234 protein-coding genes and 1 pseudogene (1 of these 235 cut by a window edge) are annotated in these 224,479 nt (G+C 66.7%); 103 read left to right on the top strand and 132 right to left on the bottom strand.

Annotated elements, in window-relative coordinates:
- Positions 1–92 precede the first annotated feature (92 nt).
- Genes AC4ELH_RS14225 through AC4ELH_RS14235 form a run of 3 tightly spaced genes read right to left on the bottom strand, consistent with a single transcriptional unit; the run spans position 93 to position 2,269 of the window.
- Entirely contained in the window at positions 93–533 is a 441-nt protein-coding gene (locus AC4ELH_RS14225) for a hypothetical protein (protein ID WP_448442673.1), read from the bottom strand.
- An 11-nt stretch (positions 534–544) separates the two neighbouring features.
- Positions 545–1,429 carry a dihydrodipicolinate synthase family protein gene (locus tag AC4ELH_RS14230; RefSeq protein ID WP_064878824.1) on the bottom strand — a complete coding sequence of 295 codons (885 nt, stop codon included), beginning with the start codon at positions 1,427–1,429 and terminating at the stop codon, positions 545–547.
- Positions 1,430–1,483: 54 nt separating this feature from the next.
- A complete protein-coding gene (locus AC4ELH_RS14235) occupies positions 1,484–2,269 on the bottom strand; it encodes an aldolase (protein ID WP_463790022.1) in 786 nt (261 codons plus the stop codon).
- Positions 2,270–2,422: 153 nt separating this feature from the next.
- Here AC4ELH_RS14235 and AC4ELH_RS14240 point away from each other — a divergent pair, with 153 nt between their 5' ends.
- Complete coding sequence (locus AC4ELH_RS14240) at positions 2,423–3,361, top strand: carbon-nitrogen hydrolase family protein (protein WP_498885063.1); 939 nt, start codon at positions 2,423–2,425, stop codon at positions 3,359–3,361.
- A 144-nt stretch (positions 3,362–3,505) separates the two neighbouring features.
- Positions 3,506–3,817 carry a hypothetical protein gene (locus AC4ELH_RS14245; protein ID WP_463790020.1) on the top strand — a complete coding sequence of 104 codons (312 nt, stop codon included), beginning with the start codon at positions 3,506–3,508 and terminating at the stop codon, positions 3,815–3,817.
- A gap of 7 nt (positions 3,818–3,824) precedes the next feature.
- On the opposite strand, the gene AC4ELH_RS14250 is transcribed toward AC4ELH_RS14245, so the two are convergent.
- The 3 genes from AC4ELH_RS14250 to AC4ELH_RS14260 form a co-directional block, all read right to left on the bottom strand.
- Positions 3,825–4,352 carry a helix-turn-helix domain-containing protein gene (locus AC4ELH_RS14250; protein WP_064888253.1) on the bottom strand — a complete coding sequence of 176 codons (528 nt, stop codon included), beginning with the start codon at positions 4,350–4,352 and terminating at the stop codon, positions 3,825–3,827.
- A gap of 112 nt (positions 4,353–4,464) precedes the next feature.
- Positions 4,465–5,478: an acyl-CoA dehydrogenase family protein gene (locus AC4ELH_RS14255; protein WP_498885066.1), complete on the bottom strand. Its 1,014-nt coding sequence runs from the start codon at positions 5,476–5,478 to the stop codon at positions 4,465–4,467.
- Entirely contained in the window at positions 5,475–6,611 is a 1,137-nt protein-coding gene (locus tag AC4ELH_RS14260; protein ID WP_064959496.1) for an acyl-CoA dehydrogenase family protein, read from the bottom strand. Before AC4ELH_RS14260 ends, AC4ELH_RS14255 begins: the two co-directional genes overlap by 4 nt.
- A 101-nt stretch (positions 6,612–6,712) precedes the next feature.
- Here AC4ELH_RS14260 and mrx1 point away from each other — a divergent pair, with 101 nt between their 5' ends.
- Positions 6,713–6,958 (top strand): mycoredoxin Mrx1, encoded by a 246-nt coding sequence (gene mrx1, locus AC4ELH_RS14265; RefSeq protein WP_054601722.1) that lies wholly within the window; start codon positions 6,713–6,715, stop codon positions 6,956–6,958.
- 5 nt (positions 6,959–6,963) lie between these two features.
- Here mrx1 and nudC read toward each other — a convergent pair whose 3' ends face one another.
- Complete coding sequence (gene nudC / locus AC4ELH_RS14270) at positions 6,964–7,908, bottom strand: NAD(+) diphosphatase (protein ID WP_448442659.1); 945 nt, start codon at positions 7,906–7,908, stop codon at positions 6,964–6,966.
- On the bottom strand, positions 7,905–8,999 hold the full coding sequence (locus AC4ELH_RS14275) for a potassium channel family protein (protein WP_055112111.1): 1,095 nt from the start codon (positions 8,997–8,999) through the stop codon (positions 7,905–7,907). The genes nudC and AC4ELH_RS14275 overlap by 4 nt, the downstream gene beginning before the upstream one ends.
- A 75-nt stretch (positions 9,000–9,074) precedes the next feature.
- Here AC4ELH_RS14275 and AC4ELH_RS14280 point away from each other — a divergent pair, with 75 nt between their 5' ends.
- Both AC4ELH_RS14280 and AC4ELH_RS14285 read left to right on the top strand, forming a co-directional pair.
- Positions 9,075–9,464 carry a DoxX family protein gene (locus AC4ELH_RS14280; RefSeq protein WP_064888262.1) on the top strand — a complete coding sequence of 130 codons (390 nt, stop codon included), beginning with the start codon at positions 9,075–9,077 and terminating at the stop codon, positions 9,462–9,464.
- 118 nt (positions 9,465–9,582) lie between these two features.
- The gene (locus tag AC4ELH_RS14285; protein WP_436971751.1) at positions 9,583–10,308 is read left to right on the top strand and encodes a VIT1/CCC1 transporter family protein; all 726 of its coding nucleotides are present in this window, start codon (positions 9,583–9,585) and stop codon (positions 10,306–10,308) included.
- An 11-nt stretch (positions 10,309–10,319) separates the two neighbouring features.
- Here the strand turns inward: AC4ELH_RS14285 and AC4ELH_RS14290 are convergent, their stop codons facing one another.
- Together AC4ELH_RS14290 and AC4ELH_RS14295 are read right to left on the bottom strand one after the other, a co-directional pair.
- The gene (locus AC4ELH_RS14290) at positions 10,320–13,646 is read right to left on the bottom strand and encodes an ATP-dependent helicase (RefSeq protein WP_498885070.1); all 3,327 of its coding nucleotides are present in this window, start codon (positions 13,644–13,646) and stop codon (positions 10,320–10,322) included.
- Positions 13,643–16,798 carry an ATP-dependent helicase gene (locus AC4ELH_RS14295; protein WP_498885072.1) on the bottom strand — a complete coding sequence of 1,052 codons (3,156 nt, stop codon included), beginning with the start codon at positions 16,796–16,798 and terminating at the stop codon, positions 13,643–13,645. The genes AC4ELH_RS14290 and AC4ELH_RS14295 overlap by 4 nt, the downstream gene beginning before the upstream one ends.
- A gap of 132 nt (positions 16,799–16,930) precedes the next feature.
- Here AC4ELH_RS14295 and AC4ELH_RS14300 point away from each other — a divergent pair, with 132 nt between their 5' ends.
- Together AC4ELH_RS14300 and AC4ELH_RS14305 are read left to right on the top strand one after the other, a co-directional pair.
- A complete protein-coding gene (locus AC4ELH_RS14300; protein ID WP_448442651.1) occupies positions 16,931–17,704 on the top strand; it encodes an alpha/beta fold hydrolase in 774 nt (257 codons plus the stop codon).
- A gap of 1 nt (position 17,705) precedes the next feature.
- On the top strand, positions 17,706–18,002 hold the full coding sequence (locus AC4ELH_RS14305; RefSeq protein WP_064888270.1) for an MGMT family protein: 297 nt from the start codon (positions 17,706–17,708) through the stop codon (positions 18,000–18,002).
- Between the two features lie 74 nt (positions 18,003–18,076).
- Here AC4ELH_RS14305 and AC4ELH_RS14310 read toward each other — a convergent pair whose 3' ends face one another.
- From AC4ELH_RS14310 to AC4ELH_RS14320, 3 genes are all read right to left on the bottom strand, one after another.
- Positions 18,077–18,931, bottom strand: a complete 855-nt coding sequence (locus AC4ELH_RS14310) for a TIGR02569 family protein (RefSeq protein ID WP_055112101.1) — start codon at positions 18,929–18,931, stop codon at positions 18,077–18,079.
- Positions 18,932–18,967: 36 nt separating this feature from the next.
- Positions 18,968–20,146, bottom strand: a complete 1,179-nt coding sequence (gene moeZ, locus AC4ELH_RS14315) for an adenylyltransferase/sulfurtransferase MoeZ (RefSeq protein ID WP_088304606.1) — start codon at positions 20,144–20,146, stop codon at positions 18,968–18,970.
- A 187-nt stretch (positions 20,147–20,333) separates the two neighbouring features.
- Positions 20,334–21,371, bottom strand: coding sequence for a DUF3152 domain-containing protein (locus AC4ELH_RS14320; protein WP_064878181.1), 1,038 nt, complete (start codon positions 21,369–21,371; stop codon positions 20,334–20,336).
- A 199-nt stretch (positions 21,372–21,570) separates the two neighbouring features.
- Here AC4ELH_RS14320 and fasR point away from each other — a divergent pair, with 199 nt between their 5' ends.
- Positions 21,571–22,227: an HTH-type transcriptional activator FasR gene (gene fasR / locus AC4ELH_RS14325; RefSeq protein ID WP_055119841.1), complete on the top strand. Its 657-nt coding sequence runs from the start codon at positions 21,571–21,573 to the stop codon at positions 22,225–22,227.
- A gap of 3 nt (positions 22,228–22,230) precedes the next feature.
- Here fasR and AC4ELH_RS14330 read toward each other — a convergent pair whose 3' ends face one another.
- On the bottom strand, positions 22,231–22,470 hold the full coding sequence (locus tag AC4ELH_RS14330) for a DUF3107 domain-containing protein (RefSeq protein ID WP_064878179.1): 240 nt from the start codon (positions 22,468–22,470) through the stop codon (positions 22,231–22,233).
- Between the two features lie 231 nt (positions 22,471–22,701).
- Here AC4ELH_RS14330 and AC4ELH_RS14335 point away from each other — a divergent pair, with 231 nt between their 5' ends.
- The gene (locus AC4ELH_RS14335) at positions 22,702–23,478 is read left to right on the top strand and encodes an MmpS family transport accessory protein (RefSeq protein ID WP_064878173.1); all 777 of its coding nucleotides are present in this window, start codon (positions 22,702–22,704) and stop codon (positions 23,476–23,478) included.
- 39 nt (positions 23,479–23,517) lie between these two features.
- Here the strand turns inward: AC4ELH_RS14335 and AC4ELH_RS14340 are convergent, their stop codons facing one another.
- Positions 23,518–24,216 carry a ferritin-like fold-containing protein gene (locus AC4ELH_RS14340; protein WP_064878171.1) on the bottom strand — a complete coding sequence of 233 codons (699 nt, stop codon included), beginning with the start codon at positions 24,214–24,216 and terminating at the stop codon, positions 23,518–23,520.
- Positions 24,217–24,515: 299 nt separating this feature from the next.
- Between AC4ELH_RS14340 and AC4ELH_RS14345 the strand changes: the two genes are divergently transcribed.
- Together AC4ELH_RS14345 and AC4ELH_RS14350 are read left to right on the top strand one after the other, a co-directional pair.
- Positions 24,516–26,015 (top strand): DEAD/DEAH box helicase, encoded by a 1,500-nt coding sequence (locus tag AC4ELH_RS14345; RefSeq protein WP_448442645.1) that lies wholly within the window; start codon positions 24,516–24,518, stop codon positions 26,013–26,015.
- A 23-nt stretch (positions 26,016–26,038) separates the two neighbouring features.
- Positions 26,039–27,265: an Rv3212 family protein gene (locus AC4ELH_RS14350; RefSeq protein ID WP_448442643.1), complete on the top strand. Its 1,227-nt coding sequence runs from the start codon at positions 26,039–26,041 to the stop codon at positions 27,263–27,265.
- 14 nt (positions 27,266–27,279) lie between these two features.
- Here AC4ELH_RS14350 and AC4ELH_RS14355 read toward each other — a convergent pair whose 3' ends face one another.
- Together AC4ELH_RS14355 and AC4ELH_RS14360 are read right to left on the bottom strand one after the other, a co-directional pair.
- Positions 27,280–28,356 (bottom strand): MerR family transcriptional regulator, encoded by a 1,077-nt coding sequence (locus AC4ELH_RS14355; protein WP_448442641.1) that lies wholly within the window; start codon positions 28,354–28,356, stop codon positions 27,280–27,282.
- 45 nt (positions 28,357–28,401) lie between these two features.
- Entirely contained in the window at positions 28,402–29,229 is an 828-nt protein-coding gene (locus AC4ELH_RS14360) for a ParA family protein (RefSeq protein WP_055112086.1), read from the bottom strand.
- Positions 29,230–29,257: 28 nt separating this feature from the next.
- Between AC4ELH_RS14360 and AC4ELH_RS14365 the strand changes: the two genes are divergently transcribed.
- From AC4ELH_RS14365 to AC4ELH_RS14375, 3 genes are read left to right on the top strand one after another with little or no spacing between them, the layout of a single operon-like run.
- A complete protein-coding gene (locus tag AC4ELH_RS14365) occupies positions 29,258–29,869 on the top strand; it encodes an acid phosphatase (protein ID WP_064878165.1) in 612 nt (203 codons plus the stop codon).
- A complete protein-coding gene (locus AC4ELH_RS14370) occupies positions 29,866–30,951 on the top strand; it encodes an isochorismate synthase (protein ID WP_498885077.1) in 1,086 nt (361 codons plus the stop codon). Before AC4ELH_RS14365 ends, AC4ELH_RS14370 begins: the two co-directional genes overlap by 4 nt.
- The gene (locus AC4ELH_RS14375) at positions 30,948–31,436 is read left to right on the top strand and encodes a GNAT family N-acetyltransferase (RefSeq protein WP_498885079.1); all 489 of its coding nucleotides are present in this window, start codon (positions 30,948–30,950) and stop codon (positions 31,434–31,436) included. Before AC4ELH_RS14370 ends, AC4ELH_RS14375 begins: the two co-directional genes overlap by 4 nt.
- Here AC4ELH_RS14375 and AC4ELH_RS14380 read toward each other — a convergent pair.
- Positions 31,433–31,810: a hypothetical protein gene (locus AC4ELH_RS14380; RefSeq protein ID WP_055112079.1), complete on the bottom strand. Its 378-nt coding sequence runs from the start codon at positions 31,808–31,810 to the stop codon at positions 31,433–31,435. The two genes, AC4ELH_RS14375 and AC4ELH_RS14380, sit on opposite strands and share 4 nt — an antisense overlap.
- Positions 31,807–32,247 (bottom strand): type II 3-dehydroquinate dehydratase, encoded by a 441-nt coding sequence (gene aroQ, locus AC4ELH_RS14385; RefSeq protein ID WP_064878187.1) that lies wholly within the window; start codon positions 32,245–32,247, stop codon positions 31,807–31,809. The genes AC4ELH_RS14380 and aroQ overlap by 4 nt, the downstream gene beginning before the upstream one ends.
- Positions 32,248–32,454: 207 nt before the next feature.
- Here aroQ and AC4ELH_RS14390 point away from each other — a divergent pair, with 207 nt between their 5' ends.
- From AC4ELH_RS14390 to whiB1, 3 genes are all read left to right on the top strand, one after another.
- Positions 32,455–32,841 carry a YchJ family protein gene (locus AC4ELH_RS14390; RefSeq protein ID WP_448442632.1) on the top strand — a complete coding sequence of 129 codons (387 nt, stop codon included), beginning with the start codon at positions 32,455–32,457 and terminating at the stop codon, positions 32,839–32,841.
- Positions 32,842–32,876: 35 nt separating this feature from the next.
- Positions 32,877–33,839 (top strand): diacylglycerol/lipid kinase family protein, encoded by a 963-nt coding sequence (locus tag AC4ELH_RS14395; protein ID WP_448442630.1) that lies wholly within the window; start codon positions 32,877–32,879, stop codon positions 33,837–33,839.
- Positions 33,840–34,097: 258 nt separating this feature from the next.
- Positions 34,098–34,352 carry a transcriptional regulator WhiB1 gene (gene whiB1, locus AC4ELH_RS14400; protein ID WP_003882795.1) on the top strand — a complete coding sequence of 85 codons (255 nt, stop codon included), beginning with the start codon at positions 34,098–34,100 and terminating at the stop codon, positions 34,350–34,352.
- Between the two features lie 184 nt (positions 34,353–34,536).
- Here whiB1 and AC4ELH_RS14405 read toward each other — a convergent pair whose 3' ends face one another.
- Together AC4ELH_RS14405 and AC4ELH_RS14410 are read right to left on the bottom strand one after the other, a co-directional pair.
- Entirely contained in the window at positions 34,537–36,036 is a 1,500-nt protein-coding gene (locus AC4ELH_RS14405; protein WP_064959507.1) for a sensor histidine kinase, read from the bottom strand.
- A 64-nt stretch (positions 36,037–36,100) separates the two neighbouring features.
- On the bottom strand, positions 36,101–36,316 hold the full coding sequence (locus AC4ELH_RS14410) for a biotin/lipoyl-binding carrier protein (RefSeq protein ID WP_055119839.1): 216 nt from the start codon (positions 36,314–36,316) through the stop codon (positions 36,101–36,103).
- 135 nt (positions 36,317–36,451) lie between these two features.
- Between AC4ELH_RS14410 and AC4ELH_RS14415 the strand changes: the two genes are divergently transcribed.
- Positions 36,452–36,544 (top strand): 50S ribosomal protein bL37, encoded by a 93-nt coding sequence (locus AC4ELH_RS14415; protein WP_003882799.1) that lies wholly within the window; start codon positions 36,452–36,454, stop codon positions 36,542–36,544.
- A gap of 82 nt (positions 36,545–36,626) precedes the next feature.
- Here AC4ELH_RS14415 and rsrA read toward each other — a convergent pair whose 3' ends face one another.
- Together rsrA and AC4ELH_RS14425 are read right to left on the bottom strand one after the other, a co-directional pair.
- The gene (gene rsrA, locus AC4ELH_RS14420; protein ID WP_055112068.1) at positions 36,627–36,941 is read right to left on the bottom strand and encodes a mycothiol system anti-sigma-R factor; all 315 of its coding nucleotides are present in this window, start codon (positions 36,939–36,941) and stop codon (positions 36,627–36,629) included.
- The gene (locus tag AC4ELH_RS14425; protein ID WP_055112066.1) at positions 36,938–37,582 is read right to left on the bottom strand and encodes a sigma-70 family RNA polymerase sigma factor; all 645 of its coding nucleotides are present in this window, start codon (positions 37,580–37,582) and stop codon (positions 36,938–36,940) included. Before AC4ELH_RS14425 ends, rsrA begins: the two co-directional genes overlap by 4 nt.
- A 226-nt stretch (positions 37,583–37,808) precedes the next feature.
- Between AC4ELH_RS14425 and ybaK the strand changes: the two genes are divergently transcribed.
- The 6 genes from ybaK (at position 37,809) to AC4ELH_RS14455 (ending at position 44,733) form a co-directional block, all read left to right on the top strand.
- Positions 37,809–38,297, top strand: coding sequence for a Cys-tRNA(Pro) deacylase (gene ybaK / locus AC4ELH_RS14430; protein WP_064878151.1), 489 nt, complete (start codon positions 37,809–37,811; stop codon positions 38,295–38,297).
- A gap of 122 nt (positions 38,298–38,419) precedes the next feature.
- Positions 38,420–39,538, top strand: coding sequence for an acyl-CoA dehydrogenase family protein (locus AC4ELH_RS14435; protein ID WP_448442626.1), 1,119 nt, complete (start codon positions 38,420–38,422; stop codon positions 39,536–39,538).
- Between the two features lie 2 nt (positions 39,539–39,540).
- A complete protein-coding gene (locus AC4ELH_RS14440; RefSeq protein ID WP_448442624.1) occupies positions 39,541–40,737 on the top strand; it encodes an acyl-CoA dehydrogenase family protein in 1,197 nt (398 codons plus the stop codon).
- Positions 40,738–40,740: 3 nt separating this feature from the next.
- Complete coding sequence (locus tag AC4ELH_RS14445) at positions 40,741–43,158, top strand: CaiB/BaiF CoA-transferase family protein (protein ID WP_498885085.1); 2,418 nt, start codon at positions 40,741–40,743, stop codon at positions 43,156–43,158.
- A gap of 80 nt (positions 43,159–43,238) precedes the next feature.
- Positions 43,239–44,159 carry a LysR family transcriptional regulator gene (locus AC4ELH_RS14450; RefSeq protein WP_498885087.1) on the top strand — a complete coding sequence of 307 codons (921 nt, stop codon included), beginning with the start codon at positions 43,239–43,241 and terminating at the stop codon, positions 44,157–44,159.
- Positions 44,160–44,292: 133 nt separating this feature from the next.
- Positions 44,293–44,733 (top strand): M15 family metallopeptidase, encoded by a 441-nt coding sequence (locus AC4ELH_RS14455; RefSeq protein WP_448442980.1) that lies wholly within the window; start codon positions 44,293–44,295, stop codon positions 44,731–44,733.
- A gap of 1 nt (position 44,734) precedes the next feature.
- Here AC4ELH_RS14455 and mymT read toward each other — a convergent pair whose 3' ends face one another.
- Positions 44,735–44,884 carry a copper-binding metallothionein MymT gene (gene mymT / locus AC4ELH_RS14460; protein WP_082941470.1) on the bottom strand — a complete coding sequence of 50 codons (150 nt, stop codon included), beginning with the start codon at positions 44,882–44,884 and terminating at the stop codon, positions 44,735–44,737.
- A 91-nt stretch (positions 44,885–44,975) separates the two neighbouring features.
- Here mymT and AC4ELH_RS14465 point away from each other — a divergent pair, with 91 nt between their 5' ends.
- Both AC4ELH_RS14465 and AC4ELH_RS14470 read left to right on the top strand, forming a co-directional pair.
- Positions 44,976–45,824, top strand: coding sequence for an SDR family oxidoreductase (locus tag AC4ELH_RS14465; protein ID WP_064878141.1), 849 nt, complete (start codon positions 44,976–44,978; stop codon positions 45,822–45,824).
- Positions 45,825–45,929: 105 nt separating this feature from the next.
- Entirely contained in the window at positions 45,930–46,739 is an 810-nt protein-coding gene (locus AC4ELH_RS14470) for a class I SAM-dependent methyltransferase (protein WP_448442617.1), read from the top strand.
- Here AC4ELH_RS14470 and AC4ELH_RS14475 read toward each other — a convergent pair.
- Genes AC4ELH_RS14475 through AC4ELH_RS14490 form a run of 4 tightly spaced genes read right to left on the bottom strand, consistent with a single transcriptional unit; the run spans position 46,736 to position 50,525 of the window.
- Positions 46,736–47,581: an enoyl-CoA hydratase/isomerase family protein gene (locus AC4ELH_RS14475; protein ID WP_498885090.1), complete on the bottom strand. Its 846-nt coding sequence runs from the start codon at positions 47,579–47,581 to the stop codon at positions 46,736–46,738. The two genes, AC4ELH_RS14470 and AC4ELH_RS14475, sit on opposite strands and share 4 nt — an antisense overlap.
- The gene (locus AC4ELH_RS14480; protein ID WP_498885092.1) at positions 47,581–48,171 is read right to left on the bottom strand and encodes a TetR/AcrR family transcriptional regulator; all 591 of its coding nucleotides are present in this window, start codon (positions 48,169–48,171) and stop codon (positions 47,581–47,583) included. Before AC4ELH_RS14480 ends, AC4ELH_RS14475 begins: the two co-directional genes overlap by 1 nt.
- 42 nt (positions 48,172–48,213) lie before the next feature.
- Positions 48,214–49,731, bottom strand: coding sequence for a DUF7782 domain-containing protein (locus tag AC4ELH_RS14485; RefSeq protein ID WP_498885094.1), 1,518 nt, complete (start codon positions 49,729–49,731; stop codon positions 48,214–48,216).
- Positions 49,728–50,525, bottom strand: a complete 798-nt coding sequence (locus tag AC4ELH_RS14490; protein ID WP_217267089.1) for an SOS response-associated peptidase — start codon at positions 50,523–50,525, stop codon at positions 49,728–49,730. Before AC4ELH_RS14490 ends, AC4ELH_RS14485 begins: the two co-directional genes overlap by 4 nt.
- 45 nt (positions 50,526–50,570) lie before the next feature.
- On the opposite strand from AC4ELH_RS14490, the gene aroA reads away from it, so the two are divergent.
- Genes aroA through AC4ELH_RS14505 form a run of 3 tightly spaced genes read left to right on the top strand, consistent with a single transcriptional unit; the run spans position 50,571 to position 53,735 of the window.
- The gene (aroA, locus tag AC4ELH_RS14495; RefSeq protein ID WP_498885096.1) at positions 50,571–51,905 is read left to right on the top strand and encodes a 3-phosphoshikimate 1-carboxyvinyltransferase; all 1,335 of its coding nucleotides are present in this window, start codon (positions 50,571–50,573) and stop codon (positions 51,903–51,905) included.
- A gap of 6 nt (positions 51,906–51,911) precedes the next feature.
- Entirely contained in the window at positions 51,912–52,892 is a 981-nt protein-coding gene (rsgA, locus tag AC4ELH_RS14500; protein WP_498885098.1) for a ribosome small subunit-dependent GTPase A, read from the top strand.
- A 36-nt stretch (positions 52,893–52,928) separates the two neighbouring features.
- Positions 52,929–53,735, top strand: coding sequence for an SDR family oxidoreductase (locus AC4ELH_RS14505; protein WP_498885100.1), 807 nt, complete (start codon positions 52,929–52,931; stop codon positions 53,733–53,735).
- Positions 53,736–53,739: 4 nt separating this feature from the next.
- On the opposite strand, the gene AC4ELH_RS14510 is transcribed toward AC4ELH_RS14505, so the two are convergent.
- From AC4ELH_RS14510 to AC4ELH_RS14545, 8 genes are all read right to left on the bottom strand, one after another.
- Positions 53,740–54,138, bottom strand: a complete 399-nt coding sequence (locus tag AC4ELH_RS14510; protein ID WP_174554268.1) for a hypothetical protein — start codon at positions 54,136–54,138, stop codon at positions 53,740–53,742.
- Between the two features lie 156 nt (positions 54,139–54,294).
- Entirely contained in the window at positions 54,295–55,533 is a 1,239-nt protein-coding gene (locus AC4ELH_RS14515; protein ID WP_064886417.1) for a fatty acid desaturase family protein, read from the bottom strand.
- A 68-nt stretch (positions 55,534–55,601) separates the two neighbouring features.
- On the bottom strand, positions 55,602–56,738 hold the full coding sequence (locus AC4ELH_RS14520; RefSeq protein ID WP_498885102.1) for a ferredoxin reductase: 1,137 nt from the start codon (positions 56,736–56,738) through the stop codon (positions 55,602–55,604).
- 58 nt (positions 56,739–56,796) lie between these two features.
- On the bottom strand, positions 56,797–58,218 hold the full coding sequence (locus tag AC4ELH_RS14525) for a metal-dependent hydrolase family protein (RefSeq protein ID WP_498885104.1): 1,422 nt from the start codon (positions 58,216–58,218) through the stop codon (positions 56,797–56,799).
- Positions 58,219–58,238: 20 nt separating this feature from the next.
- Positions 58,239–58,748 carry a DUF6912 family protein gene (locus AC4ELH_RS14530; protein ID WP_498885105.1) on the bottom strand — a complete coding sequence of 170 codons (510 nt, stop codon included), beginning with the start codon at positions 58,746–58,748 and terminating at the stop codon, positions 58,239–58,241.
- Between the two features lie 9 nt (positions 58,749–58,757).
- Entirely contained in the window at positions 58,758–60,545 is a 1,788-nt protein-coding gene (locus AC4ELH_RS14535; RefSeq protein WP_498885106.1) for a BCCT family transporter, read from the bottom strand.
- Positions 60,546–60,606: 61 nt separating this feature from the next.
- A complete protein-coding gene (locus AC4ELH_RS14540) occupies positions 60,607–62,016 on the bottom strand; it encodes a WS/DGAT/MGAT family O-acyltransferase (RefSeq protein WP_064886421.1) in 1,410 nt (469 codons plus the stop codon).
- Between the two features lie 116 nt (positions 62,017–62,132).
- A complete protein-coding gene (locus tag AC4ELH_RS14545) occupies positions 62,133–63,986 on the bottom strand; it encodes an ABC transporter ATP-binding protein/permease (RefSeq protein WP_498885108.1) in 1,854 nt (617 codons plus the stop codon).
- A 156-nt stretch (positions 63,987–64,142) separates the two neighbouring features.
- Between AC4ELH_RS14545 and AC4ELH_RS14550 the strand changes: the two genes are divergently transcribed.
- Positions 64,143–64,637: an Rv3235 family protein gene (locus AC4ELH_RS14550; RefSeq protein WP_498885110.1), complete on the top strand. Its 495-nt coding sequence runs from the start codon at positions 64,143–64,145 to the stop codon at positions 64,635–64,637.
- Here the strand turns inward: AC4ELH_RS14550 and secA are convergent.
- The 10 genes from secA to AC4ELH_RS14600 form a co-directional block, all read right to left on the bottom strand.
- On the bottom strand, positions 64,634–67,501 hold the full coding sequence (secA, locus tag AC4ELH_RS14555) for a preprotein translocase subunit SecA (protein ID WP_064886424.1): 2,868 nt from the start codon (positions 67,499–67,501) through the stop codon (positions 64,634–64,636). The genes AC4ELH_RS14550 and secA overlap by 4 nt on opposite strands.
- 161 nt (positions 67,502–67,662) lie before the next feature.
- The gene (gene hpf / locus AC4ELH_RS14560; RefSeq protein ID WP_498886162.1) at positions 67,663–68,313 is read right to left on the bottom strand and encodes a ribosome hibernation-promoting factor, HPF/YfiA family; all 651 of its coding nucleotides are present in this window, start codon (positions 68,311–68,313) and stop codon (positions 67,663–67,665) included.
- Positions 68,314–68,643: 330 nt separating this feature from the next.
- Positions 68,644–69,273: a ComF family protein gene (locus AC4ELH_RS14565; protein ID WP_498885113.1), complete on the bottom strand. Its 630-nt coding sequence runs from the start codon at positions 69,271–69,273 to the stop codon at positions 68,644–68,646.
- Between the two features lie 157 nt (positions 69,274–69,430).
- Entirely contained in the window at positions 69,431–71,191 is a 1,761-nt protein-coding gene (gene lpqB / locus AC4ELH_RS14570) for an MtrAB system accessory lipoprotein LpqB (RefSeq protein WP_498885115.1), read from the bottom strand.
- Positions 71,188–72,849 carry an MtrAB system histidine kinase MtrB gene (gene mtrB / locus AC4ELH_RS14575; protein ID WP_064886498.1) on the bottom strand — a complete coding sequence of 554 codons (1,662 nt, stop codon included), beginning with the start codon at positions 72,847–72,849 and terminating at the stop codon, positions 71,188–71,190. Before mtrB ends, lpqB begins: the two co-directional genes overlap by 4 nt.
- Positions 72,850–72,895: 46 nt before the next feature.
- Positions 72,896–73,582, bottom strand: a complete 687-nt coding sequence (gene mtrA, locus AC4ELH_RS14580; protein WP_019343547.1) for a two-component system response regulator MtrA — start codon at positions 73,580–73,582, stop codon at positions 72,896–72,898.
- 52 nt (positions 73,583–73,634) lie between these two features.
- Complete coding sequence (locus tag AC4ELH_RS14585) at positions 73,635–74,267, bottom strand: dTMP kinase (protein ID WP_064959528.1); 633 nt, start codon at positions 74,265–74,267, stop codon at positions 73,635–73,637.
- Between the two features lie 94 nt (positions 74,268–74,361).
- Positions 74,362–74,751: an HAD family hydrolase gene (locus AC4ELH_RS14590; RefSeq protein ID WP_131811692.1), complete on the bottom strand. Its 390-nt coding sequence runs from the start codon at positions 74,749–74,751 to the stop codon at positions 74,362–74,364.
- An 11-nt stretch (positions 74,752–74,762) separates the two neighbouring features.
- The gene (locus tag AC4ELH_RS14595) at positions 74,763–75,785 is read right to left on the bottom strand and encodes a tetratricopeptide repeat protein (RefSeq protein WP_448442588.1); all 1,023 of its coding nucleotides are present in this window, start codon (positions 75,783–75,785) and stop codon (positions 74,763–74,765) included.
- Positions 75,782–77,002: an AAA family ATPase gene (locus tag AC4ELH_RS14600; RefSeq protein ID WP_448442586.1), complete on the bottom strand. Its 1,221-nt coding sequence runs from the start codon at positions 77,000–77,002 to the stop codon at positions 75,782–75,784. Before AC4ELH_RS14600 ends, AC4ELH_RS14595 begins: the two co-directional genes overlap by 4 nt.
- 133 nt (positions 77,003–77,135) lie before the next feature.
- Here AC4ELH_RS14600 and AC4ELH_RS14605 point away from each other — a divergent pair, with 133 nt between their 5' ends.
- A complete protein-coding gene (locus AC4ELH_RS14605; RefSeq protein WP_498885119.1) occupies positions 77,136–78,995 on the top strand; it encodes a fatty acyl-AMP ligase in 1,860 nt (619 codons plus the stop codon).
- Positions 78,996–79,518: 523 nt separating this feature from the next.
- Entirely contained in the window at positions 79,519–81,312 is a 1,794-nt protein-coding gene (gjpA, locus tag AC4ELH_RS14610) for an outer membrane porin GjpA (RefSeq protein ID WP_498885121.1), read from the top strand.
- A 77-nt stretch (positions 81,313–81,389) separates the two neighbouring features.
- Here the strand turns inward: gjpA and ahcY are convergent, their stop codons facing one another.
- The 6 genes from ahcY to AC4ELH_RS14640 all read right to left on the bottom strand — a co-directional run bounded on the left by ahcY (position 81,390) and on the right by AC4ELH_RS14640 (position 86,900).
- Complete coding sequence (ahcY, locus tag AC4ELH_RS14615; RefSeq protein ID WP_448442580.1) at positions 81,390–82,850, bottom strand: adenosylhomocysteinase; 1,461 nt, start codon at positions 82,848–82,850, stop codon at positions 81,390–81,392.
- Between the two features lie 136 nt (positions 82,851–82,986).
- A complete protein-coding gene (gene alkX, locus AC4ELH_RS14620) occupies positions 82,987–83,610 on the bottom strand; it encodes a TetR family transcriptional regulator AlkX (RefSeq protein ID WP_055111995.1) in 624 nt (207 codons plus the stop codon).
- Between the two features lie 53 nt (positions 83,611–83,663).
- Entirely contained in the window at positions 83,664–83,882 is a 219-nt protein-coding gene (locus tag AC4ELH_RS14625) for a rubredoxin (protein WP_055111993.1), read from the bottom strand.
- Complete coding sequence (locus AC4ELH_RS14630; protein WP_082448908.1) at positions 83,879–84,052, bottom strand: rubredoxin; 174 nt, start codon at positions 84,050–84,052, stop codon at positions 83,879–83,881. Before AC4ELH_RS14630 ends, AC4ELH_RS14625 begins: the two co-directional genes overlap by 4 nt.
- Positions 84,049–85,203 carry an alkane 1-monooxygenase gene (locus AC4ELH_RS14635; RefSeq protein ID WP_498886164.1) on the bottom strand — a complete coding sequence of 385 codons (1,155 nt, stop codon included), beginning with the start codon at positions 85,201–85,203 and terminating at the stop codon, positions 84,049–84,051. The genes AC4ELH_RS14630 and AC4ELH_RS14635 overlap by 4 nt, the downstream gene beginning before the upstream one ends.
- A 218-nt stretch (positions 85,204–85,421) precedes the next feature.
- A complete protein-coding gene (locus AC4ELH_RS14640) occupies positions 85,422–86,900 on the bottom strand; it encodes an amino acid permease (RefSeq protein WP_498885125.1) in 1,479 nt (492 codons plus the stop codon).
- Between the two features lie 123 nt (positions 86,901–87,023).
- Between AC4ELH_RS14640 and AC4ELH_RS14645 the strand changes: the two genes are divergently transcribed.
- A complete protein-coding gene (locus AC4ELH_RS14645; RefSeq protein WP_064886436.1) occupies positions 87,024–87,857 on the top strand; it encodes a class I SAM-dependent methyltransferase in 834 nt (277 codons plus the stop codon).
- A 181-nt stretch (positions 87,858–88,038) separates the two neighbouring features.
- Here AC4ELH_RS14645 and AC4ELH_RS14650 read toward each other — a convergent pair whose 3' ends face one another.
- The gene (locus AC4ELH_RS14650) at positions 88,039–89,346 is read right to left on the bottom strand and encodes an AurF N-oxygenase family protein (protein WP_135360962.1); all 1,308 of its coding nucleotides are present in this window, start codon (positions 89,344–89,346) and stop codon (positions 88,039–88,041) included.
- A gap of 297 nt (positions 89,347–89,643) precedes the next feature.
- On the opposite strand from AC4ELH_RS14650, the gene AC4ELH_RS14655 reads away from it, so the two are divergent.
- Positions 89,644–91,044, top strand: a complete 1,401-nt coding sequence (locus tag AC4ELH_RS14655; protein WP_498885127.1) for an FAD-dependent oxidoreductase — start codon at positions 89,644–89,646, stop codon at positions 91,042–91,044.
- Here AC4ELH_RS14655 and manA read toward each other — a convergent pair.
- From manA to AC4ELH_RS14675, 4 genes are all read right to left on the bottom strand, one after another.
- Positions 91,041–92,267, bottom strand: a complete 1,227-nt coding sequence (gene manA, locus AC4ELH_RS14660) for a mannose-6-phosphate isomerase, class I (protein WP_064886439.1) — start codon at positions 92,265–92,267, stop codon at positions 91,041–91,043. The genes AC4ELH_RS14655 and manA overlap by 4 nt on opposite strands.
- Positions 92,268–92,270: 3 nt before the next feature.
- On the bottom strand, positions 92,271–93,341 hold the full coding sequence (locus AC4ELH_RS14665; protein WP_064959537.1) for a hypothetical protein: 1,071 nt from the start codon (positions 93,339–93,341) through the stop codon (positions 92,271–92,273).
- Entirely contained in the window at positions 93,338–94,726 is a 1,389-nt protein-coding gene (locus AC4ELH_RS14670; RefSeq protein ID WP_498885130.1) for a phosphomannomutase/phosphoglucomutase, read from the bottom strand. Before AC4ELH_RS14670 ends, AC4ELH_RS14665 begins: the two co-directional genes overlap by 4 nt.
- Before the next feature lie 117 nt (positions 94,727–94,843).
- Positions 94,844–95,263, bottom strand: coding sequence for a DUF3499 domain-containing protein (locus AC4ELH_RS14675; protein ID WP_055111973.1), 420 nt, complete (start codon positions 95,261–95,263; stop codon positions 94,844–94,846).
- A gap of 131 nt (positions 95,264–95,394) precedes the next feature.
- Between AC4ELH_RS14675 and AC4ELH_RS14680 the strand changes: the two genes are divergently transcribed.
- The gene (locus tag AC4ELH_RS14680; protein ID WP_055111971.1) at positions 95,395–95,817 is read left to right on the top strand and encodes a metallopeptidase family protein; all 423 of its coding nucleotides are present in this window, start codon (positions 95,395–95,397) and stop codon (positions 95,815–95,817) included.
- Positions 95,818–95,860: 43 nt separating this feature from the next.
- Here the strand turns inward: AC4ELH_RS14680 and AC4ELH_RS14685 are convergent, their stop codons facing one another.
- Positions 95,861–96,265: a WhiB family transcriptional regulator gene (locus AC4ELH_RS14685; protein WP_064886442.1), complete on the bottom strand. Its 405-nt coding sequence runs from the start codon at positions 96,263–96,265 to the stop codon at positions 95,861–95,863.
- Positions 96,266–96,559: 294 nt separating this feature from the next.
- On the opposite strand from AC4ELH_RS14685, the gene cofD reads away from it, so the two are divergent.
- The 3 genes from cofD to AC4ELH_RS14700 are packed head-to-tail and all read left to right on the top strand — an operon-like array spanning position 96,560 to position 99,446.
- Positions 96,560–97,549, top strand: coding sequence for a 2-phospho-L-lactate transferase (gene cofD, locus AC4ELH_RS14690; protein ID WP_498885132.1), 990 nt, complete (start codon positions 96,560–96,562; stop codon positions 97,547–97,549).
- An 8-nt stretch (positions 97,550–97,557) separates the two neighbouring features.
- Entirely contained in the window at positions 97,558–98,901 is a 1,344-nt protein-coding gene (locus AC4ELH_RS14695; protein WP_498886166.1) for a coenzyme F420-0:L-glutamate ligase, read from the top strand.
- Positions 98,898–99,446 (top strand): NUDIX hydrolase, encoded by a 549-nt coding sequence (locus AC4ELH_RS14700; protein WP_064886445.1) that lies wholly within the window; start codon positions 98,898–98,900, stop codon positions 99,444–99,446. Before AC4ELH_RS14695 ends, AC4ELH_RS14700 begins: the two co-directional genes overlap by 4 nt.
- Here AC4ELH_RS14700 and AC4ELH_RS14705 read toward each other — a convergent pair.
- Positions 99,443–99,790, bottom strand: a complete 348-nt coding sequence (locus tag AC4ELH_RS14705; RefSeq protein WP_064886446.1) for a DUF732 domain-containing protein — start codon at positions 99,788–99,790, stop codon at positions 99,443–99,445. The genes AC4ELH_RS14700 and AC4ELH_RS14705 overlap by 4 nt on opposite strands.
- A 162-nt stretch (positions 99,791–99,952) precedes the next feature.
- Here AC4ELH_RS14705 and AC4ELH_RS14710 point away from each other — a divergent pair, with 162 nt between their 5' ends.
- Positions 99,953–101,302, top strand: coding sequence for a hypothetical protein (locus AC4ELH_RS14710; RefSeq protein WP_064959541.1), 1,350 nt, complete (start codon positions 99,953–99,955; stop codon positions 101,300–101,302).
- Positions 101,303–101,381: 79 nt separating this feature from the next.
- Here the strand turns inward: AC4ELH_RS14710 and manB are convergent, their stop codons facing one another.
- The 3 genes from manB to rfbD are packed head-to-tail and all read right to left on the bottom strand — an operon-like array spanning position 101,382 to position 104,234.
- Complete coding sequence (gene manB, locus AC4ELH_RS14715) at positions 101,382–102,461, bottom strand: mannose-1-phosphate guanylyltransferase (protein WP_064886448.1); 1,080 nt, start codon at positions 102,459–102,461, stop codon at positions 101,382–101,384.
- Position 102,462: 1 nt separating this feature from the next.
- On the bottom strand, positions 102,463–103,353 hold the full coding sequence (locus tag AC4ELH_RS14720; protein ID WP_064886449.1) for a glycosyltransferase family 2 protein: 891 nt from the start codon (positions 103,351–103,353) through the stop codon (positions 102,463–102,465).
- Positions 103,350–104,234 (bottom strand): dTDP-4-dehydrorhamnose reductase, encoded by an 885-nt coding sequence (gene rfbD / locus AC4ELH_RS14725; protein WP_448442557.1) that lies wholly within the window; start codon positions 104,232–104,234, stop codon positions 103,350–103,352. The genes AC4ELH_RS14720 and rfbD overlap by 4 nt, the downstream gene beginning before the upstream one ends.
- Positions 104,235–104,301: 67 nt before the next feature.
- Between rfbD and AC4ELH_RS14730 the strand changes: the two genes are divergently transcribed.
- Both AC4ELH_RS14730 and AC4ELH_RS14735 read left to right on the top strand, forming a co-directional pair.
- The gene (locus AC4ELH_RS14730) at positions 104,302–105,789 is read left to right on the top strand and encodes an LCP family glycopolymer transferase (protein WP_448442555.1); all 1,488 of its coding nucleotides are present in this window, start codon (positions 104,302–104,304) and stop codon (positions 105,787–105,789) included.
- Between the two features lie 25 nt (positions 105,790–105,814).
- Complete coding sequence (locus AC4ELH_RS14735; protein WP_498885136.1) at positions 105,815–106,519, top strand: TIGR03089 family protein; 705 nt, start codon at positions 105,815–105,817, stop codon at positions 106,517–106,519.
- 86 nt (positions 106,520–106,605) lie between these two features.
- On the opposite strand, the gene AC4ELH_RS14740 is transcribed toward AC4ELH_RS14735, so the two are convergent.
- The gene (locus AC4ELH_RS14740; RefSeq protein WP_055111946.1) at positions 106,606–107,775 is read right to left on the bottom strand and encodes an acyl-CoA dehydrogenase; all 1,170 of its coding nucleotides are present in this window, start codon (positions 107,773–107,775) and stop codon (positions 106,606–106,608) included.
- Positions 107,776–107,911: 136 nt separating this feature from the next.
- Here AC4ELH_RS14740 and AC4ELH_RS14745 point away from each other — a divergent pair, with 136 nt between their 5' ends.
- Complete coding sequence (locus AC4ELH_RS14745) at positions 107,912–108,568, top strand: TetR/AcrR family transcriptional regulator (protein WP_064886499.1); 657 nt, start codon at positions 107,912–107,914, stop codon at positions 108,566–108,568.
- A 15-nt stretch (positions 108,569–108,583) separates the two neighbouring features.
- On the opposite strand, the gene purE is transcribed toward AC4ELH_RS14745, so the two are convergent.
- Positions 108,584–109,093 (bottom strand): 5-(carboxyamino)imidazole ribonucleotide mutase, encoded by a 510-nt coding sequence (gene purE / locus AC4ELH_RS14750; protein ID WP_082963521.1) that lies wholly within the window; start codon positions 109,091–109,093, stop codon positions 108,584–108,586.
- Complete coding sequence (locus tag AC4ELH_RS14755) at positions 109,080–110,312, bottom strand: 5-(carboxyamino)imidazole ribonucleotide synthase (protein ID WP_498885139.1); 1,233 nt, start codon at positions 110,310–110,312, stop codon at positions 109,080–109,082. Before AC4ELH_RS14755 ends, purE begins: the two co-directional genes overlap by 14 nt.
- 114 nt (positions 110,313–110,426) lie before the next feature.
- On the opposite strand from AC4ELH_RS14755, the gene AC4ELH_RS14760 reads away from it, so the two are divergent.
- Positions 110,427–111,116: a GtrA family protein gene (locus tag AC4ELH_RS14760; RefSeq protein WP_064886453.1), complete on the top strand. Its 690-nt coding sequence runs from the start codon at positions 110,427–110,429 to the stop codon at positions 111,114–111,116.
- A gap of 25 nt (positions 111,117–111,141) precedes the next feature.
- Here the strand turns inward: AC4ELH_RS14760 and AC4ELH_RS14765 are convergent, their stop codons facing one another.
- From AC4ELH_RS14765 to AC4ELH_RS14840, 16 genes are all read right to left on the bottom strand, one after another.
- Positions 111,142–111,828: an AI-2E family transporter gene (locus AC4ELH_RS14765; protein WP_498885141.1), complete on the bottom strand. Its 687-nt coding sequence runs from the start codon at positions 111,826–111,828 to the stop codon at positions 111,142–111,144.
- A gap of 10 nt (positions 111,829–111,838) precedes the next feature.
- A complete protein-coding gene (locus AC4ELH_RS14770; RefSeq protein WP_064959548.1) occupies positions 111,839–112,012 on the bottom strand; it encodes a CsbD family protein in 174 nt (57 codons plus the stop codon).
- 110 nt (positions 112,013–112,122) lie between these two features.
- Positions 112,123–112,743, bottom strand: coding sequence for an SAM-dependent methyltransferase (locus AC4ELH_RS14775; RefSeq protein WP_064959549.1), 621 nt, complete (start codon positions 112,741–112,743; stop codon positions 112,123–112,125).
- A 29-nt stretch (positions 112,744–112,772) separates the two neighbouring features.
- Positions 112,773–113,552: a PIG-L deacetylase family protein gene (locus tag AC4ELH_RS14780; RefSeq protein ID WP_498885143.1), complete on the bottom strand. Its 780-nt coding sequence runs from the start codon at positions 113,550–113,552 to the stop codon at positions 112,773–112,775.
- Positions 113,549–114,502, bottom strand: coding sequence for an acyl-CoA dehydrogenase family protein (locus AC4ELH_RS14785; protein ID WP_498885145.1), 954 nt, complete (start codon positions 114,500–114,502; stop codon positions 113,549–113,551). Before AC4ELH_RS14785 ends, AC4ELH_RS14780 begins: the two co-directional genes overlap by 4 nt.
- The gene (locus AC4ELH_RS14790) at positions 114,499–115,248 is read right to left on the bottom strand and encodes a glycosyltransferase family 2 protein (RefSeq protein WP_463789978.1); all 750 of its coding nucleotides are present in this window, start codon (positions 115,246–115,248) and stop codon (positions 114,499–114,501) included. The genes AC4ELH_RS14785 and AC4ELH_RS14790 overlap by 4 nt, the downstream gene beginning before the upstream one ends.
- Before the next feature lie 87 nt (positions 115,249–115,335).
- Positions 115,336–115,854 (bottom strand): PH domain-containing protein, encoded by a 519-nt coding sequence (locus tag AC4ELH_RS14795; RefSeq protein WP_064886460.1) that lies wholly within the window; start codon positions 115,852–115,854, stop codon positions 115,336–115,338.
- A 9-nt stretch (positions 115,855–115,863) separates the two neighbouring features.
- The gene (locus AC4ELH_RS14800; RefSeq protein WP_498885148.1) at positions 115,864–116,664 is read right to left on the bottom strand and encodes a biotin--[acetyl-CoA-carboxylase] ligase; all 801 of its coding nucleotides are present in this window, start codon (positions 116,662–116,664) and stop codon (positions 115,864–115,866) included.
- A gap of 25 nt (positions 116,665–116,689) precedes the next feature.
- On the bottom strand, positions 116,690–117,820 hold the full coding sequence (locus AC4ELH_RS14805; protein WP_448442539.1) for a Rieske 2Fe-2S domain-containing protein: 1,131 nt from the start codon (positions 117,818–117,820) through the stop codon (positions 116,690–116,692).
- A 30-nt stretch (positions 117,821–117,850) separates the two neighbouring features.
- Entirely contained in the window at positions 117,851–119,395 is a 1,545-nt protein-coding gene (locus AC4ELH_RS14810; RefSeq protein ID WP_463805771.1) for an FAD-binding protein, read from the bottom strand.
- 10 nt (positions 119,396–119,405) lie between these two features.
- Positions 119,406–121,064 (bottom strand): steroid-22-oyl-CoA synthetase, encoded by a 1,659-nt coding sequence (casI, locus tag AC4ELH_RS14815; protein ID WP_498885150.1) that lies wholly within the window; start codon positions 121,062–121,064, stop codon positions 119,406–119,408.
- On the bottom strand, positions 121,057–121,620 hold the full coding sequence (locus AC4ELH_RS14820; RefSeq protein WP_498885152.1) for a nuclear transport factor 2 family protein: 564 nt from the start codon (positions 121,618–121,620) through the stop codon (positions 121,057–121,059). Before AC4ELH_RS14820 ends, casI begins: the two co-directional genes overlap by 8 nt.
- A 214-nt stretch (positions 121,621–121,834) precedes the next feature.
- Complete coding sequence (locus tag AC4ELH_RS14825) at positions 121,835–122,977, bottom strand: PucR family transcriptional regulator (protein ID WP_498885154.1); 1,143 nt, start codon at positions 122,975–122,977, stop codon at positions 121,835–121,837.
- A 34-nt stretch (positions 122,978–123,011) separates the two neighbouring features.
- On the bottom strand, positions 123,012–124,055 hold the full coding sequence (locus AC4ELH_RS14830) for a GDP-L-fucose synthase family protein (RefSeq protein WP_498885156.1): 1,044 nt from the start codon (positions 124,053–124,055) through the stop codon (positions 123,012–123,014).
- Positions 124,004–125,029, bottom strand: coding sequence for a GDP-mannose 4,6-dehydratase (gmd, locus tag AC4ELH_RS14835; RefSeq protein ID WP_064886501.1), 1,026 nt, complete (start codon positions 125,027–125,029; stop codon positions 124,004–124,006). The genes AC4ELH_RS14830 and gmd overlap by 52 nt, the downstream gene beginning before the upstream one ends.
- A gap of 68 nt (positions 125,030–125,097) precedes the next feature.
- The gene (locus AC4ELH_RS14840; RefSeq protein ID WP_498885158.1) at positions 125,098–126,558 is read right to left on the bottom strand and encodes a sugar transferase; all 1,461 of its coding nucleotides are present in this window, start codon (positions 126,556–126,558) and stop codon (positions 125,098–125,100) included.
- Between the two features lie 307 nt (positions 126,559–126,865).
- Here AC4ELH_RS14840 and AC4ELH_RS14845 point away from each other — a divergent pair, with 307 nt between their 5' ends.
- Together AC4ELH_RS14845 and AC4ELH_RS14850 are read left to right on the top strand one after the other, a co-directional pair.
- A complete protein-coding gene (locus AC4ELH_RS14845) occupies positions 126,866–127,258 on the top strand; it encodes a hypothetical protein (RefSeq protein WP_498885160.1) in 393 nt (130 codons plus the stop codon).
- Entirely contained in the window at positions 127,255–127,644 is a 390-nt protein-coding gene (locus tag AC4ELH_RS14850) for a hypothetical protein (protein WP_448442523.1), read from the top strand. Before AC4ELH_RS14845 ends, AC4ELH_RS14850 begins: the two co-directional genes overlap by 4 nt.
- Positions 127,645–127,653: 9 nt before the next feature.
- On the opposite strand, the gene AC4ELH_RS14855 is transcribed toward AC4ELH_RS14850, so the two are convergent.
- Genes AC4ELH_RS14855 through AC4ELH_RS14880 form a run of 6 tightly spaced genes read right to left on the bottom strand, consistent with a single transcriptional unit; the run spans position 127,654 to position 133,812 of the window.
- A complete protein-coding gene (locus tag AC4ELH_RS14855) occupies positions 127,654–128,205 on the bottom strand; it encodes a YdcF family protein (RefSeq protein WP_463789970.1) in 552 nt (183 codons plus the stop codon).
- A gap of 20 nt (positions 128,206–128,225) precedes the next feature.
- Positions 128,226–129,389, bottom strand: a complete 1,164-nt coding sequence (locus AC4ELH_RS14860) for a glycosyltransferase (protein WP_498885163.1) — start codon at positions 129,387–129,389, stop codon at positions 128,226–128,228.
- Entirely contained in the window at positions 129,386–130,696 is a 1,311-nt protein-coding gene (locus tag AC4ELH_RS14865; protein ID WP_498885165.1) for an MATE family efflux transporter, read from the bottom strand. Before AC4ELH_RS14865 ends, AC4ELH_RS14860 begins: the two co-directional genes overlap by 4 nt.
- 58 nt (positions 130,697–130,754) lie before the next feature.
- Positions 130,755–132,002 (bottom strand): hypothetical protein, encoded by a 1,248-nt coding sequence (locus tag AC4ELH_RS14870; RefSeq protein ID WP_498885166.1) that lies wholly within the window; start codon positions 132,000–132,002, stop codon positions 130,755–130,757.
- Entirely contained in the window at positions 131,999–133,243 is a 1,245-nt protein-coding gene (locus tag AC4ELH_RS14875) for a WcaI family glycosyltransferase (protein WP_448442515.1), read from the bottom strand. The genes AC4ELH_RS14870 and AC4ELH_RS14875 overlap by 4 nt, the downstream gene beginning before the upstream one ends.
- Positions 133,234–133,812, bottom strand: coding sequence for a DapH/DapD/GlmU-related protein (locus AC4ELH_RS14880; RefSeq protein WP_448442971.1), 579 nt, complete (start codon positions 133,810–133,812; stop codon positions 133,234–133,236). The genes AC4ELH_RS14875 and AC4ELH_RS14880 overlap by 10 nt, the downstream gene beginning before the upstream one ends.
- 413 nt (positions 133,813–134,225) lie before the next feature.
- On the opposite strand from AC4ELH_RS14880, the gene AC4ELH_RS14885 reads away from it, so the two are divergent.
- The 4 genes from AC4ELH_RS14885 (at position 134,226) to AC4ELH_RS14900 (ending at position 137,739) form a co-directional block, all read left to right on the top strand.
- Complete coding sequence (locus AC4ELH_RS14885; protein ID WP_498885168.1) at positions 134,226–134,984, top strand: acyltransferase; 759 nt, start codon at positions 134,226–134,228, stop codon at positions 134,982–134,984.
- A 127-nt stretch (positions 134,985–135,111) separates the two neighbouring features.
- Positions 135,112–136,740, top strand: a complete 1,629-nt coding sequence (locus AC4ELH_RS14890) for an acyl-CoA carboxylase subunit beta (RefSeq protein ID WP_064886477.1) — start codon at positions 135,112–135,114, stop codon at positions 136,738–136,740.
- A gap of 23 nt (positions 136,741–136,763) precedes the next feature.
- A complete protein-coding gene (locus tag AC4ELH_RS14895; protein ID WP_448442511.1) occupies positions 136,764–137,057 on the top strand; it encodes an acyl-CoA carboxylase subunit epsilon in 294 nt (97 codons plus the stop codon).
- A gap of 43 nt (positions 137,058–137,100) precedes the next feature.
- Positions 137,101–137,739 carry a Maf family protein gene (locus AC4ELH_RS14900; protein ID WP_064959568.1) on the top strand — a complete coding sequence of 213 codons (639 nt, stop codon included), beginning with the start codon at positions 137,101–137,103 and terminating at the stop codon, positions 137,737–137,739.
- 38 nt (positions 137,740–137,777) lie between these two features.
- On the opposite strand, the gene AC4ELH_RS14905 is transcribed toward AC4ELH_RS14900, so the two are convergent.
- Both AC4ELH_RS14905 and AC4ELH_RS14910 read right to left on the bottom strand, forming a co-directional pair.
- Positions 137,778–138,887, bottom strand: a complete 1,110-nt coding sequence (locus tag AC4ELH_RS14905; RefSeq protein WP_448442509.1) for an alpha/beta fold hydrolase — start codon at positions 138,885–138,887, stop codon at positions 137,778–137,780.
- Positions 138,888–139,071: 184 nt separating this feature from the next.
- Positions 139,072–139,371, bottom strand: a complete 300-nt coding sequence (locus tag AC4ELH_RS14910; RefSeq protein ID WP_448442507.1) for a hypothetical protein — start codon at positions 139,369–139,371, stop codon at positions 139,072–139,074.
- A gap of 324 nt (positions 139,372–139,695) precedes the next feature.
- On the opposite strand from AC4ELH_RS14910, the gene AC4ELH_RS14915 reads away from it, so the two are divergent.
- The gene (locus AC4ELH_RS14915; RefSeq protein WP_234927067.1) at positions 139,696–139,923 is read left to right on the top strand and encodes a hypothetical protein; all 228 of its coding nucleotides are present in this window, start codon (positions 139,696–139,698) and stop codon (positions 139,921–139,923) included.
- Position 139,924: 1 nt separating this feature from the next.
- On the opposite strand, the gene AC4ELH_RS14920 is transcribed toward AC4ELH_RS14915, so the two are convergent.
- Positions 139,925–140,659, bottom strand: a complete 735-nt coding sequence (locus tag AC4ELH_RS14920; RefSeq protein WP_064886483.1) for a DUF6199 family natural product biosynthesis protein — start codon at positions 140,657–140,659, stop codon at positions 139,925–139,927.
- Positions 140,660–140,762: 103 nt separating this feature from the next.
- Between AC4ELH_RS14920 and AC4ELH_RS14925 the strand changes: the two genes are divergently transcribed.
- Positions 140,763–141,662: a sulfurtransferase gene (locus tag AC4ELH_RS14925; RefSeq protein WP_064886484.1), complete on the top strand. Its 900-nt coding sequence runs from the start codon at positions 140,763–140,765 to the stop codon at positions 141,660–141,662.
- A 2-nt stretch (positions 141,663–141,664) separates the two neighbouring features.
- Positions 141,665–142,075, top strand: a complete 411-nt coding sequence (locus AC4ELH_RS14930; RefSeq protein ID WP_064886485.1) for a SufE family protein — start codon at positions 141,665–141,667, stop codon at positions 142,073–142,075.
- Between the two features lie 6 nt (positions 142,076–142,081).
- Here AC4ELH_RS14930 and AC4ELH_RS14935 read toward each other — a convergent pair whose 3' ends face one another.
- Positions 142,082–142,345 carry a hypothetical protein gene (locus AC4ELH_RS14935; RefSeq protein WP_498885172.1) on the bottom strand — a complete coding sequence of 88 codons (264 nt, stop codon included), beginning with the start codon at positions 142,343–142,345 and terminating at the stop codon, positions 142,082–142,084.
- A 30-nt stretch (positions 142,346–142,375) separates the two neighbouring features.
- Positions 142,376–142,810, bottom strand: coding sequence for a DUF6199 family natural product biosynthesis protein (locus tag AC4ELH_RS14940; RefSeq protein WP_498885174.1), 435 nt, complete (start codon positions 142,808–142,810; stop codon positions 142,376–142,378).
- A 203-nt stretch (positions 142,811–143,013) separates the two neighbouring features.
- Here AC4ELH_RS14940 and AC4ELH_RS14945 point away from each other — a divergent pair, with 203 nt between their 5' ends.
- From AC4ELH_RS14945 to AC4ELH_RS14955, 3 genes are all read left to right on the top strand, one after another.
- Positions 143,014–144,807 (top strand): acetyl/propionyl/methylcrotonyl-CoA carboxylase subunit alpha, encoded by a 1,794-nt coding sequence (locus AC4ELH_RS14945; RefSeq protein WP_448442502.1) that lies wholly within the window; start codon positions 143,014–143,016, stop codon positions 144,805–144,807.
- Positions 144,808–144,926: 119 nt separating this feature from the next.
- Positions 144,927–145,259, top strand: coding sequence for a hypothetical protein (locus AC4ELH_RS14950; RefSeq protein WP_055111886.1), 333 nt, complete (start codon positions 144,927–144,929; stop codon positions 145,257–145,259).
- Complete coding sequence (locus tag AC4ELH_RS14955; RefSeq protein ID WP_498885177.1) at positions 145,256–146,242, top strand: malate dehydrogenase; 987 nt, start codon at positions 145,256–145,258, stop codon at positions 146,240–146,242. Before AC4ELH_RS14950 ends, AC4ELH_RS14955 begins: the two co-directional genes overlap by 4 nt.
- 3 nt (positions 146,243–146,245) lie before the next feature.
- Here the strand turns inward: AC4ELH_RS14955 and AC4ELH_RS14960 are convergent, their stop codons facing one another.
- Complete coding sequence (locus AC4ELH_RS14960) at positions 146,246–146,794, bottom strand: nucleotidyltransferase family protein (protein ID WP_448442498.1); 549 nt, start codon at positions 146,792–146,794, stop codon at positions 146,246–146,248.
- A 196-nt stretch (positions 146,795–146,990) separates the two neighbouring features.
- Between AC4ELH_RS14960 and AC4ELH_RS14965 the strand changes: the two genes are divergently transcribed.
- Positions 146,991–147,413, top strand: a complete 423-nt coding sequence (locus AC4ELH_RS14965) for an STAS domain-containing protein (protein ID WP_448442496.1) — start codon at positions 146,991–146,993, stop codon at positions 147,411–147,413.
- On the opposite strand, the gene AC4ELH_RS14970 is transcribed toward AC4ELH_RS14965, so the two are convergent.
- Both AC4ELH_RS14970 and AC4ELH_RS14975 read right to left on the bottom strand, forming a co-directional pair.
- Complete coding sequence (locus AC4ELH_RS14970; RefSeq protein WP_236734879.1) at positions 147,384–148,106, bottom strand: RNA polymerase sigma factor SigF; 723 nt, start codon at positions 148,104–148,106, stop codon at positions 147,384–147,386. The genes AC4ELH_RS14965 and AC4ELH_RS14970 overlap by 30 nt on opposite strands.
- Positions 148,107–148,132: 26 nt before the next feature.
- On the bottom strand, positions 148,133–148,567 hold the full coding sequence (locus AC4ELH_RS14975; protein ID WP_448442494.1) for an ATP-binding protein: 435 nt from the start codon (positions 148,565–148,567) through the stop codon (positions 148,133–148,135).
- A 210-nt stretch (positions 148,568–148,777) separates the two neighbouring features.
- Between AC4ELH_RS14975 and AC4ELH_RS14980 the strand changes: the two genes are divergently transcribed.
- A complete protein-coding gene (locus AC4ELH_RS14980) occupies positions 148,778–149,323 on the top strand; it encodes a DUF6328 family protein (protein ID WP_448442492.1) in 546 nt (181 codons plus the stop codon).
- On the opposite strand, the gene AC4ELH_RS14985 is transcribed toward AC4ELH_RS14980, so the two are convergent.
- Positions 149,291–150,277, bottom strand: coding sequence for an LLM class F420-dependent oxidoreductase (locus AC4ELH_RS14985; protein WP_448442490.1), 987 nt, complete (start codon positions 150,275–150,277; stop codon positions 149,291–149,293). The genes AC4ELH_RS14980 and AC4ELH_RS14985 overlap by 33 nt on opposite strands.
- Before the next feature lie 50 nt (positions 150,278–150,327).
- Here AC4ELH_RS14985 and AC4ELH_RS14990 point away from each other — a divergent pair, with 50 nt between their 5' ends.
- A complete protein-coding gene (locus AC4ELH_RS14990; RefSeq protein WP_448442488.1) occupies positions 150,328–150,672 on the top strand; it encodes a hypothetical protein in 345 nt (114 codons plus the stop codon).
- Positions 150,673–150,751: 79 nt separating this feature from the next.
- On the opposite strand, the gene usfY (AC4ELH_RS14995) is transcribed toward AC4ELH_RS14990, so the two are convergent.
- From usfY (AC4ELH_RS14995) to AC4ELH_RS15010, 4 genes are all read right to left on the bottom strand, one after another.
- Positions 150,752–151,060 (bottom strand): protein UsfY, encoded by a 309-nt coding sequence (usfY, locus tag AC4ELH_RS14995; RefSeq protein ID WP_064886496.1) that lies wholly within the window; start codon positions 151,058–151,060, stop codon positions 150,752–150,754.
- 189 nt (positions 151,061–151,249) lie between these two features.
- A complete protein-coding gene (locus tag AC4ELH_RS15000) occupies positions 151,250–151,507 on the bottom strand; it encodes a DUF7218 family protein (protein WP_064886636.1) in 258 nt (85 codons plus the stop codon).
- 16 nt (positions 151,508–151,523) lie between these two features.
- Complete coding sequence (locus tag AC4ELH_RS15005; protein WP_088304566.1) at positions 151,524–151,679, bottom strand: hypothetical protein; 156 nt, start codon at positions 151,677–151,679, stop codon at positions 151,524–151,526.
- Between the two features lie 7 nt (positions 151,680–151,686).
- Positions 151,687–151,920 (bottom strand): hypothetical protein, encoded by a 234-nt coding sequence (locus AC4ELH_RS15010; RefSeq protein WP_055111862.1) that lies wholly within the window; start codon positions 151,918–151,920, stop codon positions 151,687–151,689.
- Positions 151,921–152,007: 87 nt separating this feature from the next.
- On the opposite strand from AC4ELH_RS15010, the gene AC4ELH_RS15015 reads away from it, so the two are divergent.
- From AC4ELH_RS15015 to AC4ELH_RS15030, 4 genes are all read left to right on the top strand, one after another.
- Complete coding sequence (locus AC4ELH_RS15015) at positions 152,008–152,328, top strand: ArsR/SmtB family transcription factor (RefSeq protein ID WP_448442485.1); 321 nt, start codon at positions 152,008–152,010, stop codon at positions 152,326–152,328.
- Positions 152,325–152,813, top strand: a complete 489-nt coding sequence (locus AC4ELH_RS15020; RefSeq protein ID WP_448442483.1) for an SRPBCC family protein — start codon at positions 152,325–152,327, stop codon at positions 152,811–152,813. The genes AC4ELH_RS15015 and AC4ELH_RS15020 overlap by 4 nt, the downstream gene beginning before the upstream one ends.
- Complete coding sequence (locus AC4ELH_RS15025) at positions 152,810–153,436, top strand: maleylpyruvate isomerase family mycothiol-dependent enzyme (protein ID WP_448442481.1); 627 nt, start codon at positions 152,810–152,812, stop codon at positions 153,434–153,436. The genes AC4ELH_RS15020 and AC4ELH_RS15025 overlap by 4 nt, the downstream gene beginning before the upstream one ends.
- A gap of 201 nt (positions 153,437–153,637) precedes the next feature.
- Positions 153,638–154,066 carry an STAS domain-containing protein gene (locus AC4ELH_RS15030; RefSeq protein WP_448442479.1) on the top strand — a complete coding sequence of 143 codons (429 nt, stop codon included), beginning with the start codon at positions 153,638–153,640 and terminating at the stop codon, positions 154,064–154,066.
- On the opposite strand, the gene AC4ELH_RS15035 is transcribed toward AC4ELH_RS15030, so the two are convergent.
- Positions 154,060–154,425 carry a hypothetical protein gene (locus tag AC4ELH_RS15035; protein ID WP_448442477.1) on the bottom strand — a complete coding sequence of 122 codons (366 nt, stop codon included), beginning with the start codon at positions 154,423–154,425 and terminating at the stop codon, positions 154,060–154,062. The two genes, AC4ELH_RS15030 and AC4ELH_RS15035, sit on opposite strands and share 7 nt — an antisense overlap.
- A 202-nt stretch (positions 154,426–154,627) precedes the next feature.
- Here AC4ELH_RS15035 and AC4ELH_RS15040 point away from each other — a divergent pair, with 202 nt between their 5' ends.
- The 7 genes from AC4ELH_RS15040 to AC4ELH_RS15070 all read left to right on the top strand — a co-directional run bounded on the left by AC4ELH_RS15040 (position 154,628) and on the right by AC4ELH_RS15070 (position 159,575).
- A complete protein-coding gene (locus AC4ELH_RS15040; RefSeq protein WP_448442475.1) occupies positions 154,628–155,647 on the top strand; it encodes a DNA topoisomerase IB in 1,020 nt (339 codons plus the stop codon).
- A gap of 49 nt (positions 155,648–155,696) precedes the next feature.
- A complete protein-coding gene (locus tag AC4ELH_RS15045) occupies positions 155,697–155,921 on the top strand; it encodes a hypothetical protein (RefSeq protein ID WP_498885184.1) in 225 nt (74 codons plus the stop codon).
- A 12-nt stretch (positions 155,922–155,933) separates the two neighbouring features.
- Entirely contained in the window at positions 155,934–156,407 is a 474-nt protein-coding gene (locus AC4ELH_RS15050) for a hypothetical protein (protein ID WP_498885186.1), read from the top strand.
- Between the two features lie 5 nt (positions 156,408–156,412).
- Entirely contained in the window at positions 156,413–157,642 is a 1,230-nt protein-coding gene (locus AC4ELH_RS15055) for an Nramp family divalent metal transporter (protein ID WP_448442471.1), read from the top strand.
- Positions 157,639–158,004 carry a PRC-barrel domain-containing protein gene (locus AC4ELH_RS15060; protein WP_498885187.1) on the top strand — a complete coding sequence of 122 codons (366 nt, stop codon included), beginning with the start codon at positions 157,639–157,641 and terminating at the stop codon, positions 158,002–158,004. The genes AC4ELH_RS15055 and AC4ELH_RS15060 overlap by 4 nt, the downstream gene beginning before the upstream one ends.
- Positions 157,991–158,329, top strand: a complete 339-nt coding sequence (locus tag AC4ELH_RS15065; protein ID WP_498885189.1) for a hypothetical protein — start codon at positions 157,991–157,993, stop codon at positions 158,327–158,329. Before AC4ELH_RS15060 ends, AC4ELH_RS15065 begins: the two co-directional genes overlap by 14 nt.
- Before the next feature lie 226 nt (positions 158,330–158,555).
- Complete coding sequence (locus AC4ELH_RS15070; RefSeq protein ID WP_448442466.1) at positions 158,556–159,575, top strand: iron-containing redox enzyme family protein; 1,020 nt, start codon at positions 158,556–158,558, stop codon at positions 159,573–159,575.
- Here the strand turns inward: AC4ELH_RS15070 and AC4ELH_RS15075 are convergent.
- Positions 159,555–159,770, bottom strand: coding sequence for a CDGSH iron-sulfur domain-containing protein (locus AC4ELH_RS15075; protein ID WP_064886647.1), 216 nt, complete (start codon positions 159,768–159,770; stop codon positions 159,555–159,557). The genes AC4ELH_RS15070 and AC4ELH_RS15075 overlap by 21 nt on opposite strands.
- The gene (locus AC4ELH_RS15080; protein ID WP_498885191.1) at positions 159,767–160,444 is read right to left on the bottom strand and encodes a HemK2/MTQ2 family protein methyltransferase; all 678 of its coding nucleotides are present in this window, start codon (positions 160,442–160,444) and stop codon (positions 159,767–159,769) included. The genes AC4ELH_RS15075 and AC4ELH_RS15080 overlap by 4 nt, the downstream gene beginning before the upstream one ends.
- A gap of 159 nt (positions 160,445–160,603) precedes the next feature.
- Between AC4ELH_RS15080 and mbp1 the strand changes: the two genes are divergently transcribed.
- Complete coding sequence (gene mbp1, locus AC4ELH_RS15085) at positions 160,604–160,846, top strand: microaggregate-binding protein 1 (protein WP_029107199.1); 243 nt, start codon at positions 160,604–160,606, stop codon at positions 160,844–160,846.
- A 60-nt stretch (positions 160,847–160,906) separates the two neighbouring features.
- Here the strand turns inward: mbp1 and usfY (AC4ELH_RS15090) are convergent, their stop codons facing one another.
- The 3 genes from usfY (AC4ELH_RS15090) to AC4ELH_RS15100 are packed head-to-tail and all read right to left on the bottom strand — an operon-like array spanning position 160,907 to position 162,592.
- Positions 160,907–161,215, bottom strand: coding sequence for a protein UsfY (gene usfY, locus AC4ELH_RS15090; protein ID WP_448442461.1), 309 nt, complete (start codon positions 161,213–161,215; stop codon positions 160,907–160,909).
- 12 nt (positions 161,216–161,227) lie between these two features.
- Entirely contained in the window at positions 161,228–161,845 is a 618-nt protein-coding gene (locus AC4ELH_RS15095; protein WP_448442459.1) for a flavodoxin family protein, read from the bottom strand.
- 60 nt (positions 161,846–161,905) lie between these two features.
- A complete protein-coding gene (locus AC4ELH_RS15100) occupies positions 161,906–162,592 on the bottom strand; it encodes a PAS and ANTAR domain-containing protein (RefSeq protein WP_498885194.1) in 687 nt (228 codons plus the stop codon).
- Positions 162,593–162,664: 72 nt separating this feature from the next.
- Between AC4ELH_RS15100 and AC4ELH_RS15105 the strand changes: the two genes are divergently transcribed.
- A complete protein-coding gene (locus AC4ELH_RS15105) occupies positions 162,665–163,228 on the top strand; it encodes a restriction endonuclease (RefSeq protein WP_498885196.1) in 564 nt (187 codons plus the stop codon).
- Here the strand turns inward: AC4ELH_RS15105 and lat are convergent.
- Complete coding sequence (gene lat / locus AC4ELH_RS15110; RefSeq protein WP_498885198.1) at positions 163,225–164,559, bottom strand: L-lysine 6-transaminase; 1,335 nt, start codon at positions 164,557–164,559, stop codon at positions 163,225–163,227. The genes AC4ELH_RS15105 and lat overlap by 4 nt on opposite strands.
- 52 nt (positions 164,560–164,611) lie before the next feature.
- Entirely contained in the window at positions 164,612–165,076 is a 465-nt protein-coding gene (locus AC4ELH_RS15115) for an Lrp/AsnC family transcriptional regulator (protein ID WP_064886653.1), read from the bottom strand.
- Between the two features lie 41 nt (positions 165,077–165,117).
- Here AC4ELH_RS15115 and amaB point away from each other — a divergent pair, with 41 nt between their 5' ends.
- Positions 165,118–166,668: an L-piperidine-6-carboxylate dehydrogenase gene (gene amaB, locus AC4ELH_RS15120; protein ID WP_498885200.1), complete on the top strand. Its 1,551-nt coding sequence runs from the start codon at positions 165,118–165,120 to the stop codon at positions 166,666–166,668.
- A gap of 5 nt (positions 166,669–166,673) precedes the next feature.
- On the opposite strand, the gene AC4ELH_RS15125 is transcribed toward amaB, so the two are convergent.
- The 3 genes from AC4ELH_RS15125 to AC4ELH_RS15135 form a co-directional block, all read right to left on the bottom strand.
- Positions 166,674–166,910: a hypothetical protein gene (locus AC4ELH_RS15125; RefSeq protein WP_498886169.1), complete on the bottom strand. Its 237-nt coding sequence runs from the start codon at positions 166,908–166,910 to the stop codon at positions 166,674–166,676.
- 94 nt (positions 166,911–167,004) lie between these two features.
- Positions 167,005–167,721: a Rieske (2Fe-2S) protein gene (locus AC4ELH_RS15130; RefSeq protein WP_498885202.1), complete on the bottom strand. Its 717-nt coding sequence runs from the start codon at positions 167,719–167,721 to the stop codon at positions 167,005–167,007.
- Positions 167,718–168,254: an RNA polymerase sigma factor gene (locus AC4ELH_RS15135; protein WP_498885204.1), complete on the bottom strand. Its 537-nt coding sequence runs from the start codon at positions 168,252–168,254 to the stop codon at positions 167,718–167,720. Before AC4ELH_RS15135 ends, AC4ELH_RS15130 begins: the two co-directional genes overlap by 4 nt.
- Before the next feature lie 315 nt (positions 168,255–168,569).
- Between AC4ELH_RS15135 and AC4ELH_RS15140 the strand changes: the two genes are divergently transcribed.
- The 3 genes from AC4ELH_RS15140 to AC4ELH_RS15150 are packed head-to-tail and all read left to right on the top strand — an operon-like array spanning position 168,570 to position 170,608.
- Positions 168,570–168,881, top strand: coding sequence for a cupredoxin domain-containing protein (locus tag AC4ELH_RS15140; protein WP_463805914.1), 312 nt, complete (start codon positions 168,570–168,572; stop codon positions 168,879–168,881).
- A complete protein-coding gene (locus AC4ELH_RS15145; RefSeq protein WP_498885206.1) occupies positions 168,878–169,795 on the top strand; it encodes a metallophosphoesterase family protein in 918 nt (305 codons plus the stop codon). The genes AC4ELH_RS15140 and AC4ELH_RS15145 overlap by 4 nt, the downstream gene beginning before the upstream one ends.
- A 9-nt stretch (positions 169,796–169,804) precedes the next feature.
- Positions 169,805–170,608, top strand: a complete 804-nt coding sequence (locus AC4ELH_RS15150) for an SDR family NAD(P)-dependent oxidoreductase (protein ID WP_498885208.1) — start codon at positions 169,805–169,807, stop codon at positions 170,606–170,608.
- Here AC4ELH_RS15150 and AC4ELH_RS15155 read toward each other — a convergent pair.
- On the bottom strand, positions 170,588–172,036 hold the full coding sequence (locus tag AC4ELH_RS15155; RefSeq protein WP_498885210.1) for a lipase maturation factor family protein: 1,449 nt from the start codon (positions 172,034–172,036) through the stop codon (positions 170,588–170,590). The genes AC4ELH_RS15150 and AC4ELH_RS15155 overlap by 21 nt on opposite strands.
- 80 nt (positions 172,037–172,116) lie before the next feature.
- Positions 172,117–173,508, bottom strand: coding sequence for a cytochrome P450 (locus tag AC4ELH_RS15160; RefSeq protein ID WP_498885212.1), 1,392 nt, complete (start codon positions 173,506–173,508; stop codon positions 172,117–172,119).
- 62 nt (positions 173,509–173,570) lie between these two features.
- On the opposite strand from AC4ELH_RS15160, the gene AC4ELH_RS15165 reads away from it, so the two are divergent.
- Both AC4ELH_RS15165 and AC4ELH_RS15170 read left to right on the top strand, forming a co-directional pair.
- Positions 173,571–174,224 carry a TetR/AcrR family transcriptional regulator gene (locus AC4ELH_RS15165; RefSeq protein WP_064959603.1) on the top strand — a complete coding sequence of 218 codons (654 nt, stop codon included), beginning with the start codon at positions 173,571–173,573 and terminating at the stop codon, positions 174,222–174,224.
- Positions 174,225–174,260: 36 nt separating this feature from the next.
- Positions 174,261–178,781, top strand: coding sequence for an ATP-dependent helicase (locus AC4ELH_RS15170; protein ID WP_498885215.1), 4,521 nt, complete (start codon positions 174,261–174,263; stop codon positions 178,779–178,781).
- Positions 178,782–178,787: 6 nt separating this feature from the next.
- Here AC4ELH_RS15170 and AC4ELH_RS15175 read toward each other — a convergent pair whose 3' ends face one another.
- Positions 178,788–179,324: a TrmH family RNA methyltransferase gene (locus tag AC4ELH_RS15175; RefSeq protein ID WP_064886664.1), complete on the bottom strand. Its 537-nt coding sequence runs from the start codon at positions 179,322–179,324 to the stop codon at positions 178,788–178,790.
- Positions 179,325–179,426: 102 nt separating this feature from the next.
- Here AC4ELH_RS15175 and nei2 point away from each other — a divergent pair, with 102 nt between their 5' ends.
- The gene (gene nei2, locus AC4ELH_RS15180) at positions 179,427–180,179 is read left to right on the top strand and encodes an endonuclease VIII Nei2 (RefSeq protein WP_498885217.1); all 753 of its coding nucleotides are present in this window, start codon (positions 179,427–179,429) and stop codon (positions 180,177–180,179) included.
- Positions 180,180–180,234: 55 nt separating this feature from the next.
- Entirely contained in the window at positions 180,235–181,773 is a 1,539-nt protein-coding gene (locus AC4ELH_RS15185) for an HNH endonuclease signature motif containing protein (protein WP_448442437.1), read from the top strand.
- 19 nt (positions 181,774–181,792) lie between these two features.
- Here the strand turns inward: AC4ELH_RS15185 and AC4ELH_RS15190 are convergent, their stop codons facing one another.
- Positions 181,793–183,109 (bottom strand): flavin monoamine oxidase family protein, encoded by a 1,317-nt coding sequence (locus AC4ELH_RS15190; protein WP_498885220.1) that lies wholly within the window; start codon positions 183,107–183,109, stop codon positions 181,793–181,795.
- Positions 183,110–183,200: 91 nt separating this feature from the next.
- On the bottom strand, positions 183,201–183,809 hold the full coding sequence (locus AC4ELH_RS15195; protein ID WP_448442433.1) for a TetR/AcrR family transcriptional regulator: 609 nt from the start codon (positions 183,807–183,809) through the stop codon (positions 183,201–183,203).
- A gap of 43 nt (positions 183,810–183,852) precedes the next feature.
- Between AC4ELH_RS15195 and AC4ELH_RS15200 the strand changes: the two genes are divergently transcribed.
- Positions 183,853–184,368 carry a GNAT family N-acetyltransferase gene (locus tag AC4ELH_RS15200; protein ID WP_448442431.1) on the top strand — a complete coding sequence of 172 codons (516 nt, stop codon included), beginning with the start codon at positions 183,853–183,855 and terminating at the stop codon, positions 184,366–184,368.
- Here the strand turns inward: AC4ELH_RS15200 and AC4ELH_RS15205 are convergent.
- Together AC4ELH_RS15205 and AC4ELH_RS15210 are read right to left on the bottom strand one after the other, a co-directional pair.
- The gene (locus tag AC4ELH_RS15205) at positions 184,358–185,506 is read right to left on the bottom strand and encodes a fatty acid desaturase family protein (RefSeq protein WP_064879439.1); all 1,149 of its coding nucleotides are present in this window, start codon (positions 185,504–185,506) and stop codon (positions 184,358–184,360) included. The two genes, AC4ELH_RS15200 and AC4ELH_RS15205, sit on opposite strands and share 11 nt — an antisense overlap.
- Before the next feature lie 38 nt (positions 185,507–185,544).
- On the bottom strand, positions 185,545–186,597 hold the full coding sequence (locus AC4ELH_RS15210; RefSeq protein WP_448442429.1) for a ferredoxin reductase: 1,053 nt from the start codon (positions 186,595–186,597) through the stop codon (positions 185,545–185,547).
- A 145-nt stretch (positions 186,598–186,742) separates the two neighbouring features.
- Here AC4ELH_RS15210 and AC4ELH_RS15215 point away from each other — a divergent pair, with 145 nt between their 5' ends.
- From AC4ELH_RS15215 to AC4ELH_RS15240, 6 genes are all read left to right on the top strand, one after another.
- Positions 186,743–187,423, top strand: a complete 681-nt coding sequence (locus AC4ELH_RS15215) for a TetR family transcriptional regulator (protein ID WP_448442427.1) — start codon at positions 186,743–186,745, stop codon at positions 187,421–187,423.
- A gap of 37 nt (positions 187,424–187,460) precedes the next feature.
- Entirely contained in the window at positions 187,461–187,943 is a 483-nt protein-coding gene (locus AC4ELH_RS15220; RefSeq protein ID WP_055111379.1) for an Lrp/AsnC family transcriptional regulator, read from the top strand.
- A 163-nt stretch (positions 187,944–188,106) separates the two neighbouring features.
- Complete coding sequence (locus tag AC4ELH_RS15225) at positions 188,107–191,586, top strand: indolepyruvate ferredoxin oxidoreductase family protein (RefSeq protein ID WP_498885224.1); 3,480 nt, start codon at positions 188,107–188,109, stop codon at positions 191,584–191,586.
- A 123-nt stretch (positions 191,587–191,709) separates the two neighbouring features.
- Complete coding sequence (locus AC4ELH_RS15230) at positions 191,710–192,771, top strand: Glu/Leu/Phe/Val dehydrogenase dimerization domain-containing protein (RefSeq protein ID WP_498886171.1); 1,062 nt, start codon at positions 191,710–191,712, stop codon at positions 192,769–192,771.
- Entirely contained in the window at positions 192,771–194,270 is a 1,500-nt protein-coding gene (locus AC4ELH_RS15235) for an amino acid permease (RefSeq protein WP_498885226.1), read from the top strand. Before AC4ELH_RS15230 ends, AC4ELH_RS15235 begins: the two co-directional genes overlap by 1 nt.
- 29 nt (positions 194,271–194,299) lie before the next feature.
- Positions 194,300–195,091 (top strand): enoyl-CoA hydratase/isomerase family protein, encoded by a 792-nt coding sequence (locus tag AC4ELH_RS15240; RefSeq protein ID WP_064879429.1) that lies wholly within the window; start codon positions 194,300–194,302, stop codon positions 195,089–195,091.
- Between the two features lie 33 nt (positions 195,092–195,124).
- On the opposite strand, the gene AC4ELH_RS15245 is transcribed toward AC4ELH_RS15240, so the two are convergent.
- From AC4ELH_RS15245 to AC4ELH_RS15255, 3 genes are all read right to left on the bottom strand, one after another.
- The gene (locus AC4ELH_RS15245) at positions 195,125–195,895 is read right to left on the bottom strand and encodes an SDR family NAD(P)-dependent oxidoreductase (RefSeq protein WP_498885229.1); all 771 of its coding nucleotides are present in this window, start codon (positions 195,893–195,895) and stop codon (positions 195,125–195,127) included.
- Positions 195,896–195,936: 41 nt separating this feature from the next.
- Positions 195,937–196,803, bottom strand: coding sequence for a pseudouridine synthase (locus AC4ELH_RS15250; protein WP_498885231.1), 867 nt, complete (start codon positions 196,801–196,803; stop codon positions 195,937–195,939).
- 64 nt (positions 196,804–196,867) lie between these two features.
- On the bottom strand, positions 196,868–198,613 hold the full coding sequence (locus AC4ELH_RS15255; RefSeq protein WP_064879423.1) for a glycerol-3-phosphate dehydrogenase/oxidase: 1,746 nt from the start codon (positions 198,611–198,613) through the stop codon (positions 196,868–196,870).
- A 103-nt stretch (positions 198,614–198,716) separates the two neighbouring features.
- On the opposite strand from AC4ELH_RS15255, the gene AC4ELH_RS15260 reads away from it, so the two are divergent.
- The gene (locus tag AC4ELH_RS15260; RefSeq protein WP_448442416.1) at positions 198,717–199,349 is read left to right on the top strand and encodes a hypothetical protein; all 633 of its coding nucleotides are present in this window, start codon (positions 198,717–198,719) and stop codon (positions 199,347–199,349) included.
- Between the two features lie 10 nt (positions 199,350–199,359).
- Here the strand turns inward: AC4ELH_RS15260 and AC4ELH_RS15265 are convergent, their stop codons facing one another.
- The gene (locus tag AC4ELH_RS15265; RefSeq protein WP_498885233.1) at positions 199,360–200,775 is read right to left on the bottom strand and encodes an NAD(P)H-quinone dehydrogenase; all 1,416 of its coding nucleotides are present in this window, start codon (positions 200,773–200,775) and stop codon (positions 199,360–199,362) included.
- A gap of 41 nt (positions 200,776–200,816) precedes the next feature.
- On the opposite strand from AC4ELH_RS15265, the gene AC4ELH_RS15270 reads away from it, so the two are divergent.
- The gene (locus tag AC4ELH_RS15270) at positions 200,817–201,284 is read left to right on the top strand and encodes a gamma-glutamylcyclotransferase family protein (protein ID WP_064879416.1); all 468 of its coding nucleotides are present in this window, start codon (positions 200,817–200,819) and stop codon (positions 201,282–201,284) included.
- On the opposite strand, the gene AC4ELH_RS15275 is transcribed toward AC4ELH_RS15270, so the two are convergent.
- Together AC4ELH_RS15275 and AC4ELH_RS15280 are read right to left on the bottom strand one after the other, a co-directional pair.
- Positions 201,285–202,451, bottom strand: coding sequence for a M20 family metallopeptidase (locus AC4ELH_RS15275; protein WP_064879413.1), 1,167 nt, complete (start codon positions 202,449–202,451; stop codon positions 201,285–201,287).
- Positions 202,448–203,632: a M20 family metallopeptidase gene (locus AC4ELH_RS15280; RefSeq protein ID WP_498885236.1), complete on the bottom strand. Its 1,185-nt coding sequence runs from the start codon at positions 203,630–203,632 to the stop codon at positions 202,448–202,450. Before AC4ELH_RS15280 ends, AC4ELH_RS15275 begins: the two co-directional genes overlap by 4 nt.
- Positions 203,633–203,679: 47 nt before the next feature.
- Here AC4ELH_RS15280 and AC4ELH_RS15285 point away from each other — a divergent pair, with 47 nt between their 5' ends.
- The gene (locus AC4ELH_RS15285; protein ID WP_498885238.1) at positions 203,680–204,471 is read left to right on the top strand and encodes a purine-nucleoside phosphorylase; all 792 of its coding nucleotides are present in this window, start codon (positions 203,680–203,682) and stop codon (positions 204,469–204,471) included.
- Here AC4ELH_RS15285 and AC4ELH_RS15290 read toward each other — a convergent pair.
- Positions 204,468–205,013 (bottom strand): TetR/AcrR family transcriptional regulator, encoded by a 546-nt coding sequence (locus tag AC4ELH_RS15290; RefSeq protein WP_064959617.1) that lies wholly within the window; start codon positions 205,011–205,013, stop codon positions 204,468–204,470. The genes AC4ELH_RS15285 and AC4ELH_RS15290 overlap by 4 nt on opposite strands.
- A gap of 100 nt (positions 205,014–205,113) precedes the next feature.
- Here AC4ELH_RS15290 and AC4ELH_RS15295 point away from each other — a divergent pair, with 100 nt between their 5' ends.
- Entirely contained in the window at positions 205,114–206,262 is a 1,149-nt protein-coding gene (locus tag AC4ELH_RS15295; protein WP_498885240.1) for an FAD-dependent oxidoreductase, read from the top strand.
- Between the two features lie 13 nt (positions 206,263–206,275).
- Here the strand turns inward: AC4ELH_RS15295 and AC4ELH_RS15300 are convergent, their stop codons facing one another.
- Positions 206,276–207,379 carry an AbrB family transcriptional regulator gene (locus AC4ELH_RS15300; RefSeq protein WP_498886173.1) on the bottom strand — a complete coding sequence of 368 codons (1,104 nt, stop codon included), beginning with the start codon at positions 207,377–207,379 and terminating at the stop codon, positions 206,276–206,278.
- Positions 207,380–207,488: 109 nt separating this feature from the next.
- Here AC4ELH_RS15300 and AC4ELH_RS15305 point away from each other — a divergent pair, with 109 nt between their 5' ends.
- From AC4ELH_RS15305 to AC4ELH_RS15315, 3 genes are read left to right on the top strand one after another with little or no spacing between them, the layout of a single operon-like run.
- On the top strand, positions 207,489–207,935 hold the full coding sequence (locus AC4ELH_RS15305; RefSeq protein ID WP_207549024.1) for a MarR family winged helix-turn-helix transcriptional regulator: 447 nt from the start codon (positions 207,489–207,491) through the stop codon (positions 207,933–207,935).
- On the top strand, positions 207,932–209,548 hold the full coding sequence (locus AC4ELH_RS15310) for a phospho-sugar mutase (protein WP_064879405.1): 1,617 nt from the start codon (positions 207,932–207,934) through the stop codon (positions 209,546–209,548). Before AC4ELH_RS15305 ends, AC4ELH_RS15310 begins: the two co-directional genes overlap by 4 nt.
- Before the next feature lie 11 nt (positions 209,549–209,559).
- On the top strand, positions 209,560–211,065 hold the full coding sequence (locus AC4ELH_RS15315) for a hypothetical protein (RefSeq protein WP_498885243.1): 1,506 nt from the start codon (positions 209,560–209,562) through the stop codon (positions 211,063–211,065).
- On the opposite strand, the gene upp is transcribed toward AC4ELH_RS15315, so the two are convergent.
- Complete coding sequence (gene upp, locus AC4ELH_RS15320) at positions 211,062–211,685, bottom strand: uracil phosphoribosyltransferase (RefSeq protein WP_498885245.1); 624 nt, start codon at positions 211,683–211,685, stop codon at positions 211,062–211,064. The two genes, AC4ELH_RS15315 and upp, sit on opposite strands and share 4 nt — an antisense overlap.
- A gap of 158 nt (positions 211,686–211,843) precedes the next feature.
- On the opposite strand from upp, the gene AC4ELH_RS15325 reads away from it, so the two are divergent.
- From AC4ELH_RS15325 to AC4ELH_RS15350, 6 genes are all read left to right on the top strand, one after another.
- Positions 211,844–212,482: a sigma-70 family RNA polymerase sigma factor gene (locus AC4ELH_RS15325; RefSeq protein WP_463793338.1), complete on the top strand. Its 639-nt coding sequence runs from the start codon at positions 211,844–211,846 to the stop codon at positions 212,480–212,482.
- 19 nt (positions 212,483–212,501) lie between these two features.
- Positions 212,502–213,239 (top strand): SDR family NAD(P)-dependent oxidoreductase, encoded by a 738-nt coding sequence (locus tag AC4ELH_RS15330; protein WP_448448606.1) that lies wholly within the window; start codon positions 212,502–212,504, stop codon positions 213,237–213,239.
- A 175-nt stretch (positions 213,240–213,414) separates the two neighbouring features.
- The gene (locus AC4ELH_RS15335) at positions 213,415–213,720 is read left to right on the top strand and encodes a hypothetical protein (protein WP_498885247.1); all 306 of its coding nucleotides are present in this window, start codon (positions 213,415–213,417) and stop codon (positions 213,718–213,720) included.
- A 3-nt stretch (positions 213,721–213,723) separates the two neighbouring features.
- Entirely contained in the window at positions 213,724–214,851 is a 1,128-nt protein-coding gene (locus AC4ELH_RS15340; RefSeq protein WP_498885249.1) for a C40 family peptidase, read from the top strand.
- 72 nt (positions 214,852–214,923) lie between these two features.
- Complete coding sequence (satS, locus tag AC4ELH_RS15345; protein WP_498885251.1) at positions 214,924–216,192, top strand: protein export chaperone SatS; 1,269 nt, start codon at positions 214,924–214,926, stop codon at positions 216,190–216,192.
- 43 nt (positions 216,193–216,235) lie between these two features.
- Positions 216,236–217,045 carry an alpha/beta fold hydrolase gene (locus AC4ELH_RS15350; protein ID WP_498885253.1) on the top strand — a complete coding sequence of 270 codons (810 nt, stop codon included), beginning with the start codon at positions 216,236–216,238 and terminating at the stop codon, positions 217,043–217,045.
- Positions 217,046–217,059: 14 nt separating this feature from the next.
- On the opposite strand, the gene AC4ELH_RS15355 is transcribed toward AC4ELH_RS15350, so the two are convergent.
- The 4 genes from AC4ELH_RS15355 to AC4ELH_RS15370 form a co-directional block, all read right to left on the bottom strand.
- On the bottom strand, positions 217,060–217,332 hold the full coding sequence (locus AC4ELH_RS15355) for a hypothetical protein (protein WP_055109588.1): 273 nt from the start codon (positions 217,330–217,332) through the stop codon (positions 217,060–217,062).
- Positions 217,333–217,459: 127 nt separating this feature from the next.
- Positions 217,460–218,548 carry an adenosine deaminase gene (locus tag AC4ELH_RS15360; protein ID WP_064879391.1) on the bottom strand — a complete coding sequence of 363 codons (1,089 nt, stop codon included), beginning with the start codon at positions 218,546–218,548 and terminating at the stop codon, positions 217,460–217,462.
- Between the two features lie 111 nt (positions 218,549–218,659).
- Positions 218,660–219,961: a thymidine phosphorylase gene (locus tag AC4ELH_RS15365; RefSeq protein WP_498885255.1), complete on the bottom strand. Its 1,302-nt coding sequence runs from the start codon at positions 219,959–219,961 to the stop codon at positions 218,660–218,662.
- Positions 219,962–220,010: 49 nt separating this feature from the next.
- Positions 220,011–220,409, bottom strand: a complete 399-nt coding sequence (locus AC4ELH_RS15370) for a cytidine deaminase (protein WP_064879387.1) — start codon at positions 220,407–220,409, stop codon at positions 220,011–220,013.
- A 214-nt stretch (positions 220,410–220,623) separates the two neighbouring features.
- Between AC4ELH_RS15370 and sdhC the strand changes: the two genes are divergently transcribed.
- Genes sdhC through AC4ELH_RS15390 form a run of 4 tightly spaced genes read left to right on the top strand, consistent with a single transcriptional unit; the run spans position 220,624 to position 224,056 of the window.
- Positions 220,624–221,040, top strand: a complete 417-nt coding sequence (gene sdhC / locus AC4ELH_RS15375) for a succinate dehydrogenase, cytochrome b556 subunit (protein ID WP_082448777.1) — start codon at positions 220,624–220,626, stop codon at positions 221,038–221,040.
- 47 nt (positions 221,041–221,087) lie between these two features.
- Positions 221,088–221,510 (top strand): succinate dehydrogenase hydrophobic membrane anchor subunit, encoded by a 423-nt coding sequence (locus AC4ELH_RS15380; RefSeq protein ID WP_003882378.1) that lies wholly within the window; start codon positions 221,088–221,090, stop codon positions 221,508–221,510.
- A 3-nt stretch (positions 221,511–221,513) separates the two neighbouring features.
- Positions 221,514–223,268: a succinate dehydrogenase flavoprotein subunit gene (gene sdhA, locus AC4ELH_RS15385; protein ID WP_055109597.1), complete on the top strand. Its 1,755-nt coding sequence runs from the start codon at positions 221,514–221,516 to the stop codon at positions 223,266–223,268.
- 2 nt (positions 223,269–223,270) lie between these two features.
- Positions 223,271–224,056 (top strand): succinate dehydrogenase iron-sulfur subunit, encoded by a 786-nt coding sequence (locus tag AC4ELH_RS15390; protein ID WP_064879385.1) that lies wholly within the window; start codon positions 223,271–223,273, stop codon positions 224,054–224,056.
- A 70-nt stretch (positions 224,057–224,126) separates the two neighbouring features.
- On the opposite strand, the pseudogene AC4ELH_RS15395 reads toward AC4ELH_RS15390, so the two are convergent.
- A pseudogene (locus AC4ELH_RS15395) lies at positions 224,127–224,479 on the bottom strand (type IV toxin-antitoxin system AbiEi family antitoxin); it runs 497 nt beyond the window's last position.

Below are 224,479 nucleotides of genomic sequence, written 5' to 3' on the forward strand. Positions count from 1 at the left end.
TGGGCACACCGCCAAACCACGCCCGACACCACGGCCGCTTGACAACTTACGGTCCTGGGATGTCTAGCCGGATCGCGCCCCGCCCGGGCAACTCAGCCCCATTGTCCGACCACGAATCCGACGAGCAGAACCGCGAATCCGCCGATCTCACCGACGATCAGCAGCGCCATCGAGACGTGCAGCCCGGCACCCGGGTGTTCGAACTGATTCGTCGTGTCACGCCGGGCGCCGTGCACGATGTAGCTGATGATCGCGGCGAGGAAGAAGAACACCAGCACCATCGCCGCAGTCAGGTTGACCCAGTCCGGCCACGCACTGAGTTCGACGAACACCGCGGTCAGCAGCGTCGCGAACGCGTACAGCAGCGATGCACGATGGGCGATGTCGACATACGGATGGGCGACGTGCTGCGCGGAAGTGGCCATCTGCCGGTACTTCCACACTCCGAGTGCCAATGCCAGCAGGAAGATCAGCCCGGCCGCGAGCAACGTCGTCGCGGTGGCATTGCCCAACGCCGGGGTGGCGCAATCCATGCCGCCGCCCCTCACGACACGGCGAGGAGCCGGCTCAGTTCCTCGCGCCCCTCGCCGTCGAGCGGGAGCAACGGCAACCGCGGCACGCCGACGCCCTGGCCCACCAGTTCCAGGCCGCCCTTGATCGTCGTGGGCAGACCACCGGCGACGATGAACTCCAGGAAGGGCTTGAGTTCGGTGTAGATGGCCTCGGCCTTCGTCCAGTCTCCGACCTGTGCCGCTGCGTAGAGATCCAGGCACGGCTGCGGCAGCAGGTTCGGCGCCGCTGTACACCAGCCCCTCGCTCCCGCCTTGAAGGCCTTGAGAATCATGGGATTACTGCCGTTGTAGAACGGCAACCTGCCGTCGGTGAGCTCGGACAGGCGCTCCATGCGGGTGATGTCACCGGTCGATTCCTTGACCATGGTGACGTTGTCGATGTCGTTGAACATCTGCACCAACAGCTCCGGTCGCATGTCGATGCCACTGGTCGCCGGGTTGTTGTAGACCATGATCGGAATGCCGATCGCAGCGCCGATGGACGCATAGTGCTGGACGATCTCCCGTTCGGACAACTTCCAATACGAGATCGGCAGCACCATGACCGCATCGGCACCGGCCCGCTCGGCATATTGCGCCCGGCGGATGGTGTTGGCGGTGGTCAGATCTGAGGCGCCGATGATGACGGGCACCCGCCGGTTGACCACCCCGATCGTGGTGTCGATGACGGCATCGAACTCGGCTTCGGTGAGGTACGCCGACTCACCGGTGCTGCCCAGCGGGACGATACCGTGCGCTCCCCCGGCCACCAGGCGTTCGACCAGGGCAGCCAGCTTGCCCGTGTCAATCTGATGGTCGTCGGTGAACGGGGTCACCGGATAGGCGAGAATTCCGTGGATCTCAGTGTTGGCGGTCATTCTGGTTGTCCTTTGCGGTTCGAATCCGAATCGGGCTGGGGCGTGCTGGGATGCTCAACTGGTGAGCGCGTCGGGGTGGTTGCGCAGCGCGCGCCGGGCGTAGTAGGCGAAGTTGGCCTGGCTGCGTTTGGGCCGCAGCGTCCAGTCGTGGGCCTCGCGCGCCAGCCGCGGCGGCAATTCGGCGATCGTGCCCGCCGCCATCGCAGCCAGTTGCAGCTTGGCGCCGCGCTCGATCAGCATCGCCAGCGAGCATGATTCCTCGATGCTCGCTCCGGCGATCACATGACCATGGTGGGCCAACAGGATCGCCTTCTTGTCCCCCAGTGCGGCGCTGATGATCTCGCCCTCTTCGTTGCCGACCGGAACACCGGGCCAGTCGGCCAGGAAGGCGCAATCGTCGTACAGGGGCGCGATGTCCATTTGCGATACCTGCAGCGGGACTTCCAGCATGGACAGCGCCGCGACGTGGAACGGGTGCGTGTGCACGATGCACTGGACGTCGGGCCGGGAGCGGTAGATCCAGGTATGGAATCGATTGGCGGGGTTGGCCATTCCCTCACCCTCGAGGACGTTGAGATCTTCGTCGACCAGTAGCAGATTGTCTTCGGAGATCTCGTCGAAGCCCAGCCCCAGTCGTTGGGTGTAGTAGGTTCCGGGCTTGCCGGCCCGCGCGGTGATCTGACCGGCCAGGCCGGAGTCGTGGCCCGCATCGAAAAGTGCTCGACACGTCAACGCCAGTTTTTGCCGCGTTGTCAGGGTGGACTCCTCGATATGGGTCGACAAGCCATCGAGGGCACGCTGCATCAGAACTTGTTTCGAATCACCAAGCGTGGTCGTCATCTCGGTCTGCCTTTCTCTTGAGGGACCAGCGACACAAGAATGACCGTAGGACACATTGTGTCCTCCTGTCAACGGTGCCTGGCGCCAGCTACGCTTGCCAACAGGTGACACCACGTGTCCAGTGCGCAATCACAATCCGAGGAGTGTTCGATCATGGTTCTGGCAGCGGCAGTCCAACTCGACGCGGCACTCGCCGATGTTCCGGCCAACCTGGCCGCCTGCGAACGACTCGGCGATGAAGCCGGGCATGCGGGGGCACGGATCATCGCGTTACCGGAGTTCTTCTCCACGGGAATCGGTTTCGCAGCCTCGCTGGCCGACGCGGCGTTGCCGCCCAACGGCCCGGCGACACAGCTTCTCACCACGCTCGCCCGTCGGCACTCGGCCCTGGTCGGCGGTTCTTTCCTGTGCCGCGACCCCGACGGACACGTCCGTAACGCGTATTTTCTCGCCGATCCGACCGGCGTCGTCGGGCGCCACGACAAGGATCTCCCCACCATGTGGGAAAACGCGTTCTATGTGGGCGGCAATGACGACGGCATCATCGACGCCGGCGGGTATCAGGTAGGCGCCGCCGTGTGCTGGGAGCTGATGCGCACGGGGACAGTCCGACGCCTGCGGGGTCGCGTGGACCTCCTCATGACCGGGTCGGGCTGGTGGTCCATCCCCCGGTGGCGACCACATGCCGTGTTCGACCATCTTGAGCACGCCAACCGACTCACCGCCCGCACAGCGGCGACCTCGTTCTCCCGTTACATCGGCGCACCCTGCGTGCACGCGGCCCACGCAGGCCACCTCGAATGCTCAATGCCGTGGCTACCGGCGACATACCGCGGCCACTTCGAGGGCTCGACCATGATCACCACGGCATCAGGCGAGATCGTCGCCGAGCGACGGGCCGACGAAGGAGAGGGTGTTGTTCTCGGCGAGATCACCGTCGGCCGCCAAGATCCCAACCTGTCCACGCCCAGCGGCTATTGGCTACACAAGCGCGGCCTCCTACCGAGCACAGTCTGGCACTACCAGCGTTGGCACGGCCGCCCCTGGTACCGACGCAATGTGGCCGGCACTCCGTTGGGAGCGTCGGCCTAGGCACAGCTCCGCCGGGCGAAACCCGCTCAAAACGTGCGCCTTTCACGCCGACAGCGGCTGACCAACAATACGTTTCCTTTGTGACACATTGTGTCCTATGGTTGGAGGCGTACTACTCAGACCATCGAGAAGGAGTGGAAAGCCATGAAGCACATCGCAACCATCACGGCGCTTTCTATGGGCGCAGTCGCCGGCGGCCTCACTGTCGGCGCCGCGGTCGCCGCAGCGGCTCCGACCGGACCGTCGGCCGCCGAAACCATCGCGCGACTGCAGGCCGAAGGCAACCGGGTGATCATCAACCGGGTCGGCAGCGGCCCGCTCAGTCAGTGCACGGTGGCCGATGTCCGCTCAGTGGTCCTACGGCCGCAGGCGAAGACCGTCACGATTCACGGCCTGCCAGATCTGGAGCCCATTCCCACCGTGCACGTGAACCTCAAGTGCTCGCGCGGGTCCTGAACTTAAGTCAGCGATTACGGCCGTACTCGGTGTGGGTGATCACCAGCACCTCACTGGGCGTGCTCCCCCGCTGCCGCAGCTGGTGCGGTAACGATGCGTCGAAATACGCGCAATCGCCGGGTTCCAGGGTGACCAGGTCGTCCTGGTAGCGCAGTTCCACGACGCCTGCATGGACGAACACCAGCTCCTGCCCGGCGTGCTCCGGGTGCGGGTGTTCGGCGAACTTGAGTGTCGGTCGCACGATGAACGGCGACATCGACTTTCCGAGCATGCCCGCGGCCACGGCGTGATAGCGGTTGTTGCCCCGCTCGCCCGCACGGTCGATGGACAACGTTGTGACCGCCGGGTCCTCGGAAAACAACTGTGCGACATCGACCTCGAGCGCACGCGCCAACTTCATCGCCACCGCGATCGACGGGGTGGACCGCTGGCGTTCCACCTTCGACAGGTAACTTTTGGTCAACCCGGTCGCCTCGGCGAGCCCCTCAAGCGTCATGCCCCGCTGTTGTCGCACAGCACGCAACAGAGCGCTCATAACACCTCCTGCCCACGGCGAAGAATACCCAGTTCCGCTAATAGTCGCATAGGACAGCCGGTGTCATATCGTCGACATTCCGATCGGCGATACGCTCCTCGTGGCGCGGGAGCTATTCGCCGGCACCAGTGACCAACGCCCACAACCCGTCCGCACCCGCCCGAGTGGCGTAATCGGTCAGTTTGTCGTCCCATTGCGCGACCGACCCGTACTCCGAACGCCACGACAATGCCGGCATGGTGAACTCGTGCAGTCTGTGCTCGCGGGTGGTACCGATCGCACCGTGGACCTGATGAGCGTTGCGCGCGACCACTGACGTGGCATGGCCGACGCAGGAACGTGCGACTGCGACAAGGAAATCCAACTGTGGCGATGACCAATCCGAACGCAGCGCCTCGGCCAACGCACCGTCGGTGGCCGCTCGAGCCAGCGCCGCCTCGGCAGCGATGTCGGCCACCAGGTTCTGTACCGCCTGGAACTTCGCCAGCGGCCTCCCGAACTGGATGCGCTCCGTAGTGTGAGCCACCGACATCGCCAGGATCCGATCGAGCGCGGCGCACACCTGAATCGCCCGCACCAGTGCGGCGCGACAGGTGAACTGCTCGAAGGCGTTGTCGGACAACGTCGTTCCACTCAATTCGGCGAGATTTGCTCTGACGTCATCGCGCGGCTCCCCCGCCCGGTTGCGGCCGGGAATGATCCCCAGCGACGCCGTGTCCACGTCGGCCAGGCGGTAGCCCGCATCGTCTCGCCAGAGCACCACCACCCGTTCGGAGTCCGCCGCCCACGGCACCCCGCGAGCCGCACCGTCGGCGTCGAGCAGGCAGGCGGTGCGTCGCGCGTCGTCGACCTCCAGCCCAGCCGTCTCCAAAAGCCAGCAAGCCAGCAGATCGTGTTCGGCCAGCGGGATTCTCACGCCGTGCCCAGCCGCCGCGCGCAGTAACTCGGCGGCCTCGGCCCAGCCGGCCCCGCTACCGCCGCAATCCTCGGCTCCGGTCAGCCGGACCAGCCCAAGTTCCCGCAGCTGGTCCCACAATTCAGCGACACCCTCACCGGGCGCGAACTTCTCCCGGTGCGCGGCGAACACCGCCGACATCATCTCGACCAGTTCGGTGTCGACACTCATCTCATCCCCAATCCCCGCGCAATAACCCCACGCAACACCTCGTTGGTACCGCCGCGCAGGGTGAACCCCGGTCGCTGGGCCACGGCATCGGCCAGCATCGCGTCGTAGCTCTCGTCCTCCGTCTCCCCGAGAACGTCGGCGAAATCGGCGATGTCGCCTTCTGTGGACGTTCCGAGCACCTTGACCACAGCCGCCGCAGTGTCGGCCGGCTCGTGCCGCTCCAGTGCTCCCGCGACCGCCATCGACATCTGGTGCAGTCCGGTGACGCGGGCCAGATAGCGCCCCAGATCGGTGTGGCGCGGCAGAGATCCGTCGCGCATGTACGAGGCGATGTCGGCGAGCAGCGGGAAGGTCGACAGGAAGCGCTCGGGCCCACTGCGTTCGAAGCTGAGCTCGGAGGTCACTTGCTGCCAACCGTTGCCGATGGTGCCGAACACCATGGCATCGGGTACGAACACCTCATCGAGGATCACCTCGTTGAAATGGTGCTTGCCGTTCATCGAGATGATGGGCCGGATATCCACGCCCGGCGCGTGCAGGTCGACGATGAACTGGCTCAGGCCGTCGTGGCGGTGTGCGGGGTCCACCGGCGCACTCCGCGCCAGGCAGATGAACGCGTGGGCCAGATGCGCTCCCGACGTCCACACCTTCGCACCGGTGATCGCCCAACCCCCGTCGACCTGCACCGCCTTGGTTCGCACGCTGGCCAGGTCCGATCCGGAATCCGGCTCGCTCATACCGATTCCGAAGTAGCACTCGCCTTTGGCGATGGCGGGTAAGAACTTTCGTCGCTGCTCCTCGGTGCCGTACTTGAGCAGGGACGGGACAATCTGCCGGTCGGCGATCCAGTGCGCCCCCACCGGAGCCCCGGCCGCCAGCAGCTCCTCGGTGACCACGAAGCGTTCCTGGTGGCTGCGTCCGTGCCCGCCGTAGGCGACCGGCACCGTCATGCCCAACCAGCCGTTGGCAGCCAGCGCCCGGCTGAAGTCCTCGTCCCAACCGGTCAGCCAACTGTCGGCATACCGGCCGATCCTGCCGGCCCGCTGTTGCTCGGCGACGAACGCGCGCACCTGTAGCCGCAGCTCGTCGAGCACATGCGGGTCGCCGGCCACCGGCGGTACCAATCGGGTCATGTTCGGCTCCGTCCCATTGCAGATTGGCAACTTACCGCTGCGGGCCGGAGACCTGCGTCACCGCGGGGATCAGGCAGCCGTTCAGCTACGTTATGTGCACTATGACTGCTACACCCACTGTGACCATGTACACCACGACATGGTGCGGCTACTGCTCGCGACTCAAGATGGCTTTGAAGTCAGAGGGCATCGCCTGGACCGAGGTCGACATCGAGCAGGATCCGGCCGCCGCCGAGTTCGTCGGGTCGGTCAACGGCGGTAACCACGTGGTACCGACCTTGAAGTTCGCCGACGGGTCGACGCTGACCAACCCGACCATCAAGCAGGTCAAGGCCAAACTCGGCTAGCTGCCTCAGTCCAGCGCCGCCCAGGATTCGATGATCTCGCGAGCGATCGAAATCGAGCCGGGCAGCAGCAACCGTGACCGGGAATCGCCGTCGGCCGCACCCCAGTCCCCCTGGTCCAGCGCCTCGCGGATCTCGGCCCGGGTGAACCACCCGGCCTCGGCGATCTCGCCGTCGTTGAACGAGAACGGCTGCTCGGGATCGCCGACGGCGTGGAAGCCGACCATCAGCGACCGCGGGAACGGCCACGGCTGACTCCCCAGGTACTGCACATCGGTCACAGTGATACCGATCTCCTCGGAGATCTCCCGCACCACACAGGTCTCGAAGGACTCACCGGCCTCGACGAAACCGGCGAGGATCGAGAACAACCGCTCGGGCCACACCGTCTGCCGGGCCAGTACGGCGCGGTCGAAGCCGTCATGAACCAGGCAGATCACCGCCGGGTCGATGCGCGGGAACTCCTCATGGCCGTTGACCGGGTCGACGCGGGACCAACCGCCTTTTGCCGGTTTGGTCGCGCCACCGTCCACCGCGCTGAACCGGGCCCGATCGTGCCAGTTCAGCAACGCCGTCGCAGTCGCCACCAACTGGGCGCTGACATCGTCGAAGACCTCGCCTGCCCGGCGTAGGTCGAGCACCTCGACCGGCTGGCCCGGGTCCTCGGGCCCCTCCAGAGCGCTGCGAATGCCCCAGACGTGCCGCCCATCGGCGAGCCGTCCCAAAAACACCGCGTGCTCCGGCGGCTTGTCGGTGCCCAGGCTCGAAGCCTTGCCCAGGACCACCTGGCCACCTGAGATCAGCACCTGGTTGCGCCGGTCGACGCGTAGCAGCAGCGCGTCCTTCCAACCTTCGGTCGCGGCGTCGATATCGGTGCGCAGGGCATCGGCACGGTCGGCACCGACCCGCGAGAGCAGAGGAACGTTGCGCAGGCCGAATGTTCTATGCGTCATCGCTCAGCGTCCGCGCTGCGGATGTAGAGCAGCCGGTCGCCCGCCTCCAGCGCATCGACCTCTGGCGCGTCGACCCGTACCAACCGGCCGCCACGCACCACACCCAGCACGATGTCGTGCAGATGGCGCGGAGAGCCCCCCTCCTCCTTGGGCGTGACCTCGCGCTCGGCGATGGCGAACCCGGCGTCGGGAGTCAGCAGATCCTCCATCATCTCCACCACGCTCGGGGTCTGCGTCGCGATACCGAGCAGCCGGCCGGCGGTCTCGGACGACACCACCGTGGAGTCCGCGCCCGACTGTTTGAGCAGGTGCAGGTTGTCCGACTCTCGCACCGCCGCGATGATCTTGGCTTTGGGGGCCAATTCGCGGGCCGTCAACGTGACCAGTACCGCGCTGGCGTCGTTGTCCGCCGCGACGATGATCGACTTAGCGTGCTGGGCACCCGCCAGCCGCAATACACCGGAATTGGTGGCGTCGCCGTGCACGGTCACCAACCCCGCGCCCTTGGCGCGTTCCAACGCGGCCGCGTTCTCGTCGACGACGACGATGTCGGCCGGGGAGACCTCGTCGCCGACCATTGCGGCGACCGCCGTCCGGCCCTTGGTGCCGTATCCGATGACGACGGTGTGGTTGCGCACTTTGTTCCTCCATCGCTGAATCTTCAGCGCCTGCCGGGATTGGGTGGTCAGGGTTTCCACGGTGGTACCGATGAGAACGATCAGGAAGGCCACCCGCAGTGGCGTGATGACGATGACGTTCACCAGCCGGGCCGAATCCGAGTACGGCGTGATGTCGCCGTAGCCCGTGGTCGACAGCGACACCGTCGCGTAGTACAGGCAATCCAGGAACGTCAACGGATTGTCGGGATCCGGGACACTGTCGTTGTCCCGATACCCGTAGCGGTCCGCGTAGACGATGAGCACCGCCGCGAACAGCGCTCCCAACGCGTACAGCACCCGCATGAAGATCTTGCGGGCCGGGCTGACGAACGGCTCGGGGATGCGCAGCACATCGACGAGCGCGGCATCCGGGCGCGAAGTCAGGTTCGGGTCCATCGCGGCGAGCCGGCGCCGCAGCCTGCCTTTAGCCACGCGACCCCATCATCGAGCAAAGCACCCCGGGATGTGCCGGGATCGTTCCGATCAGACGCACGCCACAATGTAACCATGACCGCACCCGAGCCTCAGCGGATCTCCTCCGCACCCACCGCCCAACGCATGGCGGCCCTGCTCCTGGGCATGGGCACGCTGCACTTCGTCGCGCCCAAACCCTTCGACTCGATCATCCCGGCCGAGCTGCCCGGCAGCGCCCGGTTCTACACCTACGCCTCCGGCGTCGGCGAGCTGGCCACCGGCGCGCTGCTCGCCGCGCCCCGCACCCGGCGCCTCGGTGCACTGGCCGCCGTGGCCCTGTTCATCGCCGTGTTCCCCGGCAACGTGAACATGGTCCGGCTGTGGTGGGACAAGCCGTGGCCCATGCGGATCGTGGCGATCGCGCGGCTGCCGCTGCAGATCCCGATGATCACCACGGCACTGCGGGTGTACCGCAACTCGTAGCCTCACCGCCAGAACACCTGGCCATCAACGGGTTTCACCGCCTGGCTCGCGCTCTACCCCCTCCCGAGCCAAGGTTTGGCAAGGCTATCGTTGCTGGTGGCGCGCGGTTTCGATCGATATGGTCGGGATCGTGACGAATCCCAGCCATCCCTCCGAGCCGCACGTCGGGTCACTCTCGTCGAAGCTGAACTGGCTGCGCGCCGGGGTTTTGGGCGCCAACGACGGCATCGTCTCCACCGCAGGCATCGTGGTGGGCGTGGCCGCGGCGACGGTGGAGCAAGCGCCGATCCTGACCGCCGGCATCGCAGGCCTGGCCGCCGGCGCAGTCTCGATGGCGTTGGGCGAGTACGTCTCGGTCAGCACGCAACGCGACACCGAGCGCGCCCTGCTGCGCAAGGAACGCCGCGAGCTGCGTGACGACCCGGCCGCCGAATTGGACGAGTTGAGCGCGCTCTACGAGGCCAAGGGCTTGTCCACCGCGACTGCGCGCACGGTGGCCGAGGAACTCACCGACCACGACGCCTTCGCCGCGCACGCCGAGGTCGAATTGGGGATCGACCCCAAAGAGCTGACCAATCCTTGGCAGGCCGCAGCATCCTCGGCGCTGTCGTTCACCATCGGCGCGCTACTGCCGTTGATCGCGATCCTGGTCCCGCCGACAACATGGCGTATCCCGGTGACCGTGGTGGCGGTGCTGCTGGCGCTGATGCTCACCGGGGCGGTATCGGCCGGGCTGGGTGGGGCGCCGAAGGGACGCGCGGTGCTGCGCAACGTGATCGGCGGCGGCCTGGCCCTCGTGATCACCTATCTGATCGGCCTTCTGGTGGGCACCACCATCACCTGACCGGTATACGCCTAGAACTCCCGCACACCGCTCGACGACGCCGCGGGCTCGGTCAGCAGGGCAACCAATTCGTCTTCCCCTGGCAGCGATTCGGGGCTGACAGTCCGCCCCGAGCGCACATAGTGGAATGCGGCCCGCACCGACTCCGGTGCACACCCGCGCAGCGACGCCCAGGCCAGGCGATACACCGCGAGCTGAATCGCGGCCTGCGCCATGGCTTCCGGCGTGGTCGGCGGCTCGCCCGTCTTCCAGTCGACCACGGTGGTCGTGCCGTCCTCGTCTGCGAACACCGCGTCGATACGGCCGCGCACGACGGTCGTCCTGGTCGTTCCGATCGCCATGTCGAAGGGCACCTCCACCTCGATCGGGGTGCGTGCCGCCCACGACGACATGACGAAAGCGTCCTGCAGTTCCGACAGTTCGGCGGCGCTTGCGCGTCCGCTGTCACTGTCCACCGCACCGGGGATGTCGTCGAGGTCGAACAGCCGCTCCGAATGGAAGAACCGCTGGACCCACTCGTGAAAAGCACTGCCCAGCAGCGCATGCGGATCCGGACGTTGAGGCAATCTCCGGTGCAGGCGCTGCAACGCAGCGTCCCGATCACGGCTCAACTCCACCAAGGTGCTGACCGACACCTGCCCGGGCAGTGCGAGCGAAGCGACCTGTGGCGCACGATCCCGCTCGGCCAGAAGTGCATCGACATCGGCGGCCCAGCCCTCCGCGTCGGCGTCGGCGTGGTCGGGGGTGTCGGCAGCCTGCCCCGAGCCCGCTTCGGTCCGGCTGCCGTCGGCCAACGCCTGCGCCACGAGCGCCGCACCCCGGTCGACGTCGGTCTCCCTGGCCGGGGCCGCCGGCCAGATCGCTTCGACAGCCTTGTCCCGCAACGGGTTGACCTCACCGGCCGACGGCTCGGGAGCCCACTGTTCGATCTCGCCACACGGCTGCCCCTGCGCTGCGGCATCCTCGACGATGGTCTTGATCTCGCACAAGAACTCCGAGGGGCCGCGCGGCTTGCTCTCGGTGGCACCCCAGTGATGTCCGGAGATCAGCAGGGTGTCCTCCGAGCGGGTGATCGCGACATAGAGCAACCGGCGCTCCTCGTCGATGCGCCGCTGTTCGAGGCTGCGCTTGTGATCAGAGATCTTGTCCGACAGGATCTTCCGATCGTTGATGTCGGAGGTGTCGAGCACGGGCACACCCAACTCCGACTCGGTCGCACGATCGCCACGCAGCAATGGAGGCAGATCCGACGAGTCTGTGAGCCAGGTCCGTGCCGATGCCGTCGACGGGAATACCCGGCCGCTCAGGTGTGGCACCGCCACCACCTGCCATTCCAACCCCTTGGCGGCGTGCACGGTCAGGATCTGCACCCGGTCGTGCGACACCGTCAATTCGGCGGGCGCCAGGCCGTTCTCCACCTCGGTCGCCACATCCAGGTAGGCCAGCAGCGCGAGCACCGACCCACCCGACCGCCCGGCGAACTCGGCGACAAGATCACAGAACGTGTCGAGGTTCTCGGTCCCGGTCCACCCCGCCGCCACCGGACGGGCGGCGCGGGCCTCGGCATCCAGTCCTGCGACCCGTCGCACCTCGGCCACCAACTCGGGCAGCGGGTGGCTCAGATGCGCCCGCAACATGGTCAGCTCACGCCCCAGCGCCTCGATCCGCTGATAGCCCGCAGGTGAATAGTGTTCGGCGGCACCGGGATCGCAGAGCGCGTCGGCCAGGCAGGCTGAATCCGCATCGGGAGCGGCCTGAGCGACGATCTCCGCGGCGCTGGGCTCCCCCACCGGTCGAACGTCGAGTTCCCTGGCCCGGCGCCACAGCGCGGCGATGTCGCGGGCGCCGAACCGCCACCGCGGACCCGTCAGCACCCGCATCACCGCGGACCCCGCGGCGGGATCGGCCACCAGCCGCAGCATCGCGACCAGGTCGGCCACCTCGGGCACCGCCAACAGTCCGGCCACCCCGACCACCTCGGCCGGCACCCCGCGCGCGCTGAGCGCCTCGGCCATCGGCGCGGCGTCGGCGTTACGCCGCACCAGCACCGCTGCGGTCGGCGTGGCCGTCCCCTGTGCCACGGCCCCGTGGTAGATCCGGGCCAGATGGTCTGCGACCCAATCACGTTCGGTCTCGACATCGTTGAGCAGCGCACACCGGATGGTGCCCGGCTCGGCATCGGGCCTGGGCCGCAGTTCATGCACCGTCACCGAACGACGCCGGGCTTCGGCCGATACCGCGTTGGCCAGATGCAGGGCACTCGGCGGATTGCGCCAACTGGTGCGCAGTTCCAGCGTCGGCGCGGGACTCCCGTCGGTCAGCGGAAAATCTGTGGTGAACCGGGGCAGGTTGGTCGCCGACGCACCCCGCCAGCCATAGATCGACTGGATCGGGTCTCCCACCGCGGTCAGTGCCAGGCCTTCGTCGACGCCGCCGCCGAACAGCGAGGACAGCGCCACCCGCTGCGCGTGCCCGGTGTCCTGGTACTCGTCCAGCAGCACCACCCGGAAACGCTGCCGCAGTTGCTCACCGACCTGCGGGAAATTCGCCGCCAGCCGTGCCGCCGCGGACATCTGCATACCGAAATCCATCACCTTGTCGGCGCGCATCCGCTGATGCAGCGCGTCGATCAACGGCACCAGCTCGGTGCGTTCGGTCTGGGTGGCCAGCATCTTGAGCAGCCACTGGCTGGGGCCACGGTCACGCTGATAGGGGCCGGCAGGCAGCGTGTGCACCAACCGCTCCAGCTCCACGTGCGTATCACGCAGCTGATCGGTGTCCACCAGGTGTTCGGCCAGCGCGCCGGCCAGACGCAGCACCATGCCGGTGACAGCGGCCGGCGTCTTCTCGACGGCCAACTCCCCCGGGTGCGCACACACCACGTCGAAGGCCAGCTGCCACAGCTCCGTCTCGCTGAGCAGCCGGGTGTCCGGCTCGACCGGGAGCAGCAGCCCGTGCTCGCGCAGCAGGGTGCCGGCGAACGCGTGATAGGTACTGACCGTGGCGATTTCGTCGGCGCCACCGGACACCGGTGCCAGACCGGCACCGGCAAGGCGGGCCAGCCGGGTCCGTACCCGGCGCAACAACTGGCCCGCGGCCTTGCGGGTGAAGGTCAGGCCCAGTAGCTGTGAGGGGGTGGCATAGCCATTGGCCACCAACCACACGACCCGGGCCGCCATGGTCTCGGTCTTACCGGCGCCCGCGCCCGCGATGACCACCAACGGCCCCGGCGGTGCGGCGATCACCGCGGCCTGCTCCTCGGTCGGCGGGAACAGTCCCAGCGCGGAGGACAATTCGGCCGGGCTGTACCGCACCCCGGCCGGCGTGGATTCCGTCATGACCGGTCCCCCGCAGCCTGGGCCGGGCACGACGAACGCACCGGGCAGTTCGCGCAACCGTCGTTGACGCGGGCCACGAACTGCGGCCCGGCAGTGGCCGCCGCCGCACTGCTGACCGTTCCCAGCCAATCGGCGCGAGTATCTGGTGTCATCGGATCCTGTTCGCGTTCGGTGGCGCCCGCCGCGCCCGCCTTGCCCAGGTATACCAACCGGCCCCCGCCCGGCTGATCTCCCTGCGGCAGTAATCCCGCGGCCACCGCCAGCTGATACGTGGCCAGCTGGGCGTGCTTCTGCGCATCGTCCTTGGTGACCGGACTCTTACCGGTCTTGAGGTCGACCACGACGAGCCGATCCGCCTGATCCCGCTCCAGCCGATCCAGCCGGCCCCGCACCCGAACGCCCGGCCCGTCGAGACCCGGCTCGACGAGCACGCCCTCGACATCGATCTCGGTCGCAACCTCGGTCAACTGTGCCCGGGAGTCCGCGCGCCACCTGGTGAAGGTTTCCAGCATCTCCCGGTGACGGGACAACTCGTTGTCCGAGTACCACCTCGCCTCGAAAGGCAGGTCTTCCCAGACCTTTTCCAGATCGTTGACCAGCTGACTCTCGGTCTTTCCAGAGTCTGCGACCAGCGCATGCAGCAACGACCCGACCGTCGAACGCACGTCGCGCCCGTCACTGCCGCCGTGGCGCTCCAGCAGCCAGCGCAGCGGGCAGTCGGTGAGCATCTGCAGCGTGGACGGGGACAACACAACCTCAGGTGCCACGCCGTCGGCTTCAGACCACAGCGGCTCCTCGGTGGACAACGCCGTCATGGTGTGCCATTGCGAAGGATCCGCCCCCGGCACCCCGGCTGCGGCCAGCCTGGCCAATTGGGTTGCCGCGCAGGTCCTGGACTCGTCGTCGACAGCACCCTCCGGCGCGCACACGACAGCCCGCAGCCGGCCGACCACCGCCGACGGCAGCAGCACCCGCGGTGCCGCCAATGGCGGAAGCGGCACGGATTCCGTTGCCACCTCCGCCAGTTCGGCACAGAACAGGGACGGCAACAGCGATTCGTCCCCGCCATCGCTGTCGACCGCGGTCACCAGCAGCCGGGTCCGCGCCCGACCCATCGCTGCCATCAACAGCCGCCGTTCCTCGGCGAGCAAGGGCGCGCGCGTCGACACCGCGCGGTCATCGGGCGCGGCCACCCCGTCGAGCACATCCACGAGATTTTGCGTACCCAGGATCCCGCCCCGCGGAATGGTATTGGGCCACAGTCCTTCCTGCACTCCGGCGATCACCACGAAGTCCCATTCACGGCCGAGCGCGGCGTGCGCGCTGAGCACCGAGACCGCGTCAGGCCTTGCGTTCGAATCCGAGGCCGACATCGACGAACCCAAGGTCGCCACGTGGTCCACCAGCCCACGCAGTGATGCCCCCGCCGTGCGGCTCACATACTGATCGGCCACATCGAACAGCGTGGTCACTGCGTCCAGGTCACGGTCGGCCTGGGCGCCGATGGTGCCGCCCCGCTCACTGGCGGCCAACCAGCGCGGCTGCAACCGGCAGGCGTTCCAGGCCTGCCACAGGGTGTGACGCGGATCGGCGCCGTCCCGCTGGCTGCGACGGGCGGCGGCCAGCACCGACCGCAGCCGGCGCAGCGGCTTGGCGTGTTCGGCCGACAACCCAGTCGGCTCCGCTTCGATCGCGGCAATGAGCAGATCGGTGAAATCCCTTGGTGGCGTGGACCCATCGGCACGCCGCAGCGCCCGTCGCAACTGCCGCAGCGTCACCGGGTCGACGCGTCCGATCGGACCGGTGAGCAGGTTGATCGCGCTGTCGCCATCGAGTCTCCCGGCCGCCGTCACCTCCAACACCGTCAGCAAGGCCGCGACCGCAGGCTGTTGGGCCAGCCCCAGATCGGCACCCGTGGCGTGCACCGGCACCCCGGCCCCGCTCAATGCCCGTGCCAGTGCCGCGCCCACCCGCGGAACCGAACGCACCACCACCGCCATCTCGGACCAGGGCACCCCGTCGACCAGATGAGCACGGCGCAGTGCGTCGGCGATGTAGGCGTTCTCGGCGTGCGGCGTAGCCGCCAACCGCAGCGTCACCTCACCCTGTTCATGCTCCGGGTTGCCTTCCATCGCACGCCCGGCCCCCACCCCGGGCAACCGGCGGGCGATACCCGAGATCGCCGCAGCGACCGCGGGGGCGCAGCGGCGCGACTGGGTGAGGACGATCGCCGGGGCATCCTCACCGCCGTGATCGCCCAACAACACCGGATCGGCGCCGCGATAGGAGAACACCGTCTGGTCCGGGTCGCCCGCGATGACGGTCAAACCCGCCCCGGCGGCCAGCACCCGCACCAACAACGCGGCCTGCGGGTCGAGGTGTTGGGCGTCGTCGACCAGCAGCAGGCTGATCCGCGCCCGCTCGGCGGCCAGCAGATCCGCGTCGGTCCCGAGCGCCTCCAGCGCCGCTCCGACCAGTTCGGCCGCCCCCAGCGCGGGGACCGTGGCCTGCGGCGCGGCCATCCCGACGGCCGACCGCAACAACATGATCTGCTCGTAGGCCTGGGCAAACCGGCCCGCCGCCAACCATTCCGGGCGCCCAGCCGACCGACCCAGCCGTTGCAGCGCCCGCGGATCCACGCCGCGCTCGGTGCAGCGGGCCATCAGATCACGCAGCTCGGTGGCAAAGCCTGCGGTACTCAGCGCGGGCCAGAGCTGCTCCGGCCAGCCCACAAGGGAATCCGCGCCATCCTCGATATCTCCGGCCAGCAGTTCCCGGATGATGCCGTCCTGTTCGGCGGTGGTGATCAGCCGCGGTGGCGGATCGCCATTGCGCTGAGCCGCCAGCCGCAGCAGCGCGAACGCATACGAATGCACGGTGCGCACCATCGGTTCCCGCACGACGCCGTGCGTGCCCGCCCCGAGCAGGCGGGCGGTGATGGCGGCCCTGGCCTCGCCCCGCAACCGGGCCGACCCGGTCAGCAACAGCACCGACTCGGGACCGGTGCCCGCCGCGATGTGCTCGACCGCCGTGCGGATCAACAGCGAGCTCTTGCCGGTGCCCGGCCCGCCCAACACCCGCACCACACCGCCGCGCCCTGGTACCAGCAGCTCGGTGCCGGTCAGTGCCGGTTCGATGTGGTGTGTGGTCATGGAGGAGATGACACCAGACGGGACCGACAAGTAGCGGAGCGGATTGGAGCGAAAGACCCGACAAGTAGCGGAGCGGATTGGAGCGAACAGCCCGACAAGTAGCGGAGCGGCGACTCCTGGCAGCATGAACGAATGTCAGCCGAGAAGTTGCACGTCCACCGTTACGGTCCCGCCGACCCGGCCCGCCTGTTGCTCGTCCACGGTTTGACCGGGCACGGCGAACGCTGGAAGACATTGGCCGAACAGCACCTACCCGAGGTGGCCGTGCTGGCACCGGATCTGCTCGGGCATGGGCGCTCATCGTGGGCCGCGCCGTGGACGCTCGACGCCAATGTCGATGCCCTGGCGTCACTGTTGGACGGCCCGACGCTGGTGGCCGGGCATTCGTTCGGCGGTGCGGTGGCACTCAAACTGGCTGCCGCACATCCTGATCTGGTCAGCGGGCTGGTGCTGTTGGACCCCGCGGTCGAACTCGACGGCGGGTGGATGCGTGACATCGCAGATTCCATGCTGGCCTCGCCCGACTACCCCGACCGCGCCGAGGCGCGCGCGGAGAAGGCCAACGGTTCGTGGGGCGAGGTAGCACCCGAGGAGTTGGACCGTGACCTCGACGAGCACCTCGTCGAACTACCCGGCGGCCGCTACGGGTGGCGGATCAGCATCCCGGCGATGATGTCGTATTGGAGCGAGCTGGCCCGCCCGGTTGCGCTGCCACGCAAGGGCACACCCACGGTGCTGGTCCGCGCCACCCGCACCAGCCCGCCGTATGCGCGAGACGGTCTCATCGCCGCGCTCAGCGGACAACTGGGCCCGGATTTCACGCTGCTGGATTGGGACTGCGATCACATGGTGGCCCAGGCCAAGCCCGCCGAGACCGCGAAGCTGATCCTCGAGCAACTGGGCTGACATGCCTGCCGTCACCGAGGAACAGGTGGAAACCGTGCGCGCACTGGTCGCCGCGATCCCGTCGGGCCGCGTGTGCACGTACGGCGACATTGCCGATGCCGCAGAGCTTTCCAGTCCCCGGATCGTCGGTTGGATCATGCGGACCGACTCCTCGGACCTGCCCTGGCACCGGGTGATCCCGGCATCGGGGCGCCCGGCCCCGCACCTGGCCACCCGGCAGCTGGAGCGGCTGCGCGCCGAAGGGGTGCTGGCAGTCGACGGGCGGGTCCGCCTGGCCGAGTACCGCCACCAGTTCTGACCGCGAGCAGACGCGAACTCATTGGCGACACCTGATGTGTGCGAGTTTGTGTCTGCTCGCGAGGGAAAGGTGAGCTACAGGATCAGCCGGACCAGCGAGGCAGTGCGGGCCAGGCCCGGGAAAGCCGCGGCGGTGGATCGCGGGTGCAGCGCGTGAACGGCGAGGCGGAACATCAATGCCCGCAACAACATCTGCGGCCATTCGGGCAGCGATTGCCAGCGCTCGACCAGACCGTCGTCGGCGTCGCCCCAGGACAGTGCGTCGATCACCACGACACCCGCAGCCCACGGGGCAGGGCGCCAGTACGGGGTGATGTCGGTGATTCCGGGCGCCGCCGTCCCGGCGAAAAGCACTGTGCCGTAAAGGTCACCGTGGACCAGTTGACTGGAGCTCTTGGTTGGCCTGCGCAACCCGGCCAACTGATTGATCAGTTCGACCGAGCGTTGACCGTCCGACGAACCGGGCGAGACCCTCGCGCCGGGCGGCAACGAATGCAGCGGCCGGTCCTCCCAGGCCGCCCGGTCGGCGGCGATGAACACGTCGACGTCGGCCCATGGCGCGACGGGCGGCTGGGTGAGGAAGCGGGGCCGCTCCAGTTTCGCGGTCGCCTCGTGCAATCGCACTGCGGCCGACACCACCTCGTCGTGACGGGGCTCGGGAGTCCCGGCGACGAAGGTGTCGGCACGCCACCCGGCGACCACGTACCGGCCGTCCGTCGAGCGGACCGGGCGGGCCAGCCGCACGCCGTCGATGAACAGCGATTCCCGAACCTTGGCCGACCACGCCGCACGGGCGTGCTCGGGCACCATCGACATCACTACCTCGCCGCAGCGCCAGCCACCCTCCCAGCCTGAGCCGAGCGGTACCGGGCGCACCCCGGACAGGCCGAACGCCGCCAGCACATGTTCCGGCGGCCGTTCCACACTCACAACCTCAGCCTAAGGTGTTGACCGGCAAACCAGCGGTCAGTACATCACCATGTCGGGCTCGAGTTGCTTGGCCCAGGCCACAATTCCGCCCTGCAGATGCACCGCGTCGGAGAAACCGGCCTTCTTGACGATGGCGAGCACCTCAGCCGAACGGATCCCGGTCTTGCAGTACAGCACCGGTGTCCGGTCCACCGGGAGCTTGGCCAGTGCGTCACCCGACTCGAACGTCGGTTTCGGGATGAGCTCGGCACCCTCGATGTGATTGATATCCCACTCGACAGGCTCGCGGACATCGATCAGCGCCAACGGTTTCCCGGAGTCGATGAGCTCCTTGAGCTCCAGCGGGGTGACCGTCGACCCGGCAGCGGCCTCCGCGGCGGCATCCGAGACGACGCCGCAGAAGGCCTCGTAATCGATCAACTCAGTGATCTTGGGAGTCGCCGGGTCCTTGCGGATCCGGATGGTGCGGTAGGTCATGTCCAGCGCGTCATAGACCATCAGCCGGCCCAGCAATGGCTCGCCGATACCGGTGATGAGCTTGATTGCCTCGGTCCCCATCACCGACGCGATCGAGGCGCACAGGATGCCCAGCACGCCGCCTTCGGCGCACGAAGGCACCATGCCCGGCGGCGGCGGCTCGGGATAGAGATCGCGGTAGTTCAGACCCAGTCCGTCGGGAGCGTCCTCCCAGAACACCGACACCTGGCCCTCGAACCGGTAGATCGAACCCCACACATACGGCTTGCCTGCCAGCACCGCGGCATCGTTGACCAGGTAGCGGGTGGCGAAGTTGTCGGTGCCGTCGAGGATCAGGTCGTACTGGCTGAACAGCTCCACCGCATTGTCGGGTTCCAACCGGAACTCGTGCAGATTCACCGTCACCAGCGGGTTGATCTCGAGAACCGAATCCCTGGCGCTCTGCGCCTTGGACCGCCCGATGTCGGACTGACCGTGGATGATCTGCCGCTGCAGGTTGGACTCGTCGACGACGTCGAACTCGACGATGCCGATGGTGCCCACCCCGGCCGCGGCCAGGTACAGCAGTGTCGGTGAACCGAGCCCACCGGCCCCGATCACCAGCACTTTGGCGTTCTTCAGCCGCTTCTGCCCGATCACGCCGACATCCGGAATGATCAGGTGCCGGCTGTAGCGCGTCACTTCTTCCCGCGTCAGCTCGGCGGCCGGCTCGACCAACGGCGGTAACGACACGTCCAAATTCGCGGACACCGGATGTCTCCTCAGTTTCAGATGATCAGTTCATCGTCCCAGCTGCTCGTACCCACAACGGTAATCCGGTGCCGATGCTTCCCGTGCCCCGCCCACCGCGATCGCACCCACTGCGCGTCCAGCCACCGATGTCGATGCGCGTGCCGCGCGGCGAGACCCACCACGGCGGCAGCGGTCAGGCGATCGGGTACGGCCAGGGATTGAACTTGCACGTCAGACCATCGGCCGTGACGGTTCCGGGGTCGAACTTCGCGGCATCGTCGTTCGAGGTGGAGAACGTCTGCTGCATCATGATCGGCGCCAGCTTGCCGTTGGCTTCACAGGCCTCATGCCGCTGGTACCCGATGGCGTGACCAACCTCATGGTTGATCAGGTACTGGCGGTAGGACCCGATGTCCCCCTGGAACGGCACCGCGCCGCGCACCCAACGGGCCTCGTTGACGAAGACACGGGGTTGATGTCCGTCGTACGACGGGTTGTAGCACGACGATTCCAGCTCGATGTCGTAGCCACAGCCCTCCCGCACCGTCATCGGAGAGGTCAGTGACACCCGGAAATCGGGTTCGACACCGCTGGTCTCGTCGACCCGGGTGAAGGCGAACAGACCGTTGTGCGTCCAGCTCTTCGGATTGGCCAGGGTCTCGCTGACCATCCGGGCAAAACCGTCGTCGCCTCCGAAGGAGGTGGTGTCCACCCCGTCCTCGACCTCGACGCTGTAGGTGAACGACTTCGTGGTGCCCTGGCCGATCTTCGGGGTGGTGCCCGGCACGATCCGCCAGGTCCGGGCGCCGGCCTCGGTGAACTGGCCGCCGGCGGGCAGGATCCCGGTGGGCAGGTTCGCGTCGAACTGGGTCAGACCCTTGGGCGGCGCGCCGATGATCGAGGTGCTGGCCACGTCGATCGTGGGTGGGCCCTGAACCGGACCCTCCTCTTCCTGCGCGGAGTGCGGCGCGCTGGTACCGGTGATCGTCTGGTACATGACCACCACGGTCAGCACGATCAGGATCGGCAGCGCATACGCGCGCCAGCCGTACGTGGACACGAAGCGGCCGATCCACGTCTGCTTACGCCATTGCTGATGGTCGTCGCGGTTGGATCTGGCTCGTCCTGAATCGGAGGCAATCGGATCTCGCTGAGCGCGTAGCGGCTCCCGCCACTCGTTGCGCAGCGCCGGGACACGGCCACCCCCGCGACGTCCCGGGTCGTAGGTCACCGGACCAGAATGGCACAGAGTCCTGTGGATCGGTTCGGAGCGCAGCTATGCCGTGACCTCGCCGGTGTCATTTCGAAATCCATGCCGTTTCGCGTCGCCCGCGCGACGGCAGTGACGCGTCACGGTAGTAGTGTCGGTGCGATCAGCGGCTCGGATGAACATGTTCAAGTGCGCCAGAGCAATACAGATTGAGGACCTGATGAGCGATCTCGCCAACACCGCCGAGAGGAGAGGCGACAAGCCTGCGACCGGTGGTCGACGCGGCAACCGCCTGCCTCGTGACGAGCGGCGCGGACAGCTGTTGGCAGCCGCCAGCGAGGTGTTCGTGGAACGCGGATACCACGCGGCGGGGATGGACGAGATCGCCGAACGCGCAGGTGTGAGCAAACCCGTTCTGTATCAACACTTCTCGTCGAAGCTCGAGCTGTATCTGGCAGTGCTGCAGCGCCATGTCGACAACCTGGTGTCCGGTGTGCGCCAGGCCCTGCGCACCACGACCGACAACCGGCAGCGGCTGCGCGCCGCGGTCGAGGCGTTCTTTGATTTCATCGAGCACGACAGCCAGGGGTACCGGCTGATTTTCGAGAATGACTACGTCAGCGAGCCGCAGGTGGCGGCTCAGGTGAAGGTGGCGACCGAAGCCTGCACCGATGCGGTGTTCGATCTGATCAGCCGCGATTCGGGCCTGGAGGCACACCGCGCCAGGATGATCGCGGTCGGACTGGTGGCCATCAGCGTCGACTCGGCGCGGTACTGGCTGACCAATGAACGGCCGATCGACCGGAATACCGCCGTGGACGGCACGGTGCAGTTCGCCTGGGGCGGACTGTCACACGTGCCACTCACGCGGTCGTAGAACTCAGGCGGATTCCGCCCCCACGCCGAAACCGACCCGACGCACGTCGGCGGCGCCGATCTCCACATAGGCGATCCGGCTGTTCTGCACCAGGAATCGCCGTCCCTTCTCATCGGTCAACGCCAGCACACCCGAATCCGTGGCGAGTGCGTCGGTGACCTGCTGCTCCACCTCAGTGGGTGTCTGCGCGCTGTTGAAGGTGAGCTCGCGCGGGCTGTCCGTGACACCGATCTTGACCTCCACGCTGGACCCTTCTTTCTTTCTCACAACGTTTGTCGACTTCCCTGAGCAGGCTAGTGGACGGGCGGACCCGTCTGCCGCGAGCGGGGCTCGGCCGGAGGTACGCCGTGCGCGAAACACAGATACCGAACCGAGTCCGGACCGTGACCGACACGCACCGAGCTCAACCTCATCTGTCACTTTCGTCTCGATAGCATCAGTTTCGATATTGGACGAGACGACTGGGACAGCCGCATGACCAGGCATTATTCGCCGTATGACACCACCGCCACCGAGCGCTTCGGGGATCACCCGTACGAGCCAGGCGGGTACTCCGGCCGCACCTCCGACGGCTACAACCACAACCCAGAGTCGGACTACCCGGTCGATTACGACAACTACGACGCGGACTACGACGACGAGGTCACGTTCTACGAGGAGCCCATCGACCGGCGCTGGATCTGGGTGGCCGTCGTGGCCGGCGCAGTCCTGCTGGTCGCTGTGATCTGCACCGTGGTGATCCTGGGCGGCGGTGACAGCGGTTCGGTGTCGGCCACCCTGACCTCACCGGCGGCCCAGCCGACACAGACCACCCAACCGGCCCAGGACGCCACCTCCAAGCCGGTCCCGCCGCGCGCAGCACCGACGGCGCCGCTCTCCCCCGAAACCGTGACCACGGTGACACCGTCGCCCAGTGCCACCGCGGCGCCTGCGCCCGTCGCCCCGCCGGCTGAGGCGGCCCCACCCGCGGCCGCCGTGAGTCCGAACACCATCACCTACCGGGTGACCGGCAACCGGCAGCTCATCGACCTGGTGACCATCGTCTACACCGACGCGCAGGGCGCCCTGCAGACCGACATCAACGTTGCCCTGCCGTGGGCCAAGACCGTGGTGCTCAACCCCGGCGTCACGCTCAAGTCGGTGACCGCGACCAGCGTCGCGGGTCAGCTCAACTGCTCGATCACCGACGCGGCGGGCGCCGTGATCATGGCGCAGAACAACAACACGATGATCACCACCTGCACGCAGTAGAGACAGAACCTCTCAGCGGCGACTGGGTCTGGCGGATGTCTACGCCAGGCCCAGTTCCTGCATCCGGGACTGGTGGGTGTTCTGCAGCCTGTCGAAGAACTCGGCCAGCTGGGTCAGACCCTCGCCGCTGGACATCACCAGGTCGACCAGTTCGTCGTGATCGGCCAGCACGAACTGCGCCTGAGTGACGGCCTCGCCGAGCAGTCGACGCGCCCACAGCGCCAGTCGGTGCCGCTGGCGATCGCTGGCAGTCACCGCCGCGCGCACCTCGGCGACCACGAACTGCGAATGCCCGGTTTCGGACAGCACCGCGCGCACCACTTTGGACACCTGTTCGGGCAACGCGTCAGCGATCTCCAGGTAGAAATCCGCGGCCAGCGCATCACCGATGTAGGTCTTGACCAACGCCTCCAGCCAGGTGCTGGGTGTGGTCATCCGGTGGTAGTTCTCCAACACCGAGGCGTATTTCGTCATCGCTGAAACGACGTCAACTCCCCTGTGCTCCAACGCATCCCGAAGCAACTCGTAGTGACCCATCTCCGCAGCGGCCATGCTCGCCATGTTGATCCGGCCGCGCAGGTTCGGCGCCATACGTGCCTCTTCGGTGAGCCGGTAGAACGCCGCGACCTCACCGTAGGCCAGCACCGCGAACAACTCGTTGACCCCGGGATGATCCGCCGTCACGCCCGAATCGACCGGTTCTGCGATCCGTTCCGCGGCAGGCTGAGGCGAATTCATGAAGCCAACTCTAGACGCCGTCGGGAGACCGGGATCGGCTGGCAAATCGGTCGATATCCCGCGACCAGCTACAATGGCAGACGGTAACGGCTTCGAGCCGACTGTTTCAGCGCCCGAACCGCTACCAGGAAATGTGCGTGCACGCAGTTGGCCCGCCCTGTGGAGCTGGGCCCAGCGGATCGGCAGCGCCGATGGATACGACCCGTATCCGGGTGAACCCGACCGTTGTTTCATCGTCAAAACTCCGTGTGCGCTGGATGCCCGTGAGGTTTGACAGTGAAAGGCCACCTCTTCCAACCATGACTCATGTAAATAAAACGTTTGCCGAGCTCGGCGTTCGCGACGAAATCGTCCGTGCACTCGGCGAAACCGGTATCGAACACCCCTTTGCCATTCAAGAACTGACCCTCCCGCTGGCGCTGGCCGGCGACGACCTGATCGGTCAGGCCCGCACCGGCATGGGCAAGACCTACGCCTTCGGTGTCCCCCTGCTGCATCGCATCTCCACCGACGAGACCCGCCCGCTCAACGGCACCCCCCGCGCCCTGATCGTGGTGCCCACCCGCGAGCTCTGCATCCAGGTCTATGGAGACCTCTCCGGAGCAGCCAAATATTTGACCACGGGCGACCGCAAGTTCTCGGTGACCTCGATCTACGGCGGACGCCCGTACGAGCCCCAGATCGAAGCGCTGCGCAAGGGCGTCGACGTCGTCGTCGGCACCCCGGGCCGCCTGCTCGACCTGGCCCAGCAGGGGCACCTTCAGCTGGGCGGACTGTCCGTGCTGGTGCTCGACGAGGCCGACGAGATGCTGGACCTGGGCTTCCTGCCCGACATCGAGCGAATCCTGCGACTGACCCCGGACGATCGCCAGTCGATGCTGTTCTCGGCGACCATGCCCGACCCGATCATCACGCTGGCCCGCACGTTCATGAACCAGCCGACCCACATCCGGGCCGAGGCCCCGCACTCGGCGGCCACCCACGACACCACCGAGCAGTTCGCCTACCGGGCCCACGCTCTGGACAAGTCGGAGCTGGTGAGCCGGATCCTGCAGGCCGAGGGCCGTGGCGCCACGATGATCTTCACCCGCACCAAGCGCACCGCGCAGAAGGTGTCCGACGAGCTCGCCGAGCGTGGGTTCAAGGTCGACGCCGTGCACGGTGACCTCGGCCAGGGCGCCCGCGAGAAGGCACTGAAGTCGTTCCGCACCGGCGCCGTGGACGTGCTGGTCGCGACGGATGTCGCCGCTCGCGGCATCGACATCGACGACGTCACGCACGTCATCAACTACCAGTGCCCCGAGGACGAGCAGGCCTACGTGCACCGCATCGGACGCACCGGCCGTGCCGGCAAGACCGGTGTCGCCATCACCCTGGTCGACTGGGACGAACTGGGCCGGTGGGAAATGATCGACAAGGCGCTGGGCCTGAACTGCCCCGATCCGGCAGAAACCTATTCCAGCTCGCCGCATATCTACGAGGAGCTGGGCATCCCGACCGACGCCACGGGCACCATCGGCGAGCCCCCCAAGGCCAAGGCCAAGCGCAGCCCCGACGAGAAGCGCATCTCCTCGGCCGACTCCGAGGGCCGGCCGGCCAAGACCCGGACCCGCACCCGGCGTCGCACCCGCGGCGGCGAGTCGGCCACCGGGCATCCCGAAGGCGCCACCCCGGCAGCCGAGGGCACCGATTCCGCACCGGTCACCGAGTCGGAGGACACCACCGGCGACGCGTCGTCCGCCGGACGACGTCGACGCAGGCGCCGCCCCCGCAAGACCGAGACCGCCACGGCCGGCTGACCGGCGCACGCCAGGACCGGTCAGTGGTCAAACCCGAACGCCGCACCCGCGGCGACATGGCCGCCGCCGCGGCAATCGTCGCGATCGTCGCGCTGGCGGCCGGCCTGATCTGGTGGACGAGTGACGCCAGGGCCACCACTAGCAGGCCCGCTGCGGCGCCCGTTCCCTACCTGACGCCGGCCCGCGAGGTACCGGTCGGCCTGCAACAGTTGTGGACCGCCGACAGCCCCCGGACCACCGAGCCCGTGCTCGCCGGCGGATCGGTGGTGACCGCCGAGGGGTCCACCGTCGCCGGCCGTGACCCCGTCAGTGGCGCCGTGCTGTGGAGTTATGCCCGCGACCTCGAACTCTGCGGTGTGACGGCGGTGTACCAGTACGCGGTCGCGGTGTATCCCGATGCTCGCGGCTGCGGCCAGGTCAGCACCGTCGACGGCAAGACCGGCAGGCGCGGTCCGGCCCGCACCGCCTATGCCGACCCCGAGGTCCAGCTGTCGTCCGATGGCTCCACGGTGCTCTCGGCCGGGGACAGTCGCCTTGAGCTGTGGCGCTCGGACATGGTCCGGATGCTGTCCTACGGTGCGCTGGACGCCCGCATCAAGCCCGACGTGCCGGCATCACCGGTATGCCGCCAACTGTCGACAGCAGCGAGTTCCTCGGCGGTGTCGGTGCTGGAATCGTGCCCGAAGAGCAAGTTCATCCGGTTGACGCTGCTGCGCCCCGCCGACGAAGAAGACACTCCCGAGGTGCGCTACGTCGAACTGCAGGACATCACCGACGAGTCCGGGGCCAAGGTGATCGCGGTGTCCGGCACCACGACCGCGGTATACCTGCCCACACCGAGGCCGATGGTCAACGTCATCGACGAGACCGGAAAAACGCTTGCCAGCCTGCCGCTGGCCAAGCCGGCGGCGCCGCAGTCGACGACCACCCGCGCCGGGGACCTGATCACCTGGTGGACCGGCGACTCGGTCCTGGTGTTCGGCACCAACGGAGGCTCCGGCCTTCAGTACAAGTTCACCGTCAGCCCGTCGGGGCCGCACCTTCCCGTCGGTCCCGCCACGGTGATGGCCGGTCGGTTGTTGGTTCCGGTCAGCGACGGTTACGACGTCTTCGATCAGGAGACCGGCGCCGGCCAGCGGCACATCGCGCTGCCGCGTACCCCCAGCGTGTCGCCGGTGGTGCCGGTGGCGGCCGGCGACACCGTGCTCGAACAGCGCGGCACGCAACTGGTGGCCCTCGGCGCGAACTGATCCGGGCGTCCGGCTCAGCCGATATCGATCACAATCACCGTGGTGTTGTCGCTGCCGCCGGCGTCGTTGGCGACCTGCACCAGCCGCTGCGCAACGACCTCGGGGTCGTCCTCCGCGGCGGCGTCGATGATGTCGGCATCATCGGCGCCGGCGAACAACCCGTCACTGCTGATCAACAGCCGGTCTCCCGGACGACACTCCAGATCGAACAGCTCGGGCCGGATGGCGGGGCCGATACCCAGCGCCCGGGTCAGCAGATGACGGTGCGGGTGGAAGCGGGCCTCTTCGCGGGTGATCTCACCGGCCCGCACCAGTTCCCCGGAGACACTGTGATCGTTGGTCAGCTGACTCATGGCGCCCTCCCGAATCAGGTTGAGCGGCGAATCCCCGATGTTGATGGCCAGTGGCCCGCCCTGCTCGTCGCCGAAGATCGCCACCACGGTCAGGGTGGCGCCCGAACTGGTTCCCGAAGCGCTGACATGTGCGAAGACCTGCTCGTTGGCCTGCTGGACCGCCCCGATCAGGCCGTCGCGGTCGGGTGCGGCGGTGAATCCGGCGGCGAGCGCCTCCACCGCGATCCGGCTGGCGTGGTCACCTTCGGGGCCGAAACCGTCGGCCACCGCGTACAGAATGCCGTCGGCGAGCAGCGAATCCTGATTGCTCTCCCGCACCGGGCCCTGATCGGTGGCCGTCGCGGACCGTAACACCGAAGCCATGGAGATCGTCCTCTCGTCGGACCAGCGGCCCCCTGCCACTGGAGAAGGTTGGGCGAGTAGCACACTGCGGACCACTCCCAGTGCCTCGCGGCGGCGCGCATACTCATCATCGAGCTCCGTCTGCCACGCGGCCAGTTGCTGTTCGGTGGGGCCGCGCAGGAACTCTGCGATGCCTGCGACCGGTATCCGCGCTCCCCGAAGCAACCCCACTGTGCGCGCCTCGGCAACCTGGGCCCGGGAGTAGTACCGGTACCCCGTCAGCGCGTCGACCGCGGCCGGCACCAACACGCCCGATGCCGCATACGAACGCAACATCTTGGGCGACAGCCCCGTCATGGCCGCGAACTCCCCGATGCTCAGCAGGTCTTGGTTCATGTCGTCAGCATCAGGTCTGTCCACGGGGCAAGGTCAAGTAGCGCCCTAGACCACCTCGGGTGCGAAGGTCGGCAGCTTCTTGCCTGACTTCCAGTGTTTGAGCAGGGCCTGGGCGAGCTCGCGGTAGGCCAGCCCGCCCTTGCTCTTGCGGCCGGCCAGTACCGAGGATCCCGATGCGCTGGCCTCGGCGAACCGCACGGTTCGGGGAATCGGTGGAGCCAACACGGGCAGTTCGTACCGGTCGGCGACATCCAACAGCACGTCACGGCTGTGGGTGGTGCGCGAATCGTAGAGCGTCGGCAGCGCGCCGAGCAGCGCCAGCTCGGGATTGGTGATCTGCTGCACGTCGGAGATCGTGCGCAGGAACTGGCCGACGCCGCGGTGCGCCAGCGTCTCGCACTGCAACGGCACGATCACCTCGTTCGCAGCTGTCAGGCCGTTGAGCGTCAATACGCCCAGAGACGGCGGGCAATCGATGATCACCACGTCGAAATCGTCGGAAACCTTGGCCAGGGCCCGCTTGAGCGCATACTCCCGCCCGGCCCGCATCAGCAGCATGGCCTCTGAACCGGCCAGATCGATGTTGGCCGGCAGCAGCGTCATCCCCTCGGCCGTCTCGACCAGCGCCGCCCCCGGCTCGACGTCGCCGAGCAACACCTCGTGTACCGACACCGGCAGCTTGTCCGGGTCATGACCCAATGAAAACGTCAGACAGCCTTGCGGATCCAGATCGACCAGCAGCACCCGCCGACCCTGCTCGGACATCGCCGCACCCAGCGACGCCACCGTCGTCGTCTTGGCTACCCCACCCTTTTGATTGGCGACCGCTAATACTCGCGTCACACCTTCATCCAAGCACGCTCCCGGCGGCATTGCCGGAACGTGCGGCAGAATCGCCGGTGTGAGCGACCGCCTGCACCGCCTGATCCTGCTCCGACACGGCGAGACCGAGTGGTCGGCCACCGGGAGGCACACCGGCCGCACCGAGCAGGACCTGACCGAAACCGGGCGGGAGCAGGCCGTGCTGGCCCGCCCGGCACTCGCCGAGTTGCAGTTGACCGAGCCACTGGTGATCAGCAGCCCGCGGCGCCGCGCGCTGGACACCGCCGAACTGGCCGGACTGCACGTCGACGAGATCGACCCCGATCTGTCCGAGTGGGATTACGGCGACTACGAGGGACTGACCACACCTCAGATCCGCGAGAGCGTGCCCGACTGGCTGGTGTGGACCCATGGCTGTCCCGGCGGCGAGAGCGTCGACCAGGTTTCAGCCCGTGCCGACCGGGCGGTCGGCACGGCGCTGGAGCATCTGGCCACCCGGGACGTGGTGTTCGTCGGGCACGGGCATTTCTCCCGTGCCATGTTGACCCGCTGGGCGGAACTACCCGTGTCCGAAGGGATCCGGCTGTCGATGGTGCCGGCATCGCTGGCAGTGTGCGGATTCGAGCACGGCGTGCGTCAGATCACCGCGCTCGGGCTGACCGGCCACCCCAACCCGTGTCTGTCGCAGTGAACCCGTCATTCGTGTTGGCCGGGCCGAACGGCGCCGTCCTGGCAGAGGGCGTACGAACCGGATTCGCCGATATCGCCGACGCCCAGGCCGCGCTGCGGTCCGGTACGCCAATAGTGCTGGGTGCGTTGCCATTTGATCCGGCCGCACCGTCCGCCTTGTATGAACCCGATGCGATCCGGTTCACCGATGCGCTCCCGGACTGGCCCGTCAATCCGCCCCCGGCAGTGGTGCAGCGCGAAACCCTGCCACCGGGATCGGTGCACCGCGCGCGGGTGGCCGAGGCGATCCGGCGCCTGCGGGACCCGCAGATCCCGATCGACAAAGTGGTGCTGGCCCGCTCGCTGCGCCTGTCCGCCGATTCCGCATGGGACGTCCGGACCGTGTTGCGCCGACTGGCCGACGCCGACCCGGCCGCCACGGTCTACCTGGCCGATCTGTCCCCGGCGGGCGGAGCGAACGCCGGCACCGCCCTGGTGGGCGCGAGCCCCGAATTGTTGGTGGCGCGCGAGGGCGAGACGGTGATCTGCCAGCCCTTCGCCGGGTCGGCACCACGCTCGGCCGATCCCGCCGTGGACGCGGCCAACGCGACCGCGCTGGCGGCCTCGGCGAAGAACCGTCACGAGCATCAGCTGGTGGTCGACGTGATGCGCCAGGCGCTGGAGCCGTTGTGCGTCGATCTGCAGATCGCCGAGGAACCACAGTTGCACGGCACCGACGCACTGTGGCACCTGAGTACCCCCGTACTCGGACGACTGCGCGAAAAGCGCACCACGGCAATCGATCTGGCGCTCGCACTGCACCCCACCCCCGCGGTCGGCGGGGTTCCGACCGACCGCGCCGCCGCACTGATCGGCGAACTGGAGGGCGATCGCGGGTTCTACGCCGGCGCCGTCGGCTGGTGCGACAGCAGCGGCGACGGACGCTGGGTGGTGTCGATCCGGTGCGCAGTGTTGTCCGCGGATCGATACACGGCCCTGGCCAGTGCCGGCGGCGGTATTGTCGCTGAATCCGATCCCGATGACGAAGTCGACGAGACCACCACGAAATTCAGAACCATCCTGACTGGACTAGGGGCGACATGAGCGAGTTGATCCGCCGGGCGCGACCCGGCGACGAGGTCGAGATCACCGCGATGATCCGCGAGTTGGCCGAGTTCGAACGTGCTTCCGACGAGTGCACTGTCACCGAAAAGCAGATGCACACAGCACTTTTCGGTGACCGACCGGTGGCCTACGCGCACATGCTGGAGGTCGACGGGCAGGTGGCCGCGACCGCGGTGTGGTTCCTGAACTTCTCCACGTGGGACGGCGTCGCCGGGCTCTACCTGGAGGACCTCTACGTGCGTCCGGCCTTCCGGCGCCGCGGGCTGGCCCGAAAGCTGTTGTCCACCTTGGCAGCCGAATGCGTCGAACAGGGCTACACCCGGATGACCTGGGCGGTGCTGAACTGGAACGTCAACGCCATCGCGCTGTATGACGCCGTGGGCGGCAAGCCGCAGACCGAGTGGAGCACCTACCGGGTGTCGGGCCCAGAGCTTTCCGCCCTGGCGGCCGAGCTGCGCAGCTAGTCGCGGCGGGCGATCCAGTCCACCGAGGACGGGCTGAACAGCAGACCCAGGGTGATCAGGGCGAGCAGCCCGACCAGCACGCCGTACACGACGTGGTGCGAGGTGATCACGTACCAGGCCACGGGCAGCAACAGCAGGTTGGCCAACACCGCGATCCCCCGCCCCCAGTACCGCGCGGTGATCAGCGCCCAGCCACCCGCGAGCACCCCACCACCGATCAGCAGGAACCAGATCGCTGTGCCGTACCCGCTGACGATGTGCTGATCCGCACCGCCCAACGCCCGCACCAGCAGCACGACCGCCATGATCAGCGCGGCGATTCCTTCGGCCGCGGTCAGAAAACCTGCGTACCGGATGGCGGGAGGCTGGATCACGACTTCCGCTCCGCCAGGTACCGCACCGCGTATTCGTAGCCGGCGGGGCCCGCGCCGGCGATGACGACCTCGGCCACGGCCGACACGTACGAGTGATGCCGGAACGCCTCGCGAGTGTGGATGTTGCTCAGGTGAACCTCGACCACCGGCAGTTCGGCGGCGCTGAGCACATCGCGGATCGCCACCGAGGTGTGGCTGTAAGCCGCCGGATTGATGATGATGCCGACGCAGTCCTGCCTGGCTGCCTGAATGGCGTCGACGAGCGCACCCTCGTGGTTGCTCTGCACGGCGCGGACCTCGAAACCGAACTCGGCCGCCAGTTCGGCCACCCGCTGCTCGATCTGAGCCAGCGTGGTGGAGCCGTAGATCTCGGGCTGGCGGGTGCCCAGCATGTTGAGATTCGGTCCGTTGACGAGCAGTAATCGGCGTGCGGTCACGTCCTGTACGGTACCGACGCCCGCGCCCCCGGCGGCAAGGCACACCGGCGCACAGGCCACGCCATTGATGCTGGTTTTCGGCGTCGAGATCGACGCCAGGGTCGCGGCTGGGCAGAAAACACAACCCGCACGTCGATCTCGGCGCGCACGGCGGCGTGCAGGCGGCGTGCAGGGCGGGGCCCACGACAGACCGGGATACTTGGTCACGTGACCGACCAACCCTGCCCGTGCGGCACCGGCCTGGCCTACGCCGAGTGCTGCGGCCTGCTGCACACCGGCGCGCAGCAGGCCCCGACGGCCGTTGCCCTGATGCGGTCCCGGTTCAGCGCGTTCGCCGTCGGCGACGTCGACTACCTGTTGACCTCCTGGCATCCCGACACCCGTCCCGCCGACCTCTCCCTCGACGGGGACATCGTGTGGCGGCGGTTGCAGATCGTCGACGCCGAGTCGGGAGGCGAAGACGACACCAAAGGCGTCGTCGAGTTTCGCGCCCAGTACGTCCACGACGGCAGCCGGCACATCCTGCATGAACGCAGCCGTTTCGAGCGGGTCGGCGATCGGTGGCGCTACCTGGATGGACAGATTCACGAATAACTGCCGTACACCTTGCCCGGTTAGGCTCATGCCCCGTGCGTGCCGTGCTGATCGTCAATCCGAACGCGACCTCGACCACCCCGGCCGGGCGTGACCTGCTCGCCCACGCGCTGGAGAGTCGGGTGACGCTGACCGTCGAACACACCAATCACCGAGGTCACGCCATCGAGATCGCCCGCGATGCCGCACGTGACGGTGTGGACGTGCTGATCGTGCACGGTGGAGACGGGACGGTCAACGAAGTCGTCAACGGCCTGCTCGGTGACTGCGGAACCCGTCCCGACGCCGCCCTGGCGCCCGCGGTCGCAGTCGTGCCCGGCGGTTCGGCCAACGTCTTCGCCCGGGCGCTGGGCATCAGCCCCGATCCGATCGAGGCCACCAACCAACTCGTCGACCTGCTCGGCGGTTACCGGATGGGACGCCCGTGGCGCCGCATCGGCCTGATGGACTGCGGTGAGCGCTGGGGCGTGTTCACCGCCGGGATGGGCGTGGACGGTGACGTGGTGGCGGCCGTAGAGGCCCAACGCGCGAAGGGACGCAAAGTCACAGCGTCGCGTTACATCCGGGTGGCGGTGCGGGAGTTCCTCACGACCGCACGCCGGGAACCGACGTTGACGTTGCATCTGCCGGGCGCCGACCCGGTTGCCGGGGTGCACTTCGCGTTCGTGTCGAACTCCAGTCCCTGGACGTATGCGAACAGCCGCCCGGTGTGGACGAACCCAGAAACCACGTTCGACACCGGCTTGGGAGTGTTCGCCACCACGAGCATGAACATCTGGTCGAATCTGCGACTGGTCCGCCAGATGGTGTCCCGCAAGCCCCGCCTCGAAGCCAAGCACCTGATCCGCGATGACAACGTCTCGTCGGTCACCGTGACGAGCACCACGCCTGCCGCCTGCCAGATTGACGGAGATTACATCGGCACGCGCGAAACCATGACGTTCACGTCGGTCCCCGAGGCGCTCTGCGTCGTCGCGCCGACGAATAAAAGTGATTGACCTGCGCAAACACACCGCCTAGGGTGGAATTAGGGCGCAGCTAGATCCAGAGTGTAGTACACAGGAGTGAGGGTTCTGGTCACCGCCCCACCCAGTGACATTGCCCACGTGTTAACTCAATGCTATTGACATCTGTTCAGCCTGTGAAAGCATCAATGCAACAGTGCAGAAACATTCGTGTGCACGCGTTAACAGCCGAAGAAAATCTGGTGCGCTTCGCCGCGCACACATGACATGTCTAACGAGGAGTTTGATCTTATGGATTGGCGCCACAAGGCCGTCTGTCGCGACGAAGATCCGGAGCTGTTCTTCCCCGTGGGAAACAGTGGCCCGGCGCTTGCTCAGATCGCCGACGCGAAGCTGGTGTGCAACCGTTGCCCCGTAACCACTGAGTGCCTCACCTGGGCCTTGGACTCCGGCCAGGACGCCGGCGTGTGGGGCGGGATGAGCGAGGATGAGCGTCGTGCGCTCAAGCGTCGCAACGCCCGCACCAAGGCCCGCACCGGAGTCTGACCTTTCGGTTCAGATCCCCGACGCAAGCTATGGCCCCGACAATGTCGGGGCCATAGCTTATTTTTTGAACAATTCGCTACAGCAAATTGCGTAATTGTCATCACATCTTCTATTGACGCAACTGGGTAATTGCTTCAGTGGTACTGGCGTCCCACTGTGAACGCCCTGTGGCCCGCGACCGGACTCACTGGATGCCGCGACTGCGCCTGCCGATCGGCACCCGCAGCACCACATCGGTTCCCCCGGACGGCACATCGTGCATACCCAACGAGCCGTCCAATTCCGCGGTGACCAGCGTTCGCACGATCTGCAGGCCGAGCCGGTCAGACTTCTCCAGGCTGAACCCGTCAGGCACGCCACGCCCATCGTCGTGCACCACGACATCCAGCCAGCGGGCCGAACGCTCGGACCTGATGGTCACGCAACCCTGGGGCGTGTCAGCGTCGAAGGCATGCTCGATGGCGTTCTGCACCAATTCGGTGATCACCATGATCAACGCCGTCGCACGGTCGGCGTCGAGCACGCCGAGGGCGCCATCGCGGTTGATCCGGATCGGGGTGTCCACCGACGCGACATCGTTCATGATCGGCAGGATCCGGTCGATCACCTCGTCGAGGTTGACCTCCTCGTCGACCGACATCGACAACGCATCATGCACCAGTGCGATCGACGACACCCGTCGCACCGATTCGATCAGCGCCTCGCGGGCCTCCAGGTTGTTGGTCCGGCGCGCCTGCAGTCGCAACAGAGCCGCTACGGTCTGCAGGTTGTTCTTCACCCGGTGGTGGATCTCCCGGATCGTGGCGTCCTTGCTCAGCAGCGCGCGGTCACGCCGTTTGACCTCGGTGACGTCGCGGATCAGGACGGCGGCTCCGACCGCGGCGCCATGCACGACCAACGGCAGGGTCCGCAACAGTACCGCCGCACCGCCGGCGTCGACCTCCATGCGCATGCTGGAGCCTCCGGCCAGCGAGTCGCGGACGTGGTTGGCCAGTTCCTGGGCCTCGAACGGGTCGGAGATCAACGGCCGGGTGACGGTGACCAGATTGTGCCCGTCCAGCTCGGACGCCAGGCCCATGCGGTGATAGGCCGAAATGGCGTTGGGACTGGCGAACACCACGTCGCCGACCTTGTCGAGGCGGATGAAACCGTCGCCCACCCGTGGGCTGGAACGCGACATGGCCAGATCGCCGACGTTCGGGAAGGTGCCCTCGGACAGCATGTGCAGCAGATCGCTCGCACAGTCCAGGTAGGCGCCCTCCAGCGGGCTGGCCATCCGACGGGCGGCCAGCGCGGTCTGGTGGGTCAACACCGCGACGACGTGATCGCGGTGCCGCACCGGAACCGCTTCCACGTTCAGACCGGGAAGGTCCGGCGAATGTCGTTGTGTGCCACCGCTTCCCCGGCCGATCGCACCTGACTGGAAGGCCGTGGTGACGACGGGAAGGTCGGCGGCCGCGGCCAGCGTGCCGACCGAGTCGGCCAACAAGACGGTGGGGGCGGTATTGGGCCGCACCTGCGCGACGCACACCAGCACGCCGTCGTCGCGGCGCACCCACATCAGATAGTCGGCGAACGACAGGTCGGCCAGCAGCTGCCACTCCCCGACCACCGCATGCAGGTGGTCCACGGCGCTGCCGGGCAGCATCGTGTGTTCGGCGAGCAGGTCACCGAGGGTAGACATCAGGCACCGCGCACGCGAGGAGCAGAGAGACCACCGTCCACCGGGAGCAGGGAAACGAACCGAGTCAGTCGATCACCGCGATGAGATCGCCCGCCTGGATCACGTCGCCCTCGGCGACGTTGACCTTGGTGATGGTGCCGGCAACCTCAGCCAGGACCGGGATCTCCATCTTCATCGACTCGAGCAGCACCAGGGTGTCCCCCGCACCGATCTGATCGCCCTCGTGAACCACGACCTCCAGCACACTGGCCACGATTTCGGCGCGAACGTCCTCGGCCATCTTCACCCCACTTCACTCCGGCGCTAACCCGACTACTTCTGCGGCCTATATCGAACCACAACCCCGGGTGGACAGCGCTGCCCCCGGGGCATGAGACACTAGGGAGCAAGTTCTTACACCATCTGGAGGATCATCATGGCCAAGCGTGGCCGCAAGAAGCGGGACCGCAAGCACTCGAAGGCGAACCACGGCAAGCGCCCCAACGCCGGTTCGAAGTCAGTGCGCTAGCCGCTTCGGCAGACTGTGACCGCCCGACTCCCTTCGGAGATCGGGCGGTTTGTCGTCGGTCCCGGCAAGGCCGAGCGCCTGGTCAGCCCCGGATGATGGTGGTCTGGCTGATCTGGATCCGCAGCCGTTCCCGCAGCCCCTCAGGGGCCTTTTCACCGCTGCACTTGGCGGCGATGAGCTTCTTGACGCGCTCCTCGACCCCGTAGTGACGCAGGCACGCCGGGCATTCTTCGAGGTGGTGCTTGAGCTTGTCACGGCTTTCGGCCGTGCACTCGCCGTCGAGCAACGTCCATACCTCGGCGATCACCGCGGCGCACTCCGGATGTTCGGGGTCGACGGGTCCCACCGGCGGGCTCCAGCGCTCGTCCTCGCGATTCGACTCACGGTCCCCGCTCATGAGGACACCTCCTCCGGCTCACCAAGCTGCTGACCTCGGATGAAGCCGCGATCCCTGGCCACATCGGCCAGCAGGTCACGTAGCTGCTTGCGGCCGCGGTGCAGGCGGGACATCACGGTCCCGATGGGAGTATCCATGATCTCGGCGATCTCCTTGTAGGGGAAGCCCTCGACGTCGGCGTAATACACCGCCATCCGGAATTCCTCGGGCAGCGCCTGCAGCGCCGCCTTGATCTCGGTGTCGGGCAGCGACTCCAGCGCTTCGACCTCCGCCGATCGCAGACCGGTCGACGAGTGCTCGGCGTTGGCAGCCAGCTGCCAGTCGGTGATCTCGTCGGTCGGGTACTCGGCAGGTTGGCGCTGCTTCTTGCGGTAGCTGTTGATGTACGTGTTGGTCAGGATGCGGTAGAGCCACGCCTTGAGGTTGGTGCCCTCACGGAATGACCGGAAGCCGGCGTAGGCCTTGACCATGGTTTCCTGCAGCAGGTCCTCGGCGTCGGCGGGGTTGCGGGTCATCCGCAGGGCGCCGCCGTACAGCTGGTCCAGCAGCGGAATGGCATCACGTTCGAACCGCGCAGTCAGCTCGGCATCGGTTTCAGTCGGCTGCGGCGTGTCAGGCTCGGCCTGCTCGACGTCAGTCATCGTGGGAAACACCTTCCCTTCTGTCGCGGCGCCACCAACAGGCGCGGAATACCACTGGGTATCCGCCGGCCGTTCCAGGCATACGGTTGGCACCAGAATCCTCCTTAGATCCTAGAGCGTGCTACCGACGAGTAGCGCTGAGCAGGTGTCGAGAGCAATAACAGCATGCAATGGTCACTGTGTTCCCGCACCGTGGTCCACGCGTTGCCCGGCTACGCTGAGCGCCGTGGCACGTGCAGCGACACCCGCGATCGCAGCTCTGGTGGCGGCGGGCATCGACCACGAAGTGGTGGCCTACCAGCACGATCCTCGCAACGAATCGTTCGGCGACGAGGCCGTGGCCCAGCTGGCGGCCGACGGCATCGTCGCAGAACAGGTGTTCAAGACGCTCGTGATCGCGCTGCCCAAAGGGTTGGCGGTAGCGGTCGTGCCCGTACCGCACAAGCTGTCGCTGAAAGCCGCCGCGGCCGCATTGGGGGTTCCAAAGGCGGAAATGGCGGACCCCGTGGCAGCCCAGCGCTCCAGCGGATACGTCGTGGGCGGGATCTCCCCCCTGGGCCAGCGCAAGCCCCTGCCCACCGTCGTCGACACCTCGGCGCTTGCCTTCGACAAGGTGCTCTGCAGCGCGGGCAAGCGGGGCCTGGACGTCGCGCTGTCCCCCGAGGACCTGATCCGCGCGACATCGGCGGTGACAGCCGACATCGCCGTCACCTGAAGCATCCGGCCCGTCGTCGGCATCGGCATGTCGCAATCGGAAACGTGCCGGTGTCCGAATCCGTGATTTACATCACGAGCCCCGCCGGATTGCATGGGACCCGACAAGGAAGGCGGGCGCCCATGACGATCAGTGTGGCCGAGCGAGCAGAACTGGCCGCCGCGGTCTCCGCGTTGCTGCACGACGAATGCACCGAACAGGACGTACGCCGGGTGATGGGCAGCGACGACGGGTTCGACCGCGAGTTGTGGCGCAAGCTCGCCGCCCAGGGTGTGACCGGTCTGCTGGTCGACACCGAGTACGGCGGCGTCGGCCTGGGCGCCCTCGAACTCGAGGCCGTCGCGGAGGCGACCGGCGCCGCGCTGCTGCCGGCACCGTTCCTGTCCAGCGCGGTGCTGGCGTCGGCACTGATCGACGCGACAGGTTCCGACGCCGCCAAGCAGCAGCTGTTGCCGGCCCTGGTCGAGGGCACGTCGGTGGGCACCGTCGCGGTGACCGGCTCCCGGGGAACCTGGGCGCCGGAGGGCGTCGCGGTGCGCGCCGCCTCGGCCACCGACGGCCCGGAAGGCACCGACCACACGCTGACCGGCAACGCTCACTACGTCATGCACGGTCAGGTTGCCGATGTGGTCCTGGTGGTGGCCCGCGTCAACGGAGACTTCGGCGTCTTCCAGATCGCACCCGACGCGGACGGTTTCGAGCGCACGGCCGCAACGGTTTTCGACGCGACCGTGCCGCTGTCGACCTACACCTTCGACGCCGCACCGGCCCGCCGCCTCGGCACCGCCGGGTGGGACGCGGTGCAGCACGCCCTCGACCTCGGGTTGGTCGCTCTGGCCGGTGAACAGGTGGGCGGGACCAGACGAATCTTCGACATCACCGTCGACTACCTCAAGACCCGGATCCAGTTCGGCCGCCCCATCGGCAGCTTCCAGGCCCTCAAACACATGGCAGCCGACCTGCTGGTTCAGGTGGAATCGGCCACCTCGGCCGCCCAGCATGCCGCGGCCGAACTTGCCGCCGGTAGCGAAAAAGCCAGTGGTGCAATCGGTCTGGCCGGGTTTGCCTGCGCCGAGGCCTACCATACGACCGCCCTGTCGGCGATCCAGATGCACGGCGGCATCGCGTTCACCTGGGAGCACCCGGCCCACCTGTTCCTGCGCCGGGCCCGTACCGGCCTGCACCTGCTCGGCGGCTCGGGGCTGCACCGCGAGCGCTATCTCTCGTCGAAAGGCGCCTGACGATGACCGCCAACGAACTGCCCGGCGCTGATCAACTGCGCACCGAGGTGCGCGACTGGCTCGCCCAGAACTGGTCAGGGTTACCGAAATCCACGAATCCGTGGGTCAGCTCCCCCGAGCGGGTGGCTTGGCTGGAGAAGGTGCTCGACGCGGGTTACGCGGTGCCGACCTACCCCGCCGAATGGTTCGGACGGGCGTACCCGAACGCACTGGCGGCGGTGATCGAGCAGGAATTCCGGGCGGTCAAGGCACCCGGTGCGCGCCAGGACAAATACAGCATCCCGGCCAACACCGCGCTCAAGTTCGGCACCGATCGACTCAAGAACGACCTGGTGCGCGAGTTCCTGACCGAGCGGGCCCGCACCTGCCTGCTCTACAGCGAGCCCGGGGCCGGATCCGATCTGGCCGCCGTGCGCACCACCGCGGTCCGCGACGGCGACGAGTGGGTGGTCAACGGCCAGAAGGTGTGGACCTCGGGTGCCACCACGTCCGAGTACGCGTTGCTGATCGCCCGCACCGACTGGGATGTGCCCAAGCACAAAGGCTTGAGCTTCTTCATGATTCCGATGCGCCAGTCCGGTATCGAGGTGCGTCCGCTGGTCCAGATCACCGGCGAATCGCATTTCAACGAGGTCTTCATCACCGACGCGCGGGTGTCCGACGCCTACCTGCTCGGCGGGGAAGGCAACGGATGGCGGGTGCTGCAGACCGCACTGGCCTACGAGCGGTCGATCATGGGCGACGGCGGGCGCGGCTCACGCAACCGCACCCGGGCCGACGACCTCATCGGCCTGGCCCGCGACCACGGCCGCCTGGAGGATCCGGCAGTCCGCAAGGAACTGGCCGATGTGCTGGCGTTGCGCGAACTCAACTCGCTCAACAATGCCCGCGCCAAGGCCGCTGCGGCCCAAGGGACTTCCAGCTCGATCATGTCGCTCGGGAAGCTGGCCATGTCGAACATCCTGCACGCCGAGGCGCGCCTCAAGACCGAGATCATCGGCGCCGAAGCACTTTTGGCCGGCCCCGAGAACCCCGAGGCCGACGACATCAACTTCCTGACCCTCAACGCGTTCTTCACCTCGATCGGCGGCGGCACCGACCAGGTCCAGCGCAACATCATCGGTGAGCGCGTACTGGGCCTGGCCAAGGAACCCGAGGTCGATCGGGACATCCCGTTCCGCCAAGCCCGCCGGAGCTGAGCGATGACCAACCCCGACAACTACGACCCGCCGCTAGCGGGGGTATGCATCCTCGACCTGTCCCGCGGCCCGATGACGGCGGTCGGCCGCCTGCTGGCCGACCTCGGCGCCTCGGTGACCCAGGTGCACCTGCCCGGTGTCACCGAGGAACCAGACGATCGCCTCGCCGCGGGTGGCGGAGTCGATCCCGACTCGGTCGGCGCCGCGATCAACCGGTACGGCATGAGCACCGTCGTCGTCGATCTCTCGATCCCCGACGACCGCCGCCGCTGGGTTCACCTGCTGGCCGGGGCCGACATCCTGATCGAGGACACCCCGCCGGGCTCGGCGGCCGAGAAAGCCTTGGCGGCGCGCAACATTCACGCCGAGCATCCGGGCCTGGTGATCCTGTCCATCAGTGATTTCGGCCGCGACACCAGCTATCGCGGTTGGCACGCCACCACCCCGGTGCTGCACGCGCTGACCAGCGAGCTGTCCCGCTCGGGCATCCCGGGGCGGGAGCCACTGGTGCCCCCGGCGGCGCAGCTGCCCTATCACGTGGCGGCAGCGCAGGCCGCGGTGATGACCGTCAGCGTGTACCTGGACCGATTGCGTACCGGGGAAGCCGATCTCATCGATTTCTCGATCCTCGACGGCGCCATGCAGACCCTCGATCCGCCGCACGGGACGGTGGGGACGGCCTCGGCCGGAGTGGCGTTGAGCCGCCAACGACGCAACTGGAACGCCGAACGACTGCGGTACCCGATCATCGCGTGCAAGGACGGACACGTGCGAATCTGCCTCCTGGCAAAACGCCAGTGGCACGGCATGTTCGAGTGGATGGGACGACCCGAGGAGTTCGCCGATCCCTCGTTCGACAGGCTCAAGGTGCGGCTCAGCTCGCCCGAGCTGCTGGCCGGTGTCGGCCGGTTCTGCGCCGGGCAGACCCGGGCCGAGTTGGAGGTCGCCGGCCAGCGCCACGGGGTGCCGACGGCGGCGGTGCTGACGCTGGCCGAAACCCTCGGCACCGATCAGGTCATGAGCCGCGGCTACTTCCACGAAGTGGAGCTGGCCCGGGGAATATCGGCGCCCGTGCCGGCCGGCGTCATCGAGATCGACGGGCACCGGGCCAACGCGCTGACCCGGTCCGACCACGAAGCCGATCGGAGCCCTCGACACATCGATGTGGCACCGCTGCTCGCCGGCCGCGACCGCCGCAACGAAGGCCTTCCGTTGGAAGGCGTGCGGGTGCTGGATCTCGGCGTGATCGTCGTCGGGTCCGACACCGGACGACTCTTCGGCGATCTCGGCGCCGACGTCATCAAGATCGAGAACTCCGCGTTCCCGGACGGCCTGCGGGGCAACCTCTCGTCGATGTCGCCGACGTACGCTGCCGGCCACCGCAACAAGCGCTCGATCGGCATCGATCTGCGGACGCCGCGGGGCCGGGCGTTGTCGCACCAGTTGGTCGCGATATCCGACGTCGTGCTGACCAACTTCAAGCCGGGCGTGGCGGAGACGCTCGGAATGGACTACCAGACGTTGCGGGACGTCAACCCCGGCATCGTGGTGGTGGACAGTTCGGCCTTCGGGCCCACCGGACCTTGGGCCAAGCGAATGGGCTACGGCCCGCTGGTACGGGCGGCCGCCGGGTTCACCGATCTGTGGGTGTATCCGGATGAGCCAGAGTCGTTCTGCGACACGGTCACCGTTTACCCCGATCACGTGGCCGCCCGGATCGGCGCGCTCGGAGCGCTGGCGCTGCTGCTGCGCCGTGAACGCACCGGAACCGGGGGGTCGGCCAGCGTTGCGCAGTCCGAGGTGATGCTGAGCCATCTGGCCGGCGAGATCGCGGCGGAGGTCCTGGTGCGCCGCGGCCACGAATCCTCGGCCCGGCCGATCCACGATGCCCCGTGGGGCCTGTTCCCGGCTGCCGGTGAGGACACCTGGCTGGCGGTCACCGTGCGGGATGACGCTGATTGGCAGGCCCTGTGCGGAGTGATCGGCCGTCCCGACCTCGGCGCCGACGCGCAACTGGGCACCCGCAATGGCCGGGACGCTCACCGTGGCCGCATCGACGAGGCGGTGCGGTCCTGGACCTCACGGCGCCCGGCGACCGAGGCGATGGAGCAGCTGCAGTCGGCCGGTGTGCCTGCCGGAGCCGCGCTGCATGCCGACGACATCGCCGGCTGGGACTACTACGTGCAGCGCCGCGCCTTCCGCGAGGAGTTGCACCCCCACGCCGATGAGCCGTTCACGATGGAGAACGTGCAGATCCATTCGGATCGCGTGGCTGATCCACCGCTGATCCAGGCACCGTTGCTCGGCGAACAGACCCGCGACATCGCCGTCGAACTGTTGGGCCTCGACGACGCCGACATCGACGAGCTGATCGAGGCCGGCGTGCTCGAAGTGCCGCAGAGCGCCGTGCCGGCAAGCTGAACACCACGCCCACCGGCGACTGATCCCGCGTCCCTCGTACGATTCGTGGGTCCCCTCGCCCTCACGCCGGAAAAGACCGCATGGACTTCACCAGACTCAGGTACTTTGTGGCGGTCGCCGAGGAATTGCACTTCAAGCGGGCCGCCGACCGGTTGATGATCACGCCGCCCCCGCTGAGCAAGCAGATCAAGCTGCTGGAGTCAGAACTCGGCGGGCAGCTGTTCGAGCGCAATTACCACGAGGTCCGACTGACGCCGCTGGGCGCCAAACTGCTCGGCCCCGCGCGCGAAATCCTGCGCCAGGTCGAGGAATTGAAGGCCACCGCGGCCCGGCTCACCGAGGGAGCCGCCACTGTCCGGGTCGGTGCCACCGCCTACGCGCCGTCGGATTTCGTGGCGCAGGTCCAGACGGCCGTCGCCAACTTGCCGGCACCGACCGAGTTCAGCGTTCCGGGGTCGGCCGCCGAGGTGACCGCCAAGTTGGTGTCCGGCCACCTCGACCTCGGGCTGATCCATCTGCCCACCGCCGACAAGCGGCTGCACTACCGCGTGGTGGCCACCTTCCAGGGCGCCGTGGCGGTCCGTTTCGACGATCCACTGGCCACCAGGGACCTGGTGTCCATCGAGGAGCTCCGCGATCGCGACGTGGTCATCGACTTCGCCCGACCCAATCCCGTCATGCTGGCCGGCCTGACCCGTGCGCTCAACGCCCGGGGGGTGACCCGCATCGTGCGCACCACCAACCAGTTCGGCGGTGAACTGGAGATGGCCGCCCAGGTGTTCAACCGCCACCTCGTCGCGGTGGTGCCCTACGCACCCGAGTCACTGATCGGCAAGATCTTCTCGCCACCGGAATTCACACTGGTGCCGATCGACGAGAGCACCTGGTCGCCGGCCCGCATCGCTCTGGCCTGGGTGCCTGATCGGCTGAAGAACCCCGCCGAGATCGAGGCGCTGGTGGAGGTCCTGGCGGTCGGCCTGGCCCAGGGGCGGGCGCAGTAGTGTGGGCACAGTGATACCGAAGCTGGTGGGCGCCACTGTGGCCTCGAGCGTCGCCGCCCTGGCGGCCCTGCTCGGCCAGCCTGCGCCGGCACCGGCCGGACCGCAGATCCGGCTGGTCGACAACCCCGTCCCGATGACCCAGGGGGACGGCTCGCTGCCCGACGGGCAGGTCCTGACCCCGTACGACGTGCAGAATCCCGCGATCGGCCGGTTGGACCCGCGCCTGCTGGCCGCCATTCAGAACGCCGCCGATGCCGCGGCCGCCGACGGCGTGGCCATGACGATCAACTCGGGGTGGCGCTCGGCCGACTTCCAGCAGTCACTGCTCGATCAGGCGGTGCAGACGTACGGCAGCCTGGCGGCGGCCCGTCAGTACGTGCAGACACCGACCGCGTCCCGGCACGTGACCGGCGAGGCGGTCGATGTCGGCGGTCCGCAGGCCGACCACTGGCTGATCGCCAACGGTTCCCGCTTCGGGCTCTGCCAGATCTACGCCAACGAGCTGTGGCATTTCGAACTCGTCGCCGATCCGGCCGGCAACTGCCCGCCGCTGCAACCCAACGCGGCAGGCTGAGCTATTCGGTGACCGGCACCATGTCGGCTCCGCACGTGCACTTGTAACTGCTTTCAGGGCCCTTGCAGTGGCACTCGGACTCGACGCGGATCCGGCATCCACAGCCTTCGTGGGCACAGGTCAGGACGGACCCTGCAGGGACAACACTCATGTCTCCTCCAATTTGTCGACACGTCCATCGTCCCCCTCCCGGAGGCTGAACCGGGCAGATCAATACAACTGGGTCGGCCTATCGTGTCCCTATGACTCTGTCCGGGAAGACCATGTTCATCTCCGGCGCCAGCCGTGGCATCGGCCTGGCGATCGCCAAGAAGGCCGCCGCCGACGGCGCCAACATCGCGCTGGTCGCCAAGACCGCCGAACCGCATCCCAAGCTCGAAGGCACCGTCTACACGGCCGCCAAGGAGATCGAAGAGGCCGGCGGGCAGGCCCTGCCGATCGTCGGAGACGTGCGTGACGGCGACTCGGTGGCCTCAGCAGTAGAACAAGCAGTTGCCCAATTCGGCGGTATCGACCTCTGCGTCAACAACGCCTCGGCGATCAATCTCGGCTCCATCGAGGAAGTTCCGCTCAAGCGCTTCGACCTGATGAACGGGATCCAGATCCGCGGCACCTACGCCGTGTCGCAGGCCTGTATCCCGCACATGAAGGGCCGGGACAACCCCCACATCCTGACGCTGTCCCCGCCGATCCGACTGGAGTCGGAGTGGCTCAAACCGACCGCGTACATGATGGCCAAGTATGGAATGACATTGTGTGCCTTGGGTATCGCCGAGGAGATGCGCGAGGCCGGCATCGCGTCGAACACGCTGTGGCCGCGCACCCTGGTGGCCACCGCAGCGGTGCAGAATCTGCTCGGCGGTGACGAGGCCATGGGCCGTGCCCGCAAGCCCGACGTCTACGCCGACGCGGCCTACGCGATCTTCAACAAGCCCGCACGCGAGTACACCGGCCAGAGCCTGTTGTGCGAGGACGTGCTGCTCGCGAACGGCGTCACCGATCTGTCGGTGTACGACTGCGTGCCCGGGTCCGAACTCGGCGTCGACTTGTGGGTGGACACCCCCAACCCACCGGGATACGTCCAGCCGTGATGCCCGCCGTTGATGTCGAATGGCCAGTTATCGCACACCGATACGCGCGCACCGTGCAATAACTGGCCACTCGACGCGCGGCGTACCCCATCTAGGCTCGTCGGCATGCCAGACCCACAACTCCCTGACCCGCGGCCTACCAACTGGGCCGCCGGCCGCTATCAGGCCGTCGCCGAACAGATCGCCGTCATCGCCGGTGAGGTCGTCACCAGCGCCGACCGGCTGCGGCCGGTCCGCGACACCCCTCTGGCCGACCTGGCGTGCGGCACCGGAAGCGCTGCGCTGGCCGCCGCCGAGGCCGGGGCCCACGTCACCGGCGTCGATCTCACCGCTGAGCTGATCGCCATCGCCTCAGAGCGCCCGGGGGCCGACGCCGTGCAGTGGGTGGTCGCCGACGCAGCCCACACCGGTTTGCCCGACGGCGGATTCGGCACCGTGGTGTCGAACATGGGGATCATCTTCATCGAGCCCACCAGCCTGGTCGCCGAGGTCACCCGGCTGTTGACCCCGGGCGGGATCTTCGCGTTCTCCACCTGGATCCGAGACGAAGCCGGCAGCCCGTTCTTCACGCCGATCGTGGAAACCCTCGGTGCGCCGCCAGCGGCCGGCTACTCGCCCGATCAGTGGGGTGATCCCGATGTCGTGCATTCGCGCCTCGGTATCGGATTCGACGATGTCCATTTCGAAACCGACTCACACACATGGCGATTCGACTCTGTCGAATCGGCGGTCCGATTCATCTCGGACGAATCGCCGATGCACGTCAACCTGCTCAGCCAGCTGGATGACGCGACGCGGACCCGGCTGCTCGACGCCTTCACCGCGGCGCTGAGCGCACAGACCGACGACGACGGCCGAGTCGCCTTCGACGCGCCCTATGCGGTGGTGACCGCACGCAAGATCAGAAACACTTAGCGCGCACGCGTCCCGCCGGACAGCATGGTCTCGACGCTGTCGGCGAAAGCCGCGGTGGTGAAACAGGTCGGTTCGGCGAACTCTTCGAGCATGAGCGCGTCGTTCCAACTGGCGTCGGCCGCGGTCCGCAACAGGGGTTTGGTCATCGCGACCGCGTGCGGCGGCAGCGCGGCGACCCGGGAACACCATTCGTCGGCGGTGGCGAGCAGCTGTTCGTGGGCGACGACCTCGTGCACCAGGCCCAGCCGCTGCGCGGTTTCGGCGTCGATGTGCTCGCCTTTGAGGTAGTAGGCCAGCGCACCCTGATAGCCGAGTCGCCGGGTGAGCGCCCAACTGGTGCCGACCTCCGGGATCAATCCGAGGCGGGCGAAGGCAGGCACGATGACCGCCCGCTCACTGGCGATGGTCAGATCGCACGTCAGCGCCCAGGCCAGGCCGACACCGGCGGCCGGACCGTTCAGGGCGGCCACGAAGACGGTGTCCGAACCCGCGATGAGCCGGGCGATACCTCCGAATTCGCGTCGTATCCAGCGCCATACGTCCGCAGTGCCCTCGGCCTGGTACCGATTCTCGATGGCCGCACGCATCATGCGCAGGTCGCCGCCCGCACTGAAGCCCGGGTCCGCGCCCGTCAACACGACAGCGCGAATATCGTTGTCGGCCACCAGCTCCTCCAGAGCCCGGCGGAGCTGCCGGACCAGCGGTGCGGACAGGACGTTCAGCCGATCAGGTTCGTCGAGGGTCACCACCGCGCGATCGCCGCGGCGCTCGACCACAATTCGTTGTGGCGCAGCCGGATCGTCGCCTTCAGCCACCATGCCGCGATACAAGGGCTTGTCCATCAAAAATCCTCCTCAATCGGTTTGGCCTGCAATGCATTCCATGCCGCGTCGGCAAATATCTCGACAACCTCGCTGTCCAGCTCCGCAACATCGCCGGCCACCCAGTGGCGGGCGTACTCCTGCGCGGGGCCGAACCACAGCGCGGCCGTGACGCCGGGATGGATGGCAGAAAGCACGCCGTAGGCGCGGTGTGGCCGCCACCAGGCCTGGATGGCTGCGAAGAAGTCCTGGTTGGCCGCCTGCAGTTCGCTGCTGTCGAGCCGGTCGCCCAGCAGGAGTGCGGCTTCGCCGCGGTGCGCGGCGATCCAGTTCAGGTGATGCCGCACCCCGGCGCGGATTCCCTCTTCGGCGGTGTCCTGCCCGCGCAGCATCTCCACGAAACCGGCCTGGTACTCGGCCATGACCTGGGCGTAGACCGCCGCCGCCAGCGCCGGCTTGTCGGGAAAGTGGTGGTAGAGCGATCCGACGCTCACCTCGGCCTCACGCCGCATCTCGTCGAGCGTCGGGGCGATGGTCCCCTCCGACGCGAACCGTCGTCGCGCGACCGCCAGTAGTCGGTCCCGCGCGCCCCTACCCTTTGACGGCGCCACGAGGATTACTCTAACAAAACCGAGCAATCCTCTAAAGAGCTGTCATTCTGCCTGGTAGAGGATTCCGCAGCCGATCGCCTCCCGCACCTCCGGCAGCGCGGCCTGCGCCAGCGCGTCGGCATCCACGCCGTGATGCGTGGCCAGCAGCTGGATCAAGGCACCCAAGGGCACCTCGCCGCGGCAGCCCGCCAAAAGCGCTCGCATCACCTCGTCGACCCCGATGACGGCGGCCGGGCCGCCCGGGCGGCGCACTGCGGCGCCCACCTCCTGCCAGCCATCCGGCCCGGGCAGCGCCTGCGCCTCCAGGAATACCGGCGCCGTGGAGAGCCGGGCTGCGAGCAGCATGTCGTCGGAGGTGTCGCGCAGGAATGCCCGCCGGGCGAAGAACGCGTCCACCTCGGCTCCGGTGACCGCCTCGTCGGCGCCGGTGATCTCCTCGAGGATCTGCTCGGGCAGTTCCCCGTCCCGCGGGACCCGCAGCGAGATCATGCCCATCCCGACGCCGGTGATCCCCTGTTCGGTGAACCAGTCGAGCCATTCACCACCGCGCTGCGCCTGTCGATCGAGGTCTTCTCCGGCGTCGGCCAGCCACAACGAGACATAGCTGACCGGGTCGGCCAGCTCGCGCTGTACCACCCAGGCGTGCAGGCCGGTGCCGGCCAGCCAACCAGAAACACGTTGGCGCCAGGTCTCGCCTTCTTTACCCTCGCGCACAATCCAGTTCGCCATGATGTGGGCGGTGCCACCCGGGGAAAGATGATCACCGATCTGCTCGATCAGGCTCTGGCACAAGGCATCTCCGGCCACACCCGAATCGCGGTAGATGTAATCGCGGGCACCCGAACCCACCACGAACGGTGGATTGGAGACGATCAGATCGAATCGCTCTCCTGCCACCGGTTCGAAGAGGCTGCCCTGACGCAGATCCCACGACATGCCGTTCAGCCGCGCAGTCATCGCTGCCAGTGCCAGCGCCCGCTCGTTGGTGTCGGTCGCGACGATCTCGTCGCAGTGTGCGTCCAGATGCAGCGCCTGGATACCGCATCCGGTTCCTAGGTCAAGGGCGCGGCGCACCGGGTTTCGCGTGACCGCCCGCGCCAAAGACACCGACGCCCCGCCGATCCCGAGCACATGGTCGTGTCGCAACGGCCCCCGGCGCACCGCGGCGTCCTGATCGGACACGACGTAAAAATCGCGGGCTCCGTCGCTGTGCGGGCGAATGTCGAGGGCGGCCCGAACCTTGTCGCCGGTGAACTCCAGGACCCCGTTGGCAGCCATGGTCTCCAGGCTGGTCGACGGGAATGCCGCCTCGACCAGGTCGCGTGCCTCCTCGGTTCCGAGCAGCAGCAGACGCACCAGCACGGCCAGTCGTTGCCGGTCTGCCGGGGCGGCATGGGTAACCCGTAGGACCGGCCACCACACGCCCCGGCCCAGCGCGGCGTTGGCGTCGGCGCCGAGCAGCTCGGCCACTCCGTCGGTGGTGAATCCGGCCGATCGCAGGTCGGCACCGATCGCATCGACCAGGGCAGGGTCGACCACACCGGCATCGACGCTGCTCAAAACAACCCCATCTCTTCGGGCTCGGCCGGCTCGATGAGCTCGGGGCCGTTGTTGCGGACACTGTTGACCAGTCGTGACACCTCACGGACGGCGATCCGGTCGAGATCCCCGTGACCACGCAGCAGGCCCTCATCGATGGGGGCGTCGGGATCCATCCAGCGGTCCCAGTCGGGCGCGCTGATGGTCAGCGGCATCCGGTCATGGATCTCGGCGAGCGGGCCGGCGGAGTCGGTGGTGATGATCGTGCAACTGAGTAGGGGCGGCGCGTCCTTTGGTGCGCCCTGCGGACGCCACGTCGTCCACAGCCCCGCCATGAACAGCAGCTCGCCGTCGGCACCGTACATGTAGAACGGCGTCTTGGCTGCTTTTTTGCCGGCCGTGTCCGCGTTCGGCTTCCACTCGTACCAACCGTCCATCGGGATCAGACACCGCTTGCTCTTGGCGGAGTTGCGGAATGCCGGTGATGTGGTGACCTTCTCCGCGCGCGCGTTGATCAGCAGCGGCCCCTTGGTGTCGGGGCCGCCACCCTCGGCCGTCTTCACCCACGGCGGGATCAGCCCCCAGCGCATGGACCGGATCCGGCGGGTCGATTCGTCCTCGGGCTCGGTGTGCCGTTTGACGACGCTGGAGATGGTCGTCGTCGGAGCCACGTTGTAGTTGGGACCGGCACTGTAATTCGCACCCGCGACGTCCTTGTCGCCCTTGTCCCCGGAGCTCGACGTGCTTTCATCAATCGCCTGGATCTTCTGCGCCAGCAGCGCCGGATCGGTGGTCACCGCGAAACGTCCACACATAGTGCCCATGGTTGCAGAGTCCGCGGACAAGGCAGGATGTAGTGCGTGAGTGCACGTGAGGAGCAAACAGAACACTGGCAGGCCCCGTCGACGACGGTGCCGGTTGACGCCACCGTCACGGTGCCGGGTTCGAAGTCTCTGACCAACCGTGCACTCGTACTGGCCGCGCTGGCCACCGCGCAGGGGCCCTCCACTGTCAGCGGCGCACTGCGCAGCCGCGACACCGACCTGATGATCGACGCGATCCGCACCCTCGGCGTCAGCGTCACGGCAGCCGACCACGACGACACCGAGCTGACCGTCAGCGGCCGCATCGCGCCGGCCCCGGATGCGCGCGTCGACTGCGGACTGGCCGGCACCGTGCTGCGGTTCGTGCCCCCGGTCGCCGCGTTGGGCACCGCCTCGGTCACCTTCGACGGCGACGAGCAGGCCAGGTCCCGGCCGATCTCCCCGCTGCTCAACGGGCTACGTGGGCTCGGAGTCGAGGTGGACGGCGACAGTCTGCCGTTCGCGGTACTCGGCCGGGGCGCCGTGGCCGGCGGCACCGTCGAGATCGACGCGTCGGGTTCCTCGCAGTTCGTCTCCGGGCTGTTGTTGTCGGGTGCGACCTTCACCGACGGCCTCACCATCGTGCACACCGGAACCTCGGTGCCGTCGGCTCCGCACGTCGCGATGACGGTGGCGATGCTGCGCGACGCCGGGGTGCAGGTCGATGACTCGGTTCCCAACCGCTGGCGGGTCTCCCCCGGGCCGGTCGCCGCGCGGGCCTGGCACATCGAACCGGATCTGTCGAACTCCACGCCCTTTCTGGCCGCTGCGATCGTCACCGGCGGAACAGTGCGGATCGCCGGTTGGCCGTCGGCCAGCATCCAACCCGCCGACACCATCCTCGACCTGCTGACGAAGGTGAATGCGACTGTCCACCAACGTGATACCCACTTGGAGGTCAGTGGCGCCGAAGGATATGGCGGGTTTGACGCCGACCTGCACGACGTCGGCGAGCTCGCTCCCACGGTGGCCGCGCTGGCCGCATTGGCCGCTGACGGCTCGACGTCGCGGCTACGGGGTATCGCGCACCTGCGCGGACATGAGACCGACCGGCTGGCCGCACTGACCACCGAGATCAACGGACTCGGCGGCGACTGCTCCGAGACCGAGGACGGCCTGCTCATCACCGCGCGGCCGCTGCACGGCGGGACCTGGCGCTCCTACGCCGACCACCGGATGGCCACCGCAGGGGCGATCATCGGCCTGCGGGTAGCCGGTGTGGCGGTGGAGAACATCGAGACCACCGCCAAGACCCTGCCCGACTTCCCGCTCATGTGGGAGCAGATGCTGGCGGGCGACCCGTCGACTGGCCCGCACAAAAAGGGGAAGTAAACCACCTTGGGAGCGCGGGATTACGACGAATCCGATGTCCGGATCAGGCCGGGCCGGGGTACCCGTCCGCGCACCAAGATCCGCCCCGACCACGCCGATGCCCAGTCCGCGATGGTGGTCACCGTTGACCGCGGCCGCTGGGGCTGCGCACTGGATCGCGATCCGCATCACCGCGTGGTCGCGATGCGGGCCCGTGAACTGGGCCGCACCCCAATCGTGGTCGGCGACGACGTCGACATCGTCGGCGACCTGTCCGGCCGCCCGGACACCCTGGCCCGGATCGTCCGCCGTGGTGAGCGCCGAACAGTGTTGCGCCGCACCGCCGATGACACCGATCCGACGGAACGGGTGGTGGTCGCCAACGCCGACCAGCTGTTGATCGTGGTGGCCCTGGCCGACCCACCGCCGCGCACCGGTTTCGTCGAACGCGCACTGATCGCCGCCTACGCCGGCGGGCTGAGACCAGTGCTGTGCCTGACGAAATCCGATCTGGCCGCCCCAGAGCCGTTCGCCGCGCAGTTCGCGGATCTGGACCTGACCATCGTCACGGCGGGCCGCGAGGATCCACTCGATGCGGTCGCACCGCTGCTGACCGATCAAGTCACCGTGTTCCTCGGGCATTCCGGGGTGGGCAAGTCGACGCTGGTGAATCGCCTTGTCCCGGAGGCGGATCGGGCCACGGGCGAAGTCTCCGGAGTGGGCAAGGGCAAGCACACCTCCACCCAGTCGGTGGCGCTCCCGCTCGACGGCCAGGGCTGGGTGATCGACACTCCCGGCATCAGGTCGTTCGGGCTGGCACACATTCAACCGGACGACGTGATCAGGGCGTTCTCGGATCTGGCCGACACCATCGAGGACTGCCCGCGCGGCTGCGGCCATATGGGCCCACCCGCCGATCCCGAATGTGCGCTGGACACCCTGACCGGGCCGGCGGCGGGCCGCGTCGCGGCGACCCGTCACCTGTTGACCGCTCTGCGGGAAGCCTGACCTGCCCCGACGTCTCGGCGACTATGGTCGCTGAACGTGGCTACTTACGTTCTCACCGGCAGCGCCTCTGGGCTTGGGGCGGCAACCAAGAAACGGCTGGAATCCGACGGGCATCGGGTGATCGGCGTCGACCTGCGCGGGGCCGACGTGAACGTGGACTTGAGCACCCCGGACGGACGTGCGGAGGCGATCGTCAAGGTCACCGAGCTGGCCGACGGCGGCATCGACGGTTTCGTCCCGTTCGCCGGTCTGGCCGCCGCAACCGGCCGTCCGGCGGACCTGCTCATCGCCGTCAACTACTTCGGCGCCATCGAGCTGCTGGAAGGTCTGCGTCCACTGCTGGCCGGCCGGGAGAACGCGTCGGTGGTGCTGATCAGTTCGAATTCGACGACCACTCAACCCAATTGGCCGGTGGAGCTGGCCGAAGCCTGCCTTGCCGGTGATGAGACGGGCGCCAATACCGTCGCCTCCACCTACGGCGATTTCGCGGCCCTCCAGGCCTACCCGGCGACCAAGGCCGCCCTGGCCTACTACGCCCGCACCAAGTCCGCGGAGTACATCGCCGACGGCATCCGGCTCAACGCGATCGCACCGGGGCTCATCGACACTCCGATGACCCAGGAGGGCCGCAAGGATCCGCTGACCGGTGCGGGAATGGAGCAGTTCCTCAAGACGATCCCAGCGGGGCGCGGCGGGCGGCCCGAAGAGGTGGCTGCGCTGGTGGCGTTCCTACTGGGTCCCGATTCGGGTTACTTCGTCGGGTCGGTCATCTTCGTCGATGGCGGTATCGACGCCGCCTTCCGGAGCAAGGACTGGCCGAAGGTCTGGGAACTCAACATGTAACGGGTCAGTGCTTGGTCTTGGCCTGGTCGGCCGCAGCCTGCTGCTGTTCCTGCTCGGCCTGCTGCTTGGCCGCCGCGATGGCGGCGCGCCCCTCCGGGCTCGCCGCCGAGTTGCCCGGCGTCTTGGCCGAGGCCACCCCGGCGTTGCAGTTCAGGTTGAGCAGCACGGTGTCGGTGACGGGCGCGAAGTTGTCGCCCTTGTGCCAGGATGCCTTCTCCGAGCTCGCCACCACGCAGTCGTCGTCGGCCTCGGAATCACCCGAACGGGTCGCAACGACACCCTTCATCCCGGCATCGGACAGCTCGGACTGCACGTCGGAGTATTTCTGCCCGGCGTAGTCGTCGGCCGCGGCGATACCGGTGGCCAGTGCACCCACCGGAACGGCCGAGGCGCCCAGCACCATGGCAGCCGCAAGTAGCTTCCTCACGAACGCAGAATATGAACGACGACTGCGAGGACCCTGGGAGTGCGTCGGGCAATTGCTTGGAATTCGAGCGCAACGTGAAGAAGGTGTCGAGAAATCAGCGATGTCTCGACACCTTCTTCACATTCGACCAGCTCAGCGGCGGCGCCAGCCCCGCACGGTCGCGATGGCCGTCTTCAGACCACGACGACGTCCCGTCGTCGGATCGGTAACGCCGTACCCGTCGAGCTCGGTGAACATCCGCTCACTGCGCGTTTCCGGGGCATTGTCGGCCGTGTCCTTCAGGAACCGGTCCGGCAGCGACAATTTGGCGATCGTGCGCCAGGTCTTGCCGTACTGCACCAGGAACGGTCCCGTGGTGTAGGGCAGGTCGTACTTGTCGCACAGCGCCCGTACCCGGACCGCGATCTCGGCGTACCGATTGCTCGGCAGATCCGGGAACAGGTGGTGCTCGATCTGGTAGCTCAGATTGCCGCTCATGAAGGCCAGCACCGGACCTGAGTTGAAGTTGGCGCTACCCAGCATCTGGCGCAGGTACCACTGGCCGCGGCTTTCACCGACCATGTCGGTCTTGGTGAATTTCTCTGCGCCATCGGGGAAGTGGCCGCAGAAGATCACCGCGTTGGCCCAGACGTTGCGGATGACGTTGGCCACCGCATTGGCCTTCAAGGTGGACTTGAAGGTGGCGCCGGGCGACAACGACGTGAGCGCGGGCCAGACCACGTAGTCCTTGGCCAGCTGGTGGCCGGCCTTGACGCCGAACTCACGTACCCGGACGAGCGTCGCGTTGCGATTGTCGCGACCCTTGAAGATCTTGCCGAGCTCCAGGTGCTGCAACCCGACGCCCCACTCGAAGCCGATCGCGAGAAGGGTGTTGAAGAGCAGGTTGCCGTAGAGGTTGAACGGCTTCCACTTGGCATCCCGGGTCACGCGGATGACGCCGTAGCCCACGTCGTCGTCCATGCCGAGGATGTTCGTGTACTTGTGATGCATGAAGTTGTGGGTGAACCGCCAGTGCTTGGACGCCCCGCTCATGTCCCACTCCCACGAGGAGGAGTGAATCTCGGGATCGTTCATCCAGTCCCACTGGCCGTGCATGGTGTTGTGGCCGATCTCCATGTTCTCGATGATCTTGGCCACGCCCAGGGTGATGGTGCCCGCCCACCAGGCGGAACGCTTCGAGCTCGCCGCGAGCATGACGCGGCCGGCGACGTCGAGCGCACGTTGCGCCGCGATGGTGCGGCGGATGTAGCGGGCGTCCCGCTCACCACGGGAGTCTTCGATGTCTTGTCGGATCGCGTCGAGTTCGATGCCCAGATTCTCGATGTCGGCATCGGTCAGATGCGCGAATGCGGGAACGTCGGTTACTGCCATCGTCAGCCTCCTCTCAATTACCTACGGTAGCGTAACCTACGACCCCGTAGGTTACTAGCCAGTAAATCTTAGACATCCAGGACGCAGTCGCCGGAAGCGGCGGAAACACACGTCTGGATCCTGGTGCCCGGGTCGTGCTCGACGCCGGTGCGTAGATCGCGGACATGTCCTTCGACCAGGCCCACCACACAGGACTGGCAGATCCCCATCCGACAGCCGAACGGCATCTGGATCCCGACCTGCTCCCCCGCGTCCATCAACGGCGTCGCGCCGTCGATCGTGACCTCCTTGCCGCTGCGCTCGAACGTCACCGTGCCCCCGGCGCCGTGCGGAGCCGCGCGCGACACCGCGAACCGTTCCAGGTGCAGGTGCTCGGCGATGCCGGCGGCCTCCCACACCTGTTCGGCGTCGTTGAGCATGCCTTCGGGCCCGCACGCCCACGCTTGACGCTCACGCCAATCGGGAACCAACTCACCGAGTTGCGCCAGATCAAGCCTGCCTTCGGTCCGGGTGCTGCGCAACAACAGCCGGTAGCCGGGATGCGCATCGTGCAACTCTGCCAACTCCTGGCCGAACATCACATCGGATTCGGTTGGCGCGGAATGCACGTGCACGATGTCGGTGATCTGGCCCCGTCGCACCAGGGTGCGCAGCATCGACATCACCGGAGTGATGCCCGAGCCCGCCGTCACGAACAGGACCGTTGCCGGCGCCGGTTGCGGCATGACGAAGTTGCCCTGCGGCGCGGCCAGCCGCACCACGGTTCCCGGACGCAGCCCGTCGACCAGGTGAGTCGACAGGAACCCCTCCGGCATCGCCTTGACGGTGATCGCGATGGTGCGCGCGGATTTCTCCGGCGTCGAGGTCAGCGAATACGACCGCCAACGCCAGCGCCCGTCGATCAGCACACCGATGCCGATGTACTGACCGGGCTCATAGTCGAACGAGAAACCCCAGCCCGGCTTGATCACCAGAGTCGCCGAGTCGGCGGTTTCGCGGCGCACCTCGACCACCCGCCCGCGCAACTCCCGCGCCGACCACAACGGGTTGGCCAGCTTGAGGTAATCGTCGGGCAGCAACGGCGTGGTCACCTGACCCACGATGCGGCGAAGCGCGTTCCACGCGGGACGGTGCTCGGCGCCGGCAACGGTAGGGCGAACCGTGTCGGCCACATTGGCCGAGACCTTGATCGAGTTCTTGGCCATGAACCTACGGTACCGTAGGTTACTGCCCCGTAGCTAGTCGTACGTCCGCTCTCACAGGTCAGGACGCCAAAGTGTTCTTGTACGTTTTCCCGTCCTTCATGATCACTTTGAAATTCCGTTCCGGGTCGGCAACCAGGTCCAACTGAGCCAGCGGGTCACCGTCGACCAGCAGGAGATCAGCCAGCGCACCCTCCTGCACCACGCCCAGCTTTCCCGCGTACGGACTGCGCTTGCCTGACAACGCCAGCAGTTCGGCGTTGGTTCCGGTGGCCATCGTCAACGTCTCGGCGGGCGAGAACCACTTGCCGAGCCCGGCCAACAGCGCGCCCTGTTTCGGCACCAGCTGCGGCGAGAACAGGATGTCGGTGCCGAAGGCCGTCTTGAGCTTGTACTTGCGGGCCAACTGATAGACGTTGCCGACGCCGTCGACGATCTCCTTGGCCTTGGCCGCCTCGTCGGAGCCCGGCGGAAACGCACCGATCATCTCGGCCGGGATGGGCTGCGTGCTCAGCCAGATGTTCTTGTCCGCCATCTCTTTTGCCGTCGCCTCATCCATCAGGTGGGCGTGTTCGATGCACGTGACGCCGGCGCGGATCGCCTGCTGGATGGTCTGCGGGGTGTAGGCGTGTACGGCGACATAGGTGCCCCAGTTGCCGGCCGCCTCGGTGGCCGCCCGAAGTTCGGGTTCGGTGAAGGTGGTGACGTCGAGCGGGCTGTGCGGGGACGACACCCCGCCCCCGGCGGTGAGCTTGATCTGCGAGGCACCCTGGAACAGCTGCTCGCGGGCACGCATCCGCACCTCGTCGGGACTGTCGGCCACCATGGCGGCGCCGAGTTCCTCCTGACGGGACTGCGGGTCGCCGGGATTGCGCGGTAGGTCCGCGGACGTACGGAAGTCACCATGGCCGCTGGTGACGGTGATGATCGCGCCCGACGGGAAGATGCGCGGTCCGTCGATGACACCTTCGTCGATGGCCTTCTTCAGCCCGAAGCTCGGGCCACCGAGATCACGCACCGTGGTGAATCCACGCATCAAGGTGTCGCCGGCCTCGGCGCCGGCCAACAGGTTGAGGTACCCCGGATCCAAGGTCGTCAGCTGTGTCACCGGCGGCCGCACGAGCATCGTGTGCCAGTGGTTGTCGATCAGGCCGGGCATCAACGTGCGCCCGCCGCCGTCGATCACCGTGGCGGCCGGATCAGCCGGGAGCTCCTCGGTGGAGATCCGTTCGATCCGGTTGCCTTTCACCCGCACATTCGACGGCGCCGACAGCCGATCACTATGGCCGTCAAAGATTTTCACGTTCCGGAAGTCCGTCGTGGCCACCTCGGCGCCTGTGGCCGGCGGCACCGGAGGCTGCCGGGACTCCGTCGGGGCCGCCGACTCGTTCGGGCCTGCCGACGGGGCGTCACCCCCGCCGGTCGAACACGCCGCACTCGCCAAGACCACGGCCAGCACCGCCAACAGCCCGAATCCGCGCATCAAAATCCCCGTCTCGTCGATCAGAGCAGTTCGAGCAGGAACGGCAATTCCTGCGGGGCGTACCACGCCAGGTCGTGATCTTGGGCGTCTCCCACCGTGAGTTCGGCGTCCTCGTCGCCCATGTCCGCCTCGTCGATGACATCGACCGCGGCCAGCACCGCCGACTCCGCATCGGCATTGTCGACGTACACCGCGACCACGGCATCGATCGGCAACGGCCCGGACAGCCGCACCACGGCGTCATCGAGATCAGGGCGAATCGTGACCTCCACGTCCGCCCCGGGGTGGGCCACCACGACCGCCCGCCGCGGCGGCAGGCCCGAATCGGACGGGCCGCCGGCCAGCAACCGCAGCGAGGCCAGCGCGGCCTCACGCAAGGCCACCTCGGCGAGTTCGTCGTCGTCGCCCTCGGCATAGGCCTCCCGCAACGTCGGGGTGACCGCGAAGGCGGTCCCGTTCACGACGAGCAGGTGACGGTCGGCGACGAGCTTCTGCAGGGCGACCAGGGTCGTCGGGATGTAGACGCGCACACCGCGAGGTTAATCGTCGACGGCGTCTCTGCGGTCGTCGGCTTGCGGGTCTTTCTCCACCGAAATCACGAAATCGTCGCCGTGCTGGGTGACACCGGAGACCACCGCATCGTTGACCGCCTCCAGCGCGTACTCGCGGCGCACCACCAGTGGGTCCTGGCGGAGGTCTCGCACCAGCGCCACCGCGAGACCGATCATCACCAGGACGAACGGGACCGCGACGATGATGGTGATCGACTGCAGACCGTTCAGGGCGTCGGCCCCGCCGACCAGCAGCATCACCGCCGCCACCGCGCCGGTGGCGACACCCCAGAAGATGACCGTCGGGCGGGTGGGTTTGATGGTGCCCCGCTCGGACAGCGAACCCATCACGATCGACGCGGCGTCGGCGCCCGACACGAAGAAGATGGCGACCAGCACCATCACCACGACACTGGTGACCGTCGCGATCGGATATTCACCGAGCAGGCTGAACAGCTGCCGCTCCTGGCTGCCCATTCCGGCCAGATCCACGCCGTTCTCCTGCTCGAAGATCGCCGCACCGCCGAACACGCAGAACCACACCACCGACACCACGCTCGGTACCAACAGGACCCCGGTCACGAACTGCCGGATGGTGCGGCCGCGGGAGATCCGGGCGATGAACATGCCGACGAACGGAGTCCACGAGATCCACCACGCCCAGTAGAAGATCGTCCACTTCTGCAGCCAGGTGCTGACCGCTTCACCTTCGGCGCCGGTCCGGGCAGCCATCTGCGCCAGCTGATCCACATAGCTGCCGATGGAGGTCGGGATCATGTTCAACATGAACATCGTCGGGCCGACCAGGAAGATGAACAGGGCTATCCCGACTGCCAGCACCATGTTGATGTTCGACAGCCATTGAATGCCACGGGCGACACCGGACACCGCCGACAGCACGAACGCCACGGTGAGGATCGCGATGATGCCGACCAGGATGGCGTTACCGGTTTCGCCGATCCCGGCGACGATGTGCAACCCGCTGCGGATCTGTAGCGCACCGAGCCCCAGCGAGGCGGCCGATCCGAACAGCGTGGCGAAGATCGCCAGCATGTCGATCACCTTGCCCCACGGCCCGTTGGCGTGTTTGCCCAGCAGCGGCTCGAATGCTGCCGACACCAGCTGCAACCGGCCCTTGCGGTAGACGCCGTAGGCGATGGTCAGGCCGACGACGGCGTAGATCGCCCACGGATGCAACGTCCAGTGGAACATCGTGGTCGCCATCGCGGTCTCGGCTGCCCGGGGATTGCCCGGGCCGCCGGTCCCCGGCGGCGGGGAGTCGAAATGCGACAGCGGCTCGGACACCCCGAAGAACATCAGACCGATACCCATGCCGGCGCTGAACATCATCGCCACCCAGGACACGGTGCGAAACTCCGGCTCGTCGTCGTCACGGCCCAGCGGAATGTTGCCGTAGCGACTCATCGCCAACCAGATCACGAAGATCACGAACCCGGACGCGGTCAGGACGAACAGCCAACCGACATCGGCCATCACCCAGCCGAGGGCGTTCTTCGAGGCGCTGGCAAGCGAATCCGTGCTGACGAATCCCCAGACCAGGAATGCGAGCGCGATGACGGCGGTGACCCCGAAAACCACCCAGTCCACGCCGGCACGGCGGGTGTAGGCCTTCTGCTCTACCGGGACGTCGAGTACCGGGTGGTGGGGCACCACCTCGGCAACCGACTTGAGCGCATCTTCGGTCTTCTTGACGACTGATCTCTTGGCTTCGTGCGTGTTCTTGTCGGGTCTACTGTTTCGTATCTCAGCTGGCATGATCAATTCATCAGACCGCGAATTGCAGCTCAGGTCAAACAGCCCACGCGCTTCGCCACGATTATCTTGCTGCCTCCAGCAACTCTTCGAGGGATTCGCGGAACAGGCTCGGCAAGACGTCGACGTCGCTCATCGCGTCCCGGTCGGCGTTGATCCCGAAGTACAGCATGCCGTTGTACGACGTGACCCCGATGGCCAGCACCTGGTTCTGCAGCAGCGGCGGCACCGCGTAGGTCTCCAGCAGCTTGGTGCCCGCGACATACATCTGCTTCTGAGCCCCGGGCACATTGGTGATCAGCAGGTTGAACAGCCGAGCCGAGAAACCTGTCGCCACCCGAATGCCCATGGCGTGCAAGGTCGGCGGCGCGAACCCGGACAGGGTGACGATGGTGCGCGCATCGACCAGGCTGGCGGCGGTGGAATGCGATTCGGTGGCGTGGGCGATCTGCGACAGCCGTACCACCGCATTGCCCTCGCCGACCGGGAGGTCGACCAGGAACGGCGATACCTCGCTGATGGCCTGGCCCGGTCCCGTGGAGTCCAGCTCGGCATCCGGGTACACCGACATCGGCGCCATCGCCCGGACCGTGGTGGTCGGGTTGACCGGTTCCCCGCGCGACAGCAGCCAGTTGCGCAGCGCGCCGGCCACCACCGCCAGGACGACGTCGTTGATGTCGCAGTTGTAGCGGGCGCGCACCAGCCGGTAATCCTCCAGCCGGTGCTCGTCCACCGAGAATCTGCGGTTGCGCGAGACCGTGGTGTTGAGCGGACTGCTCGGGGCCGTGCCGCGCGCCACCGTGCGGGCCACATCGGCCACCCGACGGCCCACCGCCGCCAGTTCGCTGGCACTGGTGGCCACCTCGGTCACCGTGTCGCGCAAGGCGGCGAGCTGGGTGGTGGGGCGGGTGATCCACTCCCCGATCGCACCGAGCATCAACTGGCGGTCGCTGGGTTCGCGGGCCGGGATCCAGATGTCCTCGCCGAACTCCGGCGGCTTCTGCGCCCGATCGACGATGACGTGCCCGATCTCAAGCGCGGTCATCCCGTTGACCAAGGCCTGGTGCGTCTTGGTGTAGATGGCGATGCGGTTCTTGGTCAGCCCTTCGACCAGGTACATCTCCCATAGCGGACGGGTCCGGTCCAACGGCCGCGAGCCGAGCCGGGCGATCAGGTCGTGCAGCTGCGCGTCGCTCCCCGGAGACGGTAGCGCCGAGCGCCGAATGTGGTAGGTGATGTCGAAATCCCGGTCGTCCACCCACACCGGGCGGGCGAGGCCCAGCGTCACCTCACGCACCTTCTGCCGGTAGCGAGGGATCTGCGGCAGCCGGCGCTCGACGGTCTCCAGGAGAGTCTCGTAACTCAAGCCGGCCCGCGGCTTGCGGAGGATCGACAAGGACCCCACATACATCGGCGTAGCGGAGTTCTCCAGGTGGAAGAACGCTGCGTCGGACGCCGACAGCCTGTTCACCATGCGGCGCCAACCTCCCCTTCTCGCTCCCCTTGAACCCGTCACGTTAACCGGCGAATCTGCTGCTCCGCATCACGGGTGCTACCGCCCGTCAATTTCACGCCGGAGCTACCGAGAGTTCATCCCGGGATCACCGAGAGCTCCCAGCGGCCACTGCCCTCCAACTGCAAACGTGACCGGTGATGCCGGTCGATGGTGGACCGGTGCCCCACACTGACCACCACACAGTCGGGTAACCGTTCTCGCACCAGCCCATACATGGCGTCCTCGAGTCCCTCGTCCAACGCGGAGGTCGACTCGTCGAGGAACACCACCCGTGGACGGACCAGCAGCACCCGCGCAAAGGACACCCGCTGTTGCTCGCCCAGGGACAGCACCGACGCCCAGTCGGCCTCCTCGTCCAGGCGCTCGGTCAGATGCCCGAGGGCCACCGCCCGCAAGGTGTCCCGCAGTTCGCTATCGCCCACATCGGCAATCGGCAGCGGGTACACCACCGAGGCCCGCAGGTCACCCAGCGGCAGGTACGGCAGTTGGGGCAGGAACAGTGTCGACCATCCGGACGGATACTCCGCCAGTCCCCGGGCCCTCGGCCACAACTCGGCCAGACTGCGCAGCAGGGTGGTCTTACCGCACCCGGACGGCCCCTTGACCACCACGGTGTCCCCCGGGTTCAGCACCATCGACAGATCCGCGATCAGCGGACGCCCCTGCAGGTCGTCGACCTGCACCTCCGTGAGCGCCAGCGAATCGCGGGTGGCAGCGACCGAGATCCGAGGCAGCTCCCGGGCCTGGCGATCGTGAGCGAGCATCTGATCGATGCGCATCAGGGCGGCCCGGTAGACGGTGAACTCGTCATAGCTGTCCCGGAAGAACGACATTGCGCCACAGACATTTCCGAACGCCGCAACGGTCTGCAGCAGACCGCCGAGCGTGATCTGCCCGGCGAAAAACCGTGGCGCCTGCACGATGTAGGGGATCATGCCCGTCGTCACGTCACCGACCCCGCGGTTCCAGCCGTTGAGGCGCAACTGCGCGAACACGATCCGCCACATGTTGGCGATGATCTCGGCGAACCGGGAGTGCAGCAGTGTCCGTTCACGCTCCCCACCGCGGTAGAACGCAACGCGCTCGGCGCTGTCACGCAACCGCACCAGCGCGTACCGGAAACTGGCGCTGAACCGTTCGTTGAGAAAGTTCAACCGGACCAGGGGGCGGCCGATCCAGAACGCGATGACCGTCACCGTGATCGAGAAGATGAACGCCACGAAGACCATCGCCCGCGGAACCACCAAGCCGCCCAACTGCAATGGCCCCGATAGTTGCCACAGCACCCCGGTGAACATGACGATCAACAAAGACTTGCTCACCGCCCCGATGCTCAGGTCGACCGACTTGGTGGTGAAGGTCTCGACGTCGGTCTGGATGCGCTGATCGGGGTTTTCCACCGGCGCATCCAGAAAGCGGTTGCGGTAGAACGCATCGCCGGCCATCCAGTCGTCGACCAGCCGCGCGTTGAGCCAGACCCGCCAATGGATCGAGAAGACGCGGCGCAGGAAGAGGTCCACCACGGTGTAGATGACGGTGAGTGCCACCAGAATCCCGCTGATCGCAAACGACGTCATGAACGCCTGTCGCGCGGCATCGAGTTTCGCGTCGTCGTGGGTGGCCAGTGCCTCCGAACCGGCCTGCACCGCATTCATCAGGTCCGCGTACTGGTAGGTGAAAATGACCACCACCCGCGCCGCGTACACGGTGTGCCACAGGATGAACGCCAGCAGCGCCCAGGTGCGCCAACTGCCGGCGCCGGTGAAGAACGGTGCGTTGACCCGCCAGAACTGTTGTCCCCACCGGGTGAACCTCGCGATCAGCACCGCCACGGCGAGGAACACCACGAACGTGATCACCCACGCCTGCAGCGTCCACACCAGCGAGCGCAGGGGCTCGGCCGGCCAATCGATGCTGGGCTGAACCATTCTGTTCCCCCTGGTTCGACGACTCTCGTCACGCTAACCGGAGAAACCGAGCGCCGGATTATCCGTGCTTCCGGCACGCCGAACCCATGCGATCATGGGTAGGTCTGCACCTCTCCAGCAGATGTCGTCCGTGATGCCGACCGCTGGAGGTTGCCTGTGACCACCCCGAAACGCGCTGCGCAGCCGCTGACCGCGCCCGTCATCGACTGCGAGCCGCCGGCGCTGCCGCTGGGCAGCCCACCGCCTGACGTGCCCGCCGCCCCTTGTCCGACCCCGACCGTGCTGCACGGGCACAGCCCGCGCCGGCTACGGCTTGTGAGTCCCGAACCCGCACGCCAATTGCAGCCTGGTGCGGCACAATTCGCCGACATGGCCCTGCGCCGGGTCCTTGAGGTCGTCGACCGGCGCAGACCGCCGTCCCAGCTGAGATCGCTGATGAGCCAACTGCTGCTCGACGCGGTCGTCGCCTCCACCGCATCCCGGCACGTCACCACCGCCAGCCTGCGACGGGTGGGGTTACGCCCGGCAGCCTCACCCGAGGCCGCCGAGCTGTTCGCCACCTACACCCGCGGGGCGCGCGTACGCGCCATCGCCGGACGTATCGAATTGCGCAGTGGCCGTTGGCAACTGACCGCGCTGCAGTTGGGTTAACCCTTGCGGTGCGACTTCGACGGCCGGCCGGTCTTGGCCTGCTTGCGGGCTGCTTCGCGCCGCTCACGACGCGTGCCACCACCGGCGGGCGCGGAATGCTTCCCGCCACCGCCGGACCGCTGGACCTCCGCGGTTCCGTCCTCGGACGGTCCGGTGTAGGTCAGCGGCGGAGCGTCGTTCTCGATCCCCTTGGCCCGCAATGCAGGTGCCGGGCGCTCCTTGGTGGCCACCGCACCGGAGTCGGCCTCGGCGGCTGCAGCCTCATTGGCCTCACCGGCCTTCGCCGCCGCGGCCGCAGCGAACTCGGCCAGCCCGCTGGGCGCGGCCACAGGTGCCACTTGGGCGCTCGGCTGCGAAGGCACAGCCTCGACCTGAACGTTGAACAGGAATCCGACCGACTCCTCCTTCAGCGCGTCGAGCATGCCGACGAACATGTCGTAGCCCTCGCGCTGGTACTCGACCAGCGGATCGCGCTGCGCCATCGCGCGCAGACCGATGCCCTCCTTGAGGTAGTCCATCTCGTAGAGGTGCTCGCGCCACTTGCGGTCGATCACGTTGAGCAGGACGTTGCGCTCCAGCTGGCGCATGGCGCCCTCGCCCGCCAGTTCCTCGAGCTGCTTCTCGCGCTCGGCATAGGCGCGGTCAGCGTCGGCGACCAGCGCTTCGAGCAACTCGTCACGGGTCAGCTCACCGGGCTCGCCCACTGCATCGGAATCGACCAGATCGTGGTGGTCGATGCCCACCGGGTACAGCGTCTTGAGCGCCTCCCACAGCTTGGCCAGATCCCAGTCCTCGGCGTAACCCTCGGCCGTGGCGCCGTCGACGTAGGCGGTGATCACATCGACGAGCATGTCGTGGGCCTGTTCCTGGAGGTTCTCGCCCTCCAGGAGCATCCGCCGCTCCTTGTAGATGACCTTGCGCTGCTGGTTCATCACCTCGTCGTACTTGAGGACGTTCTTGCGGACCTCGAAGTTCTGCTGCTCGACCTGGGTCTGCGCGCTCTTGATCGCGCGGGTCACCATCTTGGCCTCGATCGGCACATCGTCGGGCAGGTTCAGCCTGGTCAGCAGCGACTCCAGCGTCGCGCCGTTGAACCGTCGCATCAACTCGTCACCCAGCGACAGGTAGAACCGGGACTCGCCCGGGTCACCCTGGCGGCCCGAGCGGCCGCGCAGCTGGTTGTCGATACGCCGGGACTCATGACGCTCGGTGCCCAGCACATACAGCCCACCGGCCTCGGTGACCTTCTCGGCCTCTTTGTTGGCCTCTTCCTTGATGGCCGTGAGGGTGTCGTCCCAGGCGGCCTCGTACTCCTCCGGGGTCTCCACCGGATCCAGGCCCTTTTCCCGCAGCCGCTTGTCGGCCAGGAAGTCGGCATTGCCCCCGAGCACGATGTCCGTACCACGACCGGCCATGTTGGTGGCGACGGTGATGGCGCCGAGCCGGCCGGCCTCGGCGATGATGTTCGCCTCCTGCTCGTGGTACTTCGCGTTCAGGACGTTGTGCGGAATCTTGCGCTTGGTGAACTGCCGCGACAGGTACTCGGAGCGCTCGACGCTGGTGGTACCGATCAGCACCGGCTGTCCCTTTTCATACCGCTCGGACACGTCGTCGACGACCGCGATGTACTTGGCTTCCTCGGTCTTGTAGATCAAATCGCCCTGATCGGCGCGGACCATCGGCTTGTTGGTGGGGATCGGCACAACACCCAGCTTGTAGATCTCGTGCAGCTCGGCGGCCTCGGTCTCGGCCGTGCCGGTCATGCCGGACAGCTTGTCGTAGAGCCGGAAGTAGTTCTGCAGCGTGATCGTGGCCAGCGTCTGGTTCTCGGCCTTGATCTCGACGTGCTCCTTGGCCTCGATGGCCTGGTGCATGCCCTCGTTGTAGCGGCGTCCCAGCAGCACACGGCCGGTGAACTCGTCGACGATGAGTACCTCGCCGTCGCGGACGATGTAGTCCTTGTCGCGCTGGAACAGCTCCTTGGCCTTGATGGCGTTGTTCAGGTAGCTGACCAGCGGCGAATTGGCTGCCTCGTAGAGGTTCTCGATGCCCAGCTGGTCCTCGACGAACTCCACGCCCAGCTCGTGCACACCGATGGTGCGCTTGCGGATGTCGACCTCGTAGTGGGTGTCCTTCTCCATCATCGGGGCCAGTCGGGCGAACTCGCTGTACCAGTTGGAGGCGCCGTCGGCGGGACCCGAGATGATCAGCGGGGTACGGGCCTCGTCGATGAGGATCGAGTCGACCTCGTCCACGATCGCGAAGTTGTGGCCACGCTGGACCATGTCCTCGACCGAGTGCGCCATGTTGTCGCGCAGGTAGTCGAACCCGAACTCGTTGTTGGTGCCGTAGGTGATGTCGGCGTGGTACGCCGTCCTGCGCTCCTCCGGGGTCAGGCCCGAAAGGATCACGCCGACCTCCAGGCCCAGGAACCGGTGCACGCGGCCCATCCACTCGCTGTCGCGTTTGGCCAGGTAGTCGTTGACCGTCACCACGTGCACGCCCTCGCCGGACAGCGCGTTGAGGTAGGCCGGCAGCACCGCGGTCAGGGTCTTGCCCTCACCGGTCTTCATCTCGGCGACGTTGCCGAAGTGCAGCGCCGCGCCGCCCATGATCTGGACCTCGAAGTGCTTCTGGGACAGCACCCGCCACGCCGCCTCACGGGCCACCGCGAACGCCTCGGGCAGCAGGTCGTCGAGGTCCTCGCCGTCGGCGATCCGCTTCTTGAACTCGTCGGTCTTGCCTCGCAGCTCGGCGTCCGAGAGCTTCTCCATGTCGTCGGACAAGGTGTCGACATAATCGGCCACCTTCTTGAGGCGCTTGACCATGCGGCCTTCACCGAGACGGAGCAACTTCGACAGCACGCTATTTCCCCTGTGGGTTCGATGGATCCCGTGGGCGGGATCGCACGGGCTTAGTTGACGTCCATCGTAGGTGACCGGTCGAAGTCGCTGGTTCTGCTGGCGCCAAGAGACAAAATCGCACCCCGGAATGCTCCGAGGTGCGATTCTGCGCCTTCTGGCGGTCAGGCCAGACGGATCAGCCCGTAGTCGTAGGCGTGGCGGCGGTATACCACCGACGGGCGATCACTCTCCTTGTCATGGAACAGAAAGAAATCGTGGCCGACCAGCTCCATCTCATAGAGAGCGTCATCGACGGTCATCGGCTTCGCCGGGTGTTCCTTGGTCCGTACGATCCGGCCCGGCTCATGGTCGTCGAGGCCATCCGCCAATCCGCCATCGGCCGTGGCCGTCGGCTGCTGTTCGAACAGCGTCTCGTGCGCGGTCGCTTCGGCCAGCGAGACCGGGGTCTTGTCGCCGTAGTGGATCTTGCGGCGGTCCTTGCTCTTGCGGAGCCTGCTTTCGAGTTTGCCGGCCGCTGATTCCAGGGCCGCATAGAAGCTGTCTGCGCAGGCCTCGCCGCGCACCACCGGGCCGCGGCCGCGGGCCGTGATCTCGACGTGCTGGCAGTTTTTGCGCTGACGGCGGTTACGTTCGTGGTCGAGTTCGACGTCGAACAGGTAGATGGTGCGGTCGAACCGCTCCAGGCGCGACAACTTCTCCGAGACGTAGATCCGGAAGTGATCGGGAACTTCGACGTTTCGACCTTTGACCACAACCTCTGCGTTCGGCTCCGGGGTGGTGTCGCCGACCTGCTCGTCGGGGTCGACCACCATGGTGGCGCTTGTGTCCGGGGAATGGGTTGACATACTCGGCAACTCGTTTCTCTCAGTTGTCACACGCGTTCACGCGTGCCCTACTTCTCAACGAATCGAGATGGTGCCGATGGGCCGAATAGTTTGCTCCACCCATCGGCGAAAGGTGTCGGGTACTCACCTCCTACCGTTTGGCAGTGAAGTGGCGCCGCGTTCGGGGGGCGCCGCCGTGAGTCGTTCACGGGTGGTTGCTGCCGACGGTAGTCCGTGTTCACCCACTCGTGCCACCAATTTCAAATACGTGTTCTCAGTTCTTCATGTGGGTTTGATCTCAGCGAAATGACGCGCGCGTCAGGCATGCGAAATCGCCAGTACAGCAGCCACGTCGGCCCCCGAAGTGGTAAGCATCCGCACCGATTCCGCCGCCGTGGCTCCGGTGGTGACGATGTCGTCGACCAGCACCACTTCGCCCGCGACCGGCCTGACCAGACGCACGCGGCCGGCGATGTTGCGCTGGCGGGCAGCCCCCGACAGGCCCACCGAATCACGCACCCACGGCCGCAGGCGCAGCGCGGGAACCACGCCGGCACCCGGCAGGCCGGTAACCGCTAGCGTCGCGATCCGGCGGACCGGATCACCACCGCGCCGACGAGCCGCGATGAAGCGGGTCGGTGCCGGCACCAGCGTGACCGGAGTGCCGACGACGCCCCAGGTCAGCAGATGCTGCAGGCCGGCATTCAGCGCGCCGGCCAGCGGGACGATCAGGTCGCTGCGGCCGTGTTCCTTGGCCGCCACGATTACCCGCCGGCGGATACCGGCGTGGCGGCCCAGGGCAAACACCGGAACTCCCGGATCGGTTCGCGGAGTGACCAGGTGCGGCTCGTCATCGGCGACGCTCAGCTGCGCGGCACACGTCGCACACCACCTGGTCGACGGTGCCCCGCAACCACCGCACTCCAGCGGCAGGATGAGGTCGAGCATGCCGGCAGTCTGCGCGTCAGGGACGACACCTTCGCCGTGCCTCGTCACATCGCCGCCGATTTCTACCGCAGGGTCGCGACAAGCCGCCCCGCACAACCCTCACGTAGAAAACGGCGCCGACTCGGCCGCCACATCGCCGAAGGAGTGCGCCGAGCAATCAGCCGGGCAGTACCGGGGCCGAGCCGGGAACCATCAGCGGACGCACCTCGACCCAGCCTGGGTTGTCCTCACTGACCGATGCGGACAGCTGCATCACCCCGCGCTGATCGGCGACATAGACCGTCGACGGATTCGCGGCCACCGTGCCCACCGGGACCTGCAGATTGCGGCTGGGCCCGTCCGAGTTCACCCCGTCGAGATTGACGTAGGACACCGGGTGCGCCGGATCGGTCCGGCTGACCACGATGTCATCGCCGGTACGCCAGGACAACGACACCACCGTGTTGCCCAGGCCGAAGCCGAGACGCCGCGGATAGGTCAGCAGGAACTGTCCTTCCGGGGTCCGCTCGATCCCGGCCAGGATCACCTGCCCACCGATCACCATCGCCGCGCGGGTGCCGTCCCGGGACAGCTGCAGTTCGGTGATCGGGCCGGGATATCGGGTGACCACGGCCGCCGCGTCGACGGGGATACGCGCCGGCACACCGGACGCGTCGCGGATGGCGCGGACCACATTGACGTCGTCGATCACCACCCACACGGCTTGGTCCAGCGACCAACTCGGGCGGCTCAGGGTCCGGCCCTCGATGGCCATCGCGGTGGGGCCGCCCAGCGGGCCCATCCACAGCGAGGCGGCAGTCGCCTCCGGGGCATCGGGCAACACGACGACAGACGCCGCATCCTGGCCATTGCGTGACACCGCTGCCGACTTCTGATTCGGTGCCGAACCGAACGCGCCTGGCACGCGGGTGGTGCTCTGCCCGTCCAACGCCACCAGCGATCCACCGACCAGTGCGTGCAGGCCTGCGGCCGCGCCAGGCACCGCACCCGGGTCGGTGGCCGCGACGTCGGAGGTCTCCCAACCGTCGGCGAACCGGTCGTCCAGCGGGGCACCGTCGACGTTGATCACGTACGGCCCACTGATCCCGGCCCGCGACAGGGTCCAGATGATCTGTGCGGCAAGCAGTTGCCGACTGTGCGGATCGGTGGTCGAGAGATTCTCGAGGTCGATTCGGGCGCCGCCGTAGCCACGCCCCACTCCGGTCTTTCCACCGTCGGCCCGGGTGACCGGACCGCGCAGCCGCAATGGTGCGTCGAGCAGGTTACGCACGGCCCTGGCAATCTCCGGGCGGGGCCCGGAGACCAGTTTGGAGATCAGTTCGGTGGCCAACTGGTCGGGATCGGACACCGCGACATAACGGGGATCGGGCACGACCGTGGTCCCGGTCGGGTCGACGAAGTAGAGCGTGTTGCGCTTGTAGGTGGACTGAAACTGTTGCCAGTCAAGGAAAACGCCGTTGGGCAGCCGGTCGATGCGCCAGCCGGCCGGAGTCTGGACGAGCTCGATCGGACCGGGATCGGGCAGTGCCCCCTCCCCGGTCTCGAACACCCCCATGTCGGAAAGGGATCCCAGGATGTCTGCCCGCATGCTCACCGAAACCCGGTCCGCGCCGCGGGTTTCGACGAACACCACCCGGTCGAGCAGCAGCGCGCTGCCGGCGTCGTCCCACGAGCTGGACGCCGACTCGGTGAGGAACTGCCGGGCCGCCAGGTGCCGGTTTGCGGGATCGGCGGTGGCCTTGAGGAATTCGCGCAGGAGAACATCGGGGTCCATGCCCGGCGCCGGTTTGGGCAGGTTCGGTGGTGCCGGCCTGTCGACGGTACCGATCGCTTGCGGGGACGACGAATTCGGAATTCCCGCGCATCCGGACACCAGAACTACCAGACCGACGACCACCACCGTCAGTAGGCGCTTCACACGTTCTCCTCCGCATGCTCCCGGTCGCGGTTGGGGCGCTGCCGCGACTTTTGCTGCTGCGAAGCAGGTTTCAACGGCAGCGGACTGGTGGTCACCTTGTGGCCGCGCACCAGGGGCAGCGTCAGACGGAAGCAGGCTCCCTTGCCCGGCTCACCCCAGGCCTCCAACCGGCCCTGGTGCAGGCGCGCGTCCTCGATGCTGATGGCCAGGCCCAGGCCGGTGCCGCCGGAGCGGCGTACGCGGGACGGATCGGACCGCCAGAACCGGCTGAACACCAGCTTCTCCTCGCCGGGACGCAGGCCGACACCGTAATCGCGCACGGTGACGGCGACGGTGTCCTCGTCTGCAGCCATCCGGATGCGCACCGGTTTGCGCTCGGCGTGATCGATGGCGTTGGCGATGAGGTTGCGCAGGATGCGTTCCACCCGACGCGGATCCACCTCGGCGATCACCTCGTCGCCCGGCATGTTGACGTCGAGCTCGACCTCGGCATCGGCCGCCAGGTGCCCGACGTTGTCCAGCGCACTCTGCACCGTCGTCCGCAGATCCACCGACTCCACCGACAGCTCGGCGACACCGGCGTCGTGGCGGGAGATCTCCAGCAGATCGGCCAGCAGTGTCTCGAACCGGTCCAGCTCGTTGACCATCAGCTCGGTTGACCGGCGCAGCGCGGGGTCGAGGTCCTCGCTGTGATCGTGGATGAGGTCGGCGGCCATGCGCACGGTGGTCAGCGGGGTCCGCAGTTCATGGCTGACATCAGAGGTGAAGCGGCGCTGCAGGTTTCCGAATTCCTCGAGCTGTTGGATCTGGCGCGACAGACTCTCGGCCATGTCGTTGAACGACACCGCGAGCCGGGCCATGTCGTCCTCGCCGCGCACCGGCATCCGCTCGGTCAGGTGGCCTTCGGCGAACCGCTCGGCGATCCGTGAGGCGGACCGGACCGGCTGCACGATCTGACGGGCCACCACGAGAGCGATCGCCGCCAGCAGACCCAGCAGCACCACGCCGCCGGTCGCCATGGTGCCGCGCACCAGGGAGATGGTGCTTTCCTCGTTGTTCAGCGGAAAGATCAGGTACAGCTCAAGATTGGGCACCGATGAGGACGCCGGGCTGCCGACGATCAGCGCAGGGCCGGAGAACGCATCGGTGGCGACCGGGGTGTACTGGTAGCTGACCTGTCCGGCCTTGACGAAGTCACGTAGCGCCTTGGGCACCTGTTGCACCGGCCCGGCCGCAGCGGCTTCGCGCGGCCCGTCGCCGGGGACCATGAGCACCGCGTCGAACGCACCGGCCACATCCGCTCGGGCGTCGGCCTTGCGATCGATCAGGGTGTTCCGGGCCAGCTGCAGGCTGCTGTCGAGCGACCTGCTCTCCTCACCGCCGACGATGCCGCCGACTGTGACGCGGGCCCGTTCCACCTCTTCGGTGGCGGCCTTGACCTTGACCTCGAGGATCCGGTCGGTGATCTGGCTGGTCAGCACGAAGCCGAGCACCAGGATGACGGCGAGCGAGAGCCCCAGGGTCAGCGTCACGACCCGCAGTTGCAGCGAGCGACGCCAGACCAGGCTCACCGCCCGTCCGAGCGTCCCCAATCCGCGCAACAGCGGACCAGAACCTCCCCAGCGACCACGAATGCGACGTCTGGAGCTGAAGATCACGGCCACCGCCGGGCGGTGAGTGTCACGGCGACGGCGAGCCGTCCGATCACGGTGGTCCGGCCTTGTATCCCACTCCTCGAACGGTCAACACCACCTGCGGGTTCTCGGGATCCTTCTCGACCTTGGCCCGCAACCGCTGGACATGCACGTTCACCAAACGGGTGTCGGCGGGGTGGCGATATCCCCACACCTGTTCGAGCAGCACATCACGAGTAAACACCTGGCGTGGTTTACGTGCCAGCGCCACCAGCAGGTCGAACTCCAGCGGCGTCAGCGAAATCTGCTCGCCCTGCCGGGTCACCTTGTGGGCGGGCACGTCGATCTCGACATCGTTGATCGAGAGCAGCTCGGCAGGCTCGTCTTCGTTACGGCGCAGCCGCGCGCGCACCCGGGCCACCAGCTCCTTCGGCTTGAAAGGCTTCATCACGTAGTCGTCGGCGCCGGACTCCAGGCCGAGTACCACGTCAACCGTGTCGGTCTTGGCCGTCAGCATGACGATGGGCACGCCGGAGTCGGCACGCAGCACCCGGCACACGTCGATCCCGTTCATGCCGGGCAGCATCAGATCCAACAGGACCAGGTCAGGCCGCAATTCGCGGACCGCTGTGAGCGCCTGGCTGCCATCGCCGATGACCGCGGTGTCGAATCCTTCACCACGCAAGACGATGGTGAGCATCTCGGCCAGCGATGGGTCGTCGTCGACGACAAGGATCCTTTGCCTCATGGTGTCCATGGTGTCACCCGATAGCGATAAAACCGGGGTACCACACGCGGGTTTCTCCGCTTTATCTGCTGCTTAGCCGCCCCGCCAGGGCTGCCGGGTCCACATCCGGGCCCGCGACCGCCCATCGGCCGCACCAGTCGGCGGCTGCCAGCGCGGCATACACCGCACCGGTGCGCTGTTGCAGCCCGCCGTCGCGCTCGTAGGCATCCTTGGCGCGGTCGGCCTCGGTGTTGGCGCGATGCTCGGCCCGCGCAGCAGCCAGCTCGGTGGGGACATCGAGCAGAATCTGCCAATCCGGGCTGGGGAGTTTGAGACGGTCGAACTCGAGCTCACGCACCCAGGCCACCGCTTCCCCGTCGGCGCCCTGGTGGAGCCGGGCCGCGCTGTAGGCCGCGTTGGACGCCACGTAGCGATCCAGGATGACGACGTCATAGGCGGCCTGCAGGTGTTCGATCTCCTCCTGGGCACCGGCACGGTCGAGCGCGAACAGGGTGGCCATCGCGTAGACGGATCCGGCCAGATCGCCGTGGGCGCCGTGCAGCGCCTCGGCGGCCAGGTCCGCGGGCACCGAGCGGTGATAGCGCGGGAACGCCAGACTGCCGACGGAGAGGTGGTCGGCCTCGAACGCCGCCCGCAGACCGCCCGTCAGCGTACGTTTGCCTGCGCCGTCGACACCCTCGATCGCAATGAGCACCCCGCGAGCCTAGCTCTGCGGCGGCCGTCGCCCCCCAATGTCACACCAGAGTGGCGCCAGCCCTCGAGCGTCACACTGGAGTGGCAACCGCGCGTCAGCTCGGCCGCTGCGCGGGCGGCACATAACCCGGCGTGAATCCGCGCTCCTGCACAATGAGATTCAGTCCGCCGAGCGAGCACTCCTCGATGTCGTCGAAGGCGATGTCGGGTTTCAGATCGGTGTGGAAGATGGGATGGCCGTCGGCGTCGTAGCCGCCGTAGCCTTTGTCGGCGTAGACGTCGACGTACTTCACGAGGCCCATGGCGTCGGCAGCCCGACGGGCGTAACCCTCGCCGCCCCCGGACCAGAGCATGATCCGGGTGTTCTTCATGCTCGCCAAGGTGATCAGTAGCGTGCGGATGCGTTCGTTGGCCACGTAGCCATCGGTGATCGTGTTGTCCCGCAACGTCCCGTCGATGTCGAAGGCGATCGTCACCTGCTTCATTTCCATCCCCCCTATTGACCGCTCAGCCAGCCATACACCCGCAGACTCACGGCCCCGAACAACAGCAACGGGCCCAGGACATCTGTCAGCGGAGTCGATCCCACCGCTGCAGTGACCGCTCCGGCGACGATCGCGAACCCCAGGAACCCTAGCCGGACGGCCAGGAAGGTTCGCTCACGTAACACTGCGTACAGCGTCGGGCGTGGCACGCTGCGCACCAGCCAGGCGATCACCGCCACCAACCCGAGCGACAGCAAGGCAGTGAAAATCCTTGGTACCACAGTCGGTTGGGAATCTCCGTGCACGGCCATCACGGAGATCATCGCGAGGGCCAGCAAGATGACGCACGCGGTGGAGACGCGCAGAACCCGGATCAGCACCACCCCGATGTTGCGGCGGGCCAACGCGCCCAGTCCCGGATCCAGCCGGCCCGCCCCGAGGAAACCGTTGATCGACGTCGTCAGTTTGCCCCACTTCAGCCTGGCGACCGCCAGGTTGTGAACCGCCGAAGCATGGTCGGGTTCCAACCGCAGGGCCGCCTGGTAGTTGTCCTCGGCCGCGGTGAAACTCCCCAGCGCCCGGTGGATGTCGCCGCGCAGCACCAGCGAGTCCGCCGACTCCGGGTACAACCGGAGGGCTTCGTCGATCACGTCGAGCGCCTCTCGCGAACGCCCGGCCTCGTGCAACAGGCTGGCGTAGGTGTAGTGCACGGAATAGATGTGCGGATTCTCCGTGGCTGCTTTCCACGCCATCTGCAGCGCTTCCTGCCGCCGTCCCTGTCCGTTCAGCGCGAGGGCATACACACGCATCACGTGTTCGTCGCCGGGGGCGGCGGCCAACGCCGAATGAGCGGCCTGCGCCGCCCGCTGATAGTCCTTCAACCCCAGGCACGCACGGGCGTACTGCGCAAGGAGTCCGGCATCGTTGGGGGCTTCGGCCAACGCGGACTGCAGCACTTCGGCAGCCCGCTGGTAGTTTCTTGTGCCCAGATACGCCTCGGCGACATCGCCGGGGCCTGCGGCTGCCGACGTCACCGAAGTTTGTTCCGCCGCATGTATTTTGCGAGATCGTCGTAGGTGCCGTCGCGGTTGCTGAACTCCACGACGTTACGTGCGGTCTCGAACCACGGCCCGGTCGACGGCCGGATCTGCGCCAACGCGGCGTCGATGTCGGACATCTGAACGGGCCGCACCTGACCGCTTCGCAGAGATTCGGCCATCGCCAACTGCGTTGCGGTATTACAGACATGGGCCAGGTCGGCGCCGGAGAAACCGTCGGTACGTTTGGCCACCGACGCCAGGTTGATGCCCTCCACCGGCCGGTCCTGCAGATGCAACTTCATGATCGCCGCACGCGCATCGACGTCAGGCAATGACACGAAGATCATCCGGTCGAACCGGCCGGGCCTGCGCAGCGCGGCGTCGACGTCCCATGGAGCGTTGGTGGCGCCCAGCACGTAGACACCGTCGTTGTCGGATGTGGCCGAATCCAGTTCTTCCAGAAGGGCGTTCACGACGGTCCGTAACCCGGCAGACCCGCTCAGTGCCGAACGACGATGACCGAGCGCATCCACCTCGTCGAAGAACAGCACGCAGGGCGCGTTGCGACGCGCGTTGTCGAAGATCGCCCGGACACTGTGTTCGCTCTCGCCGAGCCAACGGGACAACACGTCGGCGATCCCGACCTGATAGAAGTTCGCCCCGAGTTCGCCGGACACCGCCTTGGCGATGTACGTCTTGCCGCATCCGGGCGGGCCGTACAGCAGCAGTCCGCCGCGCGCGGACACCTTGAATGCCTTCATCAGCTCGGGATTGCGGATGGGGCCCAGCAGTGAGAGCTCGAGCTGTTTCTTGACCTCGGCCATCCCCGCGATGTCGTCGAGCCGGACCGACGTGCGCTGCAGTGCGTCGTAGTCGTTCTCGTTGACGGCTTCGGCGGGTTCTGTGACGAATGCCGGTTTGACGATGTCGGCGACCTCCTTCTCGGCCGCCGTCCAGTCGAAGCCCCGAGCGGGCTCTGCGGGCGCAGCAGGTGCTGACGCGCCCGCCAGGCCGGCGCTGCACTGCTGCAGCAGCGTCACGGCCCGGATGTTCGAGGCGTCCTGGGCCAGCACTGCGCTGCAATGTGTCAGCGCCTCGGCATAGCGGCCCCGTTCGACCAGCAAAGTGGCCAGGTGCAGGCGCAACTCTGCCAGCTCCGGGCTGCGTTCAACAGCGGCAGCTAACTCCTGGATGACTGCGTCCTCAGCCATGCACACCCCCGATCGATCGCTGGTGAAATCCTATCCGGAGCTCGACGCCGCCTCCTGCGGGTAATCCGAGGGCCCTCCGGGGCGTCCGGTACGGTCGCCTGATCCCAGGAATCGCCGACGTATGAGGTAGCGGATGCACCAGAACACAGTGCTCGCGGTGAAGCCCGCCGCAGCAACCCTGCTGGAGATGCTGCAGCAGCGGGCTGCGACGTATCAGGACAAGGTTGCGTTCAGCTTCTCCTATGACGGCGACGACCAGAACCGCACCCAGCTGACCTACCGCAACCTGGATCGACGGGCCCGCGCGATCGCGTCCACCCTGCAAGAACTGGGCGCTGCCGGTGAACGGGTCCTGGTCCTGTGCCGGCCCGGCCTGGATTCCGTCGCCGGGTTCTTCGGCTGCATCTACGCGGGCGCTGTCGCCGTGCCGGTGCACGAGCGGCTGGCTCCGCGTCTGTCCTCGGTGGTGCCCGACGCACATGCGCGCTTCGCCCTGGCCACCGCCGAGACGCAGGCGAAGATCAAGGCCGCCATCGATGAGTTGGCCGAGGGGCGTGACCTGCGGTGGGTCCGCACCGATGAGGTGGACGGCGCTTCCGCAGACGGCAGCGGCTGGACAGCACCCGATGTCGACGCCGACGCGATCGCCATGGTGCAGTACACGTCTGGCTCCACCACGACCCCGAAGGGCGTCGCCCTGACGCACCGAAACCTTATGCACAACATGGAGTCGATCCGCCAGGTATGGCACGGCGACGACACCGCAACCAGCGTGTTCTGGCTGCCGTCCCACCACGACATGGGGCTGATCGGCGGGATCCTCTCGATGATCTACGTCGGGTGCACCACCCATCTGATGTCGCCGTCCTCCTTCGTCAAACGGCCGATGGGCTGGCTCGAAGCGATCTCCCGGCTTCGCGCAACCTTCACCGCCGCACCGAACTTCGCCTACGACCGGTGTGTCGACGAGAGCACCGCAGAGCAGCGCGCGGCGCTCGATCTGTCCAGCCTGGCCACCGCCATGAACGGCGCCGAACCGGTACAGGCCGCCACGCTGGAGAAGTTCGCCGAGGCGTTCGCACCGGCGGGCTTCCGGCCGGAGGCGCTGTGTCCGGTGTACGGGCTCGCGGAGGCGACGTTGCTGGTGTCCGGCGGGTCGGACTCCGCGTTGCCGGTCGTTGCACACGTCGATCGCACCGGCCTTCAGGTCGATCGCGTCGTCGACGTCGACCCGGGACATCCGGCTGCTCTGGCGTTGGTGGGATGCGGTCGTCCGCGAGGCGGCCAGGACGTGGCCATCGTCGACCCGCTGACCCACCAGCCTTGTGGGGCAGACGAAGTCGGCGAGATCTGGATCGCAGGTCCCAGCGTCGGTTGGGGCTATTGGGCCCGACCGGACGAGACGACGCAGACGTTCTCGGCGACGCTGCCGGACGAATCCGGCGGCCCGTTCCTGCGCACCGGCGATCTGGGTTTCCTTCGTTCGGGCGAGCTGTACATCACGGGACGCTGCAAGGACCTCGTCGTCATCCGTGGCGGCAACTACTACCCCAACGACATCGAGCGGACGGTGCAGGACTGCCATCCGGCACTCGTCTCGGGCCGCGGCGCCGTCTTCACAATCACTCCCGGCCTGGGCGCCGTCGAACAGATGGTGATCGTGCAGGAGGTGGCGCGCCGACGAGAGGGGTCGGCCGACCTCGCCGCGGTGGCCGATGCGATCCGGACCGCGGTGACCACGCGATACGGAGTCGAGCCGAATTCGGTTCTACTGGTGGAACATCTGTCGATTCCGACGACGTCGAGCGGCAAGATCCAACGGGGCCGGTGCCGGCAACAGTTGCTCGACGACGAGATCGCACCCGTGGCGCACTGGCGTAGGCCGTCGGCACTTGATGACCTCGCCAAGGCCAGGGAACTCGAGGCGGCGATCCAGATCGCCGAGCTGATCAAGGCGGAGGCGGCCCGCCAGCAGGCCGCCGGCCAGAACTGACTCAAAAGCTGACCAAGATTGTTAGCTGACCGTGGCCACCCGACCGGGTGGCCACGGGTTGTCGCGTCCGAATCTGGTCGGCACGACCCAGGCACGGCCCGTATCGCGAGCCGCGGTTTCCGCCCACCCACGCACAAATGACGGTGCACCGACATGTCTCGGCCTCGCGCGCCTGCCCCATCCGAGCCGGATGACCGACTACCGGCAGCACGCCCGGAACGGGGCTTGATCGCATGAATCATGTTGTCAGACAAATTTTTTGACAGACGACACACGATCTCGCCGGGCGCCCGGCGACGCGAATCGATGCCTCACCCCGAGGTCGTTCGCGACATAAGAAAATGTCTAATTATTAGCCCAAATCAAGTTCGAGCCCAGCGAGCAGCGGATTCCCACGCCGCAACGCGTTGCTCAAAGGCGCGGAACCTTAAACTGGCTACATTCGTTGCCCAAATTTTGCATCTGCAACTACTTGGCCAGGCTATGGTCTGTCCGATTATTTACAGATGCGAAAGGAGATGCCGTGCATCTCGTTGCTCAGCCCCACACTGCCGTGGGTGCAAAGCAAGAAACCACCCGTCACTGGCTCACTGCAGCCGGAGTCGTTGTCGCCGCTGCCGGAATGATCGCTGCCACGCCGGGGATCTCCCCGGTCCAGGCCGGCGTTCAGCACGACATCCAGGCCGACGCGGTCCGGCTGACGGCGGGTTGGGACCCCTTCGCGCCGTTGCAGGCGGCCTTCGACACTGCGAAAGCCAACGGCACGATCCTGGGCGACAACTTCCTGTTGGCCCCGGGAGTCGGACTGCAACAGGCGATCGCCAACCAGATCGGTTACGCCAAGCAGCTGTTCGACGACCCGTCGAGCTTCGAGGCCGTGTCGCAACAGTTCGCCGCCAATGCGATGAAGGTGCTGACCGGTCTCACCCTGATCGGCGCGGACGAGGAAACCAGGGACGCGGTGGTCAAGCACACCCTGGGTGGTATGCACGGCATGGCGCTCGACATGTTCCCCGGCTTCCTGGCCGAAGGTGTTGACCCCGAGGCCTTCTCGGCGGTCATGAGTGTCTTGGCCTCGCCGCTGAGCGGTGTGCTCATCGGCTCCATCGGGCCGGTCGTCAGCCCCGCGGTGGCGCTCCTCAACAGTGCCGTGGCGATCTCAAACGCGCTTCAGGCCGGTGACTCGACGACGGCGCTCTCCAGCCTGCTCGGGGTACCGGCCGGCATGGTCGACGCGTTCCTCAACGGTGCCAACCTCAACCTCGATGCGCTGGCGCCCATGATCAACGATGCGGGGCTGATCAAGGACACCGTCACCATCGCCGGGCTCAACATCGCGTTCGGCGGTCTGCTCACCCCGGGCTCCACCGATCGGAGCACCTACGAGTACACCGACGAAGACGGCAACAAGGTCACGATCCCCTCGGTCGGCGGCTCGATCTTCAACAGCCTCGGCATGGATATCAAGCTCGGTGCCCTGCCCATCTCGGTCAAGGGTGAGGCCGTCGGCCCGATCGGCGCCCTGCAGGGTCTGTCGCAGACGGTCGGCGTGCTGCTCGGCAGCGGCTGGGACGATTGGGACGGTAAGGGGAATGCTCCTGCCCCGAAGCCCCCGCTGTTCGGACTGCATCCGCTCGCGACGGGCGACATTCTGAGCGACACCGCCGAAAGTGCAGGCGTCACCAAACTTCGTGAAGCGTTGAAGGGTGCCGCTGTCGAGAACATCGTCAAGAAGCTGCAAGGCATCACCACGGGCACCGAGGAGGCCGCCGACCTGGCTGCCGCTCCGGTGACGGATGCCGACAGTTCGGTCACCGACAGTTCAGCCGCCAACGCCATCGCAGCGGCCAACGAGCTGACGCACACAACCGTGAACAAGACCGTCACGGTGTCGTTGGAGAAGCCGGCCGCCGTACCCGCGGCCGCGGATGCCACCAAGACCCCGGCCGCCACCAAGGTCGATGCCGCCGACGAGGCAAGCACCGCCGGCGAGACCGCCGGAACGGCAACGGAATCGGCTGACGATGCCGGGACCGTAGTGAAGGCGACGCCTAAGGTCCAGACCCGCCTGAAGGCACCGTCTACCCGGCCGGCCGGCCCGACGGACAAGGCCCCGCGCAGCAATCTGGTCAAGGGCGTCAAGGATGCGGTGAAGAACGTCCGCAACGGACTGGGCGCGAACAGCACCCGCAAGTCCAGCGAATCTGCCTCCAGCTCAAGCGGTTCGAGTGCCGGTGCGTCCAGCTCCGGTTCCGATGCCACCAAGCCCGCCAAGAAGGACGCCGGCAGCAAGAGCAAGCACGACAACAAGAAGTAATCGGCCAGCAGACAGAAAAATGCCCCAAATCGCTTGATTTGGGGCATTTTTCCGTCTGGTCGCGCTACCTCAGTAACTCAGTAACGGTAGTGCTCCGGCTTGTACGGGCCGTCGACGTCGACGCCGATGTACTCGGCCTGCTCCTTGGTGAGCTTGGTCAGCGAGCCACCCAGTGCCTCGACGTGGATGCGCGCCACCTTCTCGTCGAGGTGCTTGGCCAGGCGGTAGACCTCGTTGTCGTACTCGTCGTTCTTGGTCCACAGCTCGATCTGGGCGATCACCTGGTTCGAGAAGCTGTTGCTCATCACGAACGACGGGTGCCCCGTGGCGTTTCCGAGGTTGAGCAGTCGGCCCTCGCTCAGCACGATGATCGACTTGCCCGAGTCGCCGAAGGTCCACTGGTCGACCTGCGGCTTGATGTTCAACCGCGTAGCGCCCGACTTCTCCAGGGCCGCCATGTCGATCTCGTTGTCGAAGTGGCCGATGTTGCCCAGGATCGCGTGGTCCTTCATCGCCTTCATGTGGTCCAGCAGGATGATGTCGAAGTTGCCGGTCGCGGTCACCACGATATCGGCGTTGCCGATCGCCTCTTCGACGGTCACCACGTCGTAGCCGTCCATCAGCGCCTGCAGGGCGTTGATCGGGTCGACCTCGGTGACCTGCACGCGGGCGCCCTGACCGGCCAGCGACTCGGCACAGCCCTTGCCCACGTCGCCGTAGCCGCAGATCAGCACCTTCTTGCCGCCGATCAGCGCGTCGGTGCCACGGTTGATGCCGTCGACCAGCGAGTGCCGGGTGCCGTACTTGTTGTCGAACTTGCTCTTGGTGACCGAGTCGTTGACGTTGATGGCCGGGAACGCCAGCTCACCCGCAGCGGCGAACTGGTACAGCCGCAGCACGCCGGTGGTGGTCTCCTCGGTGACACCCTTGACCGACGCGGCGATCTTGGTCCACTTGTCCTTCTCGGTCTCGAAGCGCTTGCGCACCAGGGACAGGAAGACCTTCCACTCGGCCGAGTCGTCTTCCTCGGAGGGCGGGACCACGCCGGCCTTCTCGTACTCGGCGCCACGCAGCACGAGCATGGTGGCGTCGCCGCCGTCGTCGAGGATCATGTTCGCCGGCTCACCCTCCCAGGTGAGCATCTGCTCGGCGGCCCACCAGTACTCCTCCAGCGTCTCGCCCTTCCAGGCGAACACGGGGGTGCCCTTGGGCTCCTCCGGGGTGCCGTTCGGACCGACGACGACCGCCGCGGCGGCATGGTCCTGGGTGGAGAAGATGTTGCAGGAAGCCCATCGCACTTCGGCGCCGAGAGCAACCAGCGTCTCGATCAGCACCGCGGTCTGCACGGTCATGTGCAGTGAGCCGGAGATGCGGGCGCCCTTGAGCGGCTGCACGTCGTGGTACTCGCGGCGCAGCGCCATGAGGCCGGGCATCTCGTGCTCGGCCAGGCGGATCTCCTTGCGGCCGAATTCGGCCAGCGAGAGGTCGGCCACCTTGTAGTCGATACCGTTGAGGCTGTCGGCCTTCAACTCGGTCATGTAGAGCCCTCTTTCAGTCGTGATTGCTTGCACGCGCGCAGACGCGCCCGACGGCGACGCCACACGCAGATACCTCTAGCCTGCGGGCTCGCGGGACAGGCGCTCATGCGGAGTAACGGCAGCGGCGCTCTGACAGCTACGGGGTATCTATGACACCGTAGCGCTCGGCGAAAGGCGTCATGAGTCGGGCCAGGTCACCGGCCACGTCGTGGTCCGCCTCGGGCGGCATCGACACGTAACTCATCGCCAGGCGCACGATCGCCCGGGCCAGCACCCCGGCGTCCTCGTCACTGGCTTTCATCCAGCTGTTCTGAAAGGTTCCGGTCAACCGGGCGGAGCATCGGGAGATGATCGGGCCGCTGCCGGTGGTGATGATCTGGAGCAGGTCGGGCTTGGAAGCGCCGGTGAGCAACGAGATCACCAGCGGATCGGCGGCCGATTCCAGGAAGAACGCCCGGAACCCCTCCAGGAACGCCGCGTGCACCTCGCCGACGTTGTTGTTGATCGCGTTGTCGACCGCGTCGACCAGCCGGTCCGCCAGACGCATGGCATAACCCTCGGCCAGCCCCTGCCGGGAGCCGAACTCGTTGTAGATCGTCTGACGGCTGATCCCCGCGACCTGGGCCACGTGCGAGAGCGTGATGGCCGACCAGTCGCGGGTCAACAGCAGTTCCCGCATGCCGTCGAGAATCGAATCGCGCAGCAGCACCCTGGATGCCTCCGCATACGGGATGCGCTGTTTGTCTCGCGGCCGACTCACACGGGCGACAATATCGCTTTCCGTCCGTGTTTCGAGCGCGTCGCTCGAAGCCGTCAAGGCCGTGCGACCTCGACCATCTCGAAATCGGTCTTCGCAGCGCCACAATCCGGGCAGCTCCAGTCCTCGGGGATGTCATCCCATCGGGTCCCCGGCGCGATGCCGTCCTCGGGCCAGCCCTTGGCCTCGTCGTACTCGAATCCGCACTGGACGCAGATGTACAGCTTGTACGGCTCGGTGCCGGTCGGCTCCTCGCGCAAGCGCTCGTCGGTCATTTCACTGCTCCCATCGGTTCGAAGTCGACCTTCTCCCGCACCGCACAGTCCGGGCAGCACCAGTCGTCGGGCACGTCGCTCCATGGCGTTCCGGCCGGGAACCCCTCTCGCGGAGCGCCTTTCGCTTCGTCGTACACGTAGCCGCATCCAGGACACTCGTAGGCGCTCACGCGGCATCACCGGCCCCGTAGCGCGCCAACACCTTCGCCCGCAGCCGCGGCTGGATGTTCACCTTGGTGATGTCACCGTCGTAGTGCTCCAGCACCCGGTGGTCCATCAGCTTGCGCCACAACGGCGGCAGGTAGGTGAGCCCGATCAGCGACGCATACCCACTGGGCAGGTTGGGTGCGCCGTCGATGCTGCGCAGGGTCTGATACCGGCGGGTGGGGTTGGCGTGGTGATCGCTGTGCCGCTGCAGGTGATACAGGAACAGGTTGGTGACGATGTGGTCGGAGTTCCAGCTGTGCACCGGGGCGCACCGCTCGTAGCGACCGCTGGCCGTCTTCTGCCGCAACAGCCCGTAGTGCTCGAGGTAGTTCACCGATTCCAGCAGGCTGAAGCCGTAGATGGCCTGGATGACGATGAACGGGATCAGCGCGGGTCCGAACACCGCGATCAGGACGCCGAAGAACACCACCGACATGGCCCACGCGTTGAGCACGTCGTTGGACCAGTGCCACGGCGACTTGTCCTGCCGGCGCAAGCGCTGGGCCTCCAGCTCCCACGACGAGCGCAGGCTACCGAACACGCTGCGCGGCAGGAACTCCCAGAAGGTCTCGCCGAAACGCGCCGACGCGGGATCCTCGGGTGTGGCGACCCGCACGTGGTGCCCACGGTTGTGCTCGATGTAGAAGTGGCCGTACCAGGTCTGGGCCAGCGTGATCTTGGACAGCCAGCGCTCCAACGAGTCTCGCTTGTGCCCCATCTCATGCGCGGTGTTGATGCCCACCCCTCCGAGCACACCCACCGACAACGCAATACCGATCTTGGCCGGCCAACCGAGTCCGCCGTCGAACCCGAGCCAGCTGAGATCGGACGCCGTGAACAGATACGCGCCCATGACGACGCTCGCGTACTGGAACGGGATGTAGAGGTAGGTGCAGTACCGGTAGTACTTGTCGTTCTCCAGCTGCTCCATCACCTCGTCGGGCGGGTTCTGGCCGTCGGGCCCGAACCGCAGGTCCAACAGCGGCAGCAGCACGTAGAGCAGGATCGGCCCGATCCACAGTGGCACCTGGGCGGCGGTGTGCCAGCCGAGCTGGTTGAGCCCCCAGATCAGCGGCAGCATCACGAAGATCGCCGTCGGGGCGATCAGGCCCATGAGCCACAGATGCCGCTTCTTGTCCCGCCACTGCCCGACGTCTGCGACGTCCGGTCCGCTCGAGAGTTCCGCCACCACGATGAGCCTCCTTGTGTGAGTGCTGTCACTGCGATGACTTGACTATAAGCGCGCCTATGTCTCTTGTCTAGACATTGACCTACCTTTTGTAAAGTGACCCAGGCCACGACGGATCCACTGTGGTCGAGCGTCGATTTCAGCTACTGCGACGGCGTCGCCGCGACTTCCCTACTGGCCAGCGTCGAATGGCTCCGGCCGTACACGGCGTACACCACCACCCCGATCACCATCCAGAGCAGGAACCGGATCCAGGTCAGCCCGGTGAGGTTGAGCATCAACCACAGGCACGCCAGGATCGCGGCGATCGGCAACACCGGCACCCACGGCACGCGGAATCCGCGCTTCAGGTCGGGCCGGGTCCGCCGCAGCACGATCACCCCGGCCGAGACCAGCACGAAGGCGAACAGCGTGCCGATGTTGACCATCTCCTCGAGCCGGCCCATCGGGAACACCGAGGCGGCGATCGCCACCAGCACCCCGACGATCAGGGTGATGCGGACCGGCGTCCCGTGGGTGCCGGTCACGGCCAGCTGTCGCGGCAGCAGACCGTCGCGCGACATCGCGAACAGCACGCGGGTCTGTCCCAGCATCAGCACGATCACGACCGTGGTGAGCCCGGCAAGCGCGCCGATGGAGATCACCTTCGCGGCCCAGTGCACACCGTTGGCTTCGAAGGCAGTGGCCAGGTTGGCGTGGCCGTCGGGTGCATCGCGCAGCACGGTGTAGGACACCATGCCGGAAAGCACCACCGACACCGCGACGTACAACACGGTGACGATCCCGAGTGAGGCCAGGATGCCGCGGGGTACGTCACGCTGCGGATCGCGGGTCTCCTCGGCAGTGGTTGCGACGACGTCGAACCCGATGAACGCGAAGAACACGATCGAGGCACCGGCCAGCACCCCGTACCAGCCGTAGTGGCTGCCCGCCGCGCCGGTCAACAACGAGAACAGTGACTGGTCGGCCCCGCTGGCCCCCTCGCCGGCCTCGTTCGGCGGAATGAACGGGGTGTAGTTGGCGGCCTTTATATAGAAGGCGCCCACGACCACCACCAACAGCACAACCGACACCTTGATGACGGTGATGACCAGGCTGAAGAGCGCTGACAACTTGGTGCCCACCGCCAGCAGGACCGTCACCAGCGCGATGATCACCAACGCGCCCCAGTCGATCTCCAGACCACCGAAATCCGCGATCCCGCCCCCGAACCCGAACACGGTTCCGAGGTAGCTCGACCACCCCTTGGCCACCACCGCGGACGCGACGGCGAACTCCAGGATCAGGTCCCATCCGATGATCCACGCCGCGAACTCCCCGAACGTGGCATAGGAGAAGGTGTACGCGCTACCGGCCACCGGCACGGTGGAGGCGAACTCGGCGTAGCACAGGGCGGCCAACCCGCACGCGACGGCGGCGATGACGAAGGCAATCGAGATCGCAGGCCCGGTCAAGTTGCCCGCCGTGGAAGCGGTGATGGTGAAAATGCCCGCACCGATGACGACCGAGACACCGAACACCGTCAGGTCCCACCAGGTGAGGTCCTTGCGGAGCCGGGTCGACGGTTCGTCGGTGTCGGCAATCGACTGTTCGACAGATTTGATTCGCCGAAGGGCAGACATCCCGTCATGCTCCCATCACGGTGGCGGTGAAACCGGTAGGACTCTCAAACTTCGCCGAACCGTGCCCTGCCGCGAGAGTGGGGCGTACGTCACACTCGGCGCCGATCGTGATACGGTCCGCGCATGGCTGAGCTCCCCTACTTCGACCTGCTGATCGATGAACGGCAGGAAGGTGGCGAAACGGGCCAGCTGTGGGAAAACCAGGTGCACTGGGGCTACTGGGAAGATCCCAAGACCGCCAAGGGCACCCGGGATGACTACATCGCGGCCATGGAGCAGATGGACCATGTCCTGTTCGCCGCCGGAAAGGTTGCCGACGGACAGAAGCTGCTGGACGCCGGCTGCGGGTTCGGTGGGACCATCCAGCAGATCAACGGCACCTACTCGGACATGGACCTCACCGGCCTCAACATCGACCCGCGCCAGCTCGCGGCGGCCGAGGCCCAGACCAAGCCCGTCAACGGCAACAAGATCGGTTGGGTCGAGGCCGACGCCTGCCAGTTGCCGTTCGAGGACAACTCCTTCGACCGTGTCCTGGCCGTCGAATGCATCTTCCACTTCCCGTCCCGCGAGAAGTTCCTCGCCGAAGCCGCGCGGGTGCTCAAGCCGGGCGGGTACCTGGCGGTGTCCGACTTCGTACCGACCCTGATGTTCTTCGGGAAGACCCCGATCTGGATGGCGATCCGTCCCCGGATCGCGAAGTCCTACGGAACGCTCGGGAATGTCCCGCTGCGGGGTTACCGGTCCATGGGTAAGCGTGCGGGGCTCGAGCTCGCCGAGAAACGCAACATCCGGAAGAACACCTTGCCGACGTACCCCTTCCTGCTCAAGTTCTTTCGCGAGCAGGGGTCAGCAGACGCTCAGAAGACGATGATCGTCGGCACACGCTGGATGAAGTGGCTGTCCAAGGCCGGGCTCATCCAATACCGCGTGTACACGTTCCAAAAGCCCGCCTGACCGGTAGCCGGATCGGCCTGAAACTCCTCGACTGACGCGGCGCCGCCCGCGCAGGCCGTCATGCGCCGAGGCCGGCCGAGACCAGGGGCACCAGACTCACTCAGGCTCAGCGGTTCTCGCCGGATACGCGTCGCAGGACGTTGCCGGTCGGCAACGTCCTGCGCAAACGATTCAGGTTAGCTCAGAGGGTGGGCATGAATTCGGCGAGTGCCAGGATCATGAAGACCACCAAGGCGAGTCCGATCAGCCCGCCGGCGGGAATCATGGCCACGCACACCACTATCCACACAAAAAGCCTCGGCCATTCGAACGGCTGGTTGCCCATCACACCGCCGCGGCGCTCCCGGAACGTGTGATAGGCCGCCCACACGCCCGCGCCGGCAGCGGCGCAGCCGATGATCTTCAGGCCGTCCGGCGCCACCAGCAGGGCAACGCCCGCCATGATCGCCACGGCCGCAAGGCGGGCCGCCACTGCCGTGCGAAGCCCGGTCACGCGCGTGATCGCCGAGCCGCGATCCGGCTCACCGCGGTACCGCGGTAGCCGCCCGTCGATACCCAACATTCGCCAGATCCAGCGCGACCACACCGTCCGCAAACCGAGGTCCTCGGCTACTCGCCGAACATCGGCAGCCGATTCAGCCATCATCTGGCGCGACTGATCGCTCCGCCAGAACGCAGCCTTGAAAACCCGTCGCGGAACACCGAATTGCCGGGCAAATGTGCGCGGCGGCCCCATCATCTCCCCGATCAACCACCGCAGAAAGAACGGGAAAAGAATTGCGTACCACGCTCGCTTGCGCCGACTGACGCTCTGCATTCGCTGAGCCAGAAGGTCGTCGGCAAACGATATATGGCGCGCTTCCTCGGCCAGGTGAATGTAGGTGATCTTGTTCAGCAGCGGCGGCACGTGCGCTGCGCCACGATGCTGCAGCGTCTGCTGGAAGTGCAGCGGCTGTTCACCGCACAGCACCCCGATGAAGTGAATCATGTTGGCATAACCGCCGATAAAGCCCAGGATCGGTCCGATAAACCGGGACCCTCGCCGCATTCCTGGCACGTCCTCGCCAGTGCGGTTGACGAATTCCTGGAACATCTGGATGTGATTGCATTCGTCGATCAGTTCGTGGAGCAGATACTGGAATACCGGCGAACCATTCGGCATCTTGCCGGCGTAATGCACCACTCCTCGAATCAACATCATTTCAAATTGGAGGGTGACCTTCAGGGTGTTCGCAGTTACCCAGCGTCCCATGTCGATACGGCGCTGCAAAGGCTGTTGGGCATACCATTCAGTAGCCGCGAGCGGAGCACTGTCCGGGTCGAGTTGCCATCGCGGGTCGTCGTCTGCCAGCGCGTTTTCGGGTGCGTCCCAGTCGATGTCAACGTACGGATCGAAGCGTCGACGGACCGTCGCACGAGAGAGGGCCTCCACCCTGTCGAAATAGAGGTCCCCCGTTGCCGTGCCGTCCGCGTCGCTGACCGTTGTCATTGCCCCATCCGTTGACTGTGAGTTTCCTTGCAGAGGGTATCAACTTGAGAGCCATATCACGCCTCCAGCCACAGGATTGTGCCACGAGTTGTTGCACGTTCGTTAGACAGGCCCACTGGGCGGGACGCCCGGTTGCGCCACCCGGGTGCGCGGACCGTGCCGCAGCGCAGCGCAGGCCCACACCCGGACACCCAGGAGCACACTCCCCAATCGAGGACGCGTGGCCCGTCGTTACAGTTGACGCTGCTTCTGATTTTTGTGCGCCGGACGCCGTGGGCCCAGTACCGTGTCGATCTAATGCACAGCTCATCCAGAACCCTCGCGACCCACGCCGTTGTCATCGGCGGCAGCATCGCCGGGCTGTGCGCGGCCAGGGTCCTCGCCGATCACTACGGCCACGTCACCCTGTACGAGCGTGACGAGCTGCCGGATCAGCCCGTCAACCGCGGCGCCATACCGCAGGGCCAACATGTGCACCTCCTGATGGCTCGCGGGGCCGACGAGTTGGAGGCCCTCTTTCCCGGATTGCTCGTCGACATGGTGGCCGCGAACGTTCCGGTGGTGGAGAACCGACCGTCCTCCATCCACTTCGAGGCCGGCGGGCACCTGCTCGGTACCGGACAGACGCTCGAGTCAAACTTCACCGCGTACGTGCCCAGCCGCGGACAGCTGGAATGGCAGATTCGCAGACGGGTGTCGGGATTGCCCAACGTTCAGATCCTGCGACGGGGAGTGAGCGAACCGCAGTACGACCCCGGTACCGAACGGGTCACCGGCCTCGTGCTCGACGACGGTGAACAGGTTGCGGCAGACATGGTGGTCGACGCCTCCGGCCGCGGCAGTCGGCTGCCAGTGTGGTTGGAACAGTGGGGCCACGAGCGACCGCCCGAGGAATCGATCAAAGTCGGGGTCACGTACGCGTCACAGCGGGTCCGTATCCCCGCGGAGCTGATCAACGAGAAAATGGTCGTCGTCAGTGCGGCGCATGACAGCGGTCTTGGTATGGGCATGCTGTTCCACGAGGATGGCATCTGGACGGTCACCGCGTTCGGTGTCGCCAAGGCCGAGCCACCGAGCGATTTCGCCGGCATCAAACAACTTGGTGGCACCGCGCTGCCACCGCACCTTGCGACGGCGTTGCGCGCCGGTGAAGCGGTGGGTGACATGAACTTTCACCGTTATCCGGTGGCCAAGTGGCGGCGCTACGACAAACTGGACCGGTTCCCTGACGGGATCTTTCCGTTCGGCGATGCGGTGGTCAGCTTGAATCCGACGTACGGGCAGGGCGTGACCATGTCGACCGTGCAGGCGGCCAATCTGCGCCAGGTGCTCGCCGAAGGAACCCAAGATCTGGTTCGCCGACTGGCACGGCGCACCGCGAAAACCACCTACCCGGTGTGGATGATGAACTCGGTTGCCGATCAGGTGAAGCACGGGGCGGAAGGCGACAAGGCCTTCTGGTACAGCCCGTTGTTCGGTCTCTTCGACCAGTTCCTCGGCGCAGCCGAAACGGATCCCGTTCTGGCCGAGTGGTTTCTGCGGCGTACGAGCATGCTCGACAGCCTGTGGCTCACTCCACCCCCACGGATCGCCGGACGTGCGATCCGCCACAACATCAAGGCGTGGCTGGCCGAACGCCGCCGGCGCCCCAATGGCTCCGAGCAGTCGGTTACCGCCCGCGGCCGATCTGCCGGCTAGATCCCGATCGTCACGCGGAACAGTTTCGTCGGCTCGGCCGCGGTCAGCCGGATGGGACCGTCCTCGGCCGCCACCCACGCCGCCGCGCCACGCTGCAGCGTCAGCTTGTCGTCGTCGGCATAGATCACGGCGGCGCCTTCGATACACAACAGCAGCTGCGGACCATCGTGGTGGGAGTGCACGTCGATCTCGTCACCGAGGTGCTCACCGTCGACCGTCAGCGCCGACACCGCGAATTCCTGCGCGGGCGTCCGATAGATGGTTTCCGTTCCCTCCGTGACGGTTTCCGACCGCAGCCGATCTTCCGGCGTCGGGGTGAAGTCCAGCACCCGCAATAGTTCCGGCACGTCGACGTGCTTCGGGGTCAGCCCGCCGCGCAGCACGTTGTCCGAGTTCGCCATCACCTCAACGCCGACACCATGCAGATAGGCATGCAGATTTCCGGCGGGAAGGTAGATGCCCTCGCCGGGTCCCAGGCTGATGCGGTTCAGCAACAGGGAGGCCAACACCCCGGCGTCGCCGGGGTATCGTTCACCGAGTTCCAGCACCGTCTTGACCTCGGCTGCGAATTTCTTTGCCCCGGAACGGATGTAGTGGACCGCCCCGTCGAGAACGGCCGGCACCAACACGTCGAGATCGGGCTGCGGCGCGGTGATCCAGGTAGTGAACAGGGCCCGCAACCCGTCGGCATCGGACTGATCCGACAGCAGGTTGATGAATGGATCGAGATCCGAGACCGCCAGCGCACGCATCAACTCGACCGTGCGGTCTACCGGGCGGAATCCGGCCAGCGCATCGAATTGTCCCAAAGCAACCAGCAATTCGGGTTTGTGGCTCCGGTCACGATAATTGCGGACGGGTGAGGACACCGGGATGTCGAGTCGGTCCTCGCGGTCGAAGCCCTCCCTCGCCTGCGCGGCACTTGGATGGGCCTGCAACGACAACGGCTCATCTGCGGCCAGCACCTTCACGAGGAAGGGCAGCGCATCGCCGAATCTTCCGATCGCCACGCTGCCCAGTTGCCCCTCGGGGTCGTCCTGTACGGCCTGGAGCAACGACTCTTCACCGTGTTCGGTCTGTAGCCACGCCGGGTCCTGCGGATGTGCGCCGAGCCACAGCTCGGCCTCCGGATGGATTGTCGGACTGGGCCTTCCGGTGAAATCAGCGATTGCAGTGCGCGAACCCCAGGCATAGGTCCGCACCGCTCCCCGTAGCAGATGCACGTCTTATCCTCGAACCAGTTTCAAATACACGGCCGTCATCTCCAAGCGGACAGCCAGAACCGCCAGTTGTTGTTCCGGGCGCCCCACCGGCAGGGTCGTCCCAGCCTGGTCCGGCACATCCTCGGCACCGATCATCACGATGTCGTCGAAGCCGCTGACCCTCGCCCCCACCAGTTGTCGTTCGGTATCGGTGATCAAGGCGAACGTACGCATGCGGCGCGGTAGCGGTCCGTCGATCTCCTCGTCGTGGAACAAGGACCGGGTCTCAGGGTGGGCGACCGCGCCGCTGCCGATCGCAGCGAGAACGTCACCCAGTCCGGCGGCGGCCACCACTTCACCCGCCAGCCTCAGCATCACCGTCGCCCCGTGCCGGGCCAGCGCCAGGGTGGCCGGATTGTCACCGGCCAGCACGACCGCCCTGTCCGACATCCGTTCGGCCAGGGTCTTGGCCGGGTTGGTGAACAGGTCCCGTCCGGCGCTGTTGCGAAGGGCCTCGGCATCCAATTCGTCTGCGAGCGCGGCCAGATCCACGCGCATACCGTGATCCACCACTTGCAGCGCGGCCAGACCCGCGGCCAGGTATCGAGTCAGTCCGAAGTCGTCGGGAACCCACAACCTGGGTGCCAGCACCACCGCGCGTCCGGCCGCGACATCACGCAACGGGCCCTCGTGCGGCGCCACGATCAGCACCCGGGCCCCGCGACGCACCCCGGTGGCCGCCGCGTTCACCAGAGCCGGATCGCCCGGATCGTCACCGGCCACGATCACCACGTCGAGTGCCCCCAGCCACGGCGGGGTCTCGGCGGCCACCACGATGGGAGCGGCGATCGATGCGCCGAGAACGGCGGCCAACATGGCGCCTGCATTCTCGGCAGCGCCGCGACCGGCAACCCAAATCACCGTCCGCGGAGGATGATCGGCGTGCAGCGGGTCGAGCAGTCCTTCGGCCACTGCCGCGGCGGTCGCCCGAACCTGGGCACCCGCCATGGCCGCCGCCCGTAGCAGACCGTTGCGATCGGCGGCCAGAAGTCCGTCACCGTCGTCCAGGTCGACCGTGGCGTCCACGGCGTTCACGGCACCGGCTCGCTCACCCCACGGATCTGTCCCGAAACTCTGTCGACGAGGGCGGCGACGTCCTCGGCAGTGCGTGCTTCCACGTTCAGGCGCAGCAGCGGTTCGGTATTCGACGTGCGCAGGTTGAACCAGCTGCCACCGCCGAGATCGACGGTGACGCCGTCGAGGTGGTCGATGGACTGGATCGAGCCGGAGAACGACTTCAGCACCGCATCGACACAGGCCGGCGCGTCGCTGACGGTGAAGTTGATCTCGCCGGAGGCCTCATAGCGCTGATAGTCCGCCATGAAGTCGGACAGCGGACGATCCTGCTCGCCCAGGGCGGCCAACACGTGCAGGGCCGCGAGCATGCCGGAATCGGCGCCCCAGAAATCACGGAAGTAGTAGTGCGCCGAGTGTTCTCCGCCGAAGATGGCGCCGGTCTCGGCCATCAGGCCCTTGATGTAGGAGTGCCCGACCCGGGACCGCACAGGAGTGCCGCCGCGCTCGATCACCAACTCGGGAACGGCGCGCGAGGTGATCAGATTGTGGATCACGGTGGCACCGATTTCCCGCTTGAGCTCACGGGCGGCCACCAATGCGGTCACCGCCGACGGCGACACCGGACGGCCGAGTTCGTCGACGACGAAGCAGCGGTCGGCATCACCGTCGAACGCCAGGCCGATATCGGCGCCGCTGGCCAGTACGTGGGCCTGCAGGTCGACGAGGTTGGCCGGATCCAGTGGGTTGGCCTCGTGATTGGGGAAGCTGCCGTCGAGTTCGAAGAACAACGGGAGAATTGTGGCCCCCGGGATCGGCCCGAGCACCGCAGGCGTGGTGTGGCCGGCCATTCCGTTGCCCGCGTCCACTGCGATGCGCAGCGGACGCAGCCCGGCCAGATCGACCAGGGAGCGGAGGAAGGTGCCGTAGTCCACCAGCACATCGCGATCGGAGATCACACCGGGCGGCCCGTCGTGGGCAGGCACCCCCGAAATCACCTCGTCGGAGATCGTGGACAGTCCGGTGTCCTTGCCTACCGGTTTGGCTCCGGCGCGGCACAGTTTGATCCCGTTGTACGCGGCCGGGTTGTGGCTGGCGGTGAACATCGCTCCGGGGCAGTCCAACAGGCCCGAGGCGAAGTAGAGCTGATCGGTCGAGGCCAACCCGATGCGGACCACGTCCAAGCCCTGGGCTGTCACGCCGTCGGCGAATGCGGCCGCCAGCGTCGGCGAACTCTCTCGCATGTCATAGCCGATCACGACCTGTGTGGCGCCCTCGGAGCGGACCAGGCGAGCGAACGCACCGGCGACGTCGGCCACGAACGCTTCGTCGATCTGGCTACCGACCAGACCACGGACGTCATAGGCCTTGATGACATCGTGAACAGCCGCCGCTGGCCTAGACATATAGCTCCTTGTGAAACGGGATCGTTGGCGCCAGCCTAACCGTCGGGCGGCGCCGACACGTTCACTACTCTTGGGCCGGTCGTCGTCTAATCAGGATCTAATCAGGGCTAGTCCGTACTAGTTGTCGGGGTCCGGCAAGACCCGCAGGTGCCCGCGACGGCGGCCGTTGGTCTCGGCGGGACGCGCCTGCGGCGCCATCACCGCACTGGCCCCCACACCGGTGGAGGGATCGGAGAATCCGGCCACCACCCCGCTGTGGGGAACCGCACCGGGCTGGCCTTCACGCACGGCGTCGGCGAGTGCGACGAGGTCGTCCTCGTCGGGGTGGGTGGGCAGCGGGCCGGCATGACGGACCAACTCCCAGCCTCGCGGTGCCGTGATCCGGCCGGCGTGGCCGACGCAGAGGTCCCAGGAGTGGGGTTCAGACACCGTGGCCAGGGGTCCGACCACCGCCGTGGAGTCGGAGTAGACAAAAGTCAACGTCGCCACGGCATAGTGCGGGCACCCGGGCCGGCAGCAGCGACGGGGAACATTCACGCAACAGAGATTACTTTGGACGGTCGCTGTGCGGTGCCGGACACGCGCAGCCGTCGGGTCCCCGATCCCGAACCGTTACGATCATCGCCGTGGCCCAGCGAAACCCATGGCGATCGCGTCGCGGCCGCGACATGCGCGGACCGCTGCTGCCGCGCTCGGTTCCCGGCTGGCGTAGTCGGGGCGAGCGGTTCGACATGGCAGTACTGGAAGCCTATGAGCCGATCGAGCGTCGGTGGGCGGCGCGGATCAAAGAACTCGATGTCGCGGTGGATGAGATTCCGCGGATGTCTCCGAAAGATCCCGAGGGCGTGCAATGGCCGCCCGAGGTCATCGCCGACGGACCGATCGCGCTGGCGCGGTTGATACCTGCTGGGGTTGATGTCAGAGGAAATGCGACCCGGGCTCGAATTGTCTTGTTCCGCAAGCCCATCGAGCGCCGGGTCAAAGGATCCGATGAGCTAGCTGACCTGCTGCATGAAATCCTGGTGGCCCAGGTGGCCACCTATCTGGGAGTCGAACCGTCAGTCATCGACCCAACGATCGACGACGACTGACGTCGAGCGCTACATCGTGCGATGAGCGCTCGGCCGGAGAGCGTCAGATGATGCCGCGCTTGAGGCGGCGACGCTCCCGTTCGGACAATCCTCCCCAGATGCCGAAGCGCTCATCGTGCGCGAGCGCGTACTCCAGGCAGGCATCCTTGACTTCACAGCCCAGGCAGATGCGCTTGGCCTCGCGGGTAGACCCGCCCTTCTCCGGAAAGAACGCCTCCGGGTCGGTCTGTGCGCACAGCGCACGTTCCTGCCATTGGTCGTCTTCGTCTTCCGGATCAACATCAATGTGTTCGGGAACCGAACTCACCGGAACCAGACTCAGTTGAGGACGTCCGGCCGCCCCCAGCGGTGTCGGTCCCACGTTGATGTGCGGTGCGTTGTCTACCGAGCCGAGTAGCCGATCGTCAAACCGGACCACATGATCGAAATCGCCGCTCTCATAAGACATTATCCCCCGCCTCCTCACTCGGTCTCGTAGATCCTAAGTGGAGCCCCACTACTGCGATGTGCGGTCACCCCATTCGAACATTTGATCGAATCTCGGTCCGCGACACCGGAATAGGTCACCAACCGGGAAATGACACATCTGTGATTACACACGTGTTAGCTGCCAGGGTCAAGCGCCAGGACGCGAATTCATACCATCTCGTAATGTCAAATCGGCGCGTCGCGACATCGGCGTGTCCTGCCCGTGACGACGTCGTTTCCATCCGCACGCTCTCAACGCTTAGGGTCGGACGTTGTGAAGATCACCGTTCTGGTCGGCGGCGTCGGAGGCGCCCGGTTTTTGCTGGGCGTACAGCACCTGTTGGGCCTCGGCCAGTTCGCCGGGACCGACAGCAAGCAAAAACATGAACTCACCGCGATCGTGAACGTGGGTGACGACGCCTGGATGCACGGCGTCCGCATCTGCCCGGACCTCGACACCTGCATGTACACGCTGGGTGGCGGTATCGACCCCGAACGCGGCTGGGGTCACCGCAATGAAACGTGGCACGCCAAGGAAGAACTCGCTGCCTACGGTGTGCAACCCGATTGGTTCGGACTCGGCGACCGGGACTTGGCCACCCATCTGGTTCGCACCCAGATGCTGCGCGCCGGCTACCCGCTGTCACAGGTCACCGAGGCATTGTGTAAGCGCTGGTCACCGGGGGCGCGGTTGCTGCCCGTCACCGACGACCGCAGCGAGACCCACGTGGTCATCACCGACCCCGAGGATGGGGAACGACGGGCCATCCACTTCCAGGAGTGGTGGGTGCGTCACCGCGCGCAGGTGCCCTCACACAGCTTTGCGTTCGTCGGGGCGGAACAGGCAACCGTCGCGCCGGGCGTCGCCGAGGCAATCACCGACGCCGATGCGGTGTTGCTGGCGCCGTCGAATCCCGTCGTGAGTATCGGACCGATCCTGCAGATTCCCGGCGTCCGCGGCGCGCTGCGCTCGACCAAGGCGCCGGTGGTCGGCTACTCCCCCATCATCAATGGAAAACCGTTGCGCGGCATGGCCGATGAGTGCCTGTCCATCATCGGTGTGGAATCCACGTCACAGGCCGTCGGCCGGCATTTCGGCGCCCGGTCGGGCACCGGAATCCTGGACGGCTGGCTGATACACGAGGGCGATGAGGCCGACATCGAGGGGGTTCAGGTGCGCGCGGTGCCACTGCTGATGACCGACCCGTCGACCACCGCCGAGATGGTGCGGGCCGGCCTTGACCTGGCCGGCGTTGCGCTGTGAGCACTGCTGTGAACACCGAACACGGCTCCGGCGACAAGGTCGAGATCCTGCCGGTGGCAGGGCTTCCTGAGTTCCGCCCCGGAGATGACCTGGCCACCGTTCTCGCCGAAGCGGCACCTTGGCTGCGCGACGGTGATGTACTGGTGGTCACCAGTAAGGTCGTCTCCAAGTGCGAGGGCCGCATCGTCACCGCTCCTTCCGATCCCGAAGAGCGGGATACCCTGCGGCGCAAGCTGATCGACAGCGAGGCGGTTCGGGTACTGGCCCGCAAGGGCCGGACGCTGATCACCGAGAACGCGATCGGGCTGGTCCAGGCCGCCGCCGGCGTCGACGGCTCCAACGTCGACTCGAACGAGTTGGCGCTGCTGCCGGTCGATCCCGACGGCAGCGCGCAGGCACTACGTGTCGGCCTCCGTGAGAAACTCGGCGTCGCCGTCGGCATCGTGATCACCGACACCATGGGCCGCGCCTGGCGCAACGGCCAGGCCGATTTCGCGATCGGCGCGTCCGGGCTCACCGTTCTCCACGGCTACGCCGGAGCGCGCGACCGGCACGGCAATGAGCTGCTGGTCACCGAGGTGGCCGTGGCCGACGAGATCGCTGCCGCAGCGGATCTGGTGAAGGGCAAGCTCACCGCGATCCCCGTCGCCGTCGTGCGTGGGCTTGAGCTGACCGACGACGGGTCGAACGCGGCCACATTGCTGCGCTCCGGCGAGGACGACCTGTTCTGGCTCGGCACAGCCGAGTCGATCGAGCTGGGACGCAGCCAGGCTCAGCTGCTGCGCCGCTCGGTGCGCGCGTTCTCCGACGAGCCCGTCGACCACGCGCTCATCGAAGCCGCCATCGGCGAGGCGCTGACCGCACCCGCGCCGCACCACACCCGTCCGGTGCGGTTCGTCTGGATGCAGGACGATGCCACCCGCGTCCGGCTCCTGGACCGGATGAAAGACAAGTGGCGGGACGATCTGAGCGGCGACGGCCGAGATCCCGAGTCCGTCGAGCGGCGCCTGAACCGCGGTCAGATCCTGTACGACGCTCCGGAACTGGTGATTCCGTTCATGGTTCCCGACGGTGCCCACAGCTATCCCGACGAAGCCCGCACGCAGGCCGAACACACCATGTTCACCGTCGCCGTGGGCGCGGCGGTGCAGGCCCTGCTGGTGGCGCTGGCGGTGCGTGAGGTGGGCAGCTGCTGGATCGGATCCACGATCTTCGCCGCCGATCTGGTCCGTTCCGAGCTCGATCTCCCGCCGGATTGGGAGCCCCTCGGGGCCATCGCGATCGGTCACCCCGCCGATCCGCAGCCTCCCCGCGACCCGGTGCCCACCGACGGCCTGCTGGTCGTGAAGTGAGCGCCGAGAGCCTGCACGCCTCCGCCGTCGAGGTGTTGACGCAGTGGCAGACAGCCGATCCCGGTCAGGACACGCTGCGACATGCGGTGCTTTCATTTCTGGCTGCCCGGCCCGATGCCTGTCTCCGGGCGTGCGTTCCCGGTCACATCACCGCCTCGGCGCTGGTCGTCGACCATACCGGCACCCAGACACTGCTCACCCTGCATCCGCGCTTCGGCCGCTGGCTGCAACTCGGCGGGCATTGTGAGGAAACAGATTCCGACATTCGCGCCGCCGCGTTGCGCGAGGCCACCGAGGAGTCCGGGATCACCGGGCTGATCATCGACACGCAACTGGCCGCGCTGCACGTGCACCCGGTCACCTGCTCGCTCGGGGTACCGACCCGCCACCTCGACATGCAGTTCGTGGTAAGGGCCCCGGAAGGTGCCGAGATCGCCTGCAGTGACGAGTCTTTGGATCTACGGTGGTGGCCGTTGGAGGCGCTGCCCGAGGGTACCGACTTCGGGTTGACCCAGCTTGCCGGCACCGTGACCGGAGCCCCCTAGCGCGGCGCCTGCGTGCAGTAGGACCGACGGGCCGCGCGCAGTGCAACTGCGGCTTGATCCGGAGCAGCGCCGTACTGGCCCGCCATCTGATCGATCACCGCCTGTGCCGGCGTACCGGTATAGAGCAGGCGGCACATCTCCCGGCCCACCATCAGCAACTGGTCATCGTCACCGGGGAACACCCCGCGCGTGGCCTTGAGGTAGGTGTTGTCTTCCCCGGTCAGCGGGATGGGCCAGGCCACCGCCTCCGGTGCGGTGATTCCCAGAACCCCTCCGAGCACCACCAGAGCCGCCAGCGGCGCCACCCCATTGCGCCGCAATACGTTGAACATGCCGTTGGACATGACCCTCCCCTTCTGCCGATAGAAGCCTAAGGCTGCCGGGGGTCCGGCAAACACACTTTTCGGCGCCAGAGGCCGCCGAAGTTAGGTAGTCGACTACTCAAGCGCTGCTGGGCCCGATCTCCCTACCGTTGATACGCCACGGAAATACGGGTGGGAGGCACCATGAGCCTGCAGATCGAATCCCCTGCCGAAGACTCCGCCGGCGGCAAGAATGGCGACAAGCCGCCGGAGCAGCAGACTTCGCAAGTCGAAACCCCGCTGGGTGTCCGCCCCCGGGTCACAGAGGCTCTGCTGCTTATCTGCCTGACTGTCCAGACCGCAGTAGTTCTCTGGCTCGCGGTCTGGGACGCCACGCTGACCCGTTCAGCCTGGGATCTGTTAGGTGCCGCACTGCTTCTCGGTATCGGGATCACATGCGCGCTCGCGATCGGCGCGATACTGAGAAAATCGTCGAGCGCGTTCCTCACGGCGATGACAAGCCAGATCTTCGTGGTCTGTCTGGCGGCGTACGTGTGGCTCGTCGACGAGCGCAGCCCGGTCCGGCAACTGATCGGTATCACCGGGACGGCGCTGGTCTTCGGCGCGGTTGCTCTCTTCTGGATGGTCTACCTGGCCAGGTACACCCATGGAGCGATCAACCGGGGCGCGGTGGCAGTCGTCGCATTGTTCCCGGTGTTGGGACTGGTCCAGTTCTGGCTGCAATCGGACTATCTGCCTGCGCGTTCACTTCCCCTGGTAGATGTGCAAGCCGAACTGACTCCAGTGGGTTCCTCGGGTTCGATCATCCACCTGTCCGCCAACCTCACCATCCATAATCGCAGTTCGGTAGCGGTCGACATCCCGGCGGGCGTCATGCGGATAAGGGCATACCCGTTCGGGGTCCCGGAGGAGCCTGCGACCACCAATACGGTTGCCTCGTACCTGGATCCGGTGGGAAGCATGATCGGCGACTACCGCCAGATCCCGGTCCTGCCCAGCGACTCCAAGTTGCTGTATGCGGGCAGCATCGGTGCCGCTGGGAAGTTCCTGACGCCCGGGTCCACCACAGGCGCGCAGATGATTCTCGATATCAACCCGCAGACTGTGCGGTTGGTCCAGATGGGTGTCAGCATCGTCGCCGTGACCCGCCGCGCTGTGCAGGACACCCGGACCTGCTACGAACCCAAGAAGTCCTACACCGAGGACATTGAAGCGTTCCTGAAAGAGGCACGCCGGCTGCATGATTGGGTGGGTGGTGGCCAGGCGCTCTGCACCGAGACGCAATTCGCGGCCAGGGGTGCGATCGAAGAACTGGTCTCCGACCACCCGGTGCTGAGGATCTCCACCGTGGTGGACCACCCCGTGTTCACGACGCCGATGTTGGTACCGCTTCTGGGCACCAAAACCTCTCTCGACGATCCGGCGGGCGGGATGGACGAGGCCGCCACCATCGAAACAGCGACGCCCTCAGGGATATTCGGCGGAGGTGCCGAATATGCACCTGCCGACTCCGACTTGCACAAGACGGGCTGAGCACCACCGAGGCTACGGTTTATGACGCATTTCCGCCGATCTCGTCAGAAAGCGCAGTTTCGGCACAGTAGCCGCGATCTCAGACGTCGGTGGAGTACCGGATGCCGCCGTCGGGGATGGACACCCCGGGCCACACCCTGGCACCGCGCAACAGTTCGCAGCGCGCACCGATGTCGGCACCGTCGCCGATCACGCCGTCGCGGATCAGTGCGCGCGGACCGATACGGGCACCGAAGCCCACGATCGAACGTTCAATCACCGCACCGGCTTCCACGCGCACCCCGTCGAAGATCACCGCGCCGTCGAGGCGGGCGCCCGCACCGATCTCGGCTCCGCGGCCCACCACGGTGCCGCCGATCAGCAAGGCGCCCGGCGCGACCGCCGCACCTTCGTGGACCAGTGACTCACCACGCTGGCCGTTGAGCGCCGGCGACGGCGCGATGCCACGAACCAGATCGGCAGAGCCGCGGACGAAATCGTCCGGCGTGCCCATGTCCCGCCAATACGAGGCGTCCACATACCCGCACATCTTCAGTCCGCGGGAGAGCACCTCGGGGAAGATCTCGCGCTCGACCGACAGGGCCCGCCCGCGCGGGATCTCGTCGATCACGTTGCGGTTGAACACATAACAGCCCGCATTGATCTGGTCGGTCGGCGGATCCTGGGTCTTCTCGAGGAACGCGGTCACGAACCCGTCGGCATCGGTGGGCACGCAGCCGAACGCCCGCGGATCGCTGACGCGCACCAGATGCAGCGTGACGTCGGCCTGGTGGGTGTCATGGGACTGGAGCAACGCGCCGAGATCGGCCGCCGACAGCACGTCACCGTTGAACACCATGGCCGTGTCGTAGCGCAGCTTGTCGGCCACGTTGGCGATGGCGCCACCGGTGCCGAGGGCCTCGGTCTCGGTGACGTATTCGATCTCCAGCCCCAGATCCGAGCCGTTACCGAAAGCTTCCTCGAAAACCTCGGCCTTGTACGAGGTGCCCATCACGACATGTTTGATGCCGGCCACCGCGATCCGGGCCAGCAGATGGGTCAGGAACGGCACGCCCGCCGTCGGCAACATCGGCTTGGGCGCCGAGAGGGTCAGCGGCCGCAGCCTGGTGCCTCGTCCACCGACGAGGACGACGGCGTCCACCTCCGCGGGATTGATCACGTCAGTGCCCTTTCGCCTGTTTACGTCGTGAACTACCGACCACCAGGCCCGCACGTGCTGCCAGCGCGCCCCGAATTGTCCACCGTAACGGCGCCTGCCAGGGCGCCGGGTATCGATCAGCCAAGAAAGTGTAGGTACTGCGGTGATGGGCGGCCAAGTTGCGCGCCGGGTCACGGCCGGTGGAGTGCCCCTTGTGGTGCAGCACCTCCGCCGTCGGGACGTAGACGTTCTGCCAGCCGGCGCGGGCGATCCGGTCACCGAGGTCGACGTCTTCCATATACATGAAGTAGCGCTCGTCGAACCCGCCGACCGCGTCGAAGGCGGCCCGGCGCATCAGCAGGCAGGAACCGGACAGCCAGCCGACCTCGCGCTCACTCGGGTCCTGCCGGTCCTGGCGGTAGGCCGCCGTCCACGGATTCGACTTCCAGAACGGGCCCACCACGGCATGCATGCCGCCACGGACCAGGCTCGGCTGATGGCGCGCCGACGGGTACACGGAACCGTCGGGATCGCGGACCAACGGTCCGAGCGCCCCCGCGCGCGGCCACCTCTTCGCCGCGTCGAGCAGCAGGTCGATCGAACGTGGGCCCCACTGCACGTCGGGGTTGGCGACGATGAAAAATTCCGGGCACTCCGCATCCGAGATCTGCTCGGCGCCGCGGTTGACGGCGCTGCCGTAACCCAGATTGCTGCCGGTTCGGAGCAGGCGCACGTTCGGGTAGCGCTTCTCGGCCTGCTCGGGTGCGCCATCCGTTGAACCGTTGTCAGCCATCACGACCGTCACCGGACGGTCGGTGGCCAGGGCGAGGGAGGCCAGGAAACGGTCCAGGTGTCGACCCGGCGAGTACGTCACCGTCACCACCACGAGCGGGCGGGCCGCATCCTCAGTCACGGCGTAGAGGGTAGCGGGCCGGACGGGCTCTCTTTTCCAACCGCTGCTGCCAGGGCTTCCCGCCAATCGCGCAGCGGGGTCAGGCCCGCTTCGGCGGATCGGCGCGCGGACAAGACTGTGTAGGCCGGGCGCGGCGCGGGCCGCGGGTGACGGTCACTCCCGACCGGCCGGACCCGCTCCGGATCGGCACCGACGGCCACGAAGGTCTCTCGCGCCTGGTCGAACCGGCTGGCCGACCCCGCGTTGGCGGCATGCAACACGCCGGGTCGCACACCGCCGTCGGCGATCTGCAGCAGAGCCGTCACCAGGTCGCCGGTGTAGGTCGGTGACCCGATCTGGTCGGCGACCACATCCACGGGGCCGTCGCCGGCGGCCAGCCGGCGCATGGTCGCCACGAAGTCTTTCCCGTCGCCACCGCGGTACACCCATGCCGTGCGAACGACGTACGCATCGGGTTTGGCGGTCAGCACCGCCTGTTCCCCGGCCAGCTTGGTCTGGCCGTAGATGTTGACCGGCCCGGTGGGGTCGTCGACCTCATAGGGGGTGCGACGCTGCGCCGAGGCGCCGAATACATAGTCGGTGGAGATGTGCACCAGCGCGGCACCGGCGCCGGCACACGCCGTAGCGAGGTTGCCCGGGCCCACGACATTGACCGCGTGGGCCCGGTCCTGGTCGGTTTCTGCGGCGTCCACCTGCGTGTATGCCGCACAGTTGATCACCACATCGCCGGACTCGACGAACCCTCGCACTGTGTCGACGTTGGTGATATCACAATCGGCAGAGGTCAGGGCCAGCACGTCACGACCCTCACGACGTCCCTGATCAGCCAATACGCGGCCGACCATGCCGCCGGCCCCGGTGATCACAATCCGTTGCGCCATGCGACCGAGTCTGGCACGCCGGTCCGCGTTACCCGGCTCACGTCCAGGCCGCAAGTAGCCTGGGCACGTGCGCATCCCCCTCCTTCGCTCCCTTGCTGTCGCCACGGCGTCGGCCGTGGTGCTCGGAACAGGGGTGGCCTGGTCCCAGATCCGCTCGTTCGAATCCGGCATCAACCACATCAGCTCGGCGGCGCTCGGCGGCGGCGGTGAGGACGGCGCCATCGACATCCTGCTGGTCGGGATGGACAGCCGCACCGACGCCCACGGCAACCCGCTGTCGCAGGAAGAGCTGGACACCCTGCGCGCCGGTGACGACGTCTCGACCAATACCGACACCATCATCCTGATCCGCATCCCCAACAACGGGAAGTCGGCCACCGCCATCTCCATCCCTCGCGATTCGTACGTCGAAGCACCGGGCTGGGGAAAGATGAAGATCAACGGCGTGTTCGGGGACGTCAAGCTCGACCGCATGAAGCAGCTCGTCGAGGTCGAGGGCGAGGATCCGGCGGTCGCCGAGCCCAAGGCCACCGAAGCCGCTCGCGAGGAGCTCATCCAGACGGTCGCCTCGTTGACCGGCGTCACCGTGGACCATTACGCCGAAATCGGACTACTCGGCTTCGCGCTGATCACCGATGCCCTGGGCGGCGTCAATGTCTGCCTCAAAGATGCTGTCTACGAACCGCTCTCCGGTGCCGATTTTCCCGCCGGCTGGCAGAAACTCAACGGCCCGCAGGCACTGAGCTTCGTTCGGCAACGTCATGACCTGCCGCGCGGCGACCTCGACCGGGTGACCCGCCAGCAGTCGGTGATGGCGTCGCTGGCCCATGAGGTGATCTCCAGCAAGACGCTGTCCAGCCCGGGAACGCTGGGTCGGCTGCAGGATGCCGTGCAGCGCTCGGTGGTGATCTCCGACGGCTGGGACATCATGAATTTCGTCGAACAGCTGCAGAAGCTTGCAGCCGGCAGCGTGGCGTTCGCCACCATCCCGATCCTGCGTGAGGACGGCTGGAGCGACGACGGCATGCAGAGCGTCGTCCGGGTGGATCCCGACGAGGTCCACCAGTGGGTGTCGAGCCTGCTGCAGGACCAGGACCAGGGCAAGACCGAACAACTCAGCTACTCACCGGAGAACACCACCGTCGAGGTGGTCAACGGCACCGACATCAACGGCCTGGCGGCCGCGGTGTCACAGGTACTGGGCAACAAGGGATTCGTGCCCGGTGCCACCGGTAACCACGAGGGCGCCCCGCCCGCGTCCAGCCAGGTGCTGGCCGCCAAGAGCGATGACCTCGGCGCCCAGGCGGTGTCCAAGGATCTCGGCGGGCTGCCGGTGAACGAGGATTCGTCGCTGCCACCCGGTGCGGTACGGGTGGTCCTGGCCGCGGATTACACCGGCCCCGGCTCCGACGGCATGGATCCGACCTCAGGCGCGGGCATCGTGGATCCGGCCGCGGCCGGCGACAGTTACAGCGATACCGGCGAACAGACCCCGCCACCACCGCCGTCGCCGATCCTCAATGCAGGTTCGGACGATCCCAAGTGCGTGAACTGATCGTCCTCGAGTAAAACCAGAGGCTATGAGCACAGTCAGCGCTGCGATCCTGGATCCGTTGTTGGCCGCGGACCCGGCAGGCCCACGGATCACCTACTACGACGACGCGACTGGTGAGCGCATCGAGTTGTCGGCGGTGACCATGGCCAACTGGGCCGCCAAGACCGCCAACCTGCTGCGCGACGAGATGGGCGCCGGCCCGGGAACCCGGGTGGCGGTGCTGCTGCCCGCTCACTGGCAGACGGCCGCGGCGCTGTTCGGGATCTGGTGGATCGGCAGTGAAGTAGTGCTGGACGGGGACGCTGACATGGCTCTGTGCACGCGGGACCGGCTCGACGAGGCCGACGACGCGGTGTCCGGAGGCGAGGTTGCAGTGCTGTCGCTGGACCCGTTCGGCAAGCCGGCGCCCGATCTGCCGATCGGGGTCACCGACTACGCCACCGCGGTGCGGGTCCACGGTGATCAGATCGTGCCCGAGCGGGTTCCGGGCCCGGCCCTGGCCGGGCGATCGGTGTCCGAGGTATTGGAAGCGGCCAGAAATTCCGCTGCCGCACAGGGTTTCACCGCCGACGACCGAGTGCTCTCGAGCGCGGCGTGGGCCACTCCAGACGAGCTCGTCGCGAATCTGATCGCAGTGTTCGCCACCGGGGCGTCACTCGTGCAGGTAGCCAATCCCGATGTGGACGCACAGGAACGGCGTCGCACCACGGAGAAAGTCACCCGCGGCTAGATCAACGTGCCCCGAACAGCCCGATGGCCAGTTACCGCACGGTCTTTCGATGAAAGCGTGCGCCAACTGGCCACTGGGCGTCGGAACTACTTCAGCAGGGCGCGGCTCATGACCACGCGCTGAATCTGATTGGTGCCTTCGTAGATCTGGGTGATCTTGGCGTCACGCATCATGCGCTCGACCGGGAAGTCCACGGTGTAACCGGCGCCGCCGAACAGCTGCACCGCATCGGTGGTGACCTCCATGGCCACATCCGAGGCCAGGCACTTGCTCGCCGCCGAGATGAAGCCGAGGTTGCCCTCGCCGCGCTCGGCGCGTGCCGCGGCCGAGTACACCATCAACCGCGCGGCCTCCACCTTCATGGCCATGTCGGCGAGCATGAACTGCACGCCCTGGTTGTCACTGACCGGACGGCCGAACTGCTTGCGGTCCTTGGTGTAGGCGATCGCCGCGTCCAACGCACCCTGAGCGATACCGACGGCTTGCGCGCCGATGGTCGGGCGCGTGTGGTCCAGTGTGGCCAGCGCGGTCTTGAACCCGGTGCCGGGATCGCCGATGATCCGGTCCCCCGGAACGCGGCAGTTCTCGAAATACAACTCGGTCGTCGGGCTGCCCTTGATGCCGAGCTTGCGCTCCTTGGGGCCGACGACGAAGCCCTCGTCGTCCTTGTGGACCATGAACGCCGAGATGCCGTTGGCGCCCTTGTCGGGGTCGGTCACCGCCATGACGGTGTACCAGGTCGACTTGCCGCCGTTGGTGATCCAGCACTTGGTGCCGTTGAGGATCCAGCCGTCACCGTCGGCCTTGGCGCGGGTCCGCATGCCGGCGGCGTCGCTGCCCGCCTCGCGCTCGGACAGCGCGTAGGACGCCATCGCCTCACCCGAGGCGAGCGACGGCAGCACCTGCTTCTTCAGCTCATCCGAGCCGCGCAGGATCAGACCCATGGTGCCCAGCTTGTTGACCGCCGGGATCAGCGACGCCGAGCAATCCACCCGGGCCACTTCCTCGATCACGATGCAGGCCGCGACCGAGTCCGCTCCCTGGCCGCCGTACTCCTCCGGCACGTGAATCGCGTTGAAACCCGAGGCGTTCAGGGCCTGCAGGGCTTCTTCCGGGAAACGCGCATTCTCGTCGACGTCGGCAGCGTGCGGGGCGATTTCCTTCTCCGCCAGCGCCCGAATCGCCGCCCGAAGCTCCTGATGCTCCTCCGGCAGCTGAAACAGATCGAATGATGGGTTACCGGCCCAACCAGCCATGATCTTCTCCTTCGCTTTCAGCCCTTGGCTCTCTTGGTTTCCATCGTTGCCCGGACTGCACATCGAGTACATCGCCCTGCTACTTTTGGTACCCAGTACCATAGCATCGGCACTCAGTACCATGAAAGGTGCACTCATGCCCGACCTGCCAAGTACCCGGGAGCGCCTGGTGAGCGCGGCATTCGAGCTGTTCGAGGAGCGTGGATACGAGGCCACCAGCGTCGACGACATCGCGACACGGGCGGGGGTGGGACGCACCACTGCGTTCCGTCAGTTCGGGTCGAAAGAGGCGTTGATCTTTCCCGATCACGAGGCGCTGCTACGCCGCGCAGACGAGAGATTGTCGGCAACGCCGGCCGAAGCGCTCCCCGCCGAGGTCATCGCGGTGGCGACCACCTCGGTCTTCGAGAACTATCTCGCCGAGGGCGAGCGTGCCCGGACGCGGTACCGGCTCACCCGCTCGGTACCTGCCCTGCGCGACTTCGAAACAGCCGTGGTGTCGCGGTATGTCCGGCTGTTCACCAAACACCTTCGGACCTCGCAGACCGAGGATTGGACGGCGGGCCTGCGCGCCGAACTGTTCGCCAACGCCGTCGTCGCCGCACACAACCATGTTCTGCGCCGGTGGTTGCGGGGCGATGTGACCAACCCGCGGTCAGACCTGGCCGAGGCGCTGGCCGCCACCTGGCCGATCTACCGGGGCGGTAGCGGCCGCACCGCCGTTGTGGTGATGTCGACCGATGAACCGGTCGAGTCCCTGACGTCTCGTATTCGCGAGCTCATCGGGGATTGACTCACCCTCGCCCGGTCAGCCCAGCAGGCGATCGCGCAGGGCGGCGTCCTTCTCCAACACCATGGTTTCCAGATCCGCCTGGAATTTCACCATCCGGGCCTGCAGTGCGGGATCTGACGAACCGAGGATTCGTACGGCCAGCAAGCCCGCATTGCGTGCTCCGCCAATGGAAACCGTGGCCACCGGCACCCCGGCCGGCATCTGCACGATCGACAGCAGCGAGTCCATGCCGTCGAGACGGGCCAGCGGCACCGGGACGCCGATGACCGGAAGCGGTGTCGCGGACGCCACCATGCCGGGTAGGTGCGCCGCGCCACCCGCTCCGGCGATGATCACCTCGATCCCCCGGTCTGCGGCGGTCTTGGCGTAGTCGAGCATCCGCTGCGGGGTGCGGTGCGCGGAGACGACACCGACCTCGAACGGCACCTCGAACTCTGCGAGGGCGGTGGCCGCGTCGGACATCACCGACCAGTCACTGTCGCTGCCCATGATGAGGCCAACCCTGGGGCCGTTACTCTGCGCCATGTTCATCCCATCCGTCGGTCCACTCGCCGTGCGACAACCAGTGCGCCGCGCGCACCGCACGCTCGCGAAGTTCATCCATATCCGTGCCGATGATGTTGACGTGTCCGAGTTTGCGTCCGGGCCGCTCGCCCTTGCCGTACAGGTGCACCTTCGCGTCGGGGATCCGCGCGAAGAGGTGGTGCAGGCGCTCGTCCATCGACATCGCCGGTGTCTCCGGAGCCCCCAGCACGTTGGCCATCACCGCGGCCGGGGCAATCGCAGCGGTGTCACCCAACGGGTAGTCCAGCACGGCCCGCAGGTGCTGCTCGAACTGGCTGGTGACCGCGCCGTCCATGGTCCAGTGCCCGGAGTTGTGCGGCCGCATCGCCAACTCGTTGACCAGCAGCGTGCCGTCGACCGTCTCGAACAACTCGACCGCCAGCACCCCGACGACGCCGAGTTCGTTCGCCACTCGCAGGCCGAGTTCCTGTGCGGCCGAGCCGAGTTCGTCGGACAGTCCGGGAGCCGGGGCGTACACCTCGACGCAGATACCGTTGCGTTGCACGGTTTCGACGACGGGCCAGGCCGCCCCCTGTCCGAACGGCGAGCGCGCCACCAGCGCGGCCAGTTCCCGGCGCATCGCGACACGTTCCTCGGCCAGTACCGGTACCCCGTCGGCCAGGTAGCCGGCCACGACCTCGCGCGCGGTCGCCACGTCGTCGGCCATCACCACGCCCTTGCCGTCGTAGCCGCCGCGCACCGTCTTGATCACCACCGGGCCGTCGATCTCCCGCACGAATTCCTCGACGTCGGCGACCGAGGTGATCTCGGCGAAGCGCGGCACCGGGACACCCAGGCTGTGCAGCTTGCGACGCATGAGCAGCTTGTCCTGGGCGTGCACGAGCGCCTGCGGCGGCGGGTTGACCGTGATGCCTTCGGCCACGAGTGTGTCCAGGTGTTCGGTGGGCACGTGCTCGTGGTCGAACGTCAACACCGTGGCGCCGTCCGCCGCCCGGCGCAGCGCGTCCAGGTCGGTGTGAGAGCCGATGACGACATCGGGAGTGACCTGCGCGGCCGATTCGTCCGGTCCGGCGGACAGCACCCGCAGGGTCTGCCCCAGCGCGACGGCCGCCTGGTGGGTCATCCTCGCGAGCTGGCCGCCGCCGATCATCACCACTGTCGGATTCCGCCTGCTCACGGGCGAAGGCGGCTTCTGGGGAGTTGTCGGCACGCACTCCATGGTGTCATGCGCGAATTCATGACTTCGTCATGACCGGCGCATTGACCTGCGGTTAAGGTCCGGGGGCCGCAACGATGCGGCATCTGACGGGGCATTTACGTACACTGCCTAGTTGTGTCCTTTGCCGATGCGACAATCGCTCGATTGCCGCGGTTCGTCCGTCCCTACGCCGAGCGGCATCACGAGCTGATCAAGTTCGCGATCGTCGGCGCGACGACGTTTGTCATCGATTCGGCCATTTTCTACACCCTCAAACTCACGGTGCTGGAACCCAAACCAGTCACCGCCAAGATCATCGCCGGCATTGTCGCGGTCATCGCCTCCTACATCCTCAACCGGGAGTGGAGCTTCCAGAACCGCGGCGGCCGCGAGCGCCACCACGAGGCCTTGCTGTTCTTCGCGTTCAGCGGCGTGGGCGTGCTGCTGTCGATGCTTCCGCTGTATTTCTCCAGCTATGTGCTCGGCCTTCGGGTTCCCGAGGTCTCACTGACTGTGGAGAACATCGCCGACTTCATCTCGGCCTACATTCTGGGCAACCTGCTTCAGATGGCCTTCCGGTTCTGGGCGTTCCGCCGTTGGGTGTTCCCCGACGAGTTCGTCGATAAGCCCGACCTGGCACTGGAGTCCACACTCACCGGCGGTGGCTTCGCCGAAGCGCTGGAGAACCATTCCGAACTCCACAAGCCCGCGACCGTGACGCCGCTGCGCACGCGCGGATCAGACGGGGTCCTCCGGCGGCCGGGCCGTCGCTCGAAGGCGCGTCAACTCGGTGACTCATCGGACCCCGTGTCGAAGAGTTCCTGACATCTCGGCCCCGACGTCAGACCGGTCATCGACGGTCGAGCTGTGGGAAGAGCGTCTCGCGCGCCAGTAGCACCAGCACGATGACCGCCCCGCTGACCGCGCCGACGACGATTTTCCCGGCACCGACGATGCCACCGGCCAAGGCGGAAGCGTTTCCGCCCGCGAGTGCACCATTGAGCTTGTCCTGCAGGTGGAATCGGCCGTCGAGCTGGTCGACGATCGGGTATCGGTGCTGCAGGTCATGCAGGTAGTCGGGAGCGTTGTGGACGAGTGCGCTGCCCTGGGTGACCAGAGGCGGAATCGCGGCCGCCACGAACCCCGCGATCATGAGGATCGCCGCCAAGAACACCACCGTCACCGCCGCCCAGCGCGGGATCCGGTGGCGCACCAACCAGGACACGGCAGGCTCAAGGCCGATCGCGACGAACCCGGCGACGACGATGAGGATCACCGCCCCGCGCGCAGCGATCAGCAGCTCGATGCCGCCGTAGGTGACAGCCACCCCCGCCGCGCCGGCCATGCCGATCATGAAGGGCGAAGCGCGGTTGAAACGAGGCCCCGCCTCGCCCAGCGGGTGGGCCGGCGAACTGATCTGCGCCGCGCCCTTCTCCGCAGCGACGATCACGTCACCCTCGGCCTCCGTGTGAGGTTGACCGACGGATTTGTCGTGGGCCGCGTCGGCACCGGCGGCCGATGCATCACGGCCAGACATCGTCGTGGGGTCAGTCCTTGAAGACGTCCTTGATCTTCTCCCCGGCCTGCTTCACGTTGCCTTTGGCCTGGTCCTTGTGCCCCTCGGCCTCGGTGTCCCTGTCTCCGGTGGCCTGACCGACCTTCTCCTTGGCCTTTCCTGCGAGCTCTTCGGCCTTGTTCTTGGCCTTGTCGACGGCGCTCATGTGTTTCTCCTTCAAACCGGCTTGGCCACGGGTTCGCGGCACGGGAATGACATAGCGCGGGAACGAGATTCGTCGCGCAGTCACGCATCGGATACCCAACCCGGCGATATCTAACCCTTCTCTGGAGATCCGCGATCAGCTCCCGGCACACCATTGCGCGCAGCGACGGACGCAGCACTGTGGGTGTCGAAGACCTCGATGACCACGTCGCGGTCGCGGTAGCCGCCGATCGAAATGAGACCCGGCGTCGCCCCGATGACCCGGTTGGCCTGATCACCACTGAGCGGATAGTCGGCGACCTCGTGACGCCAGTGCGCCGCTATCACCGTCGCACCGCGGGCCAACTGCGGACACTCCCGGCGGAGCAGCTCAGCCAGCAATTCCTCGTCCAGGTAGTACGCCACTTCAGAAAGCACAAGTAGGTCGAAAGGCCCTGGCGGCCAAGGATCGTCGAGAGATCCACGGGTCAGGGTGACGCGGTCCCGCGTCCCGTCACGGTCATCGGCACGCAATCGGACGTCGGCGATCTGTAGCGCGGACGCCGCCACATCCATTGCGGTGACGTGATCGCAGCGTCCGGCGAGCAGGGCGGTGAGGGTGCCGATCGAGCAACCCGGCTCGAAGGCATGCCGATAGCGCCGGTACGGCAACATCGACAGAGTGATCGCGTACTTGCGTTGCTCATACCAGCGGGTCGCCAGCTGCCATGGGTCGGCCGAGGCCGCGTACATGCGGTCGAAGTATGCGTCGGGCAGGCGCGTCAACGGAACACCAGCTCTCCGACCGCGAGCAGGCGAGGCAACACGAACGGCGGCAGCACTGGGCCCCCACCAGGCGCAGAAGGGTGAAACTGACTGCGGAAGCATTGCGCGGCAACCTGCTTGAGCCCGACGGCGGAGGCCGTCAATGGCACCGTAAGCGCCCGATCCCAGGGCACTGCGGAGTCTCCAGGCCTGGCCCAGTGCCACATCCAGACCGGGTACTCGAGCAGAACTGCTGCGGTGCGGCGCACGGCCGTGGCGGCGGCCCGTCCGACGGCCTCGTGATCCGGGTGCCCGTCACCGCGCCACGTTGTGGCACACCAGGTCCCGGGCGGGCAAGCCTGGAGAATCCCGGTCAGCAGATCGGTGATCGAGTCCTGGTGGGCGGCAAGCTCGCCGTCAGGTAATGCGAGGCTGATCGGCTCGCCCATACCGAGAACCTTCGCTGCCTTTACCAACTCGGCTCTCCTGGTGCGTTCCAGCCGGAATCTGTCGAACGGGGTGAGATCGCCTTGGGCCGCCCCGCCGTCACTGACCGACACCACCTGGACGTCGATACCCCGCGCCGCCAGCAACGCCGTGGTCGCCCCGAAGCCGAGGGTCTCGTCGTCGGGATGCGGTGCGACCACCACCAGCGCGGGACAAGTGCTGAGATCCAACTCGCCGAAGGAGCGGCCCCAACTGGTCCAGACGTGGCCGGGGGTGCCGCCGCAGCTCAGCGGCCGTGACCCGAACCGCGATGCGTTGCCGCACGATTCAGCAGACTCCGCGGCAGTCATCGGTGCTCCCCCGCCAGCCTTCCGAGCGCGGCGAGGTCACGCTCGGCGTGGCTCTGCCGCACGTAGATCGTCAGATCCGCGACGTGTCGTGCGTGCTGGGCATCCTGGCACAGCGGCGCTGGCCCGAGTGCGCGGCCTGTGCGGGTGATCGCCGCGTCGACAGCGGTTTCGATGACGGCGCGGGTTCGCCTGGCCAGCAATTGGGCCGACCCGGACCGGTCGAACGGGTCGGCGTCGGTCGCCGCAGCCGCCGCGGCCAGCATCGCTTCGGCGGCCGCGATCGCAACGTCGACAGCGCCGAGGTGGGCCAGCGCATGCTCGTCGGCGTCTCCGCGTGCGACGCGGCCGTACAGGGGTGCGGCGACCGCGCGGGCGGCGCCGAGCCAGCACGCCGCGACGCCGATCGCGCCGTGCCAGAAGCCGGGACGATCCAGATAGTCGCCGGGACCGCCGACGGGTACCCCGAGCACATTGCTGAATTGGACCGAGCGGGTGTCACTGGCCGCCATGCCGGCATTCCTCCAGGTACTGGGCAGGGGCTGCACCCCGGCGCTGTCCGTCGCCACCAGGTACAGCCCGCGGCGGCCGTCGTCTCGGCGAGCTGTGACCAACGCGTGTGTGCAGAGCCCCGCCCCCGAGCACCACGGTTTGGTTCCTGACAGTCTCACTGTGTCTGTTTCGCGGTCTCCCGTGGTGTGGGCGTTGAGTACGGCCTCCGGGTCTTCGGCGGCCCACACCGCCCACAGCTCGCCTGGGGCAGGCGGTTTGCCCCCGAGCTCGTCGAGGATCGCGACCGCGTCGACGTGAGCTTCCGCGAGTCGCCCGGCGACGACGTCGATCTCCGCCAGCTCCGCAAGCCGCTGCCAGCGTCGCGCCGTCGCACCGGAACCTGGTAGTGGCAACTCCAGCCGGCCTGACTCCAACCAGTTCCGGAACAAGCTCGCCGTCATGCGGAATCCCTTTCTGCCGAAGGGAATACGGATCGCGATAAATCGCGGAGGTAACTGGCGAAGCCGCCGGGAGCGCGGCCGTTCCGCCGCGCTGACGTGGTGACCGACAGCGACGGGTCCCGCCGTATCCGATAGGAGGCGGTCTCGAACCTTTCGACCAAGTCGACATCCTCGCCAGTCGTCAGCGGGTGGAAGCCGCCAACCCGCCAGTACGCGTCGGCACGGAAACCCATGTTGGCGCCGTGGATGTGGTTGTGACCGTTGCTGCCCCGCATATCGGACTCGTATGCATGCAGGTACCGACGGACCAGTGCGGCGGGGTGATGCCGCCAGTCGGCCACCCGCACCACACCCAGCACCATGTCGGCAGCCGGCGCAGTCTGACGCAGCAGCCAGTCGGGGTCCACTCGGCTGTCGGCGTCGGTGGTGGCGTACCACACACGCGAGTCGTCGACGTGGTTGCTCAGCGAGTGCGCGTAGGAGAAACCGGCTGCTCGGCTCGCACCGACGTTGCCCGCCTCGACACTGACGAAGTGGACGTCGCAGCCGAACTGGCCCGCCAACTGGGCGCTGCTGTCGTCACAGGAATCGAGGACGACTACGACCAGCACCGGCCCCTGCCAACATGCCGCGGCCGTGGTGATCCCGCGCAGGCAGCGAGGCAACACTGCAGCTTCGTTGTGGGCCGGTATCACCACCACGGCCTGATCGAAGGCGGTCTCCAAGTGGTTCGGCCGTGCGGTCATGGCTGATAGATAGCCATTTCCGCCCGATTCCACACCCGCTGGCCCCAGTGGCGGCGGCAACGGGCCCGGCCGTCGCGCGAGGCAGTGTCAGCTGGGCGACTCTTCGGACCCCAGAGTGTCGAAAACTTCGTGATACAGCAGTGAATGCACCTGTTCCACCCGCGGAATGTCGTGGAATTCCAGGGGATCCTGCGACGCTGATTCGATGATCAACGTGCCGGTGCGCATCAGCCGGTCGGTCAGCCCGTGGCGGAATTCGACGCTGTTGATCCGCGCGAGCGGGATGTCGATGCCCGAGCGGGTCAGGAGGCCGTGCCGGAACATCACCCGGCGGTCGGTGATGACGAAGTGGGTGGTCCACCAGTTCAGGAACGGCCAGACCGTCAGCCAGCCGACCACGATCAGCCAGATCGCGCCGATCACGATGAACAGGACGTTCTTGGCGGTGGCCTGCCAGTCCATGGTGTTGACCACGGCTGCGACGAACGCCGAGGCCGCAGTGATCAGGACCAGGACCAGGACCGGTCCGATCAGGCGTTTCCAGTGGGGGTGCCGGTGCAGCACCACCTGCTCGTCCTTGGCCAGCACATTCTCCGGGTAGCCCACGGCAGAACTCTACGACTCCTCGGGGCGCAGGTGCGTGATGTCGCCCGCAGACAACGTGACCTGTTCGGTTGCGGTGTCGATGATCAGGCGCCCGAGTTCGTCGACGTCGACGGCGGTGCCCACCAAGGTGTTGTCGCCGGGAAGGATCGCGCGGACGCGGCTGCCGATGGTGACGCTGCGGGCACGGTAGTCGGCCGCGAGCGAGGGATCGTCATCGCGCCAGGCGGTGATACGTGCGTCGAGATGACGCAGCAGGGCCCGCGCGAGCGGCGTGCGGTCCACGGTCGCCGTGCCGAGTTGGGTGAGCGAGGTGGCGCGCGGATCGGGTGCTTCCTCGGCGGTCATCGTCACGTTCAGGCCGAGGCCGACGACGATGACGGGAGCCGGCGAGGCCACCTCGGCGAGGATGCCGGCCAGCTTTCCGCCGCCGGGCCCTACCAGGACGTCATTGGGCCATTTCAGGCCGACCCGCGTCCCGGCGACCTCGGCGACCGCATCGACGGTGGCCAGGCCGGTGGCCAACGGCAACCACCCCCAACGGTTCGGGGACACCGCCGAGCCGTCGACGCCGAAGGAGACGATCACCTGTGAGCGGGGCGGTGCTGACCAGTGCCTGCCGTGTCGGCCGCGGCCGGCGTGCTGATGCTCGGCGAACAGCACCGCGCCGGCGATGTCCTCGCCCGACGCCGCCCGCGCCAACAGGTCGGCATTGGTTGATCCGGTCTCATCGACGACATCGACGCGCCGCCACGACAGGCCCTCGAGCCCGTCGCGCAAAGTCGTCACGTCCAACGCTGGCCTTGTGTTCATCGCGGCCAAGCTTACGGCGCGAACGTCAGTGGGAAGCCCGGGCAGCGTTGGGCGCCGCGAGGTTGTCGGCGACCTCCTGGTGCCACAGCTCGTTGGCGTGCGTGGTGTCGACCTCCTGCTCGAAGCGGTCGGTCATGTCCGGTGTGACATCGGCGAGATCGACGTAGAACTGTTCGTACCACCGGCGGTGGTGGTAGACGGGGCCGTCCTCCTCGGTCAGCAGCGGGTTGTCGATGCGTGCCTTGTGTTTCCAGATCTCGACGTCCTCCATGAAGCCGTCACCGAACGTCCGGCTCATCGTGGCTGCGAGTTTCTCGGCCTTGTCGCCGGGCATCGTTGGATTCTGCTGGACCGCGACACCCCACTGCAGCACGAACGAATCGTGCGTCACCGGGTAGTGGCAGTTGATCAGGGCGATCTCGACGGTGAAGTTTGGGGCGAGGTCGTTGTGCAACCAGTTGATCATGTAGGCCGGACCGAAATACGTTGCCTCCGAACGCAAGTAGGTGCCGTCCCAGAGTTCTCTGGTGGCGTAGTCCGGCCGTGGCTTGGACTCCATGAACTGGCTGGCCGTGTGGCCTTCGATGACGTTCTTGAAGTACGTCGGGTAGGCGTGATGGATGTAGAAGAAGTGCGCCATGTCGACGTTGTTGTCGACGATCTCGCGGCAGTGGGACCCTTCGATGAGAATCGAATTCCACTGCCACGGCGACCAGATCCCGTCCTCGTAGCCTTCGATGGTGGGCGGTGTCAGCTCGGCCGGGGGCGTCGAGCCCTCTGGATCGTGCCAGACCAGCAGCTGGCCGTTGACCTCGGTCGTGTCCCACTTGCGGGTACGCGCCAGTCGCGGTGTCCGCTTGGCATATGGCACCAGCTTGCACTTTCCGTCGGCGCCCCAACGCCAGTCGTGGAACGGGCAGGCCAGGTTGTCGTCCTTGACCGAGCCCATCGACAGGTCACCGCCCATGTGCCTGCAGTACGAGTCGAGTACGTGCAGTGCGCCGGCGGAGTCGGAATAGACGACCAGCTTGGTGCCGAAGGCTTCGATACCGTGCGGCTTCCCGTCCCGAAACGTGTCAGCGAGGCCGACGCAGTGCCAGCCGCGCGCGAAGCGCGTCATCGCAACGCCGGTGTCGATTTCCCGGATGTCACTCATTGCTACCTCGGTTCTTCGCGCAAGCGCTCATCACATGTCTCTCCCTAGCATGTCTTTGACCGCCAGGTGGCTGAACAGCATGCTGGTTCCGATCGGATTTCCGCCGCCCGGATAGGCGGTGCCGCTCGGGGCGGCCATGGTGTTGCCCGCGGCATACAGTCCGGCGATCACCTGACCGTCCGCGTCGAGCACCCGGGCCGCGGTGTCGGTACGCAACCCGCCCTTGGTGCCCAGGTCGGAGATGCCGAAAGCAGCGGCGTGGAACGGGCCCTTCTCGATCGCGACGAGTGGGGATGCGCCGCCGGAGAACGCCCGGTCGTACGCCTCGTCGCCGCGCCCGAAGTCCTCGTCCGAACCGGCGTCGACGAAGCCGTTGAAGCGCGTCACGGTGGCAGTCAGGTTCTCGGCGGGAATGCCGATCTTGGCGGCCAGTTCCTCCAGGGTGTCGGCGGTGTGCCACAGCCCGGCGTCGAGGTAGCGCTGCGTGTCGACCATCGAGACGTTGGTGGCCTTGACGGGAGGGACTTCCCCCTCCCGGTCGTCGTAGATCATCCAGTACGGCAACGTCATCGAACCGTCGGCCAGCCGCGGCAGGATTGCCCGGCCGATCCGGTCGTAGGCGGCAGATTCGTTGACGAAACGCTGTCCGTTCTGGTCGACGAAGATACCGCCGGTGAACCACAGCGCGAACGCCGAACGGCCGTCGGGGTGCGTCAACCCCGGGGACCACCAGGCCTGCTCCATCAGGTCGACGTCGGCGCCGACGGCCATCGCCGCCTGGTGTGCCTGGCCCAGGTTGGCCGGCGGCCCCATGGTGTCGCGGGCGACGCCAGGAACCCCGTGTTCACGGCGCAGTTCGTCGTTGCCTTCGAAGCCGCCGGCAGCGAGCAGCACTCCGCGGCGGGCCCGGATCGCCCGCCGCTCGCCGTCGGATTCGACGATCGCACCGGTCACGGTCCCGTCCTCGACCACCAATTCGACCAGCGGGGTGTTGCGGCGAAGTGAGGTATTCGGGTACTGCTCAATGGCTTTGAGGAACCGGGCGATCAGTGCCCGGCCGCCGATGAAGTAGTCATCCGGCTGCTCGGCGCCCAGCCGGTCGGCGTCCAGCGGGCCTCGTACCAGCTCGCGCAGGTGCGGGGCTTTCTCCACCTTCAGTGGGCGGGCCGCGATGTGGCGCTGGCCGTCGGCGCGAGCCTTGGGCGCCTTGCCGAAGTAGTCCGGCCACGGCATCGGCGCGAACTTCAGATTCTCGTCGGCTTCCAGGTACTCGATCAACCCGGCGCCGCCGCGGACGTAGGTGTCCTGCAGCTCCCGCGGCGTACGGTCCCCGACGACGGCGTGGTAGTACTCCAGCGCATCTTCGATGGTGTCGTCGGTGCCCGCCCGCTTGAGCACCGGGTTGCACGGGAACCACACGCCGCCGCCACCCGAATACGCTGTGGTGCCGCCGTATTTGTCGCTGGCTTCCACCAGGATCACCGACAGACCCTCGCGAGCCGCGGTGTAGGCGCCGGTCACGCCGCCACCTCCCGATCCCGCGACCAGGACGTCACATTCCTCTGCCCATTTCATGCGGACCGCCTCATAGGTAACGCTGCCTCCCGTACTGCGCGAACTCGGCGTCCAGCGCCTGCTTGCCATCGTCGCCCATGGCCAGATACGCCGGTGCTCCGCGTCCCGCCCACCGGTACACCACCTCGTCGGTGTGCCAGCGTTCCTGCTGCAGTTCCCGTTTGAGCACCTTGTTGGACCCGGTCACCGGCAGATTCTTGGATACCCGCAGGAAGCGCGGAATTGCCTTGGTGCCCAGGTCATCCTGGTCGGACAGGTAGGACACGAAGGCGGCGGGGTCGAAGCCGGCGGGATCGGCCACCTCGATCGCAGCCATCACCTGATCGCCCGAGCGCGGATCGGGCACCGCGTAGACGCCGGCCGCCACCACATCGGGATGGCGGCGCAGTACCCGCTCGATGTTGAGCGCGGAGGTGTTCTCGCCGTCCACCCGGATCCAGTCGCCGCGACGGCCCGCGAAGTAGATGAATCCCTGCTCGTCGAGATAACCGAGATCACCCGTCCAGTACCAGCCGTTGCGGATACGTTCGGCGTTGGCCTCGTCGTTCTTGTAGTAGCCCTCGAACGTGCGGGTGCCGAACTTGTCGACGATCTCCCCCACCGCGTCGTCGGGGTTGAGGACCCGGCCGTGCTCGTCGAAAACCGCAGGCGCACAATCGTTCAGCGATTCAGGGTCGATGATCGCCACCCCCTCATGCGCGGGCCGGCCGAGCGCACCCGGCGGCATGCCGGGGGCCAGCACCACTGCCCCACCGCCTTCGCTGGAGCCGTAGCCCTCGAACAGTTCGGCGTCGAAGCGGCGGCGGAACTCGTTCTGGTCATCGGGCGACGCCTCGGTACCGAAGCCGCGGACCAACGGGTTCTCGGCATCGTCGGGTTGTTCGGCGGTGGCCATCAGATAGCCGAGCGCCTTTCCCACATAGGTGAAGAACGTCGCGCCGAAGTACCGCACGTCGGGCAGGAAACCGGACGCCGAGAAGGATGGCGTCAGGCACACCGTGGCACCGACGGACAACGCCGGCGCCCACAGCGCCATGATGGCGTTGCCGTGGAACAGCGGCATGCAGCAGTACTCCACGTCCTCGCGCACATGGCCGAACTTCTCGGCGGCCGCATAGCCGATCCGGGCCAGCCTGCCCTGGCTGCAGATGACGGCCTTGGAGGCGCCCGTCGTTCCCGAGGTGAACAGCAGCAACATCAGGGAGTCCTCGGTGACCCCGGGCGCGACCGCAGGGGTGACACGATGTGCGTCGAGTTGCGCCGCATGGTCCGGGCCGTCGACCACCAGGAACCGGTCCGGCGCCAACCCGACGTCGAGGTCACGCAGACGCGCGGCACCCGCGGTGTCGGTGACGATCAATTGGCAGTCGGCAAGCCGGATTTCGGCTGCGAGCTCGGCGGCGCCCCGGGTCGGGTTGATCCCGACGATGGTCGCCCCGACCAGGGCCGCACCACCGAGCCAGAAGAGGAAGTCCGGCACGTTGTCCAGCAGCACGCCGATGTGCAGCGGGCCGTCCACCCGCATCGCCTCCGCCAGCGCACCACGCGCCGCGGATTCGGCAACCACCTCGTCCCACGCCCAGTCCCGGTCGCGGGTGCGCAGGCCGAGGTGTTGGTCACCGACCCGGTCGAGCAGCAGTGAGGCGATGTCGGTTCGAGCGTCAGGCATCGGCTTGGGCGGCGGCGCGCTTCTGGTCGATGTAGGCCTGCGGCAGGTCCTCTTCGCTCAGCTTGGTCACGCTGACCGGGCCGGTCTGGTAGGCGTCCTCACCGACGATCAGGCCGTCGGCGTCGATCGGCCAGTTGATGAGCTGACGGAACAGCAGCAGGTAATCGCCGGCCGGGTCTTCGACCTCGACACCGATCGCCTGCGCGGCCGCGCCCGGGTAGATCATCTTCATCCAGCCTTCGGTCATCACCAGATCATCGTCGACGGCGAGGCGATCGATCTCGAAAACGAGATGGTTGGCGCCACTGGCCACGAATTCCTCGTAGTAGGCACGCACGCCCTCGGTGGTCTTGGGGCCCATATCGGCGTTCGCGTACCAGAAGTGGTAGTCCGGGTTCGGGGCCAGGGTGGCCATCAGCCGCTCCATGTCGGGCTCGGCCTCGGCCTTCATGTGCTCGAGAACGATGCTGAGCACCTGACGGTGCCGCTCGTTGGTGGTGACGGCAAGACGCTCTTCCACGGGGACCCAGGTCTTGGTCGGGTCGATAACGGCCATGTCGGCCTCCTTGTCGGTTGTGAGCTCGTGTGGGCTGCACCGCAATCTTTGGCCAATGAGGTGATGGCGGTCACCCGCCACCTGTCGGTCTATTTCGGCATATCATCCGACAGTTGTCGACCGGATCGAGCTGCGCCTGCCGACTGGCCACTTATGCCACGGCCATCGCGATATGGCGTGCCATAAGTGGCCACTCGCCGGCGAGGCCCGGCGCCTACAGCAGGTCCGCATCGGCGAGTTCGGCCGAGGACATCGCGATCCGCCGCACCATGAGCACCAGCGTGCCCAGGAAGCGGTCGACAGGGTCGTCGAAATCCCATCCCATCGCGGCCTGCACACGCGCCAGCCGCGCGGCGACGGTGCTGTGGTGCACGTGCAGTTCGGCGGCGGTCCGCCGCAGCGAGCCGTACACGAAGAACGCCTCGGTGGTCCGCACGTCGAGATCCCCGGCAGGAGATGCCGCAATCTCGTTGATATGGGCCACATCTCGGTTGCGACGCACCCGGTCGATCGGCAGGTCGGCCAGAAGTTCCAGTGAGCTCAGCCGCTCGTAGGCCACCACCCGCCTGCCGAATCCGGTCGATGAGGCGAATCGCAACGCGCGCACGGCCTCATGCCACGAGGTCGACGCGCTGAATGCGTTTCCCACGGAGCCGATTCCGACCCACGGTCCCGACGCGGTGCCGACATTCACCACTGTCGGGAACTGCTCGACGATGACGCGCTCCAGGCGGTCCGAGAACTCACGTATGTCGAACGATCCCTGACACACGATGGCCGTCGCGTTACCGATGACGGCGGACCGCACCGCCGGCGCGGGCAGCTCGCCGGTGATGAGCCGTACCGTCTCCCGCGGCGGATGTCCCGATGCCGCCAGCACAAATGTCGGCCGGCTCTCGTCGAGCCCCAACAGTCGGATGGCCCGGGCCCGGTCTTCACGGTGCTCTTTGGCCGACAGCACGACCTCGAGCAGTGCCGGGTCCCCGAGGTGCGGTGTCCCGCTCACCCCGGTCCGTGCCGCGACGCGACCCAGTACCCGTCGCAGCCGGTCCAGCAGCACCTCGTCCAGCGGATGCCCGGATCCGTCACGTTCCACCCAGACGAGCGTCTCGTGCTGATCCGATGTCGGCGCGGCGGTGTCGTCGATCGGATCGAGCCGTCCCGACGCGTCGTAGCGGACAACGGTGCCGCCGGGCCAGCGGACCCCGACCGGGCAACCCGCCGTCAACGCGGCAAACTGCACGGCGGCGTCGGCGTTGACCTCCTGCTCCTCCAGCCCGTCGAATTGCGCGATGAGCCGCAGCACCGATGCGGGGTCGGTGCCCAGTTCGGACAGCACCAGCGGCCCGGGGGTCATGGTCGAGAGCATAGGCCCACGGCTGGGCAGGCCCTCAGGCGAGTGCCACCCGCCTGACGTCCGCCCGATTCTGTCGGTACCACGCCAGGGTCTGCTCGATCCCGTCATGCAGCGAAATCGACGGTTGCCAACCGCTGTCCCGCAAGGTGCTGATGTCCAGCAGCTTGCGGGGGGTGCCGTCGGGCTTGCTGGTGTCCCAGGCCGTCTCGCCCTCGTATCCCACTGCAGTCGCGACCAGCTGCGCTGTCTCTCGGATCGAGTGGTCTGTCCCGGTGCCCACGTTGACCTGTTGTGGCCCGTCGAACTGCTGAAGCAGATGTAGACAGGCCGACGCCATGTCGTCGACATGCATGAACTCACGGCGCACGGTGCCGGTGCCCCAGTTCGTCACCTGGGACTTGCCCGATTCCTTCGCTTCTTCGTACCGGTGGATCAAGGCCGGTAGGACGTGCGAGGTCGTCGGGGAGAAATTGTCACCGGGCCCGTACAGGTTCGTCGGCATTGCCGATATCCACGGCAAGCCGTATTGCCGCCGTACCGCCTGGACCGCCACGATTCCGGCGATCTTCGCGATCGCGTAGGCATCGTTGGTCTCCTCCAGGGATCCGGTCAGCAATGCATCCTCGGTGATCGGCTGTGCTGCCATCTTCGGGTAGATGCATGACGATCCGAGAAAGAGCAGACGCTGGGTGCCGTATTTGAGCGCCGCGTCCATCACGTTGGTCTGTATCCGCAGATTCTCGGAGATGAAGTCCACCGGGTAGGTCTTGTTCGCCAGGATTCCACCGACCCGCGCCGCCGCCAAAATCACCACCGGTGGTTGGGTTTTCGCGAAGAACTCGAATGTCGCCGCCCGGTCGGTCAGATCCAACTCACGGTGCGACCGGCCGATGAGATCGGTAAATCCCTCCGATTGCAGCTTCCGGTGGATCGCGGACCCGACCATGCCCCGATGGCCGGCGATGTACGTCGGCGCTGCGGGGTCGAGCGGATGTGCCGTGTTGACAAGGTCATTCCGAAGCAATGTCAGCCCCACCCCGCCAAGGCCGGCGTGTCGATCCATGGCTTGCCGAGGCATTCGAGCTGCGCGATGTCGGCCTCCACCATGATCTGTGCGAGTTGGGGCGTACGCACCGTCGGACTCCAGCCGAGCAGCCGGTCGGCTCTGGCGGCGTCACCGACGAGCGCATCGACCTCGGTGGGACGCAGGTAGCGCTCGTCGAACCGGACGTGCCGTTCCCAGTCCAGGCCCGCATGTTCGAAGGCGGCGACGAGAAAGTCGCGCACGGTGTACCGGTCGCCGGTGGCGAGCACGTAATCTTCGGGCTCATCGACCTGCAGCGTGCGCCACATCCCCTCGACGTATTCCGGTGCGTAACCCCAGTCGCGGATCGCGTCCAGGTTGCCGAGATAGAGGTGCTCATCGATCCCGGCTTTGATCCGCGCGGCGGCTCGGGTGATCTTCCTTGTCACGAAAGTCTCACCGCGGCGCGGTGACTCGTGGTTGAACAGGATCCCGTTGACGGCGAACATCCCGTAGGCCTCGCGGTAATTCCGGGTCATCCAGTACGAGTAGACCTTGGCTGCCCCGTAGGGCGAGCGCGGATAGAAGCTTGTCTGCTCGTTCTGCGGAGGGGGTGAACCACCGAACATCTCTGAACTGGAGGCCTGGTAGAAGCGACACGGAACCTTCGAGATCCGCACGGCCTCCAGCAGTCGTGCGGAACCGATACCGGTGGTGTCACCCGTGTGTTCGGGTTCGTCGAAGCTGACCCGCACATGCGATTGTGCGGCCAGGTTGTACACCTCGTCCGGTTCGATGGTGCTCAGCAGGGTTACCAACCGCGCGCCGTCGCTGAGATCGCCGTAGTGCAAGAACAGTTGCGCGTGTGGATCGTGTGGATCGACGTACAGATGATCGATCCGAGCGGTGTTGAAGGACGAAGACCGACGGATCAGCCCATGCACCTCGTAACCCTTGTTGAGCAGGAACTCGGTCAGGTAAGAACCGTCCTGACCCGTGATTCCGGTGATCAGGGCTTTCTTCTTCACCTGATTCACTGCGTGTTCTCCTTAATCTCGTACACCCGTAAAGCATTGGGTGGATTTGCTTTTGGAGATCAGTACGCTCCCTGGCTGAGCAGCACTGCCCGCACGGTCTTGGCGATGATGACCAGGTCGGCCACCATCGACCAGTTCTCGACATAGGAAAGATCCAGCCGCACTGATTCCTGCCAAGACAGGTCCGCCCGTCCACTGACCTGCCACAGGCCGGTGATACCCGGCTTGACGAGCAATCTGCGCTGAACGTCGCCATCGTAGGTTTCGACCTCCTGCCGCAGCGGTGGACGAGGGCCGACGACGCTCATTTCCTGCCTGAGCACGTTGACGAACTGTGGCAGCTCATCGATGCTGAGCCGGCGGAGGATCTTGCCCACCGATGTGACGCGCGGATCATCCTTGATCTTGAAGAGAACTCCGCCGGAGCTCTCGTTCAGGTTTTGCAGGCTCTCCAGTTGCCGATCCGCATCCGAGACCATCGTACGGAACTTCAGCATTGCGAACGGCCGGCCGTCGATGCCGATGCGTTCGGCCGTGTAGAACACCGGTCCCCGGCTGTCGAGCTTGATGGCCAGCGCCGCGGCCAGCAGCACCGGGGAGGCGACGACGAGTGCGACCGCCGCGAAAACGAAGTCAAATGCCCGTTTCTCGAATCGTTTCGCACCGTCGTACTGCGGCTTCTCGACATGTACCAGCGGGAATCCGGCTACCGGCCGCATCTCCAGCCGCGCCCCGGAAACGTCCATCACACCCGGCGAGACCACGAGGTCGACTCCCATCGCCTCCAGGTCCCACATGAGTTTCCGAATCCCCTCGTAGCCGAAGTGGTCGACGCCCGTTACGGCTACCGTGTCGGCGCCGCATTCTCGGATGGCGTCCAGGACATACTCCTCGCCACCCATGATCGGGATTTCCTGATCGCCCACGGTGAGACGTTCGCCCGCGGGCGCTCCATAGCCTGGAATGCCCACTGCCACAATGGCGTATCCGGCGCGCGGATCGCGGGTCAACTCCTGCGCGAGATAAGAGACCGCATCGGCATCACCGATCGCCATCACCGCCGTCTGATAACGCCCCTCCGCCCGTTGCTTGGCAAGGTAACGACGCCAACCCCACCTGGTCAGGCACAACGCGACGGTTCCGGTGGGCAGCGCAACCGCAAGGTAGCCGCGCGCAATCTCGAGCTGAAGTAGGAACGCGATTATCGCGATGCCCCCGAAGGTCCAGAAAGACGCAGACGCAACGCGTTTGTACTCCTCGGCACCGGCCCCGGTCACCCGCGGCGACCTGGTTCGACACAGCGAGAGCGCACCCAGCCAGATGGCGCCGAACAGTATCGAAACGGACGTGATGTATCCGTCGGTGCTGGAAAGATCCGGCGCTTGCCCGAAACGGACGTACTGCGCCAGCACCACCGCCGCGCACACCACGAGAACGTCGGTGATCAGAATGTTGACCAGGTACTGCCGTTGCCATCGGGTGCGTTTGAACACTTCTCGCGGCATCGTCACGACGGTCATTTTTTGTCGTGCACCTCCCCGGCCCATGGCCGGCGGGAATGCCTCGCAATCCACTCATACGCGCAATTGCGGCAATCTTTACAACAACAACCGCGCGGCCCTGGGCGTCGTACATCGATTATGCGGTCCGTTTGCAATCTAACAGTTCCTCATCGTTGTCGGCCGGGCAGGTTTGGGGCAGAGCGGCACGAAAGGACTCAATTCAGCTCGCTTTTCGAGCACACGCTGCGAAAACGCACACAGTGGCAACGGATGTTGTGACAACCCACACCACGACGTCGACCAGCGGCGGCTAACCTGATCAGCGATGGTGACCTCGACTTCGGCCGGCAGTTGGCAGCTGCGGTGGATCATTGTGGGCGCCGTAGCCGGAGCTGTGATGCGCCATCTCGCGATCCAGATATGGGATACGCCCGCCCATCTGCTTCTGATCACCCTGATCGTAATGACGATCTCCGGTTTCGCGATGGGCGCCGCACTCACTTGGCCTGTGCGCCAACAGTTCCGGTCCTTCACCTGGGGCGCAGCCGGAGCTGCGGCCAGCCTCAGCGGCTACAACGCCCTCGCCATCGACCAGCCTGCGCTGAGCGCACTCACGATGCTGCTGTTGGCACCCGTGTGCGCCTTGTCGGGTCTGTGCGGCGGCGCGGTACTGGGATTGCGATCGGCCCCTGCGAGAGGCGAGGACACCCTGTCGTGATCACCGATCTGCTGCTGGTTGCGGCGGGTGCTGCGGCGGGCGCCCCTGCTGCGGTCTACCTATATCGAAATGCCGACAGATGGCGCATCATTGCGATCAACTCTGTGGTGTGCGCCCTGCTGGGGTGTCTCACCGCCCTGCAGACCACGATGGATTCGCCGCCTCCCGTCCTGCTCGTCGGTGAGGGACTACTGGTGACGGCGGCGCCGATGACCACCGTGTTGCTCCCGCTGGCCGCGATCGACCCGCGCGGGTACCCCTGGCAGACGATCCGCCGCACTGCGCGCACCCTCGCGTTAACCGCCATGTACTGCAGCGCATTTGCCATGATCGGATATCTCAGTGTCTATGTATTCGCGGGCGTCCAGTACAAGCTGAAGTGGTGACTCACCGGCTCAGTCACACTTCTTCGACTCCATCACCGCCTTTCCCAACGCGAAGAACTGGTACAGGTAGGTGTACTCCCACGAGCCCGCAGACAGGCGGTATTCGCGCGGTACTGCGCGCATCACGGTGGAGTCTGCCGAGGAGGAGAAACAATGCTCGAAGATGAAACGGGCCCGGGGTAAGTGGTACTGCCAGGAAGCGACCACCACAGTGGCCCAGCCTCTTTCGCGGGCCAACTGCCGAATCAGCTTCGCCTCACCGAGGGTGGTAGAGGGCTTCGGTGGCACGCACAACACTTCGACACCTGGTGGACGCCGGTTGCACGCCTTCTTCATCACCGGATCCGATGACCGATATGGGTTGGACAACACCAACACTGGGGCGACGCCATCGCGGACCAGTTGAAAGCCATAGTCCTCGCGGCCATCGTGCTCACCACCGAGAACGAACACCGCGTCGGCCTTACGCAAGTCGTCCTGCGGTGCGTAACGGAACACCACCGTGCCGACGGCAGCGACGAGAAGCAGAAGAACCACCACGGCAGTGGCGACAACGGTCACGCCGATACGCAAGCGCCGAGTCAATCGTCCTCCCCCACATAGACGGCGGCCAGGTCGCGAGCGATGGCTTCCATGCTGAAGACCGCGGCAGCAGTCTGGCGCGCAGCAGCGCTCATCTTCTCCCGCAGCTGCTGGTCGATGATCAATGTGCGCATCGCCTCGATCAGAGCATCCTCCGATTCATCCACCACGATTCCGCTACCAGAAGCACGCACCGTTTCCGCCAGCCCACAGCTCTCGGTGATCACCACAGGCAATCCGACCGACATCGCCTCCAGCACCGACATCGGAAAGGGTTCATCGACCGAGGGCAATACGTAGATGGACGCGGCAGCCATCCGCGCCACCGTACGGTCCGGTGGCAACGCTCCCTCCCAACGGATCTCGTCGGACCGGCTATCAGATCGCGCGATGGTATCGAGAACCTCGGTCCCCTCGCCTTCGTCGGGACCGACCAGGGTGAACCGCGCATCGCACCCCGCCGCGAGCAGGCGGGCGGCGGCTTTCGCAAAGAGCACGGGACGTTTCCGTGCCTGTAACCGCGCCAGGTACAGCACCTCGACGCACCCGGCCGTCCGGTCGGCACGGGCAGCCGCGTGCGCCCCTTCGTACCCGGGAACGCCGTTGCGAAGGTGCCGCACCGCAGCCTCGGGTTGCACGCGTAGCAGTGCGGCCCGCTCGTCTTCGGTCAGATACAGAACGGCGGCTGCTCGGCGCAGAATCGGCCGGGTCAGAATGCGGTCCAGGATCGGTGCAATCGGATGACTGCTGTCGGTGACCATTCCGTGGGTCTGCACGACCAGGCGCTTCCGCAGCATCAGCGCGATCGCGGCCGCCGGCAACGTGATCAGATCGCGTGCCAGGTGCACATGGATCACGTCGAAAGACTTGCGGTTGCGCATCATCCAGCCGAGCAGCGCCGGAGCGAGCAATCCGGAGAATCCCAACATGGGAATGATGCTGCGGGCCTTCGCGAGTCGGACCGGAACCCCGTCGAGCACGGTGGGGATCTTCGGGTAGCCCCGTACCGCACCCGCAACCAGAGTTCGATGGCCGGTCGCGCACAGTTGTCGGGATTGGTTGAACGCCACCCTGACCGGTCCGCCGTAGGCACCGTCCGGCGTGATCAGCGTGACGACGTGAAGCACGGCCGGCCGAACCGCGCCGGTGAAATCCTCACTCATCGTGACCTGCAGCCTCTCATCTCCGCTTCGAGGACATCGACCGTCGGCCAGGCAATCCCGGTCTTTTCCAACGGCTTTTGCAGCTCGACCGCAGCGTCCTGTTCGACAGAGGGCGCCTCAGTCGCGCGGTGCCACGCAACGCGCCGGGCGAGCCCAACACCGACCAGAGCGGCGAGAACGCCCGCCACAGCCAGCGAGATGGCGATGGCGACCGCTGTGCCCACTGCCAGTCCGGCGGACAGGCACAGACCGAGTTGCAGACCGATCTGGAATAGCTTGACCCGCAAGACCGTCCTGCTCATGCCCCGCGCCTGGAAGAAGCTGTACACGCTGACCATCCAGCACATTGCCGCGCATTCGATCCCGAGATAGACGACGAGTGCCGAGGCATACGTCCACGTGTCGCCCAGGATGGCGGAGCCCAGTCGGCTCGGGATGAGGGCCAGGCACAGGCCTGCCACCACGGTCAAACCCGACGTCGCGATGGATGTCTTGACGAGTACCCGCCACTGCTCGCCGATCGATGCCGCTGCACGGCGGACATGCGGAACGAACACCAGAGGCAATGCCGACACCAGCATTGCAATCGGCCCGAACAGTGTCGCCGCGCCGCGCAGCCCGGCCGCCGCGGTGCCGCTCACCACTACCGTCACGGTCAGTGTCACGAGGGTGGCACCAACCTGGTTGAGCGCATAGACAATTCCGAATCTCAGCCGGGCACGGTCATACGTGCGCCACCACCCGACGAGGCGATGACCCCGTGGTCTGGTCTGCAGGACCCGCATCAGCACCACCGCCGAAACGAGTCCGCCCACACCCCACAGGTACACCGTGACCACTGCCGACATCCCGGAGGTGATCAGGTTGACCAGGTAGACGGCCAGGATCCACACCACCCAGAACCCATCACAGACGGCCGCGGCGAGTGGTCTGCCTTGTGCGATCGCGACGAATCGCAGCACATCCTGGGCCAGGACGGCAACCAGGCTCACGGCGAACGCCACACCGATCCAGATCTGGCCGAAAACTCCTGACAGGACCAGCAATACCGCGCCCGCGACGACCGATGTCAGCAGCGACCAACTAATCGCGTACCCGCCTTCGGCCGATATCTCGCGCCGGTACATGTTGCTGGTCAGCAGCAGCGCGGTACCCAGCGCCCCCCGGTTGAAGCCGATCCAGGTGGTGGCCACCGTGACGAGCAGGGCGACGATCCCGAACTGCTCGGCCGGTGAAACCTGGGCCACCGCAAAGACCATCAGCGCATTGCTGGCGCTCGACAACACCTGGTCGGCGGTGGTGATCACCCCTGTCGAGCGTGTTCGCGGCCCACTCTCAGTCGACGGCATCGGTGTCCGAACCATCTCACCGCCCCGCCCGACTGTTCGGTGTTGCAATCTGGCCCATGCGCACCAGCGGCGAATCTGTCGCCACGATCCGGTCGAGGACCGCGGAAATCTTCTCGGGGTCGAAGGTGCTTGCGTAGTACGACGCGGTGAGATGCAGTTCGGAGTCGACGCGGTTGACGGCCAACGAGATCTGGTTCGAGTAGCGCACCGGCGCCTTGCGGACGAAGTGGTGTCCGTTCGGCGTGGTCGCCCAGGAAATCTTGCTGCCCGCAGCCGAGTTGGCGTGGTCGGTCACGACGATCCGGGCCCGTCGGCTGTTGGTCTGCCAACGGGGAAGGTCGGCTGGACGGGTACGGAGCCGCGCGGCATAGGCCATGCCGTACCGGACCAGGGCTCGGCACCCGTGCGTGTACTCGCTTATCGCACCGGCCACCAGGGCCGGGTCGTAAGGTGGCGCAACCTGTATGGGCGCGATGCCGACGAAATTCGCCAAGGTGCCCGCCCCGGGCGGAAGGTACCGCCCCAGGTCGACCAGGAGGCCGACCTCGTCTTCCGGCGTTATTCCCTGGTTGCACAGTCCGTGCAGAAAGGCCGAGAGGACGATGGCCGCCAGCGGTGCGCGTGGCAGGCAGATGTCACGGTTCGCCCGCACCTCTTCCAGGAAGCCGGGTCGGCTTCGGGCGTATGCCAACGATTCCGGTTCATCGAATTGCCCGGTGGGAACCACGGCGGCACTGCGGCGCAGCGGTTCGTCCAGTGCCCGCAGCAGGCGCATGGGTTCTTTGCGCGCGGTGTAGGCAAAGGCACGCAGGCCGGGGTTACTGGTGGTCGCCACGGGTGCGGGCTCACTGAACCCGTGACCGTCTGAGCCGGCCGCTGCGATCACCTCGCTGAACAGCCGTCCGCCGCCGAGACCGTGGTCGAAATTCAGAAACAGCCATCGGTCCGCGATGTGGACGTGCACGGTAGCAGGCGGAACCGCCGGACCACCGGCCAGCAGGTCGAGCATCGCCCGGGCCGGGTCAGAAGTATCCGGGGCCGGGCCGCTGGTCAACACCACCCCGTCGCACTCCGGATCGAAATCCCAGTGCCGCGACCCGCGGCTCGGACGCATGCCGAGGCGGTTCTGCGGTCCTGCCGCCGCGATGGTCTGCAGCCGCGCTTTGAGGCGGTCCGCCGGAAGGACCTGCTCCAACGGGCCCACCAGATAGGTGGCGGGCTGCCCAGCGTAAAAGCAGTCGTTGCGACTTACCTGAATATTCATGCCGGCAGTCCTCGGGCAGCGGAAGCCAGATCGCTCACCCACTTCTCATACTGCGCAACCGCGTTGGCGGCGCCGAGGCGATCTCGGGCATATCGCGCGCCGCAGGAACCGAATCGCTGCCGGGTCGGCTCATCGCCGGCGAGCTGTCGCACCGACTCGACGAGGGCTTCTGGATCACCCGGCGCGATGACAAGCCCGGCTCCGGATGCACGAAGCTCTTCGGCGCTTCCGCTGGTCGGTTCGGTGGCGGCGATAATCGGCTTGGCCGCAGCGAAGTACGACGTCAGCTTGCTCGGAACGGCCATCTCGCCCACTCCGGGACGCTCGTTGACGAGCAGGATGTCCGCGGCAGCCAGCGCCGCGCGAAACTCGCCGTCAGGCAACGGGTCGATCAGTTGCACGGCTTCGGCGTCCCGGGCGATAGCGTCGAGCAGGCGACGCTGGTTACCGTCGCCGACCAGGACGAAGCGGATGTCGCGGTCGTCGGCCTCCACGTCACCGGCGAGTTTCCCTGCGGCAACCACGTTTTCAAGGCCCTGCTTCACGCCCATATTGCCGGTGTGCATCACGATGGTCTCGTTGGGCTGCCAACCGTACTTCTCTCGCACCGCCGACGGTGCGCTCGCAGGGTCAGCGTCGTCGATATGGGTCCAATTCCGGATGACAGCCAGATCGTTACTGCGCACGCCGATCTCGGCCAGTGAATCGGCAAACCGTGGGTGAATGACCGCGACGCCGGTTGCGGACCTCAGGACCGTCGATTCCAGCCGGGCGGCCACCGCGGCGGACCGCCCTCCGACCGCCCCGGTTTCCACCACGCCCTTGCTGTACACGTCCTGCACGATGACCCCGACCGGGGTCTTCGACAACCGGGCCCGCGCGACCACGGGAGCGGCGGACAGCAGCGCGGGACTCACGGTGATCACCACGTCGGGGTCATCCCACTTGTGGCTGGCCACAGCAGATCCGAAGCTGGCCTCCATCCGGATTCGGCCCAGTGCGCTCTGCTCGTCTGGCACGTAATGGCCGACGCGGTGCACAGTCACACCTCGCATCGCCTCGGTACAGCGGCGCACGCCTTGGTACTCCTGGGCGACACGCCACTGGGGGTAATGCGGCAACCCGGTGATCACCGTGACGTCATGTCCACGCTCGGCGAGTCCTTCGGCAATCCCGGTGGTATACGGGGCTATTCCGGTCACTTCCGGCGCGTAGTTGATACCGATGATGGTCACCCGCATGCGGCCCCCTTAGTCGGCCGCGGCGGGAACAGCGTGTGACCGGCCGGAACGTCCTGGGAGACAAGAGTGGTCGCGGCGATGGTCGCGCCGTCGCCGATTCGCACCCCCCGCAACACGGTTGCGCGGGCAGCCAGCCAGACCTGGTCACCTATCACGATGGGCCCATTATCGAACTCGAACGTCGGACTGGCCCGATCATGGCTACCGGTGCACAGCAGAACATCTTGGGAGACACACGAATTCGATCCGATTTTCACATTTTCGAGGTTGAGAATCCACGCACCCTCACCGATCCACGAATACGCGCCCACGTCGAGCTTCCACGGCCAGTGGATTTTGACGCCGTGGCGGATCAGCGCGCCGATCCCGATCCTGGCGCCGAATGCCCGCAGTACGGCAACCCGCACCCGGTTCGGCATCCACCACCGGAACAGAACGGATCGCGAAACGACCAGCCACATGATCTGCACCGGCAGACTCCGGCCGCGGTCATAGCCCGTCCCGGCGAAGCCGGAGAGCGCAAATCGATTGCCGGTGGAGGGCAGTTCGCTCGATGACGTTGATGACATTGGCGCGATCAGGTGAAAGCTCCCGTCCCCTTGGCGGCGCACGGAGGTCCACAAAAACAACGATTGCGCAATCACGCGACATCACAATGTTCGCTTGTCGGACGTCCCCCGGCGCCGTACCGGCATTTTCATCACGACCCCGGTCACTGATCCAGGTCGTGGGCACCCAGTGTCTGCGACACTGACGTGACGTCCCGACCATACGCAACGACAAGCGATCTCGCACCCGTCACCTGTCAGAGCGTGGATCAGCACTTTCGGGTCGTCGTCCTGATCTACCCCGAATCAGCTGTGCCCACACGGATATCGGTGTGTACCTCATCTCGTGGCCTCCGTGATCCGCCCCACAAACTGTCGTAGCGGTAAACGCGTGAGTGGTCCGGCGTCAGTAGATTCGGCAGTACCGACCGACGATGTCCGCCATGGGACCACTGGCGGAGAAAGGCGTATCGATGCTGGAAATGCTTTGCTGGCTTCTACTTCCGCCGTCGTCGTTCAAGAACCGGGTACTGCGGTTGTTCGGTCATCGAATCGCCGGCACCGCCAGAGTCGGTCCGACCGTTGTCCGCAACGTCGGGCGCTTTGAGCTGGGCGAAGGCACTCGGATCGGAGCATTCAATGTGGTCCGCGGGCTGGGGTTGGTGCGTTTCGACGACTACGCGGCGATGGAATCGTGGAATTGGATATCGGCACACCCCGCCTTCCAGCAACTCGACGCTCGGGCCGGGACGCTGTTCCTCGGCTACGGCGCGAAGCTGGGCAGCAGGCACTACGCGGACTGCTCCGGCACGATCGTCGTCCGCGAGTACGCCGCGGTCGGCGGCAACCGGTGCCTCCTGCAGACCCACGAGCCCGATTTCGCCCACAAGCGCCAAACGGTCGGCCGGATAACCGTCGGACACCACTCACTGGTCGGCAGCCGAGCCGTGATGCTGAAGGACAGCCACCTTCCCGATCAGTCGCTGCTGGCCGCCAATTCGACCCTGACCCGCGGATCGACACCTGAGTCGAAGCGCGGGCTGTACGCCGGGTCGCCGGCCACCTGGAAGCGGGAGACCCATGGTGAGTACTTCGACCGCGACACGCTCAGCATGACCGAACATGTGATCGACAGCCCCATGGGTGTGCTGCCCGAGGACCGTGCGCTCGACACCGGACCGTTCGGTCCCTGACCGGCCTGCACGCCCCGCGAACCCATTTGCCCCATGCGTGGACACGTCTCAGTCCGGACGGAACGTGACGCGCGCCACGCCCACCTCTCTTAGACCAGTCTTAGGGTTACCGATAGCATCGTGACCCATGACGAGCGTTACCGAGCCGTCCGCCGAGCACCAGGTGGACATCCACACCACTGCAGGCAAGCTGGCTGATCTCAAGAGGCGGGCCGAGGAGACGCTGCATCCTGTCGGCGAAGAAGCCGTGGAGAAGGTGCACGCCAAGGGCAAGCTGACGGCCCGAGAGCGCATCCTCGCGCTGCTCGACGAAGGTTCGTTCGTCGAGCTCGACGCGCTCGCCAAGCACCGCAGCACCAACTTCGGCCTGGAGAACAACCGGCCGCTGGGCGACGGTGTGATCACCGGCTACGGCACCATCGACGGCCGCGACGTCTGCATCTTCAGCCAGGACGCCACCGTCTTCGGCGGCAGCCTCGGCGAGGTCTACGGCGAGAAGATCGTCAAGGTCCAGGAGCTGGCCATCAAGACCGGCCGCCCGCTGATCGGCATCAACGACGGCGCCGGCGCCCGCATCCAGGAGGGTGTGGTCTCCCTCGGCCTGTACAGCCGGATCTTCCACAACAACATCAAGGCCTCGGGTGTCATCCCGCAGATCTCGCTGATCATGGGCGCGGCGGCCGGTGGCCACGTGTACTCCCCCGCCTTGACCGACTTCATCGTCATGGTCGACCAGACCAGCCAGATGTTCATCACCGGCCCCGACGTCATCAAGACCGTCACCGGCGAGGACGTCACCATGGAGGAGCTGGGCGGCGCCCACACCCACATGGCCAAGTCCGGTACCGCGCACTACGTCGCCTCGGGTGAGCAGGACGCCTTCGAGTACGTCCGCGATCTGCTGAGCTACCTGCCCCCGAACAACTACGCCGAGCCGCCGCACTACCCGGTCGCACCGGCGCAGGGCTCGATCGAAGAGACCCTGACCGACGAGGACATCGAGCTCGACACGCTGATCCCGGACTCCCCGAATCAGCCGTACGACATGCACGAGGTCATCACCCGCATCCTCGACGACGACGAGTTCCTCGAGGTGCAGGCCGGCTACGCGGGCAACATCGTGGTCGGCTTCGGCCGGGTCGACGGTCGCCCGGTGGGCATCGTGGCCAACCAGCCCACCCAGTTCGCGGGCTGCCTCGACATCAACGCCTCGGAGAAGGCCGCCCGGTTCATCCGGACGTGCGACTGCTTCAACATCCCGATCGTCCTGCTGGTCGACGTCCCAGGCTTCCTGCCCGGCACCGACCAGGAGTACAACGGCATCATCCGCCGCGGCGCCAAGCTGCTCTACGCCTACGGTGAGGCCACGGTCGCCAAGGTCACCGTCATCACCCGCAAGTCCTACGGTGGCGCGTACTGCGTGATGGGGTCCAAGGACATGGGCGCCGACGTGGTCGTCGCCTGGCCGACGGCTCAGATCGCCGTGATGGGCGCCTCGGGCGCGGTGGGCTTCGTCTACCGTTCCCAGCTCAAGGACGCGGCCAAGAACGGCGAAGACGTCGATGCGCTGCGCCTGGAACTGCAGCAGACCTACGAGGACACTCTGGTCAACCCGTACATCGCGGCGGAGCGCGGTTATGTCGACGCGGTCATCCCGCCGTCGCACACCCGCGGCTACGTGGCCAATGCGCTGCGACTGCTGGAGCGCAAGATCATCCAGATGCCGCCGAAGAAGCACGGGAACATTCCGCTGTGAGCGGGGCGAACGATTCAACCGCTGTGAGCGGGGCGAACGATTCAACCGCTGTGAGCGAGGCGACTGTGGCCGACGAAACCGCCGCCGAAGAGGTCAAGGCCGACCACGAGGCACACATCAAGGTGCTGCGTGGTGAGCCCACCGACGAGGACATGGCGGCGCTGATGGCCGTCCTCAGTGCCGCCGGTGGCGGCGGCGACGCCGGCCCCGTGGTGCGGGAGCGCAACCTGTGGGGCCACCCGGTGGACAAGCTGCGCTACTCGATCTACAGCTGGCAGCGGGTGACGCTGCTGGAGCGCACCCACATGCGGCGCTAGTGGGCCGTTGATGAGCGCTTGCGCGAAGAAGAGACAGCACTGAATGACCCGGGTCGTCCTGGGTTCGGCATCGACGGGCCGGCTTGGCGTTCTGCGCCAGGCCGGCCTCGATCCGTTGGTGGTGGTGTCGGGTGTCGACGAGGACGCCGTCATCGCGTCATTGGCCGATGCGCCGCCCGAGCGCGTCGTGAGTGCCCTGGCCGCAGCCAAGGCAGACGAGGTGCTCACCCATGTACCGGCCGCCGTCTCCGCGGACTGCGTCGTCATCGGTTGTGACTCGATGCTGTTTCTCGACGGACGCTTGTGCGGCAAGCCCGGGGATGTCGATACCGCGCGGCAGCAATGGCAGGCCATGGCGGGCCGGACGGCCCAGCTGTACTCCGGTCATGCCGTACTCGTGGTCCGCGACGGCGCCGTCGCCCACCGGCTGGCCGATACCGGTGTCACCGCAGTGCATTTCGGCTCGCCGACGGAATCAGATTTGGAAGCCTATCTACGCAGCGGTGAACCACTGGGCGTGGCAGGCGGTTTCACGCTCGACGGGCTGGGTGGCTGGTTTGTCGAAGGCATCGAAGGCGATCCGTCCAACGTGATCGGGCTGAGCCTCCCGCTGCTGCGCCGGATGCTCGCCGAGTGCGGTCTGTCCGTCGCACGACTCTGGGAGGCTTCGGCGCAGCTCTGAAGGCCGAGGGGCGCCCTCACACCCCGGGTGTGAAACCCTCATGCCGGGCGTGCGACCCGCCTTCTTCTGGCCGTGCGAGCTGCGGCGATCCGCACGACCTCCTTCGACGCCCGACGGATCAGCTCCATCTCGACGCGCTCGACACGCTGACGCCGACAGGCCCCGATCGTCTTGGCTCCGGCGGAGAGCCGATGCACCCACGCGTCCGGTTCGATCAACGCCGTCTCCCACGCCTGCGCGTCGCGCCAGTCGTCCAGGCCGACCGCGGTGGCCTCGCAGCGCAGGGCTGCACCGAGTTCGCGATCGAGAAGTTGGCGCACCGCATCGGCGCCCCGCCACGGATCGTTGATCAGCCAGGAATGGTAGGCGCCAGGTATCCGGTACAGCGTCGCGTCGGCCTCGTCCGCCAGTTCCACGGCGCACTCGAACGGCACTATGCCGTCGCTTTCCCCGTGCAGCACCATCGTCGGGACCTCCCGATCTCGCAACTTTCGCAGGAGGTAGCCGCATTTGTCGGATCGCATCAAGGCGCGCGCGGCGCCGACGAAACCGGTGTGCGGCAGCATTTTGCCCATCGACACCGCGGTCAGCATTCGCAGGTACCGGTTGACGGCGGCCACTTTCATCCAGATCGGGTCGCGATACATGTCGGAGACGGCTCCGGCCACGGCGCGCATCATCAGCCGCGGTGACCGCATGGTGGTCTCAAGGGCGGCGTCGAACGACGCCCCTGCCGCAGCGTCGATGAGTAGCGCCGCAAGTACCCGGTCGGGTGCGATCGCCGCGAGTTGTATGACTATCCGGCCGCCCATCGAATGACCGGCGAGAACGGCACGCCGAATACCGAGCACATCGAGCGTGCGCAACACCAAATCAGTGCGGTCGTTCAATTCATCTGCCTCACAAGGTAAATCGACAGTGTCTCCGTGCCCGGCAACGTCGATCGCCACGACGAGAAATCCGAGTGCGACGATACGGTTGAGCAATCGCAGGTAATGCCGCCGGTTGAGGCCGAGGCCGTGCAGGAAGACCATGGGCACGCCGTGGCCCCCGATCGAGACCCCGACCTGGAGGCCATCGTCGAGTTCGAGCACGTGATGCTCGAAGCGCACCCTTCGTCCCGCGAGATCGGTTGCCACCGCGTCCATCCCGGCTCCTTCGTTTTGGAGCGGGTGTACCCCGACAGGGCATTTGCAAACCTGATGGACGAGAACCGCCGCCACAGCACCTGCCCGAGTAGCCTCATGCGTTGGGGCCCAATGCAGTTCGGTTCTACGCCACCGCCCCCTGGCAATCAGCCCACCGGGACGCGAGCTCGGTAGTCGACCTTGCTCATCCGCCCGCTGCCGGCCGCGGCGGGTTCATGACGTTGGGCGATTCGGTGTGCAGGCGCTCGACTGTCGGCTTCAGCTTCATCCCGGCCGGAAGGCCTGAGCTCGCTGGGTAGATCGTGACTCGCCAGATGCTGTTGAGATCGTTCGCGGTGAAACAGGTCTTGTCCAGACACGGCACGCATTGCCGGTTCGGGCCGCACCCGTCGGCGACGGGAATTCCCAGTTTGTTGATGATGCGATAGATGTTCTCCGTATTGCCACCCACCAATGCGGTGCTACCCGCCGGAAGGTCTGTCACGGCTTGAGCTATCGGCGCCCACACACGAGCGCGATGGCCGTTGCGATTCTGCGGGCGGTCGCGGTTGCTCGGTTCGATCTTCCAGTCATCGATGGACCTTCCAGTTCGCAATCTCACGGAACTCGGTTGCCGCCTTGCCATTTGGCTGACGCTGGCGAGCAAGCTTGCCGATGGCTCGCCGTCCGTCGCATGCAAAATCCCACTGACCGGAACCGCCTACCCTTGTTACCGGTGATGCAACAGTGACCAAACTGCAACCTTTCGAATGGCGGCACGCCGTGCCGATGTCCCGAATAGTCTCAACCTCGGGTTGACACTGGGCCGATGCCAGTCGAAGAAACAATGTGGGATGTTCGCGTAGCACGCGACTTCGAGACCTGCGATCTGGAGCGGCTGCGCGCCGCATTCGCCGACATCATCTCCAAGCGCCTGTCTCCCGGCAAGCGTCTGCTGCGCGTGGTGACCTGGTCTCAGAACGGCGGCTCACTGTTCCGCGCCAACAACGGCGCCCGCCGATTCGCCGTGGCCTACGAGGTGGCGTTCACCGCGTGACTCACCGCCTGGGCGGCGCGTCGAGTTTCGGCACCGCGTTGCCGGGCTTGGCAGGCACGAGAACCGTCCCGTGCGGGTCGACGATGGGCGAGTCGGTGACCAACTGCACCCCCGGATCCACATAAATGGGCTGCGTCTCGATCTCGGTCGACTCCGCGATATCGCGGGTGCTACACGCGTCGGACGCGGCGCTGTCGACCTGCGGCACATCAGGCTCCCAGCTCAGGTAGGCCGTGATCGGCGCCGGATTGACGCCTCCGGGCGCAAACCGGCTGACGTGGGTCACGCACTGGTAGCGGCCCTTCGGGTTGTGCATGAACTCTTTGAAGCCACTTTGAAACACGTTCGGCGGTTGCAGGTAATACACCTCAAGGACCCGTGACGCCCCTTGCGGCTTCTCCACATAGCCGATGATCGGAAGCGCCCCACGATTCTCCGGCGGCGGTGGCTTGTACGCCGCCACCGCCGCGTCCCAGTCGTCTTTCTTCTTCTGCTCGGCCTCGGCCTCGGTCTTGTCGCGGTCCGTCGACCACGCCAGCCAGGCCAAGATGAGCGCTGCGACGATGACGAACAAGCCGCCGAGGGCCTGCATGCCGTAGCCGGCTTCACTGGGTTCGTTGGCATCGGGATTCTTGTATTTCCACGATTCGGTGGCCCACCAGATCTTCCTCGGCCGTAGCAGCATGAACAGGCCCAGCGGGATACCGATGACAAGGCAGAGGATCGCAAGCGCCACGACAAGCAGCCTAAGGCCGCACAACGGGCCCCGATGCGGCAATCCGCGCCGGTCACCGACACTGCCACACCGCGAATATCCGGACCGACGGTACGCTCATGGTGTGCCGCTGCCTGCTGATCCCAGCCCCACTCTTGCCGAGTACGCCCATCCGGAGCGCCTGGTCACCGCCGACTGGCTGGCCAGCAACCTGGGTCGGCCCGGCTTGGCCATCGTCGAATCCGACGAGGATGTCCTCCTCTACGACACCGGCCACATCCCCGGTGCGGTCAAGATCGACTGGCATCTCGACCTCAATGACCCCAATGTGCGCGATTACATCAACGGTGAGCAGTTCGCCGAGCTGATGGATCGCAAGGGCATCGGCCGCGACGACACCGTCGTCATCTACGGCGACAAGAGCAACTGGTGGGCGGCCTACGCCCTATGGGTGTTCACCCTGTTCGGCCACCCCGACGTGCGCCTGCTCGACGGCGGCCGCGACCTGTGGGTTTCCCACGGCCGCGACACCACGCTCGAGGTGCCCACCCGCCAGTCCAGCGGCTATCCGGTCGTGGAGCGCAACGACGCCCCGATCCGGGCCTACCGCAACGACGTGCTGGACATCCTCGGCAAGCAGCCGCTGATCGACGTCCGCTCGCCTCAGGAGTACACCGGCGAACGCACCCACATGCCCGACTACCCGGAAGAGGGCGCGCTTCGCGGCGGGCACATTCCGACCGCGAAGTCGATCCCATGGGCCAAGGCTGCCCGGGACAGCGGCCAGTTCCGCAGTCGCGCCGAGCTTGAGGAGCTCTACGGCTTCCTCAAGCCGTCCGACGGCGTGACCCCGGAGACAGTCGTCTACTGCCGCATCGGTGAGCGCTCCAGCCACACCTGGTTCGTGCTGACGCACCTGCTCGGGCTTCCCGGGGTGCGCAACTACGACGGATCGTGGACCGAGTGGGGTAATGCCGTGCGGGTCCCGGTGGCTGTCGGACCGGATCCGGGCGAAGCTCCGTGACCATGCCGGCCGCCCTGGCCGAGGTTGTCTCCGACTTCCAGGAGGTGGCCGGCCAGGACAAGTTGCAGCTGTTGCTGGAGTTTGCCAACGAGCTGCCGCCCTTGCCGGCTCATCTTGAGGAAGCGGCGATGGAGCCGGTTCCGGAGTGCCAGTCCCCGTTGTTCCTCGATGTCGACGCGTCCGACCGGGGGAAGGTGCGGCTGTACTTCAGCGCTCCCCCGGAGGCTCCTACGACGCGCGGCTTCGCCGCGATCCTGGCCACCGGTCTGGATGGTCAGTCCGCCGATGACATCTTGGCGGTGCCCGACGACTTCTACACCGCGCTGGGCCTGGCGGCGTTGATCAGCCCGCTGCGGCTACGCGGTATGTCGGCGATGCTGACGCGGATCAAGCGGCGGCTGCGCGGCGCCTGAGCGGCGTCAGGGATTCGTTCGCAGTGCCTTGGCGAGCTTGGGGACGATGTTGCCCCGCGCCGCGGGCATCACCTCGGTTCCATCCTTGTCGGCGATCGCCGAGTCGGTGACGATCGTCGCCTCAGCCGTCACGTCGCGCAACGACACCGCGTGAACATTGAGGCCGGCCCGGGGGCGGCACCTGTCCGACTTCGACATATCGCCGAGTTCCTTTGGCGCCCAATAGAGTTCGGGATACACACTCGTCCGGTCGCCGTCGGCCTTCGTCACGCTCGCCGAGGTGTAGCACGGGTAGCTGAACTAGTCCGACATCGTGCGAACGTACTGGTGCACCGCCTCCCCGGGCGCCAGGTAATACACATAGACCCGCCGCATGCCGGTGGGCGTTGGTTCGGCGAAATAGCCGATCACCGGCAGCCGACCACGCTCTTCCGGCGGTGGCACCACGAAGGCCGCCTCAGCCGCCTTCTGCTGCGCCTCGGCCTCCTGCTGGCGTTTGCCGGCCGCCGACTTCGACATCCCGTCCCCGATGAGCAGACCACCCAGAACGAGCGCCAGGAGGATGAGCAGGACACCGCCGACCCGCGTCATCCCGTAAGCCGTGTCGCTCGGTTCGTTGGCCGCGGGATTGCGGAACCTCCAGGACTGCGTGGCCCACCAGATGCCCCGCGGTGCCGCCGCCATCACGCCGCCCACCAACACGCCCACGACAATCAGAAAAATCCCCACACCCACGGGCCAACAGTAATAGCGTCGGACCGTCGGTCGAGACAGGATTTCAGCCCGTCAGCAGGACTGATGTGTTCACAGAGAAATCCAAGGCGAAACCTACTCGCCGGTAACCGATACCGGTTTGGCGAGCGCCAAGGTGCGGCGCATAAACTGCCCGCGATAGATTCTTAAAGACGTTTCTTAGAGAACACTGCCGAGGAGGCACCGTGGCCAACCACGCCAGCTCAAAGATCTCCAAGGTGCTGGTCGCCAATCGCGGGGAGATCGCGGTCCGGGTGATCCGCGCCGCGAAAGACGCAGGACTGGCCAGTGTGGCCGTGTACGCCGAGCCTGACGCCGACGCACCACACGTACGGCTTGCCGATGAGGCTTTCGCACTGGGCGGCCAGACCTCAGCCGAGTCCTACCTGGTCTTCGAGAAGATCCTGGACGCTGCCGCGAAGTCCGGCGCCAATGCCATCCACCCGGGTTACGGCTTCCTGTCGGAGAACGCCGACTTCGCGCAGGCCGTGCTCGATGCCGGGCTGATCTGGATCGGGCCGAGCCCGCAGTCGATCCGGGATCTCGGTGACAAGGTCACCGCGCGTCACATCGCCGCCAAGGCCAAGGCACCGCTGGTGCCGGGCACCCCGGACCCGGTCAAGGACGCCGACGAGGTCGTGGCGTTCGCCAAGGAGTTCGGTGTGCCGGTCGCGATCAAGGCCGCCTTCGGCGGTGGCGGTCGTGGCATGAAGGTGGCCCGCACGCTTGAGGAGATCCCTGAGCTGTTCGAGTCGGCGACCCGTGAGGCCGTCGCCGCGTTCGGTCGTGGTGAGTGCTTCGTCGAGCGCTACCTGGACAAGCCGCGCCACGTCGAGGCCCAGGTGATCGCCGATACGCACGGCAACGTCGTCGTCGCCGGTACCCGCGACTGCTCGCTGCAGCGCCGCTTCCAGAAGCTGGTCGAGGAGGCCCCGGCCCCCTTCCTGACCGACGCGCAGCGCAAGGAGATCCACGAGTCCGCCAAGCGCATCTGTAAGGAGGCCGGTTACTACGGTGCGGGCACCGTCGAGTACCTGGTCGGCCAGGACGGCCTGATCTCCTTCCTTGAGGTCAACACCCGTCTGCAGGTCGAACACCCGGTCACCGAGGAGACCTCGGGCATCGACCTGGTCCTGCAGCAGTTCAAGATCGCCAACGGCGACGCCCTGGACATCACCGAGGACCCGACCCCGCGCGGCCACTCGTTCGAGTTCCGCATCAACGGTGAGGATGCCGGCCGTGGCTTCCTGCCCGCCCCCGGCCCGGTCACCAAGTTCGAGGCCCCGACCGGCCCGGGTGTCCGGATGGACTCCGGTGTAGAGAGCGGTTCGGTCATCGGCGGTCAGTTCGACTCGATGCTGGCCAAGCTGATCGTGTCCGGCGCCACCCGCGAGGAGGCCCTCGCCCGCTCCCGCCGCGCCCTTGCCGAGTTCAACGTCGAGGGACTGGCCACCGTCATCCCGTTCCACCGGGCCGTGGTGTCCGACCCCGCCTTCATCGGCGACGAGGACGGTTTCACCGTCCACACCCGCTGGATCGAGACCGAGTGGGACAACACTGTCGAGCCGTTCACCGGTGGCGACCCGATCGAGGAAGAGGACACGATTCCTCGCCAGACCGTGGTCGTCGAGGTCGGTGGGCGTCGCCTCGAGGTGTCGCTGCCCGGTGACCTGGCGATCGGCGGAGGCGGCGGCGCTGCCCCCGGCGCGATTCGCAAGAAGCCCAAGGCCCGCAAGCGCGGCGCCAGCGGCGGTGCGGCGGCCTCGGGTGACTCGGTGACCGCGCCGATGCAGGGCACCGTGGTCAAGGTTGCTGTCGAGGAGGGCCAGGAGGTGGCCGCAGGCGACCTCGTGGTGGTTCTGGAGGCCATGAAGATGGAGAACCCGGTGACCGCCCACAAGGACGGCGTCATCACCGGGCTGGCCGTCGAGGCCGGTGCCGCCATCACCCAGGGCACCGTGATCGCCGAGATCAAGTAATTCTTTTCCCGCCGAATGGCCACTTGTGGCACGGATTCTGTTGAATCTTGTGCCGTAAGTGGCCATTCGGCATTCGTGACAGCATTCGTGAAGGCGTTTGACGCCAGGGTGGAGGTCCCGTGGAACCTGTGGAGATCAACAACGGCCAGTGGTATCTGCGCGGGCTGCGCGCCGACGACCGTGTCGACGACCGGCCGGCGCTCACCGACCTGGGTGAGGACGACCTGGACTACGTGCACGATGCCGCCGACGGCTGGGCCGATGACACCCGGTACACGTGGGCCGTCTGTGAACCGACCAGCGGCGAACTGCTCGCGGAGGTCATCCTCGATCCCGTCACCGGATTCCTGAGCAGCCGGGGCAGGCCGGGATTCGAGGACGCCGCCGCGATCTCAGAGGACACCGTGCGGCGCTACGCGACGCAGGTGCTCGGGCTGGAGGTGCACACGTGACCGCCCCCAAGGTCGTCACGGTCACCGGCGCGGCCGGTCAGATCGGCTACGCCGCGCTGTTCCGCATCGGTGCCGGTGCCCTGCTGGGACGCGACGTGCCGGTGAAGCTACGCCTACTGGAACTGCCTGCGGCGATCCGCGCGACCGAGGGCGTGGTCATGGAGCTGGTCGACAGCGCCTTCGACGGGCTCGTCGACGTCGAGATCTACGACGACCCGGTGCAGGCGTTCGACGGCGTCGACGTGGCGCTGCTGGTCGGTGCCCGGCCCCGCAGTAAAGGCATGGAACGCGCCGACCTGTTGGCGGCCAACGCCGCGATCTTCGCCGAGTCGGGCAAGGCCCTGAACGCAGGCGCGGCCACAGATGTGCGCGTCGTCGTGGTCGGCAACCCGGCCAACACCAACGCGTTGGTTGCCGCGGCCCACGCGCCCGACATTCCGTCCGAGCGATTCACCGCGCTGACCCGGCTCGACCACAACCGCGCTGTCGCTGCTCTGGCCACGCATGCCGGTGTGCACATCACCGACGTGTCCCGGGTGACCGTATGGGGCAACCATTCCCCGAGCATGTACCCCGACATCTTCCACGCGGTGGTCGACGGGCGCCCGGGAGAAGAGTACGCCGCTGACACCGACTGGCTGACCAACGATTTCATCCCGACCGTGGCCACCCGCGGCACCGCGATCATCGAGGCGCGTGGCACCTCGTCGGCGGCGTCGGCTGCCAACGCCGCCATCGACCACGTCCGGGACTGGGTGGACGGCACCGACGCCGACGACTGGACCTCGGTGGCTCTGCCATCCCCCGGCGTCTACGGGGTGCCTGAGGGCGTGGTCGCCTCGCTTCCGGTCCGCGCGGTCGACGGCCGGTGGGAAATCGTCGAGGGCCTGGAGATCAACGAGTTCTCCCGGGCCAGGATCGACGCGTCGGTGGCCGAGCTCCTCGAAGAGCGCCACGCAGTCGAACAATTGGGCCTGCTGTAGCGGTCAGCGCATGTCGATGTCGAGGCCGGTGGCGAGGTCACCGCACTCCACCGCGACGACGTCGTCGCGGCCGCCGAGAAATGCCCGGGCGCCCTGGTCTCCGTCCAGGGTGCCCGTGAGCTCAGCGAGGTGCCTCCGGGCCACGACGACGGGGTGGCCCGGACGGCCCTCGTAGATGGCGCGGGCCAGGCCGGAGCCGGAGCCATGCGCCGCAGCCAGGACCCGGGCGACGACGTCGGCGCCGATGTCCGGCGTATCGACGGTGTGCAGGATGACCCATTGCGCATCGCCCGCGGCGGCGAGCCCTTCGCGGACCGATGCGCTCATGCCGTCGGCCCAACCTGCGGCCACTACGGCGCGGGCCGGCGCAGGCACGTCCACCACGGCAGCGCCCAGTACCACGATCACATCGTCACAGCCGCCACCGGAGAGTGCGGACACCGCACGGCGAAGCCAAACACCCTCTTCGGCAAGAACTTTCGGCATCCCGAAGCGGCTGCCCGCACCGGCGGCCAGCACCACCCCAGCGACGGCTGCGTCGGCGTTCGGCATGCGAACAGTCTGAACTGGAACTCTAAGAATCCACTCAGACAAATTGTCCGATGACCTTGATCGCGGTAGGGTCCAAGGCAGGTTGAGTTCACAGCCGCGGCGGGCGTCAACGGCATACGCGCGGGAACTCGCATTCTTGTCGATCGACGCCGCACCAACAGTTCGAATACGCGTATTACGACTGATGGAGCTAAGAATGACCGTCTTTTCGACAAACGCACTGATCGACCGGACCGACAATTCGCAGGCCGGGTTTTCGACCCGCCGACTGCCGCCGTCAACCGCGGTGATCAGCGCTCACGGTGAGATCGATGCCACCAACGCAAACGAGTTCGCCGGCTACGCATTGCGACACACCGGCGAGGTCGAGCGGTTGGCCGTCGACTTGACCGAGGTCGAGTTCTTCGGCACCGCAGGGCTTTCCGCTCTCAAGGCCATCGAAGCACAATGCTCCGTCCGCGATATCGACTGGGTTCTGGTGCCCAGCAAGCCGGTAAACCGACTGCTCTGCATCTGCGACCCCGAGTCGGACTGGCACACGTGCTACAGCGTGGCTGCGGCCCTGTCCACGCTGAACGGCAAAACCCCGCTACTGCAGCTGGTCACGAAGTCGCGCTAGCGATTTCGCCAGCAGCCTCGATACGTGCATCTGCGAGACACCGACCCGCTCGGCGATCTGAGTCTGCGTCATGGATTCGAAGAAGCGCAGCAGCAGCACTGTCCGTTCCCGCTCAGGTAGTTGAGCGAGCAACGGCCGCAACGTTTCCCGATTGTCGATCTGGTCCAGCCCGTCGTCCAGATCGCCGAGCGTGTCCACGATCGCAGGCGCGTCCTCGTCGCCGCCGCCGCCGCTGTCGATCGAGAGCGTGTTGTACGAACTGCCCGCCACCAGGCCTTCGATCACCTCTTCGCGGTCCATGTCGAGTTCCTCGGCGAGCTCAGAGGCCGTCGGGGCGCGTCCCAGCCGCTGGGACAGCTCCGCGGTCGCCGTGCCGAGCCTCAGGTGCAGCTCCTTGAGCCGCCGTGGCACCTTCACCGACCAACTGTTGTCGCGGAAGTGGCGCCGGACCTCCCCCATGATCGTCGGCACGGCAAACGACACGAAGTCCGACCCGGCCTCGACATCGAACCGGTTCACCGCGTTGACCAGGCCGACACGTGCCACCTGGACCAGGTCCTCGCGCGGCTCGCCGCGGCCGTCGAATCGCCGTGCGATGTGATCGGCGAGCGGCAGGCACCGCTCGACGATCCGCTCACGTTGACGTTCGCGGGCCGGCGAGTCCTCGGACAGTCCGCTCAGTTCGCGAAACATGTCGCGAACATCCGCATATTCCGACGTCACCGCAGCAGGCTCGCTCGCCTCGTCGTCAGGGTGATGCCGTGTACCTGTCCGGCGTCGGACCCGTCACCGTCGGTAAAGGTGTTGACTTCGTCGGTCAGGGAGCTCAGCACGTGCCAACTGAAGCTGCCGTGCTCGACCACCGCGGCCTCCGAGCTGGTGGTCGAAGCGGTGATCACCACGGCTTCTTCACGGGGGTCGACCGTCAGTCGCAGGGTGGAATCCGGCAACGCGGCCCGAATCAAAGCCGTGCAGGCCTCGTCCACGGCCAACCGGAGGTCGGCGACGACGTCGAAATCAAGATCTTCGAATGCTGCTACCGCAGCGATAAGTGTACGTACTACAGCCAGGTTCTCCAGCCTGGCAGCGACCCGAATCTCCACTGACCGCTCCGCGCGGTTCAGCGGCTTGGATTGGCCTCGTTCGTCGGCCATCTCACCTCCCGACATCTCGGATCGACAGTATCCCAGGTGGGGACCCGGCCCTCACGAGGCCGCACTGCTGACCACAACGCGTCGCGATGATGTCGGTCTCGACTTCGACACTGCTGTTCCTTTCCTGCGCAGCCCCACGTGGGACTCCGGCCAGGGATGCCCATCGCGGCGCAAGCTGAAACCTGTGACAAACGTGGGATTATCGAACTTATGGATCCGGACCGTCCCGAGCTGGATCAGCGCTGGGACCAGACCGCCCGGCATGAAACGGAAGCCGAACGGCTTGACCGTAACTGGAGCAGTCTGCTGCAGGAACTGCGGGTCGTGCAGACCGGTGTTCAGCTGCTCACCGGCCTGCTGCTGACTCTGCCGTTCCAGGAACGGTTCTCGATGCTCGACGAGCCCATGCGGGACGTCTATCTCGTGACCGTCGCGTGTTCGGCCGCTGCTACCGCGCTGCTCGTCGCCCCGGTCGGGATGCACCGCATGCTGTTCCGCCGGCACCGGTTGAACCTGCTGGTCTCCGCCGCGCATCGGTGCGCGTTCATCGGGTTGGTGTTGCTCGGGCTCGCGATGACCGGGGTGACCGAGTTGATCTTCGATACGGTTGCCGGGCGTGAGGCCGGAGTGATCGCGGGGGTCATCGCCCTGCTGACGTTCATCGGAGTCTGGCTGCTGCTGCCGTTTGCGATGCGACTGGGTCATCCGATGTCGACCGGGTCCTCAGTCGAGTTCCGCGCGCAGCGCAGCCAGTAGCGGCTGCGCCGCTTCGTCGAGAAAGCGCTGCTGTCCCTGATCACCGATCTGGACCAGGGCGATATCGGTGAATCCGGCGTCGCGGTAGGGCGCCACGGCGGCGACGATCGCGTCCAGATCCGGTCCGCACGGGATGGCATCGGCCACGTCCTCAGGACGCACGAACTTGGTTGCCGCCGCGAATCCCGCCGGGGTCGGGAGATCGGCGTTGACCGCCCAGCCGCCGCCGAACCAACGAAACTGGTCATGGGCGCGCTCCACCGCCGCGCCCCGGTCTGGATCCCAGCACACCGGAACCTGTCCGATCACGCGTCCCTCGGGCAGCACGCCGGTGGCTTGACGACGCTCCTGCCAGCCCTCGACGATCTCCCGGTCGGGAGCGACGTTGATCAGGTGATCGGCGGCCACGGCGAGCTTCTCGACGGATTTCTCACCCGTCATCGAGACGGCAATGGTCACCGGCACTTCCGGCACATCCCAGATGCGCGCAGAGTCCACCTCGAAGAACTCGCCCCGGAAATCGATCAGGTCCCCGCTCAGGAGTTCTCGAATCAGCTTGATGGCTTCGGCGAGCATGTCGAGGCGACGGTCGACGGTGGGCCACCCTTGCCCCACCACGTGTTCGTTGAGGTTCTCCCCGCTGCCGAGACCGAGGGTGAACCGGCCGTCGGCCAGGATCTGCACGGTGGCGGCCTGCTGGGCGACTATCGCCGGGTGATATCGGATCGTCGGACAGGTCACATACGAATACAGCTGGACGGTATTCGTCGCGTGGGCGACCGCACCCAGCACCGGCCAGGCATTGGGAGCGTGTCCCTGACTCGCCAGCCACGGGCTGTAGTGGTCACTGCTCACTTCGAAGTCGAAGCCCGCCTGCTCGGCGGATACCGCGTAGTCGACCAGCTGCCGTGGGCCGCTCTGCTCGGTCATCAAGGTGTATCCGAATCTGGCCATGCCGCAGGAATACCCGTGCAGAAGCTCATGAAACTGGGTATGCGGACAGCATGACCGAATCACAGACTCTGCAGACTGAGCGCACCGGCGAGCGGCGGATGCGGATCTCGATCACCTGGGTGCTGGCGGTTTTGACCGTCCCCGCGGCCGTCTTGGTATACCTGTACGGCATGGGCGCGGTGATGGGCATGGCCGGGTGCACCAGTGAGGCGTGCGCGGACAAGGGCCCGGGCGAATTCTGGTTCGGGATTCTGTTCTACGGCGCGCCTGTGGTGCCCGTGGTCACGATCGCCGTATCGATATTCACTGCGCGGCTGCGCTACGGCGTTCTGGTCCCGGTGATCGGATTGGCACTGCTGGCAATCGATTTCGCGGTGCTGGCACTCACCTTCTGAGCCACACCGCATCCTGAGCCACACCGCATCGCAAGACAGGGACCCGGCCGCACAGCGGCCGGGTCGCTCGTCGAAAGGCTCAGCTGCTGGGCCGCTGCCTCATGACGCCGGGATGATCGGTGTACCAGCGATCCTCGATGCGACGCACACGCATGTGCTCGAGCGCCAGCCACATCGATCCGATGAGGAATCCGGCGGCAGACAATGTGCCCACCATCAATCCGACATCGGAATGGCCGGTGGCGAACGCCGCCAGAGTGCCGACGAACAGCACCAACCCCACGAGGATCAGTACCAGCGCGGGCATGATCACGTTGTCCTTCATCGACTCGCCGGCATGCGGCCGGGTTGTCCGGGCGTGGTCAACTGGATCTTTTGGGCCATGCATGGCTGCTCCTTCCGCCATTTCTCGCCCCACCTGCCGTACATGGGCTGCCTTCCACGGTAGATCTCCCGGGCGACTCTGGCGACAAAACCAGCATGATCGCCTTCTGCAGCCACAGAACCCCGTGCGCTGCGCGAACGACCCGGCCCCGACGGGTGCCGTCGGGGCCGGGTCGTTCCGCGGTGGGTCAGGTCAGTGATTGCGGAGCATCCCGATCAGCTCGCGCTTGTTCTTGTCGGAATATCCTTTGATGCCAAGCTCTTTGGCTCGCTTTCGCAGATGATCCACCGTCCAGTCGTCATAGGAACCCGACTCGCCGCCGGCCCGTCCGACACTCGAACGTCCCTTGGCGGCAGCAGCGTTCGAGATACGCGCGGCCTTCTCCTTCGAGTTGCCCTCGTCGCGCAGCTCCTCGTAGAGCTTCTCGTCCTTGATCGACGGATTCGGCATCGTGCACCTCCCTTTCTCAGTACCAGCTTCGCCGCCCGGCAACCGGCCGGCCGATGGCTCCGAGCAGCCAGAACACGCCGCCGATGACCAGCAGGATCACGCCGACCACCCAGAGCAGGTAGATGTTGAAGATCAGGCCGAGGATGAGCAGAATCGCTCCGAGCAGAATCATGGCGACCTCAATTCACGGCGGCGATGGGGGCCATCGCGCTGGGTTGGGGCAAACGGCATTCGTCCACCTTCGGATTTACGCCCGCGTAGTTGAGCGGACCGGCGATGACCGTGAGCGCTATCGCGCCCGCAGTCGCGCAGTTCGTTGATCCACCATGGAAATAATCGCGCTGCCAGGCTGCGACCACGCCGATGATCAGCCAGATGAGCACGAGTGTTCCAAACAATCCACCAAGTCTCATGACATGCGAAGTACCCCGCTGACGCGCGGGTCAAACTTGAGGCAACCGGGTCGATTCCGCTCATCGGTAAGCGTAGACTTACCGTTCGTGACGACTTACCCGTCGGCAGATCCGTGGGCCGCCCTGGCCGACGGCACCCGGCGGGCCATCGTCAGGAGGTTGGCTTCGGGGCCGATGGCGGTGGGCGAATTGGCCCGCGACCTCCCGGTCAGCCGGCCGGCGGTCTCACAGCATCTGAAGGTTCTGAAATGCGCTGGGCTGGTGACGGATCGAGCCGTCGGAACCCGTCGCCTCTACCACGTCAATCCTGAGGGTGTCGCGGCCCTGCGCGCCGAGTTGGACGCCTTCTGGGGCCAGGCGCTGGACGCCTACCGGAACATCGTCGAGCAGGAGGGAGAGTCGAAATGACACCCGCAGAAGTCGAGCCCATCCGCAAGAGTGTCGTCGTCGACACAAAAGTGGAACGGGCGTTCACCCTGTTCGTCGATCGATTCGATGCGATCAAGCCCCGCGAACACAATCTGCTCTCGGTTCCGATCGCGCAGACCGTCTTCGAACCCCGCGTCGGAGGCAAGATCTACGACGTCGGGACCGACGGCAACCGATGTGAGTGGGCACGAGTCCTGGTCTACGAGCCGCCCACCCGCATCGTCTTCTCCTGGGACATCGGACCGACGTGGCGCCTCGAATCCGACCTGGATCGGACGAGCGAGGTGGAAGTCCGCTTCATCGCCGAAGGCAACGATCGCACCCGGGTCGAGTTGGAGCACCGACATCTCGAGCGCCATGGCGACGACTGGCGGGCGGTGGCCGGCGGCGTCGGCGGCGACGCCGGATGGCCGCTGTACCTGGGGCGCTTCCTCGACCTGGTCACCCGGGAGGGATCACGATGAGCACCGACGAACCGTCGCTCATGGACCTGGCCTGCGCAGAGCGAACCGACCTCGCCGAATTCCTGGCCACCCTGACGCCCGAGCAATGGCGCACCGAGTCATTGTGCGCCGGATGGACCGTGAAAGACGTTGTCGCACACGTCATCAGTTATGAGGAGCTCAACCTCGCAGGGTTGGTGAAACGCTTCACAAAGGGACGGATCGTGCATGCCAACGAGGTCGGAGTCGCCGAGTACTCGGCGATGTCCACCGACGAACTGCTCGCGTTTCTCCACCGACATCTGCGACCGCAGGGCCTGACCGCCGGATTCGGCGGCATGATCGGCCTGGTCGACGGCACCGTCCATCACCAGGACATTCGCCGCGCACTCGGCCGTCCCCGAGTGGTGCCCGCGCAGCGGTTGCAGCGAATACTGCCGTTGGTACCGGGTAACCCACGACTCGGGGCGGGACGGCGGATCAGAGGACTCCGGTTGCGGGCCAATGACATCGAATGGGAGCACGGCGACGGCCCGGAAGTCACCGGCCCCGGCGAGGCGTTGCTGCTGGCCATGACCGGCCGCAGACAAGCCGCCGAAGAACTCACGGGCCCCGGCGCGGCGACCCTGCTCAGCCGGCTCTGACAAGTCATCCGCGAGCACCACGGCCCTGAAGTTCTATTGTTCCGGCCCACTATGGCGTAGAGTCCAACTCAGGTTGAGTTCACAGCCGCCCCGGAATCGTCATCGGGTGCAGGGTAGTAATACTCCCTGTATCCAGGGGTTTTGAGTCCACAGAGCCTGAAGAGTGACGTGACCGCAGTAATTGCTACTGAGGGAGTCACGATGTCCACCATCACCGCCGCGAAGCCGGCGAAGCAATCTTCCACCGACCGCAGCCACGCGCAATTTTTTGCCCAATGGCTGTGGCCGGCCACTTCCGTGATCAGCGTCCAAGGTGAATTGGACGCGTCCAACGCCACCGAGCTGACCGACTGCGGGATCCGGAACAGCAGGCCGCGCGGACAGCTGGTCCTCGACCTCAGCGCAGTCGAATTCTTCGGCGCGGGCTGCTTCGCCTGCCTACACACCATCAACGTGAGGTGTGCCTGCGAGGGCATCGACTGGGTATTGATTCCGAGCGCTGCCGTTGCCCGGGTGCTGGGGATCTGCGATCCCGCCTGCGCCCTGCCGGTCTCCAACGAGCTTCCGGCCGCCCTGTCGATGCTGCGCGATCAGCCGCAGCAGCTGCAGTTGGTGAACGTGCATCACTGACGTCGCGCTGGGGCCCCATGCCGCCGGACGGTCAGCGAGATGCCCAACGTCGGCTTGGGGTTGCCGGTGCGCTCGAAATCGGCGTCGTCGACGAAGGTCTCAACGCGGTCGGTGAGCGCCTCCAGTACCCGTCTGCTGAAGCCGCTCAAGACGGCACTGCCAGGGACGCTTTCGACGCCGTCACAGTCCGTCGACACGCGGACGTTGAGTTCGTGTAGGCGGGGGTCTTCAACCAGCACCAGAGAAGCCCCTGGAGCGGCGATGCCGATCAGCACCGTACACGCTTCATCAACCGCCAGCGCCAGATCGTCCGCGGTGTTCCTGCCGAGGTCTTCATTGTCGGCCAGGCAGCCTGTCATGGTTCTCACCATGGCCAGCGAGTCGGCTCGGGCGGGTACCCGGAGTTCAACGGCGCGCGCTCCGGGCGTGTGGCCGGATCCCCGGCGGGGTATTCGCCGACTGTGCAGCACAGTGAGCCGAGGCCCTGGTACCGAGTCAGACGATGACATACATGTCGCGTACCCGCCGCCATCCGGTCCCTAAACCAGAGTGTCGGACCCGATGAGGCTGCGTCGCAGCGTCGTCGGTGGTCCGGGGCTTCGCCGGGTACGCCGCGGACGTGGATTCGGTTACCGCGACGAAGATGGTGCTGCCGTCACCGATGCGGCAACCTTGAAGCGCATCGAGGATCTGGTCATTCCGCCCGCGTGGAAGAAAGTCTGGATTTGTCCCCACCCCAACGGACACATCCAGGCCGTCGGCACCGACGTTGCGGGACGGCGACAATACCTCTACCACTCCCAATGGCAGCAGGACCGCAGCGAGGAGAAGTTCGACCGGGTGCTTGAGCTCTCAGCGGGGCTGACCGACTGGCGTACCGGCATCGCGGGTGATCTGCGTCGGCGCGGGCTGACCCGCGATCGCGTGCTGGCGCTCGGCCTTCGTCTGCTCGACCTCGGGTACTTCCGGGCTGGTGGGGATCACTACGCCGAGGAGAACAATTCGTTCGGCATCGCGACGCTGCTGCGCGAACACGTCACGCTGCGGCCGGATGCGGTCGGATTCGACTATCCGGCCAAGAGCGGCGTGCGTCGCACGCTGGTGGTGGAAGATCCAGCGGTGGTACGTGCGGTCCGGTCGCTGCAGCGCGCCCGGGGCAATGGCGATCGCTTACTCGCGTACCGCAACTCGTCGGAGTGGATCGAGGTCCATGCCGAGGACCTCAACGTGCGTTTCAAAGAGATGGTCGGTGACGAGTACACCGTGAAGGATCTGCGGACGTGGCATGGCACAGTGCTGGCGGCCGAGGCGTTCGTGGACGCGGATCCGCCGGTCGACGACAAGGTGATCAAGCGCGTCGAAGCCGCTGTGATGCGCGAGGTCTCCGAGGCTCTCGGCAACACCCCTGCGGTCGCCCGTAGCGCCTACGTCGACCCCCGGGTGGTCGACGGGTATCGGGACGGGTTGACCATTGCGGCCGGATTCCGCCGCGCTACCCGCACGCGGAACAGCAACCGACGCCAGGAGATCCTGGACCGCAGTACAGCCCGGCTGATCCGGAAGGTGGCGCGCCGGGCGTGACCGGACACCCGGCGCGTTTGATCAACTGGCCACGGGGTATTCGGGCCGCATGACCCGCGAAGACGTGCCCGACGAGGTGCCGGTTGCCGATGCACTCGAGCAGCAACGCGACCAGACCGATGTGGTGCCCGACGCCGAAGCCCCGGTATCCGATATGGACAGCCCGCCGCTGGAGGCGACAGAACCCGACTGGCAGGAACAACGTGAGGTGGTCGCCGACGACGCGGGCCGCGACGAGTTCGACCGCGAAGACGGCGAGACGCTGCCCAGCTGAGGGTAGGGCGTCATGGCCGGCGAAGGCGACCCCGAAGACAAACCGCGACGGATACGGGTGGCGCTGCTTGTCGTCTTGCTGCTGATCTCCCTGAGTCTGCTGCTGACCCGCTGTCCGGCCAACCGTGACGGCATGTCAGGGCAGCTCGCCCAGGCGATGGAAGAGTCGGTGGCCGCCGCCCGCAGCGGCGCGTACGCCCTCGACCTCAGGACACGTGACCGGTCCACACCGCAACTGGTGAGCGTCCAGATATCCGATCCGCGAGACGAGATCGTCAAGGCCTACAAGAGAATTGCCGACCTCAAAGCCGACGATCCGGTCGATCTCGACCGCCAGAAAATGCTCACCGAAGCCATGACGATGATGATCGGCCACCTCAACACCGCATCGGCGCGGGTCCGCGAGGTCACCTCCGATCCAGAGTTGCCGGTGCTGCGTACGCAGCTGCTGCAATCGGCCGATGCGCTGGAAGCCAGGTACCGCTGATGAAGATGAAGAAGTTCTTCGCGGTAGCGCTGGGGATCCTGACCGCGATCGGCGGGTTCCTCGACATCGGCGACCTGGTGACCAATGCCGTGGTCGGTTCGCGGTTCGGTCTCGCGCTCGTATGGGTCGTGCTGGTGGGCGTCGTCGGCATCTGTTTGTTCGCCCAGATGGCGGGCCGGGTCGCAGCGGTCAGCGGGCGAGCCACGTTCGAGATCATCCGGGAACGCCTGGGCCCGCGCACCGCCGCGGCCAACCTGAGCGCATCGTTTCTGATCAACCTGATGACGCTGACCGCCGAGATCGGTGGTGTGGCACTGGCCCTGCAACTTGCCACCGACGTCGGGCGGATGCTGTGGATACCGGTGGCAGCCGTGGCCGTGTGGCTGGTGGTCTGGCGGGTCAAGTTCTCGGTCATGGAGAACACCGCGGGTCTGGCGGGGCTGTGTCTGATCGTGTTCGCCGTCGCCGTCTTTGCCCTGCAACCGCATTGGGGTGAGCTCGCCCATCAGGTCGCGCAACCGGTGATTCCCGAATCCGAATCGTCCGCGACGTACTGGTACTACGCCATCGCACTGTTCGGCGCCGCGATGACACCGTACGAGGTGTTTTTCTTCTCCTCCGGTGCCGTAGAAGAGCATTGGAAGACAAAGGATCTCGGGGTCTCACGCCTCAATGTCCTGGTCGGATTCCCGCTCGGCGGCATCCTTTCGGTAGCCATCGCCGCGTGCGCGACGCTGGTGCTGCTGCCGAACCAGATCGAGGTGACGTCGCTGTCTCAGGTGGTGATGCCCGTCGTCGAGGCCGGCGGCAAGCTGGCCCTGGCGTTCGCGATCATCGGCATCGTGGCGGCCACATTCGGTGCGGCCCTTGAGACCACACTGTCCAGTGGCTACACGCTGGCGCAGTTCTTGGGGTGGCCCTGGGGCAAGTTCCGCCGTCCGGCCGAGGCATCCCGCTTCCACGTCGTGATGTTCGTGAGCATCGTCGTCGGCGCTGCCGTCCTGTTCACCGGCGTCGACCCGGTCATGGTCACCGAGTACTCGGTGGTGTTCTCGGCTATCGCCCTCCCCCTGACCTACCTGCCCATCCTCATCGTGGCCAACGATCCGGAATACATGGGTGACAACACGAACGGAAGGTTGCTCAACATGTTCGGGTCCGTGTACCTGGTGATAATCGTGGCGGCCTCGCTGGCGGCCATTCCGCTGATGATCGTGACCGGGGCAGGCCAATGAGAATCGTCGACGCCCGCCTGCACCTGTTGGACCGGCAGATACTCGACGACGACGGCGCGCCGGTCGGGATCGTCGACGACCTCGAACTCGACGGCATCGAGGCCGATGTGGATATCGAACCAGGCAGCCCGCCACCACACGTCAGCGCGATCCTGTCTGGACAGGTGGTGCTGACCCGGATCCTCGGCGGCGCGCCGCCGCGATCGATGTTGCACGAAATCCCTTGGGAACAGGTGGCTTCGGTCGGCGTGACCGTGCAACTGACAGCCTCCGAACTTCCGGCGGACGCGGACTGGGTAGAGCGTTGGCTGCGCGACCACATCGTCGCCCGTATCCCGGGAGGGCGCCATGCAGCTGAGTAACCTGCTCGGGCTCCGCGTGCTGGATGCCGGCCATCACCCCCTCGGCACCGTGATCGACGTCCGGCTCAAATTCGCGGACGAGGACGCGGAGCACTCCGGCCGCACCGAACTCGTCGGCCTGGTCGTCAGCCCCCGTACTCGCTCGTCATACCTGGGTTACGAGCGCACGGCCATCAACGCCCCGGCCCTCATCGCAACCATCGCCGCATGGCGCCACCGAGGCACTTTTCTGGCGGCATGGGAAGACGTGGCCCGGGTCGGGTCCAACCACGTCACGCTGCGTGTCGGCTACAGCCGACGCTCGCCGACCCTGCAGAGTCAGTAACCCCGTCGCCGTGGCGGTGCCACAGCAGTTCGGTCAGGGCGTACTCACTGAGAGCCTGCCGCTGCTCGCGCTCGATGACATCGGCGATCCGCTCGAAAACGGACGGTGCTGGTCTGGCCATGTTTCTCACCTCGACTCCAACAGGTTGCTGTATACCCGGGCATGTACCCGGACAAACCGCCAGGCCGGTTTACCAGAGGCCGTGGACGGGCATTCCTCAACCGCCATGACGACGTTCCTCACCGCTCCGCAACCGGGGCTTCCGCCCGCGAAGGGCCCCATCTCCGCCGCGCTGATCGACAGGCTCGGCGATCGCGCGCCACACAACCACCTGGAACCGGTCTGGATCCCGCTGCGCGATTCGGATCCGCTCGGGCTGGACGTGCAACTGTCGCTCTATCTCTGTTACGAACTGCACTACCGCGGATTCTCCGGTGTCGATCAGGACTGGGAGTGGAACGCCGGACTGTTGCACCTGCGCTCACAGTTCGAGCGGAGCTTTCTCGCGGCGGTCCGACGCGAGGTCGGCAGAATCGACCCCGACGACACTGCCGAGCGGGAGATGGCACGCCTGTCGGTCGAGCCCCGTGACGGAACCGGCCCGTCGTATCACCTTCGCGATGCGGGCACGTGGGAACAGATGCGAGAGTACTTCGTGCACCGGTCGGTGTACCACCTCAAAGAGGGTGATCCGCACGCCTGGCTGATCCCCCGCCTCAGCGGACAGGCGAAGGCCGCCTTCGTCGCCGTCGAATACGACGAATACGGAGCAGGCTCGTCGGACCGCATCCACCAGAACCTGTTCGCCGACCTGTTGAAAGAGGCCGAGCTGGACGACGCCTACCTCGGCTATCTCGACGCGGTGCCGGCCGAAAGCCTCGCGTTGGTCAATCTGATGTCCATGTTCGGTCTGCATCGACGACTACGTGGCGCCGCCGCGGGGCATTTCGCGGCCACCGAGATCACCTCCTCACCGGGATCACAGCGCCTGGTGACCGCGTTGGAGCGACTCGAGGCGCCCGAGGCGTGTGTCCGGTTCTACCGCGAGCACGTCGAAGCCGACGCGGTACACGAGCAGGTCGTCCGCCACGACGTGGTGGGCGATCTGGTCCGGCGCGAACCAGAACTCGACTGCGACGTGGTGTTCGGGATGCGGGCGTTCGCCGCCATGGAGGACAGGTTGGCCGATCACCTGATGGAATGCTGGCTGGCCGAACGTAGTTCGCTATGCCGGCCGCTTTCCTGAGTTTTGGCAGGATCGCTTGACCTTGCGGTGGCTGGTGTCACACAACGGATAGGTCTTGGACCGTCGACACGTACAGATGGCCACCATGAACCGATCGGAGTCGACGGTGCTCCCGTCGGGCAGCTCGATTCGAACCGGCCCCTCGACGAGGATCGGCCCACCCTGGACCACCCGCACGGCCCGTCGCTCGGTCATGGCTTGTCCGCCCGGATGACGACCAGTTCCTCTTCGGTCCTGTCATCGGTCAAGCGTCCGGTGTCTCGAAGCCAAGTAGCTTGTGAGTGCAGCACTGGCCCGAACGGAATTCGTTGGGTGACATAGACGTCCACGTTCAGCCCACCTGCCCGCAACAGCCTCACCGACTCCGCGACATCGGCAAACTCGGATTGGACGAGGTACAAAGATCCGCCTTCCGCCAGCATTTCGGCAGCCGCGCGGCACAGCGGGTCGAGTATCAGCCGACCGTCCGGACCGCCGTTCCATGAGGCCATCGGGCCGGTCGACACCATCACTCCGGCAGAGGTTTCCGGCGCCACCGGAACGTAGGGCGGGTTGCACACCACGATGTCGAACGGTTCGTGTTCCAGCGCCTGAGTCCACGAGCCGAGCCTGGCGTCGACATCGACCTGTGCAGCCAATGCGTTGGCCTGGGTACATCGCACCGCGCTCGGCGAAATATCCAGCGCAGTAACCTCACTGGCGCCCAGCTCGGCCGCGGCAACGGCAACCACCCCGCTCCCGGCGCAAAGGTCCACCACTCGGCGGCCGGCCACCTCATCGTTGCCGGTGAGGGCATCGATGAGCAGCCGTGAGTCCTGCTGCGGGCGATAAACGTTCTCGGCGCCAACAGCGATGCTTCCGGAGATCACCCCTATTCGGTACCCATCCGGGCGCCAGGCAAACTCGCTTGTCGCCAACGCCACGATTCGGCACTTCACGTTTAGTGCCTGCGCATCAGGGAATCCAAGATGTGCGTGGAGAAGCCGCGTAGTAAACACCAATCCACTCCTGAAGCGGAAAGGTAGAGCATGACCGAGAAGAACTCAGGACCTGAAGAAGGCATCAAGGGCGTCGTCGAGGACGTCAAGGGTAAGGCCAAGGAAGCTGTCGGCACCGTGACCGGCCGCGAAGATCTTGTGCGCGAGGGTAAAGCCCAGCAGGACAAGGCCGACGCCCAGCAAGACGCCGCCAAGAAGGAAGCCGAAGCCGAATCGGCTCGGGCAGGCGCGAAGGCCGCCGAAAAGCGTGAGCAGGCGAGCCAGCGTCCCTAGCCCGGCCTGATTGAAGAGATGGCCCAGCCAATGGTGGCTGGGCCATCTCGTTTATTCACGTCAGCTGTTCGGCGATTGCCTGATCACATCGGGATGCTCTGCGTACCAGCGTTCTTCGAGGCGCCGCACGCGCTGGTGAGCGATTAGCAGCCACAGACCGCCACCCAGCAGCCCCACGGCCGCCAGGATCGCGAGCACCACCGCAACCCCGGTGTTGCCGGTCGCGAACCCGACCAGGCAGGCGACGAACATCACCAGACCCACGCCGACCAGGATCAGCGCGGGCATGTTGCGGTTGTCTTTCATCGACTCGCCGGCATGGGGTCGGGTTGTCCTGGTGTGGTCGACGGGGTCGTCAGGACCTTTCATCATTTCTCCCTCTCACTCGTAACGCGGGTACTGGCCGACCTTGAGCAGTCCGGCCAGGTGCGCTGCGTTGCGCGCGGCCGCGGCGGTAGCGTCGGCGACCGGACCGGGCACCTCGTCGAGATCCAGGTAATCGGTGCCGTGCATGGCCTCGCCGTTCCAGTACGTACAGCCCTGGGCCGGAATGGTGTAGCCGATGTCGTTGAGCGCCTGGAAGAGGTCGGCCACGGTCTTGTGCGCGCCGTCCTCGTTGCCGACCACCGAAACCAGCGCCACCTTGCCCGCCAACACCGGCCTGCCCGCATCGTCGGTGTTGGACAACTCGGCGTCCAGCCGCTCCAGAACGCGCTGCGTGATGCTCGATGGATGCCCGAGCCATACCGGTGTCGACAGCAGCAGGATGTCGGCGTCGAGAATCTTCCTGCGGATCTCGGGCCACTGGTCGGCGCCACCCATATCCGCTTCGACGCCGGGCTCGATGATGAAGTCGGCGCACCGCACCGACTCGGTGTCGACTCCCAGCACACCGAGGTTCTCGCGGACCTGATCGGCGATCAGCTCGCTGCTGGACTCGGCCGGCCGACGCTTGAGACTGCAGACCAAAGCCAGCGCAGTCAGGTTCGGCGCGGTCATGAGTCCCTCTCCCAGTTCGCTTCGGATCAGCGCCGGGAGTCTTCCCAGGACGGGGTCGGGCTAAACCTCTGGGCGGATCCGCTGGTGGGCGGTGAGCAGCAATCGGTCGAACACCACGCGGCTCGGAAGGGTCTCGGAGTAGTCGAGCGCCAGGAAATCTCGTGCCAGCTGCTCGGCCAGCAGGCGCAGCTTGACATTGGTTTCCTGCGACCGCCATTTCAGCAGCTCGAACGCCGCATCTTCGTCGAGGCGGTAGATCAGCATCAACATGCCTTTGGCCTGCTCGATCGCACCACGGGCCTCGGCGATCTCCGCGACCACCTCGGTGACCGCCTGTTGCTGGGCCTGCGCGATCGAGGGTGAGACGTCGACGTAGAAACCGTGCGTGCCGATGACCGCACCGGTGTCGTCGAAGAGCTGATCGCCGACAACGACGACCTGGTGGACGTCGCCTGCCGTATCGATGATCCGGTGACGGGTGCTGAACGCACCCGAGGTGCGCCGCATCTCGAGCAGGGTGGCGGCCACCTGCCCGTAGTCCTCGGGGTGCTTGTGGGACAGCACCACCTCGGTCGTCGGGTTCGCGGTGCCCGGTTCATACCCGTGCATCCGCTCTACCTGGGGCGACCATTCCCAGCGTTCATCGGCGAAGTAGAACCGGAACCAACCGACCCGCTGCGCCTCGCCGCCGGCAAAGGCATGCTCAATCGGCGACTTGGGGTTCCCCTCGGCCGCGTCACTCGTCACGAGGTTGAGAATAACTCGCCCGGCACATTGCGCCTCACTTGATTGTCACAGGTGACGTCTACATTCGGCGCTGTGAGACGGCTTCGGATCAAGCTCTTCATCGCAGCCGGGGGCGCAGCGGCGATTGCGAGCTATCTTGCCGGGGTCGACGCGGCATGGAGCCTGGTCATCGGCCTCTTCGTGCCGCTGGTCTTGGGGGCCACGCCGCGGTTCGTGGCGGGGGCCTTCCGTGGTGCGCGCATACCCAGCGCCCGTGAACAGACCGCCACCCAGATGACCGGGCTGGAGTTCGAGGACCGCGTGGCCCAGGTGGCTCGCAGCGCTGGGTTGCCGGTCATCATGACCCCTCTCACCGGCGACTGGGGGGTGGATCTGATCGTCGGTCGCCGGCCCAACCGGATTGCTGTGCAGTGCAAATGCCTGTCGCGTCCGGTGGGGGCCGGAGCCGTTCAGGAGGTCGTCGCGGGCGCTCCGATGCAGGACTGTGCCAGGACCATGGTGGTCACCAACAACGAATTCACCCCGGCTGCACGCAAACTCGCCGAACTTCACGGGTGCGAGTTGGTGAGCGGGGCCGAGTTGCCCAGGCTCAAGTCGATCCTGCGCCGCGCGGCGGCGGCGGAGAGTGCGCCCTAGCCCGCCAGTGGCGATCTCAGCGCAGCCCGGACCGCTTCGAGGCACGCGTCGATCTCGGTACGCGTGACGGTAAGCGCCGGGCGGAACCGCACCGAGTCGGTACCGCTCGGCAGCATCATGACGTGGCTGCTCCACAACCGACGGACCAGCTCGTCGCGGGCGGCGGTCGAGGGCAGGCTGAACGCACACATCAGGCCACGTCCTCTGGGATCGAGTACGGTATCGGCGAAATCCACTGCCAACTCTCGCAGCTGGCCGAGAAGGTGGTCGCCGATCAGCGCGGCGTTGCGCAACAGTCTGTCGGACTCGATGACCTCCAGGATGCGGCGTGAACGCACCATGTCGACCAGGTTTCCGCCCCAGGTGGAGTTGATCCGCGAGCTGACGGTGAACACGTTGTCGACGACCTCGTCGACCCGCCGGCCCGCCATCATGCCGCACACTTGGGTTTTCTTCCCGAACGCGACGACATCCGGGGCGACCCCCAATTGCTGGTAGGCCCAGGCTGTTCCGGTGATACCACACCCGGTCTGCACCTCGTCGAAGACCAGTAGTGCGTCGAATTCGTCGCACAGCTCCCGCATCGCGGCGAAGAACTGCGGCCGCATGTGTCGGTCACCACCCTCACCCTGGATCGGCTCGGCGATGAAGCAGGCGATGTCGTACGGGTGGGCCTCGAAGGCCGCCCTCGCCTGCCGTAGCGAATCAGCTTCGGCCGCAGCAATATCCACCCCGGGCCGCAGGTACGGGGCGTCGATACGGGGCCAGTCGAACTTGGGGAAGCGAGCCACCTTGACCGGATCGGTGTTGGTCAGCGACATCGTGTATCCGCTGCGGCCATGAAAGGCTCCGCGCAGATGCAGCACCTTGGTACCGAGGGCCGGGTCGATCCCGCGGGCCTCGTTGTGCCGGCTCTTCCAGTCGAACGCCACCTTGAGGGCATTCTCGACCGCCAGCGCTCCGCCATCGACGAAGAACAGATGCGGGAGGTCCGCGTCCCCGAGGACCCGGCGGAAGGCGTCGACGAAGCGGGCCAGCGGCACGCTGTAGACGTCGGAATTGCTGGGCTTGTTCACCGCGGCCCGCGCCAACTCGGCCAGGAAGTGTCCGTCGTCGGCCAGCGCGGGATGGTTCATCCCGAGCGCCGACGAGGCAAAGAAGGTGAACATGTCCAAGAAGCGGTCGCCGGTACGCGCATCCACCAGGTAGGAGCCTTGGGAGCGGTCGAGGTCGAGGACGAAATCGAAGCCATCGGTCAGGATGCTGCGGGCCAGGACGGCTCGTACCCGGTCAGGCGTTACCTGCGGCGTAGGTGTCAACACTGCAGTCATGACACCATCTTAGCGGAATCTTTACGGCAAATATCGGCGTAGACAGTAATTGTTACGGAACGTAGTCCCGCCCGCTGTAAAATGTCTGCAAGATGATCGTGCTGCGCGTGCGGACGTTGGCAGCGGTCCTGATCCGCTGGAGCAGGTCCTCCAACGCCCGCGCCGAGGCCACCCGGACCAGCAGAATGTAGCTCTCGTCACCGGCGACCGAGTGGCACGATTCGATTTCGGGGATGTGCTGCAACCGGGCCGGTGCATCATCGGGTTGGGACGGATCGAGAGGGGTGATGGCGACGAACGCCGAGAGCATGTTGCCCAGCGCCTCGGGGTTCAGCCGCGCCGTGTATCCGGTCACCACGCCCCGCGACTCCAACCGGCGCACCCGCGCCTGCACCGCCGAGACCGACAATCCGGCCACTGCCGCCAGCTGCGCCAGTGTGGCCCTGCCGTCAGCCACCAGCGCGCGGACGAGCGTCCGGTCGGTGTCGTCCAGCGCGTGCTCGTCGGCTTCACCCATGGTCGGAACTGTAACGCCGCCACCAACCAGAAAGGCAGACGATGACCACCACCGAACGGACCCACCTCCCCACCGCGGAGGAACTGCGGAGGCGGGTACGGCAGGCCCTGAACTCCATTGGCGCCGGCATCGAACTCGGTGAGCCGACCGCACCGGGTCCTGGTCTGCACGCCAGCACCCCGATCAGCGGCGACGTATTGTTCACGCTGCCAGAGGACACTTCCGATGAGGTCGATGCCGCGATCACCGCTGCGGCACAGGCCTTCTCGACGTGGCGCACCACCCCGGCACCGGTGCGCGGCGCGTTGGTGGCACGTCTGGGCGAGTTGCTCGTCGAGCACAAGACAGATCTGGCGACACTGGTGACGGTGGAGGCGGGCAAGATCACCTCAGAGGCGCTCGGCGAGGTGCAGGAAATGATCGACGTCTGCCAGTTCGCAGTCGGACTGTCGCGCCAGTTGTACGGCCGCACCATCGCTTCCGAACGCCCTGGACACCGGCTGATGGAGACGTGGCACCCGCTGGGCGTCGTCGGGGTGATCACCGCGTTCAACTTTCCGGTTGCGGTGTGGGCGTGGAACACCGCGATCGCCCTGGTGTGCGGCGACACCGTGGTGTGGAAACCCTCTGAGCTGACGCCACTGACCGCGATCGCCTGTCAGGCGCTGATCGAACGCGCCGCGACCGATGCCGGTGCGCCGACCGAAGTGAGCCGGCTGATCCTCGGCGGGCGCGAGTTGGGTGAACGACTGGTCGACGATCCGAGGGTGGCGCTGCTGAGCGCGACCGGTTCGGTCCGGATGGGTCAGCAGGTGGGCCCACGCGTGGCCGCCCGGTTCGGCAAGGTGCTGCTCGAGTTGGGTGGCAACAATGCCGCGATCGTGGCGCCCTCCGCGGATCTGGATCTCGCCGTGCGCGCCATCGTGTTCTCGGCCGCGGGGACCGCGGGACAGCGCTGCACCACGCTGCGCCGATTGATCGTGCACTCGTCCGTCGCCGACGACCTGGTGTCCCGAATCGTCTCGGCCTACCAGAGCCTGCCCGTCGGTGATCCGAGCGTGGACGGCACCCTGGTCGGCCCGCTCATCCACACTCGCGCCTATCGCGACATGGTCGGGGCACTGGAGCAGGCCCGCGCCGATGGCGGCGAGGTGTTCGGCGGTGAGCGTCACGACCTGGGTGACGAAGGTGCGTTCTACGTGGCTCCCGCAGTGGTCCGGATGCCGGCGCAGTCCGCGGTGGTGCACACCGAGACGTTCGCGCCGATTCTCTACGTCCTGACCTACGACGATATCGACGACGCGATCGCCCTGAACAATGCGGTACCGCAAGGGCTTTCCTCGGCCATCTTCACCACCGATGTGCGTGAGGCCGAGCGGTTCATGGCCGCCGACGGATCCGACTGTGGTATCGCCAATGTCAACATCGGTACCTCGGGCGCCGAGATCGGTGGCGCGTTCGGAGGCGAGAAACACACCGGTGGTGGCCGCGAATCGGGCTCCGATGCTTGGAAGGCGTACATGCGTCGCGCCACCAACACGGTGAACTACTCCTCCGAGCTGCCGCTGGCGCAGGGCGTGCACTTCGGATAACCCGATCATCCGTCTTGTTGACACACGACGTCGACGTACACGGTGGTGAACTGCAGCGCGGTGGTGCGCGTTGCGGGCACCCCGTGCACATCGGTCACCCGGCATTGCGACAGTGGAACTCCCTTGTCCCCGTTGATCTGAACGGTGTACCCGGCCGCCGCCAGGTCCCGCACCACATCCGGTGCTCTGGTACCGCCGGTGGGTGCTGCTGAGGCCGGGGCGGCAGCGCCGAGGAGTCCCATTGCCACTGCCACAGCGCATATCGATCGGTTCATCTGGAGGCCCTCTCGCATCCGTAGGTTTCACCTATCGATACGCACGGTGGTTACATCCGGTTCAGGCCGGCCGCGCCGGCGGCCTCGGGGCCAGCACCTCGATGCTCCCGCCACGCTCCCGGACATCGAAGTGCGGCAACGGTTTCGGGGCGATCGGAAGTTGATGCTTGAGGACCTGGCCGGCCGGCGAGAACGATGTCACATGGCACGGGCAACGCAGGCTGTCCGCAGCCCCGTCGAACCACAGCTTGCACCCCTGATGGGTGCACGCCCCCGACACCGCGTCGACCGTGCCCCCCGCCCGACGGACGAATCCCGACACGGTGCCGAGGTCGAACGGCAGCACCGACCCCTCGGCAAGATCGGCGCTTCTCGCCACCGGCAGCCACTGGCCGTCGTTGGGCACCAGGTCACCGCCGCCGGCCTGCGCAGGTTCGGTGGGCTGCTCCCGGCCGGTGACCACATGATCGATCGATACGGCCGCGACGGCGGCGGTCGCCGCCGCGGCGGTGCCCACGATGACCTGTCGGCGGGTGGCCGACAGTCCGTGCCGCGCAGGCGCGGGTTCGTCCGAGTCTGCATGGGAAAGCTGTTGGGCGATACGGCTCTTGAGGTCATCGACGAACTCTGGGCGGGGTTCGTCCGCGTCGGGACGTGCTGCCCGCAGCTCGATCGCCGCGCGGATCTGTGCGGCGTCGAAGTCGTCGGCCGGGAAGGATTCGGGTCGTCGCCCGGCGAGTAGATCGTCGACGTATTTGCGTACCCCGCGCCTGGTCACCGTGACCCTCCCTCGTTGATCTGAGCGGCCAGTCGCAGTGCCCGGTGTTGCAGCACCTTGGCGTTGGCAACGCTGACCCCCATGTCATTCGCCGATTCCCGCACCGAACGGCCCTGTAGGAAACGCAGTTCGAGCACGCGACGGTACTGCGGTGGCAGTTGGGCCAGGACCTCGGCGACACGTTGCGGTGCGGTGTCGGTCCCGCTGTCCGGTTCGAACTCTGCCGCGGCCACGTCGTCCTCGATCACCGTGATCTCGCGTCCCATCGTCGCCCGCCAGTGCGCGGCCAGCACGGTGCGCGCGGTGGCCCGGAGATACGAGCGGACCTCGGCCACGCTTGCCGAGAGCCGCAGCGGCCGCAGCGCAGCCAAGAAGACCTCCGAGGTCAGATCCTCGGCGTCAGCGCGGCTGCCCAACCGCGCGTATAGCAATCGATACACCCACGTCACGTTGTCGTCGTACACGGCGTCCCAGCTCGGATAACACCCCTCCGGCACGATCCGCAGTTCGGTGCGCTCACATTCGGCCGGCATCGCGCATCCCACCCGCCTTTCGTCGCGGGGAGCCCCGCACAGAACTTCCGCACACCTAGGTAGGACGACGGGTTACACGCGCGCGAAGTTCACACCCGACCGGCAGCCGCCCGTGTAACCCGGCGCGCTATCTCCTGGTGACTGTTTCGCACCGCTCCCTGACACAAGGAGGTCCCGATGGTCCGACGACTCCCGGCACATGCGGCTGTCGCCGCCCTCGCGATCACGGCATCCGCCTGCACGAGTATGCCGTCCGCGGCGCCGCCGACGGTGGATTTCAGTGCCTCCGACGGCACATCGGTCGGCATGGCCCCGATGGACGGAATGGGTTCGATGGGCCCGCCCGCACCGTCGAGCACACCGCCGGCACCGATCTCCGGAACCGCGGTGAGCATCGACAACTTCACGTTCGCTCCCGCCACGCTGACGGTGCACCGTGGCGACACCGTGACGTGGACCAACCACGACGAGGAACCGCACACCGTCGCGGCCGGCGACGGCTCGTTCCGCTCCCCCGGCATGGACTCCAACGCCACCTTCAGCTTCACCTTCACCAATCCGGGCAGCTACGACTACATCTGCTCGATACATCCCTCCATGCACGGCACCGTGGTGGTGACCCCATGACCGATTCGCACACCATGAGCCGTCGCCAACTCATCCGCCACGGCGCCTGGTTCGGCGCCGCGGTCGGACTCGCGGTGGTCGGCGGTGAGGTGATCTCGCATGCCGCGGCCAAACCCTCCGGGGTGGTATCGGGGCCGACAGTGCGTTTCGCCCAGGTCTCCGACAGCCATATCGGGTTCAACGGATCCGCCAACACCGATGTGGCCGGGTCCTTCGGCCGGGCCGTCGATCAGATCAATTCGCTGGGCTACACCCCGGATTTCGTCATTCACACCGGTGATCTCACCCACCTGTCCACGCCTGCACAGTTCGATCAGGTCAAGCAGATGATGAGCGGCCTCAAGACCCCGCACGTGTTCACCGTGCCCGGCGAACACGATTCGGTCGACGACGCCGGCCAGAAGTACCGGTCGGTGTTCGGCGCGGGCACCCGCGGCGACGGGTGGCACAGCTTCGACATCGCCGGGGTACACGTCATCGGACTGGTCAACACGTTGAACCTGAAGAAGCTGGGCCACCTGGGTGTCGACCAACTGGACTTCATCGAAAAGGACGTCGCCCCGTTGTCTTCGGATACTCCGATCGTGGTGTTCAGCCACATTCCGTTGTTCGCGATGTACCCGGACTGGGGCTGGGGCACCGACGACGCCACTCAGGCGTTGAGCTACCTGCGCCGGTTCGCTTCGGTCACCTGCCTCAACGGACATGTGCACCAACTGTTCTCGAAGATCGAGGGCAACGTGACATTCTACAGCGGAACCACCACCGCCTATCCCCTACCGCATCCTGGCGACGGTCCGGCACCCAAACCGCTGACCCTCCCGGCCGGTCGCCTGCACGACGCACTCGGAATCCGGGAAGTCAGCTACACCAAGGGCACCACGGCACTGGCGCTCAAGGAGGACCGGCTGTAAGCAGGAGGCATGCAGATTGAGAACTCGGTCGCGATCATCACCGGCGCCGGATCGGGAATCGGCCGTGCGCTGGCCGCATCGTTCGCCGCGGCGGGCGCCCGGGTGGTCGCCGCCGATCTCGATGCGGAGTCGGCCGAGCAGACTGCCGCCCAGATCCTGGCGGCCGGCGGACAGGCGCTCGGTGTTCGGGCCGACGCAGGCGCCACCGCCGATATCGAGGAGCTGACCGCCACCGAGTTCGGTCCGGCCGACATCTACGTCGCCAACGCCGGGATCCTCGGCGCGCCGGGCCTCGGCACCGACGAGAGCTGGGACGCTATTCTCGACGTCAACCTGCGCGCACATATCCGCGCCGCGCAGGTGCTTGTGCCGCAATGGTTGTCGCGCGGCGGCGGATACTTCGTATCCGTGGCCTCGGCGGCCGGTCTGCTGTCCCAGATCGGAGCCGCCGGGTATGCCGTGAGCAAGCACGCCGCGGTCGGCTTCGCCGAATGGCTGGCCATCACCTACGGCGATGACAACATCGGGGTCAGCTGTGTGTGCCCGCTGGGTGTGGACACCCCACTCCTCGACGCGGTACGCACTTCGGCCGATCCGGACGCCGCGGCCGGCGCCGCGTCGATCGTGCAGTCCGGCGAGGTCATCAGCGCTGAGCAGGTGGCCACCGCAACGGTCGAGGCCGTGCAGTCGGGCCGATTTCTCGTGCTGCCGCACCCGCAGGTGCTCGACATGTACCGGCACAAGGGTTCGGATTACGATCGGTGGCTCGCCGGGATGCGCCGCTACCAGCGCTCACTGCGCTCCGGCCGATGAGCGGCCTGCCGGCAACGATTGCGGCGGCACGTACACACCCAGCGATATGCGGTGCCACCAGACGTGTTCGTGCCGCAGCTCGGTCCACGTGCTGAACTCATACCGGTACAGCTTCGCCCGCACGTATCGCGGCGGATCGTCCGGGAAGGGATTGCACCGCAGCAGCTTCAGCGTGTCTCGATCGTTCTCCAGCAGCCGGGTCAGCAACATGCGCAGCCAGCCGTGGGCGTACGCCGGTGAGATGGCGGCGAACCACATCAGCCAGTCCAACCGAAGGTGATAGGGCGCGAACTGCCGCGGCCATCGACGGACATCGCCGGGCTTGCCCTTGAACTCGTACTCCTTCCACACGGTGTGCTCACCCAGGCTGGCGTTCGAGGTGCCCTCCAACACCACCTCGTCACGGGCGCGCCCGACAGTGCCGAACGCGCCGTAGGAATTCACCAGGTGATACCGGTTGTACGAGGCATTCATCCGCTGACGTTTCGAGATGAGGTTGCGGGCCGGCAGGTAGCTCATCACCGCCACCGCGACCGCGAAGCCGACCACCGTCACGATGAACCACACTGGGGTCGGGCCGAATTGATGTTCAGGAACCGGGAAAAGTGCGGCGGCACTGGAATCCGACACCGCACTGAAGGCCAGGACGATCGTGATCCAGTTGAGCCAGGCGAAGTTGCCCGACGCGACCAGCCACAGCTGGGTGATGATCACGACGAGCGCGGCCCCGCTGGCCACCGGTTGCGGGGCGAACAAGGCGAACGGCACGATGAGTTGGGCAAAGTGGTTGCCGGCCACCTCGATTCGGTGCAGCGGCTTGGGCAGGTGATGGAAGAACCAGCTCAGCGGCCCCGGCATGGGTTGCGTTTCGTGGTGGTAGTACAGGCAGGTGAGGTTGCGCCAGCACGGATCACCGCGGAGTTTGATCAACCCGGCACCGAACTCGACCCGGAACACCAACCACCGAGCCAACCACAGCACCAGCAGCGGCGGGCCGACGTCGTCGTTGCCCAGGAAGATCACCAGGAACCCGGCTTCCAGCAGCAGCGATTCCCACCCGAACGAGTACCACGTCTGGCCGACGTTCACGATCGACAGGTACAACGCCCACAGGAGCAGCCAGACCGGCATCGCGACCCACAGCGGCACCATGTCTCCGCAGCCGGCGAGCAGAGCGGCGGAGAGCAGCGCCCCCGTTGCGCACACGCCGGCGAAGAAGCGGTCACTGTAGTGAAACTGAAACAGGCTCGGGGCGCTACGGAATGAGTTGGCAGCCAGGAATCGCGGAATCGGCAGCAGGCCTCGAGAACCGAGGAGGCCGCGGAACTGCCGGGCCGCCACGATGAACGCGATCAGGTAGATCGCGGCGGTCCCCCGCTGCAATACCTGTCGGGCCAACCAGTATTCGTCTGCGATGAACCATTCCATGCGCGGACCTGACGACGTTGCGGGCCTGTCCACGAAAACGGTACCCCGAATCGGGACATTTCATGCGCGGTACGCCGACGCTAGCGGCGCCGCAGGCTCAACCGGAAGCCGGCCGGCATCATGGTCAGGCGCTCCTGCACCTGCAGCGTGTAGTCCGGATCAGCGATCAGCTCATAGCGACGGATCAGTACGGCCAACATCAACACGGCTTCGTGGAGCGCGAACTGTCTACCTATGCAAGATCTTTCACCGGTTCCGAACGGCTTGTACAGGCCACCGGGACGCGTCCGCATCTGCTCCGGGGTGAACCGGTCGGGGTCGAATGCCTCCGGGTCGTGCCCCCAGCGCGGATCCCGGTGCAGGGTCGAGGTCAGGGCCAGCGCCCAGTCGCCCTTGCACATCGGGTGAATTCCGGCCAGCACGGTGTCCTCGCGGGCCGCGCGATAGTAGGCCGGAACCGTGGGCTGCAACCGCAATGACTCATCGAGAACCCGCCGGACATACCGCAGTTTGGCGATCTTCTCGAACTCGGGCCGCTGCTCGTCGCCCCACACCTCCTCGACCTCGGCGCGGGCCCGGGCCAACACCTCCGGGTGCCGCGACAAGAAGTACAGCGCGAATGACAAGGCACCAGAGGTGGTTTCATGCCCCGCGATCAGAAAGTTGATCAGCTGGTAGCGGATGTTGGCGGCGTCGAGATCGGACTCCAGCATGATCTGCAGCAGGTCGTCGTGGCTGCCCGAGCGCTGGGCCCGCCGGGTGGCGACGATGTCGTCGGCCAGTGCGTGCAGATAGCGCGCGTCGCGGCGGAGCCGGCGCTCGTAGCCCCGATAGACGAAGGAGGGCAGGAAGGTCTCGCGCAGTACCCCGAGCCGGTCTGCGCCGAGCAGCGCCGAGACCATGTGTGCGACGAACGGGTGGACGGTGTCGCTCTGGAAACACCGAAACGAATAGCCGGCGGTGCACCGCCCGATGGTCTCCAGGGTGACCCGGGTGGTGTCGGCCGAGACGTCGACGGTTTCGCCGGTACCGGCCTGCTGATCCCAATGGTCGGTGAGCTCGTCTGCGACGTCGAACATCACCGCGTGGTAGCGACGCATCGCGGCCTGGCTGAAGGCCGGCATCAGCAGCTGATGGGCGTTGAGCCAGTTCGGCTCGTCGTTGTAGGCGGTGAACAGTCCATCGCCGGCCACGATCCGCAGGGCCTCGATATCAGGGCCCACATGCTTGCAGAACCGGGTTTCGTCGTTGAGATCGTTGACCGCGTCGGCACCGGCGGCCACCACGTAACGGGCACCCAGGAACCGGAACTCGCAGATCGGCCCCAGCTCGGCCATGCCCATGGCGTTCTGCATCGAGGAATCCGGCTGCAGCCCGAAGATGTCACCCAGCAGGGGCACCCGCCGCGGCGGGTGGGGCAGTTTCGGATACTTGGCGCCTTCAGGTGAGGTCCGCGCGCCCACGACGGTCATGACACCAAGATTCCGCCTTGTTATACATGTGTCAAGTAAGGGCTTGGCGTTAGGCTGCAGTCGTGGGTGCCGAGTCGAGACGCCGGCTGTCCCCCGCCGACAGACGCAACGAGCTGTTGGCGCTGGGAGCCGAGGTGTTCGGCCAGCGGCCGTACGACGAGGTCCGCATCGACGAGATCGCCGAGCGCGCCGGAGTCTCTCGCGCCCTGATGTACCACTACTTCCCCGACAAGCGGGCCTTCTTCGCCGCCGTCGTCCGGGCCGAGGGCGAGCGGTTGTTCGAGGCCACCAGCACGCCTCCCGAGCCTGGTCAGAGCCTGTTCGGCCAGCTGCGCGCCGGAGTTCTGGCCTATCTGCGCTACGACGAGGAGCATCCGCACGGCGCGTGGGCGGCGTACATGGGCCTCGGTCGCACCGACCCGGTGTTGCGCGGCGTCGACGATATCGACAACGACCGCCAGGCCGACCGGATCATGGGCCGGATCAGAGACGCGGCGTCCGAGCCTCTGGACGCCAAGGTCGAACGCGATCTGCGGGCCACCGTGTACGGCTGGCTGGCCTTGACCTTCGAGATGTGCCGGCAACGGCTGAAGGACCCCTCGATCGACGCGGGATTCGTCGCCGACAGCTGCGCGCATGCCCTGCTCGACGCCCTCGGCCGGGTCCCGGGCCTGCCCGCCGAACTGGTGTGTGCGGCCGCTCCCGAACACCGCTGAAACCCACTTGTCGGTGCCGCGCGGCAGGATGGCTAGATGACCACCACGCCGGCAGACCCGCTGGCCCGGTTCAGTGCGCTGACCCGGGAGTGGTTCACGGCTGCCTTCCCGGCCCCGACGGCCGCCCAGGCCCAGGCCTGGTCCGCGATCGCCGAGGGGCAGAACACCCTGGTCATCGCCCCCACCGGGTCGGGTAAGACCCTCGCCGCGTTCCTGTGGGCCATCGATGAGCTGGCCCAGTTGCCGCCCGATCCCCGCTCCGGCACCACGGTGCTCTACGTGTCGCCACTCAAGGCGCTGGCTGTCGACGTCGAACGCAACCTGCGCACCCCGCTGACCGGGATCACCCGGGTGGCCGAACGTCACGGGGTGCCGGCCCCGTCCATCAGCGTCGGCGTTCGCTCCGGGGACACCCCACCCAGTGCGCGCCGCGCGATGCTGGCCAAGCCGCCCGACATCCTGATCACCACGCCGGAATCCCTGTTCCTGATGCTGACCTCGGCGGCCCGCGAGACCCTTGCCTCGGTCCGGACAGTGATCGTCGACGAGGTCCATGCCGTCGCCGCCACCAAACGTGGTGCGCACCTGGCTCTTTCACTCGAACGGCTCGACCAGCTGCTCGACAAACCCGCCCAGCGGATCGGGTTGTCGGCCACGGTGCGCCCTCCCGAGGAGGTGGCCAGGTTCCTTTCCGGCCAGGCCCCCACCACCATCGTCGCCCCTCCCTCCGGCAAGACCTTCGATCTCTCCGTACAGGTCCCGGTGCCGGACATGGCCAACCTCGACAACAACAGCATCTGGCCGGACGTCGAGGAGCGCATCGTCGACCTGATCGAGGCCCACCAGTCCTCGATCGTGTTCGCCAACTCCCGCCGGCTGGCAGAGCGGCTGACCTCACGTCTCAACGAGATCCACGCCGAGCGCGCCGGCATCGAGCTCTCACTCGACCACAACCCACAGGTCGGCGGGGGTGCGCCGGCCCAACTCATGGCCAGTGGGCAGGCCAACGGCGCGCCCACGCTGCTGGCCCGGGCCCACCACGGCTCGGTCAGCAAGGAGCAGCGGGCCCAGGTCGAAGACGACCTCAAGAGCGGCCGCCTGCGCGCCGTCGTCGCCACCTCCAGCCTGGAGCTGGGCATCGACATGGGTGCGGTCGATCTGGTGATCCAGGTCGAGTCGCCGCCGTCGGTCGCCAGCGGGCTGCAGCGCATCGGACGCGCCGGGCACCAGGTCGGCGAGATCTCCCAGGGCGTCCTGTTCCCGAAGCACCGCACCGACCTGATCGGCTGCGCGGTGACGGTGCAGCGCATGCGCTCCGGCGACATCGAGACAATGCAGGTGCCGGCCAACCCGCTCGACGTGCTGGCCCAGCACACGGTCGCGGCGGCCGCCCTGGAACCGGTGGATGCCGACGCCTGGTTCGACGCGGTGCGCCGCAGCGCTCCGTTCGCCACGCTCCCGCGCAGTGCGTTCGAAGCGACGTTGGACCTGTTGTCCGGGAAGTATCCGTCCACGGAGTTCGCCGAGCTGCGGCCGCGGCTGGTCTACGACCGCGACCACGGCACCCTGACCGGCCGCCCCGGCGCCCAGCGCCTGGCAGTCACCTCCGGCGGGGCCATTCCCGATCGCGGGCTGTTCACCGTGTACCTGGCCACTGAAACCGAAAAGCCTTCCCGGGTCGGCGAACTCGATGAAGAGATGGTCTATGAATCTCGCCCGGGCGATGTCATCTCGCTGGGCGCCACAAGTTGGCGGATCACCGAGATCACCCACGACCGGGTTCTGGTGATCCCCGCCCCGGGTCAGCCGGCCCGGCTGCCGTTCTGGCGTGGCGACAGTGTGGGACGGCCCGCCGAATTGGGCGCGGCGGTCGGGGCCTTCACCGGGGAACTCGCCGCACTCAATCGCGCTGAGTTCGATGAACGTTGCCAGACAATGGGTTTCGCCGGATTCGCCACCGACAACCTGTACCAGCTGTTGCACGATCAGCGCGAGGCCACCGGTGTGGTCCCCAGCGACAGCACTTTTGTGGTGGAGCGCTTCCGGGACGAGCTGGGCGATTGGCGGGTGATCCTGCATTCTCCGTACGGCCTGCGGGTCCATGGGCCGCTCGCCCTGGCGGTCGGCCGACGGTTGCGGGAACGCTACGGGATCGACGAGAAGCCCACCGCCTCCGACGACGGCATCATCGTGCGGCTGCCCGACAGCGGCGAAACACCGCCCGGTGCAGACCTGTTCGTGTTCGACGCCGACGAGATCGAACCCATCGTCACGGCCGAGGTGGGCGGGTCGGCGTTGTTCGCGTCCCGCTTCCGCGAATGCGCCGCGAGGGCACTGCTGCTGCCGCGCCGGCACCCGGGCAAGCGGTCCCCGTTGTGGCATCAACGGCAACGCGCCGCACAACTGCTCGACATCGCCCGCAAGTACCCGGACTTCCCGATCGTGCTGGAAACGGTGCGCGAATGCCTGCAGGACGTCTACGACGTCCCCGCCCTGACCGAGCTGATGCGTCGGGTGGCCCAACGCCGGCTGCGCGTGGTCGAGGTGGAAACCGCCACCCCGTCACCGTTCGCGGCCTCGCTGTTGTTCGGCTATGTGGGCGCGTTCATGTACGAGGGTGACAGTCCCCTGGCCGAGCGGCGCGCTGCCGCACTCGCCCTGGACACCGTCCTGCTCTCCGAACTGCTGGGACGCGTCGAGCTTCGTGAACTGCTGGATCCGGCGGTCGTCGCGTCGACTTCGGCTCAGCTACAACACCTGACGGAAGAACGAGCCGCACGCGATGCCGAGGCGGTGGCCGACCTGTTGCGGATGCTGGGGCCGCTCACCGAGGCCGAGATCGCCGAGCGCGCCACCACCGACACCATCGGGGGCTGGCTCGACGGGCTGCACGCCGCCAAACGCGCGCTGCCCGTGACCTACGCCGGCCGGACCTGGTGGACAGCAGTGGAAGACATCGGGCTGTTGCGCGACGGGGTCGGTGCGCCGGTACCCGTCGGGGTCCCCATGGCGTTCACCGAATCCGTCGACGACCCCCTGGGGGATCTGATCGGACGCTATGCCCGTACCCACGGTCCGTTCACCACCACCGAGGTCGCCGCGCGGTTCGGGCTCGGCCTGCGGGTGACCGCAGATGTGTTGGGCCGCATGGCGGTCGACGGCCGGTTGGTGCGCGGGGAGTTCGTTGACGACCTTCCCGGCGACCAATGGTGCGATACCGAGGTGCTGCGCATCCTGCGCCGTCGCTCATTGGCCGCGTTGCGCGCCCAGGTCGAGCCCGTCAGCACCGCGGCCTATGGCCGCTTCCTGCCGTCCTGGCAGCACGTCGGGTCCAGCCACAGCTCGGGTATCGACGGGTTGGCCTCGGTGATCGAGCAACTGGCCGGGGTCCTCCTGCCCGCGTCGGCCGTGGAATCGCTGGTGTTCGGGCAGCGGGTTCGCGACTATCAGCCGGCCATGTTGGATGAGCTGCTCGCTTCCGGGGAGGTCATGTGGTCCGGTGCCGGGCAGATCGGCAGCACTGACGGTTGGGTGACGTTCCACCTGGCTGAGACGGCGCCGCTGACGCTGCCGGTCCCTGCCGAGATCGAGTTCACCGATACCCACCGGGCCATCATGGAGACGCTGGGGCATGGAGGAGCGTATTTCTTCCGTCAGCTGACCGATCAAACCGCCGAATCCGAGCTCAAAACGGCTCTGTGGGAGCTGATCTGGGCCGGCTGGGTCACCGGAGATACCTTCGCTCCGGTGCGGGCGATGCTGTCTGGTCCCCGACGGACTGGGGCACCTGCACACCGTCAGCGTCAGCGGCCGCCACGACTCAGCCGCTACAGCGTCGCACGCCCGCACATCCGCGCGGCGGATCCGATGGTGTCCGGCCGGTGGTCGGCATTGCCTGGTGCCGAACCGGATTCGACCGTGCGGGCGCATTTCCAGGCCGAGCTGCTGTTGAACCGGCACGGGGTGCTGACCAAGGGGGCGGCGGCAGCTGAGGGCGTGCCGGGCGGGTTCGCCACCTTGTACAAGGTGCTGAGTGCATTCGAGGATGCCGGTCGCTGCCAGCGGGGCTACTTCGTCGAGTCACTCGGCGGGGCCCAGTTCGCGGCGGCCTCGACCGTCGACCGGCTCCGGTCCTATCTCGACGGAGTCGATCCCCGGCGCCCCGAGTACCACGCCGTCATGCTCGCCGCGACCGACCCGGCCAACCCGTACGGCGCCGCGTTGGCCTGGCCCGATCGCTCAGGCGACTCCGATGCCCATCGGCCCGGCCGCAAGGCCGGCGCCCTCGTCGCACTCGTCGACGGACAGTTGGTGTGGTTCCTGGAACGTGGTGGCAAAACCCTGCTCAGCTTCACCTCCGATCCCGACATGCAGCGGGCCGCCGCGGGCGCGCTGGCCGAACTCGTGAGCGCCGGGCGCATGCCGTCACTACTGGTCGAGCGGATCAACGGGGTTGCCGTACTCGATCCCGGGGTCGACGAGGATCGCGCCAGCGTGCAAGAGGCGCTGGTCGGCGTCGGGTTCGCCCGGACCCCGCGCGGGTTGCGACTTCGGTAGACGGCCTCACAGTAGGCCTGCGACCTTGTACAGCACGAGCGATCCCGCAACTGCCACGTTGAGACTGTGACCGGTGCCCACCATAGGAATCTCGACCGCCAGATCGAGCAATTCCATTGCGTCGGAGGGGATGCCGCTGCCCTCGTTGCCGAGAACCAATACCGTGCGGGTGCGAACTGCGGGCAGGTCCGCCAGCCGAATCGACTCGTCGGTGAGTTCGACGCCGATGATGTGCGTTGATCGCTCCCGCTGCTTCTCCAGCCAGCCGACGACGTCGCCGTAGATCCAATGGACGCATGACCTGTGCCGCAGGGTGTTTCCTTTGCGGAGAGCCTCAGGAACCCAGGGCAGCCGGGGCACGGCCAGACATGCACCCACTGCATCGCACGTACGGAGCAGCGTGCCGAGGTTCACTCCGTGCTTGGGCCAGAGTGGCGCGACGATGATGTGGTTCCAACACTGGTGACGACCCGAGCGGCGCTGCCGGTGGATCTCTTTACGGGTACGAATACGAGGCGCCGAATGCGACGCCTCACCGCTCACTGGTAGGCGGGAACGCCCTTCCCGCGGAGTCGATTATTGATCACCAGACGATTATGCCATCGAGCAGCCGCCGACTTCCATGACAACTGGTTCAATGAGAGCATGCCCGAGGGAGATACCGTCTTCCACACCGCCACGGCACTGCGCACCGCTCTGGTGGGAAAAGTGTTGACGCGCTGCGATATTCGGGTTCCGCGCTATGCCACCGTCGACCTGACCGGACACATGGTCGACGAGGTACTCAGCCGAGGAAAGCACCTCTTCATCCGGGCGGGGCCGGCCAGCATCCACTCTCATCTCAAGATGGAGGGCAGCTGGCGCATCGGGTGGACAAAGGGCGCCGCCCACCGGATCCGGATCGTGCTGGAGACCGCCGATAGTCGGGCGACAGGGATCGACCTCGGCGTTCTGGAAGTTCTGGACCGCGACGCCGACATGGCAGCGGTCGAGCACCTCGGACCGGACCTGCTCGGCCCCGACTGGGAGCCTCGCACCGCAGCCGCCAACTTGGCTGCCGATCCGGACCGTCCCCTGGCACCGGCTCTGCTCGACCAGCGGGTGATGGCCGGTGTGGGCAATGTCTACTGCAACGAGCTGTGTTTCGTCTTCGGCCGGCTTCCCACCTCTCCGGTGAGCTCGTTGACCGATCCCCTGCGTGTCGTGCAACGGGCCCGGGACATGCTGTGGCTCAACCGGTCCCGCTGGAACCGCACCACCACAGGCGACACACGGCATGGACGACAGCTGTGGGTGTACGGCCGCGCCGGTGAGCCCTGCCGCCGCTGCGGGACATTGATCGAGACCGACAAAGGCGGCGAGCGGGTCACGTACTGGTGCCCGACGTGTCAAACGTAAGACCGTTGCGCAATGTCCGCCACGCGTGTCGGGGCGTCGTGGCATAATCGAATACATGTTCGAAGGCGATTCCGATGTGGCGCTGATCGACCGGATCAGTGCCGCAGCACGCGCGGAATCAGCAGCGATCGCGGGACGGCTGGCTGCGATCGGGGCGTTGGACAGCCTGCGGGAACAGGAGTTGGCCGAATCGATCTTTTGGACCACCGACCCGTTCGAAGAAGTCTCTGCTGAAGTGTCGGCGGCGTTGCGGATCAGTCGGGGCCGGGCCGGCACCCAGATTCATCACGCCCGGGTACTACGCGACAAACTCCCGTTGGTGGCCGCCCGGTTCGCCGCCGGCGACATCGACTACCGGGTGGTGCGGATGCTCATCGCCCGCACCGGCATCGTCGACCCCGCAGTCTGGGCCGGACTGGATGAAGAACTCGCCACCCGGGCCCACCGGTGGATGCGGCTGTCTGAGCGGCAGTTGCGGGACCGGGTGGATCAATGGATCGCCAAACTCGACCCCAACGGAGTACGGGTCCCACCCCCGATCGACGACGGGCGGTTTGTTCAGGTCGAGGCGAGCAGCCCAGGCATGGCCTCGGTGTGGGCCAACATCCACGCCGCCGACGGGGTCGCACTGAATCAACGCCTCGATGCCGTCGCCGACACGGTCTGCACGCACGATCCGCGCACCCGCGAGCAGCGCCGCGCCGACGCGGTGGGACCGGTGGCCCGACTCGAATCCCGCATGCCGTGCCTGTGTCGGCGCGAGGACTGCCCCGCCGCACAGCAACGGGCGGCCGCCGATGCCGCGATCGTGCATGTGCTGGCCGACCAATCCACCGTGAACGGCACCTCGGATGATCCGGGGTATCTGGTCGGCCATGGCATCCTGCCCGCAGAATCCGTGCGGGATCTGGCCGCCACCGCCAAGATCAAACCCGTACGCATACCCACCGGGAACGCGCCCAAGCCCACTGAGCCTGGCGAGCCGAAGGATCCCGGTGAGCCTGCCGAAGCGGCCGAGCCCACTGAGCCCGCCGACACGGCTGAGGCCGCTGCTGCCGGCGAGCCGCAGTACCGCCCCTCGGTAGCACTGTCAGAATTCATTCGGTGGCGGGACCTGACGTGTCGGTTCCCCGGTTGTGACGCCCCGGTCGAACGCTGCGACATCGACCACACCGCACCCTGGCCTACCGGGCCGACGCATCCGTCGAACACCAAATTATTTTGTCGGGCACACCATTTGGTGAAAACGTTCTGCCCCGGGTGGTCGGATCGTCAGCTCCCCGACGGGACTATCGAGTTCACCACACCCACCGGACACATCCACGTGACCGAACCCCACGGCGCCGGCATGTTCCCCACTCTGAGCCAGCCGACCGGGGACCTGAACCTCCCCGAACCCGAAGCGGCGACCCCGAACTCGAATCCGAACCGCGCGGTCAAGATGCCCAAACGCTCACGCACCCGCGAACAAGACCGCCAAGACCGCCTCGCCGACGAACGACGCCTACGCGCCGAACTCAACAACGACCTCGCAACTGAACGCGACTACCAAGCCTGGCTCGCCGAAGAATACGGACCACCACCACCCTTCTGAACACGGCGATCATGGGCTGCTATGCAGGTAGCGCCTGGGCGACCTCCTGCGCCACCCGAATGCCGGATTCGATGGCGCCCTCGATGTAGCCCGCGTGATCGCTCGCGGTTTCGGTTCCCGCCCAATGGATGTCGCCGACAGGCTCGACGGGCCACGGAAGAAGCCCGTCCAGGGTGCCCGCGATCGGCAACGCCGTATAGCCGCCGCCGACGTACTCATCGGTCTGCCAGGACTTCTCGTGCCAGCTGACGGGCTCAAGCACCTCTGGCCCGATATGACCGACCAAGGGTTCCAGCACGGCCCTGCGACGCTCATCGGCGCTGAGGCCATCGAGTTGACGGGCCGCGGGTCCGCCGATGAGTACACACAGATGCCCCGGACCGTCCGGCGGGCTGGTGTCGAACACGCCGCTACCCGGGCCGTCGAGGACGATGAGCTCGCCACCCTTGCGCTGCCTCCAGAACGGCCGGTCGTAGACCGCAATCGCCTTGTAAACCGATCCCATATACGTGCCATCCGCGAGCCGGGTCCGTTCGGGCGGCAGCGGTGGTTGGTAGGTGATGGACCGCGCCATTGGCGCCGGCACTGTGACAATGACCTTGACGGCTCGCACCTCGCCCGCGGTGGACTGGATCGTCACGCCAGTTTCACCGCGACTGATCTTTACGACCCTATGCCCCAAGCGGATCCGCGAACCGAGCTCGGCAGAGAATCCATCGGCCAACCCTCGCATGCCCTCCACGAGCAGGGAGTCTTGCGCGCCTCCTTTGGTCGACAGCATGGTGAGCACGCCGCCCTGCTGGCGGACCATTCGCGCCATCGCGTAGACCGAGTGCCGATCCAGATCGGCAGTCCACGACACCGCCGCAATCACTTCCAGCAGCCGGCGTGCAGTGCGGCCCGGCACGCGGCGCAGCCACGAGTCCACAGCCTTGTCGTTCCACCCCTGCGGAACTCCGGTGCGGGACAACACCTCTACACCGGCCAGCGCCAATGCGGCCATGAGAACAGCCGGCGATACCGCCGACAGCCGACGTGAGCGGTCGATGAGGCCGGGCATCGGACCCGTGTGCATCTGATAGCTGGTGAGACCGAACTCGTCGACCAGCGAAGCGAGCCGGTGGTGCCCGTGGCCGATCCACTGACCACCGAGGTCGACCGTCGACCCCAGGGCGGTCGTCTCGCTCATCGTTCGGCCGCCGAGCCGGTCTGCAGCTTCCAACACCAGCACGTCGATCCCGCGACGGTGCAGCTCGCGGGCTGCCATCAGCCCTGATACCCCTGCGCCGACCACGACCACCGTGGCCTGTTCCGTTGCGTCATCTCGTGTCGTCATGACGATCCGCCATTTATAAGTCGGTCAACCGTCCGACTTTTATAGCACGCGAGGACCCGAGGGCGACAGGCCCGGCGCCGTCCTCAGGCCACTAGGCCGAAGGCTGCGGGTCCGCGAGCGTCACCAGCATCTGGATCGCGCGGTCGAGGTCACGGCGCGCGCGCTGACGGTCCCGGCTCGCCACGTACTGGATGATCAGCCCGTCGAGCATCGCGAGCCCCAAGCGGCCCAGCGTGGCGAACGCGACAGCGCAGCGTTCGCCCGCGGCGTTCGCCGCCTGCTCGCAGAACTCGGTGACGAGCGCGGTGTACCGGTCGTACTGCAGCCGCGCCAGCCCCTCAGAGCCCTCGCTGCGCACGGAGTACATCGCCAGCTCGTACTGCATGACCTGCACGCCGACGTCACCTTCGACGAGAGCCTCCCAGAACGTCGTGACACCGTGACTCAGGGCGTGCGCAAGACCTTGGTCCAGTTCCAGGCTGCCGTGCACGGTGGCGACGACATCGTCGATGACGGCGACGATGACGGCGCGCAGCATCTGATCTTTGGAGGGAAACACGTAGTGCAAGGTGCCCAGCGGGATGCCCGCCTCCGCCGCAACTGCGCGCAGGGTCGTCCCCGGCACGCCGACGTCACTGAGCACGCGGATCGCTGCCGCGACGATCTGCTCGTGACGCTCGGCTGCCTTGACGTAGGCCATCGGAACCTCTCCCCTCAACTGAGCGACAGCTTAGGGTGAAAATATGGCCAACACCGTCGTCCGCGCTACGTCACCGGACGACCTTGATGCGATCAGCGCGATCTATGCCCACCATGTCGAGACCGGGGTCGCCACGTTCGAGCTGATCCCACCGCACCGCGAAGAGTGGGAGCGTCGGCTGGCGACCGCCCGCGAACGTGAATTGCCGTTCCTCACCGCGACACTCGCCGATGAGATCGTCGGCTATGCCTACTGCTCGCCGTGGAAGCTGCGCCCGGCCTATCGGCACACCGTGGAGAACTCGATCTACCTCGCACCACAAACCGCCGGCCGCGGCATCGGAACCCTCCTGCTACAAGGACTTCTGGACGGCTGCACTGCGGCAGGCATCCGTGAGGTCATCGCCGTGGTGGTCGACACCGACGAGGCGGCGGCATCCCTTGCCCTGCACCGCAAACACGGTTTCGCCGAGGCGGGCCGACTGCGTGCGGTCGGGTACAAGCACGGACGGTGGCTGGACACGGTGCTGCTGCAGTGCAGCCTGTCGGTCAGCAGTTGACGAGTTCGGGCTCGCAGATCGGCTGCGATGCAGGCTCCTTGGCAGCCGGCTCCTCAACCGGGACCTCCTTGGGGGCAGCATCCTTGGGCGTGCCGCCCCAGGGGAACGCCAGTCGCACGATCTTGCGCACCACGGAGGCAAACTGCTTGTGGATCGGACCCGTGTTGTAGGGCAGGCCGTACCGCTGGCAGATCTCCTTCACCTCGCCGGAGATCTCGGCGTAGCGATGCGCCGGGATGTCCGGGAACAGGTGGTGTTCGATCTGGAAGGACAGATTGCCACTGAAGATGTGGAACCACTTGCCGCCGGTCAGGTTTGCCGAGCCGAGCAACTGGCGGAAGTACCACTGCCCGCGGGTCTCGTTCTCGGTCTCCTCGATGGTGAACTCGTGCGTGCCCTCCGGGAAATGGCCGCAGAAGATGATGGTGTAGGACCACACGTTGCGCATCAGATTGGCGGTCATGTTGCCCGCGAACACAAATGGCGCGAACGGGCCTGCCAACAGCGGGAAGGCCACATAGTCCTTCACGGTCTGCTTGCGCACCTTGGCCCACATCTCGCGCAGCATGTCCTTCTTGTCCCGCAGGCGGATTTCGCCGGTACGGATGCGCTCGGTCTCGAGCTCGTGCAGCGCGACGCCGTACTGGAAGAACACCATCAGCAGGAAGGCGTACAACGGATTGCCCAGGTAGTACGGGCTCCACTTCTGGTCCTCGCTCATGCGCAGGACGCCGTAACCGATGTCGCGGTCCATGTCGACGATGTTGGTGTAGGTGTGGTGCATGTAGTTGTGCGAGTGCCGCCACTGATTGGACGGGCACGCCGAATCCCACTCGAAGTTCTGGCCGCGCAACGCCGGATCACCCATCCAGTCGTACTGGCCGTGCATCACGTTGTGGCCGATCTCCATGTTGTCGAGGATCTTCGACAGCCCGAGCATCACCGTGCCGATCGGCCAGGCCGGCGGCAGGAACAGCAGTGCACGGCCGCCAACCTCGAGCTTGCGCTGCATCTTGATGATGTCGCGGATGTAGGTGGCGTCACGCTCACCGAGGTCGGCGAGGGCGCGTTCACGGATGGAGTCGAGTTCGGCACCGAAGGTCTCGAACTGCTCAGGGGTCAGGGTGTAGTGAGTCATGGTGTGTCCTTTCTTCGAAAAGGGCTGAAAGTAGGTGTCTAGAGGTCGATCTGGACGTCGCCGCAGGGGGCGCTCACGCAGATTTCGATGTTCTCGTCAGGGTCTGTCGAGACCGCGCCGGTGATCAGGTTCTTCACCGGACCGCTGATCTTCCTGCGGGTGCAGGTGTGGCAGATCCCCATCCGGCAACCGCTCGTCGGATTCAGTCCGGCGGCCTCGGCCTGCTCGAGGATCGAGCGGCCGTCGTCGACGACTGTGACGACACTTTCCGTAAAGGCGACGGTTCCGCCGGACACCTCGGTCGGTACGGCGATCACCGGCGGCACAAAGCTCTCCGACTGGGCTCCGGGCAGCAGGTCCTTGACCGCGGAGACCAGAGCCGGTGGGCCGCAGACGAACACCGCGTCGGGGTTCGGCATCGCGGCGGCCAGATGGTCCGGACCGAAGTACCCGGTCAGATCGCCCCGGTCCGAGCGGGTGTAGCTGTGCAGCACCGTGACGCCCGGCGTCGCGGCCAGCTCTGTCGCGTACGCAGCCTCTTCGGGGTTACGGGCGTAGTGGATGAAGGCGACCTCACCATCGAAGTTCTCCTCGCGCAGGGTGCGCAGCATGGAGAGCACCGGCGTGATGCCGCTGCCGCCGGAAACCAACAGGATGCGGCGGGGGCGCTGCTCCGGAAGTGTGAAGTCGCCGCCGACCGAGTCGAGGCCGAGGACCATACCGGGCGCTGCGTTGCGGTACAGGTACTGCGAGACCAGTCCGCCGTCGTGCAGACCGATGGTCAACTCGATGACGGGGCTGCCTTCGGCGTTGGCCGGCGAGTAGCACCGGGTGCGGCGGCGGCCGTCGATCTCCACGGTCAGGTTGATGTGCTGCCCGGCCTTGAAACCCCGCCACGCGTCGTTGGGCTGCAGGGTCAGGGTGACGCTGCGTGGCGTCTGCTTGCGGACGGCGACCACCCTGGCGCGGGCGTCATCGACGGTCCAGGTGCGGTCGTAAACCTCGGTGTACCGGTCCACGCCATGCGGGCCGGTGAGGATCCCAACCAGGGCGGAGCGCCGGATCCGGCGGCTCAAAGTTTCGGTGAACATATGTACACGATGAGTCCATCGATACGTTCACGTCAAGGGTTAATGCCCAGGTTGTTGTGTGGATCACGTGGTGAACAAATGTGCCAACATGTCATACACAATCGTTCCGATCAGGCGTTCGATGTCTCTGTGCTAGCTTTTTTCGGTGAACAGTCGTAGCCCCAGTTCACGAGACCGGCGGTCAAGCCGCTCGTCAAGCTCCCGGCCCAAGGACAATCTGTCTCGCGAGGAGCGCAAGGAAGCCACCCGCCGCGCGATCATCACGGCCGCCCTGAAGTTGCTCGAAGAGGACAGTTTCAGCGCACTGAGCCTGCGTGAGGTCACCCGGGAGGCCGGAATCGTGCCTGCCGCCTTCTACCGGCACTTCGAAACCATGGACGCGCTCGGCCTGGTGCTGATCGACGAGTCCTTCCGCGCCCTCCGGGAGATGCTCCGCGGCGGTCGCGCCGGCCAGCTCGACCCCAAGCGCATCATCGAGTCCTCGGTCGACATCCTGTTCAACAGCGTCGCCGAACGGCCCGAGCACTGGCGCTTCATCAGCCGCGAACGCAACACCGGGGTCACCGTCGTGCGCTATGCGATCCGCACGGAAATCCGGTTGATCACCTCCGAGCTGGCCATCGATCTGGCCCGGCTACCCGGCCTGACCACGTGGAGCAGCGAGGATCTCAATATCCTGTCCGGGCTGTTCGTCAATTCGATGATGGTCACGGCGGAATCCATCGAGGACGCCAACGACGCGAAGGCGCTCGCGGACATCAAGCAGACCGCACGTAAGCAGCTCCGCATGATCGTGGTCGGCGTCGCGGGCTGGAATAGCCGCTGACGTCACCGCTCGAACCGTGGCAATGGGAAAATGCCACATGGCCATCAAGATTGACGCCCTCGATGCCGCGCTGCTGTCGGCATTGGCGACCGACCCACGCACGCCGATTCTTGAGCTGGCGTCGCGACTGAAGGTCGCCCGCAACACGGTGCAGGCGCGCATGAAGCGGCTCGAGGAATCCGGCCTGGTCCGCGGCTTCCCACCCAACATCGACCTGGCGGAACTCGGGTACGCGGTGCACGCCTTCGTCGGTATCGAAACCGACCAGAACAAGATGAACGCCATCATCGACGCACTGCGTGCGGTCCCCCACGTGCTCGAGGTGCACGCAACGACCGGGCGGGCCGACCTCCTGGTCCGCATTGCCGCGCAGACCCAAGAGGAGCTGCTGCGGCTCATCCAGGAAGTGCATCGGATCGACGGCGTCAAGCATTCGGAAACCATGCTGGCGATGGCGACTCCGGTCGAATACCGGTCCCTGCCCCTCGTGCAGCATCTGACTCAGCACTCAACAAAATGATGCGTGGATCACAGTGTTCCACGTCACAATTGAGCAATCTGATCAACATTTTCGTCAACTATTGACGCGGATCACCCTCCACGGCAGATTTCGCTGCACCGATTGCTAGTAGTTCTCGCTTCGCAGCTCACGATCTGAGTTGTGGAAAGTGTGGAGGTTATCCGTGACCAGCGTGCTGTCCCGATCCGAACTCACCGCGACCGAACCCGTCGCTCCGTACGACCTCGACGACCGGTATCGAGTGGGGGCCGGCCCGGTATTGCTCACCGGAGTGCAGGCGATCGCGCGAATGATGGTCGAACAGCATGTCCGTGACCTCCGTGCCGGTCGGCGCGTGGCGACCTTCGTCTCCGGCTACCAGGGCAGCCCACTGGGCGGTGTGGACAAGATGCTCCTGGGCATGCCGAACGTACTGGCCGAGCACGACGTCGTCTTCACCCCAGGGTTCAACGAGGAACTCGCCGCCACCTCCGTCTGGGGCAGCCAGACCGACCTCCCGGCAGGCACGGCAACCCATGACGGCGTCGTCGGAATCTGGTACGGCAAGGGTCCCGGCGTCGACCGCGCCACCGATGCGCTGCGGCACGCCAACATGTACGGCGTCAACACGCGCGGTGGTGTGCTGCTGCTCGTCGGCGACGATCCGGCATCGAAGTCGTCGACGGTGCCTGCGGTCAGCGAACGGTCCCTGGCCGCACTGGGCATCCCGGTGCTGTTCCCGCGCAACGCCGAAGAGATCATCACGATGGGCATGCAAGGTGTCGCGCTGTCGCGGGCCTCTGGCTGCGTCGTGGCGATGAAGATCGTCGCCGATGTCGCCGACGGCGCGTGGACGGTCGACGCCGAAGTGTCCGATCTCGCCATCAAGGTGCCCGAAGTCCAGTGGGATGGACGGCTGTTCACCTACCGCCAGCGCCCGATGGCCGCCCCGGCGGACAGCCTGCTCGCCGAGGCCGACCTCTACGGACCGCGCTGGGAGACCGTGCGCGCCTTCGGTACCGCGAACGACCTCGACGTAGTCGAAGTAGACCCGATGCGCGCCAAGATCGGCATCGCCGCCACCGGAACGACGTTCGACGCGGTGCGTCAGGCGCTGGTCGACCTCGGCGTCGACGACGCGGCGCTGCACCGGGCGGGAATCCGCCTGCTGCGCATCGGGATGCCATACCCGGTCGGCCGGGAGTCGGTCAGGGAGTTCGCCCGCGGCCTCGAGCAGATGATCGTCGTGGAGGACAAGACCGCCTTCATCGAGACTCAGGTCCGCGAAATCCTCTACGGCACCGCTGATGCCCCCCAGATCATCGGGAAGTACGACGCCGCCGGCACACCGCTGTTCCCGCTCGGTGGTGAGCTGACCGCCGGCCGCCTGCTGGCACCGCTACGCCGTGTGCTGCGCGACCATGTCGAGTTGAAGCGCATGCCACCGCCCGCTCTGTCACTGGAGGTGTTGTCCGCCAAGCGGACCGCGTACTTCTGCAGCGGCTGCCCGCACAACCGCTCCACCGCGATCCCGGAGGGCTCGATCGGCGGGGGCGGTATCGGCTGCCACACACTCGTCACCATGTCGGGCCGCAGCGACAGTGCAGTCGTCGGCCTGACACAGATGGGCGGCGAAGGCAGCCAGTGGATCGGGCAGGCGCCGTTCACCGATGTGCCGCATCTGTTCCAGAATGTCGGCGACGGCACCTTCTTCCACTCCGGGCAGCTCGCGGTGCAAGCCTGTATCGCGGCCGGGGTGAACATCACCTACAAGCTGCTCTACAACGAGGTTGTCGCCATGACCGGCGCGCAGGACGTCGAGGGCGGACTTGGCGTTGCCGGGCTCACCCGCAAGCTCACCGCCGAAGGCGTCCGGCAGATCATCGTATGCGCCGACGAACCCAAGCGGCACAACAGGAAAGCCCTTGCCAAGGGCACGCTGCTCTGGCACCGCGACCGGCTCGACGAAGCACAGAAGGTCTTGCGCGAGATCCCGGGCGTCACCGTCCTCATCTATGACCAGCACTGCGCCGCCGACGCCCGCCGCCAACGCAAGCGCGGCACCCTGCCCACCCGCAACACCCGCGTGGTGATCAACGAAGCGGTCTGCGAGGGCTGCGGCGATTGCGGCACCAAGTCGAACTGCCTGTCCGTGCAACCCGTCGATACCGAGTTCGGGCGCAAGACCCGTATCGACCAGACCTCGTGCAACACCGACTACAGCTGCCTCGACGGTGACTGCCCGTCGTTCGTCACGGTGGAGCTGACGCCGGACGCCAAGGACCGCAAGGCAGCCCGACGGAAGAACGCAGAGCCGCCGCGTGTCGCGGACCCGGGCTTCGGCATCCCTACCGGCACCCAGAACGTCCTGCTGGCCGGCATCGGTGGCACCGGGATCGTCACGGTCAACCAGGTTCTGGCCACCGCCGCACTGCGCGCCGGCTACGAGGTGGAGAGCCTCGACCAGATCGGGCTCAGCCAGAAGGCCGGACCGGTCGTATCCCACCTGCGGTTCTCGACCAGTACCTTGGAGCCCGCCAACCGGCTGACCCCGGGTGGCGCCGACTGCATCATCGCGATCGACCTACTGACGGCGACCGAGGGCCGCAACCTCGCCTACGGCAGTCCGGGCCGCACGGTTGCCGTCGCCTCGACAAGCCAGACCCCGACCGGCGACATGGTGTACGACAAGTCGGTGGCCTATCCCGAGACCCAGTCGCTGCTGGACCGGCTCACGGTGGTCACCCGGGCACTCACCCATTTCGACGCGCTCGCCGCGGCCGAGGCGTTGTTCGGCAACACGGCCGCGGCCAACTTCCTGGTCATCGGTGCCGCATTCCAGAACGGCGGGTTGCGTCTGCCCGAGGCGAGCATCGAAGAGGCCATCGGCATCAACGGTGTCGCCGTCGCCGCCAATGTCGCGGCCTTCCGCTGGGGCCGGGTCGCGGTCGCCGATCCGGCTGCGTTCTCTGCCGCGGTGGACGCAGCGCGCCCGAAAGGCACGCCGGCGGTTGCCAGCCCGGAACTGTTGGCGGGAACCACCTTCGACGGCGAGGTCCGCCGCCTCGTCGAACTGCGGGCCGGTGAGTTGGTTCGCTACCAGAACGCAAGAATCGCCAGGCGCTACGTCGACGCGGTGCAGTCAGTCTGGCAGTCGGAGCGTGCGGTCACCGACAAGACCGCCTTCAGCGAGGCCGTCGCGCGGGGACTGCACAAGTTCACTGCGTACAAGGACGAGTACGAAGTGGCACGCCTGTTGGTGGATCCGGCCTTCCTGGCCAACGTGCAGGCGCAGGTGCCCGGCGGTGAGAATCTGTCCTATCGGCTGCATCCGCCCGCTCTGCGGGCGATGGGCCGCTCGAAGAAGGTCGGATTCGGGCCGAGATCGCATATGGCACTGAAGCTGCTCGCCAAGGCCAAGGTGCTGCGCGGCACCAAGTTGGATCCGTTCGGCTACGCCCATGTCCGGAAAGTGGAGCGGCAGTTGCTGTCCCATTATACCGACATGGTGCTCGGACTCGCCGCCGCATTGGACGCAGACAACTACGACACCGCCGTCGAGGCAGCCGGCCTGGCCGACCTGGTCCGGGGCTACGAGGACGTCAAGCTCGGCAACGTCGAGCTGTACCGGGCACGCCTGCGCGACCTCGGTATCACCGTCTGACCTGCCTCCACTCCTATCTGTCCGGCCGCCGAACATGCGGCAACGTCATCCATGCCGCCCAGCGGCAGTGTTACCACACGCCGCCAAACATGCGGCACCAGAAAGGAATCCCTAGTGACAGTCATGCCCACCACCCTCGGGGTCTTCGGCCGATCCCGCGAGCTGAGTGCGAGAAGCCACGAGCAGGTCGTGTTCTGCGAGGACGAGAAGTCCGGACTGAAGGCGATCATCGCCATCCACTCGACCGTCCTCGGCCCTGCGCTCGGCGGCTGCCGGATGTACCCGTACGCCGACGAATTCGAGGCCCTCGAGGACGTGCTGCGGCTGTCCTGGGGAATGACCTACAAGGCCGCGGCGGCCGGGGTGAACCTGGGCGGTGGCAAGTCTGTCATCATCGGCGACCCGACCAGCGACAAGAGCGAAGAGCTGTTCGCCGCCTTCGCCCGGTTCGTCGACAATCTCGGCGGACGGTACGTCACCGCGGGTGACGTCGGCACCAACACCGACGACCTCGACGTCATCGGCAAGTACACCACGTACGTGACCGGTCGCAGTACCGCCGCTGGTGGTTCCGGCGACAGCGCGCGGCTGACCGCACTCGGCGTGTTCAACGCCATGCGCGCAGGCGCCGAATCCGTCTGGGGTACGGCATCGTTGGCAGGCCGTACCGTGGGCGTCGAAGGCGTCGGCAAGGTGGGACGCGAACTGATCGCCCTGCTGCTCGCCGACGGCGCGGAGGTAGGTGTGACCGACGTGAACGACGCTGCACTGCGTCGCGTCTCGATCGATCATCCGTCGGTTCGCCTGCTGAGCTCGGTGGCAGACGCACCCGTCGACATCTACGCTCCGTGTGCACTGGGGGCCATCCTGACACCTGCGAGCGCGGAAACCATCGAGGCGAAGCTCATCTGCGGCGCGGCCAACAACCAGCTCGCCGATCCTGGTGTCGAGCAACTGCTTCGCCGGCGCGAGATCACCTGGGTACCTGACTTCGTCGCCAACGCCGGCGGTCTCATGCAGGTCGCCGGTGAATTGCAGGGCGTTGACCGCGCAACGGTAGAAGCCGACGTGACCCGCATTTTCGACCGAACCCGCGAGATCATCTCTGCGGCACGGGACTCGGGGATCAGCATCGGTGCGGCAGCGAACCGGTTCGCCGAACGACGCCTCGACGGCGCGATCTGATGTCGGCCGGCGGCGGATGGTTCCGTACCAAGTCGATAGAGCAGTCGATCCGGGACACCGATGAACCCGACTCGAAGCTACGCAAGGATCTGACGGCAAAAGATCTCACCGTCTTCGGCGTCGCGGTCGTCATCGGTGCCGGTATCTTCACCCTGACCGCTCAGACCGCGGGCACCATGGCGGGACCGTCCGTATCGCTGGCCTTCATTCTCGCGGCAATCACCTGCGGGCTCACCGCACTCTGCTACGCGGAGTTCGCCTCCACCGTCCCCGTCGCGGGCAGCGCCTACACCTTCTCCTACGCCACCTTCGGTGAGTTGGTCGCCTGGATCATCGGCTGGGACCTGATACTGGAGTTCGCGCTCGCGGTATCCGTTGTCGCCAAAGGCTGGTCGCAATACCTCGGCGAAATCCTCGGCGGATCGATGTCGCCAGTCGCGCACTTCGGGTCGGTCAAGTTCGACTGGGGTGCGGTGGTGATCATCGCCATCGTCGGTTTCCTGCTGGCGACCGGGACCAAGCTGTCCTCACGGGTGTCCGCCGTCGCGGTGGCGATCAAGCTCGCAGTGATCGTCCTGATCCTTGTGGTCGGCGCCGGCTACTTCAAGGCATCGAACCTCACACCCTTCATCCCGCCGGCTCAGCCGTCAGCCAGAGCGGACGGCGTGCACCAGTCGATGCTCGGGTGGCTCACCGGGACCGGCGGCTCGAGCTTCGGTTGGCTGGGCCTGCTGACTGCGGCCAGCATCGCCTTCTTCGCTTTCATCGGCTTCGACGTGGTCGCCACCGCCGCGGAGGAGACCCGCAATCCGCAGCGCGACGTACCGCGCGGCATCTTCGGAGCGCTTGCCATCGTCACGGTGTGCTACGTTGCCGTCTCATTCGTCCTCACCGGCATGGTGCCGTACACCCAGCTCCAGGGCGACAATGCCACCCTGGCAACGGCATTCGCCCTGCACGGTGACACTTGGGCGAAGAACATCATTTCGATCGGAGCGTTGGCCGGCCTGTCGACCGTCGTCATGGTGATGTTCCTCGGCCAGACCCGGGTCCTGTTCGCGATGTCGCGCGACGGACTCCTCCCCAGCCACCTCGCGTACACCGGCAGGCAGGGCACCCCGGTGCGATTGACGGTCATCGTGGGAACGGTGTGCGCGCTGCTCGCGGCGTTCGTCGACTTCGGCACTCTTGCGGGAATGGTCAACATCGGCACCCTGTTCGCATTCATCCTCGTCGCGATCGGCGTCCCGGTCCTGCGCCGGACCCGGCCCGATCTGAAGCGCGGCTTCCGTGTTCCGTTCGTTCCGGTGATACCGGTTCTGGCCGCACTCTGCTGCCTGTGGCTGATGTTCAACCTCGAGTTGGAGACCTGGCTGCGCTTCGCGATCTGGATGGCGATCGGCGTGGTGCTGTACTTCGCCTACGGCCGCTCCCATTCGATGCTGGCGCGGCGACCGGAACGCCGCGACGTCACCGACCTTGCTGAAGTGTCAGTCTGAACCAAGGTGCGGCGGATAGGGTCCCGCTCATGTCCCTTGCAGAGCCACTTGACCTCACCTACCCGCGCCCCGACATCGCAGTCGTCACCCTCAATCGGCCCGAGAAACTGAATGCGTTGTCGTACGAACTGGTCGAGGCCCTGCACGCCACCCTCGACGACATCGCGGCGAACAACGAGTGCCGCGTCGTGGTCCTCACCGGCGCCGGACGCGGCTTCTGCTCGGGCCTGGATCTGAGCAATCCCAACCCGCCCGAGGCGGGCGGCGGCACCGAGTTTCCCCGCTCGGGCATGCGCTGGCAGGAACGCATCGCCAACTTGACGGTCAAGCTGCATCGGCTGCGCCAGCCCGTCATCGCCGCGGTCAACGGTGCTGCCTACGGCGGTGGCTTCGCGCTGGCCGCAGCCAGCGACATCCGCATCGCCGGACCCGCCGCGAAGTTCTGCACACAGTTCATCAAGCTGGGCATCGGCGGCTGTGACATCGGGGTGAGCTATACCCTGCCCAGGATCATCGGCGCGGGCCCGGCGTTCGATCTGATCCTGACCGCGCGGGCGGTCGATGCGACCGAGGCGCTGCGACTCGGCCTGGTCACCCGCATCGTCGACGACACCGCCGACCTGCTCGAAGCCGCCCTGGAGATCGCCGAAACCCTCTGCGGCTATGGCAAATTCGGCCTGGAATCGACCAAGCAGGTGCTGTGGGCCAATCTCGATGCCGGCTGCCTGGAAACGGCGCTGCATGTCGAGAACCGCAGCCAGATCCTGTCGGTCGGCACCGGCAGTCTGAGCGGGACGGCTCAGTTCACGAAGCGTGAGTGAGCATCACGGTGAAGTCGTCGTACACCGGGACCGTCATCGCGCTGTCCCGCCACCGTCGACGATGATCACCTGCCCGGTCATGTAGCTGCCGGCGTCCGAGCACATCAGCAGGGCCGCGCCGACCATCTCATCCGGGGTGGCCAGGCGCTTCATCAAGGTCCCGCCCTTCATGAGGTCGATGGCCTCCTGCGGGTTGTTGCGCATCATGTCGGTGTCGACCGGTCCCGGCGCCAAGGCGTTCACCCGGACTCCCAGCGGGGCGAACTCAGCCGCCATCGACCGGGTGACCGACATCAGCGCGGCCTTGCCCGATGCATAGATGGACAGCGCCGGGGCGAAATTGAACGCCCCGACCGACACCATGTTCAGCACCGCGGCCTTCGCGCTGGCCTTCAGATGCGGCAAGGCGTGCTGCACCAGGAACACCGGTCCGCGCAGGTTCACCTCGTAGGACTTGGCCCAGGCCTCCGGCGTCATCTGCCCCAGCGGCTGGGCCAGTGCGTTCGCCGCGTTGTTGACCACCACGTCGACCCCGCCGAACTCGGCGACCGTTCGCTCCACGAGGGCGCCGAGTTCGTCGATGTTGCCGCTGTGGGTGGGCACCCCGATCGCCTGTCCCCCCAGTTCACGCAGGTGCTCGGCCGCCCGATCGCAGGCGTCGGCCTTGCGGCTGGCAACCACCACACGCGCGCCGGCCAGCGTGAAGCCCTCGGCGAGGGCCAATCCGATCCCACGGGTGCCGCCGGTGACGATCACGGTGCGGTCGGTCATGTCGAACAGATGGTCAAAGGTCTCACGGTTCACCCCGTCAGTAGACCATCACCACGGTCCGGTCGTGCAAGGCTTCAGCCCAATGTCCGCGCACTCACGAATTCGCGATCCTCACCGGTGATCGGGTCGGTGAACTCGAGGCGCTGGGCCAACAGTTGCAGTGGATGGTCGAAATCATCCGGCGCGACGTCGATCACGTTGGGGTACAAGGAGTCCCCGATGATCGGCAACCCGATCGAGTTCATGTGGACCCGCAACTGATGTGTCTGCCCGGTGCGGGGCGACAGCCGGTACAGCCCGCTTCCCAGCTCCTCGACATAGGTCTCGGCGTTGGGCGCCCCGCATTCCTCGAAGGCCTGTAACCGACCGCGGTGCTTGATGATCCGGCTGCGCAGGGTGATGGGCAACGACACCGTGGCGGTGCCTGCGGCCCGGGCCAGGTACGTCTTGCGGGTCTTACCCTCGGCGAACAGCCGCTGATAACTTCCCCGCACCTCGGGACGCACGGTGAGCAGCAGCACCCCGGCGGTCAGCCGGTCAAGCCGGTGCGCCGGGCTCAGCTCCGGCAGGTCCAGCTTCCGACGCAACCGCACCAGCGCAGTCTGCGCGACGTGCCCGCCGCGCGGCATCGTGGCCAGGAAGTGTGGTTTGTCGACAACCACGATGTCGTCGTCGCGGTACAGCACCGGGATGTCGAACGGCACCTCCACCTCGTCAGCCAGATCTCGGTAGAAGTAGACATGCGCGCCCGCGGGCAATTCCGTGGTGGCGTCGACAACCGTGCCATCGGGCAGAAGCACTTCTCCGGCAAGTACTTTCGTGCCGATACCGAACCGCTGCTGCAGCTCGTCGTACACGTTCACCAGGGATTCCCCGGTCGCTGCGCTCCCGCCCGCCGGACCAAGCAGCCGCAGCCGCGCCGGGCCGATTCCGTCACGCACCGGCAGCGGCGGCGATGCGCGCCTGCGCTTAGAGCGTTGGGGCCCGCCCCGCTTCAATGTCCCGTCAATTCAAAGGCACGGGTTCGAGGATCTCGGCGCGGGCCTCGGGCGCGGCCTGGCGCAGCGCATCGGCGGACTCGTCGTCGGGCTGGGTCTGCGACAGCACCTCGGCCTCCACCCGGGCGACATAGGTGGCGACCTCGCGGTCGACGTCCTCGGCGGACCATCCCAGTACGGGCGCAACCACTTCGGCGACCTCACGGGCGCAATCGACTCCGCGGTGCGGATATTCGATGGCGATCCGCATCCGGCGGGCCAGGATGTCCTCAAGGTGCAGAGCGCCTTCGGCCGCCGCGGCGTAGTAGGCCTCGACCTTCAAGTAGACCGGCGCAGCGGTGATGGGTGCCAGCAGTTCAGGCCGGCCCTCCGCCATCTTGAGCACCTCACTGATCAGCGAGCCGTACCGGTCGAGCAGGTGCCGGACGCGATAAGGATGCAGTCCGTATTGCTTGCCAACGTATTCGGTCTGGTTGATCAGGGCGAAGTACCCGTCGGCGCCCATCAGCGGGACCTTCTCGGTGATCGACGGCGCCACCCGGGCCGGGATGAATTCTGCGGCAGCGTCAATCGCGTCAGCGCCCATCACTCGGTAAGTGGTGTACTTTCCGCCGGCGATCGCCACGAGCCCGGGAGAGGGCACCGCGACGGCGTGCTCACGCGAGAGCTTCGAGGTCTCCTCGCTCTCACCGGCCAGCAGCGGACGCAGCCCGGCGTAGACACCGTCGATGTCGTCGTGGGTCAACGGGGTTGCCAGCACGGTGTTGACATGGCCGAGGATGTAATCGATGTCGGCCTTGGTCGCGGCGGGATGCGCGAGGTCGAGATTCCAATCCGTGTCGGTGGTCCCGATGATCCAGTGCGTACCCCAAGGAATCACGAACAGCACCGACTTCTCGGTGCGCAGGATGATCGCCACCTCGCTGACGATCCGGTCCCGCGGCACCACGATGTGTACCCCCTTGGAGGCACGCACCCGGAACCGCCCGCGTTCCTTGGACAGGGCCTGGATCTCGTCGGTCCACACCCCGGTGGCGTTGACCACCACGTGGCCCCTCACCTCGGTGATGGCGCCGTCCTCGGAATCGCGCAGCGTGACACCCACCACGCGATCACCTTCGCGCAGCAACGCCACCACCTGGCTCGACGAGCGCACGACCGCGCCGTAGTGGGCCGCGGTACGGGCCACCGTCATGGTGTGCCGGGCGTCGTCAACCACGGTGTCGTAGTAGCGGATACCGCCGATCAGAGAACTACGCTTCAGCCCCGGCGCCAACCGTAGCGCTCCGGACTTGGTCAAATGCTTTTGCGCCGGAACGGATTTCGCGCCACCCAGCTGGTCATAGAGGAAGATGCCCGCCGCGATATAGGGCCGCTCCCACCAACGGTTGGTCAACGGGAACAGGAACGGCAACGGCTTGACCAGGTGCGGCGCCAACGTGGTCAGCGACAGTTCACGCTCGTACAGGGCTTCACGCACCAGGCCGAATTCGAGTTGCTCGAGATACCGCAACCCGCCGTGGAACATCTTGGAGCTGCGACTGGAGGTGCCGGAAGCGAAATCGCGGGCCTCGACGAGCGCTACGGTGAGTCCGCGGGTCGCGGCGTCCAACGCCGCTCCGGCGCCCACCACACCACCGCCGATGACCACCACGTCGAATTGTTCACTGCCGAGTCGTTGCCAGGCTTGCGCCCTGTGCTGCGGTCCGAGGAAGGTTTGCCCGTCGCCCGGTGCTGAGATCGGGTCAGTCACGATTCCCAGGCTACGTGGGTGACGTGGGATCTGCCCGATTCTGCCCGTCCTCGGCCAGTCCAATTCGTCTGCGCCGGCCCTTTTGAGCGGTAGGTTCCCTAGCGTGTCGAATCAACCCCCGGGCTTGCCGGGACAGCCGTACCCGCCCGGTGGTGTCGGGCCGACGGGATACGGATACGGACCGCCGCCTGGTTACTTTCCCGGCCCGTCGCAACAGAAGGCGGCGCCGAAGAAGCTCTGGTACGGCGTCGGCGCGACACTGCTCATCGTCGGGGTTCTGGTCGCGGCACTCGGGGGCGCGGGGATGATCGGGAATTTTTCCGACGCGGCACCGGATGCCGAACACACCTTCGGAAACGGCGAGACGACGACGGTGCACTTCGACGCCGGTGAGACCAGGGTGATCTTCGCTGCCGAACCTGATGAGAATCACCACGTTCGGTGCAACGTCAGCACTCGAACCGGTACCGACGATGACATCAAGGTGGACAACTACGACGGCACCCTCACGATCAACCAGTGGCAGGCCTTGTTCACCGTGACCGTGCAAAAGGCCTCGGACTATGCCGTCACATGCAAAGGTGCTGCCTCAGACGAGTTCGGCGTGGGTGGTGACGCCAAACCCGCATCGCTCGTCGGCGGCATTTTCGCCATCTTCGGCGGCGGCATCTTGTGTGTCGCCGGGGTCCTGACGCTCATCATCACGGCGCTGATGCGACGACGCCGCCAGGCTTGACACCAGCCGGCTAGTCCAGGTCGTCGTGCTTCATCAATTGCCGCGCGGCCTCGGTGATCGAACCGGACAACGACGGGTACACCGAGAAGGTCTGGGCCAACTCGGTGACCGGGATACCGTTCTGAACCGCCAGGGCGATCGGCAGGATCAGCTCGGAGGCGATCGGGGCCACCACGACGCCGCCGATCACCACCCCGGTAGCCGGGCGGCAGAAGATCTTGACGAAACCACGGCTCAGGCTGGACATCTTGGCCCGGGCATTCGTGTTGAGCGGCAGGGTCAGGGTGCGGGCCGGCACCGACCCGTCGTCGATCGCGGCCTGGGGAACCCCGACCGCGGCGATCTCCGGTCGGGTGAACACCGCCGCGGCGACGGTGCGCAAGCGGATCGGGGCCACGGCCTCGCCGAGGGCGTGATACATCGCGATGCGTCCCTGCATGGCCGCCACCGAGGCCAGCGGCAGCAGTCCGGTGCAGTCTCCCGCCGCGTAGATGCCGGACACCGAGGTCCGCGACACGCGGTCGACTTTGAGGTAATTGCCCGGCCCGAGCTCGATGCCGACGCGCTCCAGACCGAGACCACTCGTGTTGGGCACCGAGCCGACCGTCATCAGCGCATGGCTGCCGTCGACGGTGCGCCCGTCGGCCATCGTGACGCGCACGCCGCTCTCGGTGCGGGTGACCGACTCGGCGCGGGCATTCTTGACCAGGGTGACGCCGCGTTCGGAGAACACCTCCTCCAGCACAGCCGCGGCATCGGAGTCTTCGTGCGGCAGGATCTGATCGCGGCTGGCCACGACCGTCACGGTCACCCCGAGTTCGGTGTAGGCGTTGACGAACTCGGCGCCGGTGACACCCGACCCGACCACCACGAGATGCTCGGGCAGCGCTTCGAGGTCGTAGAGCTGGCGCCAGTTGAGGATGCGTTCCCCGTCGGGCACGGCGTTGGGCAGCACCCGCGGGCTGGCGCCGGTGGAGATCAACACCACATCGGCCGTCAGCTGGCTGACAGCACCGTCCGGGCCGGTCACCTTGACCCGGTGCTGGGCCATGCCGGGGACGTCGTCGATCAGTTCGCCGCGGCCCGCGATCAACTCGATACCCTCGCTGCGCAGCCGGTCGGCAATATCCTCGGACTGTGCCGTGGCCAGGTTCTTCACCCGCTCGTTGATCTGCGGCAGCGAGATCTTGGACTGCTCGAAATCCAACGAATATCCCAGGTTGGGAGCGCGCCGAAGTTCGGTCCGCACGCCTGTGGAGGCGATGAACGTCTTGGACGGCACACAGTCCCACAGCACGCATGCGCCGCCGATGCCGTCGCAGTCGACGATGGTGACGTGAGCGACCTCCGGGCCGCGGGCAGCGGCGACGAGAGCCGCCTCATAGCCGGCGGGTCCGCCGCCGATGATCACGATGCGGGTAGCCACGGCACCAACCTAACCAACTTTGCGCACTAAGCTGTCTTACCGTGCCGCTTTACGCCGCCTACGGGTCCAATATGCATCCGGAGCAAATGCTCGAGCGGGCTCCGCATTCCCCGATGGCCGGAACAGGGTGGTTGCACGGCTGGCGGCTGACGTTCGGCGGTGAGGACATCGGCTGGGAAGGCGCGCTGGCGACCGTCGTCGAGGATCCGCTGTCCAAGGTGTTCGTGGTGCTCTACGACATGACGCCGGCCGACGAGCATTCCCTCGATCGGTGGGAGGGCTCCGAACTCGGGTTCCACAAGAAGATCCGCTGCCGGGTGCACAGGTTGTCGTCGGACACCACGACCGACCCGGTGCTCGCATGGCTATACGTGGTCGACGCCTGGGAGGGCGGTCTGCCCTCGGCCCGCTATCTCGGAGTGATGGCCGACGCCGCTGAGATCGCCGGGGCGCCGGACGAGTACGTCCACGATCTGCGTACCCGTCCCGCCCGCAATATCGGGCCGTAATTACGCCGAGGCCTCGACGATGTTGACCATCGTCCGGACACCGACGCCCAACGCACGTTCGTCGATGTCGAACGTCGGCTGATGTAGATCGAGTTGCGGCCCTTGTCCGCTCCAGACGCCGAGCCGCCCCATGGCACCGGGCACGTCTTCGAGGTACCACGAGAAATCCTCGCCACCGCCGGACTGATGGGTGTCGGCGAGCACGTCGGGGCCGATGGCCTCGATGGCGTGCGTGAGGATGCGGGTGGACACCTCTTCGTTGACCACCGGGGGCACGCCGCGCCGGTAATTGAGGCTGTGCGAGATGTTCAGCGGCGCGAGCAGCGACGTAACCGTCTCTTCCACAATCGATTCCAGCGTCAGCCAGGTATCGCGACTTGCCGTGCGGATGGTCCCGGCCAGGGTGCCGATCTGCGGGATGGCATTGGCGGCCACACCCGCATTGACCGCGCCCCACACCATCACGGTGTCGTGGCGGGGGTCGATGCGACGGGACAGCACGCCGGGCAGCCCGGTGATCAACGTTCCCAGCCCGTAGACCAGGTCACCGGTCAGGTGCGGCCGGGAGGTGTGCCCGCCGGGCGAGTGCAGGGTGATCTCGATGGAATCTGCAGCCGACGTGATCGGTCCGGGCTTAGTGGCGACCTGGCCTACGACCAGCCGAGGGTCGCAGTGCAGAGCGAAGATCCGGCTCACCCCGGTCAGCACACCCGCGTTGATCGCGTCGATCGCGCCGCCGGGCATCAGCTCCTCGGCCGCTTGGAACAGCAATCGGACGCCGACCGGCAGCTCCGGCACCGACGCCAACGCCATCGCAGCGCCGAGCAGTACCGCGGTGTGGGCGTCGTGCCCGCAGGCGTGCGCGACGTTGGGCACCGTGGAGGCGTAGGACGCGCCCGTGCGGTCGGCCATCGGCAGGGCGTCCATGTCGGCGCGCAGCGCGATCCGCGGGCGGTCCTCCGGCCCGAAGTCACACGTCAACCCGGTGCCGCCGGGTAGCACCTTGGGGTTCAGCCCGGCCTCGGCCAGGTGGCGGGCCACGAACTCGGTGGTCGCGAACTCCTGGCGACCAAGTTCCGGATGGGCGTGCAGGTGCCGCCGCCACGACACCATCTCGTCGTAGTTGGCCGACAACCAGCGGGCAGCCGCGTGCTGCAGCACACTCATGACGCCTGCCTCCTCTGCAGCGCCTCCAGGACCCGGTCCCGCTGCGCAGGCGTCTCGGCCAGCTGAACGACGCTGCGGGCCAACATGATTGCACCTTCCAACACGACCTTGTCAGCACTCGGACCCGCCGCGGCAGCCGTGAACGCCGGTTGGTGGATCGCGGCGCCGCCCGAGTCGATACCGATCACCGGATGGATGCCGGGCATCACCTGACTGATGTTGCCCATGTCGGTACTGCCCAGTGGCACACTCGCCTCCACGTTCTCCGGCAACGGGTTACGGCCCAGGCGCAGCATCTCGGCACGGATGGTCTCCGAGAGCCACGGATCGGGCACAAGTTCGGCGTAGGCCGGGCCGATCTCGGTGACCTGGTGCTCGCAGCCCGTCGCCAGTGCCCCGGCCGAAAAACAGCCCGCCATCCGGTCTTCCAGCTCGCGCAGGGCCGACATGTCGGTGGCCCGCATCGTGTATCTCATTTCGGCCCGACCGGGAATGACGTTGGTGGCCTGCCCGCCGTGGGTGACGATGCCGTGCACCATCTGCCCCGGCATGAGCTGCTGACGCAGCAGCCCGATCGCGACCTGCGCGACGGTGACCGCGTCACCGGCGTTGACACCCAGATAGGGCGCGACGGCGGCGTGCGATTCCCGGCCGGTGTAATTCACCGTCACCTCGGAGAGCGCCAGCGAGCGCGCCGCGGCGATGTCCACGGGCCCGGGATGCAGCATGACCGTGGCGGCGATGTCGTCGAACACACCGGCATTGAGCAGCAAGACTTTTCCGCCACCGAGTTCCTCGGCCGGGGTGCCGATCAACACGACGGTCAGGCCGAGCTCGTCGGCGACATCGGCAAGAGCCAGCGCGGCGCCGACCGCCGAGGCCGCGATGATGTTGTGTCCGCAGGCATGCCCGATCTCGGGCAGGGCGTCGTACTCCGCGCAGATCCCGATCACCAGCGGGCCGCTGCCGTAGGAGGCCCGGAACGCGGTGTCCAGCCCGCCGGCTGCCGCGGTGATCTCGAAGCCGTACTCGGCCACCAGCGCCTGGGTCTTGGCGCAGCTGCGGTGCTCGGCGAACGCCAACTCAGGCTCGGCATGTATCGAGTGGGAGAGTTCGACGAGGTCGCCACGACGCCGGTTGATGGCGTCCTCGACGCTCAGCGAGGCGGTGGCAGACGGCATCCTCGCAGTATCTCACTGCCCGTTTCCGGCGGTTAAGCTCGCCTATCGTGACCGATCCCCAGGCATCCAGCCAGGCAGCCGCCGCCATCGCCGAACGGACCGGCGTCGAACGCCACGATGTCGCGGTGGTGCTCGGATCGGGTTGGGCACCCGCGGTAACCGAGCTGGGCGAGCCGGTGGCAACGGTGCCGATGGCCGATCTCCCCGGCTTCACCCCGCCGACCGCGACCGGCCACGGCGGCCTGGTGCACTCGGTGCGCCTCGGGAGTCACCGCGTGCTGGTGCTGGCCGGGCGCATCCACGCTTATGAGGGCCACGACCTGCAGCATGTGGTGCATCCGGTCCGGACGGCTGCGGCAACGGGCGTGTCCACCGTGGTTCTGACCAACGCGGCCGGCGGGCTGCGTGCCGAGTATCAGGTGGGCCAGCCGGTACTGATCAATGACCACCTCAACCTCACGGCGCGGTCGCCGCTGGTAGGTGCGCAGTTCGTCGACCTGGTCGACGCCTACTCCCCCAAACTTCGAGCGCTGGCCCGAGAGATCGAGCCGACCCTGGCCGAGGGCGTCTACGCCGGGCTGCCCGGCCCGCATTACGAGACACCGGCCGAGATCCGGATGCTGCGCACCCTGGGAGCCGATCTGGTCGGCATGTCGACGGTGCACGAGACCATCGCTGCCCGGGCCGCCGGCCTGCAGGTGCTGGGCATCTCGATGGTGACCAACCTGGCTGCCGGGATGACGGGTGAACCGCTCAGCCACACCGAGGTCCTCGAGGCCGGGCGTCAGTCCGCAACCCGGATGGGTTCCCTGCTGGCTTCGGTGATCAGACAGATCTAGCCGACGAGATACCGCTGCAGGGTGGGTGCGATCCAGTCGACGACCTCCTGGCGCGACATGGTGACCAGAGGCGGGAATTCCAGGACATAGCGGCACAACGCCATGCCCAGTACCTGGGACGCGGCGAGGCTGGCCCGCACCGGGGTGTCGGGAGCGTCGCCAGTGGTCTGCGCTATCGCCGGGGCGAGTTGTGCGGCGAAGATCGTGCGCATCCGCTCGGCCACTGCCTCGTTGGTGACGCCGGCTCGCAACAGGATCAACAGCGCCTCGTCGCGCTCCCAGCGTTCGAGGAAATGCGCGGCCAGCGCGGCGCCGATCTCTTCGCGTGGGATCCGCGTGAGATCCGGTAGTTCCAAATCGAATTCGGCGGCCGCGGCGAACAGCCGCTCCTTGTTGCCGTAGTAGCGCATCACCATCGCCGGGTCGATCCCGGCGTCGGCCGCAATCGCCCGGATCGTCGCGCGCTCGTATCCGTCGGCGGCGAAGCGCTCCCGAGCCGCGGCGAGGATCACGGACTTGGTCTCGGCTGCCGGTCGTCGCATGTCAACAAGTGTAGGTCAACAACCGTTGACATCCAGTCCCCACAGGCCTAATTTGATGTCAACAAGCGTTGACCAACAGTTGTTGACAAAGGAGTCGAAGATGCAAGCGCTCACCACCGACGTCCTGATCGTCGGAGCCGGACCCGTCGGCCTGACCGCCGCCATCGTGCTCATCCAGCACGGTCACGAGGTGACCGTCGTGGATCGACAGGCCGAGGGCACCAACACCTCGCGGGCCGCCGTGGTCCACCCGCACACCCTGGAATTGCTGGAGCCCTACGGGGTGGTCGCGGACCTCGTCGCTCGCGGCGTGCACACGCCGACCTTCGCCATCCGGGACCGCGACGATCTCCTGATCGCGGTACCGTTCAGCCAGCTGCCGACCCGCTACCCGTACACACTGATGATCTCGCAGGCCGACACCGAGGCGTTCCTGCTCAATCGGCTCGAGGAGCTGGGCGGCAAGGTCGTCCGCCCCGCTTCGGTCATCGGGATCCAGCAGACCGCCGACCAGGCGATGGCCACGTTCGCCGATGGCCAGCAGATCCGGGCCCGGTACCTGATCGGAGCCGACGGCATGCACAGCACCGTCCGCGAACACGCCGGGATCGCGTTCAACGGCGGCACCTACGGCGAGTCGTTCGCGCTGGCCGATGTCCGGCTGTCCGGCGGCGTGCCGGCCGACGAGGTGATCCTGTACTTCTCGCCGGCCGGGCTGGTCGTCGTCGCACCACTGCCCGACGGGATGTACCGCATCGTCGCGACAGTGGACGAAGCCCCGCAGCACCCGGACGTCGCGTTTGTGCAGTCGCTGCTGGATGAGCGCGGCCCGGTGGCCGAGCCCGCGGTGGTCGAAGAGGTGGTGTGGGGCTCCAGGTTCCGGGTGCATCACCGAGTTGCCGACGCGTTCCGCGACCACCGCATCCTGCTGGCAGGCGACGCCGCCCACGTGCACTCCCCCGCCGGCGGGCAGGGGATGAACCTCGGCATCGAGGATGCCGTCGTCCTCGGCGAGCACCTGGCGCAGGTACTGGACGCCGGAGCCGACAACGCCGTGCTCGACGAGTACGCGGCCACCCGCCGCCACACCGCCCGTCGTGTGGTCTCGATGACCAGCCGGCTCACCGAACTCGCCACCGCATCGGCCCGCCGCCGCCCGCTCCGCAATCGCGTCATGCGACTGGCCGGCAAGCTGCCCGCCGTCCGCCGCGCGCTTGCCTGGCAGTTGTCCGGCCTGAACCGGCGATGAGCAGGCCGATCAGCTATCGCCCGACGGCGGCCACCGGTTCGTCCCGCCGGCCGTGAGGCTCGTCGCGGCGCCGGGCCAGCCGGGCCATGACCCGCGCCATGAGCGGGGCGGCGAACAGCATCAGCAGCACCCGGAGCACCTGGGCAGCGATGATGAAGGTGACGTTGGACCCCGTCTCCACCGCGGTGGCGAGCACCGCGTAGACGCCACCCGGACTGGTCGCCAGGTAGCCCTCCAATTGCGTCATCCCGGTGACGTTGGCCAGCACCACCCCGAGCCCGGCAGTCGCCACGCCGAGCACGACTATCAATGTCAACGCCAACGGAAGTATCCGGCCGATCGCCCGTAGCGAGTCGCGGGTGAAGGCGATGCCGGCCTGCCAGCCGATCACCATGTAGGCGGCCTGCACCAGAAGCACCGGAACGGCCAGCCCGAAGGACAGACCCGTGAGCTGCAGTGCCACCGTCAGGGCCAGCGGGCCGAGCAGTCCGGCGCCCGGCAACCTGGCCCAACGCCCGCCGACCACCCCGACTGCGACGATCGCGGCAAGCATGGCCAGGCTGAGATACCAAGGTGCCGAAGCAGTTTCAGCCGGGTCCGACGGCGGATGCGACCGGTCGGCGTGGAAGACCAGGGTCACCACGAGCGGAATGGTCCCGGTGACCAGTGCCACCCGAAGATATTGGACGACGGACACGACGCGATCGTCGCCGCCGAGTTCCCGGGCGATGGCCACCAGGCCCGACGCGCCCCCGGCCACGAGCGCCAGCGAGCCGGTCAGCGGACTGACGTCGCGGTGCAGACCGAGCAATCCGCCGGCGAGGATGCTGAGCAGCAACGTGGCCACGGTGATCACCAGCACGATCAGCCAGTCCGATCCGAGCGCACTGACGGCGTCCCGATGGACCATCGTGCCGATGTACACGCCCAGCACACCCTGGGCGATCACCCCCGCCGGGCGCGGCATCTGTTCCGGGGCGAGCGAGACCAGCGCCAGCACGATGCCTACCGCGAGTCCCGCGAACAGCGCGGCCGAGGGCACGTCGACGAGGGTGAGCGGGACGGTGACGGCGACGGTCGCGACGAGAAGCAACATCCACCGCAGCGTCCGTGTCATCCCCGTCATGCACCTCCTACCGAGATAGTAAGGGATACCTTCGCAATATTCACGGTGTAATGGCATTCAAATGCTTCAATCGCGTCGAATACCAAGGTATAACCTTCTTATGGCGGCAACATCGGCGACTGAACTGCGCGAGTCGATGATGGCGGTGACCCGGCAGATGCGGCGGCACCGTCCGGATCACGGCCTGACGTTGAGCCAGCTGGAGCTGCTGGGCGAGGCGAGCCGCAGCGGAACCACCACCCCGGCCGAGATGGGCGCGCGGCTGCATGTGCGGGCCCAGTCACTGACCGACAGCATCAACGAACTGGTGCGCCGTGGGCTGATCGCGCGACGTCCCGACGAGAACGACCGCCGCCGTCAGCTCATCGAGATCACCGCTGCAGGAGCTGCGTTGCTGCAGGCCGACCGTGACGAACGCGATGCCTGGCTGCACGCCACGATGCGGGAGAACCTCACCGATCTGGAGTTCGATCTGCTGATGCTGGTGGCACCGGTCCTGCGCAAGCTGGCGTACTCCGACGCCGCTGCGGGCACACTTGGGTCATGACCACCATCGCGACCGCCGCCGCCGAATGGATCGCGCATGACCCCGACCCTCAAACCGCGGCCGAATTGTCCTCTTGCACTCCCGAAGAACTCGACCGCCGGTTCAGCAATCCGTTGACCTTCGGCACCGCCGGGCTGCGCGGACCGTTGCGGGGCGGGCCCGATGCCATGAACCTGGCCGTTGTCATCCGTACCACCTGGGCACTGGCCCAGGTCCTGAAGGACAGATGCCTGGGCGGGTCGCACGTGGTGGTGGGCCGCGATGCCCGGCACCGTTCCGACGAGTTCGCTCTGGCGGCCGCCGAAGTCCTTGCCGCCGAGGGTTTCCAGGTTGTCCTCATGATGGCCGCAGTCCCCACACCGATCGTCGCTTACACCGTTCGGCACCTGCCTGCCGTTGCCGGCATCCAGATCACCGCGTCGCACAATCCGCCGACGGACAACGGCTACAAAGTGTTTCTCGACGGTGGCATGCAGATCATCTCCCCTGCCGACCGTGAGATCGAGGCAGCGGTGGCTCGGGCGCCGTACGCAGATGAAATCCGCCGATCCCCCGTGGAAACCGGTGGGCGCCATCAGGTCTACGGATACCTGGAGCGGGCCGCCCGGGTCCGTCGCAGCACAGGTTCGGTGCGGGTGGCGCTGACGCCCCTGCACGGAGTCGGCGGCGAGTACGCGCTTGATGCCCTGGCCCTGGCCGGATTCGACGACGTGCACGTGGTCGAGGAACAGTTCGCGCCCGACCCGGACTTCCCCACGGTCAGCTTCCCCAATCCCGAGGAGCCGGGTGCGGTCGACGCGCTACTCGCCCTGGCTGACGACATCGACGCCGAGATCGCGATCGCCCTTGACCCCGATGCCGATCGGTGCGCCGTCGGGGTGCCGGGCCCAGACGGTTGGCGCATGCTCACCGGTGACGAAACCGGCTGGCTGCTCGGCGATTACATCTTGTCTCAGCTCGAGCCCGGCCCGGTGAGCGAAGCTGCCCTGGTCGCCAGCACCGTGGTGTCCTCGCGAATGCTGGCCGCCATCGCGGCGGCGCACGGTGCCCAGCACGCGGAAACCCTCACCGGATTCAAGTGGTTGGCCCGCGCCCAGTCACCCGGTAACACCCTGGTCTACGCCTACGAGGAGGCGATCGGGCATTGTGTCGACCCGGCCTCGGTACGCGACAAGGACGGGATCAGCGCGGCCATCCTGGCCGCTGATCTGACGGCCGCACTACGCGCTCAGGGGCGCACCATACTCGACGCCCTGGATGCGCTGGCCAAGGCGCACGGCGTGCACGTGACGGGCGCGGTCACGCGCCACGTCGACGACGCCGAAACGGCCATGGCCCGATTGCGCGAGGACTCGCCGACCGAACTGGCCGGGATCGCCGTCACCGTCGAAGATCTGCTGGAGCGGCGTGGACAACAACGCACCGATGCGCTGATCTTCACCGGTGAGGACGCAGGCACCTCGGTCCGCGTGGTGGTACGTCCATCGGGAACCGAGCCGAAACTCAAGTCCTACACCGAAGTTCGTTGTGCACCGACCGATGATCTGGATACCGCACGGGCCCACGCTCAGAAGCTGAGCCAGGACCTCGCCGACGCCGCTGCGCGCTGGTAGCCGGATACGTAATGCCGGACTGGACTTATCAACCGCTTCGCCCCATCGCGTCCGCTGTCCTCGGGGAACATCGTACCCAGCGCTGGGCGCTGCGGTTTCTGGCCGCGCTGGTCGAGGCGGGCGGGTATCGCTGGATCCCAAGGGTTTTCGATCACCCGCCGGTCCCGCCGGAGTGGTTAGGCCGCTTCGGGGCGGTGGTCCCGCCGTCGGTGGCGCGCGACGCCGTACTGGTGTTGCCGGTCCAGGGTGCCGGCATCATCGAGATCGCGCCCGTGACCGCCGCCGACGTCGAAACCGTACGTCGGGCCGCCACGGGTCGGCGCTGCCGTGTCGTCGCGCGGGTGGATTCGGCCGAGGTAGCCGAACTGATCGCCGCTGACGTCGACGACGTGGTCATCGGTGCAGGCGGTGAGCACCGCTACCTGTCGGATCCTGACGTCACGGCCGCCGTTGTGGCGCTGCAAGATCCGGACGTCATCGTGCTGGCCCGGCCGAGCGTACTGCTCGCGACCGGTCCGGGCTGGTTCAACCGCGTGATCGAGGCGGCCTCGCAGACATCGACGCCGCCGCCGGGCCTGGCCGATGCCGGGCTCAACCCGTTTCGCTGGCCGGGCTGGCTGTGGGGTGTGCTGGCCGGACTCGGCTTGATGGTGGCCGGTGTCGGTGCCGGCGCCATCACGCTCGGTCCGGTGTTGCTCAGCTATGACCGTTCCTATCTCGGCCTCGGGGTGGATGACCTGCGCCAGATCAACGACAACCTGGTGCATTTCATCCAACATGACCGGATCAGCATGGCGGGCAACATGATCGGTCTCGGCGCGCTGTACGCCGGATTGTCCTGGGGCGGCATCAGGCGCGGCTTGGCGTGGGCACGCACGGCCCTGCTCATCTCGGGCCTCGTCGCGTTCCTCACGCTGTTCTACTTCGTCGGGACAGGGTTCGTCGATCCCCTGCACACGCTGGTGGTGGTGACGCTGTTCCCGATGCTGCTGGCTGCGGTCTGGAACAAGCCCGACCCGCCCCGATGGCGATCGCTGCCGGACGGCCCGGAATCACAGCGCCGGCGCGCGTTGTGGGGCCAGTTGCTGTTCATCGGACTCGGCGCCGGGCTCGCCGTCGCCGGGGCGACCATCTCGTTCGTCGGGCTGACCGACGTGTTCGTCAGCACCGACCTGGGCTACCTGCACACCCACGGTGCGACGCTGCGGGCCGCCGAACCGCAACTGCTCGGCTTCATCGCCCACGACCGGGCCGGATTCGGTGGGGCTCTGATCGGTTCCGGGCTCGCGATCGCATTGATCGCGCTGTGGGGATTCCGCCGCGGCGAGCGCTGGGTGTGGTGGTCGTTGTTGATCGGGTTCGTGACGGGCACGTTGCCTGCGCTGGCCGTGCACTACGCGATCGGGTACACGACCTTCATCCATCTGCTGCCGGTGTATGTGCTCATGCTGGCCACCGCGGCGGCGCTGGTGTTGTCCCGGCCGTACCTGACCGCGACCGAGCCTGAGCGGCCTTAGCGCGGGCCGAACTGACGGTCCCCGGCGTCGCCGAGCCCCGGGACGATGTAGGCGATCTCGTTGAGGCCCTCGTCGATGGTCGCGGTGATCAACCGGATCTCGGGGGCGACCTTCTCCAGCGCGGCGATCCCCTGCGGAGCACACACCACACACACCGCGGTGATGTCGTCGGCGTTGAGCTCTTTGAGCAGGTTGAGGGTGTAGGCCATCGATCCGCCCGTCGCCAGCATCGGGTCGAGCACGAACACCGACCGCGTACTCAGGTCGTCGGGCAGCGACGCCAGGTAGGGCGTGGGCTGGTGCGTCGACTCGTCGCGCGCCATCCCGACGAACCCGACCTGTGCCTCCGGGATCAGCGCGTGCGCCTGGTCGACCATCCCGAGCCCCGCCCGCAGCACCGGCACCAACAGCGGCGGATTGGCCAACCGCGACCCGGTCGTATCGGTCACCGGGGTGCGCACCGCGACCTGCTCGCAGGGAGCGTCCCGGGTCGCCTCGTACACCAGCATCATCGTCAGATCGCGCAGCGCCGCACGGAACCCTGCGTTGTCGGTCCGCTCGTCCCGCAGGGTGGTCAGCCGCGCGGCGGCCAGGGGGTGGTCGACGACGCGCACATCCATGCGCTGACCTTAACGGTCGGCGCCGTCGGCGTGCATGTCTATCCGGTGTCCACCCCACGGACTACGAGGACCACGGATTCTCAAGGGTCCGCTACGAGCTTTCGCGAACCAGGCTGAGGACACATTCGTTCTTGTTCTCAAACGCTGGAGTTCTGATCATGACGAGAGTCGTAACCGCCCCGTCAGCCGATATCACGTCAGTGGCCGACTGTGACGCGCAACTGGCGGCCCGGTTCGTGCGCGACGCCATGCCATTTCACTCCGTCCTGCTGCGCACCGCGCGGCGCCTGACGCACAGCCAGGCCGACGCCGAGGACCTGGTCCAAGACACATTGATGAATGCCTACACCGGTTTCCACCGGTTCGAACCGGGCACCAATCTCCGTGCGTGGCTGTTCCGCATCCTGCACAACCGGTGGATCAGCACGCACCGCATGAAGCAACGTCGTCCCGACACGTTCGCCGTCCCCGAGTTCACCGACAGCGACATGTTCGGCAGCGCAACCCATTCCACGATCGTCCAGCGCTCCGCCGAGGACCTTGCGCTCGACCTGTTCTGCGACGACCGGATCCGTGATGCGTTGCAGGCACTGCCCGAGGGTTTCCGAACGGTGTTGTACTACGCCGACATCGAGGGCTGCACGTATGCCGAGGTCGCTGCCCGCATGGGAATCCCGCTGGGAACCGTCATGTCACGCATCGCGCGCAGCCGCGAACGCCTGCGGGCCGCGCTCGCCGATGTCGCAGACGACCGCTGGACCACCCACGAAGACGGCGGCACCCGAAATGTCGCGTGACGAACAACGAGAGGACACCATGGAATCCGGATCGACAGAACTCAACGGCTATCGCGCACTGGTCACCGGCGGCACCGCGGGCATCGGCCTGGCCTGTGCCGACCTGCTGGCCCGAGCCGGCGCGGCGGTGACCATCACCGGGCGAGATGAACAACGGGGACGCGACGCCGCGGCCACGCTCGGTGGGGACGTCCGGTTCGTCAGCGCCGACCTCGCCGACCTCGACTCGGTGCGATCTCTCGCACAGCAATGCGGCGAGCTCGACATCCTGGTCAACAACGCCGCGGCGTTCCCCGGAGCACTCACCGTCGAACAGGATGTCGCCTCCTTCGAGCGGACTTTCGACACCAACGTGCGGGGCACCTATTTCCTCGTCGCACAGCTGGTGGGCGGCATGCTCGAACGCGGCCGCGGCAGCATCGTCAACGTCACCTCGATGGTCGCGTCCAAGGGCGTGCCAGGTGCCTCGACCTACAGTGCTTCCAAGGCCGCCGTCGAATCGCTGACCCGCACCTGGGCCGCCGAATTCGGTTCCGGCGGAGTGCGAGTCAACAGTGTCGCGCCGGGGCCCACCCGCACCGAAGGCGTCGCGGCTCAATGGGGCGACACCAACGAGGAACTCGGCCGCGCCCTGCCCCTGGGACGCACGGCAACCCCGGAGGAGATCGCCCACGCGGTGCTGTTCCTGAGTTCGCCGCGGGCGGCATTCATCACCGGCTCGGTGTTGCATGCCGACGGCGGTGGTACTGCCATCTGAGCGGGCAAGCACCGGAACGGCGGGCCGGGCAGCCGGGCGTACGCCGATTTCCACACCAGGGCAGCCACCCCGGCGCACCAACAACCCTGGCGTGGGAAACGACGCGGGAGCACGACCACCCGAACGCGGCGCGAATCACGCGGAACCGATCAGCGGCGGCGGACGTCCTAACCACATGACCGCCGACCCCCTGCGCGCCGACCTGACGGGCATCCACGCCCTCGGCGGCGCCTTCGACGCACACGCCGCCGATCTCAGCGCGGTGGCGGCAACCCTGCGGTCGATGCCGTCACCGGCAGGCGCCCTCGGCCCGATCGGCGAACGATTCGTAGCCGCGTTCGCCGCATCCGTCAGCGCCCACGTCGACGCGGTGGCGGCGCTGAGTGCCCGGGCCGACGCGGGTGCCGTCAGCGCCGGGGCCACCGCCGCCGGCTACGACGCCGCTGGTCAGCGGGCGGCCGCACTGTTGCCGCGGGTATAGCCCGTGCCCGCGTCCGCCGCCGCGCTGGCCACGCCGCTGTATGCGCTGCGTGACCTGGTGGGCAGTGGCCCGCCGGAAACCGGGCCCACCGTGACGACGCTGGACGCGGCGCATTCCGCATTGTCGGATATCGCCGCGGCACTCGGCCGATCGTGGGAACGCGCCGCCGGCGACTGGTCGGGTACGGCGGCAACAGCGGCCGCCAACTTCGCCGCAGGTACCGCGGCGGAGGTGACCGAGCTGGCCGCGCAGGCTCAGGTACTGAGCGCTGCTGCCCGGCGTGCGGGCTCAGCCGTGGCGGAGGCGAGGTCGCGACTGCAGGCGATCATCGACCGCTTCGAGGATCGCGCCGCATTGTTGATCCCCCATCTCGACGAACCCGGTGTGGCTCAGGAGCTGCAGGCCGAGGCGCGGCGCGCGGTCGCTGAGGCGTCGGCCGTCGTCGACGAACTGCGCGCTGAACTGGACGGTCACGCCGGCGCGGTCACCGCCGGGATGCACGCGGGCTCGACGGGGCTCCCGGCCGGTGCCCCGACGTCGTCGGGATTCCCAGGGTCGGGATTCTCAGGGGCGGGATTCCCAGGCGCCGGGCCTACGGAGGCCGGGTTCTCCGGCGCGGGGTTCTCGGGAGGCACACCGCTGGGCAGCTGGGGTGGCGCCGCAGACCTACCGGCGGCATCGGGTGTCGATCGCTCCGAAGCGCCGGCCGGGCTCCGTGACCCGGGGATGTTCGGCGACGGCGTGGCGGTGCGGCTGCCCGACGGCAGTACCGCGGTAGCCCCCAATGCCGTGGCAGCCAGCGCCGTGCGACATGCGCTGACACAACTCGGGGTCCCCTACCGGTGGGGCGGCACGACACCGGGCGTCGGACTGGACTGCAGCGGGCTGACCCAATGGGCCTATCACGAAGCCGGGCTGGACATTCCGCGGCTGGCCCAGGAGCAGGACATCGGCAAGGCGGTCTCGGCGGGGACCCTGCGCCCGGGTGACCTGGCGGTATGGGACGGCCATGTCGCCATGATCGTCGGCGAGAACACGATGATCGAGGCGGGCGACCCGGTCAAACTCTCGCCCGTCCGAACGACGAATGCCGGGCAGGGCTTTCAGGGATTCTGGCGCCCCACGGTGTGATACCACCCGAACCGGTCCCCGAACGGGAGACAACCTGACTGGCGTCAGAGGCGTCCCATTAGGCTGTGCCGCATGGCTGCTGACATCGTGCCGATCAGGCTCGGGCTGACCAAGGGCGACCTCTACACACTGTGGGCTCCGCGTTGGCGGGATGCCGGTGACGAGTGGGAGGCCTTCCTCGGCGAGGGTGACGCCCTGTTCGCCTTCGAATCGGTCGCTGACCTCGCGGCTTTCGTCCGCACCAACACCGACAACGATCTGGCCGACCACCCGGCGTGGGAGAAGCTGACCGCAGCCAACGCCCACAAGCTGCAGCCGGCCGACGACCGTGAATACGACATCGTCGGGCTGCCGGACCTGGTCGCCGACAAGCCGACCGAAGAGTCCGTCGCGACCGTGCACCGCACGCTGGTGGTGGTGTCCTCGATCGGCTCGGTGTGTGAACTGGCGGCCATCAGCAAGTTCTTCAACGGCAACCCCGTGCTCGGCACCGTCGGTGGTGGGTTGGAAGGCTTCACCGGCCGCTCCGGGCGCAAGCGTTGGGCCGAGATCGAAGCCGTGATCGCGCGGGGCTGGGACGGTGTGCTCGACGCCATCGACGAGATCGTCACCGTTCCCGAGGACATCGACGAAGCCGCGGTCAAGAAGGCCGAGGTCGAACTCGAGGAAGACGCCCCTGAGGAGGATGAGGACGACCTCGCCGTCGACGCCGACACCGAAGATTCCGAGGGCGACGACGACGAGGACGCCGAACCCGCGCGCAGCGTTGCCGACACCGCTGTCCTGGGCGACGACGAGGACTTCTGGCACAAGGTCGGTATCGACCCGGTGCGCATCATGACCGGCTCGGGAACCGTCTACACCTTGCGCTGCTACCTCGACGACGATCCGGTCTTCCTCGGCCGCAACGGTCGCATCAGCGTGTTCAGCTCCGAGCGGGCCCTGGCTCGCTACCTGGCCGACGAGCACGACCACGACCTGTCCGACCTGGCCACCTATGACGACATCAGGACCGCCGCCACCGATGGCTCCCTGCGGGTCGAGGTCGCCGACGAGAACGTCTACGTCTTGTCGGGCATCTCCGACGACATCGCCGACGGACCCGACGCGGTCGACCACGACCAGCTGGAGTTGGCCGTCGAGCTGCTACGCGATGTCAGCGACTACTCCGAGGACAAGACCGTCGATGAGACGCTCGCCGAGACCAAGGCCCTCGGCAAGTTCGTGAGCTATGTGCTCGGCGACGAGGGCGCCCGCAAGCCCCACGCGCCGTACGCCCAGGCCGTCGAGCAGTGGGACGCGTTGGAGCGTTTTGTGGAGTCGCGCCTGCGGGCGGAGTAACCCGAGCCGATGAGTTCTGGCCGCGCCGGCGGTCAGATCACTCATGACCGCATCGGCCAGCCTTTCCACGCACACCGTCGAGGTTCCCGGCGCGCGCCTTCACTACGAGGTGCGCGGCGAGGGCCCGCTGTTGCTGATCCTCGGCGCGCCGATGGCCGCCGCCGAATTCGCGCCGCTGGCCCACGCGCTGGCCGGTGACCGCACCGTGGTGACCGCCGACCCGCGTGGCGTCGCCCACAGCTGCCTCGACGATCCGACCGAGAACTCCATCCCGGAGCGCCGGGCTGACGACGTCGCCGCGATCCTCGATGATCTCGGCGCCGACTCGGCTGACGTGTTCGGCTCGTCCGGCGGTGCGGTGACGGGCCTGTCACTGGTGGCCCGCCACCCCGACCGGGTGCGCATCCTCGTCGCGCACGAACCTCCCCTGCTGGAGTTGCTGCCCGATGCCGCCGCGCAACGCACCGCGACCGAGGACATCATCGCCACGTTCAACCGCGACGGGATGTTCGCGGGCTGGGGCAAGTTCATGGCCAACGCCGGCTTCGACGTACCGCCCGGGGCACCGGAGATGCCCGCGCCGAGCGATCAGGAACTGCGCGACACGGACCACTTCTTCAACCACGAACTCCGGGGCACCACCCGCTACCTGCCCGATGTCGCCGCGCTGAAGAACGGACGGGTCGTGCTGGGACTCGGTGAGGAGTCCGGGCGCCTGTTGACGAAGCGGACCACCATGGCACTGGCCGACCTGCTGGGCGTGCGTCCGGTGAAATTCCCCGGCGACCATGGTGGATTCATGGCTGCGCCAAGGGCTTTCGCCGACGTACTCCGTGGGGTGTTGCGCGGCTGAGGTGTCGGGCGATCTCAGCAGGGGTCGCCGGGAGGGGTGAAGTAGGGCACGCCTTCGACGGTGTAGCACGGGACTTCGCCCGGTACGTAGGGGACATGTGCGGCCGCGATGGCCGCGCCGGTCGCGACATCGCCGGCGATGTTGGTGCAGCCTCCGGCGGCGAAATGGCGTCCGTCTGCTCCGGCGCAGACGTCGGCGCCGGCGGTCGGTACCGCGACAACCGGAAGGAACACCGCCGCCGTTGCCAGCACTGCGCCGGACAACACCGTGGTGAGGGGTCGGGCCATGGGGTCTCCTTGTTGATCCGGGCACGATCTTGCGTCGGGCCTGCTGGATTGTCGCAGCCGTAAAGGCTGTCGTTACAGCGTTTCCAGTGGAAATTTTCGGTGGGGAGAATTTGCCCGACGCGGTGACTCAGCCGACCAGGACCGCGTACCGGGGTTTGATGACTTCGTCGATGATGGCGAGCCGCTCATCGAAGGGAATGAAGGCCGACTTCATCGCATTGATGGTGAACCGCTCCAGGTCGCTCCAGCCGTAGCCGAAGGCCTCGACCAGGCGCAGCATCTCCTGGCTCATGGTGGTGTCGCTCATCAGCCGGTTGTCGGTATTGACGGTGACGCGGAACCGCAGCCGTGCCAGCCGATCGAACGGATGCTCGGCGATGCTGGGCGCCGCCCCGGTCTGTACGTTGCTGCTGGGGCACATCTCCAGCGGAATTCGCTTGTCCCGCAGGATGGATGCGAGCCGGCCCAGATGCTGGGTACCGTCGTCGAACTCGGTGATGTCATCGACGATGCGCACCCCGTGGCCCAGCCGGTCAGCCCCGCAGAATGCGATGGCCTCGTGGATGGACGGCAAGCCGAACGCCTCACCGGCATGAATTGTGAAGCGCGCGTTGTTGCCTCGCATGTATTCGAACGCGTCGAGGTGCCGGGTGGGCGGGTACCCTGCCTCCGCTCCGGCGATGTCGAAGCCGACAACGCCCTTGTCGCGGAAGCGGATTGCCAGTTCGGCGATCTCCCGGGAGCGAGCAGCGTGACGCATCGCGGTGACCAGGCAGCGCACGGTGATGGTGCGCCCCTCGGCCGCGGCCGCCTTCTCGCCGTCGGCGAAGCCGGCCAGCACGGCGTCGACCACCTCGTCGAGAGACAGGCCGCGGTCGATGTGCAGTTCGGGGGCAAACCGGATCTCGGCGTAGACGACGTTGTCGGCGGCGAGGTCCTCGACGCACTCGTAGGCGACGCGGTGCAACGCCTCCGGAGTCTGCATGACCCCGACGGTGTGGGCGAACGGCTCCAGGTAGCGCACCAACGAGCCGCTGTGCGCGGCGGTGCGGAAGAACGTGGCCAGCTCGTCGACCTCGGTGGCCGGCAGGTCGTCATAGCCGAGCTGGTCGGCCAGGTCGAGCACCGTGGCCGGCCTCAGGCCGCCGTCGAGGTGGTCGTGCAGCAGGGCCTTGGGAGCGTGCTGGATCTTGTCCAGACTCAGCGGCGTACTCATGCCCCCATCATGCGCGTCAGCGGCGCCGCCGCGCCGCCGAAACCGGGCCGTGGCGGGTGACGATCAGACCAATAGCGGCCTATTCGTGAGTGTCTGCCGATTGGCGCCGCGTCAGCCGATCCGGTCGATGATCAGGGGTCGCTGCATGGGCGCGGTGTCTCCGACCGCCCAGGCGCCGTCGAGCTCAGCAAGTGCACCGGGCAGCCGCTCGGGAGTTTCGGTGTACAAGGTGAACAGCGCCTCGCCTGCGGCGACCGGCTCCCCCGGCTTGCGGTGGATCCGCACGCCGGCGCCGAACTGCACCGGTTCGCCCGGCTGGGCCCGGCCGGCGCCCAACCGCCATGCCGCCAGCGCCACCCCCATCGCGTCGAGATCGCCCATGATGCCGCCGTGCGGGGCCGTCACGGTCTCCGTGGCCGTCCCGATCGGTAGCGGGCGGGTCAGATCCCCGCCCTGGGCCGCCACCAGCGCACGGAAGCAATCCATCGCACTGCCGTCCCGCAGGGTCTCGGCCGGATCGGAGTCACCGATACCGGCCGCATCGAGCATCTCGGTCGCGAGCGCCAGCGTCAGCGCGACCACATCGGACGGCCCGCCGCCGGCCAGGACCTCCAGCGATTCGCCGACCTCCACGGAGTTGCCGACGGTCCGGCCCAGCGGGCAGTTCATGTCGGTGAGAAGGGCCCGGGTCGGCACCCCGTTGGCATTGCCGAGGTCGACCATGGTGGCGGCCAGCGCCCGCGCCTCGGCCTCGACCTTCATGAACGCCCCGCGCCCCACCTTGACGTCGAGCACCAGCGACCGCGCCCCTTCGGCCAGCTTCTTGCTCATGATGGAACTCGCGATCAGTGGCAGTGAGTCGACCGTCGAGGTGATGTCGCGCAATGCGTAGATCTTGCGATCGGCCGGCGCCAGCTCGCCTGCGGCGAACACCGCCGCACCGATGTCCCGAAGTTGTTGCCGGATCCGGTCTTTCGACAGCTCGGCGGTGAATCCCTGAATCGACTCGAGCTTGTCGAGCGTGCCGCCGGTATGCCCGAGCCCGCGCCCGGAGGCCTGCGGCACGGCTGCGCCACAGGCCATCACCACCGGCAGCAGCGGAATGGTGATCTTGTCCCCCACCCCGCCCGTGGAGTGCTTGTCCACCAGGGCCAGTGGGAGGCTCGGCGCGGCCGCACGGCGGAGATCAGAGAAATCGAACGTTTCCCCGGAATCGACCATGGCCGCCGTCCACCGGGCGATCTCGGCCGGCGCCATCCCCTTCAGGAAAATCGCCATCAGTAGCGCCGACATCTGTTCGTCGGCGACCCGGCCGTGGGTGTAGCCGTCGATCACCCAATCGATCGCGGCGTCGGACAGCACACCGCCGTCACGTTTGGTCCGGATGACGGTGGGGGCGTCGAGATGCGACATGGCCGTCAACCTACTCGCCAGTAACCCGGAGTTGTTGGACCACTTGGCCTTACCTGCGCTCCAGGTCGTCGGGCCCGAACGCGTCGGGCAGTAGCTCCCGCAGCGGCCGCGGGCCCTGAGAATGGTCGATGAGCAACTCGGGGCCGCCGTGCTCGAGCAGTACCTGCCGACAACGTCCACAGGGCATCAACGCGCCCCCGTCGGGGCCCACACACGCCAGTGCGACGAGCCTTCCGCCGCCTCCGGAATGCAGGGCGCAGGCCACAGCACACTCGGCACAGAGACCTAGGCCATATGAGACATTCTCCACATTGCATCCGGTCACGACGCGGCCGTCGTCGACGAGCGCAGCGGCTCCCACCGGGAATCCCGAATAGGGCGCGTAGGCGTGGGATGAAGCCTCGATTGCCTTGTAACGCAACAGGTTCCAGTCGACATCGACCGTCATGCGACCACTCCCGGCAAAGGTTCTGAATGCATTCCGAAACCCCAATTCCCGACCCGCACAGTAAGATAGGTAAGCCTAACTTTCTCGCTTTTTTGCGGTAGAACGGCTCAACCGTAATTCCTTCGCCAGCACAAATGGGTTTAGAGTCGCCCCGAGGTTTGGGGCTAATTCACAGGCAGGTCCCGAACGTCCACCGAAGACGTTGGAGGGCGAGATGAGTACTCAGACGGAGGTGCCGGCTCCGCAACCCAGGAAAACCCGTCGGCGCACCCTGTACAAGGGTGACCCGGGAATGTGGTCCTGGGTATTACACCGTATTACCGGTGCCACGATTTTCTTCTTCCTGTTTGTACATGTCCTTGATACCGCGCTGGTCCGGGTGAGCCCGCAGGCCTACAACGAGGTCATCGAGACGTACAAGACGCCCATCGTCGGCCTGATGGAGATGGGCCTGGTCGCCGCAGTGCTCTTCCACGCACTGAACGGCATCCGCGTCATCCTCATCGACTTCTGGCAGCAGGGTCCCCGCTACCAGCGGCAGATGCTCGCGGTCGCCGTCGGCGTCTTTGCCGTGGTCCTCATCGCAGCACTAGGAGTTCTCGGTATGCACATGGCGGAGCGGTTCCTGTGAGCGCGCCAGGAGCGGGCGAGTCGCGGTTGGGCCGTCCGGCGCCGGTGATGGAACGCGAGCACGACCGGCCGGCCGCGCTGGACCACCCGCGCGCACCCCGTCGCCCCCGCGGCATCCCCTACTTCGAGAAGTACGCCTGGCTGTTCATGCGGTTCTCCGGCCTGGCGCTGGTGTTCCTCGCGCTCGGCCACCTGTTCATCATGCTGATGTGGCAGGACGGCGTGTACCGCATCGACTTCAACTACGTCGCACAGCGCTGGGCCTCCCCGTTCTGGCAGATCTGGGACATGGCCCTGCTGTGGCTCGCGATGATCCACGGGGCCAACGGCCTGCGCACCATCATCGGCGACTATGCCCGTAAGAACGTCACGAAGTTCTACCTGAATTCGCTGCTGCTGCTGGCGACAGGGTTCACGTTGGTTCTGGGTACCTACGTCCTGGTCACCTTCGACCCGAATATTGGGGGTTAACCAATGATTCAGGAACACCGCTACGACGTCGTCATCGTCGGCGCCGGCGGCGCCGGAATGCGCGCTGCCGTCGAGGCCGGCCCGCGCGTCCGTACCGCAGTGCTCACCAAGCTGTACCCGACCCGGTCCCACACCGGCGCGGCCCAGGGCGGCATGTGCGCCGCGTTGGCCAACGTCGAAGAGGACAACTGGGAATGGCACACCTTCGACACCGTCAAGGGCGGCGATTACCTCGCTGACCAGGACGCCGTCGAGATCATGGCCAAGGAGGCCATCGACGCGGTGCTGGACCTCGAGAAGATGGGCATGCCGTTCAACCGGACGCCCGAGGGCCGCATCGACCAGCGCCGGTTCGGCGGGCACACCCGCGATCACGGCAAGGCCCCGGTGCGCCGGGCCTGTTACGCCGCCGACCGCACCGGCCACATGATCCTGCAGACGCTGTACCAAAACTGCGTCAAGCACGACGTGGAGTTCTTCAACGAGTTCTACGCACTGGACATCGCGCTGACCGACACCCCGACGGGCCCGGTGGCCACCGGCGTCATCGCGTATGAGCTCGCAACTGGAGATATTCATATCTTCCACGCCAAGGCGGTCGTCTTCGCCACCGGCGGTTCGGGCCGGATGTACAAGACCACCTCCAACGCCCACACCCTGACCGGTGACGGCCTGGGCATCATCTTCCGCAAGGGACTTCCCTTGGAAGACATGGAATTTCACCAGTTCCACCCGACCGGCCTGGCCGGCCTGGGCATCCTGATCTCCGAGGCCGTGCGCGGCGAGGGTGGCCGGTTGCTCAACGGCGAGGGCGAGCGGTTCATGGAGCGCTACGCGCCGACGATCGTCGACCTTGCGCCGCGTGACATCGTCGCCCGTTCGATGGTGCTCGAGGTGCTCGAAGGCCGAGGCGCCGGACCGAACAAGGACTACGTCTACATCGACGTGCGCCACCTCGGCGAGGAAGTGCTGGAAGCCAAGCTGCCGGACATCACCGAGTTCGCCCGCACCTACCTGGGTGTGGACCCGGTGACCGAACTGGTGCCGGTGTACCCGACCTGCCACTACGTCATGGGCGGTATCCCGACCACGATCCACGGCCAGGTGCTGCGCGACAACACCAACGTCATCCCGGGCCTGTACGCCGCCGGTGAATGTGCGTGCGTGTCGGTGCACGGCGCCAACCGCCTTGGCACCAACTCGCTGCTGGACATCAACGTGTTCGGCCGTCGCGCCGGGATCGCCGCCGCCGAGTACGCCGCCAACCACAACCACGTCGACCTGCCGGAGAACCCGGCGGACATGGTGGTCGGCTGGGTCGGCGACATCCTCTCCGAGCATGGCAACGAGCGCGTCGCCGACATCCGCACTGCCCTGCAGCAGTCGATGGACAACAACGCCGCGGTGTTCCGCACCGAGGAGACGCTCAAGCAGGCGCTGACCGACATCCATGCACTCAAGGAGCGGTACAGCCGAATCACCGTGCACGACAAGGGCAAGCGCTACAACAGCGACCTGCTCGAGGCGATCGAGCTGGGCTTCCTGCTGGAGCTGGCCGAGGTCACCGTGGTCGGTGCGCTAAACCGCAAGGAATCCCGCGGCGGGCACGCGCGTGAGGATTACCCCGACCGCGACGACACCAACTACATGCGCCACACCATGGCCTACAAGGAGGGCAGCGAGCTGCTGTCCGACATCCGGCTGGACTACAAGCCCGTGGTCCAGACCCGGTACGAGCCGATGGAAAGGAAGTACTGACCGTGAGTGCACCTGTCATCGACAAGCCCGAAGCCGGCGATCCGCCGCTGCCCCCGGTCCCCGAGGGCGCGGTCATGGTCACCCTCAAGATCGCCCGGTTCAACCCCGAGGACCCCGACGCCGCAGGCTGGCAGAGCTTCCGGGTTCCGTGCCTGCCCTCGGACCGGCTGCTCAACCTGCTGCTGTACGTAAAGGGCTACCTGGACGGCACGCTGACCTTCCGACGCTCCTGCGCCCACGGTGTGTGCGGCTCGGATGCCATGCGGATCAACGGTGTGAACCGGCTGGCCTGCAAGGTGCTCATGCGTGACCTGCTGCCCAAGAAGGCGAGCAAGCAGCTCACCATCACCATCGAGCCGATCCGCGGCCTGCCCGTGGAGAAGGACCTCGTGGTGGACATGGAGCCGTTCTTCGACGCCTACCGCGCCGTGAAGCCGTACCTGATCACCAGTGGTAACCCGCCCACCAAGGAGCGCATCCAGAGCGCCACCGACCGGGCCCGCTACGACGACACCACCAAGTGCATCCTGTGTGCGTGCTGCACCACCAGCTGCCCGGTGTACTGGAGCGAAGGGTCGTACTTCGGCCCGGCCGCGATCGTCAACGCGCACCGGTTCATCTTCGATTCGCGTGACGAGGCGGCCGCCGAGCGGCTGGACATCCTCAACGAGGTCGACGGTGTGTGGCGCTGCCGCACCACGTTCAACTGCACCGAGGCCTGCCCTCGTGGCATCCAGGTGACCCAGGCGATCCAGGAGGTCAAGCGCGCTCTGATGTTCGCGCGCTAGGTTTCTCTTTTCCCGAGTCTGAGCTTGTGTACGAGATTTCGCGAGAATCTCGAACACAAGCTCAGTTTCGTCAGTAGGGAGCGCCGGCCGCCTGCAACGCGTGGCGGGTGCGGTCGATGACGATGCACTGTCGGTCCTTGAGTAGGTCAGCACCCACCCGGACCAGCCGCCAGCCAAGTTCGCGATACTGCGCGTCCTGGGTCGATGTCCCTGCTGCGCTGTCTCGGATCGGTCCAGTGCTGGATCCCGTCGTACTGAACCCCGACCTTCCACCTCGGCCAGCCCATGTCGATACGGCCGATGAAGGTGTATTCATCGAAGACGTTGATCTGGGTGTGCGACGGACGCATGCCTGCCTCCGTGTACAGCAGACGCAGCCGGGTCTCCTGTGGCGATTCCGCACCGTCATCGGCGAGGTCGAGT

The organism is Mycobacterium shunyiense (genome assembly GCF_058270075.1).

Coding starts and splice junctions, on each gene's coding strand:
- AC4ELH_RS15365 (WP_498885255.1), bottom strand. CDS start 219,961: ATGTCGCATCTCGACGCCCCCACCGTCATCCGGACCAAACGTGACGGC.
- AC4ELH_RS14870 (WP_498885166.1), bottom strand. CDS start 132,002: ATGAATATTCAGGTAAGTCGCAACGACTGCTTTTACGCTGGGCAGCCC.
- AC4ELH_RS14915 (WP_234927067.1), top strand. CDS start 139,696: ATGCCAGTCGAAGAAACAATGTGGGATGTTCGCGTAGCACGCGACTTC.
- AC4ELH_RS15350 (WP_498885253.1), top strand. CDS start 216,236: ATGACCGCATCGGCCAGCCTTTCCACGCACACCGTCGAGGTTCCCGGC.
- AC4ELH_RS14685 (WP_064886442.1), bottom strand. CDS start 96,265: ATGTCTTATGAGAGCGGCGATTTCGATCATGTGGTCCGGTTTGACGAT.
- AC4ELH_RS14305 (WP_064888270.1), top strand. CDS start 17,706: ATGCCTGCCGTCACCGAGGAACAGGTGGAAACCGTGCGCGCACTGGTC.
- AC4ELH_RS14455 (WP_448442980.1), top strand. CDS start 44,293: ATGACCCAGGGGGACGGCTCGCTGCCCGACGGGCAGGTCCTGACCCCG.
- AC4ELH_RS14375 (WP_498885079.1), top strand. CDS start 30,948: ATGAGCGAGTTGATCCGCCGGGCGCGACCCGGCGACGAGGTCGAGATC.
- AC4ELH_RS14475 (WP_498885090.1), bottom strand. CDS start 47,581: ATGGACAAGCCCTTGTATCGCGGCATGGTGGCTGAAGGCGACGATCCG.
- AC4ELH_RS14525 (WP_498885104.1), bottom strand. CDS start 58,218: ATGCGCGGATTCGGGCTGTTGGCGGTGCTGGCCGTGGTCTTGGCGAGT.
- AC4ELH_RS14840 (WP_498885158.1), bottom strand. CDS start 126,558: ATGACCGTCGTGACGATGCCGCGAGAAGTGTTCAAACGCACCCGATGG.
- rsrA (WP_055112068.1), bottom strand. CDS start 36,941: ATGAGCGGGGACCGTGAGTCGAATCGCGAGGACGAGCGCTGGAGCCCG.
- AC4ELH_RS14410 (WP_055119839.1), bottom strand. CDS start 36,316: ATGGCCGAGGACGTTCGCGCCGAAATCGTGGCCAGTGTGCTGGAGGTC.
- AC4ELH_RS14890 (WP_064886477.1), top strand. CDS start 135,112: ATGACGAGCGTTACCGAGCCGTCCGCCGAGCACCAGGTGGACATCCAC.
- AC4ELH_RS15010 (WP_055111862.1), bottom strand. CDS start 151,920: ATGAGACTTGGTGGATTGTTTGGAACACTCGTGCTCATCTGGCTGATC.
- AC4ELH_RS15325 (WP_463793338.1), top strand. CDS start 211,844: ATGACGAGAGTCGTAACCGCCCCGTCAGCCGATATCACGTCAGTGGCC.
- AC4ELH_RS14820 (WP_498885152.1), bottom strand. CDS start 121,620: ATGGCCGTTATCGACCCGACCAAGACCTGGGTCCCCGTGGAAGAGCGT.
- AC4ELH_RS15000 (WP_064886636.1), bottom strand. CDS start 151,507: ATGCCGAATCCGTCGATCAAGGACGAGAAGCTCTACGAGGAGCTGCGC.
- AC4ELH_RS14780 (WP_498885143.1), bottom strand. CDS start 113,552: ATGACTGCCGCGGAGTCTGCTGAATCGTGCGGCAACGCATCGCGGTTC.
- nudC (WP_448442659.1), bottom strand. CDS start 7,908: ATGACGCATAGAACATTCGGCCTGCGCAACGTTCCTCTGCTCTCGCGG.
- AC4ELH_RS15315 (WP_498885243.1), top strand. CDS start 209,560: ATGCCGGACTGGACTTATCAACCGCTTCGCCCCATCGCGTCCGCTGTC.
- AC4ELH_RS14290 (WP_498885070.1), bottom strand. CDS start 13,646: ATGACGGAATCCACGCCGGCCGGGGTGCGGTACAGCCCGGCCGAATTG.
- AC4ELH_RS14905 (WP_448442509.1), bottom strand. CDS start 138,887: ATGGACGCGGTGGCAACCGATCTCGCGGGACGAAGGGTGCGCTTCGAG.
- AC4ELH_RS14425 (WP_055112066.1), bottom strand. CDS start 37,582: ATGACTGACGTCGAGCAGGCCGAGCCTGACACGCCGCAGCCGACTGAA.
- AC4ELH_RS15070 (WP_448442466.1), top strand. CDS start 158,556: ATGACGACGTTCCTCACCGCTCCGCAACCGGGGCTTCCGCCCGCGAAG.
- AC4ELH_RS14845 (WP_498885160.1), top strand. CDS start 126,866: ATGGTGACCTCGACTTCGGCCGGCAGTTGGCAGCTGCGGTGGATCATT.
- AC4ELH_RS15190 (WP_498885220.1), bottom strand. CDS start 183,109: ATGACGACACGAGATGACGCAACGGAACAGGCCACGGTGGTCGTGGTC.
- AC4ELH_RS15135 (WP_498885204.1), bottom strand. CDS start 168,254: ATGCCGGCCGAATGTGAGCGCACCGAACTGCGGATCGTGCCGGAGGGG.
- AC4ELH_RS14405 (WP_064959507.1), bottom strand. CDS start 36,036: ATGTCTACCCTCGGTGACCTGCTCGCCGAACACACGATGCTGCCCGGC.
- AC4ELH_RS15195 (WP_448442433.1), bottom strand. CDS start 183,809: ATGGCCTACGTCAAGGCAGCCGAGCGTCACGAGCAGATCGTCGCGGCA.
- AC4ELH_RS14415 (WP_003882799.1), top strand. CDS start 36,452: ATGGCCAAGCGTGGCCGCAAGAAGCGGGACCGCAAGCACTCGAAGGCG.
- AC4ELH_RS14770 (WP_064959548.1), bottom strand. CDS start 112,012: ATGAGCGCCGTCGACAAGGCCAAGAACAAGGCCGAAGAGCTCGCAGGA.
- AC4ELH_RS15310 (WP_064879405.1), top strand. CDS start 207,932: ATGACCACCATCGCGACCGCCGCCGCCGAATGGATCGCGCATGACCCC.
- AC4ELH_RS14295 (WP_498885072.1), bottom strand. CDS start 16,798: ATGACCACACACCACATCGAACCGGCACTGACCGGCACCGAGCTGCTG.
- AC4ELH_RS14345 (WP_448442645.1), top strand. CDS start 24,516: ATGACTCATGTAAATAAAACGTTTGCCGAGCTCGGCGTTCGCGACGAA.
- AC4ELH_RS14825 (WP_498885154.1), bottom strand. CDS start 122,977: ATGACCCCCGGGCCGCTGGTGCTGTCCGAACTGGGCACCGACCCCGCA.
- AC4ELH_RS14900 (WP_064959568.1), top strand. CDS start 137,101: ATGACCCGGGTCGTCCTGGGTTCGGCATCGACGGGCCGGCTTGGCGTT.
- AC4ELH_RS14470 (WP_448442617.1), top strand. CDS start 45,930: ATGCCAGACCCACAACTCCCTGACCCGCGGCCTACCAACTGGGCCGCC.
- AC4ELH_RS14230 (WP_064878824.1), bottom strand. CDS start 1,429: ATGACCGCCAACACTGAGATCCACGGAATTCTCGCCTATCCGGTGACC.
- AC4ELH_RS14445 (WP_498885085.1), top strand. CDS start 40,741: ATGACCAACCCCGACAACTACGACCCGCCGCTAGCGGGGGTATGCATC.
- AC4ELH_RS14860 (WP_498885163.1), bottom strand. CDS start 129,389: ATGAGTGAGGATTTCACCGGCGCGGTTCGGCCGGCCGTGCTTCACGTC.
- AC4ELH_RS14930 (WP_064886485.1), top strand. CDS start 141,665: ATGCCGGCCGCCCTGGCCGAGGTTGTCTCCGACTTCCAGGAGGTGGCC.
- AC4ELH_RS14520 (WP_498885102.1), bottom strand. CDS start 56,738: ATGGCCAAGAACTCGATCAAGGTCTCGGCCAATGTGGCCGACACGGTT.
- AC4ELH_RS15125 (WP_498886169.1), bottom strand. CDS start 166,910: ATGGGACTCCTCGGCGCTGCCGCCCCGGCCTCAGCAGCACCCACCGGC.
- AC4ELH_RS14435 (WP_448442626.1), top strand. CDS start 38,420: ATGACGATCAGTGTGGCCGAGCGAGCAGAACTGGCCGCCGCGGTCTCC.
- AC4ELH_RS14805 (WP_448442539.1), bottom strand. CDS start 117,820: ATGAGTGACATCCGGGAAATCGACACCGGCGTTGCGATGACGCGCTTC.
- mbp1 (WP_029107199.1), top strand. CDS start 160,604: ATGACCGAGAAGAACTCAGGACCTGAAGAAGGCATCAAGGGCGTCGTC.
- usfY (WP_064886496.1), bottom strand. CDS start 151,060: ATGCATGGCCCAAAAGATCCAGTTGACCACGCCCGGACAACCCGGCCG.
- AC4ELH_RS15040 (WP_448442475.1), top strand. CDS start 154,628: ATGAGGCTGCGTCGCAGCGTCGTCGGTGGTCCGGGGCTTCGCCGGGTA.
- AC4ELH_RS15370 (WP_064879387.1), bottom strand. CDS start 220,409: ATGACGGTCGATGTCGACTGGAACCTGTTGCGTTACAAGGCAATCGAG.
- AC4ELH_RS14970 (WP_236734879.1), bottom strand. CDS start 148,106: ATGTTTCGCGAACTGAGCGGACTGTCCGAGGACTCGCCGGCCCGCGAA.
- AC4ELH_RS14875 (WP_448442515.1), bottom strand. CDS start 133,243: ATGCGGGTGACCATCATCGGTATCAACTACGCGCCGGAAGTGACCGGA.
- AC4ELH_RS14250 (WP_064888253.1), bottom strand. CDS start 4,352: ATGAGCGCTCTGTTGCGTGCTGTGCGACAACAGCGGGGCATGACGCTT.
- AC4ELH_RS15280 (WP_498885236.1), bottom strand. CDS start 203,632: ATGCCGTCTGCCACCGCCTCGCTGAGCGTCGAGGACGCCATCAACCGG.
- mtrA (WP_019343547.1), bottom strand. CDS start 73,582: ATGGACACCATGAGGCAAAGGATCCTTGTCGTCGACGACGACCCATCG.
- AC4ELH_RS14540 (WP_064886421.1), bottom strand. CDS start 62,016: ATGGTGAACAGGCTGTCGGCGTCCGACGCAGCGTTCTTCCACCTGGAG.
- AC4ELH_RS14335 (WP_064878173.1), top strand. CDS start 22,702: ATGACCAGGCATTATTCGCCGTATGACACCACCGCCACCGAGCGCTTC.
- AC4ELH_RS14285 (WP_436971751.1), top strand. CDS start 9,583: ATGGTCGGGATCGTGACGAATCCCAGCCATCCCTCCGAGCCGCACGTC.
- AC4ELH_RS15200 (WP_448442431.1), top strand. CDS start 183,853: ATGGCCAACACCGTCGTCCGCGCTACGTCACCGGACGACCTTGATGCG.
- AC4ELH_RS14465 (WP_064878141.1), top strand. CDS start 44,976: ATGACTCTGTCCGGGAAGACCATGTTCATCTCCGGCGCCAGCCGTGGC.
- AC4ELH_RS14535 (WP_498885106.1), bottom strand. CDS start 60,545: ATGCCAGCTGAGATACGAAACAGTAGACCCGACAAGAACACGCACGAA.
- AC4ELH_RS14710 (WP_064959541.1), top strand. CDS start 99,953: ATGAGCCTGCAGATCGAATCCCCTGCCGAAGACTCCGCCGGCGGCAAG.
- AC4ELH_RS15055 (WP_448442471.1), top strand. CDS start 156,413: ATGAAGAAGTTCTTCGCGGTAGCGCTGGGGATCCTGACCGCGATCGGC.
- AC4ELH_RS15295 (WP_498885240.1), top strand. CDS start 205,114: ATGCAAGCGCTCACCACCGACGTCCTGATCGTCGGAGCCGGACCCGTC.
- AC4ELH_RS14225 (WP_448442673.1), bottom strand. CDS start 533: ATGGATTGCGCCACCCCGGCGTTGGGCAATGCCACCGCGACGACGTTG.
- AC4ELH_RS14680 (WP_055111971.1), top strand. CDS start 95,395: ATGCGCGGACCGCTGCTGCCGCGCTCGGTTCCCGGCTGGCGTAGTCGG.
- AC4ELH_RS15380 (WP_003882378.1), top strand. CDS start 221,088: ATGGAACGCGAGCACGACCGGCCGGCCGCGCTGGACCACCCGCGCGCA.
- AC4ELH_RS14565 (WP_498885113.1), bottom strand. CDS start 69,273: ATGCTCGACCTCATCCTGCCGCTGGAGTGCGGTGGTTGCGGGGCACCG.
- AC4ELH_RS14990 (WP_448442488.1), top strand. CDS start 150,328: ATGACCGAATCACAGACTCTGCAGACTGAGCGCACCGGCGAGCGGCGG.
- AC4ELH_RS14745 (WP_064886499.1), top strand. CDS start 107,912: ATGCCCGACCTGCCAAGTACCCGGGAGCGCCTGGTGAGCGCGGCATTC.
- AC4ELH_RS14650 (WP_135360962.1), bottom strand. CDS start 89,346: ATGACAACGGTCAGCGACGCGGACGGCACGGCAACGGGGGACCTCTAT.
- AC4ELH_RS15360 (WP_064879391.1), bottom strand. CDS start 218,548: ATGAGTACGCCGCTGAGTCTGGACAAGATCCAGCACGCTCCCAAGGCC.
- AC4ELH_RS15075 (WP_064886647.1), bottom strand. CDS start 159,770: ATGACCGAGCGACGGGCCGTGCGGGTGGTCCAGGGTGGGCCGATCCTC.
- AC4ELH_RS14635 (WP_498886164.1), bottom strand. CDS start 85,203: ATGGGCCTGATCGCCCCGACGGCGATCTTCGTGATGCTGCCGCTGATC.
- AC4ELH_RS14440 (WP_448442624.1), top strand. CDS start 39,541: ATGACCGCCAACGAACTGCCCGGCGCTGATCAACTGCGCACCGAGGTG.
- AC4ELH_RS14740 (WP_055111946.1), bottom strand. CDS start 107,775: ATGGCTGGTTGGGCCGGTAACCCATCATTCGATCTGTTTCAGCTGCCG.
- purE (WP_082963521.1), bottom strand. CDS start 109,093: ATGGCGCAGAGTAACGGCCCCAGGGTTGGCCTCATCATGGGCAGCGAC.
- AC4ELH_RS14260 (WP_064959496.1), bottom strand. CDS start 6,611: ATGACCCGATTGGTACCGCCGGTGGCCGGCGACCCGCATGTGCTCGAC.
- AC4ELH_RS15210 (WP_448442429.1), bottom strand. CDS start 186,597: ATGTTCACCGAAACTTTGAGCCGCCGGATCCGGCGCTCCGCCCTGGTT.
- AC4ELH_RS15300 (WP_498886173.1), bottom strand. CDS start 207,379: ATGACACGGACGCTGCGGTGGATGTTGCTTCTCGTCGCGACCGTCGCC.
- AC4ELH_RS14355 (WP_448442641.1), bottom strand. CDS start 28,356: ATGAACCAAGACCTGCTGAGCATCGGGGAGTTCGCGGCCATGACGGGG.
- AC4ELH_RS15290 (WP_064959617.1), bottom strand. CDS start 205,013: ATGCGACGACCGGCAGCCGAGACCAAGTCCGTGATCCTCGCCGCGGCT.
- AC4ELH_RS14975 (WP_448442494.1), bottom strand. CDS start 148,567: ATGGCCGACGAACGAGGCCAATCCAAGCCGCTGAACCGCGCGGAGCGG.
- AC4ELH_RS15065 (WP_498885189.1), top strand. CDS start 157,991: ATGCAGCTGAGTAACCTGCTCGGGCTCCGCGTGCTGGATGCCGGCCAT.
- AC4ELH_RS14490 (WP_217267089.1), bottom strand. CDS start 50,525: ATGTGTGGACGTTTCGCGGTGACCACCGATCCGGCGCTGCTGGCGCAG.
- AC4ELH_RS15150 (WP_498885208.1), top strand. CDS start 169,805: ATGCAGATTGAGAACTCGGTCGCGATCATCACCGGCGCCGGATCGGGA.
- AC4ELH_RS15060 (WP_498885187.1), top strand. CDS start 157,639: ATGAGAATCGTCGACGCCCGCCTGCACCTGTTGGACCGGCAGATACTC.
- AC4ELH_RS15305 (WP_207549024.1), top strand. CDS start 207,489: ATGGCGGCAACATCGGCGACTGAACTGCGCGAGTCGATGATGGCGGTG.
- AC4ELH_RS15275 (WP_064879413.1), bottom strand. CDS start 202,451: ATGAGTGTGCTGCAGCACGCGGCTGCCCGCTGGTTGTCGGCCAACTAC.
- AC4ELH_RS14880 (WP_448442971.1), bottom strand. CDS start 133,812: ATGTCATCAACGTCATCGAGCGAACTGCCCTCCACCGGCAATCGATTT.
- AC4ELH_RS14255 (WP_498885066.1), bottom strand. CDS start 5,478: ATGAGTGTCGACACCGAACTGGTCGAGATGATGTCGGCGGTGTTCGCC.
- AC4ELH_RS14965 (WP_448442496.1), top strand. CDS start 146,991: ATGACCGTCTTTTCGACAAACGCACTGATCGACCGGACCGACAATTCG.
- AC4ELH_RS14245 (WP_463790020.1), top strand. CDS start 3,506: ATGAAGCACATCGCAACCATCACGGCGCTTTCTATGGGCGCAGTCGCC.
- AC4ELH_RS14655 (WP_498885127.1), top strand. CDS start 89,644: ATGCACAGCTCATCCAGAACCCTCGCGACCCACGCCGTTGTCATCGGC.
- mrx1 (WP_054601722.1), top strand. CDS start 6,713: ATGACTGCTACACCCACTGTGACCATGTACACCACGACATGGTGCGGC.
- sdhC (WP_082448777.1), top strand. CDS start 220,624: ATGAGTACTCAGACGGAGGTGCCGGCTCCGCAACCCAGGAAAACCCGT.
- fasR (WP_055119841.1), top strand. CDS start 21,571: ATGAGCGATCTCGCCAACACCGCCGAGAGGAGAGGCGACAAGCCTGCG.
- AC4ELH_RS14515 (WP_064886417.1), bottom strand. CDS start 55,533: ATGGCAGTAACCGACGTTCCCGCATTCGCGCATCTGACCGATGCCGAC.
- AC4ELH_RS14790 (WP_463789978.1), bottom strand. CDS start 115,248: ATGACCGCACGGCCGAACCACTTGGAGACCGCCTTCGATCAGGCCGTG.
- AC4ELH_RS14280 (WP_064888262.1), top strand. CDS start 9,075: ATGACCGCACCCGAGCCTCAGCGGATCTCCTCCGCACCCACCGCCCAA.
- AC4ELH_RS14765 (WP_498885141.1), bottom strand. CDS start 111,828: ATGTCTGGCCGTGATGCATCGGCCGCCGGTGCCGACGCGGCCCACGAC.
- nei2 (WP_498885217.1), top strand. CDS start 179,427: ATGCCCGAGGGAGATACCGTCTTCCACACCGCCACGGCACTGCGCACC.
- whiB1 (WP_003882795.1), top strand. CDS start 34,098: ATGGATTGGCGCCACAAGGCCGTCTGTCGCGACGAAGATCCGGAGCTG.
- hpf (WP_498886162.1), bottom strand. CDS start 68,313: ATGGTGGTCGACCCCGACGAGCAGGTCGGCGACACCACCCCGGAGCCG.
- AC4ELH_RS15140 (WP_463805914.1), top strand. CDS start 168,570: ATGGACGGAATGGGTTCGATGGGCCCGCCCGCACCGTCGAGCACACCG.
- AC4ELH_RS14240 (WP_498885063.1), top strand. CDS start 2,423: ATGGTTCTGGCAGCGGCAGTCCAACTCGACGCGGCACTCGCCGATGTT.
- amaB (WP_498885200.1), top strand. CDS start 165,118: ATGACCACCACCGAACGGACCCACCTCCCCACCGCGGAGGAACTGCGG.
- AC4ELH_RS14590 (WP_131811692.1), bottom strand. CDS start 74,751: ATGAAGCAGGTGACGATCGCCTTCGACATCGACGGGACGTTGCGGGAC.
- upp (WP_498885245.1), bottom strand. CDS start 211,685: ATGGATGTGCGCGTCGTCGACCACCCCCTGGCCGCCGCGCGGCTGACC.
- AC4ELH_RS15240 (WP_064879429.1), top strand. CDS start 194,300: ATGTCCCTTGCAGAGCCACTTGACCTCACCTACCCGCGCCCCGACATC.
- AC4ELH_RS15155 (WP_498885210.1), bottom strand. CDS start 172,036: ATGGAATGGTTCATCGCAGACGAATACTGGTTGGCCCGACAGGTATTG.
- rfbD (WP_448442557.1), bottom strand. CDS start 104,234: ATGGCGCAACGGATTGTGATCACCGGGGCCGGCGGCATGGTCGGCCGC.
- AC4ELH_RS15170 (WP_498885215.1), top strand. CDS start 174,261: ATGACCACCACGCCGGCAGACCCGCTGGCCCGGTTCAGTGCGCTGACC.
- AC4ELH_RS14785 (WP_498885145.1), bottom strand. CDS start 114,502: ATGACGGCGAGCTTGTTCCGGAACTGGTTGGAGTCAGGCCGGCTGGAG.
- AC4ELH_RS15095 (WP_448442459.1), bottom strand. CDS start 161,845: ATGACCGCGCCGAACCTGACTGCGCTGGCTTTGGTCTGCAGTCTCAAG.
- AC4ELH_RS14670 (WP_498885130.1), bottom strand. CDS start 94,726: ATGTCTAGGCCAGCGGCGGCTGTTCACGATGTCATCAAGGCCTATGAC.
- casI (WP_498885150.1), bottom strand. CDS start 121,064: ATGCCTGACGCTCGAACCGACATCGCCTCACTGCTGCTCGACCGGGTC.
- AC4ELH_RS14360 (WP_055112086.1), bottom strand. CDS start 29,229: ATGCCGCCGGGAGCGTGCTTGGATGAAGGTGTGACGCGAGTATTAGCG.
- AC4ELH_RS15030 (WP_448442479.1), top strand. CDS start 153,638: ATGTCCACCATCACCGCCGCGAAGCCGGCGAAGCAATCTTCCACCGAC.
- AC4ELH_RS15160 (WP_498885212.1), bottom strand. CDS start 173,508: ATGACCGTCGTGGGCGCGCGGACCTCACCTGAAGGCGCCAAGTATCCG.
- AC4ELH_RS14605 (WP_498885119.1), top strand. CDS start 77,136: ATGCACCAGAACACAGTGCTCGCGGTGAAGCCCGCCGCAGCAACCCTG.
- AC4ELH_RS15115 (WP_064886653.1), bottom strand. CDS start 165,076: ATGGGTGAAGCCGACGAGCACGCGCTGGACGACACCGACCGGACGCTC.
- AC4ELH_RS14830 (WP_498885156.1), bottom strand. CDS start 124,055: ATGCCTCGGCAAGCCATGGATCGACACGCCGGCCTTGGCGGGGTGGGG.
- ahcY (WP_448442580.1), bottom strand. CDS start 82,850: ATGACCGAGTTGAAGGCCGACAGCCTCAACGGTATCGACTACAAGGTG.
- AC4ELH_RS14735 (WP_498885136.1), top strand. CDS start 105,815: ATGAGCACAGTCAGCGCTGCGATCCTGGATCCGTTGTTGGCCGCGGAC.
- AC4ELH_RS15185 (WP_448442437.1), top strand. CDS start 180,235: ATGTTCGAAGGCGATTCCGATGTGGCGCTGATCGACCGGATCAGTGCC.
- AC4ELH_RS15145 (WP_498885206.1), top strand. CDS start 168,878: ATGACCGATTCGCACACCATGAGCCGTCGCCAACTCATCCGCCACGGC.
- AC4ELH_RS14775 (WP_064959549.1), bottom strand. CDS start 112,743: ATGTACGCGGCCTCGGCCGACCCATGGCAGCTGGCGACCCGCTGGTAT.
- AC4ELH_RS14645 (WP_064886436.1), top strand. CDS start 87,024: ATGGCTGAGCTCCCCTACTTCGACCTGCTGATCGATGAACGGCAGGAA.
- AC4ELH_RS15025 (WP_448442481.1), top strand. CDS start 152,810: ATGAGCACCGACGAACCGTCGCTCATGGACCTGGCCTGCGCAGAGCGA.
- AC4ELH_RS14960 (WP_448442498.1), bottom strand. CDS start 146,794: ATGCCGAACGCCGACGCAGCCGTCGCTGGGGTGGTGCTGGCCGCCGGT.
- AC4ELH_RS15005 (WP_088304566.1), bottom strand. CDS start 151,679: ATGATTCTGCTCGGAGCGATTCTGCTCATCCTCGGCCTGATCTTCAAC.
- usfY (WP_448442461.1), bottom strand. CDS start 161,215: ATGAAAGGTCCTGACGACCCCGTCGACCACACCAGGACAACCCGACCC.
- AC4ELH_RS15220 (WP_055111379.1), top strand. CDS start 187,461: ATGGCCATCAAGATTGACGCCCTCGATGCCGCGCTGCTGTCGGCATTG.
- AC4ELH_RS14450 (WP_498885087.1), top strand. CDS start 43,239: ATGGACTTCACCAGACTCAGGTACTTTGTGGCGGTCGCCGAGGAATTG.
- mymT (WP_082941470.1), bottom strand. CDS start 44,884: ATGAGTGTTGTCCCTGCAGGGTCCGTCCTGACCTGTGCCCACGAAGGC.
- AC4ELH_RS14300 (WP_448442651.1), top strand. CDS start 16,931: ATGTCAGCCGAGAAGTTGCACGTCCACCGTTACGGTCCCGCCGACCCG.
- AC4ELH_RS15205 (WP_064879439.1), bottom strand. CDS start 185,506: ATGACTCACTACACCCTGACCCCTGAGCAGTTCGAGACCTTCGGTGCC.
- AC4ELH_RS14705 (WP_064886446.1), bottom strand. CDS start 99,790: ATGTCCAACGGCATGTTCAACGTATTGCGGCGCAATGGGGTGGCGCCG.
- AC4ELH_RS14545 (WP_498885108.1), bottom strand. CDS start 63,986: ATGGTTCAGCCCAGCATCGATTGGCCGGCCGAGCCCCTGCGCTCGCTG.
- AC4ELH_RS15355 (WP_055109588.1), bottom strand. CDS start 217,332: ATGGCCCGACCCCTCACCACGGTGTTGTCCGGCGCAGTGCTGGCAACG.
- AC4ELH_RS15020 (WP_448442483.1), top strand. CDS start 152,325: ATGACACCCGCAGAAGTCGAGCCCATCCGCAAGAGTGTCGTCGTCGAC.
- AC4ELH_RS15230 (WP_498886171.1), top strand. CDS start 191,710: ATGCCCACCACCCTCGGGGTCTTCGGCCGATCCCGCGAGCTGAGTGCG.
- AC4ELH_RS14980 (WP_448442492.1), top strand. CDS start 148,778: ATGGATCCGGACCGTCCCGAGCTGGATCAGCGCTGGGACCAGACCGCC.
- sdhA (WP_055109597.1), top strand. CDS start 221,514: ATGATTCAGGAACACCGCTACGACGTCGTCATCGTCGGCGCCGGCGGC.
- satS (WP_498885251.1), top strand. CDS start 214,924: ATGGCTGCTGACATCGTGCCGATCAGGCTCGGGCTGACCAAGGGCGAC.
- AC4ELH_RS14810 (WP_463805771.1), bottom strand. CDS start 119,395: ATGAAATGGGCAGAGGAATGTGACGTCCTGGTCGCGGGATCGGGAGGT.
- lat (WP_498885198.1), bottom strand. CDS start 164,559: ATGACTGCAGTGTTGACACCTACGCCGCAGGTAACGCCTGACCGGGTA.
- AC4ELH_RS14755 (WP_498885139.1), bottom strand. CDS start 110,312: ATGGAGTGCGTGCCGACAACTCCCCAGAAGCCGCCTTCGCCCGTGAGC.
- AC4ELH_RS15335 (WP_498885247.1), top strand. CDS start 213,415: ATGACCGCCGACCCCCTGCGCGCCGACCTGACGGGCATCCACGCCCTC.
- AC4ELH_RS15050 (WP_498885186.1), top strand. CDS start 155,934: ATGGCCGGCGAAGGCGACCCCGAAGACAAACCGCGACGGATACGGGTG.
- AC4ELH_RS15235 (WP_498885226.1), top strand. CDS start 192,771: ATGTCGGCCGGCGGCGGATGGTTCCGTACCAAGTCGATAGAGCAGTCG.
- AC4ELH_RS14800 (WP_498885148.1), bottom strand. CDS start 116,664: ATGAACACAAGGCCAGCGTTGGACGTGACGACTTTGCGCGACGGGCTC.
- AC4ELH_RS14625 (WP_055111993.1), bottom strand. CDS start 83,882: ATGACCGACGAGCGCTTGCGCGAGGAGCCGACCGGCACCGAGCCGTAC.
- AC4ELH_RS14235 (WP_463790022.1), bottom strand. CDS start 2,269: ATGACGACCACGCTTGGTGATTCGAAACAAGTTCTGATGCAGCGTGCC.
- AC4ELH_RS15330 (WP_448448606.1), top strand. CDS start 212,502: ATGGAATCCGGATCGACAGAACTCAACGGCTATCGCGCACTGGTCACC.
- AC4ELH_RS14510 (WP_174554268.1), bottom strand. CDS start 54,138: ATGGTGCTGGGCGCCTCGGCCGTTCCGGTGGGTGCACTGGCCACCGGT.
- AC4ELH_RS14600 (WP_448442586.1), bottom strand. CDS start 77,002: ATGGCTGAGGACGCAGTCATCCAGGAGTTAGCTGCCGCTGTTGAACGC.
- AC4ELH_RS14985 (WP_448442490.1), bottom strand. CDS start 150,277: ATGGCCAGATTCGGATACACCTTGATGACCGAGCAGAGCGGCCCACGG.
- AC4ELH_RS14640 (WP_498885125.1), bottom strand. CDS start 86,900: ATGTCTGCCCTTCGGCGAATCAAATCTGTCGAACAGTCGATTGCCGAC.
- AC4ELH_RS15035 (WP_448442477.1), bottom strand. CDS start 154,425: ATGACAGGCTGCCTGGCCGACAATGAAGACCTCGGCAGGAACACCGCG.
- AC4ELH_RS15045 (WP_498885184.1), top strand. CDS start 155,697: ATGACCCGCGAAGACGTGCCCGACGAGGTGCCGGTTGCCGATGCACTC.
- AC4ELH_RS14340 (WP_064878171.1), bottom strand. CDS start 24,216: ATGAATTCGCCTCAGCCTGCCGCGGAACGGATCGCAGAACCGGTCGAT.
- AC4ELH_RS14885 (WP_498885168.1), top strand. CDS start 134,226: ATGTCCGCCATGGGACCACTGGCGGAGAAAGGCGTATCGATGCTGGAA.